Annotated in this window: 230 protein-coding genes, 6 tRNA genes, 2 other RNA genes and 1 CRISPR repeat array (2 of these 239 only partly in view); of the genes, 94 read left to right on the plus strand and 144 right to left on the minus strand. The window is 40.3% G+C overall.

Annotated elements, in window-relative coordinates; genetic code table 11:
- A protein-coding gene (locus QOL23_RS02005; protein ID WP_283399912.1) for a methionine adenosyltransferase crosses the window boundary here: on the plus strand, positions 1-1,187 show its 3' portion. The gene continues 10 nt to the left of window position 1, outside the view; the window shows 1,187 of its 1,197 coding nt (coding positions 11-1,197); its start codon lies beyond the left edge, outside the window; its stop codon occupies positions 1,185-1,187.
- A 3-nt stretch (positions 1,188-1,190) separates the two neighbouring features.
- Here the strand turns inward: QOL23_RS02005 and QOL23_RS02010 are convergent, their stop codons facing one another.
- A complete protein-coding gene (locus QOL23_RS02010; RefSeq protein WP_283399913.1) occupies positions 1,191-2,234 on the minus strand; it encodes a KamA family radical SAM protein in 1,044 nt (347 codons plus the stop codon).
- Positions 2,209-2,949: a hypothetical protein gene (locus QOL23_RS02015; protein ID WP_283399914.1), complete on the minus strand. Its 741-nt coding sequence runs from the start codon at positions 2,947-2,949 to the stop codon at positions 2,209-2,211. The genes QOL23_RS02010 and QOL23_RS02015 overlap by 26 nt, the downstream gene beginning before the upstream one ends.
- 159 nt (positions 2,950-3,108) lie before the next feature.
- Between QOL23_RS02015 and QOL23_RS02020 the strand changes: the two genes are divergently transcribed.
- Together QOL23_RS02020 and secA are read left to right on the plus strand one after the other, a co-directional pair.
- A complete protein-coding gene (locus tag QOL23_RS02020) occupies positions 3,109-3,393 on the plus strand; it encodes a hypothetical protein (protein ID WP_283399915.1) in 285 nt (94 codons plus the stop codon).
- 55 nt (positions 3,394-3,448) lie between these two features.
- Positions 3,449-6,064, plus strand: a complete 2,616-nt coding sequence (secA, locus tag QOL23_RS02025) for a preprotein translocase subunit SecA (protein ID WP_283399916.1) — start codon at positions 3,449-3,451, stop codon at positions 6,062-6,064.
- Positions 6,065-6,077: 13 nt separating this feature from the next.
- Here the strand turns inward: secA and lptB are convergent, their stop codons facing one another.
- From lptB to QOL23_RS02050, 5 genes are all read right to left on the minus strand, one after another.
- Entirely contained in the window at positions 6,078-6,818 is a 741-nt protein-coding gene (lptB, locus tag QOL23_RS02030) for an LPS export ABC transporter ATP-binding protein (RefSeq protein ID WP_345782571.1), read from the minus strand.
- Positions 6,742-7,284, minus strand: a complete 543-nt coding sequence (gene lptA / locus QOL23_RS02035; protein ID WP_283399917.1) for a lipopolysaccharide transport periplasmic protein LptA — start codon at positions 7,282-7,284, stop codon at positions 6,742-6,744. The genes lptB and lptA overlap by 77 nt, the downstream gene beginning before the upstream one ends.
- On the minus strand, positions 7,281-7,817 hold the full coding sequence (gene lptC / locus QOL23_RS02040; RefSeq protein WP_283399918.1) for an LPS export ABC transporter periplasmic protein LptC: 537 nt from the start codon (positions 7,815-7,817) through the stop codon (positions 7,281-7,283). Before lptC ends, lptA begins: the two co-directional genes overlap by 4 nt.
- A complete protein-coding gene (locus tag QOL23_RS02045) occupies positions 7,817-8,287 on the minus strand; it encodes a KdsC family phosphatase (RefSeq protein ID WP_283399919.1) in 471 nt (156 codons plus the stop codon). The genes lptC and QOL23_RS02045 overlap by 1 nt, the downstream gene beginning before the upstream one ends.
- 102 nt (positions 8,288-8,389) lie before the next feature.
- Positions 8,390-9,565, minus strand: a complete 1,176-nt coding sequence (locus tag QOL23_RS02050; RefSeq protein ID WP_283399920.1) for a cytochrome-c peroxidase — start codon at positions 9,563-9,565, stop codon at positions 8,390-8,392.
- Between the two features lie 111 nt (positions 9,566-9,676).
- Between QOL23_RS02050 and QOL23_RS02055 the strand changes: the two genes are divergently transcribed.
- Together QOL23_RS02055 and aroA are read left to right on the plus strand one after the other, a co-directional pair.
- Positions 9,677-10,876 carry an N-acetylmuramoyl-L-alanine amidase family protein gene (locus QOL23_RS02055; RefSeq protein WP_283399921.1) on the plus strand — a complete coding sequence of 400 codons (1,200 nt, stop codon included), beginning with the start codon at positions 9,677-9,679 and terminating at the stop codon, positions 10,874-10,876.
- Positions 10,876-12,171 carry a 3-phosphoshikimate 1-carboxyvinyltransferase gene (aroA, locus tag QOL23_RS02060; RefSeq protein WP_283399922.1) on the plus strand — a complete coding sequence of 432 codons (1,296 nt, stop codon included), beginning with the start codon at positions 10,876-10,878 and terminating at the stop codon, positions 12,169-12,171. The genes QOL23_RS02055 and aroA overlap by 1 nt, the downstream gene beginning before the upstream one ends.
- On the opposite strand, the gene bioD is transcribed toward aroA, so the two are convergent.
- The 17 genes from bioD to QOL23_RS02145 all read right to left on the minus strand — a co-directional run bounded on the left by bioD (position 12,160) and on the right by QOL23_RS02145 (position 27,459).
- Positions 12,160-12,789, minus strand: coding sequence for a dethiobiotin synthase (gene bioD, locus QOL23_RS02065; protein WP_283399923.1), 630 nt, complete (start codon positions 12,787-12,789; stop codon positions 12,160-12,162). The two genes, aroA and bioD, sit on opposite strands and share 12 nt — an antisense overlap.
- Entirely contained in the window at positions 12,789-13,046 is a 258-nt protein-coding gene (locus QOL23_RS02070) for a hypothetical protein (protein ID WP_283399924.1), read from the minus strand. Before QOL23_RS02070 ends, bioD begins: the two co-directional genes overlap by 1 nt.
- Entirely contained in the window at positions 13,019-13,381 is a 363-nt protein-coding gene (gene fliS, locus QOL23_RS02075) for a flagellar export chaperone FliS (protein ID WP_283399925.1), read from the minus strand. The genes QOL23_RS02070 and fliS overlap by 28 nt, the downstream gene beginning before the upstream one ends.
- A 3-nt stretch (positions 13,382-13,384) precedes the next feature.
- Positions 13,385-14,743, minus strand: a complete 1,359-nt coding sequence (gene fliD, locus QOL23_RS02080) for a flagellar filament capping protein FliD (RefSeq protein WP_283399926.1) — start codon at positions 14,741-14,743, stop codon at positions 13,385-13,387.
- A gap of 12 nt (positions 14,744-14,755) precedes the next feature.
- Positions 14,756-15,130: a flagellar protein FlaG gene (locus tag QOL23_RS02085; protein ID WP_283399927.1), complete on the minus strand. Its 375-nt coding sequence runs from the start codon at positions 15,128-15,130 to the stop codon at positions 14,756-14,758.
- Positions 15,131-15,184: 54 nt separating this feature from the next.
- A complete protein-coding gene (locus QOL23_RS02090; RefSeq protein WP_283399928.1) occupies positions 15,185-16,045 on the minus strand; it encodes a flagellin in 861 nt (286 codons plus the stop codon).
- Positions 16,046-16,079: 34 nt separating this feature from the next.
- Positions 16,080-17,525, minus strand: coding sequence for a glycosyltransferase family 2 protein (locus QOL23_RS02095; RefSeq protein ID WP_283399929.1), 1,446 nt, complete (start codon positions 17,523-17,525; stop codon positions 16,080-16,082).
- Positions 17,497-19,395 carry a glycosyltransferase gene (locus QOL23_RS02100; RefSeq protein WP_283399930.1) on the minus strand — a complete coding sequence of 633 codons (1,899 nt, stop codon included), beginning with the start codon at positions 19,393-19,395 and terminating at the stop codon, positions 17,497-17,499. The genes QOL23_RS02095 and QOL23_RS02100 overlap by 29 nt, the downstream gene beginning before the upstream one ends.
- 1 nt (position 19,396) lies before the next feature.
- Positions 19,397-20,647 carry a glycosyltransferase gene (locus tag QOL23_RS02105; protein WP_283399931.1) on the minus strand — a complete coding sequence of 417 codons (1,251 nt, stop codon included), beginning with the start codon at positions 20,645-20,647 and terminating at the stop codon, positions 19,397-19,399.
- Positions 20,647-20,817, minus strand: a complete 171-nt coding sequence (locus QOL23_RS02110) for a hypothetical protein (protein WP_283399932.1) — start codon at positions 20,815-20,817, stop codon at positions 20,647-20,649. Before QOL23_RS02110 ends, QOL23_RS02105 begins: the two co-directional genes overlap by 1 nt.
- A 44-nt stretch (positions 20,818-20,861) precedes the next feature.
- Complete coding sequence (locus QOL23_RS02115) at positions 20,862-20,987, minus strand: hypothetical protein (protein WP_283399933.1); 126 nt, start codon at positions 20,985-20,987, stop codon at positions 20,862-20,864.
- 121 nt (positions 20,988-21,108) lie between these two features.
- Complete coding sequence (locus tag QOL23_RS02120) at positions 21,109-21,399, minus strand: hypothetical protein (protein WP_283399934.1); 291 nt, start codon at positions 21,397-21,399, stop codon at positions 21,109-21,111.
- Between the two features lie 269 nt (positions 21,400-21,668).
- On the minus strand, positions 21,669-22,814 hold the full coding sequence (rffA, locus tag QOL23_RS02125) for a dTDP-4-amino-4,6-dideoxygalactose transaminase (protein ID WP_283399935.1): 1,146 nt from the start codon (positions 22,812-22,814) through the stop codon (positions 21,669-21,671).
- Entirely contained in the window at positions 22,811-23,374 is a 564-nt protein-coding gene (locus QOL23_RS02130) for an acyltransferase (RefSeq protein WP_283399936.1), read from the minus strand. The genes rffA and QOL23_RS02130 overlap by 4 nt, the downstream gene beginning before the upstream one ends.
- 27 nt (positions 23,375-23,401) lie before the next feature.
- Entirely contained in the window at positions 23,402-24,415 is a 1,014-nt protein-coding gene (locus tag QOL23_RS02135; protein ID WP_283399937.1) for a TDP-N-acetylfucosamine:lipid II N-acetylfucosaminyltransferase family protein, read from the minus strand.
- Between the two features lie 19 nt (positions 24,416-24,434).
- On the minus strand, positions 24,435-25,538 hold the full coding sequence (gene ribD, locus QOL23_RS02140) for a bifunctional diaminohydroxyphosphoribosylaminopyrimidine deaminase/5-amino-6-(5-phosphoribosylamino)uracil reductase RibD (protein WP_283399938.1): 1,104 nt from the start codon (positions 25,536-25,538) through the stop codon (positions 24,435-24,437).
- Positions 25,507-27,459: a transglycosylase domain-containing protein gene (locus QOL23_RS02145; RefSeq protein WP_283399939.1), complete on the minus strand. Its 1,953-nt coding sequence runs from the start codon at positions 27,457-27,459 to the stop codon at positions 25,507-25,509. Before QOL23_RS02145 ends, ribD begins: the two co-directional genes overlap by 32 nt.
- 20 nt (positions 27,460-27,479) lie before the next feature.
- Between QOL23_RS02145 and QOL23_RS02150 the strand changes: the two genes are divergently transcribed.
- From QOL23_RS02150 to QOL23_RS02185, 8 genes are all read left to right on the plus strand, one after another.
- Complete coding sequence (locus QOL23_RS02150) at positions 27,480-28,634, plus strand: SLC13 family permease (RefSeq protein WP_283399940.1); 1,155 nt, start codon at positions 27,480-27,482, stop codon at positions 28,632-28,634.
- Between the two features lie 31 nt (positions 28,635-28,665).
- Positions 28,666-30,123 carry an Asp-tRNA(Asn)/Glu-tRNA(Gln) amidotransferase subunit GatB gene (gatB, locus tag QOL23_RS02155; protein ID WP_283399941.1) on the plus strand — a complete coding sequence of 486 codons (1,458 nt, stop codon included), beginning with the start codon at positions 28,666-28,668 and terminating at the stop codon, positions 30,121-30,123.
- A 44-nt stretch (positions 30,124-30,167) separates the two neighbouring features.
- Positions 30,168-33,332 carry a BadF/BadG/BcrA/BcrD ATPase family protein gene (locus tag QOL23_RS02160; protein ID WP_283399942.1) on the plus strand — a complete coding sequence of 1,055 codons (3,165 nt, stop codon included), beginning with the start codon at positions 30,168-30,170 and terminating at the stop codon, positions 33,330-33,332.
- 93 nt (positions 33,333-33,425) lie between these two features.
- A CRISPR array of direct repeats spans positions 33,426-33,841; the repeat unit is 35 nt; unit sequence GTCGCAATCCCTTCCACTTTTTAGGGCATTTCAAC.
- A 264-nt stretch (positions 33,842-34,105) separates the two neighbouring features.
- Positions 34,106-35,764 (plus strand): carbon starvation CstA family protein, encoded by a 1,659-nt coding sequence (locus QOL23_RS02165; RefSeq protein WP_283399943.1) that lies wholly within the window; start codon positions 34,106-34,108, stop codon positions 35,762-35,764.
- A 1-nt stretch (position 35,765) separates the two neighbouring features.
- Positions 35,766-36,098: a putative Se/S carrier protein gene (locus QOL23_RS02170; RefSeq protein WP_283399944.1), complete on the plus strand. Its 333-nt coding sequence runs from the start codon at positions 35,766-35,768 to the stop codon at positions 36,096-36,098.
- Positions 36,095-37,075 carry an NAD(P)H-dependent glycerol-3-phosphate dehydrogenase gene (locus QOL23_RS02175; protein WP_283399945.1) on the plus strand — a complete coding sequence of 327 codons (981 nt, stop codon included), beginning with the start codon at positions 36,095-36,097 and terminating at the stop codon, positions 37,073-37,075. Before QOL23_RS02170 ends, QOL23_RS02175 begins: the two co-directional genes overlap by 4 nt.
- Before the next feature lie 53 nt (positions 37,076-37,128).
- The gene (gene phoU, locus QOL23_RS02180; RefSeq protein WP_283399946.1) at positions 37,129-37,836 is read left to right on the plus strand and encodes a phosphate signaling complex protein PhoU; all 708 of its coding nucleotides are present in this window, start codon (positions 37,129-37,131) and stop codon (positions 37,834-37,836) included.
- A 1-nt stretch (position 37,837) separates the two neighbouring features.
- On the plus strand, positions 37,838-38,644 hold the full coding sequence (locus tag QOL23_RS02185; RefSeq protein ID WP_283399947.1) for a metal ABC transporter permease: 807 nt from the start codon (positions 37,838-37,840) through the stop codon (positions 38,642-38,644).
- On the opposite strand, the gene QOL23_RS02190 is transcribed toward QOL23_RS02185, so the two are convergent.
- From QOL23_RS02190 to ndk, 5 genes are read right to left on the minus strand one after another with little or no spacing between them, the layout of a single operon-like run.
- Positions 38,615-39,343 carry a DUF72 domain-containing protein gene (locus QOL23_RS02190; RefSeq protein ID WP_283399948.1) on the minus strand — a complete coding sequence of 243 codons (729 nt, stop codon included), beginning with the start codon at positions 39,341-39,343 and terminating at the stop codon, positions 38,615-38,617. The two genes, QOL23_RS02185 and QOL23_RS02190, sit on opposite strands and share 30 nt — an antisense overlap.
- A 3-nt stretch (positions 39,344-39,346) precedes the next feature.
- Positions 39,347-39,925 carry a flavodoxin family protein gene (locus QOL23_RS02195; protein ID WP_283399949.1) on the minus strand — a complete coding sequence of 193 codons (579 nt, stop codon included), beginning with the start codon at positions 39,923-39,925 and terminating at the stop codon, positions 39,347-39,349.
- Positions 39,922-40,707: a fumarylacetoacetate hydrolase family protein gene (locus tag QOL23_RS02200; protein WP_283399950.1), complete on the minus strand. Its 786-nt coding sequence runs from the start codon at positions 40,705-40,707 to the stop codon at positions 39,922-39,924. Before QOL23_RS02200 ends, QOL23_RS02195 begins: the two co-directional genes overlap by 4 nt.
- 19 nt (positions 40,708-40,726) lie before the next feature.
- Positions 40,727-41,554 (minus strand): hypothetical protein, encoded by an 828-nt coding sequence (locus tag QOL23_RS02205; protein ID WP_283399951.1) that lies wholly within the window; start codon positions 41,552-41,554, stop codon positions 40,727-40,729.
- 33 nt (positions 41,555-41,587) lie between these two features.
- Positions 41,588-42,010 carry a nucleoside-diphosphate kinase gene (gene ndk / locus QOL23_RS02210; protein WP_283399952.1) on the minus strand — a complete coding sequence of 141 codons (423 nt, stop codon included), beginning with the start codon at positions 42,008-42,010 and terminating at the stop codon, positions 41,588-41,590.
- A gap of 74 nt (positions 42,011-42,084) precedes the next feature.
- On the opposite strand from ndk, the gene QOL23_RS02215 reads away from it, so the two are divergent.
- Positions 42,085-42,702, plus strand: coding sequence for a class I SAM-dependent methyltransferase (locus QOL23_RS02215; protein ID WP_283399953.1), 618 nt, complete (start codon positions 42,085-42,087; stop codon positions 42,700-42,702).
- Here the strand turns inward: QOL23_RS02215 and QOL23_RS02220 are convergent.
- From QOL23_RS02220 to thpR, 16 genes are all read right to left on the minus strand, one after another.
- Positions 42,699-43,373: an endonuclease V gene (locus QOL23_RS02220; RefSeq protein ID WP_283399954.1), complete on the minus strand. Its 675-nt coding sequence runs from the start codon at positions 43,371-43,373 to the stop codon at positions 42,699-42,701. The genes QOL23_RS02215 and QOL23_RS02220 overlap by 4 nt on opposite strands.
- Complete coding sequence (locus tag QOL23_RS02225; protein WP_283399955.1) at positions 43,370-44,437, minus strand: LptF/LptG family permease; 1,068 nt, start codon at positions 44,435-44,437, stop codon at positions 43,370-43,372. Before QOL23_RS02225 ends, QOL23_RS02220 begins: the two co-directional genes overlap by 4 nt.
- Complete coding sequence (locus QOL23_RS02230; protein WP_283399956.1) at positions 44,431-45,510, minus strand: LptF/LptG family permease; 1,080 nt, start codon at positions 45,508-45,510, stop codon at positions 44,431-44,433. The genes QOL23_RS02225 and QOL23_RS02230 overlap by 7 nt, the downstream gene beginning before the upstream one ends.
- Entirely contained in the window at positions 45,510-46,394 is an 885-nt protein-coding gene (secF, locus tag QOL23_RS02235) for a protein translocase subunit SecF (RefSeq protein ID WP_283399957.1), read from the minus strand. Before secF ends, QOL23_RS02230 begins: the two co-directional genes overlap by 1 nt.
- Positions 46,395-46,405: 11 nt before the next feature.
- Complete coding sequence (gene secD / locus QOL23_RS02240) at positions 46,406-48,076, minus strand: protein translocase subunit SecD (RefSeq protein WP_283399958.1); 1,671 nt, start codon at positions 48,074-48,076, stop codon at positions 46,406-46,408.
- 15 nt (positions 48,077-48,091) lie between these two features.
- Positions 48,092-48,760, minus strand: a complete 669-nt coding sequence (locus QOL23_RS02245) for an HD domain-containing protein (protein ID WP_283399959.1) — start codon at positions 48,758-48,760, stop codon at positions 48,092-48,094.
- 11 nt (positions 48,761-48,771) lie between these two features.
- Positions 48,772-49,233: a hypothetical protein gene (locus tag QOL23_RS02250; RefSeq protein WP_283399960.1), complete on the minus strand. Its 462-nt coding sequence runs from the start codon at positions 49,231-49,233 to the stop codon at positions 48,772-48,774.
- Entirely contained in the window at positions 49,230-49,529 is a 300-nt protein-coding gene (locus QOL23_RS02255; protein WP_283399961.1) for a nucleotidyltransferase domain-containing protein, read from the minus strand. Before QOL23_RS02255 ends, QOL23_RS02250 begins: the two co-directional genes overlap by 4 nt.
- A gap of 2 nt (positions 49,530-49,531) precedes the next feature.
- A complete protein-coding gene (locus tag QOL23_RS02260; protein ID WP_283399962.1) occupies positions 49,532-50,248 on the minus strand; it encodes a biotin--[acetyl-CoA-carboxylase] ligase in 717 nt (238 codons plus the stop codon).
- Positions 50,214-51,815, minus strand: coding sequence for a 2,3-bisphosphoglycerate-independent phosphoglycerate mutase (gene gpmI / locus QOL23_RS02265; RefSeq protein ID WP_283399963.1), 1,602 nt, complete (start codon positions 51,813-51,815; stop codon positions 50,214-50,216). The genes QOL23_RS02260 and gpmI overlap by 35 nt, the downstream gene beginning before the upstream one ends.
- An 83-nt stretch (positions 51,816-51,898) precedes the next feature.
- Positions 51,899-52,258 (minus strand): holo-ACP synthase, encoded by a 360-nt coding sequence (locus QOL23_RS02270; RefSeq protein WP_283399964.1) that lies wholly within the window; start codon positions 52,256-52,258, stop codon positions 51,899-51,901.
- A complete protein-coding gene (locus QOL23_RS02275; RefSeq protein WP_283399965.1) occupies positions 52,255-52,995 on the minus strand; it encodes a pyridoxine 5'-phosphate synthase in 741 nt (246 codons plus the stop codon). The genes QOL23_RS02270 and QOL23_RS02275 overlap by 4 nt, the downstream gene beginning before the upstream one ends.
- The gene (locus QOL23_RS02280; RefSeq protein ID WP_283399966.1) at positions 52,988-53,296 is read right to left on the minus strand and encodes a hypothetical protein; all 309 of its coding nucleotides are present in this window, start codon (positions 53,294-53,296) and stop codon (positions 52,988-52,990) included. The genes QOL23_RS02275 and QOL23_RS02280 overlap by 8 nt, the downstream gene beginning before the upstream one ends.
- Positions 53,268-53,792, minus strand: a complete 525-nt coding sequence (gene lptE / locus QOL23_RS02285) for an LPS assembly lipoprotein LptE (protein ID WP_283400236.1) — start codon at positions 53,790-53,792, stop codon at positions 53,268-53,270. Before lptE ends, QOL23_RS02280 begins: the two co-directional genes overlap by 29 nt.
- 40 nt (positions 53,793-53,832) lie before the next feature.
- A complete protein-coding gene (locus QOL23_RS02290) occupies positions 53,833-55,005 on the minus strand; it encodes a DUF445 domain-containing protein (RefSeq protein ID WP_283399967.1) in 1,173 nt (390 codons plus the stop codon).
- On the minus strand, positions 54,998-55,543 hold the full coding sequence (gene thpR, locus QOL23_RS02295; protein ID WP_283399968.1) for an RNA 2',3'-cyclic phosphodiesterase: 546 nt from the start codon (positions 55,541-55,543) through the stop codon (positions 54,998-55,000). The genes QOL23_RS02290 and thpR overlap by 8 nt, the downstream gene beginning before the upstream one ends.
- 102 nt (positions 55,544-55,645) lie before the next feature.
- On the opposite strand from thpR, the gene QOL23_RS02300 reads away from it, so the two are divergent.
- The 3 genes from QOL23_RS02300 to radA are packed head-to-tail and all read left to right on the plus strand — an operon-like array spanning position 55,646 to position 59,176.
- On the plus strand, positions 55,646-55,861 hold the full coding sequence (locus QOL23_RS02300; RefSeq protein ID WP_283399969.1) for a FeoA family protein: 216 nt from the start codon (positions 55,646-55,648) through the stop codon (positions 55,859-55,861).
- Positions 55,858-57,885, plus strand: coding sequence for a ferrous iron transport protein B (gene feoB / locus QOL23_RS02305; protein ID WP_283399970.1), 2,028 nt, complete (start codon positions 55,858-55,860; stop codon positions 57,883-57,885). The genes QOL23_RS02300 and feoB overlap by 4 nt, the downstream gene beginning before the upstream one ends.
- Positions 57,878-59,176: a DNA repair protein RadA gene (radA, locus tag QOL23_RS02310; protein WP_283399971.1), complete on the plus strand. Its 1,299-nt coding sequence runs from the start codon at positions 57,878-57,880 to the stop codon at positions 59,174-59,176. Before feoB ends, radA begins: the two co-directional genes overlap by 8 nt.
- A gap of 41 nt (positions 59,177-59,217) precedes the next feature.
- On the opposite strand, the gene QOL23_RS02315 is transcribed toward radA, so the two are convergent.
- Genes QOL23_RS02315 through QOL23_RS02325 form a run of 3 tightly spaced genes read right to left on the minus strand, consistent with a single transcriptional unit; the run spans position 59,218 to position 62,842 of the window.
- On the minus strand, positions 59,218-61,221 hold the full coding sequence (locus QOL23_RS02315; protein ID WP_283399972.1) for a TonB-dependent receptor: 2,004 nt from the start codon (positions 61,219-61,221) through the stop codon (positions 59,218-59,220).
- Between the two features lie 54 nt (positions 61,222-61,275).
- On the minus strand, positions 61,276-62,199 hold the full coding sequence (locus QOL23_RS02320) for a sensor histidine kinase (RefSeq protein WP_283399973.1): 924 nt from the start codon (positions 62,197-62,199) through the stop codon (positions 61,276-61,278).
- The gene (locus tag QOL23_RS02325; RefSeq protein ID WP_283399974.1) at positions 62,189-62,842 is read right to left on the minus strand and encodes a response regulator transcription factor; all 654 of its coding nucleotides are present in this window, start codon (positions 62,840-62,842) and stop codon (positions 62,189-62,191) included. The genes QOL23_RS02320 and QOL23_RS02325 overlap by 11 nt, the downstream gene beginning before the upstream one ends.
- 52 nt (positions 62,843-62,894) lie before the next feature.
- Between QOL23_RS02325 and QOL23_RS02330 the strand changes: the two genes are divergently transcribed.
- Genes QOL23_RS02330 through QOL23_RS02340 form a run of 3 tightly spaced genes read left to right on the plus strand, consistent with a single transcriptional unit; the run spans position 62,895 to position 64,625 of the window.
- A complete protein-coding gene (locus QOL23_RS02330; protein ID WP_283399975.1) occupies positions 62,895-63,884 on the plus strand; it encodes a DUF475 domain-containing protein in 990 nt (329 codons plus the stop codon).
- Between the two features lies 1 nt (position 63,885).
- On the plus strand, positions 63,886-64,182 hold the full coding sequence (locus tag QOL23_RS02335) for a nucleotidyltransferase domain-containing protein (RefSeq protein ID WP_283399976.1): 297 nt from the start codon (positions 63,886-63,888) through the stop codon (positions 64,180-64,182).
- On the plus strand, positions 64,179-64,625 hold the full coding sequence (locus QOL23_RS02340; protein WP_283399977.1) for a hypothetical protein: 447 nt from the start codon (positions 64,179-64,181) through the stop codon (positions 64,623-64,625). Before QOL23_RS02335 ends, QOL23_RS02340 begins: the two co-directional genes overlap by 4 nt.
- Here QOL23_RS02340 and QOL23_RS02345 read toward each other — a convergent pair.
- Genes QOL23_RS02345 through QOL23_RS02365 form a run of 5 tightly spaced genes read right to left on the minus strand, consistent with a single transcriptional unit; the run spans position 64,622 to position 68,726 of the window.
- Positions 64,622-64,909, minus strand: a complete 288-nt coding sequence (locus QOL23_RS02345; protein WP_283399978.1) for a DUF503 domain-containing protein — start codon at positions 64,907-64,909, stop codon at positions 64,622-64,624. The two genes, QOL23_RS02340 and QOL23_RS02345, sit on opposite strands and share 4 nt — an antisense overlap.
- A 9-nt stretch (positions 64,910-64,918) precedes the next feature.
- Entirely contained in the window at positions 64,919-65,320 is a 402-nt protein-coding gene (locus tag QOL23_RS02350) for a hypothetical protein (protein WP_283399979.1), read from the minus strand.
- Between the two features lies 1 nt (position 65,321).
- Positions 65,322-66,233: a lysylphosphatidylglycerol synthase transmembrane domain-containing protein gene (locus tag QOL23_RS02355; RefSeq protein WP_283399980.1), complete on the minus strand. Its 912-nt coding sequence runs from the start codon at positions 66,231-66,233 to the stop codon at positions 65,322-65,324.
- The gene (locus tag QOL23_RS02360) at positions 66,220-67,185 is read right to left on the minus strand and encodes a glycosyltransferase family 2 protein (protein WP_283399981.1); all 966 of its coding nucleotides are present in this window, start codon (positions 67,183-67,185) and stop codon (positions 66,220-66,222) included. Before QOL23_RS02360 ends, QOL23_RS02355 begins: the two co-directional genes overlap by 14 nt.
- On the minus strand, positions 67,173-68,726 hold the full coding sequence (locus tag QOL23_RS02365; RefSeq protein WP_283399982.1) for an ArnT family glycosyltransferase: 1,554 nt from the start codon (positions 68,724-68,726) through the stop codon (positions 67,173-67,175). The genes QOL23_RS02360 and QOL23_RS02365 overlap by 13 nt, the downstream gene beginning before the upstream one ends.
- Positions 68,727-68,820: 94 nt before the next feature.
- Between QOL23_RS02365 and QOL23_RS02370 the strand changes: the two genes are divergently transcribed.
- Complete coding sequence (locus QOL23_RS02370) at positions 68,821-69,075, plus strand: hypothetical protein (protein ID WP_283399983.1); 255 nt, start codon at positions 68,821-68,823, stop codon at positions 69,073-69,075.
- Positions 69,053-70,630, plus strand: coding sequence for an ArnT family glycosyltransferase (locus QOL23_RS02375; protein WP_283399984.1), 1,578 nt, complete (start codon positions 69,053-69,055; stop codon positions 70,628-70,630). The genes QOL23_RS02370 and QOL23_RS02375 overlap by 23 nt, the downstream gene beginning before the upstream one ends.
- Here QOL23_RS02375 and QOL23_RS02380 read toward each other — a convergent pair.
- From QOL23_RS02380 to QOL23_RS02395, 4 genes are read right to left on the minus strand one after another with little or no spacing between them, the layout of a single operon-like run.
- Positions 70,558-71,367, minus strand: a complete 810-nt coding sequence (locus QOL23_RS02380; protein WP_283399985.1) for an NAD-dependent deacylase — start codon at positions 71,365-71,367, stop codon at positions 70,558-70,560. The two genes, QOL23_RS02375 and QOL23_RS02380, sit on opposite strands and share 73 nt — an antisense overlap.
- Positions 71,367-87,137, minus strand: a complete 15,771-nt coding sequence (locus QOL23_RS02385; protein ID WP_283399986.1) for a two-partner secretion domain-containing protein — start codon at positions 87,135-87,137, stop codon at positions 71,367-71,369. The genes QOL23_RS02380 and QOL23_RS02385 overlap by 1 nt, the downstream gene beginning before the upstream one ends.
- 20 nt (positions 87,138-87,157) lie before the next feature.
- The gene (locus QOL23_RS02390; RefSeq protein ID WP_283399987.1) at positions 87,158-87,853 is read right to left on the minus strand and encodes a SapC family protein; all 696 of its coding nucleotides are present in this window, start codon (positions 87,851-87,853) and stop codon (positions 87,158-87,160) included.
- Positions 87,854-87,863: 10 nt separating this feature from the next.
- Complete coding sequence (locus tag QOL23_RS02395) at positions 87,864-89,426, minus strand: ShlB/FhaC/HecB family hemolysin secretion/activation protein (RefSeq protein ID WP_283399988.1); 1,563 nt, start codon at positions 89,424-89,426, stop codon at positions 87,864-87,866.
- A 192-nt stretch (positions 89,427-89,618) separates the two neighbouring features.
- Here QOL23_RS02395 and QOL23_RS02400 point away from each other — a divergent pair, with 192 nt between their 5' ends.
- From QOL23_RS02400 to QOL23_RS02415, 4 genes are all read left to right on the plus strand, one after another.
- The gene (locus QOL23_RS02400; RefSeq protein WP_283399989.1) at positions 89,619-90,170 is read left to right on the plus strand and encodes an RNA methyltransferase; all 552 of its coding nucleotides are present in this window, start codon (positions 89,619-89,621) and stop codon (positions 90,168-90,170) included.
- Between the two features lie 34 nt (positions 90,171-90,204).
- Positions 90,205-91,333, plus strand: a protein-coding gene (prfB, locus tag QOL23_RS02405) for a peptide chain release factor 2 (RefSeq protein ID WP_425604254.1) whose coding sequence is annotated in 2 segments (ribosomal slippage) — positions 90,205-90,270 and positions 90,272-91,333 — 1,128 coding nt in all. Because the reading frame shifts where the segments join, the coding sequence is not laid out codon by codon here.
- Positions 91,334-91,400: 67 nt separating this feature from the next.
- Positions 91,401-91,637 carry an AbrB/MazE/SpoVT family DNA-binding domain-containing protein gene (locus QOL23_RS02410; RefSeq protein WP_283399991.1) on the plus strand — a complete coding sequence of 79 codons (237 nt, stop codon included), beginning with the start codon at positions 91,401-91,403 and terminating at the stop codon, positions 91,635-91,637.
- The gene (locus QOL23_RS02415; RefSeq protein ID WP_283399992.1) at positions 91,628-92,041 is read left to right on the plus strand and encodes a type II toxin-antitoxin system VapC family toxin; all 414 of its coding nucleotides are present in this window, start codon (positions 91,628-91,630) and stop codon (positions 92,039-92,041) included. Before QOL23_RS02410 ends, QOL23_RS02415 begins: the two co-directional genes overlap by 10 nt.
- On the opposite strand, the gene QOL23_RS02420 is transcribed toward QOL23_RS02415, so the two are convergent.
- The 14 genes from QOL23_RS02420 to QOL23_RS02485 are packed head-to-tail and all read right to left on the minus strand — an operon-like array spanning position 92,010 to position 102,164.
- Positions 92,010-92,606 (minus strand): V-type ATP synthase subunit D, encoded by a 597-nt coding sequence (locus QOL23_RS02420; protein ID WP_283399993.1) that lies wholly within the window; start codon positions 92,604-92,606, stop codon positions 92,010-92,012. The genes QOL23_RS02415 and QOL23_RS02420 overlap by 32 nt on opposite strands.
- Positions 92,603-93,922, minus strand: coding sequence for a V-type ATP synthase subunit B (locus QOL23_RS02425; RefSeq protein WP_283399994.1), 1,320 nt, complete (start codon positions 93,920-93,922; stop codon positions 92,603-92,605). The genes QOL23_RS02420 and QOL23_RS02425 overlap by 4 nt, the downstream gene beginning before the upstream one ends.
- Positions 93,919-95,625 (minus strand): V-type ATP synthase subunit A, encoded by a 1,707-nt coding sequence (locus QOL23_RS02430; protein WP_283399995.1) that lies wholly within the window; start codon positions 95,623-95,625, stop codon positions 93,919-93,921. Before QOL23_RS02430 ends, QOL23_RS02425 begins: the two co-directional genes overlap by 4 nt.
- 1 nt (position 95,626) lies before the next feature.
- Positions 95,627-96,154, minus strand: a complete 528-nt coding sequence (locus QOL23_RS02435) for a hypothetical protein (protein ID WP_283399996.1) — start codon at positions 96,152-96,154, stop codon at positions 95,627-95,629.
- On the minus strand, positions 96,132-96,428 hold the full coding sequence (locus tag QOL23_RS02440) for a V-type ATP synthase subunit F (protein WP_283399997.1): 297 nt from the start codon (positions 96,426-96,428) through the stop codon (positions 96,132-96,134). Before QOL23_RS02440 ends, QOL23_RS02435 begins: the two co-directional genes overlap by 23 nt.
- Positions 96,425-96,697 (minus strand): ATP synthase subunit C, encoded by a 273-nt coding sequence (locus QOL23_RS02445; RefSeq protein WP_283399998.1) that lies wholly within the window; start codon positions 96,695-96,697, stop codon positions 96,425-96,427. Before QOL23_RS02445 ends, QOL23_RS02440 begins: the two co-directional genes overlap by 4 nt.
- 31 nt (positions 96,698-96,728) lie before the next feature.
- Entirely contained in the window at positions 96,729-97,079 is a 351-nt protein-coding gene (locus tag QOL23_RS02450) for a HepT-like ribonuclease domain-containing protein (RefSeq protein ID WP_283399999.1), read from the minus strand.
- Positions 97,079-97,402: a nucleotidyltransferase family protein gene (locus QOL23_RS02455; RefSeq protein ID WP_283400000.1), complete on the minus strand. Its 324-nt coding sequence runs from the start codon at positions 97,400-97,402 to the stop codon at positions 97,079-97,081. Before QOL23_RS02455 ends, QOL23_RS02450 begins: the two co-directional genes overlap by 1 nt.
- Positions 97,403-97,439: 37 nt before the next feature.
- Complete coding sequence (locus tag QOL23_RS02460) at positions 97,440-99,209, minus strand: V-type ATP synthase subunit I (protein ID WP_283400001.1); 1,770 nt, start codon at positions 99,207-99,209, stop codon at positions 97,440-97,442.
- Positions 99,196-99,927, minus strand: coding sequence for a V0D/AC39 family V-type ATPase subunit (locus tag QOL23_RS02465; RefSeq protein WP_283400002.1), 732 nt, complete (start codon positions 99,925-99,927; stop codon positions 99,196-99,198). The genes QOL23_RS02460 and QOL23_RS02465 overlap by 14 nt, the downstream gene beginning before the upstream one ends.
- Positions 99,918-100,232: a hypothetical protein gene (locus QOL23_RS02470; protein WP_283400003.1), complete on the minus strand. Its 315-nt coding sequence runs from the start codon at positions 100,230-100,232 to the stop codon at positions 99,918-99,920. The genes QOL23_RS02465 and QOL23_RS02470 overlap by 10 nt, the downstream gene beginning before the upstream one ends.
- Positions 100,222-100,695 carry a universal stress protein gene (locus QOL23_RS02475; RefSeq protein ID WP_283400237.1) on the minus strand — a complete coding sequence of 158 codons (474 nt, stop codon included), beginning with the start codon at positions 100,693-100,695 and terminating at the stop codon, positions 100,222-100,224. Before QOL23_RS02475 ends, QOL23_RS02470 begins: the two co-directional genes overlap by 11 nt.
- Positions 100,695-101,165, minus strand: coding sequence for a universal stress protein (locus tag QOL23_RS02480; RefSeq protein WP_283400004.1), 471 nt, complete (start codon positions 101,163-101,165; stop codon positions 100,695-100,697). The genes QOL23_RS02475 and QOL23_RS02480 overlap by 1 nt, the downstream gene beginning before the upstream one ends.
- 15 nt (positions 101,166-101,180) lie before the next feature.
- Entirely contained in the window at positions 101,181-102,164 is a 984-nt protein-coding gene (locus QOL23_RS02485) for a DUF814 domain-containing protein (protein WP_283400005.1), read from the minus strand.
- A gap of 67 nt (positions 102,165-102,231) precedes the next feature.
- On the opposite strand from QOL23_RS02485, the gene hpf reads away from it, so the two are divergent.
- The 5 genes from hpf to QOL23_RS02510 all read left to right on the plus strand — a co-directional run bounded on the left by hpf (position 102,232) and on the right by QOL23_RS02510 (position 108,125).
- Positions 102,232-102,795, plus strand: a complete 564-nt coding sequence (gene hpf, locus QOL23_RS02490; RefSeq protein WP_283400006.1) for a ribosome hibernation-promoting factor, HPF/YfiA family — start codon at positions 102,232-102,234, stop codon at positions 102,793-102,795.
- 173 nt (positions 102,796-102,968) lie between these two features.
- Complete coding sequence (locus tag QOL23_RS02495) at positions 102,969-105,278, plus strand: hydrogenase iron-sulfur subunit (protein ID WP_283400007.1); 2,310 nt, start codon at positions 102,969-102,971, stop codon at positions 105,276-105,278.
- Positions 105,265-106,215: an NADH-quinone oxidoreductase subunit B family protein gene (locus QOL23_RS02500; RefSeq protein WP_283400008.1), complete on the plus strand. Its 951-nt coding sequence runs from the start codon at positions 105,265-105,267 to the stop codon at positions 106,213-106,215. Before QOL23_RS02495 ends, QOL23_RS02500 begins: the two co-directional genes overlap by 14 nt.
- Before the next feature lie 12 nt (positions 106,216-106,227).
- Positions 106,228-107,685, plus strand: coding sequence for a Ni/Fe hydrogenase subunit alpha (locus QOL23_RS02505; RefSeq protein WP_283400009.1), 1,458 nt, complete (start codon positions 106,228-106,230; stop codon positions 107,683-107,685).
- Positions 107,682-108,125: a hydrogenase maturation protease gene (locus QOL23_RS02510; protein ID WP_283400010.1), complete on the plus strand. Its 444-nt coding sequence runs from the start codon at positions 107,682-107,684 to the stop codon at positions 108,123-108,125. Before QOL23_RS02505 ends, QOL23_RS02510 begins: the two co-directional genes overlap by 4 nt.
- 56 nt (positions 108,126-108,181) lie before the next feature.
- Here QOL23_RS02510 and QOL23_RS02515 read toward each other — a convergent pair whose 3' ends face one another.
- Entirely contained in the window at positions 108,182-108,721 is a 540-nt protein-coding gene (locus QOL23_RS02515) for a Uma2 family endonuclease (protein WP_283400011.1), read from the minus strand.
- Positions 108,722-108,755: 34 nt separating this feature from the next.
- A complete protein-coding gene (gene lepA, locus QOL23_RS02520) occupies positions 108,756-110,552 on the minus strand; it encodes a translation elongation factor 4 (protein WP_283400012.1) in 1,797 nt (598 codons plus the stop codon).
- 85 nt (positions 110,553-110,637) lie between these two features.
- Between lepA and ssrA the strand changes: the two genes are divergently transcribed.
- Positions 110,638-110,990, plus strand: a transfer-messenger RNA (tmRNA) gene (gene ssrA, locus QOL23_RS02525).
- 9 nt (positions 110,991-110,999) lie between these two features.
- Here ssrA and QOL23_RS02530 read toward each other — a convergent pair.
- Entirely contained in the window at positions 111,000-112,685 is a 1,686-nt protein-coding gene (locus QOL23_RS02530) for an oxygen-binding di-iron domain-containing protein (RefSeq protein ID WP_283400013.1), read from the minus strand.
- Positions 112,686-112,706: 21 nt separating this feature from the next.
- Positions 112,707-113,360 carry a thioredoxin fold domain-containing protein gene (locus QOL23_RS02535; protein WP_283400014.1) on the minus strand — a complete coding sequence of 218 codons (654 nt, stop codon included), beginning with the start codon at positions 113,358-113,360 and terminating at the stop codon, positions 112,707-112,709.
- 60 nt (positions 113,361-113,420) lie between these two features.
- Between QOL23_RS02535 and QOL23_RS02540 the strand changes: the two genes are divergently transcribed.
- From QOL23_RS02540 to QOL23_RS02555, 4 genes are all read left to right on the plus strand, one after another.
- Positions 113,421-113,915, plus strand: coding sequence for a DUF2391 family protein (locus tag QOL23_RS02540; protein ID WP_283400015.1), 495 nt, complete (start codon positions 113,421-113,423; stop codon positions 113,913-113,915).
- Between the two features lie 14 nt (positions 113,916-113,929).
- Positions 113,930-114,652: a 3-oxoacyl-[acyl-carrier-protein] reductase gene (gene fabG, locus QOL23_RS02545; RefSeq protein ID WP_283400016.1), complete on the plus strand. Its 723-nt coding sequence runs from the start codon at positions 113,930-113,932 to the stop codon at positions 114,650-114,652.
- A 55-nt stretch (positions 114,653-114,707) separates the two neighbouring features.
- Positions 114,708-114,941: an acyl carrier protein gene (gene acpP, locus QOL23_RS02550; protein ID WP_283400017.1), complete on the plus strand. Its 234-nt coding sequence runs from the start codon at positions 114,708-114,710 to the stop codon at positions 114,939-114,941.
- A 106-nt stretch (positions 114,942-115,047) separates the two neighbouring features.
- On the plus strand, positions 115,048-115,476 hold the full coding sequence (locus QOL23_RS02555) for a bacteriohemerythrin (RefSeq protein ID WP_283400018.1): 429 nt from the start codon (positions 115,048-115,050) through the stop codon (positions 115,474-115,476).
- Here the strand turns inward: QOL23_RS02555 and truA are convergent.
- A complete protein-coding gene (truA, locus tag QOL23_RS02560; protein ID WP_283400019.1) occupies positions 115,473-116,225 on the minus strand; it encodes a tRNA pseudouridine(38-40) synthase TruA in 753 nt (250 codons plus the stop codon). The genes QOL23_RS02555 and truA overlap by 4 nt on opposite strands.
- An 84-nt stretch (positions 116,226-116,309) precedes the next feature.
- On the opposite strand from truA, the gene QOL23_RS02565 reads away from it, so the two are divergent.
- Genes QOL23_RS02565 through ggt form a run of 3 tightly spaced genes read left to right on the plus strand, consistent with a single transcriptional unit; the run spans position 116,310 to position 120,087 of the window.
- On the plus strand, positions 116,310-117,452 hold the full coding sequence (locus QOL23_RS02565; RefSeq protein ID WP_283400020.1) for a cation:proton antiporter: 1,143 nt from the start codon (positions 116,310-116,312) through the stop codon (positions 117,450-117,452).
- A 53-nt stretch (positions 117,453-117,505) separates the two neighbouring features.
- Positions 117,506-118,576 (plus strand): carboxylate-amine ligase, encoded by a 1,071-nt coding sequence (locus tag QOL23_RS02570; protein WP_283400021.1) that lies wholly within the window; start codon positions 117,506-117,508, stop codon positions 118,574-118,576.
- A complete protein-coding gene (ggt, locus tag QOL23_RS02575; RefSeq protein ID WP_283400022.1) occupies positions 118,573-120,087 on the plus strand; it encodes a gamma-glutamyltransferase in 1,515 nt (504 codons plus the stop codon). Before QOL23_RS02570 ends, ggt begins: the two co-directional genes overlap by 4 nt.
- Here the strand turns inward: ggt and glnD are convergent.
- The 7 genes from glnD to QOL23_RS02610 all read right to left on the minus strand — a co-directional run bounded on the left by glnD (position 120,077) and on the right by QOL23_RS02610 (position 128,838).
- Positions 120,077-122,698, minus strand: a complete 2,622-nt coding sequence (glnD, locus tag QOL23_RS02580; protein WP_283400023.1) for a [protein-PII] uridylyltransferase — start codon at positions 122,696-122,698, stop codon at positions 120,077-120,079. The genes ggt and glnD overlap by 11 nt on opposite strands.
- Positions 122,695-123,240: a phospholipase D family nuclease gene (locus tag QOL23_RS02585; RefSeq protein ID WP_283400024.1), complete on the minus strand. Its 546-nt coding sequence runs from the start codon at positions 123,238-123,240 to the stop codon at positions 122,695-122,697. Before QOL23_RS02585 ends, glnD begins: the two co-directional genes overlap by 4 nt.
- Complete coding sequence (gene hisG / locus QOL23_RS02590) at positions 123,237-123,884, minus strand: ATP phosphoribosyltransferase (protein WP_283400025.1); 648 nt, start codon at positions 123,882-123,884, stop codon at positions 123,237-123,239. The genes QOL23_RS02585 and hisG overlap by 4 nt, the downstream gene beginning before the upstream one ends.
- Positions 123,885-123,896: 12 nt before the next feature.
- Positions 123,897-125,165 carry a UDP-N-acetylglucosamine 1-carboxyvinyltransferase gene (murA, locus tag QOL23_RS02595; RefSeq protein WP_283400026.1) on the minus strand — a complete coding sequence of 423 codons (1,269 nt, stop codon included), beginning with the start codon at positions 125,163-125,165 and terminating at the stop codon, positions 123,897-123,899.
- The gene (gene prmC, locus QOL23_RS02600) at positions 125,165-126,010 is read right to left on the minus strand and encodes a peptide chain release factor N(5)-glutamine methyltransferase (protein ID WP_283400027.1); all 846 of its coding nucleotides are present in this window, start codon (positions 126,008-126,010) and stop codon (positions 125,165-125,167) included. Before prmC ends, murA begins: the two co-directional genes overlap by 1 nt.
- A gap of 63 nt (positions 126,011-126,073) precedes the next feature.
- Positions 126,074-127,561 carry a DcaP family trimeric outer membrane transporter gene (locus tag QOL23_RS02605; RefSeq protein WP_283400028.1) on the minus strand — a complete coding sequence of 496 codons (1,488 nt, stop codon included), beginning with the start codon at positions 127,559-127,561 and terminating at the stop codon, positions 126,074-126,076.
- Between the two features lie 14 nt (positions 127,562-127,575).
- The gene (locus tag QOL23_RS02610; RefSeq protein WP_283400029.1) at positions 127,576-128,838 is read right to left on the minus strand and encodes a phenylacetate--CoA ligase family protein; all 1,263 of its coding nucleotides are present in this window, start codon (positions 128,836-128,838) and stop codon (positions 127,576-127,578) included.
- A 97-nt stretch (positions 128,839-128,935) separates the two neighbouring features.
- Here QOL23_RS02610 and QOL23_RS02615 point away from each other — a divergent pair, with 97 nt between their 5' ends.
- From QOL23_RS02615 to QOL23_RS02680, 14 genes are all read left to right on the plus strand, one after another.
- Positions 128,936-130,237: a phenylacetate--CoA ligase family protein gene (locus tag QOL23_RS02615; protein WP_283400030.1), complete on the plus strand. Its 1,302-nt coding sequence runs from the start codon at positions 128,936-128,938 to the stop codon at positions 130,235-130,237.
- Positions 130,238-130,249: 12 nt separating this feature from the next.
- Positions 130,250-130,693 carry an ACT domain-containing protein gene (locus tag QOL23_RS02620; RefSeq protein ID WP_283400031.1) on the plus strand — a complete coding sequence of 148 codons (444 nt, stop codon included), beginning with the start codon at positions 130,250-130,252 and terminating at the stop codon, positions 130,691-130,693.
- A gap of 11 nt (positions 130,694-130,704) precedes the next feature.
- A complete protein-coding gene (locus QOL23_RS02625) occupies positions 130,705-130,899 on the plus strand; it encodes a hypothetical protein (RefSeq protein WP_283400032.1) in 195 nt (64 codons plus the stop codon).
- A 126-nt stretch (positions 130,900-131,025) separates the two neighbouring features.
- Positions 131,026-132,606, plus strand: coding sequence for an L-lactate permease (locus tag QOL23_RS02630; RefSeq protein WP_283400033.1), 1,581 nt, complete (start codon positions 131,026-131,028; stop codon positions 132,604-132,606).
- Between the two features lie 108 nt (positions 132,607-132,714).
- A complete protein-coding gene (gene sucC / locus QOL23_RS02635; protein WP_283400034.1) occupies positions 132,715-133,884 on the plus strand; it encodes an ADP-forming succinate--CoA ligase subunit beta in 1,170 nt (389 codons plus the stop codon).
- A 13-nt stretch (positions 133,885-133,897) separates the two neighbouring features.
- Positions 133,898-134,800, plus strand: coding sequence for a succinate--CoA ligase subunit alpha (sucD, locus tag QOL23_RS02640; RefSeq protein ID WP_283400035.1), 903 nt, complete (start codon positions 133,898-133,900; stop codon positions 134,798-134,800).
- 19 nt (positions 134,801-134,819) lie between these two features.
- A complete protein-coding gene (locus QOL23_RS02645) occupies positions 134,820-135,047 on the plus strand; it encodes a 4Fe-4S binding protein (protein WP_283400036.1) in 228 nt (75 codons plus the stop codon).
- A 12-nt stretch (positions 135,048-135,059) separates the two neighbouring features.
- The gene (locus QOL23_RS02650; protein WP_283400037.1) at positions 135,060-136,211 is read left to right on the plus strand and encodes a 2-oxoacid:acceptor oxidoreductase subunit alpha; all 1,152 of its coding nucleotides are present in this window, start codon (positions 135,060-135,062) and stop codon (positions 136,209-136,211) included.
- Complete coding sequence (locus QOL23_RS02655; protein ID WP_283400038.1) at positions 136,211-137,068, plus strand: 2-oxoacid:ferredoxin oxidoreductase subunit beta; 858 nt, start codon at positions 136,211-136,213, stop codon at positions 137,066-137,068. Before QOL23_RS02650 ends, QOL23_RS02655 begins: the two co-directional genes overlap by 1 nt.
- A complete protein-coding gene (locus QOL23_RS02660; RefSeq protein ID WP_283400039.1) occupies positions 137,065-137,691 on the plus strand; it encodes a 2-oxoacid:acceptor oxidoreductase family protein in 627 nt (208 codons plus the stop codon). The genes QOL23_RS02655 and QOL23_RS02660 overlap by 4 nt, the downstream gene beginning before the upstream one ends.
- A 45-nt stretch (positions 137,692-137,736) precedes the next feature.
- Positions 137,737-138,150 carry a hydroxyphenylacetyl-CoA thioesterase PaaI gene (gene paaI / locus QOL23_RS02665; RefSeq protein WP_283400040.1) on the plus strand — a complete coding sequence of 138 codons (414 nt, stop codon included), beginning with the start codon at positions 137,737-137,739 and terminating at the stop codon, positions 138,148-138,150.
- Positions 138,151-138,315: 165 nt separating this feature from the next.
- Positions 138,316-140,103 carry a thiamine pyrophosphate-dependent enzyme gene (locus tag QOL23_RS02670; RefSeq protein ID WP_283400041.1) on the plus strand — a complete coding sequence of 596 codons (1,788 nt, stop codon included), beginning with the start codon at positions 138,316-138,318 and terminating at the stop codon, positions 140,101-140,103.
- Positions 140,100-140,624 (plus strand): indolepyruvate oxidoreductase subunit beta, encoded by a 525-nt coding sequence (locus QOL23_RS02675; RefSeq protein ID WP_283400042.1) that lies wholly within the window; start codon positions 140,100-140,102, stop codon positions 140,622-140,624. Before QOL23_RS02670 ends, QOL23_RS02675 begins: the two co-directional genes overlap by 4 nt.
- Positions 140,612-141,082 carry a hypothetical protein gene (locus QOL23_RS02680; protein ID WP_283400043.1) on the plus strand — a complete coding sequence of 157 codons (471 nt, stop codon included), beginning with the start codon at positions 140,612-140,614 and terminating at the stop codon, positions 141,080-141,082. Before QOL23_RS02675 ends, QOL23_RS02680 begins: the two co-directional genes overlap by 13 nt.
- Here the strand turns inward: QOL23_RS02680 and QOL23_RS02685 are convergent.
- The 16 genes from QOL23_RS02685 to QOL23_RS02760 all read right to left on the minus strand — a co-directional run bounded on the left by QOL23_RS02685 (position 141,051) and on the right by QOL23_RS02760 (position 153,295).
- Positions 141,051-143,165, minus strand: a complete 2,115-nt coding sequence (locus QOL23_RS02685; RefSeq protein ID WP_283400044.1) for an HD domain-containing phosphohydrolase — start codon at positions 143,163-143,165, stop codon at positions 141,051-141,053. The two genes, QOL23_RS02680 and QOL23_RS02685, sit on opposite strands and share 32 nt — an antisense overlap.
- Positions 143,165-143,668 (minus strand): hypothetical protein, encoded by a 504-nt coding sequence (locus tag QOL23_RS02690; protein WP_283400045.1) that lies wholly within the window; start codon positions 143,666-143,668, stop codon positions 143,165-143,167. The genes QOL23_RS02685 and QOL23_RS02690 overlap by 1 nt, the downstream gene beginning before the upstream one ends.
- Before the next feature lie 31 nt (positions 143,669-143,699).
- Entirely contained in the window at positions 143,700-144,389 is a 690-nt protein-coding gene (sfsA, locus tag QOL23_RS02695) for a DNA/RNA nuclease SfsA (protein WP_283400046.1), read from the minus strand.
- Entirely contained in the window at positions 144,386-145,780 is a 1,395-nt protein-coding gene (gene gltA / locus QOL23_RS02700; RefSeq protein WP_283400047.1) for an NADPH-dependent glutamate synthase, read from the minus strand. Before gltA ends, sfsA begins: the two co-directional genes overlap by 4 nt.
- The gene (locus tag QOL23_RS02705; RefSeq protein ID WP_283400048.1) at positions 145,780-146,628 is read right to left on the minus strand and encodes a sulfide/dihydroorotate dehydrogenase-like FAD/NAD-binding protein; all 849 of its coding nucleotides are present in this window, start codon (positions 146,626-146,628) and stop codon (positions 145,780-145,782) included. The genes gltA and QOL23_RS02705 overlap by 1 nt, the downstream gene beginning before the upstream one ends.
- A 73-nt stretch (positions 146,629-146,701) precedes the next feature.
- Positions 146,702-146,971 carry a type II toxin-antitoxin system RelE/ParE family toxin gene (locus QOL23_RS02710; RefSeq protein ID WP_283400049.1) on the minus strand — a complete coding sequence of 90 codons (270 nt, stop codon included), beginning with the start codon at positions 146,969-146,971 and terminating at the stop codon, positions 146,702-146,704.
- Positions 146,949-147,236 (minus strand): type II toxin-antitoxin system RelB/DinJ family antitoxin, encoded by a 288-nt coding sequence (locus QOL23_RS02715; protein ID WP_283400050.1) that lies wholly within the window; start codon positions 147,234-147,236, stop codon positions 146,949-146,951. Before QOL23_RS02715 ends, QOL23_RS02710 begins: the two co-directional genes overlap by 23 nt.
- A gap of 63 nt (positions 147,237-147,299) precedes the next feature.
- Positions 147,300-147,953, minus strand: coding sequence for a histidine phosphatase family protein (locus tag QOL23_RS02720; RefSeq protein ID WP_283400051.1), 654 nt, complete (start codon positions 147,951-147,953; stop codon positions 147,300-147,302).
- A 36-nt stretch (positions 147,954-147,989) separates the two neighbouring features.
- Positions 147,990-149,423 carry a ribosome biogenesis GTPase Der gene (der, locus tag QOL23_RS02725; protein WP_283400052.1) on the minus strand — a complete coding sequence of 478 codons (1,434 nt, stop codon included), beginning with the start codon at positions 149,421-149,423 and terminating at the stop codon, positions 147,990-147,992.
- The gene (locus tag QOL23_RS02730; protein WP_283400053.1) at positions 149,420-150,043 is read right to left on the minus strand and encodes a hypothetical protein; all 624 of its coding nucleotides are present in this window, start codon (positions 150,041-150,043) and stop codon (positions 149,420-149,422) included. The genes der and QOL23_RS02730 overlap by 4 nt, the downstream gene beginning before the upstream one ends.
- 147 nt (positions 150,044-150,190) lie before the next feature.
- Positions 150,191-150,736, minus strand: a complete 546-nt coding sequence (locus tag QOL23_RS02735; RefSeq protein WP_283400054.1) for a hypothetical protein — start codon at positions 150,734-150,736, stop codon at positions 150,191-150,193.
- Entirely contained in the window at positions 150,733-151,212 is a 480-nt protein-coding gene (locus tag QOL23_RS02740) for a hypothetical protein (RefSeq protein WP_283400055.1), read from the minus strand. The genes QOL23_RS02735 and QOL23_RS02740 overlap by 4 nt, the downstream gene beginning before the upstream one ends.
- A gap of 38 nt (positions 151,213-151,250) precedes the next feature.
- Positions 151,251-151,418 carry a hypothetical protein gene (locus QOL23_RS02745; RefSeq protein WP_283400056.1) on the minus strand — a complete coding sequence of 56 codons (168 nt, stop codon included), beginning with the start codon at positions 151,416-151,418 and terminating at the stop codon, positions 151,251-151,253.
- Positions 151,393-151,866: a prefoldin subunit alpha gene (gene pfdA / locus QOL23_RS02750; protein ID WP_283400057.1), complete on the minus strand. Its 474-nt coding sequence runs from the start codon at positions 151,864-151,866 to the stop codon at positions 151,393-151,395. The genes QOL23_RS02745 and pfdA overlap by 26 nt, the downstream gene beginning before the upstream one ends.
- 16 nt (positions 151,867-151,882) lie before the next feature.
- Complete coding sequence (locus tag QOL23_RS02755) at positions 151,883-152,593, minus strand: hypothetical protein (RefSeq protein WP_283400058.1); 711 nt, start codon at positions 152,591-152,593, stop codon at positions 151,883-151,885.
- Positions 152,594-152,602: 9 nt separating this feature from the next.
- Positions 152,603-153,295, minus strand: coding sequence for a TIGR00703 family protein (locus QOL23_RS02760; RefSeq protein ID WP_283400059.1), 693 nt, complete (start codon positions 153,293-153,295; stop codon positions 152,603-152,605).
- A gap of 200 nt (positions 153,296-153,495) precedes the next feature.
- On the opposite strand from QOL23_RS02760, the gene QOL23_RS02765 reads away from it, so the two are divergent.
- From QOL23_RS02765 to QOL23_RS02775, 3 genes are read left to right on the plus strand one after another with little or no spacing between them, the layout of a single operon-like run.
- Entirely contained in the window at positions 153,496-154,617 is a 1,122-nt protein-coding gene (locus tag QOL23_RS02765; RefSeq protein ID WP_283400060.1) for a KamA family radical SAM protein, read from the plus strand.
- Positions 154,618-154,637: 20 nt separating this feature from the next.
- Positions 154,638-154,820: a hypothetical protein gene (locus tag QOL23_RS02770; protein ID WP_283400061.1), complete on the plus strand. Its 183-nt coding sequence runs from the start codon at positions 154,638-154,640 to the stop codon at positions 154,818-154,820.
- A complete protein-coding gene (locus QOL23_RS02775) occupies positions 154,805-155,137 on the plus strand; it encodes a type II toxin-antitoxin system PemK/MazF family toxin (RefSeq protein ID WP_283400062.1) in 333 nt (110 codons plus the stop codon). The genes QOL23_RS02770 and QOL23_RS02775 overlap by 16 nt, the downstream gene beginning before the upstream one ends.
- Here QOL23_RS02775 and QOL23_RS02780 read toward each other — a convergent pair.
- The 6 genes from QOL23_RS02780 to QOL23_RS02805 all read right to left on the minus strand — a co-directional run bounded on the left by QOL23_RS02780 (position 155,134) and on the right by QOL23_RS02805 (position 161,706).
- Complete coding sequence (locus tag QOL23_RS02780; protein ID WP_283400063.1) at positions 155,134-157,305, minus strand: IGHMBP2 family helicase; 2,172 nt, start codon at positions 157,303-157,305, stop codon at positions 155,134-155,136. The two genes, QOL23_RS02775 and QOL23_RS02780, sit on opposite strands and share 4 nt — an antisense overlap.
- A gap of 61 nt (positions 157,306-157,366) precedes the next feature.
- A complete protein-coding gene (tgt, locus tag QOL23_RS02785; RefSeq protein ID WP_283400064.1) occupies positions 157,367-158,470 on the minus strand; it encodes a tRNA guanosine(34) transglycosylase Tgt in 1,104 nt (367 codons plus the stop codon).
- An 8-nt stretch (positions 158,471-158,478) separates the two neighbouring features.
- On the minus strand, positions 158,479-159,516 hold the full coding sequence (locus QOL23_RS02790) for a M24 family metallopeptidase (protein WP_283400065.1): 1,038 nt from the start codon (positions 159,514-159,516) through the stop codon (positions 158,479-158,481).
- Positions 159,488-160,915 (minus strand): ATP-dependent protease ATPase subunit HslU, encoded by a 1,428-nt coding sequence (gene hslU, locus QOL23_RS02795; RefSeq protein ID WP_283400066.1) that lies wholly within the window; start codon positions 160,913-160,915, stop codon positions 159,488-159,490. The genes QOL23_RS02790 and hslU overlap by 29 nt, the downstream gene beginning before the upstream one ends.
- A 9-nt stretch (positions 160,916-160,924) precedes the next feature.
- Positions 160,925-161,455 carry an ATP-dependent protease subunit HslV gene (gene hslV, locus QOL23_RS02800; protein WP_283400067.1) on the minus strand — a complete coding sequence of 177 codons (531 nt, stop codon included), beginning with the start codon at positions 161,453-161,455 and terminating at the stop codon, positions 160,925-160,927.
- Positions 161,455-161,706 (minus strand): hypothetical protein, encoded by a 252-nt coding sequence (locus QOL23_RS02805; RefSeq protein WP_283400068.1) that lies wholly within the window; start codon positions 161,704-161,706, stop codon positions 161,455-161,457. The genes hslV and QOL23_RS02805 overlap by 1 nt, the downstream gene beginning before the upstream one ends.
- Positions 161,707-161,786: 80 nt before the next feature.
- Between QOL23_RS02805 and mobB the strand changes: the two genes are divergently transcribed.
- From mobB to QOL23_RS02835, 6 genes are all read left to right on the plus strand, one after another.
- A complete protein-coding gene (gene mobB, locus QOL23_RS02810; protein ID WP_283400069.1) occupies positions 161,787-162,449 on the plus strand; it encodes a molybdopterin-guanine dinucleotide biosynthesis protein B in 663 nt (220 codons plus the stop codon).
- Positions 162,446-163,822, plus strand: a complete 1,377-nt coding sequence (locus tag QOL23_RS02815) for an FAD-binding oxidoreductase (RefSeq protein WP_283400070.1) — start codon at positions 162,446-162,448, stop codon at positions 163,820-163,822. Before mobB ends, QOL23_RS02815 begins: the two co-directional genes overlap by 4 nt.
- A gap of 79 nt (positions 163,823-163,901) precedes the next feature.
- Entirely contained in the window at positions 163,902-164,663 is a 762-nt protein-coding gene (locus tag QOL23_RS02820) for a motility protein A (protein ID WP_283400071.1), read from the plus strand.
- Between the two features lie 3 nt (positions 164,664-164,666).
- Positions 164,667-165,368 carry an OmpA/MotB family protein gene (locus QOL23_RS02825; RefSeq protein WP_283400072.1) on the plus strand — a complete coding sequence of 234 codons (702 nt, stop codon included), beginning with the start codon at positions 164,667-164,669 and terminating at the stop codon, positions 165,366-165,368.
- 10 nt (positions 165,369-165,378) lie between these two features.
- Entirely contained in the window at positions 165,379-166,125 is a 747-nt protein-coding gene (locus QOL23_RS02830; RefSeq protein ID WP_283400073.1) for an OmpA/MotB family protein, read from the plus strand.
- Between the two features lie 77 nt (positions 166,126-166,202).
- On the plus strand, positions 166,203-166,937 hold the full coding sequence (locus tag QOL23_RS02835; protein ID WP_283400074.1) for a TIGR04219 family outer membrane beta-barrel protein: 735 nt from the start codon (positions 166,203-166,205) through the stop codon (positions 166,935-166,937).
- 40 nt (positions 166,938-166,977) lie between these two features.
- Here QOL23_RS02835 and QOL23_RS02840 read toward each other — a convergent pair whose 3' ends face one another.
- Together QOL23_RS02840 and QOL23_RS02845 are read right to left on the minus strand one after the other, a co-directional pair.
- Positions 166,978-167,898, minus strand: coding sequence for a transglutaminase-like domain-containing protein (locus tag QOL23_RS02840; RefSeq protein WP_283400075.1), 921 nt, complete (start codon positions 167,896-167,898; stop codon positions 166,978-166,980).
- Positions 167,899-167,908: 10 nt separating this feature from the next.
- Complete coding sequence (locus tag QOL23_RS02845; RefSeq protein WP_283400076.1) at positions 167,909-171,385, minus strand: molybdopterin-dependent oxidoreductase; 3,477 nt, start codon at positions 171,383-171,385, stop codon at positions 167,909-167,911.
- Between the two features lie 137 nt (positions 171,386-171,522).
- Here QOL23_RS02845 and QOL23_RS02850 point away from each other — a divergent pair, with 137 nt between their 5' ends.
- Both QOL23_RS02850 and QOL23_RS02855 read left to right on the plus strand, forming a co-directional pair.
- Positions 171,523-171,699: a rubredoxin gene (locus QOL23_RS02850; RefSeq protein WP_283400077.1), complete on the plus strand. Its 177-nt coding sequence runs from the start codon at positions 171,523-171,525 to the stop codon at positions 171,697-171,699.
- The gene (locus QOL23_RS02855; RefSeq protein WP_283400078.1) at positions 171,696-172,670 is read left to right on the plus strand and encodes a glycosyltransferase family 9 protein; all 975 of its coding nucleotides are present in this window, start codon (positions 171,696-171,698) and stop codon (positions 172,668-172,670) included. Before QOL23_RS02850 ends, QOL23_RS02855 begins: the two co-directional genes overlap by 4 nt.
- 84 nt (positions 172,671-172,754) lie before the next feature.
- Here QOL23_RS02855 and QOL23_RS02860 read toward each other — a convergent pair.
- A tRNA-Leu gene (locus QOL23_RS02860) sits at positions 172,755-172,841 on the minus strand.
- 54 nt (positions 172,842-172,895) lie between these two features.
- Here QOL23_RS02860 and proC point away from each other — a divergent pair.
- Together proC and QOL23_RS02870 are read left to right on the plus strand one after the other, a co-directional pair.
- Positions 172,896-173,714, plus strand: a complete 819-nt coding sequence (gene proC, locus QOL23_RS02865; RefSeq protein WP_283400079.1) for a pyrroline-5-carboxylate reductase — start codon at positions 172,896-172,898, stop codon at positions 173,712-173,714.
- Positions 173,715-174,461, plus strand: a complete 747-nt coding sequence (locus QOL23_RS02870; RefSeq protein WP_283400080.1) for a UPF0280 family protein — start codon at positions 173,715-173,717, stop codon at positions 174,459-174,461.
- Here the strand turns inward: QOL23_RS02870 and QOL23_RS02875 are convergent.
- Genes QOL23_RS02875 through QOL23_RS02885 form a run of 3 tightly spaced genes read right to left on the minus strand, consistent with a single transcriptional unit; the run spans position 174,448 to position 177,786 of the window.
- Positions 174,448-175,827: an RAD55 family ATPase gene (locus tag QOL23_RS02875; protein WP_283400081.1), complete on the minus strand. Its 1,380-nt coding sequence runs from the start codon at positions 175,825-175,827 to the stop codon at positions 174,448-174,450. The two genes, QOL23_RS02870 and QOL23_RS02875, sit on opposite strands and share 14 nt — an antisense overlap.
- On the minus strand, positions 175,818-176,081 hold the full coding sequence (locus tag QOL23_RS02880; RefSeq protein ID WP_283400082.1) for a hypothetical protein: 264 nt from the start codon (positions 176,079-176,081) through the stop codon (positions 175,818-175,820). Before QOL23_RS02880 ends, QOL23_RS02875 begins: the two co-directional genes overlap by 10 nt.
- A 1-nt stretch (position 176,082) precedes the next feature.
- Positions 176,083-177,786 (minus strand): EAL domain-containing protein, encoded by a 1,704-nt coding sequence (locus QOL23_RS02885; RefSeq protein WP_283400083.1) that lies wholly within the window; start codon positions 177,784-177,786, stop codon positions 176,083-176,085.
- 104 nt (positions 177,787-177,890) lie between these two features.
- Between QOL23_RS02885 and QOL23_RS02890 the strand changes: the two genes are divergently transcribed.
- On the plus strand, positions 177,891-179,222 hold the full coding sequence (locus tag QOL23_RS02890; RefSeq protein WP_283400084.1) for a TolC family protein: 1,332 nt from the start codon (positions 177,891-177,893) through the stop codon (positions 179,220-179,222).
- Here the strand turns inward: QOL23_RS02890 and ispD are convergent.
- From ispD to hisD, 8 genes are all read right to left on the minus strand, one after another.
- Positions 179,201-179,905 (minus strand): 2-C-methyl-D-erythritol 4-phosphate cytidylyltransferase, encoded by a 705-nt coding sequence (gene ispD / locus QOL23_RS02895; protein WP_283400085.1) that lies wholly within the window; start codon positions 179,903-179,905, stop codon positions 179,201-179,203. The two genes, QOL23_RS02890 and ispD, sit on opposite strands and share 22 nt — an antisense overlap.
- Positions 179,902-180,882 carry a PIN/TRAM domain-containing protein gene (locus tag QOL23_RS02900; RefSeq protein ID WP_283400086.1) on the minus strand — a complete coding sequence of 327 codons (981 nt, stop codon included), beginning with the start codon at positions 180,880-180,882 and terminating at the stop codon, positions 179,902-179,904. Before QOL23_RS02900 ends, ispD begins: the two co-directional genes overlap by 4 nt.
- A complete protein-coding gene (locus QOL23_RS02905; protein WP_283400087.1) occupies positions 180,879-181,367 on the minus strand; it encodes a CarD family transcriptional regulator in 489 nt (162 codons plus the stop codon). Before QOL23_RS02905 ends, QOL23_RS02900 begins: the two co-directional genes overlap by 4 nt.
- 9 nt (positions 181,368-181,376) lie before the next feature.
- Positions 181,377-182,234, minus strand: coding sequence for an SDH family Clp fold serine proteinase (locus QOL23_RS02910; protein ID WP_283400088.1), 858 nt, complete (start codon positions 182,232-182,234; stop codon positions 181,377-181,379).
- Positions 182,235-182,244: 10 nt separating this feature from the next.
- On the minus strand, positions 182,245-183,528 hold the full coding sequence (locus QOL23_RS02915; protein WP_283400089.1) for a dihydroorotase: 1,284 nt from the start codon (positions 183,526-183,528) through the stop codon (positions 182,245-182,247).
- A gap of 12 nt (positions 183,529-183,540) precedes the next feature.
- Positions 183,541-183,873, minus strand: coding sequence for a cytochrome c3 family protein (locus tag QOL23_RS02920; protein ID WP_283400090.1), 333 nt, complete (start codon positions 183,871-183,873; stop codon positions 183,541-183,543).
- 46 nt (positions 183,874-183,919) lie between these two features.
- Positions 183,920-184,855, minus strand: coding sequence for an aspartate carbamoyltransferase catalytic subunit (locus tag QOL23_RS02925; protein ID WP_283400091.1), 936 nt, complete (start codon positions 184,853-184,855; stop codon positions 183,920-183,922).
- Positions 184,856-184,938: 83 nt separating this feature from the next.
- Positions 184,939-186,264: a histidinol dehydrogenase gene (gene hisD / locus QOL23_RS02930; RefSeq protein ID WP_283400092.1), complete on the minus strand. Its 1,326-nt coding sequence runs from the start codon at positions 186,262-186,264 to the stop codon at positions 184,939-184,941.
- A 91-nt stretch (positions 186,265-186,355) separates the two neighbouring features.
- Here hisD and QOL23_RS02935 point away from each other — a divergent pair, with 91 nt between their 5' ends.
- Complete coding sequence (locus QOL23_RS02935; protein WP_283400093.1) at positions 186,356-187,096, plus strand: spherulation-specific family 4 protein; 741 nt, start codon at positions 186,356-186,358, stop codon at positions 187,094-187,096.
- Between the two features lies 1 nt (position 187,097).
- Here the strand turns inward: QOL23_RS02935 and QOL23_RS02940 are convergent.
- From QOL23_RS02940 to QOL23_RS02950, 3 genes are all read right to left on the minus strand, one after another.
- Positions 187,098-187,193 (minus strand) — tRNA-Ser (locus QOL23_RS02940).
- Positions 187,194-187,198: 5 nt separating this feature from the next.
- Positions 187,199-187,274 (minus strand) — tRNA-Lys (locus QOL23_RS02945).
- Between the two features lie 5 nt (positions 187,275-187,279).
- A tRNA-Ser gene (locus tag QOL23_RS02950) sits at positions 187,280-187,374 on the minus strand.
- A 65-nt stretch (positions 187,375-187,439) separates the two neighbouring features.
- On the opposite strand from QOL23_RS02950, the gene QOL23_RS02955 reads away from it, so the two are divergent.
- Positions 187,440-187,610 carry a Trm112 family protein gene (locus tag QOL23_RS02955; protein WP_283400094.1) on the plus strand — a complete coding sequence of 57 codons (171 nt, stop codon included), beginning with the start codon at positions 187,440-187,442 and terminating at the stop codon, positions 187,608-187,610.
- A 104-nt stretch (positions 187,611-187,714) separates the two neighbouring features.
- Positions 187,715-188,767 carry a dual-specificity RNA methyltransferase RlmN gene (rlmN, locus tag QOL23_RS02960; protein WP_283400095.1) on the plus strand — a complete coding sequence of 351 codons (1,053 nt, stop codon included), beginning with the start codon at positions 187,715-187,717 and terminating at the stop codon, positions 188,765-188,767.
- Here rlmN and folK read toward each other — a convergent pair.
- From folK to QOL23_RS02975, 3 genes are read right to left on the minus strand one after another with little or no spacing between them, the layout of a single operon-like run.
- Positions 188,721-189,134 (minus strand): 2-amino-4-hydroxy-6-hydroxymethyldihydropteridine diphosphokinase, encoded by a 414-nt coding sequence (folK, locus tag QOL23_RS02965; protein WP_283400096.1) that lies wholly within the window; start codon positions 189,132-189,134, stop codon positions 188,721-188,723. The genes rlmN and folK overlap by 47 nt on opposite strands.
- A complete protein-coding gene (locus QOL23_RS02970) occupies positions 189,122-190,117 on the minus strand; it encodes an SPFH domain-containing protein (protein ID WP_283400097.1) in 996 nt (331 codons plus the stop codon). The genes folK and QOL23_RS02970 overlap by 13 nt, the downstream gene beginning before the upstream one ends.
- On the minus strand, positions 190,117-190,617 hold the full coding sequence (locus QOL23_RS02975; protein ID WP_283400098.1) for a CinA family protein: 501 nt from the start codon (positions 190,615-190,617) through the stop codon (positions 190,117-190,119). Before QOL23_RS02975 ends, QOL23_RS02970 begins: the two co-directional genes overlap by 1 nt.
- Before the next feature lie 73 nt (positions 190,618-190,690).
- On the opposite strand from QOL23_RS02975, the gene QOL23_RS02980 reads away from it, so the two are divergent.
- Genes QOL23_RS02980 through QOL23_RS02995 form a run of 4 tightly spaced genes read left to right on the plus strand, consistent with a single transcriptional unit; the run spans position 190,691 to position 194,026 of the window.
- A complete protein-coding gene (locus tag QOL23_RS02980) occupies positions 190,691-190,993 on the plus strand; it encodes a nucleotidyltransferase family protein (RefSeq protein WP_283400099.1) in 303 nt (100 codons plus the stop codon).
- A gap of 48 nt (positions 190,994-191,041) precedes the next feature.
- Complete coding sequence (gene hisC, locus QOL23_RS02985) at positions 191,042-192,145, plus strand: histidinol-phosphate transaminase (protein WP_283400100.1); 1,104 nt, start codon at positions 191,042-191,044, stop codon at positions 192,143-192,145.
- Positions 192,142-193,320: a metallophosphoesterase family protein gene (locus QOL23_RS02990; protein ID WP_283400101.1), complete on the plus strand. Its 1,179-nt coding sequence runs from the start codon at positions 192,142-192,144 to the stop codon at positions 193,318-193,320. Before hisC ends, QOL23_RS02990 begins: the two co-directional genes overlap by 4 nt.
- Positions 193,301-194,026 (plus strand): ComF family protein, encoded by a 726-nt coding sequence (locus QOL23_RS02995; RefSeq protein WP_283400102.1) that lies wholly within the window; start codon positions 193,301-193,303, stop codon positions 194,024-194,026. The genes QOL23_RS02990 and QOL23_RS02995 overlap by 20 nt, the downstream gene beginning before the upstream one ends.
- Here the strand turns inward: QOL23_RS02995 and QOL23_RS03000 are convergent.
- Positions 194,015-194,971, minus strand: coding sequence for an oligopeptide/dipeptide ABC transporter ATP-binding protein (locus QOL23_RS03000; RefSeq protein WP_283400103.1), 957 nt, complete (start codon positions 194,969-194,971; stop codon positions 194,015-194,017). The genes QOL23_RS02995 and QOL23_RS03000 overlap by 12 nt on opposite strands.
- 63 nt (positions 194,972-195,034) lie before the next feature.
- Here QOL23_RS03000 and QOL23_RS03005 point away from each other — a divergent pair, with 63 nt between their 5' ends.
- Genes QOL23_RS03005 through QOL23_RS03015 form a run of 3 tightly spaced genes read left to right on the plus strand, consistent with a single transcriptional unit; the run spans position 195,035 to position 198,673 of the window.
- Positions 195,035-195,220 carry a DNA gyrase inhibitor YacG gene (locus QOL23_RS03005; protein WP_283400104.1) on the plus strand — a complete coding sequence of 62 codons (186 nt, stop codon included), beginning with the start codon at positions 195,035-195,037 and terminating at the stop codon, positions 195,218-195,220.
- Entirely contained in the window at positions 195,186-197,729 is a 2,544-nt protein-coding gene (gene mutS, locus QOL23_RS03010; protein WP_283400105.1) for a DNA mismatch repair protein MutS, read from the plus strand. Before QOL23_RS03005 ends, mutS begins: the two co-directional genes overlap by 35 nt.
- Positions 197,726-198,673, plus strand: a complete 948-nt coding sequence (locus tag QOL23_RS03015; protein ID WP_283400106.1) for an NAD-dependent epimerase/dehydratase family protein — start codon at positions 197,726-197,728, stop codon at positions 198,671-198,673. The genes mutS and QOL23_RS03015 overlap by 4 nt, the downstream gene beginning before the upstream one ends.
- Here QOL23_RS03015 and QOL23_RS03020 read toward each other — a convergent pair.
- From QOL23_RS03020 to QOL23_RS03065, 10 genes are all read right to left on the minus strand, one after another.
- A complete protein-coding gene (locus QOL23_RS03020) occupies positions 198,655-201,633 on the minus strand; it encodes a tetratricopeptide repeat protein (RefSeq protein WP_283400107.1) in 2,979 nt (992 codons plus the stop codon). The two genes, QOL23_RS03015 and QOL23_RS03020, sit on opposite strands and share 19 nt — an antisense overlap.
- Positions 201,634-202,704, minus strand: coding sequence for a hypothetical protein (locus tag QOL23_RS03025; RefSeq protein WP_283400108.1), 1,071 nt, complete (start codon positions 202,702-202,704; stop codon positions 201,634-201,636).
- Positions 202,655-205,420 carry a bifunctional glycoside hydrolase/polysaccharide deacetylase family protein gene (locus QOL23_RS03030; RefSeq protein ID WP_283400109.1) on the minus strand — a complete coding sequence of 922 codons (2,766 nt, stop codon included), beginning with the start codon at positions 205,418-205,420 and terminating at the stop codon, positions 202,655-202,657. The genes QOL23_RS03025 and QOL23_RS03030 overlap by 50 nt, the downstream gene beginning before the upstream one ends.
- The gene (gene pelG, locus QOL23_RS03035) at positions 205,383-206,756 is read right to left on the minus strand and encodes an exopolysaccharide Pel transporter PelG (RefSeq protein WP_283400110.1); all 1,374 of its coding nucleotides are present in this window, start codon (positions 206,754-206,756) and stop codon (positions 205,383-205,385) included. Before pelG ends, QOL23_RS03030 begins: the two co-directional genes overlap by 38 nt.
- Positions 206,737-208,233 (minus strand): GT4 family glycosyltransferase PelF, encoded by a 1,497-nt coding sequence (pelF, locus tag QOL23_RS03040; RefSeq protein ID WP_283400111.1) that lies wholly within the window; start codon positions 208,231-208,233, stop codon positions 206,737-206,739. The genes pelG and pelF overlap by 20 nt, the downstream gene beginning before the upstream one ends.
- Positions 208,223-209,224, minus strand: a complete 1,002-nt coding sequence (locus QOL23_RS03045; protein ID WP_283400112.1) for a tetratricopeptide repeat protein — start codon at positions 209,222-209,224, stop codon at positions 208,223-208,225. The genes pelF and QOL23_RS03045 overlap by 11 nt, the downstream gene beginning before the upstream one ends.
- A gap of 20 nt (positions 209,225-209,244) precedes the next feature.
- On the minus strand, positions 209,245-210,504 hold the full coding sequence (locus QOL23_RS03050; protein ID WP_283400113.1) for a PelD GGDEF domain-containing protein: 1,260 nt from the start codon (positions 210,502-210,504) through the stop codon (positions 209,245-209,247).
- Positions 210,505-210,506: 2 nt separating this feature from the next.
- Positions 210,507-210,959, minus strand: coding sequence for a hypothetical protein (locus QOL23_RS03055; protein ID WP_283400114.1), 453 nt, complete (start codon positions 210,957-210,959; stop codon positions 210,507-210,509).
- 72 nt (positions 210,960-211,031) lie between these two features.
- Positions 211,032-212,591 (minus strand): NAD(P)/FAD-dependent oxidoreductase, encoded by a 1,560-nt coding sequence (locus tag QOL23_RS03060; RefSeq protein WP_283400115.1) that lies wholly within the window; start codon positions 212,589-212,591, stop codon positions 211,032-211,034.
- On the minus strand, positions 212,581-213,087 hold the full coding sequence (locus QOL23_RS03065) for a RusA family crossover junction endodeoxyribonuclease (RefSeq protein ID WP_283400116.1): 507 nt from the start codon (positions 213,085-213,087) through the stop codon (positions 212,581-212,583). The genes QOL23_RS03060 and QOL23_RS03065 overlap by 11 nt, the downstream gene beginning before the upstream one ends.
- Positions 213,088-213,152: 65 nt before the next feature.
- On the opposite strand from QOL23_RS03065, the gene QOL23_RS03070 reads away from it, so the two are divergent.
- A complete protein-coding gene (locus QOL23_RS03070; protein WP_283400117.1) occupies positions 213,153-214,217 on the plus strand; it encodes a potassium channel family protein in 1,065 nt (354 codons plus the stop codon).
- Between the two features lies 1 nt (position 214,218).
- Here the strand turns inward: QOL23_RS03070 and QOL23_RS03075 are convergent.
- Positions 214,219-214,305: transfer RNA gene (locus tag QOL23_RS03075), tRNA-Leu, on the minus strand.
- Positions 214,306-214,314: 9 nt separating this feature from the next.
- Here QOL23_RS03075 and QOL23_RS03080 point away from each other — a divergent pair.
- Together QOL23_RS03080 and QOL23_RS03085 are read left to right on the plus strand one after the other, a co-directional pair.
- Positions 214,315-214,662: a prepilin-type N-terminal cleavage/methylation domain-containing protein gene (locus tag QOL23_RS03080; protein ID WP_283400118.1), complete on the plus strand. Its 348-nt coding sequence runs from the start codon at positions 214,315-214,317 to the stop codon at positions 214,660-214,662.
- The gene (locus QOL23_RS03085; RefSeq protein WP_283400119.1) at positions 214,649-215,146 is read left to right on the plus strand and encodes a prepilin-type N-terminal cleavage/methylation domain-containing protein; all 498 of its coding nucleotides are present in this window, start codon (positions 214,649-214,651) and stop codon (positions 215,144-215,146) included. Before QOL23_RS03080 ends, QOL23_RS03085 begins: the two co-directional genes overlap by 14 nt.
- Here QOL23_RS03085 and QOL23_RS03090 read toward each other — a convergent pair.
- Together QOL23_RS03090 and rpe are read right to left on the minus strand one after the other, a co-directional pair.
- Positions 215,143-216,090, minus strand: a complete 948-nt coding sequence (locus tag QOL23_RS03090) for a ribose-phosphate diphosphokinase (protein ID WP_283400120.1) — start codon at positions 216,088-216,090, stop codon at positions 215,143-215,145. The two genes, QOL23_RS03085 and QOL23_RS03090, sit on opposite strands and share 4 nt — an antisense overlap.
- Positions 216,077-216,739: a ribulose-phosphate 3-epimerase gene (gene rpe / locus QOL23_RS03095; RefSeq protein ID WP_283400121.1), complete on the minus strand. Its 663-nt coding sequence runs from the start codon at positions 216,737-216,739 to the stop codon at positions 216,077-216,079. Before rpe ends, QOL23_RS03090 begins: the two co-directional genes overlap by 14 nt.
- 139 nt (positions 216,740-216,878) lie before the next feature.
- Here rpe and QOL23_RS03100 point away from each other — a divergent pair, with 139 nt between their 5' ends.
- Together QOL23_RS03100 and hrcA are read left to right on the plus strand one after the other, a co-directional pair.
- Positions 216,879-217,394 (plus strand): gamma carbonic anhydrase family protein, encoded by a 516-nt coding sequence (locus tag QOL23_RS03100; protein ID WP_283400122.1) that lies wholly within the window; start codon positions 216,879-216,881, stop codon positions 217,392-217,394.
- Positions 217,395-218,420 carry a heat-inducible transcriptional repressor HrcA gene (gene hrcA, locus QOL23_RS03105; protein WP_283400123.1) on the plus strand — a complete coding sequence of 342 codons (1,026 nt, stop codon included), beginning with the start codon at positions 217,395-217,397 and terminating at the stop codon, positions 218,418-218,420. It abuts the gene before it with no gap.
- Here the strand turns inward: hrcA and ffs are convergent.
- Both ffs and QOL23_RS03115 read right to left on the minus strand, forming a co-directional pair.
- Positions 218,418-218,515, minus strand: an RNA gene (ffs, locus tag QOL23_RS03110) — signal recognition particle sRNA small type. The genes hrcA and ffs overlap by 3 nt on opposite strands.
- A gap of 19 nt (positions 218,516-218,534) precedes the next feature.
- Positions 218,535-218,629: transfer RNA gene (locus tag QOL23_RS03115), tRNA-Ser, on the minus strand.
- A 127-nt stretch (positions 218,630-218,756) separates the two neighbouring features.
- Between QOL23_RS03115 and rplM the strand changes: the two genes are divergently transcribed.
- From rplM to QOL23_RS03145, 6 genes are all read left to right on the plus strand, one after another.
- A complete protein-coding gene (gene rplM / locus QOL23_RS03120; protein ID WP_283400124.1) occupies positions 218,757-219,185 on the plus strand; it encodes a 50S ribosomal protein L13 in 429 nt (142 codons plus the stop codon).
- Between the two features lie 11 nt (positions 219,186-219,196).
- Entirely contained in the window at positions 219,197-219,607 is a 411-nt protein-coding gene (gene rpsI / locus QOL23_RS03125) for a 30S ribosomal protein S9 (RefSeq protein ID WP_283400125.1), read from the plus strand.
- Positions 219,579-220,622: an N-acetyl-gamma-glutamyl-phosphate reductase gene (argC, locus tag QOL23_RS03130; protein ID WP_283400126.1), complete on the plus strand. Its 1,044-nt coding sequence runs from the start codon at positions 219,579-219,581 to the stop codon at positions 220,620-220,622. The genes rpsI and argC overlap by 29 nt, the downstream gene beginning before the upstream one ends.
- Positions 220,623-220,723: 101 nt before the next feature.
- A complete protein-coding gene (locus QOL23_RS03135) occupies positions 220,724-221,806 on the plus strand; it encodes a potassium channel family protein (RefSeq protein ID WP_283400127.1) in 1,083 nt (360 codons plus the stop codon).
- The gene (locus QOL23_RS03140) at positions 221,793-222,140 is read left to right on the plus strand and encodes a DUF6394 family protein (protein ID WP_283400128.1); all 348 of its coding nucleotides are present in this window, start codon (positions 221,793-221,795) and stop codon (positions 222,138-222,140) included. Before QOL23_RS03135 ends, QOL23_RS03140 begins: the two co-directional genes overlap by 14 nt.
- Before the next feature lie 65 nt (positions 222,141-222,205).
- A complete protein-coding gene (locus QOL23_RS03145; protein ID WP_283400129.1) occupies positions 222,206-222,481 on the plus strand; it encodes a flagellar biosynthesis anti-sigma factor FlgM in 276 nt (91 codons plus the stop codon).
- On the opposite strand, the gene QOL23_RS03150 is transcribed toward QOL23_RS03145, so the two are convergent.
- Positions 222,465-222,725: an EscU/YscU/HrcU family type III secretion system export apparatus switch protein gene (locus QOL23_RS03150; protein WP_283400130.1), complete on the minus strand. Its 261-nt coding sequence runs from the start codon at positions 222,723-222,725 to the stop codon at positions 222,465-222,467. The two genes, QOL23_RS03145 and QOL23_RS03150, sit on opposite strands and share 17 nt — an antisense overlap.
- 78 nt (positions 222,726-222,803) lie before the next feature.
- Here QOL23_RS03150 and gltX point away from each other — a divergent pair, with 78 nt between their 5' ends.
- A complete protein-coding gene (gene gltX / locus QOL23_RS03155) occupies positions 222,804-224,261 on the plus strand; it encodes a glutamate--tRNA ligase (RefSeq protein ID WP_283400131.1) in 1,458 nt (485 codons plus the stop codon).
- Here the strand turns inward: gltX and QOL23_RS03160 are convergent.
- Both QOL23_RS03160 and QOL23_RS03165 read right to left on the minus strand, forming a co-directional pair.
- The gene (locus QOL23_RS03160) at positions 224,251-225,609 is read right to left on the minus strand and encodes an MBL fold metallo-hydrolase RNA specificity domain-containing protein (protein ID WP_283400132.1); all 1,359 of its coding nucleotides are present in this window, start codon (positions 225,607-225,609) and stop codon (positions 224,251-224,253) included. The two genes, gltX and QOL23_RS03160, sit on opposite strands and share 11 nt — an antisense overlap.
- Positions 225,606-226,034, minus strand: coding sequence for a thioredoxin family protein (locus tag QOL23_RS03165; protein WP_283400133.1), 429 nt, complete (start codon positions 226,032-226,034; stop codon positions 225,606-225,608). The genes QOL23_RS03160 and QOL23_RS03165 overlap by 4 nt, the downstream gene beginning before the upstream one ends.
- 69 nt (positions 226,035-226,103) lie before the next feature.
- Here QOL23_RS03165 and leuS point away from each other — a divergent pair, with 69 nt between their 5' ends.
- The 5 genes in view from leuS to QOL23_RS03190 are tightly spaced (at most 33 nt apart) and all read left to right on the plus strand, a layout consistent with a single transcriptional unit that may run on beyond the window.
- Positions 226,104-228,848, plus strand: a complete 2,745-nt coding sequence (leuS, locus tag QOL23_RS03170; RefSeq protein WP_283400134.1) for a leucine--tRNA ligase — start codon at positions 226,104-226,106, stop codon at positions 228,846-228,848.
- 33 nt (positions 228,849-228,881) lie between these two features.
- Entirely contained in the window at positions 228,882-229,415 is a 534-nt protein-coding gene (locus QOL23_RS03175) for a Uma2 family endonuclease (RefSeq protein ID WP_283400135.1), read from the plus strand.
- Positions 229,416-230,348 (plus strand): tRNA (adenosine(37)-N6)-dimethylallyltransferase MiaA, encoded by a 933-nt coding sequence (gene miaA, locus QOL23_RS03180; RefSeq protein WP_283400136.1) that lies wholly within the window; start codon positions 229,416-229,418, stop codon positions 230,346-230,348.
- Positions 230,326-230,550, plus strand: coding sequence for a hypothetical protein (locus QOL23_RS03185; protein WP_283400137.1), 225 nt, complete (start codon positions 230,326-230,328; stop codon positions 230,548-230,550). The genes miaA and QOL23_RS03185 overlap by 23 nt, the downstream gene beginning before the upstream one ends.
- On the plus strand, positions 230,543-230,686 hold the 5' end (the start) of the coding sequence (locus tag QOL23_RS03190) for a PIN domain-containing protein (RefSeq protein ID WP_283400138.1). The gene runs 297 nt beyond the window's last position; only the first 144 of its 441 coding nucleotides appear in the window; the start codon lies at positions 230,543-230,545; its stop codon lies beyond the right edge, outside the window. Before QOL23_RS03185 ends, QOL23_RS03190 begins: the two co-directional genes overlap by 8 nt.

Here is a 230,686-nt window from a genome sequence, read left to right on the forward strand (position 1 = left end):
GAGTTACTCCTTTAGACATCCAGCCCGTTTCCACTTCCGAAATTGAAATAGTGGAAAGAAAAGGGTTGGGGCATCCAGACACAATCTGTGACGCTTTGGCTGAAAAGCTATCAGCAGAACTCTGTAAACTTTACTACGAAAACTTCGGTTTTGTTCTCCACCACAACGTTGATAAAAACCTTTTAGTTGGTGGAAGCGCTACTCCTAAATTTGGCGGCGGAGAAGTAACAGAACCGATAGAAATCTACCTTTCAGGTAGGGCAATCAAAGAATACAAAGGTAAGAAAATCCCCGTTGACGAAATCGCCATAGAAAGCGCTAAAGAATGGTTAAAAGAGAATATCCACGCTATTGACCCAGAGAACCACGTAAGAATTTACCCTCACATACGTCCAGGCTCCGTTGACCTTGTAGATATCTACATGAGACAATTAAGAGACGGCGTCCCTCTTTCAAACGATACCTCTTTCGGCGTAGGATACGCTCCATTTGATGACCTTGAAAACGTAGTTTTCCAGATAGAGAAGAAACTCAACAGTAAAGAAATAAAGAAACTACATCCAGAAATCGGTGAAGACATCAAGGTAATGGGCGTAAGGATAGGTGAAAAAATCACTATAACAATAGCCTGCGCCTTTGTAGACAGATTTGTAAAAGACATCAACGATTACGTAGAAAAGAGAGAAAACGTTAGAAAATTAGCATACGAAGTGGCAAAAGAGTTCACAAATAGAGAAGTTGAAATCCACATAAACACAGGCGACGACGTAGAAAACGCAAACGTCTATATAACTGTCACAGGAACTTCTGCAGAAGCTGGAGACGACGGAGAAGTAGGTAGAGGGAACAGAGTTAACGGTCTTATCACTCCTTACAGACCTATGAGTCTTGAAGCAGCAGCAGGTAAAAACCCAATCACTCACGTAGGAAAGCTCTACAACATCACATCCAACGATATAGCAAAAGCTGTGGTAAACGAGATTCCAGAAATAGAAGAAGCCTACGTTTACATGGTAAGCCAGATAGGAAAACCAGTTAACCAACCTTTAGCCGTTGACGTTAAAGTAAGAACTCCAGAAAACTCAGCTAAATTCCAGACAAAGATAGAAGAAATCGTCAACGAATGCCTCGCCGATATGAAAAACATATGGAAAAGACTTATGAATGGAGAGATAACCGTTTATTAATATCTATTCCCCCTTCGGGGGGAATTCATCTTCCATAATCACCTTTCTGCCATTAAAAGTTTCCAAAACAAATTTATCTCCTTCTTTCCTATACCTTTCAGGCATTAAAGGAACTTTCCCCAACCCTCCCGGCACGTCAACAGCGTAGTAGGGAATGGCAAGAGGGGAAATTCTTCTAAAAAGCGTTCTGATTATTTCTATTCCCTTTGATATAGGAGTTGAAAAGTGAAGCACCCCTTTAACAGGGTCGCATCTAAACAGGTAGTACGGTCTAACCCTTATACTCTGAAGTTTCCTGAACAAGTTTTCTAAAATATCAGCTGAATCGTTAATCCCTTTCAAAAGAACCGTTTGGTTGTTAATTGGAATACCACACTTCTGCAATTCTCTAACTGCAGAAGTAGAAAGCTCTGTAATTTCATCAGGATGGTTGTAGTGGACGTTAACCCACACCTTAGAAGTTTCCTTCAAAACTTCACAAATATCGCTTTTTAACACCCATTCCGGGTCTGTAACAGGTGAACGAGTACCGATGCGGACGATTTCAACGTGGGGGATTTTTTCAAGAGAAGAAATTAAATACTCTAAACGTTCCAACTCAAGGTAAAAAGGGTCACCACCAGAGATAAGAACATCTCTAACGGTTTCATTAGCCGAAACGTAACGTAAAACGTTTTCAATTTCTTCCTCCGTAATAAAGAAACGCGGTTTTAACCAGTTTCTTTTCCTCATACAGAACCTGCACAAAACAGGACAGTAGTTCGTTACAACAACTAAAACTCTATCAGGATACCTATGAGTTAAGTAAGACGTCTTTTTATGTTCTTCTTCTCTTAAAGGGTCATCTTCTCCAAAAGACTGCAAAACCGGGTCAATCTCTTCAAGTGAAGGAAAAAGCATTTTCCTAACAGCTTTACTTCTTAAAGCCAAATCAAGGTAATAATCGGTTGTAGAAAAGGGATAAATAGGCGTCACCTGTCTAAACGCTTCTTTCTCCTCTCCTGAAAGGAAAGGAAAAATCCTACTCAAACTTCCAGCCACAGGCATCAAGCTCCTGATATATTGAATCTCTCTGACCGAAACGAACAAATTTCAACGTCTTTGAATCCATTTTTAGATATATAGCTCTATACTCACCGTAAGGAGATGTAACCCGCAACCTGTAAATATCGTGTTTTGTATCTCTCTTTAAAAGCCTTGAAGTTGAATTAATTCTGGAAAGAGCAGAGATAAAACTATCAAAAAGGAAAGGTTTAACAGAAACTTCTTTAACCATATCTTTCCTAAACCTTTTTGAAAAAAGAACTTTATACTCCTCCTTCCCTGCAGCAAGAGAAGACAAGGCGTTTAAAGCAACTTCTATAAAAAGCTCAACTCTACTCTTCGGTAACTCCTGTGCCTTCAGATTTTCTATTTCCCTCTCTTTCTTAGCAACTTCTCCTTTCAGTGAAGCTATCTCCTGTTTCAAATTCTCAATACTTCTTTTATAGTCCTCAATTTTCTCTATTTCTCTCTTAAACTCTTCAAATTTCTTTTCCCTCTCTTTCAGCTTAGAAATGGTACTTCTCAACTCAGCTATTTCGGCGAAAAGCTCCTTTATCTTTCTATCCTTTCCTCTTAACTTTTCGTTAAGGTTTTTTATCTGTAAAGCAAGGTTTTCCTTCTTCTTAACAACGTTCCTTTTCTGCTGAACCCTCTGTTGAAGCGCCTTCGCCTCAGCCTGTAGAAAGTATTCTTCTATATCCTTAAATCCTTTTTTCATGACCAACCCCTTGATGAAATTCAAGTAGATTTACGGTTAAAGCAAAATTAAAATTTATAACTACCTATCCCATCAGTAAATCCCTATCTATCAAACGTTGAAATAGCTCCTACTTTAAGCTATATTTCAGACTGGAATTTAAGTTGTAGGAGTTGCTACTTGAAGCTAAATAAAATATTAGTAAATATAATCATCGTCACCGTACTAACCTGTAGCTACTCAGAAGCTACAAGTTTACTGCTACACCAGATAAAAGCAGAAGAAACCGTATCAATAAAGCAACACACCAAAGAGACACAGAAGAAAATAATATCCCTACAAAAGCAAATTCAACAGGTTACCGATTCTTCTGAAAGAGTAACGTTTCAAACTGAAAAAAACTGCGAGATTTATAACTTTTTAACGTTAAAATCCGCCCCCCCTCGCGCCTCCCCAAACTGCTAAACGCTCAAAACTCCAAACCGCTCAAAACCACAAACCAATCGGGGAGGTAACAAAGATGATAAATACAATACTTACGAAAATCATAGGCAGCAAGAACGAAAGAGAAATAAAAAAACTAAAGCCTTTAGTTGAAAAGATAAACGCCCTTGAACCGGAATTTGAAAAGAAAAGCAAGGAAGAATTACAGGCTTTAACTGCAAAGTGGAAAGAGGAGCTTGCAAAGATAGAAAAGGACGAAGACAAGTTTAAGTACATGGACAAAATCCTCCCAGAAGCTTTTGCAGCCGTCAGAGAAGCAGCAAAAAGAACGTTAGGAATGAGGCACTACGACGTCCAGCTCATAGGCGGTATCGTTCTCCATCAAGGCAAAATCGCAGAAATGAAAACAGGTGAGGGTAAAACGCTTGTCGCAACGCTCCCTGTTTACTTAAACGCTCTCGCAGGGAAAGGCGTTCACGTTGTAACGGTAAACGACTACTTGGCAAAAAGAGACGCCGAATGGATGGGACCAGTCTACAACTACCTTGGAATTACCGTCGGATACCTCCAAAACCAGATGGAAAACCCTCAACGAAAAGAGATGTACGCGAGAGACGTAACCTACGGAACAAACTCTGAGTTTGGTTTTGATTATTTAAGAGACAACATGGCGTTTTCAAAAGAGGAAAAAGTTCAAAGAGAACTCTTTTACGCAATAGTTGACGAAGCAGACTCAATCCTCATAGACGAAGCGAGAACTCCACTAATCATTTCAGGACCTTCAGAAGAAAATGTTGACGTTTACTACATAGCAGATACGTTAGTCCAAACGCTCAAAAAAGACGTTGACTTTAAAGTTGATGAAAAGACAAAAACAGCCACACTTACAGACGAAGGCATCAAAAAGCTTGAAAAGATGATAGCCGAAATGTCGGGAACGAAAGACTTTAACCTCTACGACCCCAACTTCTCCGACCTTCTGCACGCAATAATCCAGTCAATCAGGGCACACCACTTATTCAAAAAAGACGTTGACTACGTAGTCCAGTACGACCCGAAAGAGAGAAAGAAAAAAGTCATAATCGTTGACGAGTTCACAGGAAGGATAATGCCCGGAAGGCGCTGGAGTGACGGTCTCCACCAGGCAGTAGAAGCAAAGGAAGGACTTGACGTAGAAGCAGAAAACCAAACCCTTGCGACAATTACGCTCCAGAACTACTTCCGCCTCTACAAGAAGCTCGCAGGAATGACAGGAACAGCAGAAACAGAAGCTGCAGAGCTCAAAGAGATTTACGGACTTGACGTTGTGGTAATTCCAACGAACAAACCGGTAATTAGAAAAGACCACCCAGATTTAATATTCAAAACGATGAAGGCAAAGTACAACGCCGTTGTTAAAGAGATAGAGAAAAACTACAAAATCGGAAGACCTGTCTTAGTTGGAACAAACTCTATTGAAGCTTCAGAATACCTGTCAAAACTGCTGAAAAGGAAAGGAATTCCCCACCAGGTCCTCAACGCAAAACATCACGAAAAGGAAGCAGAAATAGTAGCTCAGGCTGGAAGGTTGGGTGCAGTAACAATCGCCACAAACATGGCAGGAAGGGGAACGGACATCCTTTTAGGTGGGAACCCCGAATTTATGGCTAAGAAGGAATTGGAGAAAAAAGGAATAACGCCTGAAAAGGTCGGCGAAGAAAAGTATCAGGAAATCTACAGAGAAACTCTTGAAAAGTACAAAAAGCTTACAGAGGAAGAGAAAAAGAAAGTTATTGAACTTGGCGGTTTGTACATAATCGGAACAGAAAGAAACGAATCAAGACGTATAGACAACCAGCTCAGAGGTAGGGCTGGAAGGCAAGGAGACCCGGGAGAGTCAAGATTTTTCCTCTCTCTTGAAGACAACCTGCTTAGACTCTTTGGTTCTGACAAGGTAAAGAAAATGATGGAAATGATGAACATACCTGAAGACGAACCAATAGAACACAAGATGGTTTCCAAAGCCCTTGAAACTGCACAGAGGAGAGTGGAAGAACAGAACTTCCAGATAAGAAAGAGACTCCTTGAGTACGATGAGGTTTACAACATTCAGAGAAAAGTAATATACGAACAGAGAAACAAAATACTTGAAGGAGAGAACTTTAAGGAAGAAATTCTTACCTTCTTTGAAAACGTTGCATGGGAAATGGTTGATACTTTCGCTCCAGAGAATATTCTGCCCGATGAGTGGGATCTGAAGAAACTAAAAGAGATATTAAAGCAGCGGTTCGGCTTTGAATTTGAAATTCCTGATACCTACGAAAAGCTAATGGAAATGGAAGTTGAAGGTGCTTTCAGCGATAGAGAGAAATTAGCCAAAATAATCTACAACAGGTTAGTTAAAGAACACCAGAAGATGGAGGAACTCTTAGGCGAAGAACAGATGAGAGAAATTGAAAGGATGGTTCTACTCCAAAGCCTTGACCACTACTGGAGACAGCACCTTAAAGCCTTAGACCACATTAAAGAAAGTATAGGCTGGAGAGGGTACGGACAGAGAGACCCTGTTGTTGAATTTAAGAAAGAAGCTTTCAGGTTATTTGAAGAGCTGATATCAAACATTGAAAACGGAACAGTTGACGGACTCTTCAACTATTACAGATTCCTCCAGAGTCAACTTCAGCAGGAACAGTTAGCTGCGAGGGGAGAATAGTTCTCCCTTCGCTTTACAACTCAAACTGTTCGCCTAAATAAACCTTTCTGACTATTTCCTGATTTGCAACTTCTTCAGGAGTTCCAGAAGCTATCACTTTACCGTGACCAATTATGTAAGCTCTGTCTATTATCCTTAAAGTTTCTCTAACGTTGTGGTCCGTAATGAGAATACCGATGTTCATCTCTTTTAGCTCTTTTATAAGCCCCTGAATCTCGTAAACTGCTATGGGGTCAATACCTGCAAAAGGTTCATCAAGGAGGAGAAACTTTGGGTCTATACTCAAAGCTCTTGCTATTTCCAGCCTTCTCCTCTCTCCTCCCGAAAGTGAGTTGGCTTTCTGTTTTCTCAAATCGGCTATACCAAAGCGTTCAAGCAGAAAATCTGTTTTCTCCTTAATCTCCTTTTCGGACAAGCCGTGCATTTCCAAAACCGCTTTAATATTTTCTTCTACTGTAAGTTTTCTAAAGATAGAAGGTTCTTGTGGAAGGTAGGATATACCTTTCTGCGCCCTCACGTACGTAGGTTCATCTGTAAGGTCAACTTCACCTAAAAGTACTCTGCCACCATCAGGTTTCACTATTCCAACGATGCAATAGAAGGTAGTTGTCTTTCCAGCACCGTTAGGACCTAAAAGTCCTACAACTTCTCCCTCTTTCACTTCAACGGTTACTCCGTCAACGACCTTTCTTTTGTTGTATATTTTGGTTATCTTTTCCGCTCTTAGAAGATTCAAGTCCAATGGCTTGCTCACTTTTCTCTCCTGGATAGATGACTGTTTTTACTCTCTGCTTAATACCTTCAACAATTACTCTGCCATCTTTATAGGCAATTATCTTGTCACCTACTATAACGTTCTTGCCCTGTTTAAGTTTAGCGTTACCTAATAAAACAGCTTTTTCCTGTGCAGGATAGTAATAGAGAGTATTGCACCAACCTTCCCCCCTTGGGTCAACTATGTGAACGTTTCCTATGACTTCTATTTTCTCTATATACTTCCCTGTCTTGTCAAAGAAGACCAAAAGCTTATCTCCCGTCATTACAGTTTTTCCCCTTTGGGCAACAACGTGCCCGATGTAAGTGGCAACCTTTTTCTGGTCATCATAGGTAAGTTTCCTTGCTTCTATAACTAAAGGAAGGTTTTGCTGAGGAGAAGGTTGAGAAGCTGCAGCGTAAAGGGGAATAAGGAATAAAGCAACCAAGATAGCTATTTTTTTCATCTTTTCACCTCTCTAAAAACCGATTTAACGTTGTTAGATATTGTAATTTTTTTCTCTCTCAGGTTAAGAGTGCAAATTTTACCAGTAATGGAGTTTGCTCCTTTGAGGAGGATTTTGCAGCCACAATCGGTTTTAAATAAAGCAGAATCAACGTAATAGACTCCACAGGGACTTTCTGCAGTAAGGTTGTCGGTTTGAAGAAGTACATGCTTGAGTTCTATCCTTTTTTCTTTCCTGAAGTAAAGAGCAGAAGGCGATTTAATCGTTATGGGAGGTTGGTGTTTGAGGAGAATGAGAAGGCGGGGATTTTTAAGGAAAATAACGTTATCTCCTTTAAACTCGGCTTCTGGAGCCGTAAGTTCCCACTCTATTTTTTCTTTTGATTCCAACCTAAACTGTTTTATTACCTGCTTCCTATGAGTTTCAACCTTTATCTTTTCAGGAGGAGATTCTCTACCCGCTATAAAAACAATTAGAGGAATAAAAGCTACAACTGCTATAACAATGGCAATCCTATAAAGGTTCTTCCTCACTACTGTTTCCCGTTTAGAGAAAGAATGTAATCAATAAACTCTCTCACAGCTCCTCTACCACCTTCTCTTTTAGAAACGAAATTTACAACCTCTTTCACTTCTTCAACAGCATCAATAGGAGCAGCTGAAAATCCCACACTTTTAAGAATAGGAATATCAGGGATATCATCCCCCATAGCAGCCACTTCTTCAAACGAAATTTTCATCTCATTACACAATTTCTCCAACACTTCCAACTTATTGGAAACTCCCTGAAAAACTTTACTGACTCCCAACTCTTCACACCTTTTCTCAACCGCTTTTGACCGCCTGCCAGAAATAATCGCCACTTCTACGTTAGAAGATAATGCCCTTTTTATAGCATAACCATCTTTAACGTTAAAACCTTTATACTCATTCCCAAAGTTATCGTAAAAAACAGTTCCGTCGGTCAAAACACCATCAACGTCCAAAACAATAAGCTTTATCAAGATGAACCTCCCAAACGTCAGGTTTATTATAGCGCCTTGAAATAGAAAAAGCCGCCTTTAAGGCGGCTTCAAAAGAAGTTAAACCAAAACGATTTTCACAAATTACGGAAGTTGCGGAACAGTTCTCGCTTCAAGAGGTACTTCACCTGTAAGAGATTCAAGAAAAGCTTTTATTTTCTCAACATCACTATCTGAAAGCGTCTTTCCTAACTCTTGCTGCGCCATTCTCTTTATAGCTTCTCCAAGCGTTTTGGCAGAACCATCGTGGAAGTAAGGAGCAGTTACCGCTACGTTGAGAAGCTGAGGTGTTCTGAACTTATACTTATCCGCTGGATTTTTCGTTACTCTGTATCTTCCTGTATCGTCGTTAGACTTGAACCTATGGAACATTCCATCGGAAAGAACCGGACCGTTATGGCAGGCTATACAACCGTACTTAACAAAAAGTTTCATACCTTCTTTTTGAACAGGAGTAAGGGCATTGTCATCCCCCAAGAGATACCTCTGGAAAGGAGAATTTGGAGTGTTTAACGTCCTTTCAAAAGCAGCTATGGCTTTAACAACGTTTTCAAACGTTACAGGGTCTTTTTCGTTTGGAAAAGCTTCTTTGAAGAGTTTGACGTAGGTGGGGATTTTTTTAAGCCTTTCTACAACCAACTCCGGAGTTGAATTCATCTCAACGTGAGCCTGAAGTGGACCTTTAGCCTGCTCTTCTAACGTAGGCGCTCTACCGTCCCAGAACTGAACTCTCAGAAAGCCGGAGTTAAGAGTTGTAGGAGCGTTTCTGCCACCTGTTCTCCAATGGTCACCGCGGGAAGATTTGAGGTTATCATCGCCTCCTATAGCCAAGTTGTGACACGTGTTACAGGAAATCAAATTACTTCTTGAAAGCCTTGGGTCGTAATAGAGCATCTTACCTAACTTTACCTTAACAGGAGTTAAAGAGTTATCCTTAGGAATCGGAGGTAAAGCAGGTAAAGGCGTAAAGAATTTCCTGAAATCTTGAGTTCCTTTAGTAATAGCTGCAGTTCTCACCGGTTTAGAAAAGAGTTCTCTTGCTGCTATTCCAAAAGCAAGTTGTGAAGGCATTCTTCCTTCTTTTACTTTCTTTTTGGCAGCAGAAAGTAACTCTTTAGGTGTTCTGAACTTAGCAAGAAGTTGTTCCTTTGAAGGAGCAATCTTACCGTGACAGTTGGAACAGGTAGTTTCCCAAACACCTGCAGAAGCAAAAGTTGCTCCCATTAAGGTTAAAGTCATAGCTACTAAAAACTTCCTCATACTCCCTCCTTCCTATCAGTATTTGGATAAAAATATAGGTAATTGCAAATAATTTTCAACTAAACGGGGTATTTGTTAAAATAACAACGCACAAAAAGCCGGCGAGAAGATATGAAAGAGAACAAATTCCTATCAAGAAGGAACTTTCTTAAACTTTTAACAGCAGGAAGTATTGTTGGTATACCTTTAGAGGCTGAAGCGTCCAGATATCCAATAATAAAAAGAATTAGATACTCCTCCACAATAGAGAGAACTCGCATCGTTTTTGACTGCTCAGGAAAAGTTGAGAAAAATTGGATAAAAACACATCTCAAAGGAAACGTACTCTGGATTACGGTCAAGAATACAAGAACCAACTATATGAAGAGAAAACTTAGAAGTAATTTAGTAAAAGAGGTAAAAGTCTATCCAATAAACAGGCACCTGAGCAGAATAAAAATAGTTATGAAAGAACCTCACAAGTTTAAGATATTCGCTTTAAAAGCACACTGCGGAAGACCTTTCAGGTTAGTCGTAGATGTACTTCCTGACTTTTTGACTACCTCCTGCCCCATTAGACATTATCAGAAAAGAATAGTAGTTATTGACCCAGGGCATGGAGGCAAAGACCCTGGAGCTATTTGGCCCATACACTCTTCACACCCGATAATAAAGGAAAAGAACATAACCCTTGCTATCTCTTTAAGAGTAAGAAGAATTTTGAGACAGTATCCAAACATAAAAGTAGTAATGACACGAACGAGAGACGTTTACGTACCTCTTCTAAAAAGAGCCGAAATAGCTGCTAAAGCCTGCGCAGATGCTTTTGTAAGTATCCATGCAGATTCCATGCCTAACTTTCCCAACTGGAGTGGAGTTACCGTATTCAAAGCATCACCAAAATTATTTGCACAGGCAAAATTAATGGCAAGAGAAGTGGCGAAAAAAGTAAGGCTATGTAACGACGTAATGTGCTGGAGTATAAGTCCCTTACTTCTCAATATGTCAACTACAGTAACTTTTGTAGAGAGCAGCAGATTAGCAGAAGCAATAGTAAAAAGTTTGAAAGCTCACGTTAACGATGACCTCATAAACGGCATCAAAGATATGCAAAGAAATATTGTAGTTTTGAAAACTCCCGGTAGACCTGCAGTACTCATAGAAACAGGCTTTATAACCAACCGACTTGATAGGAAAAGGCTGGTACAGGGTTGGTATCAAGAAGAAATAGCAAGAGGGATAGCAAAGGGAATCGTAAACTACTTCCACTCTATGGATAAGGTAGCTTATGAGTCGTTTCCTGAAGTAGAGTACGTTCTGGAGGAAAGCTAATGAAATTTTCTTTCAAAGGAAAAAGCTTAAAAGGGACTCTAAGAGTTCCTTCCGATAAATCAATATCCCACAGAGCAGTAATGTTAGGTTCTCTAAACAAAGGGAAAACAATTATCAAAAATTTTCTGCGTTCGGAAGACTGCCTAAACACGCTTAAAGCATTTAAAGAATTAGGAGTTAACATAAAGGATAACAACCAAACTGTTGAAATAGCAGGAAAAGGTAAATACGCGTTAAAAGAACCTTTTAATGTAATAGATTTGGGTAATTCCGGCACATCAATAAGGTTAATATCTGGAATTCTATCGGGTCAACCTTTCTATTCGGTACTTACAGGAGACCAGTATTTACGCAGAAGACCTATGGATAGGATAGCAATTCCTCTGCGACAGATGGGAGCAGAGATATATGGAAGGGAAAGCGGGAAATATCCCCCTCTAACCATTATAGGTAAAGAAAAACTTAAAGGTATAGATTATAAAAGTCCTAAAGCATCAGCACAGGTAAAGTCGTGTATCTTACTAGCAGGGCTCTTTACCGATGAACCTGTGTCCGTTACCGAACCTGCCAAGAGTAGAGACCACACAGAGAGAATGTTAAGAGCTTACGGAGTAGAGGTATTGGTTGAAGGCTTAAAAGTTTCTTTAGGAAATCACAGAGAATTAAACGCTCCAGAAATAGAAATAAACGTTCCAGCCGATATATCTTCAGCAGCCTTTTTTATGGTAGGAGCAGCTATAACCCCTAACTCCGAAGTCATTCTTAGAGATGTAATCCTTAACGAGACGAGGAAAGGCATATTAGATGTGATGGAAAGAATGAACGTTAACTTTAGCGTTGAAAACGTAAAAGTTTCTTCTGGCGAACCCATCGGAGATATAGTAGTTCAATATTCTCCTGAATTAAAGAGCACCATAATAGAAGGTGAAGAGATTCCAAGACTTATAGATGAGATACCTATAATAGCACTACTTGCTTCTCAAGCAGAAGGAGAAACTGTAATAAGAGATGCTTCAGAACTTCGCGTCAAAGAAAGCGACAGGATTAGCTCAACCGTTGAGAACTTAAAAAATATTGGAGTAGAAGCAGAAGAATTTCCCGATGGAATGGCAATAAGAGGAAAGAGTAAAATCAAAGGTGGAAAAGTGAAATCTTACGGCGACCACAGGATTGCCATGACTTTCATAATAGCTTCACTAATATCTGAAGGCGAGATAGAAATAGATGACATTGAATGTATATCAACGTCCTATCCAGACTTTTTAAAAGACCTAAATAGTTTATTAAGTGACTAGAGAAAACGCCTTCAGACAATTATAAGAATCAGCAGGATTCCTGAAGGGAACAACCGAAATATCGGGAAGTAGTTTCTTCAAAGAGTGTAAATTTGTCTTTACGCTTTCATCAAACTCACCTATCATGTTAAGGACAATACCTCTTACCTTTACACCTTCAACTTGACAGGCTTTAACTGTAAGCAAAGTGTGGTTCAAGACTCCTAACTTATTTAAGGCAACTATAATAACTTCCATATTTAGTGTTTTGGCTAAATCTAAAAAGGTAAAACTCCAAGTAATGGGAACCAATATTCCACCAGCGCCTTCAAAGAAAACGATATCATACTTTTCAGAAATTTCCCTTGCTTTACCTACTATTTTATCTACAGATATTTTGACTCCTTCAATGTCTGCTGCAACGGCAGGGGCAAGGGGATTTTTAAAGGCGTATATAGGTAACAAATCCTGCCCTGAAGCTTCTGAAAGCTTTTTGGCGTCTTCACAATCTGGATCACAGCCCGTTTCAACAATTTTATAAGCTACTGCATTGATGTTTTTCTCTCTAAGGAACGAAACCAACGATGAAGTTACAAACGTTTTACCAACTCCTGTATCGGTTCCTGTAACTAAAAACATCACTCCCCTAAATACGCAGACTTAACTTTAGAAGTATCAGAAATAATTTTTTTTAGGTCATCTTCTTCTTTAGCAAGCTCCTTTTCCATTTCCTGAACAAAACGGAACAGCCTTTGCGCATCTTTTAAAGATAAAGTTTTAATAAATTCCTCTTGATTAATTTTTTTAATTAAGTCTAAAGCCTCAGAATATTTCTTTTGAGAAATCAGAACTGCCAACTTATCAAGGTTCAAACTCTGTTCTTTATCCCTTCCCATCCTTCCTTCAAAGTAGTCAGTATACCAATTAAATCATTTAGCAGTCGCTTATCGTTTTTACCATTGGCAATTACTAAACTATCAAGAATAAAATCGTACAACTTCCTTAAATTCTCAGCTATTTCTCCACCCTTTTCCATATCAAGAGAGTTATTCAAAACCCTTATAATCCTGTCAGCCTTAACTATGGCATCAACCTTAGCCTGAACGTCACCTTCTTCAATTGCCTCAATAGCTTCTTTTAAAAGCAAAATCACCTTTTCATAGAGCAAAATCACATGCTCTACTGGGGATGCCGTTTCTACCTGCATTTTCAAATAAGGATTAACATTCATCAATTACCCCGCTGAAACATCATTAGTTGTTGGAAGTAAAGAAGGAGTTCCAAAGACTGACGTTAATTTAGCTCTAATCTCCGCCATCTGCTCCTGTAACAATTGAACTTGTATCAACTGCTGACGGAAATTCTCAATTTGGTCATTTACCAGTTTTTTCATCTCTTCTATTTGGTCATCAAGAGCTTCTTTCTGATTCTCAAGAGATTTTTCCATGGAACCTATAGGACCAGTAGGGTCTTTAAGCAATATCAAATAATCATAAAGTTCACTTTTTAAATCCGAAATAACGTTCTCCATTTCTGACGGATTAGAACTTAAGATAGAATCAAGAACGTCTGTTTTCAAAGACAAATGTCCAGTATCTTTATCAACGTCCAATAAATTAGCATTAAACAGAGGTTGCAAACGAGAAAGAATTGAAGAACGTATCATCTGCAATGTACTATTTCCCGACAATCTGCCGTCTTTACCTGTTTCTGTTTGAACGAAATCCACAATATCGTTATACGCTGAAATAAAATCCTCTAATGCAGATTCAAACTTAGAATAATCCTGGGAAATTGAAACGTTAGCTGTTCCCAATTCTTTAACAGTCAATTCTACCCCTGGAATTGCATCAGTAAATGTGTTCGTAGAACTTGTAATAGTTGTACCATAAACCGTAATTTCAGCATCCTGTGCAGTTTGAACGTGACTCGCAGAATAGTTATCCCCTAACTGCAGTTTATCTAATAAATCCCCTCCTCCAACTTCACTTATAGAAATGGTATTATCAGCACCTGTATCTACTCCAGAAAGCAAAAGTCTGTAAGAAGTACCGTCATAAATAATAGAAGCCTTTACTTTATCTTGAGCGTTATTAATCGCATCTGCTATTTCTTTCAAAGTAGAAGGGTTCGCCGCATCTGTGGTATCTGTATCATAGTCTATAGTGGCAACAACATTCCCCGCATAAGTTATCTGTATAGTACCTGCTGCTGTTGCAACAGCAGAATCTAAATCAGAAACCCCAGCTTGAGATAACCACACATCGTTCTGGGCAAGTTGATTTACAGTAACATCTACAGAGCCTGTAACTGCTTTATCAGCGTCAGTAACAGATGCACTTAAAACATTCTCATTAGATACAGAAACCTGCTTATCATTTAACAAATCACCGGAAATTAGGGTATCAAACTTTTCATAAAAAGCTTCAATTTTCGTTTCAAAATCGTTAACAGCAGAAATTTTGGTATTTATAGCATCTTCCTGTTGCTGCAAATACAAAACAGGCTGCATCTGGGCTTGATAATAAGCCTCAAGAATGGTCTGATAGTCAAACGTTCCTGCTAAATTACTTACATAAAGTTCTCCAGCCATTTTTTTCTCTCTTTAAACTTTTTCGTTGTAAAGTAAACCAGCTATTTCATCAAGGTATTTAGCAATTTTTAAAACATATTCAGGGGGTATCTGTCTTATAACTTTGTTAGTAGTTTTATCAATAACCTTTACCACAACCATGTCGGTATCTTTATCTATTTGAATCTTAAGTTGAGTATTTAACATTGAAAGTTTCTTTTTTAGGTCTTCTACTATTTTTTCTATTACCTCTGGTGAAGCCTGTTTTTTTTCTAACTTTTGAGTTTGATCCTGATTTTGAAGGTGCTGGTTTTTGTCATTTTGGAGATTTTTCGCAACCTTAACATCAAAATTCTGAGAGTTCATCTCAACAGATGTTTGAACATTAGTAATAGCTTTTACATCCATCTTTTACTCCTAAAAAACAGTTTAGGGAGGGAATATTCCCTCCCTAAAATTCTATTACCTAAGAAGTTGAAGCACAAGTTGTGGTAATTGATTTGCCTGAGCAAGCATAGCAGTACCAGACTGCATAAGAATCTGGTCTCTTGTAAACTCAGACATTTCTTTAGCGAAGTCAACGTTTCTAATTCTAGATTCAGCTTCCTTAACGTTAATCCTCTGGCTTTCGTTGTTAGTAACGATTTTCTCAAGCTCTATCTGATAAGAACCAAACTTGGCGTTCAATTTGTCAACAGCTTTAATCAAAGCGTCAACAGTAGAAATTGTTGCTTCTGCAAGAGTCTGGCTTGTAACGTTAAGAACGTAAGCTGTGTTACCCAAAGTAATAGTGGATGGAGCGTTTGTATCAGTAGCAGCAGCCGCAGATGCAGTTGCACTCTGCATTAACAAGGTCTGCTGTGTTCTACCACCATAGTGGATTGTAAAGCTAACTGCCGTTCCGGAGCTAAAGAGATTAACCCCATTAAACTCAGTATCTTTGAAGATTTTACCGATTACATCAACAAGCTTGTTAATATCTTGTTGGATAATTTGTCTTGTTGCATCATCCTGAGAGTCGTTAGCAGCTTCAATAGCTTTTGACTTGATGTCGTTTAAGATGTTATAAACGTTTGTAAGAGCAGACTGGGCAATCTGAGAAATAGAAATACCATCTTGAGCGTTTCTAGTAGCTTGCTCAAGAGATACTGCGTAAGTCTTTAGTTGGTCAGCAATGTAAAGACCAGCAGCATCATCAGCAGCTCTGTTAATTCTGTAACCAGTAGCAAGTCTTTCGAGAGCTTTGTTCATGTCTGCTTCTGTTTGAAGCAAGTTAAAGTGTGTAAAGTCGGCTTGATAGTTGTAGTTAATCCTCAGAGCCATGGTTACCTCCTTCTTCCTAATGATTTCTTAGCTATTAACTATTATCGGAAGAAGAAGGGAAACTTTTAACTTTATCACGTAAATTTTCGTCTTTTTCTATTAAGGAAAGAGCATGCAGAGCAATAAATGGATCACCAACAGCAGAAAGAGCTTTATAATAAAAATCCACAGCCTCCCCCACCTTTCCCTGCACTTCCAATAGCTTTGCCCTAACAAAATCTTTTAAGTATCCCTCAGGATAGATTTTCAATACATCTACCAAAATCTCTTCACTTTTTCTATCTTCCAGCTCTTTCAAGCAAACGCTCAACACAAAAGAATCTTCACCAAATTTCCTCAACAGTTTTTTCATTAGAGAACCCTTCTTAGGAAACGGCACAAGCTTAATTACCAACAGCCCCAAATACTTACCTTTTTGCTTCTTCCAGAGCTTTAAAAGCTCTTCTCCCCTATCTTCAAAAATCCTCAAATCCTCAAAAAGCACCCTCTTAAACTCAATAAACCTATCGCTGGCGAAAGAAATACCGTAAGAAAACGGATTAACCTCCACTTCATCTAACAATAAAAACAGCCTTTTAAGAGCTTCAAACGCCTTATCATATTCAAGCTTATCCCTATAAAAGCTAAAAGCATAAAAGTAAAAATCTGGAACAGGCAACCCTTCTTTCAAAACTTTTTTTAAGTACTTCTCGTAACTAACTTCATCTCCCAAGTTTTTCAAAACGCTAAACAGATAGTTAAAAACATAAATGTAGAAAAATCCAAACTCCTCCTCTCTTCCCTTAACCAGCTCCAAAAATTCCTCACCAAACCTTTTAGCGTCTTCAAGGAACCTTTCATCTTCATATCCCAAAATAGTGCAGGTTTGAACCATGTAAAACAGCTTTATAAGGTAAGTCCTAGTTCCCTTTTCAATATTAGAAAGCTCTTCTTTCAAAAGCTGATAATTTCTTCTAGCCTTATCCAGTTGAACGTTCATATCTGCATAACCGTAGTGATTAACGAAAACCGGTATGCCCACCACCTCTCTAACATTAGGCGTTTCGTGAACTTTACCTATCCACCTTATAGAAGGGTCATTTCTGTGAATGAATATGTGAGAAGATATGGACTTTATATCCCCAGAAGCAGCAAAGTTTCTAACGCCTATAACAACCGCCTTAATGTTAGGAGGAAGCTGTTTCAGACAAACCAAAGCTTTCTTGTATTCTTCGTCTTCTAATTCAAAGTCAGCATCAAAGTGCCATATCCAGTCAATATCTTTTGAAACTTCCTCAATAGCCCTATTTCTGGCGTCGGCAAAACCGTTCCAGTTGTGAGCTACAACCTTACATCCATAAGATTTAGCTATATCTACAGTTCTGTCTTCTGAACCGGTATCAACAAGCACTATTTCGTCAAACCTACCCTTTAAAGAATCAAGGAGTCTCGGCAAGTTCTTTTCTTCATTTTTAGCTATTATGGCAGCCGCTACTTTCATTCAACTTCCTCTTCCAGAAAATCTCTGCAAACTCTCTTTTCCCTTCTTCGTACTTATTGGCTACCCTTAAAATCCTGTCCTTTACTTTTTCAAGCTCCTCTAATTCTTCTTTACTTAAAGAAAATCTAGACAGGTCAAAGAAAGGATTAATCAAAAGCAGCCTTTTAAGAGAAGCCAGAAATACCTTCCTATCCGCAGATTCAGAAGCAAAAACCTGCAACAACTTTTTATAGTAAACACCAAGTTTTTCCGAAACGCGTTCAGCCGCTTCTAGCCTATTTAGCCTTAAATACCTCTCAAACTTTGACGCCAACCTTTCGCAGCTATCAGAAATTCCCAACACATTAAGCAACTTCTCCAAAGACGAAAACTTCTCAAACCTCCAAAGGTAATAGGCAGCGTTAAAGTAATCTTGGTGAGCTAAAAGGTCAGAAGCAAAAAGTTCTTCAGGCTCGTTAGAAAAGTAATAAATGTCCTTTAAGCGAAACCTCTGAAGAAACCGCCTTTTAGCCAAAGACTCAAAAGAATAATCCATAAGTTCTACAAAAGTAGAAACGTTTCCATCGTGAATCCTGTAAACAAGTCCTTCATAATCAATGCCTTTAATGTCCTCATACGGGAGAATTCTAAACCAAAACTCATAATCCTGCGCTCTGTAAAACTCCTCATCGTATAAACCGTACTTATCGTAAACAGATTTCTTTATGCATACTCCGGGGTTAGGCAGAGGAGGAGAAGACATAAGGATCCTCACGCAGGCTTTTCTATTTTTAAAGTAGTCTATAATTTGAGACAGTTTCATTTCTTTTGAATTTTCGTACAAAATCCACAGCTTTAAAGGGTAGAAAACAGAAACAGAAGGAAACCGACTTATCGCAACAGCATAACTGCTTAAAAGGTCCGGCTTCATAACATCATCATCGTCAAGCCAAACAATCCAGTCTCCTTTTGCAAGGTTTACGCATTGATTTCTCGCGTAAGGTCTTCCTCTATTTTTTTCTCCCTTAAAGTAGCGAATTCTGGAGTCGTTAAATTTTTTTACTACTTCAGCAGTAGAATCGGTAGAACCGTCATCGTAAACGATAATCTCAAAATTATCAAAAGTTTGTGAAAGCACGCTTTCAAGAGCTTGTTTCAAGTAATGAGCACGATTATAAGTAGGTATGCAAACTGAAAAAAACGGAAGTTCCTTATTTCTAAAAGGTATCTTTTCAAGAATTAGCGTTCCTTTTTCTGTTTCCGGTTCCCAAGAGGAAAAGACCTGTAGCTCTTTTTTCCACATGTAAGCTACTTCTCTTTCATCTTCTCTTTTAGCATCGTCAAGAATAATCAAGAATTCCTCTGGCAGAAACTCCTTTAAGAGAGGAAGTATCGGATATCTAATATTTTTCCTAACAGGAGCGGGAGGACCATCCACAAATAAAACGTCAACTTTCCTTTTTTCTTCCTGCAGCCTTTTCTTAACTTCTTTCAGGTCGTAATACAGCCACTCTCGACCGTTTATCCAGTAGCTAATCAGCGGAGCGTAGAAAACCTCTGCAAAGCTACCCAAGCGGTGAAATTCAATCTCTTTTTTTGTCTGCTCGTAAAAATCGTAAGAGTGCTCAAGAGAAAAGACCTTCCCTTGAGGAAAAAACTTTTTCAGCAAGTAGCCAAGAACTACCGTTGAAACTCCGGAACCTGCTTCAACTATTGTAAGGCTGGAATTAGAAGACTTCTTCTTCAAAATTCCTTTCACTGCTACCAGCAAAAAGTCAGGAGAAGCAGCCCAATCCCTCGTAAAATTTAGAGGAAGCTGGAAATCCAGTAACTTTTGAAGCTGAACGTAAGATTCAATCTGTTTAAAAAGTTCATCCGGCAGTTCAGGCAACTTACCTCCTTTCCTTTAGGTGTCCAACTATTCTATTAATGAGGCCTAATACCTCCTCTTCCTTTTTGAGGAGCTTCGCCGCTTCTGAAAGGTTGTAGAGATAATCCTCGTTAATCGGATTCATAGTAACGGCTTTGTAAAAAAAGCGGAAAGCTTCCTCCTTTTTATCTTCCAGCCACTTGATTACCCCAAGAATGTTGTGAATGGGCGCTCCGGAATAGAAAGTAGTAACTTCCTGCAATGCTGCTACTATTTCCACCACTTTGCCCTGCTCAACAGCCTTTTCCAGCTCGTCAACGAGACTTTTTATCTTTTCGGTAAAGAACTGAAACTTTTCAACTTCTTTGTCTTCCATCCCTTGACTTTTTGAAATAAGCTTTTCTGCTTCATCAAATAATCCCATATCAACGTAAGCTTTTATTAGCTGCCTCAAAGTTTCCTGGTTGTGAAATTCCATAAGAGCTCTCCGGTAGAATTCGGAAGCGTTAAAGTAATCGTAATAAGCCGACAGCCTATTGCCTACTATCGTAAGAGCCGTAGCCATTGCTATCTTTGGGCTTTTATCCCAGGAAAGAAACGGAAAGATGTCCTTTTCCCAGTTGTAGTTTTTGAGAACAACATTCCTTAAAGCGTAGCTTCTGTAAGAGGTATCGATAAAGTTAGAGCTGGGCTCGTAAACGGCGTAAGAGACGGAAGCCAGCTTCATCTTTAATTGCTTAACGTTTCTATAAACGTATTCGTAAAAGTCAAATTCGTCGTAGGATTCGTCAAACTGACCCAAGCTTTCAAGTAAGCTCTTTTTAAACAGGAGGGCAGATTCAGGAAGACAGTCTTCCACTGCAAGACCGTGAAGAACAGTAAGCTCGTTGTTAAAAAGGTCAGGATAGTTAACTACTTTTTCTTCATTCCCCGACTTTATTACAAGGTTCGGATAAACAATGTCAGCCTGAGTTTCTTCAAGTTCTTCTAAAAGCTCTTCTACTAAATCTTCGTCAAGTGAAAAGTCTGTGTGCAGAAGAAGGACATATTCGGTATCAGCCTGCTTTATTAACTTATTTTTTTCTGCTGCACAGTTTTTACTTTCCCCAGATACTGTTTTAACGGGAACTTCAAGCTCTTCAAGAACGCTTTTGGCAGGAGAATTTTCAGAAACAATAATTGAGTTTATGAAGTCTGCGTTGTCTTCTAAAGAAGAGAGGAATTGGGGGGGTGGGGTGGATTTTCCATAAACAACAACATCTACCTTTTCCATTAATTACCTCCATTACTAACCGATAACTTTACCAATTTTAAACTATCTTCTACATATTTTTGAAAAATTTCCGAATCTTTAGAAACTGCCAGCAAGTACTTTTTTTCCAAAATCAAGAGCCAACCTTTTAGAAATCCTACGATACTGTAAAAACTTACTCCTGCATTCAATCACTTCTTCCTCACTCAAACAAGGCTTCAAAAAATCTCCCAAACTACCCTTCAACTCCACCAACATCGTCATGAACAGCTAAAATTATCGCTCTTAAAATTTTCCTTTTATGCAAATTCTTGTTCCAAAGTTCAAGTAACTTCTTAATCCAGATAACTAAGCTTTTCACACTTCTTATAATCCTATTATAATAGAGATAAGTTTCTAACAAAATAGTAAACAGCATCAGGAAAAGAGTGTATAAAACTAAATATCCTTTTTCCATTAAATCCAAACGCAACTTATTATTCTCAAATTACAGAAAAAAAACTTTCATCAAACCTAACATCAAGCAAAACTTGAATTCTTGGAAAAATAGAAGAACCAGACAAAAACTTAACAGGATGAACTTCTCGAGGATAATCATTAAATTGTAGTTTAGTTCTTTTAAGAAAATCCTTTATCTTGCAAACTAACACATCTGCTTTAAAACTTTGATAATTTCTAAACACATTTGAAATTACTTGTTTCGATAATTCAACATCAGGATTCAAAATCCACACATATTTAAACCCAACTTCTGCTACAATTGACAGTTCCAAGTTATTCCCTCCCGCATACCCGTTATTAATGTTCCTCATAATTTGATATTTTTCCCTATCTAAGAAACTTTCAACAACCGAAGATAACTTCTCATATTCTAAATCGTCCTCAAAATTATCAACAATTAACCAACAAAAGCCATTATACTTTTGCTTACTAAGAAAATAGGCAAGGGTTCTTATACATGAAGACGAAAATAAGTAACAGTAATTATAACTATTGGAGAAGCAATTTTAAGCTCATTAGTTTTCATTCTTATATTCATCACTTAAACTCTTCCAAAGAAATTAAAAATACCCTTTATTACCTGGGATATTTCTTCTTTTTTAAGTCCATAATACATAGGCAACCTTAGTAGTCTCTCACTTTCCTTAGTAGTATAAATGTCACTTCCTACGAATCTACCAAACCTTTTCCCAGCAGGTGATAAGTGAAGAGGAATATAATGAAAAACAGCTAAAATACCGTTTTCCTTTAGAAAGCTAATAAGCCCATTTCTCGTCTCTAAATCCTTTACCTTTATGTAGAACATATGGGCATTATGAACACATTCGGCAGGTACTACTGGTAATTCAATAAGCCCTTCTTCTTCTAAAATTTTCAGGCTGTTGTAATAAAACTTCCATGAAGTCATTCTATTTTCGTTTATTTCTTCCGCTTTTTCTATCTGTCCCCATAGATACGCAGCACTTACATCGTTCATTAAGTAACTACTACCAATATCTACCCAAGTATACTTATCCACCATCCCTCTAAAAAAGAGGCTTCTATTTGTTCCTTTTTCTCTTATAATCTCTGCTCTATCTACAAATCTTTCATCATTTATAATTAAAAGCCCTCCTTCTCCAGCACTCGTGTAATTTTTTGTTTCATGAAAACTATATGCTCCAATGTGACCGATTGTGCCTAAAGGTCTACCTTTGTAACTACTCATCATACCTTGTGCTGCATCTTCAATAACAAACAAATTGTATTTCTTTGCTATCGCCATTATCGTATCCATTTCACAGCTTACTCCAGCGTAATGAACAACCACAATAGCCTTAGTTTTTTCAGTTATAGCTGCCTCTATTTTTTTTTCGTCAATATTCATTGTATCCGGCCTAATATCTACAAAAACAACTTTCGCCCCTCTTAATACAAAGGCATTAGCAGTTGAAACAAAAGTATATGAAGGCATTATTACCTCATCGCCAGGCTTTATATCTATGAGCATGGCTGCCATTTCAAGAGCATGAGTGCATGAAGGCGTGAGTAAAGCTCTTATACACCTAAGTTTCTGTTTAAACCAAGTCTGACACTTTTTACTAAAAGGACCATCACCTGAAATATGTGAACTTCGCATAGCTTGCAATACATACTTGTCTTCATTTCCTGTATAACAGGGCTTATTAAAAGGAATAAGGTACTTCATAAATCTTCTTCCTCTATATACTTCTTTTCTAACTCCAATAAATCACGCTTTCTATCCTTTATTTTTTTTGCAGGTATACCCGCATATATACTCCACGGTTGAGTAGATGTTCTTACAAGACTCATTGCTCCAACAGCAGTTCCTTCTCTGACTACCACTCCTGGAAATATTATAGAGTTTGTTCCTATAATAGAATGTTTTTCAACCACAACAGGTTTTTTAATTACATTCCTATATTTCTCAGGGAAAGTAACATTTGTTAAAGTACTTCCAGTGTAGTCATCAGAACGAGAAAAAATCCTTACACTATAAGCTAAGGTAGTAAAATCCTCTAAAATTACTCCCTCTTTCCCTCCAGCTATTAAACAAAAAGGAGCAATATGAACATTACGCCCAATTTTTACTTTACCAGAGATAATACAAAAATCATCAATCCTACTGTTATCTCCAATTTCTATAGTTTCTGGGTAATATATACTTACCTTAGTACTAATTTTTACATTCTTTCCTAAATGTTTAAACCCCATTTTTTTAAGTTCTTCTTCAGAAAAATACGCCATTGTTATCCCCTTTCTTAATTTTAGATACTACTCAAATAACAATTTTAACTGCCTTTTTAAATTCTCCTCTGAAAAATAAGTGGCCACTTTCTCTATATTAGACGACATACACTCCTTTTTTAAATGCTTATCAGATAAATCCTTAATATCAAAGATTCTAATCCCCAGCTCATTAAATAATCTCCATTGACTTGTTCCTCTTTTCATAAAGACCTTCTTTCCCATTCCTAATAAAGCTATAGTATTTCCCATTGCTTGTTGTCTATCATGAGCAAATAAGGCAATATCTATGGTAAATAGAAATCTGAGATACTCTTCATAAGGTATAAAATCCATTAAAGGATAAAACCTATTGCCGAAAAGCTTCGTTCCCTCGGATATAACATAGTTTGCATAACGAAAGTCCCCATAAGACAATGGAACATAAACATTAAATATCTTTTTTGTACCTAACTTCTTAATCTTATCAAAAATCCAAATGTGATTATTCTCTGGAGTAGCAGAATTACCTACCAAAATATTAAGCTCCTCACTTCCTGAACGTAAATTTTCACTTTTAACAATTTGCCTAAACACATTAGACGGATATACTAAACATTCATGAAATTCTCCCTCTGCTCCATAATACTGTTTTACATATTCGTAATCAGCCTTCAAGTAAGTAACAAAATGCCTAATTCGTTTTATCAGTTTTTTCTTCACATCACTATGTCTTTCTGGAAAGTAGAAATCACCTCCCCACATTACCCAATAACATTTCTCCAAAAACTCAGGTCTGAAATAAAGCAGTTTGTTTACCTCTTCCGACCAAAGACCATGCAAAATAATCTTATCTGCCTTCTGCAATTTTCTAAAAAGAAAAATTAATTTTTGTTCGTCATCTATCCACTTTACAGGATGTTCCTTGGAAAGACCATATTTATACTGAGGTTTTCCTAAAATAAAGAAATAATGCTGACGAACATTAAAATTATTACTCACAAAATCTATAAAAGGAGGAATGAATTTGTCTAAAATCATTATATGAAATATTTTTTTCATAATTGTACTTTCCTCTCTATCAGTTTTGCCTAAACATTATCACTAAAAAATCCTCCCCCAATCTTTTCACTGATAAAACTTTATAACCTTTTAATCCCTTCCTACTTGAATCAAACAGCTTAATTCCACTTCCAAAAACCTTCATAGCATAGAACAAATAAAGCTTGTCAATCAAATTATTTTCTAATAGATAACCAGCTAAACCACTACCACCCTCACACATGATAGAGTAAATACCAAACTGCTCTCTCAGAGTTTTGAAAGCCTCAGTTAAATCAAGATATTTCCCGCTGGAAGAAACAGGAAGCAGCTTAACGCCTAAGTCTTTCAAAATGCCAGCTTTGTAGTTTAAAAGTGATTTTTCAGACGTTATCACTATCAGTTCACTTGCCCTTCTCTTAATCAATCTCGCATTTAGCGGAATCTTTAAGTCTTTATCAATAACTATCGCATCAGGTTGAACTTCAGTTTCTACATACCTAACGTTTAAAAGCGGGTCATCTTTCAAAACCGTGCCGATGCCCACCATTACGGCGTTGTGATAAGAACGGAGTTTATGAACGTAAGTACGGGATTTTTTTGAAGTAACCCACTTAGAGTCTCCTTTCTCATCAGCAATGAAGCCGTCAAGTGTAGAAGCCAACTTGAGGGATACAAAGGGACGAGAATATTTAACGTTAACGATAAAATCCTCTATAAGCTCAAAACAGCGTTTTTTAAAAACGTTTTCCTTTACCTTTATTCCTGCTGCCTTTAAGCGCTCTACACCGCCAGAAGCTATCGGGTTAGGGTCTCTTATACCAATTACAACTTCTTTTATTCCAGCTTTTATTATCTTTTCGGTGCAGGGAGGAGTTTTTCCATAATGGTTGCATGGCTCAAGAGTCACGTAGAGAGTTGCTCCCCTTGCTTTATCACCAGCTCTTTCTATAGCCAAAGCCTCTGCGTGAGGTTGCCCAGCTTTCTCGTGAAATGCTTTTGAAATTACCTTGCCGTTTTTTACTATTACAGCACCAACAGCAGGGTTAGGAAGCGTTTTTCCTTTAGCTTTGTAAGCCTCTCTAATAGCTAAGCTCATAAATTTCAAGTCTTCAGTTGTTATCTTTTCCATCTTTCGGTTCATTAAGTTTATTTATCCATTCATTGTAGTAAATCTTCTCCATTTCTTCTTCAGGAAAATGAGTAGGTGGAGGATAGTGTTTCACAATTTCTTCGTAAGGCGGTTCAAACTGACCGCATCCGTAAAGCTGACATATTTTCTTAGCTATCAATCCCCAAGGAGGAGCAGCTGTTCCACCACCTGTTGCTCCATCCCACATCTTCTGATAGCTGTCTCTTCCAAACCAAACACTCATGATAAAGGAAGTAGTAAATCCAGAAAAGTAAACATCTCTAAAATCGTTTGTTGTTCCTGTTTTCCCAGCAACGTCAAACCACTTTGTAAGGTAGGAAATACTGCGCGCCGTTCCTTTCTTAACAACGTCTTGCATGATAGAGCGAAGTATCTGCACAGACCAGGCATCAGAAACATTCTTCATAACAGGATATCCACGATATATCACCTTACCGAATCTATTGGTAACCTTCGTAATTACGTAAGGCTCTTTGAGAATTCCGTTATCCTGAAAGGCAGAATAGGCTCTAACTATACGGTAGAGGTTTGAAGGAAAACTACCTAAAACGTAAGAAAGGTCAAAAGGATCGTCAGGTTTAATCATTTCAAACTTTACAAGCGTTTTCCTTATCTTTTGTGGAAAGTGCATGGCAAGGTGCAATGTAGCAACGTTTATGGATTTCATAAGGGCATAGCGAACCTGAACGAACGGAGTAAACTTTTTACCATAGTTTTCCGGTTTCCACTCCTTTAAAACCTGAGTTCCGTTTATAGTTATTTCTGTAACCATTTCAAAAGGTTCGTTTGAAACGTAATCCAGAGGCGACCATCCGTTCTGGAAGGCAGTAAGGTAAGTAAACGGCTTTGCCGTTGAACCTATGGGACGAAGAATCCTGAAGGCTCTATTCAGCGGACTTTCTTTAAAGTCTCTTCCACCAACGACAAAGAGAACACCACCTTTTTTATCAATAGCCATGCCGGCACACTGGAGGTCATCAAGGTTATGTTTTTGAGAATATTTATCGTCATATTCTTTTAAGACTTTCTGCGCGTAATCCTGAACTCTTAAATCTAAAGTGGTGTAAATCTTATAACCTGCAGTATAGATAGTATCGTAAGGAACTATACCTTTCCTGGCTATTTCAAACTTTACCAGGTCAAGGGCATAGCTGGCAGTTCTGGGATAATTAGGGGACTTGAGCGGCGTTAAAGGCTCATTTATCGTTTTTTTATACTCTTCTTCCGTAATATATCCTAAGTCGAGCATTTTCTTGAGAATAAAGTTTCGTCTTTTTAAAGCTCTCTGTGGATGTTTGAACGGATTGTAATATTCGGGTCCTCTGATTATTCCCGCCAAAAGGGCACACTGAGCAAGAGTTAAATCACTGAGGTTATCTTTACCGAACAACACCCACGCCGCTGCTTTTACGCCGTAGGCTCCGTTTGAAAGGTAGATATAGTTAAGGTAAAGCTCTAAAATTTCCTGCTTGGTTAACTTTTTTTCCAATTCTCTGGCAATGGCTATCTCTTTAAGCTTTCTCTCAAACGTTCTTTTGGGGGAAAGGTAGAGGATTTTTGCAAGCTGCTGAGTTATCGTGCTTCCACCCTGAACGATTTTTCCTTTAGTTATATCAGTAACAGCAGCTCTTAAAATACCTAACGGGTCTATACCTTTATGTTCAAAGAACCTTTCATCTTCAGCGGTTATTACGGCGTATATGAGTTTTTTGGGAATTTCATCGTAAGGGGCGTAAAGGCGGAAATGACCTTTATAGAAAAATCCCACCACCTTCCCGTTCCTGTCATAAACGGTGGTGGCAAAGTCGGGCAACAATCTCCTTTTGTAAGCCGTTGAAGCAAACGACTTAGAAAACAAAGGGGAAAGCAAAAATAAAACAAAAAAGATTGCCGCGATTTTTTTGAACTTCAACGCTCTCTCCTTGAAGAGTTTTGATAGATAGAATATTAGGTGATAAATTGGGAAGTAGCAAGAAAACGGGAGAAAGCAATTTGAGATGGAAAAAACGTCTCATCAATATAGGGAAAAGGGGAGTTGCGTTGGTAGGGGAGGAGTGGATTTTTTTCCTTTCTCTCTTCGGATTAATTCTTTCCTCTTTAATTCTCCACCGCATACCAAAGTACACGTTAAACGACTTTAAAATATTAATAACCTTAACTATATTCCTCATAATCGTAAAATCGCTGGAAAGAGAAAAAATCCCCCCCTACCTCGCCTCCAAAATAGAAAAAGGCAGCTACGTTCCCCTAAAACTCCTCCTGTTTACCTTTTTCATCTCCATGTTTATAACGAACGATGTCGCCCTTATGGTTGTAGTCCCATTCACGCTATCCTTTAACGTTTCCCACGCAGGGTTATTAGTAGCGTTAGAAGCGATGGCAGCAAACGGCGGCTCTGCATTAAGCCCTTTCGGGAACCCTCAAAACCTCTTCATTTACTACCACTACAAAACTTCCGTTCTTGCTTTCATAAAAACGATTTTCCCTTTCTGGATAACCTCCCTCCTCTTCCTCATTCTGCTCTTTTTCCTTAAAAGAAACCTTTTCAAAATATCCGCAAGAAGCGAGCCAGTAAGCCTGGGAAAAAACTGGAAAGGAAGCGTTTTAATGTTCCTGTTGTTTCTCCCCGTAGCTTTAAAGGCAGTTCCATTTTACCTCTGCATCGTTCCCCTTATCTACTATTTAATAAAAGACAGAGAATCCTTCAAAATAGACTACTTCTTAATCGGCACGTTCTTTGCCTTCTTTGGATTTACAGATAACTTAGCTTACGCCCTTAACTTCTCCATCACAGAACCCTCAAAAGTTTTTCTCTATTCAGCAGGCGCAAGTCAAGTTATAAGCAACGTTCCGGCTGCACTCCTCTTTGCAGACTTCACAGATAACTGGAAAGCGCTCCTTTGGGGAACCAGCGTCGGCGGATACGGCAATCTCATCGGCTCTTTAGCAAACCTCATAGCCTACAAGCTCTACGTAAACCACAGAGGTAACAACTGGAAGGTATTGCTACTTTTCCACGTTATAGGCTACGCGTTCTTTTTCTTAGGAATAGCTTCCTTCTTTTACTTTTACAATTTCGTAAAATAATTGTCCACACAATTAAAGCAGGAGAGGAAAAATGGAATTTGAAGCCGTAATAGGTCTTGAAGTTCACGCTCAACTATTAACAAAAACTAAAATATTCTGTAGCTGCAAAAACGAGTTTGGCGCACCACCAAACACAAACGTCTGCCCCGTATGCTTAGGAATGCCCGGTTCTCTGCCAGTTCTCAACAAAAGAGCCGTTGAATACGCTGTAAAGGCAGCTTTAGCACTTAACTGCAAAATAAACAAATACTCAATCTTCGCAAGGAAGCACTACTTCTACCCAGACCTACCCAAAGCCTACCAGATAACCCAGTACGAACTGCCCTTTGCAGAACACGGCTGGATAGAAATAGAAAAACCAGACGGAACGAAGAAAAAAATCAGAATTCGCAGAATCCACATGGAAGAAGACGCCGGAAAAACAATACACGGCGAAGGTTTAGACCCAAACTCCTACGTTGACCTTAACCGCGCCGGAACGCCGCTGATAGAAATCGTTTCTGAACCGGACATTTCAACTCCTGAAGAAGCAAGGCTCTACATGCAAAAATTAAGAGATATACTCGTCTGGATAGGCGTAAACGACGGAAACCTTGAAGAAGGTTCTTTAAGGTGCGACGCTAACGTTTCTGTAAGACCAAAAGGCTCTGAAAAGCTTGGAACGAGAACTGAAATCAAAAACGTAAACTCCTTCCGCTTTATCCAGAAAGCCCTTGAATATGAAATAGAAAGGCAGATAAACGTAATCAAAAGCGGCGGCGAAGTCGTTCAGGAAACAAGGCTTTTTGACTCCCAAAAAGGCATAACGAAAACCATGAGAACGAAAGAAGAAGCTGAAGATTACAGATACTTCCCTGAACCTGACCTTCCACCGCTCATAATAGATGACGAATGGCTGGAAGCTATAAAGTCCTCTCTCCCTGAACTTCCAGACCAGGTAAAAGAACGCTTCATAAAAGAGTTTGGAATTACTTCTTACGATGCAGACATTTTAACGAGAGATAGAAACTTAGCAGAATTCTTCGAAAGAGCCGCTAAAAGTTACAGCGGAGAAGCGAAAAAGGTTGCAAACATAATCATTTCAGACTTTTTGGGTATTCTCAACGAAATGAAAACTGACATTTCCGAAACTCCCGTTAAGCCCGAACAGATAGCAAAACTCCTTGAATTAGTTGACAAAGGCGTAATTTCCTTGAGAGTAGCCAAAGAAGAAGTCCTCCCAGAAATGGCAAAAGAAGGTAAAGACCCAGAAGCAGTCGTGGAAGAAAAAGGTCTCGTCCAGATTTCCGACGAATCCGCTCTAAAGGAAATAATTAAGAAAGTTTTAGCAGCAAACGAAAAAGCTGTTAAGCAGTATAAAGAAGGAAACGACAAGCAGAAGCAGAAAGCAGTCAAGTTTTTAATAGGTCAAGTAATGAAGGAAACCCGCGGAAAAGCCAATCCAAAACTATTAAACGAACTGATACCTCAAGTGCTTGAGGAAGTTTAATTTAGGGGGCACCTCCCCCACTTTCCCTATCCATCGGAGAACAAATGTTCAAAGCCGGAATAGACATTGGGTCAACTACCGTAAAGGGCGTCCTTTTAGACGAAAAAAATAACGTTATCTTTAAGCAGTACAAACGCCACGAAGCAAAACAATCCGAGAAAGTTTTAGAACTTCTAAAAAATTTTGAGAAAGTAGCAGGAAAAAATTTTCATTTATTCTTAACCGGCAGTGGCGGAAAAGACCTGGCAGAATCGTTAGGCGTAAAGTTCGTTCAGGAAGTCAACGCTGTAGCATTAGCGGTTGAAAACCTCTATCCACAAACCCGTTCTGTCGTTGAATTAGGCGGACAGGACGCCAAAATGATTTTCTGGATAGAAAAAAACGGGATTATAAGAAAAGTCACCACTATGAACGACAAGTGTGCCGGCGGAACAGGCGCAACGATAGATAGAATAATCGCAAAGTTAAAAATCCCCCCCTCCACCGCCTCCAAAATCCACTACGACCCATTAAAAGTCCACCCAATAGCCGCAAAGTGCGGCGTTTTTGCAGAAACAGACATAAACAGCCTTCAAAAAGCCGGCGTTCCAGAAGATGAACTGCTAATATCTCTTTTTGACGCAATAGTCATTCAAAACTTGGCTGTCCTCACCCGCGGATACACGCTAAAACCCACAGTTTTACTTTTAGGTGGTCCAAACACATTCTTCCCCGCTTTAGTTGAAGCCTGGAAGCACCACTTATCCAAAATCTGGAAAGAAAAAGGAATACCTTTCAGCGAAAACTCCATCATCCTTCCTCAAAACTCCCAATATTTCGCTGCAATAGGCTCAGCCCTGCACCGCCAGACGGAAGAAAGTCCATACAAAGGAACGGCAGGACTGGAAAAGTTCACTCTTCTAATTTCCCAAATGAAAGAAAAAACAGGCGAAATAGGACTGCTGAAAGAAGGCGAAAGTTTAGAAGAGTTTAAAAAAAAGTATGCAGTCAAACCTTTCAAACAACCAGAATTCAAAAAAGGCGAAACGATAAAAGCGTTTTTAGGAATAGACGGCGGTTCAACGTCAACAAAAGGCGTTCTGATAAACAAAAAAGGTGAACTAATAGCCACAGCCTACACCCTTTCCACCGGCAACCCTCTTAAAGACGTGAAAGAAATCGTTAAACGATTGAAAGAGTCAGTAGAAAAGAGCGGCGCAAAGTTAGAAGTTCTCGCATTCGGAGTGACCGGATACGCCAAAGACATGCTGAAAGAAACCCTAAACGCGGACGTTGCAATCGTAGAAACGGTAGCCCACACCATTTCCGCTCTTCACTTTTTCAAAAACGTTGATGTAATAGTTGACGTAGGCGGACAGGACATAAAAGTAATAATGCTCACCGGCGGCAAAGTAAGAGACTTCAAACTCAATACTCAATGCTCAGCAGGTAACGGGTACTACCTCCAGTCAACAGCAGAACGCTTCGGTTACAGGGTAGAAGAATACGCAGACGTTGCCTTCACCGCAAAATACGCTCCCAAGTTTAACTTCGGCTGCGCCGTGTTTTTGGAACAGGACATCGTAAACTTCCAAAGGCTCGGCTGGAAGCCGAACGAAATAATGGCAGGACTTGCAAAAGTTCTACCCAAAAACATATGGCTTTACGTTGTGAAAGAACCAAACCTTAAAAGATTAGGAAAAACCTTCCTCCTTCAAGGTGGAACGCAGAGAAACTTAGCAGCCGTCAAGGCACAACACGACTTCATAAAAGAAAGAGTGCCAGACGCCAAAATCTTAGTTCACCCAATTACCGGAGAAGCAGGCGCCTTCGGAGCAGCCATTGAGGCTATGAAAAACTACAACGGTAGCTCTTCCTTCATTGGCGTGGAAAACCTTCTAAACCTACAGTTTGAAGTAAAAAGCGACGAAACTACAAGATGTAACTATTGCACGAATCGTTGCATAAGAACCTTCATAAAAGTTAAAACGAAAAACGGCGAAAAGCTCTACGTAATAGCGCCCTGCGAAAAAGGAACTGTCCTTAAAAAAGAAGACCTTAAAACCGTAATAAACAAATTCAAAGAAATAAAAGAAAAAAATCCCAACATGCAGGAAATCTGCGCAAAAGAAGTCTTTAAAACAGACATAAACGTCCAAAAAGCCTATAAAGAGAGAGTTTTCATCTTCAGTAGAAAATCTATTTTAGAAAAAAGAAGCTCTCTGAAAGTTGGAATCCCAAGAGTTTTAAACTTTTACTCTTTAGCACCTTTTTTCATAGGTTATTTTAAATCTTTAGGCGTTCAAAACTTCGTATTTTCAAACTATACAACCGAAAAAATGATAAAAGAAGAACTAATAGGCGGCGCAATAGACCCATGTTTCCCCAGCAAAGTAGCCCTTGCACACGTAAAAAACCTGCTTAAAAAATCCCTGGATATAATTTTCTTCCCCAAAATCGCCACTCTGCAGTCCTGGTTTGAAGATGCAGAAGGCTCTCACGCCTGTCCCACAGTAACGTCAACGCCCATAACCGTTAAATCTGTTCTAACAAAAGAAGAAGACGTTTTCTCCAAGAAAGGTATTCTTTATTTAGACCCGCTTCTTTATTTCCACGACGAAGACCTTCTCGAATACGAACTCTACCAATCTTTAGCTGATATTCTCTCATTAAGAAGAGAAGAAAACCAAAAAGCCGTCAAAGAAGGACTTAAAGCTCTGAACGACTACCTAACCAAAATGAGGAAGATGGGCGAAAAAATATTAGAAACGGTAGAAAAAGAAAATCGCTACGCCATTTTAGTTTTAGCTCGCCCATACCACAACGACCCGGGAATAAACCACGGAATAGTAGAAGAACTCCAAAAACGGGGATATCCAATTCTAACAATAGAAAGCCTTCCAACTTCAGAAAAATTCCTGAAGAAAGTCTTCAAAGATAGAAAACCTTTCAAAATAAGAGATGTCTGGGAAAAAGCTTACAGCGAAAACACGAACAGAAAAGTCTGGGCAGCCCTTTACGCTGCACGCCATCCCAACTTAGCCGTTTTAGACCTCTCTTCATTCAGATGCGGGCACGATGCCCCCGTCTATTCACTAATAGAGGAAATACTGAAAGAAAGCGGCACACCTCACTTCACTTTCCACGAAATAGATGAAAACAAACCAGCAGGCTCAATAAAAATAAGAGTGGAAACAATTGACTACTTCCTGAAAAACTCCCGCCTTTAATAAACTACCCCTTGGAAGAAAAAACACCCCTTCTACTTTCTAGGGCATTTCAACATGAAGTGGAAAGGGGACAGAAGTAGAAAACTTCACTAAGTTGCAATCCCTCCCGCTTTTCAGGGCATTTCAACACATGTTCCTCCGCTGCCAGTACCAGTGGTACCTCCGCTAGTCGCAATCCCTTCCACTTTTTAGGGCATTTCAACTTGAACAGGAGCTTTCTGCAAGGGAAGTTCAGTCAAGATTTCTCGTCGCAATCCCTTCCACTTTTTAGGGCATTTCAACAAGAGAAAATGTAAAAGCAAGAAATACAGCAAATTAGTCGCAATCCCTTCCACTTTTTAGGGCATTTCAACAATTCAGAGACAGCGGTCTTGAGTATAAGACCGCTGAAACAACCGTCGCAATCCCTTCCACTTTTTAGGGCATTTCAACAGCTGGTATCGGTAGGCTTACAAAGGATGCAGAGGTAAAGCAGTCGCAATCCCTTCCACTTTTTAGGGCATTTCAACAGGTCTTTTTACAAAATATTGATTTACAACAGCTTCAAAGTTACATGCTTCATATAATTATCTAATAAGCACTGTAATGCAAAGGCTACGCCCAAACACCCTTTAATCCTTTGATTTGCAACATTTTATTAATTTGGATTTTAGAATAAAACACCAACCCTTTTTCCCCAAGTCCTTCACCATATTTAACTTTCAAAGAACCTTAAAATATTATAGCATAGGAGGTAAAATAACAGTGCAACTAACAAAACGGGAGGCAGCAAAATGATAACGCTCCTTTTCGTTGCAGCCATTCTCATATTCGTCGCAGCTTACGTAATCTACGGCGGGTTCTTAAAAAAGAAGGTCTTCCAGCTTGACGACAGCAAGAAAACTCCAGCACATACCATGAAAGACGGCGTTGATTACGTTCCTGCACCTGCTCCAGTTCTTTTAGGTCACCACTTCTCCTCCATAGCAGGAGCAGGTCCCATTGTTGGACCAATAACAGCAGCATCTTCCTGGGGATGGCTTCCAGCTTATCTTTGGGTTCTCATAGGCAACATCTTTATCGGCGGCGTTCACGACATGAGCGCTCTTGTAGCTTCCATAAGGAACAAGGCAAAATCCATCGCAGAAATCGGTAACATCTACCTTTCAAAAAGAGCTGGATTTCTCTTTAAGCTGTTTATCTGGCTTGCCCTCCTCTACGTAGTTGCCGTTTTCATAAACGTAGCTCAAATAACGTTCAACGCAAAAGTACCGGTTTTAGTTAACGGAACGGTTAAACACCTCTCCATCGGCGGCGGCGTAGCAACTTCAGCAATCCTATACATAATCCTTGCTGTTCTTTTCGGTTTTGCCGTCTATCATCTAAAGAAAAGTTTAAAGCTTACAACTTTTATATTCGTATTTTTAGTTTACGCTTCCATCTTCATAGGACAGAGCTTTCCCATCCACCTACCCCCTCACGTTTGGGACGTTATTCTTCTCATTTACGTAGCCATTGCATCGGTCACACCCGTATGGATTCTGCTACAGCCAAGAGACTACCTATCAAGCTTCTTACTCTACGGCGCAGTATTAGGTGCAGGAATTGGAATACTCTTATCTTTTGGGAAAGTTTCCTCCAACGTTCCAGCATTTATGGGATTTATGAGCGACATAGGACCTCTCTTCCCACTGCTTTTCGTTGTAATAGCATGTGGCTCAATTTCCGGCTTCCACTCTTTAGTAGGTTCTGGAACAACCTCAAAGCAGCTTGACAAAGAAAGCGACGCTCTTCCGGTAGGTTACGGTGCAATGCTTTTAGAAGGCATAGTAGCAGTAATGTCCATCATTTTCGTAATGGCTCTTTCTACCACTGAATTCAGCGTTTTAAAGAAAAACGTTGCTGCTATTTACGGAACAGGAATCGGAAAGTTCATGAGCATTTTAGGAATACCAGAAACGTTCGGAATAGCGTTTGGAATGCTTGCACTTTCATCCTTCGTCCTTACCAGTACTGACACGGGAACAAGACTTGCAAGATACGTATTTACGGAACTTACCGGAATAAAGAACAGATTCATTGCAACTGGCGTGTCTTTAATAATTCCAGCAATTTTAGTTTTCACCAAGTATAAAGACCCTGCAACAGGCAAGCTCCTTCCCGTCTGGAAAGCATTGTGGCCCGTGTTCGGCGCGACAAACCAGCTTATAGCAGCATTGGCGCTGTTCGTTGTAATGATATGGCTTGTAAAAACCGGTAAAAGCAAATACTGGTTCGTTGCCGGAATTCCAGCTCTGTTTATGGCGATAATAACCATATGGTCGCTAATTATACTTATGTTAAAGTGGAAGCTATCAATAATCGGCGTTGCTGCTTTTATTCAAGTAATATTAGCAATATGGATATTTTTTGAAGGCTTATTAGCTCTCGCACGCTTAAAAGAAGAGGCTTAAAATGGCTTTAGGCGAAAAGCTATTTTTCATTTTGACAGGAATCAGACTTCACGGTAAAGAATTTTGGTTAAGAGTAACAGGAAAGTTCAATACATACGATTACTGCCTTGCTTTTCCCACAATACCGGAAGGTCTGAGAGCTGAGAAATACTTGAAAGGATTAAATGCAATTTCTATTCCCATACCTAATGAAATCTTTGAAGGATGCGGTGTAGGAATTTTGGTAACGGAAAACGACTTAGACAAACTAATGGAACGTTTTGAAAAGGAGGGAATCCACATATCCGGAATATTTAAAAGAGAAGGAAAAACGTTCAAAGAGGTGAAAAGGTGAAAATAGCAATACTTGGTTCAGGAAGCTGGGGAACAGCCCTCACAATCCATTTTGGAAGAAACGGCTTTGAAGTAATTCAGTGGTGCAGAGAGAAAGAAATTGCAGATTCTATAAATAGAGAAAGAAAAAATCCCCTCTACCTCCCTTCCATCCTCTACCCCGAAACCGTCAAAGCCACAATTTCCGTTAAAGAAGCAGTAGAAAACGCTCAATTCGTTTTTTCCGTCATTCCCGTTCAGTTCACCGGTTCACTCTGGAAAGAAAACAAAGAAGTCCTAAAAGACAAAACGCTTATCTGTGCAAGCAAGGGAATAGAAATCTCTTCACTCAAAACCCTTTCTGAAGTTTACAAAGAAATCTTTGGAACGATAAACAACTACTACGTCCTGTCTGGTCCTACCTTCGCAGAAGAGATAGCAAAAGGGCTACCCGCTGCCGCCGTAGTAGCAGGTAAAGATAGAAGTGAAACGCTCAAATTAGTCAAGACCCTCTCAACAGTTACATTCAGGCTCTACGCTTCAACAGACATAAAAGGTGTAGAGTTAGGCGGCGCTCTAAAGAACGTAGTAGCAATAGCAACCGGAATCTCCGACGGCATGGGGCTTGGGAACAACGCAAGAGCTGCAATAATCACAAGAGGACTCCACGAAATCAAAAAGTTAGGAAAACTCTTGGGCGCAAAAGAAGAAACTTTTTACGGACTTTCCGGTTTAGGAGATTTAGTCCTTACCTGCACAGGCGACCTTTCAAGAAACAGGCAGTTTGGACTTGCCATCGGTAGAGGCGAAGGGAAAGTTGACGAAAAGTTTGTCGTTGAAGGCGTTCACACGGTAGAAGCAGTTTACAGGCTCGCCAAAGAATTAAACGTTGAAATGCCCATAGTAAACGCCGTTTATAAAATAGTTCACGAAAGACAATCACCGCAGGAAGTAATGAAAGAACTACTTTCAAGACCTGTAAAAGAAGAAACAACTTAACGATTTCTTAACGCTTAATTGCTATACTCAAAAAAAGCATTCTGGAGGAGCAAATGATAGAGAGATACGTAGAAGATTTAGACGAACTCAAACGCAGCTTTATAGAAATGGCAGATATGTCCAAAAAAATAATAAACGAGGCTATGGAATCGCTCATAGAGAGAAACGTTGAAAAAGCGGAACTCACCTACCAGTACGACAGGCTCATAGACCTGAAAGAGCTTGAAATTGAAGAAAAGTGCGTAAGGATACTTGCCCTCTACTCGCCAGAAGCAACAGACTTAAGATTTGTCGTATCAATACTTAAAAGTATCGTTGACCTTGAAAGAGTTGGTGACTTGGCAAGAGACATTTGCGAAACGGCAATTCACCTTTCAAAGTATCCTCCACTAAAACCTTACGTTGACCTTCCCAGAATGCTCCAGATAGTAAGCGAAATGCTCAAAAGCAGCGTAATGGCACTTTTAAGAGGCGACGTAGAGCTAGCAAAAGAAGTAATAGACAAAGATGACATCGTTGACAGCTTCTACGAACGCCTGTTTGAAGAGTTAGTAGAAATAGCGGAAAAAAGCCCGGAAAACGGCGCAATAGCCGTAAGGTTAATCTTGGTCGTTAAATCCCTTGAAAGGGTGGGCGACCACGCAACAAACATAGCTGAATACGCCATATACTATAAAACAGGTGACGTGGTAAAGCACAAAAAAGCGCAGGAATATCTCAAAAAGCTAAAGGCTAAAGAAAGCAAGAAAGAGGAAGAGTAGCTTGGAACTGTACAACCCATTTACCTTTCTAAGCTACTCCTTTGGAGTAAACGCGCTGATTTCGGCGCTCCTTACAGGCTTTTTATGTTCCGCAATCGGAACGTTCGTTGTTCTAAAAAAGATGCCATTCATAGGAGCAGGGCTTGCCCACATAGCCTTTGCCGGCGTAGCACTTGGAATCCTGACGGGAAAATCCCCCCTCCTCTCCGCCCTCCTCTTCACCGTCACCTCATCAATAATCCTCTGGTATTTAAGCGAAAAAAGACAGATTCACTACGACGTAACAGTTGGAGTCCTCTTCTCTGCAAGTATGGGACTGGCAGTAGTTTTCCTTTCCTTATCTCAAAACTTCGGTTCAGAAGCCCTCTCCTACCTCTTCGGCAGCCCTCTGTTAACTACAAAAACAGACATACTATTACTCCTGCTTCTTTCTTTAATAGTTTCAGCATTCTTCATCTATTACTGGCGGGAAATTTATCTGATACTTTTCAGCGAAGAAATTGCAAAAGCTTCTGGATACAGAGTCCACTTTATAACCTTCTGGCTCTTCTTTTTAACAGCATTTGCCGTCACTCTATCAATAGAATCGGTCGGTGCACTGCTCGTTTTTTCTCTTCTCATAGTTCCGCCAGCAACAGCACACAGAATGGCAAGAACTTACAATCAGTTTTTCATTCTATCAGTAATACTTGGCGTCCTATCCGCAGTTACAGGAATGCTTATATCCTTTACGATAAACGCACCGCCGGGAGCAACGATTACTTTAATTTCAACCACCCTATTCGGACTTACAACGCTTTTCAAGTAACTCCCTCAACTTAACGGCGTTAAGCGCTCCCATTCCTTTCGTTGTGTTATTAAAAAAACATAAAACATCTTCAGAATTAACAGTAGAAATCTCATCAGCAAAAGATTCAAGCTCCTCATCTGTATAGCTGTCACTGTAAAGCCTCCTTCTGCCGTGAAACCTAAAGTAAGCCGTTTTTTGCGAAAAAATCCCCCCCTGCCACCACTTTCTATAAGGCGGCGAATCTATCCTGCAAACCACAAACCCGTTTTCTTTCAGCCACTCTCTATGCACCTCCCACTGAGGCGCCCTTAGCTCAAAAACAACCCCAACTTCAGAAAAAGCCTCTTTTACGCTTAAAATAAAATCCATCGCCCTTTCAGAAGGTCTGAACGAAGCAGGAAACTGAGCCAGCAGACAATAAAGAGAATCCCCTAAAATTTCTTTTATCTTCAGAAAAGCCGACACGTATTCGTCTTTCAGTTCTCTATAGTGGGTTATCCCCCTGTAAAGCTTAAACACAAACGTCAACCTATCGGCAAACTTCTTATAACCCCTTATGCTAGACCTAACAGGAAGCCTATAAAAGGTGGAATTAATTTCAAGACCGTTCAGTTTAGCAGCATAAATTCCCAACCACTTTGAAGGAGAAACATCAGACGGATAAAAAACACCTTTCCAGCTACGATAGAAAAATCCACTCGTTCCAACGATTATCACATTTTACCGCTTAATAAGGTTAAGCACTTCTCTAACCCTTCTGCCCACGCTTCTTGCAGTCTCAATACCCCAATCATCAATTTCAAACTTTCCGTCAACCTGTTTGGCAACAGCAACACCGCCAAAGTGAGCAGTAGGAGAAGAATCAGCAACCAAAATCATTCCATGAATCAAAGCCCAAGCATGAATAGCCTGCAATGTATGCTCTTGGCCACCATGCTTTGTAGCACCAACAGCAATGGCAGCACATACCTTATCCTTTAAATCCCAGTTAACCCTCAAAGTCCTTGACCTATCAAAAAGGCTCTTTAGCATTCCCGTTATAGAACCAAAATAAACAGGAGAACCCACTATTATTGCATCAGCTTCCTTCATCTTTTCAGCAATTTTCTGATAGCCGTCTTTTACTACACAGATACCGCCGTTCTTCTTACAGGCGTTGCAGACTTTACAGTAGGCAATTTCATAATCGCAAAGGGAAATTATCTCCGTATCAAAACCCTCAAGCTCCCTCATCGCCTCTTCCAGCAAAAGAAGCGTAGAACCTTTCCTGTGAGAGCCGTTTATTCCCAAAACTTTCATTGTGCTCCTCCCTGTTCCTTAACAACGTAATTGATAAGCGTTCCAATACCTTCAATTTCAATTTCCACTCTGTCGCCTTCCTTCAAAGGTCCAACGCCCGGGGGAGTTCCGGTGGCAATAACGTCGCCCGGCAGAAGCGTCATCACTTTGGATATAAAAGACACAAGCTCAAACGGAGAGAATATCATGTCAGAAGTGCTACCTTCTTGCTTAACTTCGCCGTTTACCCTTGTCGTTATTTTCAAGTTCATCGGGTCAATAGACGTAGAAATCCAAGGTCCATAGGGTGCAAAAGTATCAAAGGATTTAGCCCTTGTGTATTGAACGTCCTTTTGCTGAAGGTCTCTTGCCGTAACGTCATTAAAGCAGGAGTAACCTAAAATGTAATCTTTCGCTTCTTCTGGAGAAACGTTTTTACAACGCCTGCCTATAACTATTGCAAGCTCACCCTCGTAATCTACCCTTTGAGACATTTCCGGCAGAATAATTTTCATCTTATTTGCTATTACAGCCGTAGAAGGCTTCATGAAGAGTAGTGGTTCTTCCGGCAGAGGTTTACCCATCTCCTCAGCGTGGGCTTTGTAGTTTAAGCCTACTGCAACAATTTTTGTTGGTCTTGTGGGAGAGAGGAATTTTAAATTTTTAAATTCAACGACTTCGTCGGTGGGGGTGGGATTTTCCATAAGCTCCTGGATTCGTTTTTCTTTTAAAACAACAACTTCCTTCCCCCTTACCATTCCAAAAATTGTTCTCTCCCCGTACTTAAAACGTCCTATTTTCACAACTACTCCCTCCTATTGGTTAAAAAACGGCAACGCCCCGCAATTTACCTATTACCTCTATTCTATCACCATCTGCAATTCCTTCCTTTACAGGTGTCAGAACTGTGAAGTCTAAATCTTCTGCTAAAATGCCAAGCCTTAAAAACTTTCTACCTTCCACTTCCACGACTTTAACGTCGGTAACTATTCCAATAACCTTGTAAGCGTTTTCAGTACAGGAGATGTAGGTATCAAAGAGTTCCTCTGGATGTTCCCTTACCTCTTTTAAAAGCCTTATAGTCTCCTCCCTTCCCAACTCCCTTTCCAGCTTCTCTAAAGCTTTATCGTTACCTTTTTCCGCCAACTTCAGAACTTCCCTGTTTTCATCAGCTATCTGGTCAAAACGCGTGGGGGGAGGAAGTTTCTTAACAGACTGGCAAAACAGCGTAAGGGCAACATCTTGCTCGGCTTTTACCTTTTCCGGAAGCTCACACAAGTTACACAGCTCAAAGAAGTAACTGATTCCCGAACTTACCTCTATAGCTTCTACCAAGAGCGTAAACTCATCAAAGGATTGAATTTTAAAGTTAAAATCTTCAAACGTTAAAACCGTCCCATCTCTGTAACATAAGTAGCAACCTAAAGGTCTTTCCTCCCTCCTGGAAAATATGGAACGGGAATCCTTTAAAAGGTAGTAACGGTAGAGGCAAAAGCCTCCACCTAATTGCTTTCTCTTACATATAAACTTTTCACTGGTATCTAAAAGGTCTTCAAAAACGAAATGCTTAACTTCTAACGAATCACCGTCTTCATCAAATTCTTCACAAAGTTCCGCCTCAGCTTTCAACAAACTGAAACTGTCGTCCATAAAATCTCCCGTTAAGGTTAAAAGCTGCAAAAATTATTCGTGTATTTCAAGCTGGTTAAAGAAGAACGGAATTTCGTAAGCAGCAGATTCAGGAGAGTCGGAAGCGTGAACGGCGTTTCTTCCTACATCCGTTCCGTACTTCTTCCTGATAGTTCCCTCTGCAGCTTTTGCCGGGTCTGTTGCTCCGATTATCTCTCTAACCCTTGCAATAGCGTTCTCTCCTTCAAATACCATAGGAACGCAAGGCCCGGAAGACATGAAATCGGTAAGTTCATCGTAGAAAGGTCTATCTTTATGAACTATGTAAAACTTTTTAGCCTGCTCTTTAGAAAGGTGAACCATCTTCAAAGCCAAGAGTTTTAAGTCGTTTTCCTGAAGAATTCTGATAATATCACCTACTGCGTTCTTCTTAACTGCATCAGGCTTTACTATAACAAGCGTTCTTTCTACAGCCATTTTTACCTCCTGTTTTTAATTGTAAAAGGTATTATCTTATAGCGCAAGCTAAAGTTCAAGTTGAGGATTCAAGAGTGATTGATGTTATCAAGAAAACTTTAGACTTTTACAACAGAAACGCCCTAAAATTAGCTGAAAAGTATAACCGTTCAACTCCTTACAAACTTCAACAGTTCATACTGAATTCCATACCAAACAAAAACTGCAAGATTTTAGAAATAGGCTTCGGCTCTGGTAGGGAACTCAAATTTTTACTGAAAAATGGATTCAACGTCTGGGGAGTAGATGGCTCAAAAGAGTTTGTTAAATTGGCAAAGTCTGAATTTCCAGAAATTTCTGAACAGATTTTCCAAGCTTACCTTCCAGAGCTAAAGCTTCCCTCAAAATACGTAAACTTTTTTGACGTCGTAATTTGCATAGCCGTTTTAATGCATATCCCGAAAAATTTCCATCAGCTAACTGCTAAAAACATTGCAAAGTATCTAAAAACCAACGGAATTCTCATTTTAAGTTATTCTTTAGGCACAAGAGAAGAAAAGGAACGATTCTTTGAAAAAATGGAACCGAAAGAAGTTGAAAAAGCTTTTTCAGAAGTAGGCTTTAAAAAAATAAAGGAACTTACCACCCAGGATTCTCAAAAAAGAGAAATAGAGTGGATTACAGAGCTGTACAAGCTAAGAGACAAACCTTAAACCAAAGATTTCCTTACTTCCTGAAGGTAGTTGTGGGCAAGTCTTGTTGGTTCAGGAATTCTGTACTTTGAACGGTCTACTATTTTTAGCATTAAATCCAAAGCGCTTTTTGAATCAACCAAATTTCCAGGAGAAATGTAAACAGGTTTAACGTTTTCTCTGCTTCTCAAAACGTATCCTAAAACTTTACCGGTATCCGGTGCTTTTATAGGAGAATAGCACCCCTTTTCATTACACGGCTCTTCAAACTCGCCGTACAAAGGTTTTTTAGCACAACCTATTGCAGGAATGCCAGTTACAACGCCAAAATGAGCTGCTATACCTAAACGTCTCGGATGAGCTATGCCGTGTCCGTCAACGATAACAACGTCAGGCTTATTCTTTAACTTCCTGAACGTTCTCAAAAGCAATGGTATCTCTCTAAACGCCAAGAAACCTGGAACGTAAGGAATATTAACGTTCATTACGGCATAAACTCTTTCAACGACTTCAAGGTCAGGAAAGGATAGAACTACAAAAGCCCCGATTCCGGTGGTAGGTGTTTTATAAGGGTTTAAAAAGGTTAAATCGCAACCTGCTATAAAGTTTACGCCTTTTTTAAAAGGAACAAGTCTTAACTTACTTCTTAAAATATTCTGCGCTTTTGCAGCTTTTGAGAAGTCAAACTTCAAGTCTCAGCCCTCGCCAGAAGGATAAGTCCAACGGAGAAAAAGAGTAAAACGGGAGCAAACGCTGCGTAAAACGGCGGTAAAACGCCGCTCTTTCCCAAACTTAAAAAGAAAGAAATGGTAATCCACATAGAAACTATTAAGAGAGCAGCTATAACAACGGTGTATCCCCTTTTATTTCTCGGGTTATACATCCCTAAAGGAATACCTATAACAGCAACGACTATAGGAAGCAAAGAGAGGGAAAGGCGGGAGTACAAATCAACCAACATGTTTGAAACGTTGTAACCTAACTTTGCCATCTGTTTTGCCACTACGTAAAGCTTGAGTAACTCCATAGTTTCCGGTTCCGGCTGGGAATACTTAATCTCTTTAACTCCAACTCCAAGTGAAAGAGTTTTCTCTTTCACCTTTTTAAAAGTCATCTTCTTTAAATCGCGAACGATGCAGTCTTCAAGAATCCACTCCTTCTCTTTAACGTTTTTACCTTTAAGTGCATCAATGCGCTTTTTTGGTTCAAAAGTTTTGGGAAGAACGAAAATAGAGATTCTCTCCGCTTCTTTTGTATATGGGTTAAAAGATTCCATATAGACAAATTTATCGTTATCTTTAAACCAAACGGAGGAAAGGGTGGCGTGGATTTTCACTTTTGAATTCACCTTTAACTTACACTCTATATCCTTCGCTAACTTCATACTTTTAGGAATAGCAAATTCCTGAAGGAAAAGAGAAAAGAGAGAAACCATAACGGACAAAACTAATATAGGAACAGAGAAACGATATATACTAATACCTAAAGATTTAACCGCTATCAATTCACTGGTAGAAGAAAAGGTGGATAGAGTTACCATCGTAGAAACTAGCATAGCTATTGGAACAATACGAGAAGCATATAGAGGAACTCTTGCAAAAACGTAAGTAAGTCCTTCTTTTAAACCTACCTTTGAAAAGGTATCAACGTTGCTAACAAAATCTATAATAACAAACAGCACTAAAAACGTAAGCAAAGAAAGAACGAAATACTTAAAAGTTTCAGTAAAAACATACCTATCTAAAACTTTTACCATCTCCCACCAATATCCAACTTAAGCTTTTCATTAATAGCCTGCTTATAAAAATAAACAGCCAAAATACCGAACAACAGGTCGGGAATAAGAGGAAGTAGCGGAATTCCTAACTTAAGAGCTGTTTTCTTCGCAAAAGTATATAAGACATAGTAAACCACTATTATTACCAAACTAATAAGAACTCCAACACCCATAGAACCCCTTGGTATCAAAACAGCAATGGCAAAAGCCAAAATACCCACAATTAGAGGAGAAAGGGACACGGTCAACCTTTTGAAAAACTCAACTTTCGCTTCCAAGTCGTTCCTTTTTAAAAGCTGTATCAGCGTTTTATACTTTACAGCTTGAAACTGCTCCTTCTCAGAAAAAGTATAGAGTTTAACAGTATAGTTTTTAAAATTTAAAACTTTTAAACTTTCAGGTTTTTTCCAATCAAGGAAATGAGCAACCCCGTTTTGAATGTCAAGGAAAACAGAATCTTTTACAGTCCGCAATAGTCCTCTTTTTGCAAAAATCGTTATCAGTTTATCCTTTTTTTGAAGGCTCACCATAAAATCTTCAAGGTATCCCTTCTGAGGATAAAGTTTTTCTGTATAAAAGGTTATACCGGGGAAGTTAGAACTGAAGTTTTTTTCCGAAATGCTCATGGTAATTTTCTTCTTCAAGAGCTGCTCTATCTGTTTTTTCATAGCAACGTTGCTTTCAGGCATAACAAACATTGTGATATAAAAGGAAGCCAAAGAAAGAAAAATCCCCACCCACACCACCGGCACAGAAATCTTTTTAAGAGATATACCACACGACTTCATAGCAATCAGCTCATTATTGCTACCCATCTGAATAAAGGTAATCAAAACAGAAAGAACGAAAGCCATAGGTATCGTTATTCCCAAAAACGCCGGCACTCCTTTAATCAAAACGGACAAAAAATCTAAAAGCGAAATTCCCTGCCCTAAAACCGTTTCCGCAATAGAAGAAGCCCTATCCATTAAGATTACGAAAACGAAAAGTCCTAACGTTAGAAAGAAAGTTTTTAGCAGCTCAAAGTAGATATACTTATGGAGTATTTTCATCACTTCATTTTCTTAACGTATTTGTACCAATCAACCACTAACGAACTGGCAACGAAGATGGAAGAATACGTTCCAACAACAATACCCACCAAAAGCACAAAGGCAAAATCGTTTATCACTCCGCCGCCGAAAAGGTAGAGAGTAAGAACAACAAAGAAGGTAGTAAGAGAGGTGATTATCGTTCTTGAAAGAGTTTGGTTAATACTATCGTTAACAATTTCATCAAAAGGTTTACTCTTTAGCAAAACCTTCATGTTTTCTCTGATTCTGTCGTAAACAACAATCGTATCGTTAATGGAGTAACCTATAACCGTTAAAAGCGCAGCAATCACCGGAAGACTAAACTCTCTCCCTGCAGACATGAAAACACCTATGGTAGCAAGAGTATCGTGAATAAGCGCGATGATAGCGCCGGCAGCAAATACCGGTTCAAATCTCCATGCAACGTAAAGGAATATGCCTATAAGAGCATAAATTAAAGCCATTATTCCCTTCTCTCTCAGCTCCTTACCGATAGTAGGACCTATCATTTCAATCCTTCTAATTTCCGCCTTTCCGTCAAAGGTAGACTTTATTATGGAAGTTATCTTCTCAACTATAACGTTAGGGTCTCCTTTAACAGGTGCTTTAATGAGGAACTCGTTGGAAGACTCAATCGTTTGAACAGTAACACCTTCCACTTTTCCCTTGAAAAGCTCTCTAATTTTCTCCGTATTAACGTCCTTCTCGTTTATCTTAACCTGTATCAGAACACCGCCGGTAAAATCAATCCCAAACTTGGGACCTTTAACGAAAACGCCGTAGCACCAAGAACCCACTATCAACAGAAACGAAAGCAGATAGGCAAAATATCTATTTTTTATAAACTCAAACTTCCTTTTCATCTAACTGCTCCTTAAATACTGAAGATTTTTGGCTTGTATTTAACAATAACGTCAAGTATCACCTTGGTAACAAACACTGCAGTAAACATACTGGAAAGGATACCTAAGGACAGAGTGACGGCAAAACCTTTTATAGGACCAGTTCCAAACTGGAAGAGAACTGCAGCGGCAATTAAGGTAGTAACGTTCGCGTCAAGAACCGTTCCCCAAGCCCTTGAAAAACCAGCCTCTACCGCAGAAAAGAGGTTTCTGCCTTTTCTCAGTTCTTCCCTTATCCTCTCAAAGATTATGACGTTGGCATCAACAGCCATACCTATGGTAAGGATAAATCCTGCAATACCTGGCAGAGTAAGCGTTGCCCCCAAAGCTGCAAGTGCTGCCCAGAGAAGAACAACGTTCATAAGAAGCGCTAAATCCGCAATAACTCCAGAAACTTTGTAGTAGAAAATCATGAAAATCATCACAATTATGAGACCGGAAACGCCAGCTTTTATGCCTCTTTCTATTGATTCCTTACCTAAAGAAGGTCCTACAGTCGTTTCTTCAATAATCTTCACAGGCGCAGGCAACGCACCTGCCCTTAAAACGATAGAAAGGTCTCTCGCCTCCTGATAGGTAAAGTGACCTGTAATCTGACCCCTTGCACCAATCTGAGACTGAATAACCGGCGCAGACTGCACCTTGTTATCAAGAACTATGGCAAGTCTTGTCCCTATGTGTTTTGCCGTATATTGCTCAAAAATCTTTGCACCTTGAGAGTTAAGGACAAAGTTAACAGCTGGCATGCCGTACTGGTCTCTACCCGGATAAGCATCTTTCAGGTAAGCACCGGTTAGAATAGGCTCTCTCTTTAAAATGTAGAAGGTATAACCTACAGTCTTGTTTTCCTTATTTTTTATCTCCTGATAGAGAATCTGCTCGTTCTCGGGGAGTTTTCCGCCAAACTGCTTAACGATTTCTTCTAAAGATTTTGCCTTTAAAGGCTTTTCCTTGCCGTTTTCTACTATGTAGAATTTTGGTCCTGAAGGGGAAGGAACGGCAACAACAGAAGCTCCTTGAGGTAGGTTTGCTCCCAATGAGAGAAGAAGTTGAGTCGGGTCTCTGTAAACAGCCACAACCTCTTTAAATTCAAGCTTTGCAACCTTTCCAATAACTTTTTTGGCGTGTTCAGGATTTTTGATACCCGGAAGTTCAACAATTATCCTGTCTTTCCCGTTTCTTACGATAACCGGCTCCGCTACACCTAACTCGTCAACCCTGTTTCTTATAGTCTCAAGTGCCTGCTCAGCCAACCTATCAACTTCTTTTGAAACGTAAGAATCCTTTAGCTTCAGAATAATGGAATTACCAGAAGTGGTAACGTCAAACATATCGCCGTAATCATCTTTTATGATTTTTGCAGCTTTAGGAACAGCTTCTTTCTCTAAAAGAGTTATCTCAACTGTTTTCTCTCCCCTCTTTACCGAAAGAACAGGAATGTTTTCGTTTGATAGAGCGTTTTTAATTTCTCTAATAGCTGCGGTTACTTCATCTTCAATTGCTTTTTTCGTGTCTATCTGAAGAACCAAGTGAGTTCCACCTTGTAGGTCAAGTCCTAAAGTCACCTTTTTCGTTAGCGCTATGTAAACGGCTCCCAAAAGAACCAGAAGGACGATTGCTATTCTGAGCTTCAAACTCTTCATCGCGTAACTCCTGTTTTAAATGTCTGTATCGTTAATTCTCATCCTGAAGCGAAATCCAAGCACTTCAGTTGCCTTTCTGCACATCTCCATTCTCGGCTGGAAGATGCTGAAGTAGTCTAAAATGTCTGAAATTTTCGTATCTATCTTTAAAACAAGGCGAATTATACGATTTTCTTTTTCAACTTCTAAGCGACTTGAAAGAACGGCGTAGTTAACGCGGTCGTGAATGTCTTCAAAGATGTCGCTTTTATTTCTGACTCTTGTCCTGCTAACGTGAGACTTGTCGGCTATTACAAGAGCTGCTGCAACTTCTGTTACGGGCATTCCGGTTTCTTCTTCATGGTTGCCGATGGCAAAGGTTATTTCTGTAAGGTCGTCATCTAAAAAACCTTTATTTTTAAGAAGCTCGTAGGCTAACAGGGCGCTACTCTGGGCGTGGTCGTGACGGGATATTACGTGACCGATGTCGTGAAGAAGCCCCGCTATTCCTGCAAGTTCAGAAATTCTCACGTTTCCCGTTATCTTTAGAAGAAGGTTCTTGGCGTTTTCTGCAACCCAGGTGGCGTGCTTTATTCCGTGGTCTGTGTAGCCCATTCTTTCAAGGAAGTAGTCGGCACGGTTGATGTAGTAGAGGATTTTTTTATCTTTTAGCAGTTCTTTATAGGTTGGAAATTCAAGTTCCACTGCACTTCTCCTTAAAGAGTCAACTGGTTTAGCAGTTTTTCAAAAAAGGGAAGTTCTTCCCTAACTCTGTTAATCACAGATGCGATTTTTTCTCTTTCCTCTTCATACTCGTGTGCAAGGGCATTCCTGATACTCCTTAAAGCAAACCATTTCTCAAGGGAAATGTTGAAACCATACTTTTCCATTAAAAGCACAACATCACCTATGGGCAGATGGTAAGCGTTTTCTCCTTTGAGAAAGAGGTAAACCCTAAGCAACTTACCTAACGAATCCTGCAGTTTAGAAAAGCGGTAGGCAATCTGGTCAAGAACCATTGTGCCTTCGGTAGTTTTTAAGAGAGAATTTACTTTCTGTTCGTTTAAGGGCAAACCTGTTTTCTGCTCTATCCAGCTGAACGCTTCTTTTAAGGTTGAAAGGTGCCTTTCTACTTCCGCTTTTATGTGTAGATATCTCAAGTATTCTTTATCGTTCACAATTCTACTCCGGTTTCAAGCGCTACTTTTTCTATGGAACGGTGGGGATTTTTCTGAATAATCACGTCAATCTTCCTCTCGCCTAACTTTACCATTAGTTTTGCTTTAAAAGTTATCTCTTTATTGAACAGATTTTCTGTATCTTGGGGAATTACATAAAGGTCAATGTCTCCGCCTTTCTCTCTCAGATTAGTTCTGCTACCGAAAAGTAACACTCTGGTTTTCTCGCCAAAAACCTCTTTCGCCACTTCCTTAATAGCTGAAATTTCGTAATCGCTTAGCCTCACCCGCCTCATGATTATAGAATTCTAACAGATACATCTGCGGAAAAAATCCTCCCCACTCTCCTCCCACCCTCATCGTCAAATTCAACAATTAGCGCACCTTCTCTGTCTATTCCTAAGACGCGGGCGAGGGGGGATTTTTTCCCGTCAATAATTTTCACCGTTTTCCCTACCATCGGGCAGAACTGCTCAAACTCCGAAACATCAAACCTTCCGACATAAAGCTTTTCTTTGTAAAGAACGATTCTTTCTGCCAGCTCCTCTGCCAAAACTTTCCTATCAACACTCACACCTTCAGCCAAAAGAGAAGTAGCAGGAACTTCAAGGTGAGAAAGCTCATCTCTGCTGTAAGAAACGTTCACTCCAACGCCAACGATAAGCCTGTCTTTCAAAACTTCAACCAAAATACCGCAAAGCTTCCTACCGTCAACGTAAACGTCGTTGGGCCACTTCAAGTAAGCTCTACTAATGTATTTTTTGACAACAGAAACAGTTGCAACGGCAAAAGAAAGGCTCGCAAGAGAACGATAGGATAAAGGCGGAAGCGAAAACATACCAGAAAGGTAAAGCCCCTTTCCCTTTTCAGAAATCCAGTTTTTCCCTCTCCTCCCCTTTCCTTTCGTCTGACGGTCTGCAACTACGAAAAGCGCCTCCTCAAACGGAACGCGCTTTAAATACTCATTCGTAGAGTCAACCTCATCTACAAATAGTATCCTGAAAGTTTCCTTCAACTATTACATCTCCCGTCATTTCGGCAGGTATTTCCTCTCCCAAAATGTAAAGAATGGTAGGTGCTATGTCGCCCAATATACCAATTACAGGAACGCCGTCAAAGTATTCCGGCAGTTCAACATCTTTCTTTTCCCTTCTTTTAACGTTGTAAGCACCGCACGTTCCCTTCACCACCACAAACGGCACAGGATTGGTCGTGTGGGCAGTCCAGGGCGTTCCCTTTTCCGGGTCTATCATCTGCTCGGCATTTCCGTGGTCGGAAGTAACTATACAGACACCACCCTTCTCAAGCGTAGCTTTAACCACCTCCTTCAGACACTTATCAACCGTTTCAACGGCTTTAATGGCAGCTTCAAGGTCTCCTGTATGCCCTACCATGTCCGGGTTGGCGTAGTTCAAAACTATAAGCTTGTAGTTTCCGTTCTTTATCCTTTCAACAACTTTCTCTGTAACCTCAAAAGCACTCATTTCAGGCTTTAAATCGTAAGTAGCAACTTTTGGCGAAGGAATTAGAATTCTTTCCTCTCCTGGAAACGGTTCTTCCCTTCCGCCGTTAAAGAAGTAAGTAACGTGGGCATACTTCTCCGTTTCGGCTATTCTTAACTGCTTATATCCCTTTTTAGAAATCACCTCCCCTAAAACGTTCTCAAGGCTTTGAGGCGGGAAAATAACGTCAAAGGGAAACGTCTCGTCGTAAAGGGTCATAGTAGCAATATAGGAAGGCTTTACAACCTTTTTTCTTTCAAAGCCGTCAAAGTTTTCAAAGCCAAGGGCAGAAACAATCTGACGCATTCTGTCGGCTCTAAAGTTAAAGAAAACGATAACGTCACCGTCTTCTATTAAACAGTTCTTGTTAACCACGTAAGGCGTGACGAACTCGTCCGTTTCTCCTCTCTCGTAAGCTTCGTGAAGAGCTTTCAAAACATCGCTGCACTCCAGTCCTTCACCTAAAACCATAGCGTTGTATGCCTTTTCTGTCCTGTCCCAGCGCTTGTCCCTGTCCATGTAGTAGTATCTACCGCCGAACGTTCCAATACTTGCGTTTCCAGCGCTTTTAACCTTTTCAACCAATTCCTTCAAATACTTTTCAGCACTTTTTGGTGGCGTGTCCCTTCCATCAAGAATCGGGTGAACGCACACCTTCTCAACGTCTTCATTCTTCGCCATGTCAATCAATGCAAAAAGGTGTTTTATGTGGCTGTGAACGCCGCCATCAGAGAGAAGACCTATAAAGTGAACCTTGGTATTATTCTTCTTTGCAATTTCAAAAGCTTTTTTAAGCGTTTCGTTCCTAAAGAAGTCGCCGTTTTCCACCGCCTTCGTGATTCTAACTATGTCCTGCCACACGATTCTTCCAGCGCCGATGTTCATGTGACCAACTTCAGAATTCCCCATCTGACCTTCAGGAAGTCCAACAGCCTCGCCACTTGCCTTTAAAAGACCTTTAGGATAAGTGCTCCATAGGTAATCCCAGAACGGCGTATTGGCTAAAGCAATGGCATTTCCTTCCTTTTTAGGATTGTATCCGAACCCGTCTAATATGATGAGAGTAACGAACTCAGCCATTTCCTCTCCTTTCCGGCGTAATTGAAAACTGTTTTCAATAAGGTAGGCTTAAAGGCAAAACTTTTCAAGACAGAAAGCTTACTCTAAAGGCGTTTAAACAAAACCACAAAAGCAACGGCGTATTCTTTTTCGTGAGAGATTGAAAAAAGATAGTGAAAAACGTTGTCGTAAGGGGTTTCCACTTTTAAGCTTTCACCGCCACCTGAAACTTTCACGTCCGTTATTTTTACTTTTACGTCTGCCTGACTGAAAGCCTTAACGAAAGCCTCCTTCAAAGCAAACCTTGCAGCGTAGCAACCCGCTAACTCGCCCTTTCTCTTTCTGCCGCAGTATCCATCATCTTCAGGAAGCACTTTCTTAACAAAAGCTCTACCGTATTTTTCAAGTAAACTTTTAACTCTCTTAACCGAAACGATGTCAACGCCGACGCCAACAGGTGTCATGCCAGACCGTTTATCAGTTTTATCATCTCTTGAACCGCTTCCTTCATTCCCTTCAAGATAGCGTTGGCAACTATTGAGTGTCCGATGTTCAGCTCCTCTATCTCGGGAATTTCGGCAACTGCCCTGACGTTTTTGTAAGTAAGCCCGTGACCGGCGTAAACTCTTAAGCCTTTAGCCTTTGCAAAAGCGGCAGCTCTTTTTAAACGCTCAAGCTCTCTCTTCGTTTCTTCCTCGTTGTTCTCGGCAAACCTTTCTGCATACCTTCCTGTATGAAGCTCCACGGCATCTGCGCCTACTTTTGCGGCTGCCTCTATCTGCTCTTCTTCAGGGTCTATAAAGATGTTCACCACTATGCCTGCTTCTTTCAGTTTTTTAACTGCGTCCTTAACCTTTTCAAAGTTTGAAACGACATCAAGACCGCCTTCTGTCGTTATCTCTTCTCTTTTCTCCGGAACTAAAGTTACCTGATGGGGCTTAACGCTTAAAGCGATGTTAATCATCTCTTCCGTTACCGCCATTTCCAGGTTCACTTTTGAGTGGATAACCTCTTTTATCAGCTTTAAATCCCTTTCATTTACGTGCCTTCTGTCTTCTCTAACGTGAAGGGTAATCTGGTCAGCTCCGGCAAGGTCTGCTATTACTGCTGCGTGAACGGGGTCTGGCTCAAAAGTCCTGCGCGCATTTCTGACCGTCGCAACGTGGTCTATATTAACGCCAAGCCTTATCCTTTTAGCCATCTTCCACCTCCAGCTCTTTTTTCACTTTCTCTAATGTTTCAAGTGAAATACCCAACTCTGCAACGCAGTTTTCCGCTTTTACAACTTTCGGGTCAAGGTGAAGCAAAATCTCACAGGGAAGGCAGTAGGAAGAATCGTCTTGCTTTTCCCACATCTCTTTAACTTCTTTCTCACTCAAAGAGCAAATGCCTAAAGATTCCGTCTTTTCTGCTTTATCTATCAGCAAAATTAAAGGCTTTCCGTTCATTTCAAAGTAGTAAAGCAGGTATCTGTCATTTGATAACTTCAGCGTTACTTTCAATTTCCTTCCCTTCTGCGTAGAGTTTTTCTCCGACGGCTGAAAATATCTGCTCTGCTATCCTTGAAAGACACTCTTTTCTGTTTCTTTCTATTTCAAGTGGGTTGCCAACGTTTGAGTAGAAATCGTAACGGGTAATCTTGAACACTTTGAAAGGCTTCTTAAAACCGTAACGGAAAAGTTTAACGGTTGCCTGAACGGTCATTCTGTATTCGGTGGCTCTGTCGTATCTGTCAAAACCCACGGCAAAGGTTGATATGGAATCAACAGAAGGTTTAACGATTATCGTGGTTCCGGGAATGGGTTTCGGGTCAACCTTAAATCGGGGGTCTGAGTAAAAAACGTCATCTGCAACCTTTGTAAAGATAACGTCAAGGGCTTCTTCGTGAGTTCTGTTTGTAACGGGGAAAATGTAAACGTGCTCAACCTTTTTAAAGGTTGTTTGCTTTGTCTCTACCGAGGCACAGGAAAAGCTTAGTAACAGTAACAGCAAAAGCACAAGTCTCAACTTTTATCTCCCAAAAGTTTATTTCTCAATTTTACTGTAAAAAGTAGAAGACAAAAGACTGGAACAAGCCTATGATGAAACCTAAAACGCCGCCTAAAAGCGTGATGTAATTTAGCTCTTCGTTTATGAGTTTAAGAATTAAACCTTCCACCTCTTCTACCGGCAGAGCGTTAACGCGCTCTTTAACCATTGATTCAATGTCAATGGACTCAAGAATGACGGGAAGTTCCTCCTCAATGATTTTAAGTAGTTTTTCGGCTGCCATTGAAGAAATCGTTTCTTTCTCTGACTGGATGAAACGGACGGTGAGGGTGTAGAGGTGGGGGAGGATTTTTTCTTTCAATACCGGCAAATCGTTTATGGTTTTCTCACTCAAAACGTTCAGGTATTTATCTAACAGACTATTAAGGAAAGACCTGAATTCAGTGAAAGCTCTCGAGTTCGTATCAATTTTAGTGTTGAGAACAGACTGAAACTTTTTCCACACTAATTTTGAGATTTTACTTTGAAGGGCAGGGTCATCAGCCAAAGAGCGCAAATTCTTAACGATAGCATCGCCTAATTTCTCAGCCACTGAACTTTTAAAGTTCTGCGGTAAAAAAGGCACGTGGGCAAGTAAACGTTCTAAAGCTGAATCAATGAAAGAGTAAACGATAGATTCAAACTCCTTATCTTTAACAAGTTGAACAATGTAAGAAGCTATCTCTTCGCTCTTTTTGTCTATGAACGACTCTAAATCTCTTTTAAGAGAGGATGGTATCAGCTCGTTGAGGGTTTTTCCTTCTAAAGAACGAAAAATGCTATCCATAAAAGTTTTAAGACTCTCTTCAATTTGAGGAAAGTTTCCAAATTCTTTAAAAGGCTTGTTATCTATATGGGCTAAAAACTCCTGAAAGTATTCCTCGCTGTTTTCAGAAAATCGGTCTATAAACCTTTCTATCAGCTCTTTCAAAGAAAGGTAAATCTTCTCTTCGTTGAGGCGCTTCTTAACTACTTCTTCCGTTATAAGGTTTTCCTTAACAACTTTAGCTATGGCTTCTGCTAATTTTTCTCTTTTTGATGGAATTAAGCCGGGCGTTAGAGGTAGTTTTCTCCCGAATAAGTAGTAAGGTTTAACGGGGCGGAAAAGCATCTTTATGGCAACGTAGTTGGTAAAATAACCTATTATTCCGCCTGCAATCGGTGGAAGCAAGTATTCAATCAAGGTGAAACTCCTCAACGGCAGTATAGATAGGTCCCTGCGACGTCAGTTTACTCTCAAAAAGCGTTACAACGTTTACTTTGCCTTCTCCGAAAACAAAGTCTTTCATCCGGTGAACGTAGCTTTTAAACTTTGTTGCCCTTCTGAACCTTTTTATTCTTAAAAGGGTAACGTGGGGAACGAATTCTTTATCTAAAGGATAACCAAAAGGTAAAAGCGCCTGGTCTACGGCGTTTTTTATTCTCTGTATGCCTTCCGATTCCACTCTAACGAAAAAAACTCTGGGAATTCCTTTCTTCTCAAAAAATCCCACCCCCCTATACACCACCTCAGGCGCCCTGCACAGTTTTAATTTTCCTTTGAGGGAGAGGATTAGGGGGGGGATTTTTTCCTCCTCAAAATCCCCTAAAAACCTATACGTAAAATGAAGGTTTTCTTCCTCCACCCATTTACCTTCAATACCAAAAGATGTTATCTCCTTTCTGACTTTATCCAGTTCATCTAACCTAACTTTTGTTCCTATAAACAAACGCTTTTTCAAACCCAGTCTCCATTAGAAAGTTATTAAAGTTAAATTTCATTCTATCAAAAGCCCTTGACGCTCCACACAAGAGTTAGTATATTCTAACTTCAGGAGGAAACGATGAGATTAATAGACGTAAAAGAAGGCGAAAAAGTTAAAATAATTAACATAATAGGCGGTTGCGGACTCAAAAATAGACTTGCATCAATAGGAATATACCCCGGTGCAGAAATTAAAGTAGTAAAATCCCCCCCCGGTCCCCTCATAGTAGAAACTGCAGGCTCACGATTCGCCATAGGAAAAGGAATGGCAGCACGAATAGAGGTAGAAAAATGAAAAGAAAGATAAGAGTAGCCATTGCCGGCAACCCGAACGTCGGCAAGACTGCCCTTATGAACGCCCTGGCAGGCACAAACGAAAAAATCGGCAACTGGCCCGGCGTAACAGTTCAAAAGAAAGTTGGCGCCTACAATTTCAGAGGCTTTGAAATAGAACTTATTGACCTTCCTGGAATATACAGTCTGACTTCCTACACCTTAGAGGAAAAAGTAGCAAGAAGCTTTTTACTTAAAAAAGATTACGACGTCGTTCTCAACGTAATTGATGCAACCCTCTTAGGAAGAAATCTCTACCTTACCCTTGAACTTTTAGAAATGGGAATAAAACCCATAATAGCCCTTAACAAAGTAGATGAAATAGAGCAATCCGGCTTCAAAATAGATGCAAAAAAATTGGAGCAAATTCTTCACCTTCCCGTCATCCCCATTTCTGCCACCAAGAAGAAAGGTCTTGAAGAACTCTCAGAAACAATACTCCGCGTAGCAACCGGAGACCTCACATTAAAAGGTTTTGAACCAAGATACTCAAAAGACCTTGAAAACGCAATAATGCTCATAACCTACCGCCTGGAATCAGTTTTGTTAGAAGAAAACTTACCTTTCCCTCTGCGGTGGTTAGCCATAAAACTATTAGAACAAGACCCGGAAATAATAGAACAGTTAGACAAATACGTCGCTGACCCGGAAATTATCCTGAAGGAGTTAGAAGAAATTGAAGAAGTAATTCAGCAAAGACACCGTTGTGACCTTCCTTCTTTCGTAGCAAAAGAAAGATTCCACCTGGCTTCTGAAATAGCGAAGAAAGCGATAACAAAAACAAAACCCACAGCAGCTTTAACAATAAGCGACAGAATAGACAAGATCGTAACGAACCCTCTAACCGGCATACCCATCTTCTTTCTCATAATGTGGCTTGTATTCAAATTAACCTTTTCCATAAGCGCACCGTTTACAGACCTTATAGATTACTTCTTCGGACAGTTCCTGCCAGACTTAGTAGAAACGAAATTTAACTTTCTTCCTCACTTTCTTATATCTCTGTTAGATGACGGCGTATTTGCAGGCGTTGGTGCTGTTCTCATGTTTCTACCAATACTCAGCGTTCTCTTTTTCCTCATGTCTATCCTTGAAGACACCGGCTACATGGCAAGAGCAGCAGCTCTATGGGATAACTTTATGAAACTCTTCGGACTTTCCGGCGCTTCCGTTATACCGATGATTTTAGGATTTGGATGCAACGTTCCTGCCGTTTACGCAACCCGGGCAATGCGTTCACCTACACAGAAACTGATAACAATGATGGTAATTCCATGGATATCCTGTAGTGCAAGACTCCCCGTTTACGCCGTTTTTACCGCTGCCTTTTTCAAAAACTACCAATCCTTAGTCATATTCGGACTCTATCTGACAGGCGTTCTATTTGCTCTCGCTTTTGCATTTATCGTTTCTAAAAAACTTAAAACAACTGAAGAAGAGTTTTTCATAGAACTCCCTTCTTATAAACTTCCCGCCTGGAACGTTGTTCTTAACCAGACCTACATTGAAGTAAGAGAGTTCGTTCAAAAGGCCGGCACGGTAATATTTGCGCTTTCGGTATTCATCTGGCTAATAGCGAGTTTACCGCCCGGAACGGACTACGCATCTCCAGAAAGCCTGGTGGGACATTTAGGAAAAGCCCTACAACCCATTTTTGAACCTATAGGCATTCACGACTGGAAACCTATAGTAGCGCTGATTTTCGGTGCTCTTGCAAAAGAAGTTGTTGTAGGAACGTTAGGAACTCTATACGGCGTAGAACACAGCATCTCTCAGGCACTATCAAACACATTCACACCTGCTTCAGCACTTTCCTATATGGTTTTCGTCCTGTTATACATACCCTGCGTTGCAACAATTGCAGCTATAAAACAGGAAAGTGGAAGCTGGAAGTATCCTGCTATACTTATAGTAACTGAACTCACGGTAGCCTGGATAGCTGCCTTTTCCGTTTACCACGTTGCAAAGGTATTTCTAAATGGCTAAAAAGAGCGTTTTTGTCTGTCAGGAATGTGGATACAGGTCGCCTAAATGGGCAGGGAGATGCCCCGAATGCGGCGCCTGGGGTAGCTTTGTAGAAGAAACCGTAACGAAGAAGAAAAACGTAAGAAGCAGTTGGAATACAAAATCCTCAGAGCCGCTTAAACTGACAGAGGTAGAAACGATAGAAGAAGAAAGAATTTCTTCAGGCTTTCCAGAGTTTGACAGAGTTACAGGCGGTGGTATCGTAAAAGGTTCAGTCTCTTTAATTTCTGGCGAACCAGGAATAGGAAAATCCACCCTCCTCCTCCAGCTCTCCCACCTTTTCTCCCAAAACCATAAAGTTCTCTACGTAACGGCAGAAGAATCCGTCAGACAGATAGCGCTCAGAGCAAAAAGACTCGGCGTTGAATCCGAAAACCTCTTAGTTTTAGCAGAAAACAACTTAGAAGAAATTGAAAAACACATATCACGCATAAATCCAGAATTCGTTATCTTTGACTCAATACAAACGCTATACCTTCCCCATCTTGAATCAGCACCCGGTTCAGTATCTCAGGTTAGAGAATCTGCAGCTTTCATAACAAACACCTGTAAAACGAAACGAATAACTGCCTTTGTGGTAGGTCACGTAACGAAGGAAGGAACTGTAGCAGGACCAAAAGTCCTTGAACACATAGTTGATGCAGTATTCCACTTTGAAGGCGATAGAGGCTATAACTTCAGGATTTTAAAAGCCCTGAAAAACCGATTCGGTTCAACAGGCGAAGTGGCAGTTTTTGAAATGACCGATAAAGGACTGAAAGAAGTCCCCAATCCTTCAAAGTTCTTCCTGAGTGAAAGACCGGAATCCAAACCCGGAAGCGCTGTTTTCGTAAGTATGGAAGGCGAAAGACCGCTTCTATTAGAAGTCCAGGCTCTCGTTACAAGAGCCGTCTTCACAACGCCTCAACGTCGGGCAAGGGGAATAGACGCAAACCGCCTCTCAATAATCGTTGCAGTAATAGAAAAGGAATTAGGATATCCCTTAAGAAACTTTGACGTATTCGTTAACGTTGTTGGCGGAATGAAGGTCACAGAACCCGGAATAGACCTGCCGGTAGCAGCTGCCATTGTCTCAAGTTATCTAAACAAACCCCTACGGAAAGATATAGCACTTTTCGGTGAAATAGGACTAACAGGTGAAATAAGAAAGGTGCGTCTTGAAGAACTACGTGAGAAAGAAGCCAAAAAAAATGGATTTACCGTTATAAAAGAACTCAAAAACGTTGCCCAACTCACCGAACTGGTAGAATAAAAAGGGGGGAAAATCCCCCAGCAGGAAGGCTTAAAAGATGGCTAAAAGGCTACATTCATGGAAATCAGGTAGTTTCTTCCTGGCATCTGATAATTTTCAACGTAGAAATATTTCTTGTTAAACAGGTTGTTAACTTTAAATACGAAACTAACGTTTTCTACAGGCTTAAAGTTGTAGCTCAAATCAAAAACGCCAAATCCTGGGACTTTCTCAACGTCATAACCTTTCCTCTTGGAGTAAAACGTTCCCTTCAATGTAACAAAAGAATCCTTACCACCCAACACCGCTTCAGTTACAAGCTTATGCTTCGGCACTAAAACAGAAGGGTCCGGCGTTTTATCAGGGGTAAGGTCAGAATCTGCCACGTTAGAAGTTTGATAAGCGTAAGAAGCGTAAAGTTTACACCAGCTGTAAGGATTGAAGTTCCCCGCCAACTCTATCCCTTTTACCTTATAGTAATCAAGGTTTTCTATTATCCTGTCAGGAAAAGTCCTTCCAAGTAGCGTTTGAGCAGCGTAGAAGTTACTGACTATGAAATCTTTTATATCGTAGTAGTAAGCTCTCGCAGTTAAAGAAATCCCTGAAAGAACAGTAGAAGCACTTAACTCATAATCCCACCCTCTTTCAGCTTTTAAGTCGTAAGCTCTACCTATAGCTTTTAAAGCCTGATATTCCTTGCTATACCATAAAAGCTCTTCAGCTTTCGGCGCCCTGTAAACCCTTCCAGCACCTATACCAAACTTCACCTTCCCCAATTTAACGCCCAAAGATAGAGAAGGTAGAAATTCTGTGCCTGAAGGCGAAGGCGCAGGATATGGAACGTTTCCCTTCCACCTTTCAATCCTTAAACCACCGTTGAAGTTGAACGAAACGGAAGAAACTCTCAGCTCTTTCTTCAGACTGAAAAAGCCCGCGTATCTCCTCAAAGCGTTGTAGTTTTCCGGTGCAAGAACAGAAGTGTTTTTATCTATTTCGCCGTGTCCGGAGTTCTGAAACTCAACGCCGGCAGTCCCACTTAAACCGTAAAAGGAAAAATCCTCCCACACATTCCTCAAACCGTAAGTCCTATCGTCAGTTCCTTCAAAGTGCATAGCAGTAAGCTTCACACCTGCAGGCGTCTTAAAGAAACCGTAATAATCCTCGCTCTTAAAGCTTCTGTTTAAATACAAAGAAGTAGAAATCAATCCGTTACCTGTATCGTAAGAAACAGTTGAACCAAACCTCGTTGTATTGCGCTGAATGAAGTTGCTGCCGGGGTTTTCAATCAACTTTAATTTACAGAACGGCGCACATGCAAGGCTGAAGTAGGTTTCCTTAACAACAGGATAGTCCGAATCGTAGTTCGTTGCCGGATTTGAAGGGTCATTCAAAACAGGCATCCCTTTCTTCAAGTTAATCCGCTGTGCAAAAAACTTAACGGACGTTCTATCGTTCAAAAGCTTGTAAACAGTAACTGTTCCATCCCATCTATTAGTAAAATCGTTCCTGAGATAGCCAGAAGTTCTGAAAGCACCCGTCCTGATATCAATTCCCGTAGTCCCGTAGGAGTTTCTGAAGATAAAGTTTCCGCCAACAGTTCCATAAGAACCTGTAAAGCCCTGCAACTTCGTTTCCCTTTTAATCGGGAAACCCGGCGGTTCAAAAATCACGTTTCCACCAGGATTAGAACCATAAATAACGGAATTACCATAAATAACATCTATCCTCTTAACATCCTCTGATGGAACAGAAGAAAGGTCAACGTAGTAATTACCCCTTATTCCGGAACCGTTAAGAGGATAGTCGCCGTAATAAACGAAAACCCTTTCCGGAGAAAATCCCCTCAGGAGCAACCTGTCCTGAGGGGAAGGGGAGGGGGAAAGTAGATTAAGAGAAACACCTGGGAGTAGCTCAAGGCTTTCTATTACAGCATTTTCATCAGCTTCATTTTTAACAGGTAATTTAACCTGTGCGTTTGTGAGGGATTTTCCCTCAATAGTTATCTCAGCACCCTGTGCAGCAGTAAATGCAGCTAAAACTGTAGAAATGAGTAATAAATATCTCACCTCATTCCTCCACTTCAGTATGATTTTTCATAGAAAAGATAATACCATATCAGATTAAAAAGTAGAAGAGGTAGGAATAATAACCTTAACTTCAGTCCCTTTATTAACCTCTGAACTCAGGCTGATCTTCCAGTCGTGGAACTTAACAATTTCTTTAACAACAGAAAGTCCTATTCCCTGTCCTTCACTATCAGGTGATTTAACGTATTTCTCAAAAACCATACGTTGAAGCTCTTCAGGAATCCCTCTTCCCGTATCTCTAACAGAAAAAACAACGCCATTCTCCCCCATTTTAAGAGTAACGTTTATCTCCCCTCTATCTGTAAATCTAACAGCGTTATCTATAAGGTTTTTAACAAGCTGCTCAAAGAGAATCCGTTCACACCTGACATAAGCACTCTCTAAAAATAGCTTTATCTTTAAACCTTTCTCTTCAAACTTCTTTCTATAATTTCTAATAACACCTTCAACCACTGTTTTTAAATCTACTACTTCTCCTCCACTCTCCTCCAGAAAGAGCTTTCTCAAACTCCTTACTATATTTTCTATCTTTCCTACATTCTCCAGAGACTCCTCTACAATTTCCCTATCTTCCGCACAAAGATTCCTATAAGCTAACAAAAAATCCAGATTTCCCTTAACAACCGTTAAAGGTGTTTTAATCTCATGGGAAACAGTTGAGAGTATATCTTTCTTAATCTTATGAATTCTACGCGCACACGTAACATCCCTCCTCAAAACCAAAAAGACTCCATCTAAAACCCTTTCTATTTTAAATTCAAAAATCCTCCCCCCTTCCTCCACTTCAAAATACCCTTTTCCAGCACTTTTAGCATCTTCAAAACCTTTCACAACTTCACTAAAAGGAAACCTATCCCATAAACGCTCTTCCGTTCCAAAAATCTCCCCTTTTCCATCAACAAACAAAACATCGCCTGTCTTTTCATTCACAAGTTTTAACAACTCTTCAAACTTCAAACCTATACCCCACTCCCCAAACAGTTTTTATACGTTCACTACCTATCTTATCTCTCAAATGTTTAACGTGAACATCAACAACCCTGAGAGAAACGTTCTCATCTCCCCACACTTTAACTAAGAGTTCATCTTTAGAAACCACCCTACCAGCGTTATCAACCAGCACTTTCAACAACTTCTTTTCCTTCTTAGTTAGCTTCACTTTTCTTCCCTGAATAACTACTCCTTCATCAACAAATTCCAACTCTGCTGAAGAAGACATATGAAACGTTCCTCTCCTTCTCAGTAACGCCCTTACCCTTGCAACCAATTCTTTTAAACCGAAAGGTTTAGTAAGGTAATCATCTGCCCCGCTTTCAAGCCCTTTAACCTTATCGTCCTCTTCCGAAAGAGCAGTCAGCATAAGAACAGGAACGTTAACTCCCCTATCTCTCAAGAAAGAACAAACGCTCACACCATCAGCACCAGGAAGCATTACATCAAGTATTACAAGGTCAAATTGTTCCCCATATTCAAACAACTCATTGATAAACCTTTCACCCGTTGAAAACGTTCTTACCTTTAAACCTTCAGCCGACAGCACCCTTTTCAACAAGTTGGCTATTGAAACGTCATCCTCCACAACGGCAACCCTGAAACTCATAATAACCTCCACGTAGTAAAATTAAATCTTACAAAAGAAAAGGGAGGAAAGTTTGTCCTTTAAAAAGCTCCTCAAAGAGTTTCTAATCATTTTCTTAGTTAGCTGGGCTATAGAGTTCTTATACATGGGAATCAAAGGAGTTTTTGAAGGAACAACGCTTTCTCTCTTAGAAATCTCTCTTTCCTTTGACAACGCAGTAATGAACGCCGTAATCCTTTCTGGAATGTCTCAGGTTTGGCGAAAACGCTTCCTCACCTGGGGAATGGTCTTCGCAGTTTTCGGAATGCGATTTCTCTTTCCCGTTCTCATAGTATCAATAACTTCTGGGCTCAACATGGTAAAAGTAGTGGAAATTGCACTTTCAAAACCGCTAATTTACGCACACTACCTTGAAAAAGCAGAACCTTTAATTCTTTCCTTCGGTGGTGCTTTTCTACTCATGGTTTTTATCAACTGGCTCTTTGATGCAAGCAAAGAACTCTACTGGATTAAATTTTTAGAAGAAAGAGCTTCTAAAATGGCAAAGTTAGGAGAAATAAAGCTCATATTAGCACTATCAATATCTCTCTTTATAGGATTTTTGAAAAAAGACTTTGCCATTCTCTTTGCCCTGATTTTAGGAATACTTCTGTTTGAAATTGTCCAGTTCATAAAAGAAGCTATTGAATACGTTAAGGAACAAAAACACTTTGACGCTGGAATTGGCGCTTTTATATACCTTGAGCTGTTAGATGCTTCATGTTCTTTAGACGGCACCGTAGGTGCTTTTGCCATTAGCCAGAACCTGATAATCATTACCGTCGGCTTATCTGTAGGTGCTTTTATTCTCCGTTCTCTTACGCTCTATTTTGTTGAATCTGGAAAGTTAAAGCAGTTTTCCTACCTTGAACACGGCGCTCACTGGGGAATCGGTGGTTTAGGGATAATGATGCTCTTGGAACTTTTCTATCAAATACCCGAAGTCGTCATAAGCACAGTTGCCCTTATATTTATAGTATCTTCCCTAATTTCCTCAATTAAAAGAACAGAAAAGCTGATTTAAAATGGAAAAGCCTGTAAGACTGAACAAAGATGAAATTAGAGTAATAAAGGAAACGGTTCTACACTTTGACCCGGAAGCTGAAATTATTCTATTCGGAAGTAGAACAGACTTATCAAAAAAAGGCGGTGACATAGATTTACTAATCGTATCTTCTAAAATTAAACACAGAGAACGAAGGAAAATACGTGTAGAACTCTTTAAAAAGTTAGGAGATAGAAAAATAGACATTGTTACAACGGAAAACCCTTCAAAAAGTGCATTTACAGCGTTAGCATACAAATACGGAGTAAAACTATGACATTAGAAGAAAGAAAAAAACTTTTCTGCGAAAGCTGGAAGCAGTTCAAGCAAAACCTCAAGCTTCTTAAAACTTCTATAGAGAGAATAAAAAACCTTGACAAACTTGATGAAATTCAAAGAGGAGAAGCTATAGAAGCCTTTTTAAGCAGATACTCACGAACAGTTGACCTTTTAATAAACAGAGTCCTAAGAGGATTAGACATCCTTGAAATGGAAGACACCTCAAAAAAACTTGACATAGTCATAAGAGCGGAAAAAAGAGGGTTCATCAAAGACTTCAACGTCTTAATAGAAATGAAGGACCTACGAAACGAATTAGCCCACGAGTACGTTCAGGAAAGATTAGAAGCCAGAATAGAAGAAGCTCTTCAATACAGCCTGGAAATTTTCATAATAGCAGAAAAAATAGAAAAGTATCTAAAAGAAAATCGCTACTGCTAGATAAATTCCTTGTAATATCTCGCCAGATTTCCGGGTACAATTTCCTCAACAAAAGAGATAACGCTTTCAAGCGTAGCGTCAACAATTTTCTGGCTCGTTCCAGCAGAAACGCAAACTATCACAGAACTCTGCCACTTATCATGGTCACCTGCTTCGGTAACAGAAACGTTAAACTTCTTTTTGATTCGCTCAACTACCCGTTTAACAACAGCCCTTTTCTCTTTCAAAGAGTGTGCCTGAGGAATAAAAAGGTGAAGCTCCAAAACACCTATCACAACACCCATCTAACCCTCTCAGGAAAGGAAAACTTTATTCCACTCCTGACGGATAGAATCCCTTATATCCATGTAGTCTTTTCCTTCTTCCATAGCTTTCTCTATCGCCGGCGAAAACACTTTGTAGTAAAAATCCTCCCCCATCCTCCTTATTATCTTCTCATCAAACTCCGGCGCAGAAGCTATTTTTTCCCACCACTTTTCCTTCGTCTTACCCTCAACATAAGCCTTGGTAGCACCTTTATACTTCAATCTGTGCCCGTAAAACTTTCTTGCAGCCACAACTTTAGCAACGGCAAGCCCGTAAGCTTTAGCATCGTCGTCCGAAAAACCATACTCTTTCTTTGCTTTAAGCCTGTTCCACTCAGCAAAAACGTCAAATCGCCTGATAGGTGCAAGCGGTTTTATCTCTTCACTCATGCTACACCTCGTAAAAACCTTTAGAGCGGCGTCTCATCAGATAAATCCACCCCAGAGCTGCCAGTATCCCCGACATTAAAAGTAATATCAAATGGAAGTAAAAAGCAACCGTCAGAGCGTAAGAAGTATTCACGCCGAGTAGTTTAAAACCGCCCACCATACCAGCTTCGTAAGTTCCAAAACCTGCAAAGCTGTGAATCGGTAGAATCGTCGTCAGCTCCCCAAAAGTAGAAACGAAAACGGTTTGAAAGAAAGAGAGGTTTAAATCACCCCCCTTTATAATAAAGTAAAAAGAAGCAAACTTAGTAAACCACGTAAGCAGAGAATAAAGGAAAAGACGAACAATTTTCCTGAAAGAAATAAAAGTGCTTGCAAAAGTTACAATAGCCGCAATAACGGAAAACCTTAACTTTAAGCGATTTAAAACTTTCACTACCAACCAAAACCCAAGAAACAACAAAACCACGATTAAAAAAGAAAGCCATATTAACTCTTTATTTTGAAAAGCCACCGCAAACACCGAAACGGTAAAAATGGCAGACAAAGATAAAAGGTCTAAAAACCTAACAAACAACAAAGCCGTTGAAGAAGCGTGAACCTCAACACCGAAAAGCTTTTTCAGAATTATAGGAAACGAAGCTTCACCAGAGCGAAACGGAAGAACGTTGTTAAAGAACGTGTGAACGCTCATAACTGCCATCATGTCAGAAACGGAAATAGAAGAAAAAATCACCGAAAACCTTAAAGCTCTAAAGTAGTAAGTCAACGCATAAAGTATCAGAGAAACGGCAACAAACCTTAAATCAAGGTTCTCAAAAATTTCCGGCAATCTACTGAAAACGCCGTAGCGCCACAGAAAGAAGAAAAATACAACTAAAATTAGAACAGGAACGAAATATTTACTTCTCTTCAACGTTTACAGTTCTCCCCACAACGTAAGGCGTTTTATTCTGCGACTCGTAATAGATTCTCATCAGGATTTCACTTATTATTCCAGTAGTGAACATCTGCAAACCGGAAAGTATAAAGAGAACGGAAATAATAAGAAGTGGCCTCCCGCCAATGGAATGCCCTAACAGCTTTAATCCTAATAAATAAAGGAAAGAAACACTGCCTATAAGTAGCAAGATTAATCCCAATATTCCAAAAAAGTGAATGGGTTTCTGCATAAACTTCTTCAAGAACCAGATAAAAATAAGGTCAACAATAACTTTAAAGGTCCTTGAAATCCCGTATTTAGACTTTCCGTAAATCCTCGGATGGTGCTTTACCGGAATTTCTATTATCTTAGAAGTAGAAGTTACCGTCGAAGCTAAAGCAGGAATAAACCTGTGAAGTTCACCGTATAAGCGTACTTTTTTTATTACATCACTTCTATAAGCCTTCAAAGTGCAGCCGTAATCATGAATTCTGACGCCGGTAATTTTACCTATAAGCCAGTTGGCTATTTTAGACGGCAACTTCCGTGAAATTGCAGCATCTTTTCTGTTCTTTCTCCAGCCGCTAACAACATCATAACCTTCCTCTATTTTCTCAAGTAACCTTGGTATGTCTTCAGGGTCGTTCTGCAAATCTCCGTCCATAGTGATAATCACATCACCTGTCGCAAAATCCATTCCAGCCATCATCGCAGAAGTTTGTCCAAAGTTCCTCGCAAACTCAATAACCTTAACTTTCTTATCTTTAGAAGCAATCTCCTCAAGTATTTCTCTCGTTCTATCGGTGCTTCCATCATCAACAAATATGATTTCGTAACCAATACCAAGGTTATCAAGAACTTTCTTTAGCTTATCGTAAAGGATAGGAACGTTTTCTTCCTCATTAAAAACAGGAATTACGATAGAAACTTTTTTTACTTTTTCCATTCTCCACTCCTGTCAGCGTTGGAAATAATAACTAAAGAATGCTTCGTAATTAATTCTTTTCTTTTATCAATAATTCTATACGGTGCGTGCAGCCTGCTTAACCTGTTCTCTCTCGTAACTATGTAAACAGGCGTATTGCTTCTCAGCAACTTTTCTGCCTCTTTAAATCCTATACTTTTAAGCTGACCGCTCCTGAATCTGTAAACGATTTCAGGACTTTCGTAATTAAGGAAATAAAACTTACAGTTCTTGCACTTCAAAGCTATCTGCCTCAACTCTTCTCCTATTACAGGCTTTGCTCTCAGCGGTTGAAGAACAGGCAGGGTAACCCACTTAAAGAACAACATACCTAAAATAAAAGAAGTCGTTATAGGTTTTAAGTAATCTCTCTTCCACACTGCGTAGATAACGCCAGCTAACGGCGGAATAAGGAAAACTGCCCCAAGCAAATTCCAGTGTTTGTAAACAAAAAATCCAACCCCAGCAACAAACAGCACAAAAAACACAAAAAGCGTCAGCAACGCCGGAATTAAAGACCTCTCCTTCTTTAAATACCAGGTAACTATAACGGCAAAAGCAGGAAAAGACGGCAGCAAGTAGTGCGCCAATTTCGTATGTGCTATCTGGAAGAAGAGAAAAACGCCGAAAAACCAGCAAAAAGCAAACAGTAACAGGTCGTCGGTAAAAATCTCCTTATCTTTCCATGCCCTGTAAACGGCGAACAAAAAGAAGAAAGAAAACGGCAGATAAAGCCAGAAGTAGTTGGCAAAGTAATACCACCATTCTGTCGGATGCCCCGGCACCTTACCAAAAAACCGGTGAAAGTTATGAAAAACTATGAAATCCCTGAAAAACTCGTAACCGTGTTTATAAAAAATCGCCCCATACCAGGGCAGAACAACGGCAAAGTAAATCAAAAACCCGGAAAACCACGGAATTTCTTTTAACGTTTTAATCAGGTCGCGCCTGAAAATCAAGTAAACAACAGCTATAAATCCAGGCAAAACCAGACCAACAGGTCCTTTAGTCAGTGTCGCAAAACCGCTAAACAAAAACGCCAGCAAATAAAACTTTTTTGATTTCTGGTGATAACCCTCGTAAAACGCAACAAGCGAAGCAGATATGAAGAACGTCAAAACGATGTCCGGCATGGCAACTGAAGACATAATAATGAAATCAAGAAGAGACAGCAAAACCAGAGAAGACCAAAAAGCAAAATCCTCGTCCTTCCTCCTGACAAGCCACAGATACAGCAGCAAAATCGTCAAAACGCCAAAAATAGAAACGAAAAACCTTCCACCGAACTCGTTAACGCCAAAAATCTTATAACCGGCAACAATTATCCAGTAAATCAAAATAGGTTTATCAAAGCGATATTCGTAATTGTAGTAGGGCGTTATATAATCACCGCTGACGACCATTTCTCGTGCAGCTTCAAGATACTTCGGCTCATCCTTATCAAAAGCGGTGTAAAGACCGTTAGGCAACACCAGAAGAATTAAAGAAAGTAAAACAAGAATCCACAAACGCCTGCTTTTCATTGTCTAAAACCCTTAAAAGTTACAAATTTCCTGTGAGAGTTTACCACGCAAACTGCGACTTTACAATTAAAGTATAATACCCGCGGAGAGGAGAATGGAAAGCTACAAAAAGCTACTAAAGTGTTCTACCTGCGGAAACGTAGGAGAATTTGAGTACATAGGCTCAAGAGATGTGAACAAAACTGGCGACGTTGCCGACATCATAGGAAGTAAAAGTATGTGGATTAGTTATTTTAAATGTCCCAACTGTGGAAGCATTGAAGTTGACTTTCATCCCGTCGGTGAAGAACCGGACATTCCGGCAGAGTTTTTCAGAGAGGTAGGCAGTGACGGAAAAGAAAACCCTTAAATACACACTGATTCTTTTATTCTTTTCTCTATTTGCGAATTTAGGCACATTCACGCTCCACCATGAAGAGCCAAGAAGAGGCATAATAACCTTTGAAATGCTGAAAAGCGGCAATTTCCTTCAACCTACCGTTTTAGGAGAGCCCTATTTTAAAAAGCCACCTTTTCACGAATGGATAACATCCATAACCTCGTTCATCGCAGGGCACGTTTCCGAATTCACCCTCCGCTTTCCTTCTGTCTTAGCAGTTTTGTTAACCTCCCTTCTAATCTACCTATTTGGAAAAAGATTTTTAGATAAAAAAACCGCCATTTTCGGCGCTCTGATATATCCAACTTTCTTTGTAGTTCTCTTCGGATACTCTACAAAGTGTGAACCGGACGTTCTTTTTTCTCTGATGGTTACTCTATCCATCTTTTCGTGGTTCTACTTCCTGAAAAACGAAAAAGTCCTGACAGCATGGATTTCAGGATACTTTTTTATATCGTTAGCATTGCTAACTAAAGGGCTTCCAGCAATTCACTTCTTCTATATCTTCATCTTCTCTTACGCTATTATCTGGCGAAAAGAAATTAAAAAAATCCTCACCCCTCTCCACCTCTTAGGCGCAATTATAGGTTTAATACCTTTCACAGCGTGGCTTTTCGCCGTCAACACCAAAAAGGCACTGCTCACGCTGGTATATGAAGTTATCGCCAGAGCCCCCGAACACCACTCAATAACCTTTACAATTAAAAGATATCTATCTTTCCCATTGAGACTGATAGCAGCAACTGTTCCCTGGTCGTTGATAATCATCTACTACTGCCTTAAGAAGAAAATCCCCGTCAAACTCCTTTTTGAAAACGAAACAGTAAAGTTCCTGTTACTTTCATCACTTTTAAACATAGCCGTTTACTGGATTTTCCCCGGAAGCAGGTTGAGATACATAATACCGGCACTTCCAATGCTATCCTTAGTTATAGCCTACGCCCTCAAAGAGCAGGTTATACTTCATAAAAGAGCGAAAAAATCTTTCCAGTTCTTCCTTGAGATTTCCGTTCCAGTCCTTATAGTCGCAGGAGTTATAATTTCCCACAATTCCTCTTTAATTCTCAAAGAAACAATAGCCTTTTTAGCTTTTTCTTACTTTCTCTATTTCTACGTCCTGCCAAAAATCAACTTTACCAACCTGATAACCTTTACATTTTTATTTATGGTTCTTCTAAGAGCAATTTACAGTTGTTACTACATACCGATAGCTCAACTCAAATATCCGCCTTATAGAGCAGAAGGCAAGAAAGTCGCAGAAATAACAAAAGACTTCTCTCTATTCACCAAAACAAAATATCTGCAGTTCTGCTTCTATGTAGAAACATTTAGAGACAAAATCTTAAAGTTCACCAAACATCCACCCAAAAACTCTCTGTTCCTGTCTGAAAAGCCGGAAGCCAACGTTCTATACACTGCTAAAGTAGGAAAGAAAACGTTTTACGTATGCTCTTATTCTGTTAAAGAGCTTAAAATTCCCGGCAAAACTTCAGAAGCAGAAGCGCGAAAGACAAAATCACAGTAAGGTGAAAGCGGCGTTTCCTCTGGATTCACTTCAACTAAAACGGCACCGTGCCTTTTAGCTATCAACGGAATAGACGCAGCAGGCTGAACCACCGCTGAAGTTCCAACAGAGAAAAACACATCACTCTTTTCTGCAAAAGCAAAAGCCCTCTCCAGCGCATCTTCAGGAAGGCTCTCTCCAAACCAGACAACGCCAGGCCCAACGATACTGCCGCAAATCGGACAGACAGGTAGCTCTTCTTCCTTCAAGCCATTTAAAACCACCTTTTTAAATTCCTCTTCACTCATTTTTTCAAGCCTTTTTCTGTCAGCCAACGCAAATAATTCCGAAAATTCCTCTTCTTCAAAAACCTTTCCACAATCCCTGCACTTACCCTCAAAAATGTTACCGTGAAGCTCCACCAGGTTTTTAGAACCAGCCAGCCTGTGAAGTCCATCAACGTTTTGAGTTATAAGCAAAAAGGCAGGAAACAAGTTTTCCATTTCAGCAAGAGAAAGATGCCCGGCATTAGGCTTTGCTTTAGAAATCAGCCACATCCTCCACAAATACCACTGCCACACCTTTAAAGGATTACCCCTGAAAGCATCTAAAGTAGCAAGGTCAACAGGGTCATACTTGTTCCACAGACCGTCTTTGCCCCTGAACGTAGGAATACCGCTTTCAGCACTAATGCCGGCGCCGGTAAGAACGCCAACACTTCTGGCGTTTTTAAGAATTTCTAAAATTTCATCTGCCATCACTGCTCGAGGGAAATGAGGGGATTTTCCTCCTGTATAAGGTTATTCGGATTAACGTAGAATCTGAATATTCCTTCATCTATCTTGTCCGTTGCCTGACGGAACTTAAAGTTCTTCATTCTGGGGAAAAACTTAAATATCTCATTAACGGTATTGGAAACCTCTGTATCTATACCGTAGAAGAAGTTATCCTGAGGCAATCCACCGTTAGAAACGTTATTCAGGAAGACAAGCCCAGGTGGAATATTCTCCACATTCAAGAACATCGGATTGGTATATCCATTTATATAAGCCGAAATACCGTAATAATCATCTTTACCATAAACCCTCAACGACAACGAACCTTTTATATCCACGTTAACAGGATAAAACGGTAAACCTATATATTTACCAGCAACAAACAGAGAATCCTTATCCGCTTTAACCAGACCTTCACCCATTATATAACCATCCGGAACTATCAGAGAAACACCGCCCTTTTTAGCTTCAATAAGAGAATTAATAAACATATCACCGTTTATCACTTTAAGGTATATATCACCCTCTCCCGCCACAACATCATTCACGTTTAATGTTCCATCGTTGTCTATATATATACCACCATAAAGAGTAGAAGCCTCCAATCTGGAAGTCTTCAGGTCAAGAGCATCTGAAGGCCTGCCTATACCAGAATCCGCCTTAAGAGTCACAGAAGGTGAAATAATATCGTAGTCATAAGGAACTTCATTTCCATCCGAATCATAAATACCACCCCCCGCTTCTACAAAAGCGAAGTTACCGGCATTTACGCTGGAAAGAATAGAATCACCTTTTACATTTATCATCACTGAATCTGAAGCGTTAACGCTCACTCCTGATTCCTGAACGAAATTACCATCACCTTCAATCGTCACATTGCCATCAATCGCATAAATCTTACCCACCTCCTGCTCAACATCACCTGCAGAACGAACGTTAACTCCCTTACCGCCTATAATAAACGTGGAAATCGTCGCATATCCTCCTGCTGAAATATTTACATCATCCCCGGCATAGACTCCTTCACCCTTCAACGATACATTTCCATTATAGGAAGAAAGGTTAATTTCACCGGTAATTGTTTTATAAACAGCTTCCTCCACCTCAGATAGCATCTGTTCTCTGTCCAATGAACCCGGAACATCTGCAAAATCAGATAGCATATCTTCAGTAACTACCCCACCAGCTGAACCCATCAATCCATCTACATCCACATCACCTGTAGAATTCCACGAGATGAGTTTCCCAGAAACGTAATAACCTGACAGCGAAGCACTTCCACCAGAATAACCTTTAATGGAGTCCAGAGCCACTACTGTAGCGTTATCCAGCGATATAAAATCAGCACTCGTCTCAACATTTACATTACTACCAGATAGAACTCCGCTCACAACCCCGTTCCTGCCGGAAACGTTTATATCTCCCGTGGTTAAAACAGCACCATCAACAGTAAAATCTCTGGAAGATACAGAAATACCAGTAACGAGATTATCAGGCATGGGAATATTGTTAATGACATCTTTAATGAAATCAGGTAACTGTTCCATATAACCTGAGAAGATATCTTCAACTTTTCCATAAGATTCAACTATACCTAACCTGGAAACGTAAAAATCGCCACCACTGTTAATAGTTATTAAACCATTACTTCCTGCAATTCCCTCTATGCTGGCGTTCCCACCAGATACAAGTGTCAGGCTGTTAATTCCGTAAACGCCTCCCTGTATATCAATATTTCCAGTGGAATTCACACTAATAGACTCACCACCTGTAAATCCTGTAACTTCTACTGAAGAACCGGCTATTGACGTTTTATTGGCAGAAAGTGTTAATCCATTCAACTCAACAGATTTCCCTGTATAACTAACATCACTTTCTGAATAAGTGATGGCTTTCTTATCCTGAATTAAATCTCCAGATGCCACAACGTTTACTTTACCGCCAAGAACGGTTGAATACAAATAAACGTTACCATCAGCGTTAATATCCACCTTCCCGTCAGTATCCAGCAGAGCCTTAACATTTACATCTTTCCCTGCAACAAAGTTAATCTGCGAAGGTGAAACAACAGGCGTTTGAGGAAGCGGCAAATCTATAGAACCATCTGGAATATCAAAATTCTCAACAATGTCCGTAATACTGTTAACGGGTATTGTTTGAGAAGGAATATACTGTTCGAGATTGTTGTCAAACACAAATGATCGAACATCCGCGTAGTAAGGACTTTCCCTTACAGTCTGCTCAAAGTAGTTATAATAACCGTTCCATACATTTTCGGTCTCAGAAACTGCACTTTCAAACTTATCGTTCACATAAGAAAGAGCATCCAGTAACAACTGTTTATCGTTACTCTCTTCCTCAGCAAACTCAACAAGGTTCTTAACAAATTGAACATCAGGAATCGTTACCTTAGCAGCACTGCCAGAATGCACGTAGCCTGGATTTAAAACGTTAATATTGCCACCTGCATTTACATTCACCGAACCTTTACCGTTAATCCAGGCAGCGCTGGTAAAATCACCACCAGAATTAACAGTTATATCACCAAGTGAATAAACAGAAGTATAATTATCAAAGTTTACATCTCCAGCAGCAGAAATGTTTACCTGCCTCTCTCCTGCAATACTATTTACAGAACCACTGCTTGTATAAAGGTTAAACGAACCGGCACCGGTTACTACCCTAATTTCACCACCTTCACTTGCCAAAGAACCATCAATATCAACATCTTTTTGAGCCTCTACATCAAGGAGGGAATATCCTTCAATTTCTCCACCGTTCAGAACAGATAGAGAACCTTCATCCGACTTAACGTAGGTAAATTCTGCTCCTGCAAAGGAAGAATCAAACTTTATGTCTCCACTGGCATGAATATTCAAAACATTGCCCGAATCAATGTAACTTCCGTTTTCTTCACTGAAAGATGAAAGCCCATCAATCGTAACGTTATCAGTGTATGCAGTTATTCTTCCACCCGACATAACAAGAGAAGAATTTCCATCACCGATAATATTAAGCTCACCGGCACTCCCCACTTTACCGGTTACCTGAATATCACCGCTAGACTTAAGAAGAAGCCAGTCTGAACTATAAACGGAACCTTCTATATCCAGATTACCCTGCGTCTGTAAAGAAAGATATCCGGAAGTAGAAGCCAATCTACCATCAGATGATATATTAGTATTACCTTCAACATTAAAATCTACAATCCCTGCTAACACATTCCCCGAAACGCTTAAATCACCTTCAGATGTCAGATAGAAATCACCCTTAACCGAGCTATCCTTCAGAACGGTATTTCCATCATTAGTAATATTGACATCACCTGAAGAAAATACTTCTAAATCACCAGACCCCAAACTCAGATTAAGCGCCTTATCCGAACCACCACTATCTCCAACTCCTGCAGCAGTAATAAGAGCAGAATCCGCCTTAATATCTGCCTCTGTATCCTGACTCCAGTCATGAATGACACCGTTAGGAACTGAAAGCGTCAAATCGCCAGGAGTATATATATACTCAACGTAAAGGTCACCGTTAGGTGCCAGCAGATTAATACCGTTTAAAGCTCTCGCAACAATCGGTGAGCCAGAATCAAGATAGACAGATAAAGGAACATCTGGCGTTCCTATAGCACCATCAGCAGACTCCAAAATAAGACCTTGAGGGGCAGTAATATTAACTATACCGGAAGATGCCAGAATATCACCGTAAACTTTGAGTCTTACCCAGTCATCTTTACTGAACAGGTTGTAAACAGTCATCTTGGAATCAGAACCAAGATAAACGTGACCGGCTGCCACTGCAGTAACCTTACCGTTAGCGTCAACGTCAATATCATCTCTCTGGTGAATAATTATTTCCTTATTATCCGGGTCTATCTTTACATCACCAATTTCAGCTGCTGCAAGAGCCAGATAAACTTTATCCTTTTCATCCTCAGGAATGGAATCCGGATCTGAATAGTTATAGACAATATCCTGCTTATCTATACCTATCGAACCACCCGTAAATATGTATACGTTATTTCCTACAATGTTAGGCGATTCCGTCATATAAACGGTATCTGTAACATCTTTCTTGAAAAGGAATGAAGGCAAAGGATTCTGTAGCTGTCTGTCCGTCCAGGTATTATCAGTTAACAGATTATACTGGTCAGGATCATCGGTCTGAACATTATAGGTAAAGTTCGGATTATAAGGTTCCTGTCCCCATTCATTATAAAGTTTCGTCATTTTATCTTCGTAGTCCTGTATCATATCATCGGTCCAGCCAGCAGCCTTGAGAGCATTTATCTCTTCATCAGACAACTTGAATTCCACTTCCTGATAATCAGAATAAGAATACGTCCCATCAGGATTTACCTTGAGGTTTCTGTAATTCTTCCAGTAATCCTGATATTGCCTTTTCATCATTCTGTTATAAGCTTCTATTTCCTGCTCCTTCAACTCATCAGCTGAATCACCTGTCAATCCAAGCTTATTCCATAACTCCTCTAACTCTGCAATGGTTCTATCGTCTTTCTTTTCGTTAGGATTAGCATCTATAAGATTTCCAAAAGGAACCTCTACATACACATCACCCGAAGTCTTTATTTCATTCAGATAAAGGTCACCTGTAAGTTCTCTTATTTTTACGTCACCGTTTGAAGCCAGAACGGTAAGCGTTCCTCCAGCATCCGCATCAGTATCAACGTTAATAAATTCACCTCCTTCCGCAGACACACTACCAAATTTGGACTCAAGGTAAATATTTTTACCTTTTATAAGAGCACCACTGAGCGATGTTCCAGCAAATGGATCGTAGGTCTCAAAAACAAGATTTTTATCACCAACAATATTTACATCACCTGCAGTCTCTATACTTGAAATCATCGCATTGGTATCAACTGCATACAGGTTAACATCACCCGTGGCAAAAACGGAAACCTCAGGTATTACATAACTTCCAGAAACCAAACTTCCCGTTATTTTAATAGGTGCAGTCTGAGAACCAATGACGTTAGCTCTCAAACTTATTTTCTGACCTTGAATCAACCCTACATTTTTAGAAAGAATCTCTGGTGCAGTAATTTCTGTATTACCTTCAGGATTTCTTATAACACCAGCAATCTCAACGTTGGAAGAACTATAAATGTTCACACTTCCTGTATCATAACCTATGAAGTGTATCTTTATCGGATAATCTGCTTTTACATAGTTAAAGTAATAATCCCTATCCGTTTTCTTTTCAGTAACAGTCCATTTCACTATTGTATGCTTAACTAAAAAATGCCACTCAGTCCATTCATCCACATCAGTATGTTTACTATCCTGTGTTGTAACCCTAACATGTTTATAAGCATAAGGAGATGAACCGTCAAAACTATAAACTCCTAACACCGAACCATTCGGTAGCTCATCATTCGACAGAGTTTTTGTATATTCATTAACTTTCCAGCTCTCTTCGTAATGCGCATCGCTGTAAGAAATAAACCCTAAGAACTTACCATAATCATGCTGATAAACCGTAACTGTTTTTGTTCCTGTTTCAGTTCCTTTCAACCAGTAATAATACAAATTATCCAATGGCTTATACTCAGCTATTCTACCGGTAATAGTTTGCTCGAGTTTTACAGGTTTTGATGAATCAATACCCATATTGTCATAGACTTGAATCGTATCTCCAAGCCGCGTGTATTCAGTTGTTAAATAATATTTACTACTATCAGGATCAAACCAGTTACCATAATTATCTTTACTTTTATCAACTAAAGTAACTTTCCCCTCAATTCCTCCCGTATCCACACCTTCTATAACAACAGGATAATTTGTAAGGTTAGTTATCTGAATTTTCCCGTAACCATCCATTACATTAATCCAACCTTTTTTCGCATTATTACCCGTATTTATAATTTTCCCCGATATAAATACAGTTCCCCCTTGAACACTAACATCAGGAATGTAAATCTTTCCATCCTTTAATTCATAAGAAAGAGTTTTCGCCAATACTGGTTCACCATCATCCATGTCTATCCAAAGTGAGCTCTCTTGAACCTTTATTGCTCCTGAAATCGGATCCGCGTATATGGTTATCTTTCTATCAGGTATTCCACTCTGAATAATCCCATTTATATCAACAATATCAGCATTGATAAAAATATTATTACCAGCTAAAGTATAACCAGAATAAGAATCAATATTACTTAGGCTCGTATTATAAGAAACATACGATGCCTCATTTTCTAAATCACTATCAGTATACGTTCCTGTATTACTCCCTTCTATACTCTGCGCACTATCCGCAGTAGATGAAAATTGCGACTCCGGATCTCCAAGAACAAAGTAAAAAGCATTAGGATTATTAAAAATAAAATTGGCACCCGCATCAAGAGTTATTGTATTAGCAGATATTGGTTCAGTAACAATTATACTCCCTGTCCCTTTTATAGTTACAGAACCACCCATATTAGCAATATAAGTGTTTCCACTATCATCTCCATCCGTCGTTGAATATCCTGCTATCACCGGCGGTGGATATAAATACAATGTTGACCCATCCGACGTCACATACATTTTTCTTTCTGCTTCACTTATTACTGATATAGAAGGCAATGGCGAATTTTCACCATCAGTAACAGAGATATCAGGCCTAACATGAGAAGTATTAACTTTCGCAATATCATCTGAAGAATGAATAGAAGTAGTGTTAAACCTTACATGTCCTCCATGACTCCAAGGGATTATTAGAGAACCAAGTTCTATAGGTAAAGGCGACTTATTAACAACATCAATACTAACATCCCCAGGTGCATTAAGCTTACCATCTCCATAAAGATTATCAGCATTAATATTGATATTACCTGAAGAAGCATAAATAGTCCCGAGTTTTATTATATGAGTAGTTTGCGAAAGTGCTGAATCAGTTAATTCACCTTTAAGTACTTCAATTTCAGTTTCTATATCCTGCGCTGTCTGAGAATCTGCCCCATAGTTTGCTTTTAAATCTTCTAATTCTTGAATTTTATCCTCTATACTCTTCTCTATAGTAAAATCCGTAATAAGACTCCAACTAACTCCATTACTTTCTTCATCAGGATTAAGAGTTTTCACATAGTTACCATCAGCATCATAAACTTTCCAAACTCCATCGTCCTCCACAACTGTATTAGGAACAAGTTTGTAAGCTGTACTGTTAGTAGTTGGATCAACATAGCTCGTAACATAAAAACCAGGGTTAAAATCCTCTCCAAAAGTCACATACTGCTTCCTGTATAGTCCCGTCTGCAATTCTCCATCCACGTAAACATCACCTTCACCAGCCGTATAACTCGTTCCTGCAGTATATTCCTCAGAACCATCATCATCACCAAACCACTCTTTAATTTCTTCCAGAGCTTTCTTATAGAGATCAATGGCTCTACCATAACCGTAAGCGTAAAGGTCACCCTTTGTAGCGGTTATATCTATATCATAGCCAGTCTCAACGGTGGCACCACCATCTATCTTCACAGTAGCATATCTGATTGAAGACGCTGTAGCATCAGGCGACCCTTCAAACGGAACCAGAGCCTTGTTATATATGTCAGTATAAGCCTTTGTTTTCAAATAACCCACAGCATTATCGTCAGCACCCGCCAAAATGGTCACTTTATGAGAAGCCTTTACAACAGCATTATCTTTTATTTCTACTATATCATTTGCTTTTATAGTAGATGAAGAACTACCATCAGCGTAACTACCACCACCGTAAGTATAAGAAGACGCTTCTACATTACCCTCAGCGTTTGTAACAGAAGCCAGTATCACATTTCCCATTACATCAAAGTTTGCTCCTTCACCAATAGAAACCGTAGAGTAAATGTTGTCAGTAGCGGAAATATCAGCCTCTGAATTAGCCAGGTCAATTAAACCACCACTGCTCAACTTCGCTTTTTCATAGAAATTAAAATCATTTACCGCTTTAATGAGAACATCGTTATCACTAAAGTAATCACCATCCAGTTTAATAAGTACTCCACTACCAACGTTCACTTTAGAACCGGTGTTGGAAACATTAAGATGAGCGTAAGAAGCTGATCCTTCTATAACGCCACCCGAACCCTCAGAAGAATTAGGTGTAATAGTCTGTGGCTGTGAAAGTTTGTTCGTTGCAACAATACTTATTTCAGAGGCTTCAAGGCTACTCCCATCTCCAATTTCAATATCGGAATAACTCTCATCTACACTACCATAAGCATTTGCCCCACTCGCACCGGCTACAGAAGCCTGCGAGCTATCAGCGAAGAAGTTAAAGGTAACACTCTTGTAAGCGTTCATACTTAAAGAATCATGAGAGTATATTGCCACATTGCTATCAGTAGATACGTTCAGAATATCATCCACGTAAACGCTGGCATAGGAAGCATCACCACTTACAACACCTCCACTACCTGCTACAGCCTTAGATTGAACCGTGCTGGTAGTCTGAGCCTTCACATTTACATCACCCTGAGAGTTAACACTACTTCCACTATCAAAATAAATTCCATTCTCACCATTAAAGTCCACTTCCGCTTCAGACTCACCAATTGCCAGCAGTCCTCCTACCCCACCTTCAGCATCAGCATAATCTGAACCTGCCCTCTGGGTAAACAGAGAAAATCCCCCCTCAGTAACCACCTTAGAATCAGTCCCCAACGAAGACTTAACAACAGAACCGTCCGACAGATACCCGTAACTTCCAACCGAGCCGGCCAGAAGCCCGCCACCTACTGAAGGTATTGCATTAGAAGATGCAAAAGAGTCACTCGTAATGGAAGAAGCCTGGTAGAAGTTATCAACATTTACCTGATTTCCAGAACCAATACTTGAAAGAACCTGAGGCGAAAGAGAAATCTGGGATAAGGATTCACCTGCCGTGCAAATCCCCAGATTAACGCCATCAGCCTTCGAATTCAATCCGTAAGTCAGAGTAGCCACCGCATTGTAATCACCAGACGCATAGACTGTATTGGAATATCCCGTATAAACCTTCACATAAGGGTCGTAATCAATTTCAGAATCTGAAGCAACTGCTGATGCCGCACCAACATTCACCGGCAAAGAGTAAACGTTAACAGAATCATCTCTTGAAGCGCTAAAATTCAAAGATTTCACTTTATTGGAAGAACTACCTATATCAACGTTATTCCCGACGTAAGCTGCTGTCTCACCACCAACGTCAACCTCAGATTGCGTAATTCCAGCTACAGCCAATCCTGCACTGGTTCCGATAGACTTAACGTCAACGTTAATACCTTCCGAAGAAGAAAAGTTCAGGTTCACATCACCGCTAATCGAAGCATAATCCCCAATGTAAGACAGACCGTTACCACCTAAATCCACATAGGTAACAGCTGCTCCCAGAGTTATTCCACCACCAGAACCGGCATACGTAACAGCCGTAACGTTATCACTTACATCAGTTTTAACGTCCAGCAGAGAACCAGGAACAGTAAAGCTAACATCTGCACCTGAATCTATATAAGCCTCTGCATTCCCATAATTCTTAATTACATTAACAGTTCCGCCGATGCCAGCAACTCCGAAAGCGCCTCCACCAATTTCAGAATCAACGTTAATACTATTCTTTGCCATCAGAGATAGGTTTCCATGAACAACAACATGAGCGTTTTTACCTATAGATGCCAGAGTCAAATCTTCAAAGGAAGAATCTTCAGATAGGTCATCAGAAACGCTATCATCTGACGTATCAGAAGAGACTTCATTATTAACGTCACTAACGCCAGTATCCAATCTAAAAGGATCAGTTATACTGTTATCAACTCCGCTGCTCGTATCCCCCATTGCTTTATCTTCATTTGAGTCAAAAGAGCTACCCACATGAACGACAGAAACGGTGCCCTGAACTCCCACAAATCCAGCACCCAATCCAATAGCTTTAACGTCAATATCCCTATCAGTATCCGCGCCTATCAATACAGAATTTGCATCAACATTTGTAGAATCTCCTATAAAAGCTGCATTGTAGGAATGAATAGAAACAACGTTTACAGAAGCACCTATAGAAGCACCTGCTGAACCAGCAGCATTACCAACGCCACCTTTTATATTTGTAGTATCCACAGACGAAACGTTCAGATTATTAGCCCAAACATCCGACGTTCTATCACTACTACTACCAATGAATGCCCTCGTATCAGATCCAATAGATATAACGCCAACAGAACCACTAAGCCCCAGATAATCACCAACTGAAACGTTGGCTACCGCATAGTTAATGCTTTTGGTAGCATTAGCACTGACGTTAACGGTCGCCCTTGCAGCAGAAGTCCCAACCTGAGAACCAGCAATAAAAGAATAAGTCTTATTATTAACTTTCACTACACCAACACCACCACCAAGCCCAGCAGGTCCACCAGTAGCAGACAGAGAACCTATAATAGCACCTGGCAAACTACCATCCTGCAGGGAAAACGTATCTTTAGCATTTACGTTCACAACAGGCGAATATAAATAACTGTCCGTTACGTAAGCCTCATTTTCAGACTCGGAAACAATCACCCCTATAGCCCCGGCTATAGATACCTCACCCATAATAGAACCGGCTACTGCCGTCACGAACGGCGTCTCTGCCGTTTCAGAACTTACAGACACGCTGGCAGCTTTAACTCTCGACTGCTCTATATAAGACGTTGTCTTCTCTTTAAAAACAATAGCACCTGCTGCTACCCCTGCACCTGCTGCACCGCCGCTGGTAACAGCCATTGAACCATCCATAACAGACACATCAGAAGAATGCACTGCAGAAACGTCAACCATGGATGCACTTGTAACATCCGAATCATCGATATAACTTTCTACATCGTCTTTGTCGGTATCCACAGAAACCGTTCCACTAAAGCCAAAAAATCCACCCTTCGCCAGCGTTCCCGTAGCAACATACGTCTTCCAGTCTTCTTTGCCTTCAGCTTTTATTCCGATTCCTGTAACGGAATAGCTAAAATCACCTAAATTAACGCTTTCACTGGAAGCCCCGGACACAATAGTAGAATTGTAAGAATAAGCCTTAACAACGTTTGAAACGATATTGGCAGTTCCGGTTCCACCTATACCTACTTCACTACCACCAACTATAGAACCACCGTATATGCTATTTTCACCCTCATAAAAAGACGCCGTTACAAAGCTTCCACTTGAAGTTACATTAGAATTTGAAACGTAAGATTCAACATCATTTTCCTCTTTGTTAATAACTACGTTAAAACCGACGCCCGTTTTGGAAACTGCAACAGAAACGCTAACGTCCGTCACACTGGGATTAGCATAAGAAACCAATCTAACCGAAGTTGCATTTACAGAAGTATCTGATAGATACGAAGAAACAGAATCGCTCAAATCATTATAGGTAAAGGAAGCACCTATACCCACAGCGTTCTTACTTGCAGTTAGAGCACCTGAAACAACAACAGAAGTGCTGTTATCTATAGCCTCTACATCAAGCTCATTAGCTTTCACGCCATCCTTTTTCTTGCCGGCCACGTAAGCAGAAACGTCAACGTTTGAAAGATTAAAGGACGCAGAAGCAGCAGCAAGCAAGTAACTGTCTTTTGCAGCCGAAGCAGAAGCAGTAATACTCAACAAATGCCTATCCGAATTGCTCTCTAAAAATAAACTTCCAGAATCAACATCCGAATCGTTCAGATACGAACTTTCAGTTCCGCTTACATCGTTAATAGAAATCGACGCACCGGCAGCTATTTTAGCGCTCGAAATGTCAACAGCAGCAGAAACTATCCCTGAACTGTCTTTTACGCTTGCAGAAAATGTATTAGAAGTAACTGTAGAATTTGTAGCGTAAGAGAGAAGGTCTTCATTTTTCTTCACTTTAGTAACCGAACCCACAAGTGCACCTGAGTTATCAGAAGAAGCCACAGCGCCACCAGCACCAATGGTAACTGCATGACTCACGTCATCAGAGAACAAACTTAAATCGTCAGCACCTGTAATCGTAGAATTTTCAAGATAACTTTCTGTATCGAGAGACATATAATCAGCCATAAATGCACCGTTAAGTCCTGCACCGTTAGAATCCGTAGAAGTAACCGCTGCAGTCCCACTTATAGCGTAAGAGTCTGTGGAATAGCGCGAATTCAGATATAAATCAGAGCCGCCAGAAGCGACGAAAGACAGATTATCAGTATAGGCTGATGTCTTCGTATTTACCAGATTAACCACACCTGCAAAGACAGCTGCAATTCCCGTCGTAGGCGTCTGCGGTTCATCGCCGAAAAGATTTGGAAGGCTGTAACCATCAAGTGGGTCATCCTCAGCGACGTTAGAAAACTTCGTAGACTGAGTAACTACAGAACCAGCAATCACTATGCCAAGGTTCAAACCATCGTTAGTAGCAGATACAGTTGTATCGCCATCACTAACGTTTAAGACGCCAGATAGATAGCTTTCGGTATCCCTGTTTATATCGTTGATGACGGCAGAAGCACCAATACCAACGCTATGTCCAACGATAATTCCACCTACAACGTTAATAGCCTTATTTTCATCAAAAGCGCTGACAACAACAGCATTGTTACCGGTTATATAATCACCACCAACGTTTAAAATACTTCCTTCTGTAGTGTAGGCTTTCGTTGTTTTATCAATTCCCAGCCAGGAAAAAGAACCGCTTATAGCGTAATTATCTGCTATACCTCCAGCTATTCCTAAATTGAAAGCAAAATCCTTCGAATATGCATTAACCTGTAGCGCCGTAGCATTAACGGTTCCACCAAGTTGAGCAATAGTGGTTTGCTTCATTTCTAAATCGTTATAAGAACCACCAACAGCGCTTTTATCCGTAGGCTTCAACTCACCTGCTAAATCACCAGCAACATTCAGGAAAAACAGATTTTCATAGGCATTAACGTTCACTTTTCCATAGCTATCAACGTTCTGGTTAATTGCAACACCATCATCAACCAGAGCCTTACTCGTCTCATCGAAATGAGCTATATCCACCATTCCAGCTACACCAACAACACTACCACCTGATGTGCTGACAACCAGATTATTAGGAAAAGCATAATTTTCTAAGTAATCAACTGTTTCCCCCACATAATACTTCGTCGCATTGTAGTAGTCTTCAGCTGAAGACAAACTTCCAGAATATTTATCAAAAGTGTCCCTGCCATAACTCATATCTATCTTGGAATCAACATTCAAATCACCCACAGCGTCAAGACTTGAACCGCTGTAAACGTGGGTTTCCACATCATCCTTAATCAGAGCTACAGAAACTGCACCTGCAAAAGAATAATCTTTCTTGGCAGAATCATTATTATTAACACCCGCAGAAGCTCCCATACGTATATTACTTACAGGATAGGTAAGCGTTGAAGAAAGATTCAAATTTCCAGCCGAAGAAACAGAAGCACCGGAAAGAATTTCATCGGTCACAGAAGTATCACTATTAACGTAAGAAAAAGCAGCAGAAAAGCTAAAAGTAGAAGAATTACTTTCAGACTTTGCCGACGGAGAATTTTTAGTCATAAAATTAGTAATCGCATTTGCTGGAAGATAGTATTCGGGCTTCAAATAAGCCGTTTTTCCTGTGCCAGATGAAGAAGATGTGCTAATGGCAAAATTATCAATATTTAAATCGCTCTTAATACTGGCATCACCAGAAGTGGAAACAACATTACCAGATACTGAACTTTCTACAGTGCTTTCAAGCTCAGCTATGGCAACAGAACCACTTAAAGTTCCATCAGCATAAGCATTTCCCACACCCTTAACTTCTACACTTTCCTCACCCTCTGCAGCAATATTAACCGATGAACCTTCTATCAAAGAAGCATCACCCACGGACAGCTTTGAAGTTAAAGACCCCTTACCATAAGCAACGCCTATATAAAAGTTATTACTATCCCTACTTTCATCTACCTTGACTACCGTCTGAGCTTTAGCCGTAAGTTCCTCATTAGCATAAGAATAGATGTTAACAGTTCCAGCAGCCTTTATGTTACCGTTAATCGTAACTTCCGATGAAGGCTCTGAAACAGAATAGGCAACATTACTTACCGGAAGGTATTCTGCAACATAGGCTTTTGCGTGAGCCTGCGATTCAACATCTACGTTTGTTCCTTCTATACTGGCACCCTTTTCTATTATTATCTTGGAAGAAGCCTGAGCTTCCTCTTTAGCACCTCCCGCAAAAGGTACCCCCGAAGAATACGCAAGAAAGTCTAGAGTTACAGTTTCACTCCCTTCCTCTGCATCACTTTCACCAAACGTAGAAATTTCCTCTGCTTTTGAATATAAGTTAACATCACCCCCTTTAAGTAAAGCACCTGACTTAATTGTCAATGAAGTATCGCTACCACCAATAGCATTCAGAGTTATAGTGCCAGACTTATAATCGTTATCAGCAAAGGTAACCAGTGTGGCATTAGTTCCTATCGTTATATTGGGTGCGGTAAATGTTAAATTACCGGAATCACCCACAGAAGGTAAGGAAATTTGTTCAGTAGCATTTGTTGAACCAACATTTCTCGTTGAAATTACAGCACTATCAGAAACAGTTATCGAGTTAGTGGCGTTAACCTCATAATCTCCACCACCTGTAACGTAACTGCCCAAAACAACATCTTCAGGGTCAACAACCACTTTCCCGGGCTTACCATCTTCAGCTGAAACATCAGTTCTTCCTGAAAGATTAACAACACCATTACCGCTTACTTCTACAAACCCTCCTGAAGAGTCTTCCCCCTCACCTTTAGCCTCAATATCAGAGCTATCTTTCAAATCTACTTTTGTCGAGCCAAATATCTCCACACTTCCTGCATTTGAATTTTCAGCACCGCTGGCAAGAATAGAACCACTATTTTTAACACTACTACCTTTTATCGTCACAGAGCCAGATTCTGCACCTGACTCTCCCGAAGAAACATCAATAGAACCACTATTCTCAACTGTTCCACCTTCCAAAACAACTGTGCCACCCTTAACTTCAAGAGATTTTGCCTCTATAATTCCTTCATTATTAACAACAGAAGAAAAAACGTTCTCAGCAGCTTTAGTCGTCAGAATTACATCACCACCATCTGCCTTTATAACTCCTACGTTTAAAACGCTCCCGGAAGAGTTAGAAGAATCCACAGAATAGGTGATTAAACCATCTCCTAAAAAGTCAAACCTGTATTCAGTTCCCGAAGCCAAAATAACCTTGCCGAGCTTCGCATATATAAAGCCTTCATTAGAAACAGAAGGAGCAACGAGCATTACAAAACCGTTATCAGTTAACCTTATTTCACCACGGTTAATCACAGAAGCCAAAGGCTTATTCGCTATTTGCTCAAAATCATAGTTACCATTCAGAAAATCCTCATCCCTTATATCAAGCGTAGTAGCCACAAGTCCGGCAACGTCAACAACGGCACTTTTACCAAAAACTATACCGTTAGGATTAACCAGAAAAACCCTCCCATTCGCTACCAGTTTTCCTAAAATTTCCGAAGGGCTTTGACCAACCACTCTGTTTAGAATAACTGCTGCTGAAGAAGGCTGGTTAAACTTAACTAACTCCTTCTCAGCTATACTAAAAGCGGACCAATTAACAATTGCCTTATCAGTAGCTTGCTTAATCAACATTTCTGTAGTTGAAGGAGTAGTTATCGTAGCCTTACCAGCTACTACCTGTCCATCCTGCGGTAAAGCATAAGCTACCTGTCCCCCCGCTAAAAAAGTAATAGAGGTCGTAAGGAACTTCCTCAAAGAACTTTTTCCATAAGCCATAACATGCCTCACCAATTAGTTTAAGCAAGCTTCGAGAAATTAGCTAAAGAAATTAGATGCGCGTAAACTGCCCCCATAAATCCTTTTTTAAACAAATCAAACACCTGTTCTTTATTCAGCTTTGACAATCTAACTTCATCAACAACAAATAAATTCTTGATTACTACCGTCTTATCGTTACCCTTTTTAACCGTCGCTTCCATGCCTTGCAAAAGGTTCAAACGCTGAAGTTCAGAAGCAAACTCAACTGTAAGTTGGTAATCCTTATCGTAAGCTGAAAGGAAACGAGCCGCTGACTTTAAAAACTCTGTTTCTTTTCCCTCCTCATTAAAAAGCTCTTTGCCTTCACCATCTTTTACTAAAAATCTTCTATCAACACCTACGAATAATTTCCTTTCCCCTCCGTTGCCTGAATTTTTATCTTCAACCAGTATAAAGGGAAAACGTCTAACAAAAGCAGGAATGTAATAGTCTTTAGTCCATCTACCATTCTCATCTATGAAAACATTCCTTTCCACACCAAGTAAAAAAACCGGCATAAAACCTTCAGGAGTGTTCATAAACACTATAGGGTAGAATTTACATGCTTCTCTGAACTCTGAAACTAAAGCCACACATGAATTAAGCGGCTTAAATTCCTCAAAACTCTTAACTTCTTTGAGCTTAAAACCTTTATGCTTTTTAGAGTTAAGCACTTCTACATCTTTATACAACATGATTCCTCCCCTAAAACTCCTTCGTTATCTGAACATAAGTATTAAGATGTCGTACACCGCCATCCAATTTCGGATGTATTGGATATCCAACATCAGCTTTAATCCTAAAATCGCCCGGCAGGTTTAACCTCATTCCAAAACCAGCTCCAGTTAAAGCTCTCTTCTTTTCCTGACCTGAATAAGGATGGTTTAGAAAAACCTTTCCTGTATCAAAGAAACACAGGAATTGAAGAGACTGCCTATCAGGTGTGGGTGCCCAACGCAATTCACCGGACAGAGAATAACCGCTATCACCACCATATTGCGTTAGTAGGAATCCCCTTATTGAAGCTGGTCCACCTATATAAAAATCTTGAGAAGACATCAAAATACTTTTAGAGTACTGCCCCTTAAACTTCAAAACGCCAAAAACAGACTCTGTCAATCTTTGCACTCTCGTAAGACCTAAATTGAACTTCGTAAATTTCGTAGAAGCGTTATACCTACTCGCTTCAGCTTCATTATCTCCACTACCGAACGTTGCTCCAAGTCCTTGAGTAACAGAAAACTCCATCAAATTTTGAGAGAAAACTTCATTTTTTCTATAGAGAACAGTTCCCTGCACGTACCTTACATGGTCTTCACTTGTAGTAGCACCCAACATAGTCTGTTTAGAATAAACGCTGTTAAAAGAAAATTGAAAATCCAATTCTTTATTAACCAACTTTACAAATGGATAGTTAAAGTAAAAACCAAAAGCTCTTGAATAACTCTTAATATTAAGAACAGCTAACTCTCTCCCCAAGTTACTATTACCAAAAGAACCCCAAAAACCTGTTCTTAACCCATTCCTTCCCGCAGGAATCTCATAGGAAACACTTCCAGAATGCAATCTATGATAACTACTACCAACAATTCCTGAAAAAGAAAGGCGAGAACCTTCTAAAAACACATTACCAATATCCAAACCCAGTCCGTAACGTATCCTACTTGTATACTTTGAACCCCAATTATTAAGGAATACCTTTCCCTTTACATCTCTTTGTTTTTTAACTTTTAGATAAACATCTGTAGTTAATGGTTCTTTACCTTTCTTCAAATCTGCAGTAACTTTTAAACCAGGATTATCATTTAAAACAAGAAGTTTTCTCTCTATCTGCCTCTTATTAAGAACTTTTCCTTTTAAATCTTCAAAAAATGAAAGAACAAAAAGTTTCTTCTTTTCGCTTATTCCCCCTTCTATGTAAATATTCCCCACTCTCCCTTCTGCAATCTTAATAACAACTACACCATTTTTTACTTTTTGAGGTGGGATATAAGCTCTTGATGTTATGAAACCTTTTCTTAAAAGTAAATCGGTAATAGAACTGGCTATTTCATCTAAGGTCTTTAAAGTTAAAGGTTTCCCTATGTATTTATCAGTTATTTTCTCAATTTCAGAAGAAGGAACAAGCGTGTTTCCTTCAACAACAATCTTTTTTATAGTTAAAAAAACTTTTTGCTCCTGTGAGGCGAAACAGGATAAACTAAGACCCCCTTCAAATAACAAAACTGGAAGTACTAAAAGTAAAACTCTTCTTTTTAACCATTTCATTACTCCCCCGAGATAAACCACCCATTTCTATTCTTCATTCTAAATCAGACATCCGATTGTGTCAAGCTAATAACAAAAATTAAAAATACTCCACTATTAAAATTTTGTTACGATATATCCTACGCCTACAGAGTTAAAAACTTCATAATCTCTGATATAATCCCTTTATAATCTTTACCTACGAGGAATTTCATGGTTTACGTTGCCTTGCTCCACTACCCCGTTTACAACAAAGAAAAGAGAGTTGTAGCAACTTCTCTAACCACGCTGGATATCCATGACATAGCAAGAGCCTCAAGAACCTACGGAGTAAAAGGCTACTACATTGTTCAACCAATAGAAAATCACCTCTGGCTTGCAAATAAATTACTTTCCTTCTGGCAGGGTGGACACGGCAGGGAATACAATCCCAAAAGATGGGAAGCTTTAAAATTAGTAAGAGCCGTTCCCTATTTTGAAGATGCCTTAAAAGACATAGAAAAAAGAGAAGGTAAAAAACCAAAAGTAGTCGTCACAACTGCAAGAAAATACGATAACGCAATTTCATACAACTCCTTACGTGAAAAAATTAAAGAAAACGAACCTATTCTGCTCTGCTTTGGAACAGGCTGGGGACTAACAGAAGAGTTCATATCATCTGCCGACTATATTCTTGAGCCGATAGAAGGTCCTACCGATTACAACCACCTTTCCGTTCGTTCGGCAGCAGCGATAATTCTGGACAGACTGCTTGGTAGAGCGTAATTTATAGGCGCAACTAAACGCTGGAGGAAACACGATGCTTGAAAAAATCCACCCCCTCAAACAATCCCTCTCAACCCTTAAAGACCGCTACAACGAAATCAGGGGGTATTTTTGACGTTGAAGGAATGAAAAACCGCCTCAAAGAAATAGAAGAAGAAATGTCCTCTTCTGACTTCTGGAACGACCAGAAAAAAGCCCAATCAATTTCGCAGGAAAGAAACAGAATAGAACAGGAACTATCGCAAATTTCTGAACTTGAAAGAAAATTGGAAGACGCTGAAGTCCTTTTAGAGATGGCTGAAGAAGAGCCTGACGATAACTCTTTAGTAGAAGAAGCCGAAAACCTTTTATCTTCCGTTGAAAAATCCCTTGACAAATTAGAAATAAAAACTGTCCTTTCAGGTGAGTTTGATAAAAACAACGCAATCGTCACAATCCACGCAGGTGCTGGCGGAACGGAAAGCTGCGACTGGGCAGAAATGCTTATGAGAATGTATCTGCGCTGGGCAGAAAGAAAAGGCTTTGAAACAGAAATCCTTGACTATCAGGAAAACGAAGAAGCCGGTATAAAAAGTGCAACAATTTTAGTTAAAGGACCTTACGCCTACGGATTATTGCGAGCAGAACACGGCACTCACAGGCTTGTAAGAATTTCACCTTTTGACTCAAACGCCAGACGCCACACTTCCTTCTGCGGCGTAATAGTTGTCCCGGAAATAGAAGATGAAATAGACATAGAAATAAAAGACGAAGACATAAGAGTTGATACATACAGAGCTTCCGGTGCTGGCGGTCAGCACGTTAACAAAACCGATTCAGCAGTAAGAATAACCCACATACCCACCGGAATAGTGGTAACCTGCCAGAGCGAAAGGTCTCAAATACAAAACAGACAGCGCGCAATGAAAATCCTAAAGGCACGCCTCTACGAGCTTGAAATGAGAAAGAGAGAGGAAAAAATCGCCCAGGCAAGAGGAGAGCACAAAACGATAGCCTGGGGCAACCAGATAAGGTCCTACGTCTTTCACCCATACCAGATGGTAAAGGACCACAGAACCGGCGTTGAAACATCAAACGTAAACGCCGTAATGGACGGCGATATAGACTTATTTATAGAAAGTTACCTCAAGCAGAAGGCACTTCAGAAAAACGCCAGCTCTTAAATACGTTGCTTTTTTTCCATCAGGTATTACTTTATAAACTAAGTAAGGCAATTAAAAGAGGTAAGGTATGCCTATCGCAAAAATCACATCTAAAGGACGGATTACAATACCCGCTGCTTTCAGGAAACGCCTGAAAAGCAATCTTGTTTCCGTTGAAATGGAAGGGGACAAAATAGTCATAAGACCAGTTTCAGGAATTGGAGGAATATTTAAAAAGTTCGCATTCAAAGATAAAACGCCCGAAGAAATAATGGAAATTGAAGAAAAAGCCATTGAGGAGGCTTTCTGCCAGAAATGGAAGTAGTAGATACAAACGTAATAATTCGTTACCTTATGGCAGATATTGAAGAGCTTTACCTGCAGGCAGAAAAGATATTTACCGAAGCCATAAAAGGACAACGAAAACTTTTTATCCCTCAATCCGTTATCGCAGAGGTAATTTTCGTTCTTTCAAAGGTCTATAAAATCCCTCGTAAAGAAATTGTTTCAGCGATTAAATTCTTTCTGGGAATCAAGAGCTGCAAAGTCCAGGATAACAAAATTGTAGAAGTCGCCTTAAGTATCTACGAAAAAACAAATTTGAGTTTTGTAGATTCTTTCATCTGTGCATACGCCAGGTTAAACAGGTCTAAACTAATAACCTTTGACGTCAAACTTAAAAACAAATGTGAAAAAATTACCTTGCATAACTCAGACGCCAGCTCTTAAGAAGGGCAATTGCGTTCCTTTCGCTCTCTTCCAATTCTTCCTCTATCTTCTTTGCCTTTTCTCTATAATCAGGCAGGTAAAAGTTCTCTATTGCGTTAATCCTTACAGTAGTCTTCTTTATCTCCTCCGCCAGCCTCCAGCCCTTCATTTCAAGTTCCGCAATTTCCAGAATTAATTCAACAACCTCTCTAAAAATCCTCTCCGAGAGTTTAGAAAAAATCCCCTCTCCCCTCTCCACCACAACCTCTTTCTCAAACTCAAAAGAAACTTTAGGCACAACTACTCCAGCAAAAACCTGCTCTGCCACGCTCAAAACTATCTTTCCCCCGCCAGAACTTTCCTTTAAAAGCCTTCCCTCACCCACTTCCATAATCGCTTTTGAAAGCGTTTTATAACCTTCAAGCACTTTGGCATTCAGTCTTTTCCTCTTTTCTTCTATCTCATCAACAATAGCCATAACCTCTTTAAGCAGTATGTTCCTCTTTTCCTCAAAAATCGCCTTTCCATCTTCTAAAAACTTTATCTCCTCTTTAAGTTTTAAAAGCTCCGTCCTGCTCTTTATCATCTTCCTAACCTTTTCAGGTCTTCCTCTTTAAGTTGAGTAAGCTCTTTTTCAGGTAAAAGAGAGAGAACCCTCAAGCCAACGGCAAACGTATCCTCAAGGGTTCTCTTTTCTCCCTCCTCCTGACCTATAAATTCTTTTAAAAACCTTCTGCCAAACTCAAGATACTTCCGTTCAACTTCTCCAAGCTCACTCTCACCTATGATAGATGCAAGTTTTTCAACAGTTTTAAACTTAGCGTAAGCTGAATAAAGCTGAGATGCAAACCTTCTGTGAAAAGGCTCTATCGCATCGTTCATTAACCTTGAAAGAGACGGCAAAACGTCAATCGGCGGCTTTATACCCTGCTGATAGAGTTTTCTGTCTAAAACTATCTGCCCCTCTGTTATGTAACCGGTTAAGTCTGGAATAGGATGGGTAATATCATCGTCAGGCATCGTAAGAACAGGAATCATCGTAAGAGAACCCTTTTTACCCTTTATCAATCCAGCACGCTCATAGATAGAAGCGAGGTCGCTATACATGTAGGCAGGATACCCCTTCCTGCCTGGTATCTCTTCCCTTTTTGAAGAAATCTGCCTTAAAGAGTCGCAGTAGTTTGTCATATCAAAAAGAACGGTAACAACGTCCAAACCCTTTTCAAAGGCGAAAAACTCTGCCACCGTCAAAGCCGTTCTTGGTAGAAGAACCTGAGCAGCTGGAGGGTCTGAAGCTCTTGCAACGAAAACTATCGTATTGCCGACAATTCTTTTTATAAGATAATCAACAATCTCATTTTTAAGTCCAATAACGCCTAAAACGGTAAGCGTTTCTTCCGTTTGAATCTGATTAACCAGACTGATAACCAAATCTTCCGTCTCAACGCCAGAGACAGAAAAAATCGGTAGCTTCTGTCCCTTTACCAGCACGTTTAAACCGTCTATCGCAGAAAAGCCTGTAACGATAGGCTCTTTTGGGAAATCTCTGAAAAACGGATTTATAGGTTTTCCGTAAACTTCAACTTCTTTACCAATCGGTTTTTTACCGGTTGTCAGCTCTTCACCGTAAGCGTTAAACCTTTTGCCTACCATCTCTTCAGAAACTGAAACGGTAAACATCTCACCGGTAAACCTGACAAGCACATCCCTTGATATTTCAGAAGAATCCCCCAAAACTTCTATCAACGCCACCTTTTCGTTAATTTCTATTATCCTGCCCGGAACTTCCCTGTCTTTCCACTTCACGAAAACTTTTTCTCCAAACATAGGCTCAACTGCATCACTCTTAAAAAAGAGAAGCTGCTCCTTTAAAGACTCAACGCCTTTGTAATATTCTTTCACCTCAAAAACTCCCCATAAACTTCTTCTATCTTTTTCTTCAACTCTTCTAACTTCTCCAGCTCATCCTCGCTCACTTCCATCTTCATTTTTAGAACCTCTGAAACAATCGGCTGTGAAACTATTCTGTCAACGGGAACACCTCTTTCCTCAAAAACCTTACGCCACCACTCAGAAAGAGTTTTTAAAACTTCAGCCATGAAAATCTGCTTTTTAGGGGAAGAGTAGCAGTCAACGGGGTCAAAAGCGTTCTGTCTCAAAAACGCTTCTCTGATAACGTTGAACTCTTCATACTTTAACTTCTGGTCTTCCGGCAGCGACTCCCTTCCTAAAAGTCTCACTAACTTTTCAAGCCTTTCACCTTCCTGAAGCGTTTCAACCATCCACCTTCTTAAAGCCCCGTAATCACCGAACCGATTCCACCAGTCTTTAACAAACTCAGCATACCTACTGTAACTGTTGAAAGGATTAATAGCCGGGTAAAACCTCGCACTCGCTAATTCTCTGTCAAGCGCCCAAAACGTTCCCGTAAATCGCTTCGTGTGCCTTGTAACCGGTTCAGAAAAATCCCCACCCGGCGGCGAAACAGCTCCTATTATCGTTATGCTTCCATTCCCATCAGCAGTTTTAAAAGCGCCGGCACGCTCGTAGATAGAAGCTATCTTTGAAGAGAGAGAAGCGGGGAATCCCTCCTCTATCGGAAGCTCTCCCATCCTCCCGGAAATCTCCCTCATGGCTTCAGCCCACCTTGACGTTGAATCTGCCATAACGGCAACCGAGTAACCCATATCCTTAAAGTATTCGGCTATCGTTATTCCAAGGTAGATTGAAGATTCCCTTGCAGAAACGGGCATGTCTGAGGTGTTGGCTATCAAAACCGTTCTGTTCATCAGAGGTTTTCCCGTATAAGGGTCTTTAAGCTTTGGAAATTCCTTCAAAATCTCTGTCATTTCGTTTCCCCTTTCACCGCAGCCTATATAGACAATCACATCGGCGTTGCACCACTTTGCAAGAGTTTGCTGAAGAACCGTTTTGCCTGTTCCAAAACCGCCAGGAATAGAAGCTGCACCGCCCTTAGCTACCGGAAACAGAAAATCCACGATTCTCTGACCGGTAAAAAGAGGCTCGCTTACCTCTACCCTTTTACCGAAGCGAGAAGGTATCCTTACAGCCCTTTCCTCAAATATAAAGACATCGGTTTCTCCCACCTTTACTACCGGTTCTTCAGCAGAAACCTTCCCCTCTTTTACCCTCGCTACCGTTCCGTCAACAGGTGAAAGTATCTTATACTTAAAACCTTTAAACTCAACAAATCCAACCAGCTGACCTGCATTTACTTCATCTCCAACTTTTACCTGCGGCACAAACTCAAATTCCCCTTCCGGAAAGAACTTCTTTCCTCTTCCCCTTTCAATCCTCTCACCAGAAGAAGAAAGAACCCTGCCCAAGCCGTCTAAAATCATTCCTAAAATGCCGGGGGCAAGCGTTACAGAAAGCATTCTGCCGGTAAAGAAAACTCTTTCACCAACTTTCAAACCTTCCGTCCTTTCGTAAACCTGAACGACAGCTCTATCTTTAGTTATTGAAACAACTTCACCCATCAGCTTTAAACCGCCAACCTGCGCAACTTCAAAGAGAAAAGGCTTTTCTCCCTCCTCTACAGCAACTTCAACCACAGGACCAGAAACTCTTACAACCCTCCCCAAGTTAAACCTCTCTTAAAAGCTTTTGAACTTCCGCTTCTACCACTTCCATTAACTCACTCTCATCAAAAAGAACCGCTACGTTTTCTCCCTCAAACTTGAACAGAACGCCCTTTTCGTCTGTGCATTCAAGGTCAGGAAAATTGCCCTTCAACCTGCAACTAACCAAAAACCTTCCCGTTTTATGCTTTTCTAAAACGCGCTTTTTAAAACACTCAAAGAGATAGATAAAATCCAGCTTCTCTAAAACCTGAAGGAAGACCAATTCTTTAAAATTTTCAATAGTTTCGTTTACTCTCCTTTCAAAAGCGGTTTCAATTTCTTTTCTCTTTGCAGAAAACTCTTCTTCCAACTGCTTCAGCGCTGCATTTAACCTCTCTTCTTTAATCTTTTCTGCTTCTTTACGCGCATTTTCTTCTATTTCTTTAGCTCTTCTCTCTGCTTCTTCTAAAATGGCAATACTTTTCTTTTTGGTAGTTTTTATCACCTCTTTTCTGAACTCCTCAAAGTTACCCGATTCCCAGAACTCCATACAGGAACTCCTTTAAATCCCTTTTGAGATGAATGCCGTCAAAAGAAGGGACGAAAACAACTACCGGTTTTGCCTTTCTCTTTAATTTTTCGGAAAAGGGAAGGAACGTTTTGTAATACCTGTCAGGAATAACCAATATTCCAACGTCCTCATCGTGAATAAGCTGGTCAACTTTCGCTTTAAACTCTTCTTTGCCGTTTACGATAACTGCTTCTGCGCCCCCCAGCCTGAAGCCGGCACATTCTCTTTCATTGCCGATAAAAACGATTCTCATAGCTTACCTAAAATAAGGATTGCAACGATAAGACCGTAAATAGCAATACCTTCAGCAAGCCCCAAAAAGATTAAAGCTCTTCCCGACATCTCCGGCTTTTCGCCCATCGTCCCCATTGCAGCAGAACCTACAAGCCCAACTGCAACGCCGGCAGCAACGGTGGAAAGCCCAACAGAAACTGCTGCAGCCATGTAACCCCACGCCTTATCCCCCGCAAAAGCAACGGCAGGAAACAGCAGGAAGAAAAGAAACCTTAAAGCAGTTTTCATAACGTTCCCCCGCAGAATATTGATTAATCCGTTACTTATCTTCCGTGCTACTTAAAATGTGTAAAATTTCCTTTCTTAACGAAGGAATTGATTCCTTAACTACTTTCCAAACAAGCTCATAATCAATTCCAAAATATTCATGAATAAGTATATCTCTCATTCCAGCGATATTTTTCCAGGGAATATGGGAATAGCTATATTTAAATTCTGCTGGCAGATTTTTAACGGCTTCTCCAATAATTTCTAAACTCCTTACAAAGGCTCTCTGAAAAACTGGGTTATTTGAAAACTCCTCATAATTTAAAGTGCGTGAATTTTCAATTAGAAAGTTGCATTCCTGCAGAATATGGTGCAGAAAAACCTTGTAACTTTTTTTCTTCATTAAAAAACCTCAAACTCCTGAATGTAAGGTTTAACAAAAGGACTTATCCCTCTATCTGTCACTAAATCTACTGAAAGCCCGGTAATCTCTTCTAAGTAATGCTTGAGTTCTACAAAACCGAGTAAATCTATCCTGCCATCAAGAAAAACGATTACATCTAAGTCACTATCCCTTTTTTGTTCGTTTCTGGCAAAAGAACCAAAAATTTTCAAATGCTTAACCCCGTATCTCTGGTATAGCTCTTCACGATGTTTTAAGAGAACTTCAACTATTTCCGATAGACTTTTAGGTTTCTTACGCGCAGTTCTTTTAAGGATTTTCACCTGTTCTCCATGATTATGTTCCATTTAAAAATTATAACTATTCAACTTCCAGTCTAAACGGTTTGAACGGTCTTCCTCCACCCCTGTAAAACTTCTTAAAGAACTCGTAATAGTTGAGCCTTAACGCCTGTATCGTAACTATTAAACCTTCTAAAGCAACGACAAACAGGTTACCCAATACCACTATTAACCAGTATATCAGAGTTCCTCCTTTAAGAGCCCTGACAGATTCTGCAACGGTAAAAACGGCAAAAAACAGAGCGCCGTGCGCAAGAGCAAACGCCCCAAGCCTCATGAACGAAAGCGTGTTAATCAGATTCTCTAAAAGAATTCGGACGGCATCTATAAAAGAGGTAGCAGCCTGCTTCGTTTTCCTGAAAGCGTAGAGAAATGAAGCCAAAAGTAGAATAAAAAGAATTGTTAGCTCTACCTTTACGCTCATCTTCAGAACAAGCGCTTTAATCAGAATACCCAAAGAAAGCCAGTAGGCAACGAAGGAAAGGACGCCCTCTTCACCGAAAATAACCTGCTCAAAGCTTTCTCTGTGAACGGAAGAGAAAAACTTTATGATAAACCCGGCAGTAATAACAATAACGCCTATACCTATGCTGAACACTAACAAAGACTCAACGCTTTTCATCGGCGAAAAGAGTAAAGGATGGAAAACTTCTCTGCCGAAAGCCGAACCGTAGAGAAATCCAAAAATCGTAGAAGAAATACCTGAAAGCAGCATCAACCTTCCTATTGCTTTCTTTCCTTTCTTCTCTAAAAGAACAGCTAAGGCTGAGAGCATCAAGCCGTGTCCCACGTCGCCGAACATAACGCCAAAAAGCAGGACGAAAACGGCTATGAACGGAAGAACGGGATTGACATCGTGGTAGGAAGGATAGCTGTATGAGAAAACTATCTCTTCTATTGGTTTGAGGAAGGAAGGGGTTTGGATGAGAGAGGGGGGATTTTCGCCAGGCGGATGGAATTTGATTCTGCAGTCGTTAAACAACTTTAGAAATTCCTCTTTCTTTTTTTCTGGTATCCAGCCCTTCAAAACTTTCTTTCCATCTCTTTCAAAACCTGAAGATGTAACTTCAAAAATCCTCTTCTTCACCCTGAGAAAGCCAAGAGCAGATGCAACGTCTTTTTCGTGCTGCCTTTTTATCTCTTCAATCTTCCGCTTTATTAACTCCTCTCTTGACTCTATCTCTTTTTTAACTTCCTCCTTAAAGTATTTAAGAGGAACAGGTGTTACGTTAAAAGCTGACTGTATCTTTTCAAACAGATACTCTCTTTCAGGTGGAAAAAAGATAAGAACGGCAAGGTCGCCGTGATAAAGAGAGGCAAAAAGGGCATAAAGCTTTTCAGACTGCAAAGATAAAGATAAACTTTCACTAACTTCCTTTTTGATAGTGCCTGCCCTAAAAGGTATTACTCTTAAATCTCTAACCAACTTAGAAACGTTACCACCGAATGACTCGTCCACTTTTTCTGCTAATCTAAGCAGTTCTTTTTCCTTTTCTACCTGTGCCAGTTCCTCTTTTAGCTTCAGGGTTTCTCTATACAGGCGTTCAAACTTATCCTTTAAAGCTTCAACGTTTACTTTTTGATAGGAAGGGGTGGGGGGGATTTTCAAAAATTCTGCAACGCTTTGCAGTTGAGAAAGAATCAACTCATCTTCAAAGATAAAAACGCCATTTTCTTTAGAAATTTCAGGATGGAAAAATCCCCACCTCCCCAACCTCACAACAACGTCTTCCAGTCTTTCTTTCTCAACTTCCAGCTCAACGTAAAGAAGCCTTTCAGGAAGTATCAATTATCATCTCCTCTATCTGCTCTCTTTCAAAATTCCCAGCTATTCCCTCTATAACAGCAATTAAATTGACCTTCTCAATCTCTTTAAGCCTTAAAACCACAAAAGAAACGACAGGTGTAAAGGGATACCCTAAAAGCAGCTTCCTCAAAGAATCAACGTGAAAACGAAAAAGACTTTTGCGAAACTCTTCAAACGTGGTAACGTGGCTGGCAAACGGCAAAACTGCCGACAGCTCTTTTAAACCTGAAGCTTTTAGCATCTCAGGAAGCAAACCTTTTAAGCTACCCTTTGCAAACAAAAACGGTGCAACATCTTCAGGCGATAGACCTTCTATGACACGATACCTAACTACAGTAAGAACGTCTAAAAAGTCGGAATAGACCAATCCAAAGCGCCTGAAACTTCTGCTATTTAAGAGTTTTTCTGTAATAAAACCTCTATCCTGCACCAGAAAAAAACTTTTTAACTCCTCAACAGGATAGATTTTAAAAACCTTATCAAGAAGGAAATCAAAGTAACTTTCCACTGCACTTAAAAGACTTTCTCTATCAGCAGCTCCCACAAACGGCGAGTAGGAAGTTTTTTTCAAAAGCTGATAAACTTCTTTTAGAGAACCTGTTCTTATAAGAGTCCTAAAAAATTCGGTGTTCAAAAGCGTTGACAGAATACTTCTGCAGGTAGCGTTCAATCTACCTAAAACGGCAGTCTTTAAGAGCAAACCTTCTCCCTGATACGATTCAAACAGCTGTTTGCGAGACTATCAACCTGCGTTTCTTCCAATTTTTTTCTTAACCCTTCAAACCTTAAAGAAAGTTCTGCTTCTAATTCCCGAAGTTCCTTCTCTTTTCGTTTTCTCTCTTTATTTACAGTAGAATCCACCTCTCTCTCTGCTTCTTCAAGTATCCTTCTTCTCTGCTCTTCACTGAACCGCAATAAATCTTCAGCCCTGCGCTGCGCATCCTTTAGAAGAGAAGACACCTCCTTATCTAACTCTATCAACCTCTCAAAAGCTTCACTCTTCACTTTCTGACTTCACAATCAAGATTGGCTGCTTCGTGGCTCTCAAAATGTCCAAAATCTTTCCAACTCTCAAAATAGAAAGAGAAGCACCGTTTATTCCTAAAGCCACCAACTTTATTCCATGCTTATCGGCGTAGTTTGAAATCACCTCGTCAAGTTCTCCCGGAATCATCACCACCCTTGTTTTTATTCCGTTTTCCTCAAACTCTTTAGCTATCTCTTCCATCTCCTTAAAACGTTTAATCAGAGCGTCGGAATACCCCTCACTTAAAGCGCTCTTTAAGCCTTCAACCTTTTCCAGAGTGTCATACTCTTCGTGTGGAAGTAAACCCCATTCTGAAGGAAGTAAAACGTAAAGAATGTGAACTTCTTTACATCCAGCCTCTTTCAGTTTTAAAATGTAAGGCTTCGCTTCAAGGCTGTGCTTTTCAAAGTCTATCGGGTAAAGGATTTTCTCAAACAGCATCACTCCTCCCTCCTTTTGATTATCAACACAGGACATTTCGCTTTTCTCATAACGTCAACAGAGACGCTCCCTAAAAGAATCTCTGTTAAAAGCCCTTTGCCGTGGGCACCCATGACGATAATACTCACCTTCTTTTCTTCTGCAACGCTTACAATCTCATCGCCGGGATTTCCATATCTCAACGCTATTTCCACTTCAAACCCGTAAAATTCAAGGTTCTTCTTTATTCTATCAAGCTTTTCTATCGTTGAAGTGATGTAAAGCTGGTCGGTTCTCGGTAAAACTTTTGCGAGGGTTTCAGCATCTAAAAGGTCAACTCCTTCAGGCAGTTCAATTGAAAGGGATTCAATTACGTGAACAACCACTACTTTTTTTGTCCCAGCTTCCTTCAGTTTCTTCACGTACTCAAGGGCAGTTTCAGCTAAAGGGGAAAAATCTGTTGAGTAAAGAACAGTTTTAAACAGCGGCATAGCGCCTCCACAGAATCATCTTTTCACCATAAACCTTTCACACTCGTAGCAGGGCGCAACAACCAATTCCTTTATTAGTTTACCATTTTTGTAGACATTTACGTTTACCTGCTTTTCGTTTTTAGCGTCTGAATACCTTGCTACTATTGATGCAGCTGTTTTAACGGTCTCATCGTCAGGATTATCACACGTTAAAAGACCTATCGGTGAAGGGTAATCAGGCACAGTAGTAGTTAACTCGTTTTCTCTTGCTTTCTCTTTTAGCACCTCGTTTTCAACCTTGTTTCTACCAACTATCAGCTTGCAATTTCCTATACGAAAGTGTCTGCCTATTTTCAGAAGCTCTACGTTCCGCCAGTTAAGTTCGTTATGGTCCATCAGGTCTTTTACTTTTACAGCGAAGGAAGGTTCTGTTAAAAGGCAACCACCAGAAGGTGTAGGAAAATCGTCAACTTTGAATCCAAAGCTTTCAAGCAGTTTTGGATGTTCTTTCCTTGAACGACCTTTCAAAGACAGCAATTTATTTCTGTCAACGATTCCCTCCTTTTCGTAAACGGTAGGGGGTAAGAGTTTACCTGACAGAGGTCTTAAAACCTTCCCCTCAAGCCCTGCTATCTTTTCTATTTTTCTAAAAGCATCTAAACGCTGAGACATAGGGCGTTGTCCTAAAACCTCACCTGTTGCGATTATTCCACTTTCACCTGCTATCTCTTTCAGTTTTTTCAGCATGTAGGCTTTGCAGTCTATGCAGGGGTTAAGGTTTTTGCCGTGGCCGTGGGGGGGATTTTTAACAAGCTCAAGGTAGTCATCTCCAACAGGAATCACTTTTAAGTCTATTCCTATTTTCTTAGCAATCTCCTTTACACTTTCAAGATTTTTCTCAAAGAAAGGACACGTTAAATGAATACCAACAACCTCAAATCCCATTTTTTTCAAAAGTAAAGCAGATAAAACGCTGTCCAATCCACCAGAAAAAAGCAAAAAAGCCTTCCCTTCCATAGACACCTTCAAAAATTTGTTTTAATTTAAAGGTAGGTTAACAGAAAAAAACTACAAGGAGGATGGGATGGCTGTCCTAAAGCTTAACCTCATCGGTGATGGTATTGACCTTACAGGAGCAATCAAAAACACACTGGAAGAGAAGTTTTCAAAACTTGAAAAGTATCTTGGAGACGATGAAAGAAGGGAAGTATTCGCTGACGTTATAGTTAAGAAGGAAAAATACAGGGCATCCGTTGAAATAGTAATCTACAACGTTTTTGACCATACGTTAAGAATAAAAAAGGAAACCGATGACCTCTACACTGCCGTTGACTACGTCGTTGACGCTGCAGAAAAACAGTTGAGAAGGCTAAAAGACAAAGTCCAGACTCAGGCTAAAAGGGAAGCACAGAAGAGTAAAAGGCAGATAACCTTAGTTGAAGAAGAAGTTACCGAAAAACCTGTAGAAATCATTGAAGTTGAACCGGAACTCTACAAACCTATTTCCGTCGAAGATGCCGTAATTAAACTTTTAGGTTCTAACAGAGAATTTGTCGTTTTCTGCAACGTAGAAACCGGAAACGCCGCTGTCGTTTACAAAAGGAAAGACGGCAACGTTGGATTAATAGAAATGCCTTCCTGCAAATAAACCTTTCTTCCTCCTCTACTTTCCTTCAAGGACTCTCTGCGTGAGAGTCCTTCAATTTTAATTCCTTATCTTTAAATCAACAGAATTTATCTATTGCGATTTCCTGCTATTTACTTGATTTGAGTTAGCAAATATAATTAAATAGACTTACACCAATTGAAGAGAGGTGGCTCATGGCTGAAGAACCAAAGATAGGCGTGGTTCTTTGCACCTGTGGTGACGTTCTAAAGTCAAAAATAGACTTTGAATCCCTTAAAGCATTTGCCGAAAGTCTCCCGGGTGTAGAAAAGGTAATAATTACAAAAGACTTCTGTAAACAACCAGAAAAGCAGGCAGAAGAACTTAAAGGAAAAGTGAACGCTTTAATTTTTGGCGGATGTTCAGAAAGGTCTTCTCTACAATTCAACGAAGACCGCATAGAAAAACTCATGGTAGCTTTGGGCTTAGACCCGGCTGCCTGGGAAACACTCAACCTGAGAGAACAGTGTTACTACATCCACGACGACATAGAACAGCTCAACAACAAAGTAAAAGACATGTTTTTAATGGCTTACGAAAAAGTCAAAACAAACGCTCCTGCTCTAAAAGAAAACCTCAAAAAGAAAGTCCTGGTAGTCGGCGGTGGCGTTGCAGGTCAGCGCTGTGCCCAGGCTCTTGCTGATTTAGGTGTTGAAACAACTTTAGTTGAAGAGAAACCTTACTTGGGCGGAAATGCAGCAAGAATAGCCCTTCTCTGGCAGTCTGAATCTTCTCCTTCTTTCTGCACGAGCGAGTGCGTGATACCGGTAGTCGGCAGAGATACAATGATAAGAGACAACATAAAGGTAATGGTCAACTCAGAAGTTGCAGGAGTTGTAAAAGAAAATGGAGACTTCAAAGTTAGAATCCTGCAAAAAGCCCAAAAAGTTGACCCGGCAAAATGCATCTCTTGCGGCGAGTGCGCCAAGGTATGTCCCGTTGAAATTCCTAATCCGTTTAACTTAGGTAAAACCAAAAGAAGAGCTATAGACAAAGACTTCCCGCTTGCAATACCAGATTCCTACAACATCGTTGATTCAGCCTGCACCATGTGCGGAAACTGCGTAGAAGTTTGCCCAACAAACGCAATAGACCTTAACGCTGAAGATAGATACGTTGAAGACGAATTCGGCGCAATCGTAATAGCCACAGGAATTACCGGCAAAGATATGAGCGTTTATGAGGAGTTAGGTTACAAATATCCTGAAGTTGTAACGCTCTTTGAATACGAAAGATACGTCGCTAACAACTTTTTCGGCAAAAAGCCAAAAGAGATAGCTTTCGTCCTGTGTAAAAAAGACGATGTAGGTTACTGCTCAAGGCTCTGCTGCCTTGCAACCGTTAAAGCAGCAGCCATACTGGCTAAAAACCATCCAGACGTAAAAGTAAAAGTTTTCTACAGAAGCCTGCGCACAACAGGAAGAGCATTTGAAGAATTAAGAAGAAGAGCCCAAAAAGCTGGAGTTGAATTTATACAAGAAGCTGTTGAAAAAATAGAAAAAGATGAAAACGGAAAACTCTTAATTAAGGGAGAAAAGCAAACTTACTCATCAGAAATGGCTGTTTTAGCAGAACCTCTAATTCCCGCCCAAATGAAACTAACAAACATGCTTGACGTCCAAACTGACAAGTTTGGCTTCCCATTAGAGTTCCAGCCAAGAGTAATCAATCCAATAGAAACTTATGTTGAAAGGGTCTTTGTGGCAGGCAGCGCAAAAGGATTCAAGGACGTTCAGGAAAGCATTGAATCAGGTTTGGGAGCAGCAGTTAGAGCTTATAAAGCGCTAAAAGGAGAAAACAAAAAGTATTACTCGGTAATAGACCAGGAAAAGTGTTCAAGGTGTGAAACCTGCCTGATGTGCTGCCCTCACGGTGCAATAAGCCTCAAAAACGCAGGTAGTGAAGAAAAAACAATTGTAGAAATAGACCCAAACCTTTGTAGAGGATGTGGACTTTGCTACTCCGCATGTCCATCAAAAGCTATCAAGTTCTCCAACCTTGAAGATGAACAACTAATAAAAATGGCTGAAGTTGCGTTCAAGCACCTGCCTAAAGATAAACCAAGAATCCTTGCATTCCTTTGTTACTGGTGCGCATACGGCGCAGCAGACCTAATGGGTATAAAACTAAAGGAAAAGTTGCCTGAAAACTTTAGAAGCATAAGGGTAAGATGCTCCGCATCCCTGAGCCTTGACGTTATAGCTGAAATCATTGAAAGAGATTTGGCAGACGGAATCATCGTTGCTGGATGTCCCAAAGACAACTGCCACCACATCTGGGGCAACTACATGCAGGAAAACAGAATAGAAATGTTTAACGAATCTTTAAAGATGTTAGGAGTAAACGACAAAATCGTTCGCTGGGAATATATAGGCGTTCCTCAGGGCAAAAAACTTGCTAACGCAATAAGAGAAGTTAACGAAACTCTCCTTAAAGTTAAAGGAGGCAGTCATGTCAAAGCCTAAATTTGCCTATTACTTAGCCGGCGGCTGTGCCGGATGCGACACGTCCTTGCTGGACACTTCTAAAAAACTGCTGGAATTTTTAGAAAACGTTGAACTAACGTTTTTCGCACCAACAATAGCAGACTTCAAGTATAAAGATTTAGAAGCAATGCCAGACAATTCCATAGATTTTGGATTTTTCAGCGGTAACGTTAGAAACTCTGAACATGAACATATGGCAAAAGTAATGAGAAAAAAATGTAAAACGTTAATAGCTTTCGGTATATGTGCAAGTTTAGGTGGAATAAAAGGTTTAGTTAACCTCTTTCCTCAAGAAGAATTACTTAAAAAAGCCTACATTGAAACGCCGTCAACTGATAATCCTGAAAAAATCCTCCCCACCCCCCACTGCACCATAGACGGCAAATACGACCTTGAACTGCCCGTCCTCAAACCAGCAAAAGCGTTAGACCAAGTCGTTGAAGTTGACTACTACGTCGGCGGCTGCCCGCCCTCTTACAACCATATTAAGTGGATACTTGAAAAACTGCTGTCAGGCGACCTCCCGCCAAAAGGAAGCTGGCTCACAATGGGCAAAGCCGTCTGCGACGTATGCCCCAGAAACCCGATAAGACACGGCGGAATAAAGAAACGCCCGACAGAAGTCAAAAGAGTTTTAGGCGAAATACCAGAAGACGTCTGTCTGCTTGAAGCAGGATACCTCTGTCTTGGTCCTGTAACCTTAGGAGACTGCGATGCAGCGTGCATAAAGGTAAACGTTCCGTGCAGAGGTTGCGGAGGACCGATACCAGGCGTAAGAGACTTCGGTGTTAAAGCAATAAGCACCATAGCCACAGCTATGGGAAGCCTTGAAGTCCTCAAAAAAGTGCCAGACCCAATGCACCTTTTCTACAGATACAGCCTTCCTAAATCATCAGTAGTCAAACCTAAAGAGTAATCGGAGGAAACAATGAGAAAGGCTGAAATAGAACCAATTACAAGGCTTGAAGGTCACGGCAAAATAACAGTTTTCCTTGACGATAACGGAAACGTTGAAAACGCCTTCCTTCAAGTTGTTGAATTCATGGGATACGAAAAGTTCCTTCAAGGAATGCCGATAGAAGAAGTGCCGAGAACCGCAAGCACAATTTGCGGCGTCTGCAGAGCCGTTCACTTTTCGGCATCACTAAAGGCTGCAGACCAGATATTTTCCGCTGAACCCCCTCCTGCAGCCAAAAAAATCAGGCAGCTCTTACTTTTAGCCCACCACATAGAAGACCACACAGAAATCCTCTACGCTTTAGGACTGCCAGACTTCATCTGCGGACCAACCGCACCACCGCAGGAAAGAAACCTGATTGGCGTAGCAAAAAGAGTAGGAAAAGAACTTGTAAAAGACATACTTCAGAAGCGCTTTTCAGCAGCAAAAATCGTTGAAATTTTAGGCGGAAAGCCCGTTCATCCAGTCGCAGCAGTGCCGGGAGGCTGGGCTAAAAAAGTAACGGAAGAAGAAAAAGCCGAAATAGAAAAACTTTCCGACGACCTTTTAGAACTCGGAAAAATGACCGTTGAACTCTTTAAAGAAATTGTCGTTAAAAATCCCGAATACTCAAAATTGCTGAAAGAAGAAAACTTCAACGTCGTTACCAACTACATGGCAACAGTTGACGAAAACAACAAAGTCACCTACTACCATGGCACTCAGGTTGTAGTATCGCCAGAAGGTAAAGAGATAGTCAGATTTACAGGTAAAGAGTATTTAGACGTTTTAGCGGAAAAAACCCTTCCGTGGAGCTACGCAAAATTCCCATACCTCAAGCAGAAGGGCTGGAAAGGTCTTGAAGACGGCAAAGACACCCACCTTATCAGCGTAGGACCTTTAGCGCGCTTCAACGCTTCTGAAGGCTACTCAACGCCTTTAGCTCAAAAAGCTTACGAAGAAATGGTTGAATTCTTCGGTGGAAAACCTGTTTACAACATCTTCGCCTACCACTGGGCAAGGGCAATAGAGATACTCAACCAGGCAGAACTGATAAAGGAACTTCTCAAATCCCCTGAACTCACAGACGAAAAAGTCGTAACGCCACCGGGCAAAGTAACCGGTGAAGGCGTTGGAATAGTTGAAGCACCAAGAGGAACGCTCATTCACCACTACTGGACAGATGAAAACGGCTTTGTAACAGACGCTAACCTGATAGTGCCAACCACCATAAACAACGGCGCAATTCAGGTAGCCGTAAGAAAAGCTGCTAAATACTTTATTAAAGACGGCAAAGTTGACGAAGGAACTCTTAACCTAATAGAAATGGCTCACAGACCTTACGACCTGTGTTTAGCCTGCGCAACCCACGCTTACCCGGGACACTATCCAACAAACGTGATAGTTTACAGAAACGGCAAGAGAATAAAGGAACTGAGGAACTATTGAAGGTAATAGTTGTAGGCATCGGAAACCCCTCTTTCGGAGACGATGGAGCAGGATTTGAAATAGTTGAAAGGCTAAAAGGAAGGGTGGCCACGTGCCACCTTCTTTTCCCTTCCCTTGAAATTTTAGAAAAAATCAAAGGCTACGACTTAGCCATTTTAGTTGATGCCGTTGATATAGGGCTAAACCCGGGCGAAATAGTTGAATTCTCAATTGAAAAAGGAAAAAACAAAGAACGCTTCGGCGGTTTAACCCACACCCTTTCAATGGAAGAGATAGTCACAACCGGCTACGAACTCTTTCCCGACGAAATGCCTCAAAAAGTTATCTTCATCGGCATTCAGGTAGAAAGCATGCCACCTTTCACTAAAGGCTTGAGCCCACCCGTCAAAAAAGCAGTTGAAGAAATCTCAAGTAAAATACTGTTTGCTTCTTTAAAGTAATTCTTTCCTTATAAGAAGGAAATTCCGTCTCGAAGATTTCCCTTTAAAAAGGAAAGTCAAACTCTTTCCCAAACTTTTTCAATATCTACTTCAAACGGACACTTGATTTTAAAAATGAAAGAACCTGTGTCGCTGTCAAATACCTTTTCAAACTTTCCACTTTTTAACTCAAAAACTCTCATCTTTCTAATGTCCGGGTAAACAAGGGCGTAAAACTTAACCTTTTCTCTCTCGTATAGGGCAAACTTTACGTTTTCGTCCTTAAAAGCAGTAGATTTAGAAACTATTTCAAAAACAACTTCTGGAGTAAACTTTAAATGCTCATCTACCCGTTTACACACAACTACCAAATCGGGTCTTACAACGGTGTGTTCATCAACTATCCAATCGAGTTCCTGATAGACAAAACACTCTTTTGGACAGTTTTCAAGCTGCTCTTCTATCTGCTTTGCAATGAGAAAAGATGCTCTTTGATGTTTACCGAAAGGGGACGGTGCCATAGCAAAAGGTATGCCTTCTATTAGTTCCCAGTCTCCCTCCCAATACTTATAATCTTCTACTGTATAACGAGGCATAAATTCTTTTGCAGTATTCATTCTATCCTCTAAAGCGTTCAATCTCTATTATAAATTAGTCCACTTTCAGGACAGCTAAAAACGCTTCCTGTGGAACTTCTACCTTACCAAGCATTTTCATCTTCTTTTTACCTTCTTTCTGCTTTTCAAGGAGTTTCTTCTTTCTCGTAACGTCACCACCGTAACACTTGGCAAGAACGTCCTTCCTCAAAGCTTTAACGTTTGAACGGGCAATAATTTTGTTTCCAATTGCTGCCTGAATGGCGACTTCAAAGAGTTGTCTCGGGATAATCTCTTTTAGCTTATCAACTAATTGACGCCCTCTCTGGTAAGCTTTATCTTTGTGAACGATAACGGAAAGAGCATCAACAGGTTTTCCGTTTATAAGAATGTCAAGCTTTACAAGTTCAGATGGCTTATAACCAGCAAGCTCGTAGTCAAAAGAAGCGTAACCTCTTGAAACGGACTTTAACTTATCAAAGAAGTCAAAAAGAATTTCGGAAAGAGGCATGTCGTATCGCAGTTCTACTCTTGACTGGTCTAAGTAGGTAAATCCTGTTTGAATACCTCTTCTATCCTGACAGAGCTGCATAATAGGTCCAACGTATTCAGCAGGCGTAATAATAGAAGCTGTAATATAAGGTTCTTCAATTCTTTCTATCTTTTCCGGTGGCGGCATCTCTGCCGGGTTTTGAACGTCAACGACGGTACCGTCTTTCAGATAAACCTTGTAAATAACGCTCGGTGCAGTTGCTATAAGGTTTAAACCAAACTCTCTCTCAAGCCTTTCTTTTATCACTTCCATGTGAAGAAGACCCAAAAATCCACACCTAAACCCAAACCCAAGCGCAGCAGAAGTTTCCGGTTCAAAGAAAAGCGCAGCATCGTTTAACTTCAGTTTTTCCAGAGCTTCCTTCAGGTTCTCGTAATCGTCAGAATCTACAGGGTAAAGTCCCGCAAATACCATCGGCTTTGCAGGTCTAAAGCCGGGACAGGGCTCATCGGTTGGATTTTTAGCGTCCGTTATCGTGTCGCCAACCTGCGTATCCTCTATGTTCTTAATGTTTGCTGCAATCCAGCCAACCTCTCCGGCAGAAAGCTGGTCTAACTTAACCATTTGAGGAGATTGTGTTCCGACTTCCACAACTTCAAACTCTTTATCGTTAGACATAAGCTTTATGGTCATTCCCGGCTTTATTACGCCGTCAAACACCCTGATAAAAGGAATTACCCCTTTGTAGTTATCGTAGTAAGAATCAAAAATCAAAGCTTTCAAAGGCTTATTTGGGTCACCAGAAGGCGGAGGCACTTTCTTCACTATCGCTTCTAAAATCTCCTTTATTCCAATTCCTTCTTTAGCAGAAGCAGGTATGGCATCGTCAGGGTCAAGCCCTAAAACTTCTGCAATCTGCTCCTTTACCCATTCAACGTTGGCGCTCGGCAGGTCAATCTTGTTTATAACAGGAATAATTTCAAGCCCGGCGTCTAAAGCCAAAAAGAAGTTGGCTATCGTCTGCGCCTCAATCCCCTGCGTTGCATCAATCACTAAAAGCGCCCCTTCACAGGCAGAAAGGCTTCGTGAAACCTCATAAGTAAAGTCAACGTGACCAGGCGTATCTATAAGGTGCATCGTGTAAGTTTTTCCATCATCAGCCTTATAGTTCATTCTAACAGCGTTAAGCTTTATGGTAATACCTCTTTCCCTTTCAAGCTCTAAAGTATCAAGCATCTGTTCTTTTAATTCTCTTTTTGAAACCGTTCCGGTAAACTCAAGGAGTCTATCTGCAAGCGTTGACTTACCGTGGTCTATGTGAGCAATTATGCAAAAGTTCCTTATCAGTTCCTGATTCATTCTTACCCCTTTCAAAAAGAGTTTTACTGAAATATAGGAGTTTGCAGAAAAAAAAGAGAGGGCTATATTATAGAACAGAAATAATGGGGGTGAATGGTTTCGACGGGGATGCAAAGGCTCGGATAGCGGCAGGTCGAGGAGCCAACCTCGTAAAAAAGGCACCCAAGATAGTTGCCAACGAAGAACTCGCTCTCGCTGCCTAATTAACGCAGCGACGTCCCCCGAAGCTCCGCCCGTCGGCTTCGGGTAGGGCGACAGAGAGACGGGCTGGGTAATCCCTCTCGCCCTCGGAGGGATTACCGAGAAGTCAGAGGGCTGGCTTCGGGGCGCCTGCCCGTGGGCTAACCCCGGAGCGAGAAGAAAAAACACGGGCTAAGCCTGTAGATGCTATCCGGGTCGCATCTCCGGACGCGGGTTCGAATCCCGCCACCTCCACCAAATAAAAAGTCATTTACAAATTACCCTGTTTCTACCAGAACGTTTGGCTTCATATAGATTTTCATCAGCTCTTTCTATAAACTCCTCAATGCTCATACCATCTTTATACTCGGTAACTCCCGCACTAATGGTGACTTTAATGCCTATATCCTTACAAAAAGAGTGGTTTTCTATCTCTTTTCTAATTTTCTCCATTTTCTTACATGCACCAGATAGTCTGGCAAAAGGCATGACAATTACGAACTCCTCTCCACCATATCTGGCAACACAATCAGACACTCTCACACTCTTACGAAGAATAAGGGCAATCTCTTTTAGAATACAGTCACCGATAAGATGCCCGTAAGTATCGTTAATCTTTTTAAAGTGGTCTATATCTATCATCACCAGCGATAGAGGAAACTTAAATTGTTTCCTCTCTTCCAACTTTGCCTTTAAATATTCAAAGAGATAACGCCTATTGTAAAGTCCTGTCAGCGGGTCTTTTGTGGCTTTCTCAAATAGTTGTTTATTTTCTCTTTCCAAAAACTCATATGTTAATTCTCTACTTAGAGATATAGAAAGTGGCACTGAAATTTTCTTGAAAAGAACTTCCAAAAACTTTCTTTCTTTTTCACTCAACTCCCGTTCAGTTTTTATACACAAAAATCCTATTTTGCCTTCGTTGGTTTCCAAATCTATAGAAAAATCACATTCATCCTTAGATGGAAACTCCTCCCCCACCTCTTTCAAAACTTTCCCATCCTTCACCCAAATAACAGCAACCCCATCCTTACAAACAGGCGTTCTACCAGCTACAAGTATCTCTTTAACGTGAGGAACTTCTTCCTTTATATGGTTAAGTAAGTTAACAAGCAGTTTGTCAAACGAAGATGATAGTATCGCGTCTTCAAAAAATTGTTTTAAAACTTTATCCGTTTTGCCTAATATGAATAGGTCTGTTTCTTTCTCGTCTAATAGGTATAGTCCGCATTCTAAGTCACTTAGAATTTTCATCACTTTAGGTATCATGTCTTTCTTTATGATTGAACCGTGTTGTGGGGCGATTAAAACCGGGTCTTTTTCTTTTATCTGCCTTAGGGCAAAGTTGAGAATAACGCTTGAGGGCATGTAGTGTTTGTGAAATAGTTTCAGTCCTTCGTAGTATTCTTCTGTGTCTTCTGCGTAAAACATGAATTTGTCGGATATGGCTCCCATAATGTCGCTGGAAAAGAGTGTCTTCGTTTTTTTGTCAAAGGTGCAGAAGGCTCCGGGAAAGTGAGCGTATGGGGTAAATATGAATTCAAGTTCTCTGTCGCCTGCTTTTAGTTTCCAGCCTTCTTTGTCTACTAAGTAAAAGGGGGTTTTCCATTGGTAGTGTTTTAGGAGCATGTACGCTCGCCAGTGGGTTACGACGCGTCTGTCGTCTCTTTTGGGCATTATGGATTCAAGTGTGTTGTAGCAGCCTACAATGTCTGGGTCTTGATGGTGCATTATGATGTATTTTATATTCCTTAGTTTCGTTACTTCGCAGATTTTCTCTAAAACAATAGGAAAGGTAATCATACTTCCCGGGTCAATCAGAATGCTTTCATCTCCGTTGCGGATAAGGTAAACGTGACATTGAAATGGGTCGTTGGGAACTACGTATCCAACCCAAAAGATGTCTTCGGCAATCTCTATTGGTTTCGTTAAGTCAAGCCCTTTCGCAGCCATAAAATCTCCCAATCCAACAAATTATTTAACGGAATTCAAAACCTCTTCTACCCCAAGTTTCATTGTACCATCGGGAAATATGAAAACCGGCGTTCCAGTAATCCCATATTTTTTAAATACATCTTCCACAGTCCAAACTTTAAGCTTTCCGCTATCACACAGCTTCCAACGTTTAGGAACGTTAAAAAAGTCTTTCAATCCTTTCCGTCTGCAGAAAGCATCAATGGCTGCAAGTTCCTCTTCTCTTTTAAAGCCTACAGGTATAAATCCAATTCTGTACTTTGAAAGAAAGTCTTTTATCTCTTTCCTGTGAGCTCTACAAGCTTCGCACAGGGGGTTTGTAGCAATTAAAAGAAGTTTCTTACCTTTACCGGCATAAAAAAGGACGTTAGACTTTATTATCTTGTAATCCCTTTCAGAAAGTTTGGGGGTTGGAACGTTTAACAGCATTCCCTCTATTATCTTCTTTCCATCGGCGGATAGAAAGAACGTTTCTCCTTCATTTGTGTTTATCTGGCAGGCATTGAAAGGTTTTAGTGGTTTCAAGGATTTAACCGTAAACGTTCCTTTGGAAATTCTTGTTATAATCCACTGAGCTTTAGAAAGTGGAGGACATAAATCGGAAGGTAGAGCAAGGTTTAAAGGTAAAACCGCAAGAACTGAAACCAACAGCAAAACTTTAACCTTTTGAGCAATCATGATTTTGAAATTATATTACATCTTCAGGTAAAGAAAATGACAGACCAAGAGATAAAGAAAGAATTTGAAACAATAAAAGAGGAAATAGAGCTTTTGGAAAAACACCTTTCAAACATAGAAGGTTCATTAAAACAGGAAAAAAGCTCTTTTAATTTCAACGATTTTATTCAGGAACTTACAGGAGCTATTATCTTAGCGCTTCCATTTGCTACAAACGCAGATATATGGGAAATCTCCAAAAGCATGTCTTGGATTCATGCTGTCTGTTTGCTAATAGCAATGGTATTTGGAATATACATGTTCATTAAGTACTCTAATTTCGGCAACTGGAAAATCCAAAATGTCGCAGGCTTCTTACCACTGAGGTTAATAACAAGTATCCTTATCTCTATGGTTGTATCTGCCCTTATTCTAATAGCTTTAGGCATATACCCTGCAATCGTAGATAACGTTAACTGGTTTGTAAAAACAATCATTTTAGTGAGCATTTTTTCAGTCATCGGAAGTATAGGACTTGATGCAGCAAAATAATTAAGGGGGTTGAAATGAACTTTGAAGGAAAAGTGGTTTTAGTAACAGGAGGAACGAGAGGTATTGGAAGAGCAATCGCAGAAGCGTTCAAAAACGCAGGTGCTACAGTTTATATCACTGGAACGTCTGAAGAAAGAACAAAAAAAGTTGCAGAAGAGTTGGGCGTTAAAGGCTTAAAAATGGACGTAACAAACAGGGAAGAGGTAAAGAAGGGCGTTGACGAAGTTTTAAAAGCGGAAGAAAAAATTGACGTTTTAGTAAACAACGCAGGAATAACAAGAGATACTCTGTTCATAAGAATGAAAGATGAAGATTGGGACGCAGTTATAAATACGAACCTGAACGGCGTATACAACGTAACTAAAGCAGTTATTCCTGCAATGGTAAAACAGAGAAGCGGAAACGTAATAAACATCTCTTCAGTTGTAGGTTTTACGGGGAACGTGGGACAGGTTAACTACTCTGCTACAAAGTCTGCTCTTTTAGGTTTTACAAAATCACTTGCAAAAGAGTTAGGCGGAAGGAATATCAGGGTAAACTGCATAGCACCTGGCTACATAACAACGGACATGACTGAAAAGATACCCGAAAAAATCAAACAGGAACTTCTTAAGTCTATTCCCTTAAAAAGAGAAGGAAAGCCGGAAGAAATTGCAAACGTTTGTTTATTTTTAGCTTCAGACATGGCTTCTTACATTACAGGAACTGTGATTCACGTCAACGGTGGACTTTTTTAGCTGTTAGACTATAATTCCACCCGATAATATAAAGCTGTTAAAGAGGAGGTTAACGATGGAAAACATCGAACAGAAAGTTAGAGAAATCGTAGCCGATAGACTTGGCGTTGACCCTGAAGAGGTAACACCTGAGGCTTCATTTATTGAAGACCTTGGTGCAGATTCCCTTGACACTGTTGAATTAGTAATGGCTCTTGAAGAAGAGTTCGGAATTGAAATTCCTGACGAAGATGCCGAAAAAATCCAAACTGTTGGAGATGCTATAGAATACATCCAGAAGCACCTTTAAGACTCCTATTGCGGGCTTTTCTCCGCCCGCTTCATTGATTTTTATCATTTAAATCTCCGGCTCTCTGCATAGTTTAATCTTATAACTTGCGAAAAGGAGAATCTTTATGTTAATTAACCCCCAAAAACTGCCTGAAGTACCTTATGAAGGAATGAACTTAGTTCACAGACAAGAAGTCCAGATACTCAACCAACTCTACGATGCACTGAAAAAAAACGAACCAGAAGAGAAGATAGAAAAACTCTTAAGAAGCTTTGAAGAGGATTTAGAGAATCACTTTTCTTATGAAGAAGACTTGATGAGGCGGACGGGATTTTTTGCCTATGAGTGTCACCTTGAGGAACACAACAGAGTAAGAAAGGAAGTGAAAGAAGTTATTAATCAGTGGAAAGAAAGTAAAAACAACGAACTGCTAATAGAGTATTTCAACGAAACGTTCAAGAACTGGATAGTGGAACACGTATTAACCATGGATACGGTAACAGCTCAATGGATTAACACGGTTATAAACGGGTTACCTTTCAGCACAGGCTAAAATGGATAATCGTCGTAATATACCTTTTCAAGGTACAAGCCATCGGGTGGAGCTAAGTAAGGAGCCTGTGACCTGTCTTTAGCGTCTAAAATCCTTTTCACATCTTCCGGTGAAAGTTTGCCCGTTCCTACTTTAACCAAAGTTGCAACTATTACTCTCACCATATGTCTGAGGAAAGAACGTCCCCAAACTCTGATTTCCAAAGCGTTGTCCGAAAACTCAAAAGCTATTTTATTAATCTCTCTTATCGGATTGATTTCCCTTTTCCTATCCCTTTTTGAAAAGGAAGAAAAATCGTAAACACCTATAAGGTAAACAGAAGCAGTTTTCATCGTTTCAAGGTTCAATTCAAAGGGAATAAACCAGGAACGCCTATACTCAAAAGGACTCGGAGTATCTCTGTTGAAAATCTTGTACAGGTATCGTTTGCCGGTAGCTGAAAACCTTGAATGGAAACCTTCAGGAACTTCTTCTACCTCTACAATTTTAATGTCAGGAGGAAGTAATCCATTCACAGCCTTCTTTAAATTACAGAGGGGAATATCCCTATCGGTAAAGAAGTTAGCAACCTGCCCAAAAGCGTGAACGCCGGCATCTGTTCTACTTGCCCCTATCAATTTAACAGGATGGTTAAGTATCTTCTCCAAAGCCTTCAGTAATTCTCCTTGAATGGTAGGTTTTTTAGGTATCAACTGCCAGCCGTAATAGTTTGTCCCCAAATACTCTATCGTTAGCTTGATGTTTCTCATTTCAACTCTTCCATTAAAGTTTTCTTATTAGTCTATAAAGATTTTGCATGCTAAAATCACCTTACACCTTTACAGGAGGCTTGTTTGAAGCTTCAAACAGAAAGTCTCATAGTTAGCTTTTTAATTATACTCGCAGGAATTGGAGCGTTAGAAATAGGTTTTTCTTCTTCTATATTAGAAATCTTAGCCGGGGTTTTTGCTTCCAACTTCCTAAAATTAGGAGACCTCAAATGGATAGACTTCCTCTCTAACCTTGGACTATTAGGTTTAATGTTTTTTGCAGGACTTGAAACAGACCCGGAACTCATGAGAAAACACTTCTGGAAAAGTTTATTCATCGGTTTCTGTTCTTACTTTTTCCCTCTTATAAGTATTTTTTATGTTTCTCATTATCTTTTGAATTATTCGTTTGAAGCATCTTTACTAATTGGTATAGCTCTTTCTACAACTTCTTTAGCTCTGGTGTATCCTTTGCTAAAAGAGAAAAATCTACTTTCCCTTCCAGCAGGTCAAATTCTGTTAGCAGGCGCCATGGTTGTTGATATATCCAGTATGCTTACGATGAGCTTCCTATTTGAAGGGATAAATATTTACAACCTTCTGTTCTCTATTGCCCTTCTCCTACTTTTGTTTAGACTTCCCAAATGGGGAGAAAAACTTTTTGAAAGGTACGCAGGAAACCAGATAGAGTTTAGAACTCGTTTTATCATTGTAATTCTAATTGCTTTAGGTTTTCTATCCGAAACTGTTCATATAAACGAAGCCGTTTTAGCCTTCACAACAGGTATATTTTTCGCTGAGTTTTTTAGGAAAGACGTTAATACGGAGAAAAAAATCCGCGCCCTCATTTTCGGCTTTTTAGCTCCTTTCTTCTTTTTCAAAGCAGGTTACTCAGTAAAACTTTCTGTGATATCCCCAAAAGTGATTTTCCTATCCTTCGTTTTAGGAATCATCGCCTTTCTGACAAAATACTTAGGTACGGTATACGCAACAGCCAACCTTTTTAGAAGTGCCGTTTACAAATTAGCTGGCTTATTCTTTAACATGCGATTGACTTTCGGTATTGTCGCTTCTTTGTTTGGACTCAATGCAGGAATAATAGATGAAGAAACTTACGTTGCTTTACTTTTAATAATAATAACAACCTCCGTTATAGCATCTATCGTGTCTCACAGACTCCCCCACGAAACGGAAGAAGATTTTTTAGAAGATATACTGAAGTTGTGAAAACACCTATCTTGTCATAAGATTATTTTGAGGATTTTAACCTTGAGGAGTTTATGAAGTTTTTCAGTTCCCCACCGTTAACGGTGGGTATAGAGTTAGAAGTTCAATTGGTAGATAGAAATACGGGTAAGTTAACGAGAAAAGCTGACACAATCTTTGAAAATGTGAATTCTCCGTTAATACACAGGGAATTTCTCAAATCTATGGTGGAGTTTGTTTCCCCCGTATGTGAACATCCCCACGAAGCTGTAGAACAGATTCAGACTATATCTGAGAAGTGTTGCGAGGTTGGAAAAGAGGAGGGATTTTCTATAGCAGCATCCGGAACTCATCCGTTTGCCCAACCTGAAGAGGTAAAAGTTACTGAAAACGAAAGATATTTAAGGCTCTTAAGTGAATTTCAAGAAGTTTTACGCAACTTCCTGATATACGGATTACACGTTCACATAGGCTTTCCTGACGAGAAGTCAGCAACTAACGCCTATAACGCTTTTGTTAAATATGCACCTCTGTTTTTAGCTTTATCCGCTTCCTCGCCGTTTTTCAGAGGAAGAAACACAGGAATTTTATCCTACAGAAGTAAGATATTTGAGCAGCTACCAAGAGCCGGAATACCGCAGCAGTTCTGCTCCTACTCAGAGTTCACAGAATTAATAGAAATTTTAAAAAACACTAAAACTATAGAATCTTTGAAGGACATATGGTGGGATGTAAGGTTAAGACCGGACTTAGGAACTGTTGAAATCAGAATATGTGACTCTGTGTCAAACTTTGAAAGGCTAAAGGGGATAGCTAACCTTATGGTTATGGTAGGAAGATTATTTATGGAGGAAACCGTAAAGCCAACGTACCACCAGATAAACCTGCAAAACCGATGGAACGCAGCAAGGCATGGACTAAACGGCAATTTCATAGATGAAGGAGCAAATAAGAAGGTAGGAACGGTTCTTTTAGAGTTGGTTGCACAACACAGCAAAAAATTTGGGAAGCTGAAAGAAGGCGCCAAAATATTGGAAAAACTTACAAGCGTTCCCACAGTTGCAGAAGAGGAATTGAGAATTTATGAAAGGACAAGAGATTTCAAAAAAGTAGTAGCCCACCTGTGTTTCGGAGGAAACGAATGAAAGGAGTTGTAGCGGCAGGAGATAGACTGACAGCAGAAGCAGGAATAGAAGTTCTTAAAGCAGGTGGCAACGCCTTTGATGCAGTAGTGGCAGCTTGTTTTGCAGCTCCTATGTGTGAACCGGCACTTACCAGTGCAGGGGGGGGAGGATTTTTACTCGCAGTTTCTCCAAATAGTTCTCCTCTGCTTTACGACTTCTTCGTTGACGTTCCACCCAAAAGGATTGAAAATCCGAACTTTTATCCTATCTACGTTGACTTTGGCGATACTGTTCAGGAATTTCATATAGGAGCAGGAGCAATAGCTGTTCCGGGATTTGTAGCAGGTTTATTGAGAGTTCATACTGAAAGAGGCAGACTTCCTTTAAGAGAAGTTCTCACCCCCGCAATAGAATACGCGAAAAAGGGCGTAAATCTTTCGCCTTTACAGGCTTCTTTCGTGAAGCTGTTGGAACCTATATTTACAGCAACAGAAGAAGCAAAGAAAATTTACACTGTCAACGGAAAACTTATAGATGAAAACGTTCTTTTCAAAAACCCCGACTACGCAGACTTTTTAGAGCTGATAGCTGAGGAAGGGCAGTGGGCGTTTTACGAAGGAGAAATAGCAGATAAAATAGAAAAGGTTTCTATTGAAAAAGGTGGAATTATTAGAAAAGAAGACCTTGCAAGATATAAAGTTTTTGAAAGAGAACCTTTAAAAGTGAACTTCAAAGGAAAGCAAGTTTATACCAATCCACCGCCTTCTTCTGGAGGAATACTGATTGCTTTTACCCTGAAACTACTTAAAGATTGCCAGATGGAAAAGTGGGGAAGTTTAAATCATATAGCTTCTCTTATAGAAAGTATGGAAGTAACAACGAAATTTAGAAGCAAATTTGTGAACGGTAACCTCCACAAAGATAAAATAGAAGAACTTTTAGAAAATGAGGACTTAATAGAAACTTTTAAAAACTTGTTTGTTAGAAAATTGAACCTGTGGGGTAACACTACCCACATAAGCGTTTACGACTCAGAAGGTAACGGTGCAGCCGTAACAACAACAAACGGCGAAGGGTCTGGAATTATCATACCTGACTGCGGCGTCATGCTCAACAACATGTTGGGAGAAGAAGATTTAAATCCTAAAGGATTCTTTAAATGGGAGCCTTACGTACGACTTCCTTCTATGATGTCTCCTACTGCCGTATTTGAAGGAGAAAAACTAAAACTGCTTTTAGGAAGCGCCGGGAGTAACAGGATAAGAAGTGCCATTTTACAGGTACTGCTTAACTCAGAAGTATTTGGAATGAACGTTAAGGAAGCCGTTTCAAAACCACGACTCCACTTTGAAAATGGAACGGTTTACGTGGAGCCAGGATTCTCAGACAGCGTAATTGAAGAAGTGGAAAGACACTATAAGGTCGTTAGGTTTAGAGAAAAAAACCTGTTTTTCGGTGGCGTTCAAGCAGTAACAGGATATTTTGAAGGGGCAGGAGATGAGAGACGCGGAGGAGTTAGCATTACTTTATAACTTCCAAAATCCTCTCTTTTATCTCTCTTAACCTGTTTTCATCTGTTATTTTCTGATAATCCATGTCCGTAATGTAGAAACTATCTATAACCCTATTTCCCTCTGTTGAGATTATTGCTCTTCTTAGGCGAGTGTCCATATCAAGCAAAACCTTTGTAATAGCATATAAGACACCGAGCCTGTCGTAAGTTGATACCTCAATAATAGTATATCTATCGGAAGTTTGATTATCAACTTTTACCTTATTTTCAGGTAAAGGAACGTTCTTTCTGAAAGTCTTAGGCTTTATCAAGTCTCCCGGTAAATCCTCAACCGAAAATTCTCCGCTGTAAAGCTTCTCAAGATACTCCTGAAACTCCTCTATCTTGTCTTCTGGTAGAGCTTCACCTGCAACAGTTGAAACGTGAATGGTATAAACCATACAGTCGCAGTCGTCTTCTATTGCGCGGTTGATATTTGCCCCTTTTATGTTTATTCCCAAGTAAGACATTATCCCTGCTATTTTGTTAAAAAGTCCCCGTCTATACTTGGTAACGATTGTAAACTTAGTAAAACCTATATCAGGATAACTCTCGCTGGCAAACTCGTAGTCTTTATTTTCTTTTCTAATCTTTCTCATCATTAAGAGATGCTTGGCTATCTCATCTGAGGCGTAGGTAATGAGATAATCCCTATCTGCATTCTGGAAAAACTTCTCTACAGATTCTTCTCTTATTTTTCCTTTCAAAAGGTTCTTTACCTTTTCTTTTCGACGATTAAGCTTTTCTTCAATCAGCTCCTCTGCTGTTTTCCTCTCAACAAAAAGGGCAAGAGTAGAGTTGTAAAGCTTCCACAGAAGAGCGCTCTTCCAGTTATCCCAAGCACCTGGTCCTACCGCTTTTATATCCGCATAAGTAAGCAGGAAAAGTTTTTTAAGTTTTTCTTCCGTTTGGCAGGTTTCTTTAAAATGTTGCAAAAGTTCTGGGTCTGAAATGTCACGCCTGAACGCAAGATGAGACATCAAAAGGTGGTTCTTAACAAGCCAGGAGGTTTCTTCTATCTCTTCTTCATTGAATCCCATTTCCCTCATATACTTTTTCGTAAGACCTGCACCTACTATTTCATGGCGTCCCGGCTTTCCCTTGCCTATATCGTGAAATAGAGCTGCGATGTAAAGGGTTGAAGGGTTCTCAAGGTCTTGAAGTATTTGCGAAAGCTGTTGCTTTTCTTTTACAGGTATGCGACTCGTTCCCTTTTCTTCTATCTTTTCTATTTCCCTTACTGTCAAAATAGAGTGAATATCGGTTGTGAATTTATGATAAGTATCGTACTGGAAGTGTCCTCTAAGCCTTTCAAAATCAGGGATTAATGCGCCTAAAACTTTTGTATCGTGCATAAGTTCCAGCGTGTAGGAAAGCCTCTTTAAGTTCGTAAGAATCTCTTTAAACTTTTGTAAAGTTTCTTTCTTCCTGAATTTTTCTCTGTTAGTTTCAGCAGACAACTTAAACAAGGAGAAAAGGGCAGAAGATAATTCAACTCCCCTTTCCTGAATAATTTTAAATCCTTCCAAGATAAGAGACGGACTTTTTAAAACTTCACTCTCTGCGTCTTCTTCAACGTAAAGGGTGTTGTTTTCTATGTAGTAGGGGGGAAGCTTCTCACACTTAAACTTTAAAAATCCAAAAACACCACCTTTCCTCTCTTTCTCTAACTCTTCTGTACTCCCCTTTATGATTTCTTTACTAATTACAGAAAGGTCAATAGCAGAACTAAAATAGTTCTTCATAAAGCTTTCAACACCCTTCCTGCTTTTAGGAAATCCAAAATATTCTGCAACTTCTTTCTGCATCTCAAAGGAAAGAATGTCGCTTTTTCTTCCTGCAGTTATATGTAGGTGATTTCTTACCCTTAACATGAAATCGTAAGCGGAAATAACGTCTCTAAAATTTTTCCTATCAAGTATTTTCTTGTCTAAAAAGCCAGAATAATTTTCAATTCCGTAAACGATTTTTGCCACCCAGAAAGCTTCGTGTAAATCTCTTAAACCACCTTTACTTTCTTTAACGTTAGGTTCCTGATAGTAAACCGTTCCATAAAACCTCTTGTACCTCTCATTTCTTGCAGCAATTATCTCCGTTACTAAACTTTCCTTATTCTTCTTAATAAACTCACTGAACCTTCTATTAATAAGCCTTTCTACTTTTTCTTCACCACAGAGAACTCTTCTTTGAAGGAAGTTAGTAAAAACGGTTAAATCCTCACCTGCAAGCTCTACAGCTTCATCTACACTTCTAAAAGAAAACCCTAAATCAAGTTTTAGAGAAAGCAAAAAGTAATAAAAAGCTTCTACATCTTCCGAGTGTGACTGGGTTAGATTACCCGTATAGATAAGGTTAACGTCTATATCGGAATAAAAGTTAAGTTCCCCTCTTCCATAACCCCCCAATGCGTAAAAGCAAACTGGCACATCCCAATTAGAAAAATATTCCTTAAACGCGGGAATCAGGATTTTATCAAGAGCGTTCCTCAATCTGTTGGCTATCTCAAATCCAGTTTCTTTTTTATAGTGAAGCTCCTTTATTTTCTCTCTTTCTGAGAAAAATTTCTCTTTTAAAGCAGAAAGTTCACTCAATTTTCAAGCTCCGCCAATCTCCAGAGTTTCTCAAAGTTTCTCTCATAAACCTTAGCCAAGTCAGTATTTTTAATAACTACCAAGTTTTCATCGTTTCTGTACTCTGCGCTTTTAGTCCAGTTAAAACTTCCAGTAATAACGACTTTTCCGTCAATAACAGCATATTTGTTATGCATCAGTCCACCGCCACTTCCTCTTTTATATCTTACAGGAATGCCAAACTTTTCAAGAAGAGGAAGTACACATCTTCTTCCGCGAGCAGCCCCCTCATCAGCTACAACTCTTACTCTTACACCTCTCTTGTAAGCTCTTATCAAAGCATCAGCAATCCTTCTACTGGTAAAAGAATAGATAGCGACATCTACAAAACTTTTAGCCCTATTAACGTTCCTCACTATAGCCGCGGTACAACCACCTCTTGGGGAAAAGTAAGCCTTTATCTCTACATTATCCGCTTTAACAACTGGCGTTGCTTTTTCCTGGCAACTAACTATTGAAATTAGAAGTGGAAAGATAAAAAGCAGAACTAATACTCTTTTCATCTTAAAGCTTCCCTCATGTTTTCTATCATTTTCTTGATTATCCCATATTTGGTTTTAAGACTTGCTCTGTTAACTATCAACCTTGCAGTTGAATATAGAATAGTGTCAACCTCCCTCAACCCGTTAACTTTTAACGTCGTTCCCGTCTGAACGAGGTCAACAATCCGGTCTGCAAGTCCTACCAGAGGAGCAAGTTCTACAGAACCGTAAAGAACTATTATTTCCGGGTGTATTCCTTTACTTCTGAAGAATCTATCGGTAGTTTTTGGATACTTAGTTGCAACTCTAATGAAAGATAACTTCTCCAAATCGTAAGGTTCAGAAATATTAACAGGTTCAGCAACAGAAAGCCTACAGGCTCCAAACTTTAAATCAAGCGGCTCGTAAAGAGGATATCCTTTTTCCTCTATTACATCTTTACCGGCAATACCAATATCTGCCGTTCCATAATAGACATAAGTAGGAACGTCCATAGGTTTAACCAAGATGAAACGAAAATCCCCACTTTCAAAAATCAGCTTTCTCGTATCGGAAAGCGTTTCTGAAGCATCAATGTTGGCTTTTTTTAAAAACTCCACCGATTCTTTTAAAAGCCTTCCTTTAGGAAGAGCAATCGTGATTGTTCTGTAATCCTTTTCTGCCATTCTTTCTCCAGCTTAGTAAGGAAGTTCACTTTTTTCTCTTTTAATATCTGCTCCCAATGATTGTAACTTTTTCTCTAACCTTTCGTAACCTCTATCAAGATGGTAAATACGATAAACCTCTGTTGTGTTCTCTGCTGCAAGCCCCGCAATAACCAAAGAAGCGCTTGCCCGCAAATCTGTAGCAGTAACTTTAGCACCTATTAGCTTTTCAACTCCGTTTACCACAACAGTATTCCCGTCAATAACCAAATCAGCACCTAACCTTTGAAGCTCAAGAGCATGCATAAAGCGGTTTTCAAAAATCGTTTCAGTTATTACAGATGTCCCTTCTGCTAAACACATAGCTGCCATAAATTGCGCCTGCATATCGGTCGGAAAACCGGGATAAGGTTGTGTAACTATGTTTGTTGCCTTTAATCTGTTAGTTTTTTCAACAACCGCTGTATTTTGATTCTTCCTTTCTATTTTCAATCCAGCTTCTTCAAATTTTTCAATCACCGCTCCTAAATACTCAAAAGGAAAATCCTCAACCTCCACCTTCCCTCCAGCCAACGCAACAGCAGCCAAAAACGTCCCCGCCTCTATCCTATCAGCCATCACCCTGTAATCTATCTCTCCCAAATCATCAACTCCCTCAACCTCAATAACATCTGTGCCTTCACCCTCTATCCTTGCACCTGCCGACTTTAAGGCTCTTGCTAAATCAACTATTTCAGGTTCTTTGGCAGCATTCCTTATCACCGTTTTCCCCTTTGCTAAAACGGCAGCCATAAGAACGTTCTCCGTCCCTCCCACCGTTGGAAAATCAAAAGTTATTTCCGTTCCTTTTAGTTTCCCGTCAACTTCTGCATCTATGTAGCCGTGGTCAATTCTTATATCTGCCCCCATCTTTGACAGAGCTTTTAAATGCAGATTGACAGGTCTAACGCCTATGGCACAACCACCCGGCATAGAAACTCTTGCCCTACCAAATTTGGCAAGCAAAGGTCCAAGACATAAAATGGACGCCCTCATAGTCCTCACAAGTTCATAAGGTGCTTCAGTTTTAATCTTTTCGTTCCTCTTCACCTTAACAATGCCTTTATCAAAAGAAACGTCAAATTCCATTTCTTTCAAAAGATTGCACGCTGTAACTACATCTCTTAAATCTGGAACGTTACTGAGCCTTAAAGAATCAGTAAGAATAGAGGCAAAAATTATGGGAAGGGAAGCGTTCTTGGAACCTGAAATTTTTACTTTTCCTTTTAAAGGTTTACCGCCTTTTATAACGAATTTTTCCACTATTTAACTCCCGTGACCACCCGTTCTATTCCACTTAAATCAGCGTAAGAATTAATATCCCTAAACCCCGAACTTTCAAGCAGTTCTTTCACTTTTTCCGATTGACCTTTACCAACTTCTAAAGCTATAAATCCTCCATCGCTCAACTTTTCGTAAGCCTGAACCACTAACCTCCTGATAACGTCAAGACCATCTTTACCGGCAAAGAGAGCAACGGCAGGTTCAAATTTTTTAACGTTTTCCTCAACTTCTGGGTCGTTTAAAGGAATATAAGGAGGATTGGAAACAACAACATCAACAGGAAAATCAATACCTTGAAGTAAATCGGATTTTAAAAGCGTAAGGTTCTTACAACCCAAAATCTTTCTGTTTTTCTCTGCTACTTTTAAAGCTATCGCGGAAATATCAACGCCGTAAAACTTATGTTTCTCTCCAAGTAATTTGCAGAGAGAAATAGCAATACAGCCAGAACCTGTACCTACATCAACAACAGTCTTTCCTTCTTTCCCTTTCAAATACTCGTAAACGACTTCAACTAACAGCTCCGTTTCCGGTCTTGGAATGAGAACGCCTTTTTCAACTCTGAAAGTAAAACCGAAAAACTCCTTTTTTCCAGTTATATAAGCAACCGGTTCCCCTTTTGCCCTTCTTATTATTAACTGCCTGTAATTTTCTACTTCTTCGTCGGTTAAAGGTCTATCAAATTCTGAGTAGAGTTTAACCCTATCTTTAAAACCTAAAGCGTGAGCAAGAAGGAGCTCAGCGTCAAGACGGGCTGATTTAACGCCGCGACTTTTTAGAATCTCTGAAGCCCTTTTAACTAAAGTTCCAACTGTCCATTTCATAGAAGGAATTATAGCACGCTGAAGAATAGGCAGGCTCCAACAAGAGCCCGCCTAAAAGGTTTATTAGAAGAAGTAGAGAATGCTACCCTGGAATCGGTTAACTGTGCCATCACCGTAAGTATCGCCATACATATCTTTTTCAGGATAGTCAGTTTTAACCCTTAAAACTTCCCCCATTAAACCTAAAGAAGGCGTCAACTTGTAGAAAACGTTTCCATAATACATAGTGTTTTTAAGTCTAGCAAGGACAGGATATAAACCATTGTACTGAAGGTCACTGTCTTTCGGATTATCAACACCGTAACCCAAGTGGAAAACTAAACCATGCTGAGGCTTGAGAGTAACTTCTACCCAACCACCTTCAGCCCGGATTTCTTGAACATCCACCAAGCCAACTGGGTCATGTGTAGTAGTTTCATCAACGAGCTTCGTCTTTAAGTAATAATCTCCTGTCGGTTGTAAGGTATTATCCAGTTTTCTATAAACAAAAAGAACCCCCTGTCCTATACCTCCCGTATACCATCCACCAAGGTTCTTACCTTTCCATATTTTTCCAGAAATCTCCAACCATGAAGCAGGTGAAATTGCCCCTTCAAGACCGTAAGAATAGGTGTCAAGTGTTTGTTCATCACCGCCATAAAGTGTAACCTGTTCTTTTCCGTAATGCCCTATCGTTCCAAGATGTATTTTTACACCACCAGCGTAAAAGTCGTAAGCAATCCTACCCTGAACATCAGGTCTTCCTGAATTAGCACCAGTATCAAGATAAGGCTTCATTACAGGGTCAGGGTCACCCCACACTTTATCAAAGGCAACCTGCGTTGTTAACTTGCTCTCATCAAACTTAAACAGCTTTGTAAATCTAATCTGCGGAATACGATAACCGATGTTACCCATCATAGCACCAGACGGGAAGTTTGAAAGGTGAGGGTAAAGCTGTGTCAGGAGCATCCAGTCAAGACCAGCTCTTATATTCCAATCATCTTTCCCGAACTGAACCCAAGCTTTTCTAACTCTTATACCTGCATGGTTAGGGTTATCATCGTTGTCATCAAGTGTTCCGTAAAAATCAAACTCAAAGTTACCTACAATGTTGTAGTCGTTTTCCTTCGTTTTTATAAGTAACCCAAACCTGCTGTGTTTAAAGTTAATGTTAAAGTCGTTATCGTTGCTATTAATAGTGTAAGGAAACCATTCCTTCAAAACAGCACCGTTGGAGTTTTCAGGTAAAGCAAAAAGTATAAAGTCCTTTCCAACGGCTTTTGAGTCAGAATAGGAAGCATCAATTTTGAAATACCCGTAGAAGGTTACTGGCTTCCCCGTCTTTGAAACAAAAGAAGCCTTCTTTTTAGGCACACTTACAGGTACACCACCTTTAAGCTCCTGAATCTCCTGTTTTAACTGCTGGTTCTCTGCTTTTACTTGCTGAAGTTCCTGCTGCATCTTCTCAATCATGGCTTTTAACTGCTGAATTTCAGAAGAATCAGATGCAACAGCAGCGTTAGAAAGTCCGATGGCAAAAACTGTTCCTGCCACAAGCAGTTTTCTCATCACCTTACCTCCCATTATGAAAACTTTTTAACTCTCACCGCTTTCCCTTCACTTCTCGGAATTTCTCCTTTTCTTTTAAGGGTAACGCTTATGTGAAGACCTAATAGGCTGTAAATTTCTTCTTCTATCCTCTCTTTTAAGTATTCATCCTGTCTGTCAGCCTCTATCACAACCTCTACAACGTCCTTACCTTCATGCTTTCCAATAATTATCTGGTAGTTGGGGAGAACTTCCGGATACTTCATTATTATCTCTTCTATCTGGCGCGGGTAGAAGCAAACACCTTTTACTTTAAGCATGTCATCTGTTCTACCTTTTATGCGGGCAAGGCGAAGGTGTGTTCTTCCGCAATCACACCTCTCTCTTGAGATTATCTTCGTTATATCACGGGTTCTATACCTTATAAGCGGTAAACCTTCCCTTGTTAAAGTCGTAACAACCAATTCACCTTCCTCTCCGTCTGGCAGAACTTCGCCAGTTTCAGGATTGACTATTTCAACAATGTAATGGTCTTCCCAAACGTGAATGCCGTTGTGAGCTTTACAATCTATTCCTAAGCCAACACCGCCTGTTTCCGTCATTCCGATTATGTCAAAGGTTTCTATTCCCATTTCTCTTTCTATGTAGCGGCGCATCTCCTCACTCCACACTTCAGCGCCGAAAATCCCAACTTTTAGATTTGTTTCCTTAAAATCAAATCCTTCCTCTTTTGCTACTTCAATCAAACGTAAAGGATAGGAAGCAATTCCTGCAAGTGCCGTTGTTTTAAAATCCTTCATAAATTTCAGTTGAAGGAGCGTCCTTCCCGGACCTATCGGTACAACAAAGCATCCAACTTTCTCAGCGCCGTAGTGAAAACCAAACCCTCCGTTAAACAAACCAAAAGAAGGCGTTATCTGAAGGACATCTCTAAAGGTGAGCCCTGCCGCACAGAGGCAACGAGCCATTATTTCACCCCATTGCTCTACGTCAGCAGGAGTGTATGGGTTGACAACCGGCGTTCCAGTAGTTCCAGAAGACATGTGAAACCTGACAAATTCGCACTGTTCACCGCAGGCAAGTCCAAAAGGATAGTTTTTCCTCAAATCTTCCTTGGTTATAAAAGGAAACTGCTGCAAATCTTTAAGACTCCTAATATCCTCAGGTTCAGGCTTCCCTATTTTTTCCCAATACCTTTCGTTTTTTTCCTTTATTCTTTGGATAGTTTTCCTCAACCTCTCAAGCTGGAGTTTTTCTATCAGTTCTCTATCAAGAGTTTCAAGCCGTCTCTGAAACATTCCAACCTCCAAAATAAAAGAGAAAAATCCTAAGTGAAGTTTAAAAGTTAAAGAGTATTTTATACAATATTTTTACATCTATTTAAGGAGGTAGGGAATGTCTTTGAAAGACAAGGACTTCATGCCAAGAGAAAAAATCGCAGCAATCCAGTTACAAAGATTAAAAGAAACGGTTGAACGAGTCTATCACCTTGTTCCTTTTTATAGAAAAAAGTTTGACGAAGCAGGCGTTAAACCATCTGACATTAAAAGCTTGGACGACCTCAAGAAACTACCATTCACGACAAAGCAGGATTTAAGAGATAACTACCCTTTCGGCTTATTTGCTGTTCCGTTAGAACAGGTAGTAAGGATTCACTCCTCTTCTGGAACAACCGGAAAACCAACAGTTGTAGGTTATACCCGCCACGACATGGAAGTCTGGACTGAAGTTATGGTAAGGACTTATCTGATGGCTGATGTTAACGAAAAAGACGTTGTTCACAACGCTTACGGATACGGATTGTTCACAGGCGGTTTAGGATTCCACTACGGAGCAGAAGCGATAGGAGCTGCGGTTGTCCCTGCAAGTGGCGGATTTACAAAAAGACAGTTAATGCTCATGAAAGATTTTGGAGCAACAATTTTGTGTTGCACGCCTTCTTTTGCTCTTCACCTTGCAGAAGTTGCCAAAGAAGAAGGTTACGATTTGCATAAAGACTTTAAACTAAGAGCAGGCTTTTTTGGAGCTGAACCCGCTTCACCCGGATTAAAGAAGGCTGTTGCCGAAAGCTGGGGTATCCAATACGTTGAAGCCTACGGACTTTCTGAAATTATTGGTCCTGGCGTAGCTGCAACGTGTAAACACGGTCACCTTCACATTTTTGAAGACCACTTTATACCGGAGATAATAGACCCAGAAACTGGAGAGGTTCTACCTGAAGGTGAAGAAGGTGAATTAGTTATTACAACCCTTACCAAACAAGCACTGCCTATGATTCGTTACAGAACAAAAGACATCACCGTTTTAAGAAGAGAGCCTTGTCCGTGCGGCAGAACGCTAATCTGGATTGAAGGTATTAGAGGAAGAGCCGATGACATGTTAATCGTTAACGGCGTAAACGTATTCCCATCCCAAGTTGAACACGTAATTACAAAGGTTGAAGGTGTAACTCCAAATTACGTAATAGTTGTTGATAAGAAAGGCGTTTTAGACAAGTTAGAAGTTTGGGTTGAAGTTGACGAAAAACTGCTAACAGACGGCGTTGGAACTCTTGAGAGGCTTCAGAAGAAGTTGGAAGAAGAACTGCTTAACCACCTCTTTATAAGGGCAAAAGTTAAATTGGTTGAGCCTAAAACACTTGAAAGAAGCATGGGTAAGGCGAAAAGAATTGTTGATAGAAGAGAACTTAACATCTAACTGGAGGAAGCTATGAGAAGCAAATACGCCATAAAGCAGATTTCGGTATTTTTAGAAAACAGAAAAGGCAGGTTAGCTGAAGTAGCAGAAGCTTTAGCAAAAGCAGACGTAAACATAAGAGCGCTATTTTTAGCTGACTCCTCAGAATTTGGAATACTAAGATTGGTAGTGAATAATCCGGAAAAAGCAAAAGCTATTTTAGCTTCAAGCGGCTTTGCGGCAAACGAAACTGACGTGTTTGCAGTAGAGGTGGAAGATGAGCCGGGAGGATTTTATAAAGTTGTCAAGGTTTTAGCGGATAATAACATAGACATTGAGTACACCTACGCCTATGCTGGTGCTTCTCACAAGGCAATTCTTTTCTTTAAAGTGAAAGGGCAGGATTTTGATAGAGCATTAGAACTGCTTGCTAAGAACGGCAACAGATTAGTTGAAGCAGCAGAAATTTACGATTAAGGAGCATAGCTTTGAAAACCTCAAAAGAAATAGCCCTTGAAAAACTATGGAACATACTTATAGCTTTACTGATAGGAGAAGTAACTACCGCCTTCCGTTACGGTAAACAAAAATTAGGCTGGATTATTATTGGTTTCGGCGCGATTGTCTTCACAAGTTTACTTATAGCTGTCTTATCTTATCAGCTTGATAGTAAGGAGGAATAGCGATGCTTCCAGAAATTATTGTAATTCTATCTTTTTTAGTTGTCATTCTCTTGGGATTCTACATAGCCCTCGGCACAAAGAAACCTGTCAAACAGCACTAAAACACTTTCTGGGAGGTCTGGGAGGATGGATTTTCTCTTTGCCGTGTTACCGATTTTAGTAGTTTTAGTCGGAATGCTTATGTTCTCGCGTTCTGGCGTTTTTATGTCGGTGGTGGGGTGGATTTTTACTATGTTGGTAGCCGTGTTTTATTTCAAAACGCCGTTTTCCGTTGTTTGGGGAGCAAGTATCTACGGTATTGTTAAAGCTTTTGCAATTACCTTTGCAGTAGCGTTTACAATGTTAATGATTTTCATTATGAAAGAAACAGGAGCACTCTCTCAAATCGTTAAAACTATCCAGGCGATAACAAAAGATAAAATCCAGCAAACGCTGTTTTTAGGAATGGGTTTTGGTTCTTTGGCAACTTCTTTAGGTGTTGTAACGCCCGCTTTGTTCCCACCGGTTTTCGTGGCTTTAGGTTTTTCACCCTTAGCCGCCGTTGCAATATCGGTTCTATGTTATGACCCGCTAACCTCATTTGCACTCCTTTCTATTCCAATTACTCTACCTGCTAAAGTAGCGTGGGGACCATTCGGCATAAGACCACCAGGAATAGAAAACGTTGACCAGTTCATTTGGAGTTTCACCCAACACATTACAATCTTCCTTCCTGTAGTTTCTGTGGGTTTTGCTTTAATGATGCTTTATTTTGTCGGTAAGTGGGAAGCTATTAAAAAACATTGGAAAGGCGCACTTATAGCAGGACTGGTTCTCTCATTCACAGCTCTCTTCCTTGCTTTTACAAAAATCGTTCCGGTTGAGGTAATAGGTATATTCTCTGGACTTGCGACAATGGTAGTAGCTTATCTCCTTTACAAAAAGAACGGAGATGGAAATCCTAAATTCACAGCTGAATTCTGGAAAGCTGTCTCTCCATGGGTGTTCCTTTTCATATTCTCATTAGTGGTAAATTACCCACCTGTTAAGAAGTTCTTTGCAAACCTACCAGGCAGCATAGAAGTTATCCACATAGTTGGTGGTAAAAAAATAGATTTAAACGTTTTTGCCCACGTTTATTTCTGGATTTTAGTAGCAATTATCGTTTCTCTACCTTTCTTAAAACCAACACAGGAACAGCTATCAAGAGCATTTAAAACGTGGATAAACAGAGTTTGGGGACCATTTATAGCCTACTCCCTCTTCTTTGCAGTCGCGTTCATCATGGCTTGGTCTGGAATGGATATAGTACATGGAAAACTCATGCCAGGTGCTCACTTCAAAGAGTTAAATATGGATTTAATAATAGGTAAAACGTTAGCCGATATTTTCGGTAGCTTCTATCCTCTTATTTCTCCGTTCTTAGGTTTATTAGGAGCTTTTGTCGGCGGTAGTGAAACCGCTTCTAACGTTCTCTTTGCTAAAATTCAATACGGCGCAATAGCTTCAACTGTTGGTGCTTCAATGTTCATGGCAGCTTATGGTGCTCATGCTGTCGCAGGTGGTATCGCGAGTGCTATAACTCCTTCTAAGCTAACAAATGCAGCTGCTTTGGTTGGTCTAAAAGGTAAAGAAGAAGGAAGCCTATTAAGAACCCTTATCCTGCCTGTTCTTGCCTTAACACTCTTTGTAGGAATTATGCTTCAGATAATAGTAAGCTTCTCTTAAAGTCCCCCGTTTAGGGGGACTTTCCCTCAATTCTCAAACTTACAGTTCTGTTAAAATTTTGTAAAAATTTTGTTAAAATCATTGGCAATTCAAAGGCGGGAGGAAAAGATGAAAATCCACGAGTATCAAGCAAAAGAAATATTCAAAAAATACGGACTTCCCGTTCCAGAAGGTATAGTAGCCCACAACGCACGTGAAGCTGAAGAAGCTGCCAGAAAGTTAGGCACGCCGGTTGTCGTTGTAAAGGCTCAGGTTCACGCCGGAGGAAGGGGAAAAGCAGGAGGCGTAAAGCTTGCTAAGTCTCCTGAAGAAGCCGGAAAAATTGCTGCTGAAATGATAGGCAGCAGGCTTAAAACCTACCAGAACCCTGAAGGACTTCCGATAAACTGTGTTTTAGTAGAAGCTGGCGTAAACATCGGTAGAGAATTCTATGTAGGCTTAACTCTTGACAGAGAAGTTTCAAGACCGGTTCTTATGGTTTCTGCCGCCGGCGGAATGGAAATTGAAGAAATAGCAAAAACAAACCCGGAACTAATTATTAAAGAACACGTTGACCCCGCAATAGGACTGCTACCGTATCAGGCAAGAAAAATAGCGTTCAAAATAGGACTTAAAGACAGAAATCTTATCAATCAGTTCGTAAAAATAGCAATGACTCTATCAAAAATGTATTTTGACCTTGACGCTTCGCTGATAGAAATTAACCCGTTAGTTGAAACAAAAGAAGGAAACTTCATATGTCTTGACGCAAAGATTGACTTTGATGACAACGCTCTATATCGCCACCCTGACATTCAAGAACTTGAAGATACAACTCAGATAGACCCACTTGAACTTGAAGCGAAAAAGTGGGACTTAAACTACGTAAAGCTTGACGGCAATATAGGTTGCATGGTTAACGGTGCAGGACTTGCAATGGCTACCATGGATACGATTAAGTTCTACGGCGGCGAGCCCGCAAACTTCCTTGACGTTGGCGGAACTGCAACAGTAGAAAGGGTTGCTGCTGCGTTCAAACTACTGCTGTCAGACCCAAAAGTAAAAGCAATTTTCGTCAACATTTTTGGCGGTATCGTTAGGTGTGACAGAATCGCCGGCGGTATCATAGAAGCAGCCAAGCAGGTTGAGCTGGACAGACCACTAATCGTAAGGCTTGAAGGAACGAACGTTGAGCTTGGAAGGAAAATGCTGGAAGAAAGTGGATTAAACATTATCCCAGCAAAAGACATGGCAGACGGAGCGCAAAAAGCTGTTAAGGCAGCAAAAGGAGAACTATAAGGGGAGGTAAACAATGAGCGTTTTAATAGATAAAAACACAAAAGTCGTAGTTCAAGGATTAACCGGAAAAGAAGGTTCTTTTCACGCAAAGCAGTGCCTTGATTACGGGACTCAAATAGTAGCAGGGGTAACGCCAGGTAAAGGCGGAATGACGTGGCAGGACGATGAAGGAAAATACAGCGTTCCTGTCTTTAATACCGTAGAAGAAGCAGTAAAAGAAACCGGAGCAAACGCTTCACTTATCTTTGTTCCACCTGCTTTTGCGGCAGACGCCATAATGGAAGCAGCAGACGCCGGGATAAAATTAATTGTTTGTATTACTGAAGGTATTCCCGTAAACGACATGGTTAAAGTAAAGCGCGCACTTGAAGGAACGGGTGTAAGATACGTAGGTCCTAACTGTCCGGGCGTGATAACTCCTGAAGAGTGTAAAATGGGAATTATGCCGGGACACATCTTCAAAAAAGGAAGAGTGGGGATAGTTTCAAGGTCTGGAACTCTCACATACGAGGCAGCATACCAGCTAACCACAAGAGGAATTGGGCAATCAACAGTTATAGGTATTGGCGGCGACCCTGTTCCAGGAACAACCCACAAGGAAGCAGTTGAAATGTTTAACAACGACCCGGAAACCGATGCAATCGTTTTGATAGGTGAAATCGGTGGAACGATGGAAGAAGAAGCTGCCGAGTACATAAAAGAAAACGTTAAAAAACCTGTTATCGCCTACATAGCCGGCGTTACCGCACCACCGGGAAGAAGAATGGGACACGCAGGTGCAATCATTTCTGGCGGTAAAGGAGATGCAAAGAGCAAAATGGACGCTTTAAGAGAAGCCGGTGCTTACGTTTGCAATACTCCTGCCGAAATCGGTGAAATGGTGGAAAAAGCTTTAAGGGAAAGAGGTCTCATTTAAATCAATAGTGGAGGATACTATGGCAGCAAAAGGTATAGTTGTAGTTAAAGAGGAATGGTGCAAGGGATGCAACATCTGCGCAGCCGTTTGTCCGACAAAGGTTCTTGAGCTTGATAAAGTCAAAGCCGTAATGAAAGTAGCTCATCCGGAAAAATGTATCGGCTGCAAGCAGTGTGAAATGATATGCCCGGACTTCTGCATCTACGTATTTACTCCAGAAGAATACGAAGAACTTGTAAGCGCTTAAAGGGAGGAAAGTATGGCAAAGTTAGAGTTAAAGTACGGAAACCACGCCTGCGCTGAAGCTGCTGTTTTAGCAGGATGTAGATTTTACGCTGGATATCCTATTACGCCTTCTTCTGAAATAGCAGAAAAAATGGCAGAACTACTACCAAAGTTAGGTGGTGCTTTTATACAGATGGAAGATGAAATTGCTTCTATGGCAGCAATAGTCGGCGCTTCTATGGGCGGTGCAAAAGCAATGACTGCAACTTCTGGTCCTGGATTCTCTCTAAAGCAGGAAAACTTAGGTTACGCATTTATGGTAGAAGCTCCATGCGTGATAGTAAACGTTCAAAGGGGAGGTCCTTCCACTGGTCTTCCTACGCAAATCGGTCAGCAGGAAATCATGCAGTCATTGTGGGGAACTCACGGCGACAAGCTAATTCCCGTTTTCTATCCTGGAAACGTTCAGGAAATCATGGAAGAAACGATAAGAGCGTTCAACTGGGCAGAAAGGTTAAGAACTCCTGTTGTTCTTCTTTTAGACGAAGTTTTAGGACACATGAGAGAAACTGTTGATATGGAACTGTTTGAAGAAGGAAAGTTTGAGGTTTGGAACAGAAAACAGCCTGACGTTCCACCTGAAGAATATCTGCCCTATAAAGCTGGCGAAGATGACGTTCCTGCAATAGCAGACTACGGAACACCAGGATACAGAGGTCACGCAACAGGTCTTCACCACGACTACACCGGCTTCCCCACTACAAATCCTGAAATGTGTCAGGAGCTTATAGAAAGGCTTATAAGAAAGGTTAAAAGAGCTCAACCAGAAATGGAGAAAAACGAAGCTTACAAACTTGATGACGCAGAATTTGCAATTGTTTCTTTCGGAACTACTGCAAGAGCAGCAAAAGCAGCAGTTGACCTTGCAAGAGAAAAAGGAATTAAAGCAGGATTGCTGAAAGTAATCACAATCTGGCCATCACCGGAAAAAACTCTAAACGAACTTGCAAAGTCTGTAAAAGCTATTCTCGTTCCTGAACTTAACATGGGTCAATACGTGTTAGAAGTTGAAAGATGTGCTCAAGGCGCCTGTCCAGTTTACAGACTTAACAGAGCTAACGGTCACGTAATCTATCCTAACGAAATCCTTGCAAAGTTAGAGGAAATTGCAAAGGGAGGTAAATAATGAGTGCTCCTAACATACCTATGGAAAAAATAATAGAGAAAAAACCTTACTTTAAATATTTGCGCCTTGATAAAATGCCTACAATCTGGTGCCCCGGCTGTGGCATCGGACAGGCTTTCAGGGCAACCTGTATGGCTTTAGATGAGCTTGGTATTCCCAACGATGAAGTTGCAATGGTTTCCGGTATCGGTTGTTCCTCAAGAACTCCCGGTTACTTTGACGGTTTTACCCTTCACACTACCCACGGTAGAGCGCTCGCTTTTGCCACGGGACTTAAACTCTACAAGCCAGAATTAACAACGATAGTTTTCTCTGGTGACGGTGACGCTTTAGCTATCGGTGGAAACCACTTTATCCACGCTGCCCGTAGAAACATAGACGTAACAGTTGTTCTTATTAACAACTGGATTTACGGTATGACAGGGGGTCAGGTTTCCCCTACAACTCCAAAAGGTGCATACGCCACGACAACCCCTTACGGAAACTACGAACCTCAATTTGACATAGCTAAAGTAGCAATTGCTGCTGGAGCTACCTACGTTGCAAGAGGAACTGCTTATCACGCTATGGAATTAAAGAAATTAATAATGGACGGAATTAAACATAAAGGATTTTCTCTCATAGAAGTTCTTTCTCCGTGTACAATCATTTACGGTAGGAAGAACAGAATGGGTATAGAGGATATGTACTTCTGGTTTAAAGAAAATACTCTGCCGATTAAGGCGTGGGAAAAGCTTCCTGAAGAGAAAAGAGCAGGCAAGATACCTCGCGGCGTTCTTTACCATGACGACTCCCGTCCGGAGTATACAGAAGTTTACTGGAGCAAGGTGAAGGAGCTTTCTGGAGGTGAAAAATGAGATATGAAGTTAGAGTTATAGGTTCAGCAGGACAGGGTTCTATCCTGGCAGCGGTGGTTTTAGCTACGGCAGCCGCTGAAGAAGGTTTGTGGGCTACTCAAACGGCTACCTACGGCGCTGCCATGAGAAGTGGTGTTTCTTTAGGAGACGTAGTCATTTCTGATAACCTCATAGACTTTCCCAAAACTACCAATTTAGATGCTGTAATAATTCAGTCTCAAGAAGCTTACGACGATATGATTAAAGGGAAGCCTGTGAGGCTTGACCCTGAATGTAGTGAAAACGATGCTGACGTTTTAGTTAACGTTAAACCTGGTGCACTGGTAATTGTTGATGCAGACTTAGTTCAGTGCGACCTTGATGCAAATATGTACAGAATCGTTTCAGCGCCTATTGCAAGAACGGCTGCAGAAGTTTTAGGAAGAAGACAGGTTATGAATATAGTGGCTCTCGGCGTTTTCCAGGTAGCTACGAGCTTACAGTTTGACGGTAAACCTTTAATTTCTGAAGAATCCTTTATTAAAGCAATAGAAAAAAGCGTTCCGGCAAGGTTTATTGACCTTAACAAAAACGCATTTAAGGAAGGCGTTAAAATAGGTAAGGAAGCAATTGCTAAAATTTAGTAGCTGGTCCCCCGATGTGGGGGATTTTTTTTATTGGAGGAAAACTTGCAGGCTGAAAAAATAGCTCAATTTATGGTGGAAAACGACAAAGTAGCTATATGGCTTGAAGTAAAGGTTTTAGAAGTAAAAGAAGGTTACGCAAGAATAGAAATGACCGTAAAAGATAAAATGCTCAATGCTGCCGGTGTATGTCAGGGAGGAGCTATATTCTCCTTTGCAGACTTTGCGTTTGCTTTAGCTTCAAATAGCTATGGCAATGTAGCGCTTGCCACTTCGGCATCAATAAGCTTTCTAAATCCAGCTTTTGAAGGAGAAAAGTTAATTGCAGAAGCTGTAGAAAAGAATAGAACAAGAAGAACAGGCGTTTATGAAGTAGAAGTAAGGAAAGAGGACGGAAAGCCCGTTGCTCTGTTTGTAGGAAACGCTTTTATAAAAGAAAACACAAAGATTCTGAGATAACTCCTACTTCATTCCTCCAATACTCCACTACAACAAGTGTTAAAAAGTTCTTTTGAAAAAGGAAGATTTATCAACTTTTAAACTGAATACCATTTCTTCCTTCCAAATCTCTGACTTTCAGGATGGTAGAATTCATGAATTAAAATTCATTCATGGGAGCAAAGTATGAAGAAAACGCTTCTTGGAAACGAAGCAATAGCGTGGGGACTGCTCTACGCCGGCGTTGACTTGATGTCTGCGTATCCGGGAACGCCGAGTTCAGAAATTTTAGAAACCTACCAGAAAATAATAAAAGAGAAAAACCTGCCTGCCTGGAGTGAGTGGGCTGTAAACGAAAAGGTTGCCTACGAAACGGCTTACGCCGCAGCTATAACGGGCAAAAGAGCAGCCTGCGGAATGAAGATGGTTGGATTGAACGTTGCGTCAGACCCGCTGATGAGCAGTGCATACATAGGAAATAAAAGTGGATTTTTGATAATTTCGGCAGACGACCCGGGATTTTACAGCTCTCAAACGGAACAGGATTCAAGATATTTTGCAAAGTTTGCAAGAATTCCAGCTCTTGACCCTTCTAGCCCGCAGGACGCCTTTCACCTTGCAGTTAAAGGAATTGAAATTTCCGAACAGTTTGAGATACCGGTGCTTTTAAGACCCGTTTTAAGAGTGTGCCATGGAAGGCAAATCGTGGAAATTCCGGATTTTGAGTTTAAAGGCAGAGAAGGAAAGTTTGAAAGGGATATAAACAGGTGGGCTGCCGTTCCGAGAAATCCGAGACTAAAGCAGGGATACGAACTACTTGAAAAGTTGGAAAGAATAAAGGAATACAACTACGAAGAGTTTTTAAAACCGCAAATAGAAAAACTAAAAGGCGGAAAGCTTTTAATAATAGCTTCTGGAACGGATTACGCTTACGCTTTGGAAGTTTTAAAAGATACGGGATTGAAGGCAGACATCATAAAAGTTGACATGCCGACGCCTTTACCGACTGAACCTTTTGAAAGGTTAGGAAAGCTTTACGAAACGATAGTGGTTTTTGAAGAAACCTATCCGCTGATTGAAGAGCAGATAAAACACGTAGGAAACGTGAAAGGAAAGCTGACGGGCGACGTTTTTGCGATAGATGAAGCTACTCACGAAAGGATTGAAGAAACGTTTAGAAAGTTAGGATTTTTAGATAAAAGCGTTTATACGGGAATTGAGTTTGAGGGAGAAGTTCCTCAAAGAGTTCCGGCTTTGTGTCCCGGATGTCCTCACAGAACGGTGTTTTTTGCAATGAAGAGAGTATTTGGGAATAAAGCGATATATCCGTCTGACATCGGCTGCTACACGTTAGGTTTAAATCAGAAAGCGGTTGACACGGTTTTATGCATGGGCGGTTCTGTTGGGCTTGCGTGCGGATTTTCAAAATCTGACAAAGAAAAACCGATAGTTGCAACGATTGGAGATTCTACGTTCCTTCACGCCGGAATTCCGCCTTTGGTTGACGCCGTTGCCAACAAACACAGGTTTGTTCTGGTAATAATGGACAACAGCACTACCGCGATGACGGGACTTCAGCCGACGCCGGAAAGAATTGGTGAGGTGAGCATTCCTAAAATCGTTGAAGGGTGCGGAGTAAAGCCGTTTGTCTTGGAATACGACGGCACAATAGGAACGACGGTTTCCTTCTTTAAAAAGGTTAAAGAAGCCTACGAAAATTCTGAACTTCCAGTTGTGGCAATAGTTAAGGAGTTCTGCACATTTGATAAGGAAAACGTAAAACTGCCCGGTAAGTTCGCAAAGGTTGACCCGGATAAGTGCACCGGTTGTAAGGTGTGTATAAACGAGTTTGGATGCCCGGCTTTTGAGTGGAAGGACGGCAAGGTGGAAGTTAACCCTTACTTCTGCGTTGGGTGTGGCGTATGTCTTTCAGACCTTTGCCCGTTTGACGCGTTTGTGGAGGTAAAAAGATGAGATATCAGATAGTTTTAACGGGAGTTGGCGGTCAGGGAACGATATTCTTGGTGAAGCTCCTTTCAAGGTGCGCCTTAAACAGAGGAATTGACTTTATAGGAACGGAAACGCACGGAATGGCGCAAAAGGGCGGAACGGTTATTTCCTACTTGAAAATTGGAGACTTTAAAGCACCGCTGATAGGAAGGGGAAGGGCAGACCTGCTTTTAGGTTTGTATCCAACAGAAACTTTAAGGTTTCTGCACTACTTAAAGCCTGACGGCATTGTTGTTACAAATGGAGGGGAGGATTTTCCTGAAATTCCGTTTAAAACGTTTAAAGTTCCTGCTTCTGAACTAGCAGTAAAGGGGGAATTTAACGTTAAGTCACTCAACGTATTTTTACTTGGATTTGCGATGAAGCATCTTGAGGATTTTCCGTTTACGAAAGAAGAAGTTGAAAAGGCGATAGAAGAAGTTGTTCCTAAATTTGCAAAGGCTAACCTTGAAGCTTTTAACAAGGGGTATAGTTGGAGAGAGTGAGGGGATTTTTATTCCTGCTTTTAGCCTGGAGTACTTTGGGGACCATAGGTCCCTTCCTTTCTTACTTTAGCCTTCAAAAAGCGGGCTTCAGTGAAGAAAGAGCGTTAACTTACTCTGTAGTCACTTTTTTAGCAGACCTATTGAACGTTTTACTCTTGGCACTTGTAATAAAAGCTCAAGGTATGAAGTATTCTGAAGCTGTAGAAAAGGCAACATTAATCTACATTCCTGTTTGGCTTTCTGACGTTTTTGACGCAGAACAACAACTAAGGGTTTTGAGTAATTTAGGTTTGCTGGTCAGTTTCTTTGTTATCTACAGGCTTTTTAGGAAAAATTTTATAAAAATTTCTGTCTATCACCTGATTTTATACGTTTTAAACGCAGCAGTATCGGAGTGGATAGCTACCAATCCGCTTCTAAAAACTATTATTGAGGACGCTGCCACTCAAGTTCGGTAAGTTCAGTCTTTAGTAGTTCAACGTTGTCTACGTTGTAAAGTTCGTTAAGTTCTAACCTTACACCGAGTTCTTTCTCTATTAGCTTGACTTTCTCAGAAATCTCTTCGTTGGAAACAGAAGAAGGAACGAAGAAAACAAAATTATCGCCGGAGTATCTAACGATAGAAAGTGGTTTTATATGCTTTTCTATAAGTTGAACCAAGCTTTTAAGTATTCTATCACCTTCCTGCCAACCTTTTTTGACGTTAATATCTCTCAGTTTCGTTACATCTACAGAGAACGCCTTGAGTGAAGGAGAACGTTCTTTTGAAAGGGCAAGGGCAAACTCCAGCGCACTTCGGTTGTAAGCACCTGTAAGGTGGTCTCTGAGGAAATAGTCAAGACGGCGTTTTTCTATTTCTGAAAGGATTCTGTAGTCTAAAAACTCTTTTCTGCTTTCGGGAGGATTTTCCCTTAACAGAATCGGTAGAGCTACTTCAACAACATCTGGGTCAAAGAGTTTTCCTGCAAGTTCTTTTATCTCTTTTACTGCTTCTTTTTTACTCATACCTTTTCTGTAAATTCTATCGCTTGTCATCGCATCAAAGGTATCTGCTACAGCGATTATCCTTGCATCTATCGGTATTTCGTCTCTCCTTAAACCTTCGGGGTATCCAGAACCGTTCCACCTTTCGTGGTGATACTTAATACCCGTAAGAGAAACTTTGAGCGGCTCTATATTTTTCAATATTTCATAACTTAACAGAGGGTGAATTTTAATTATCTCGTATTCCTCTTCAGAAAGTTTCGCCGGCTTTAAAAGAATGCTATCGGGAATTCCTATCTTTCCTATATCGTGGAGAAGTGCAGCCATGTATATTTTAGAAACTTCAGAATCAGGAAGTCCTAACTCTTTGGCAATCCTTTTTGAGTAATACGCCACCCTTTCTGAATGACCACGAGTGTAAGAGTCACGAATTTCTATGCTCCGTATGAAACTTTTAATTACCGTTTGCGTTAGTTTTTCCTCTCTATCTAACTTTTCTTCCAATTCCGATATGAGGTTTTTAATTTTTACTGAAACTCCTATAGATTTAGCCACATTTCTTATGAAATTCTTGACTTCCTCTGGAAGTTTTTCTTTTTTCCTCTTAAAGAAAATCACGTATCCTAACGTTTGTGAGAGAACATTTAAAGGCATACCGAATATGTATTTGATTCCTAATCTCTTTTCCTCTGCAGAGAAAAGACTTTCTTTACTCGTCTCAACCTCTCTGTTTAGTTCAAAAATGTAAGGCTCAATACCGTTAAGCTCATCTTTGTTTCTTTTAAGGGAAAAGTGAGTTTTAGGGGTAATTACTTTTATGTTGAAGGTGTTGTCGTTAGAAAGAATACCTATCATAACGCCGTCAGTTCCTGTAATCTTCAGAACTTTCCTCATAAGCTCTATAAATTCTCCATTAAAACCTTTGCCAACAGTTAAAAGCTGAATGAAGTTTGAAATCAATTCAGCCCTTTCATCCCTTTCTTTTATACTGTCTATCATCTTGTTGATGCTTTTTCTGATTCTGCCGAATTCATCTTCGCCCTTTTCAGGGATTTTTTTCAGTTCACCGGATTGAATCAGGTCAACGTCTTTTCTGATTCTGTTTAAAGGGTTGAGGTAGAGTTTTTTCAAAAAGATTACGATGAGGAGCTGGAGAAAGAGAAGGACTGCAAGGATGGAAAGGGAAACTTTTTGGGCTAAAGAAGAAGCAGATTTTTCTATCCTGCTTTTATCAAGTTCTATAGTTACATTCAGAGAACCATCCGGGAAAATGAGTTTTTTAGTTATCTGGTAGGGAGAAGGAGTTTGGGGGGTGGAGAAGGTTACGTGGGAGATGAGGGGGGATTTTTCCAAAACAGCTTTAAGTTCTTTTCTTTTTGAAACACTGCCTGTTGAAACAGCTACAACTTCAAGGTACTTTTCTACGTTCAAAATAGCTTGTCTCTTTAAATTATCGGACGCAAGGTAAAAAGTAACGAAATAACCTACTATTCCCATGAGAATTGAAATTGTTAGAATCACCAAGGTCAAAAGCCAGTACTTGTCCTTTAATCTCATTACCAACCTTCACACGAGAAAAACTTTATACCTTTCGGGATATAAATCCTCTCTTCTCTTTCTAAAACTTTCTTAACTGCCGGGTCTTTTAAATAGTCTATTCCCGACCCCCAACCTTTTAAAAAAGCAATTACTTTCTTTTGTTCCTTTAGAAAAGAATTCTTAACAAGGAGATAGTAAAAATCCCCTCTCCACTCCGCTATTTTACACAACTTCACCCAGTCGCTAAGCTTGGAAGTAATAAAGTCTGCTGTTTTCTTATCGGTCAAAACAACGTTATAGGTTGAAAAGTTCAAAAACTTAATCAATTCCTGAGAAGAACTTACTACGTCCGTAGAAACGTTCAGGTTCTCTTTTGAAAAGAAAGAAAAAAACTCAGCAGCTTTAATGGGAGAAAGTAGAAACTTTTCATTGGTTATTACGTTAACATCTGTTTGACCACACGAAAACAAAACAAAAACGCACATACATAACAAGAGCAAGGAATTCAACAGCTTTTTCATGGGGAAAATTGTAACTCAATCTTTCGTAAATTCAAACAAGTTTAATTAAATCATCAGGTGAATAAAAAACTCTCCGTCCGTCAAAAGAAAGGGATGCAGTAACAACTTTTAAACCTTCAGAAACCGCCTCTTCAAGAACTCTTGAAAACTCTGGGTCTGTGTTGCGGTTAGGAGAAAAACGCGAACACTTTCTCAAAAGAAGAAAGAGGACGTAAGGTTTAAAACCTTCTTTTTTAAGTCTTATTAATTCTTCAACGTGGCGCTTTCCTCTTTCAGTAGGAGCATCAGGAAAAAGGCAGGTATCATTTACTACTAAGTTACAACCTTTAACTTCAACGATGGCACTATCGTCAATCAAAAAGTCAAAACGGCTACTGCCAATTTTCACTTCTCTTTTAATCCTTTGAGGCTTAAATCCCAAAATGCCTAAGTTTATCAGCTTTTCAGCGATAGCAGAGTGAAGAGAAGTATTTATCAGCACCCACTCATCTTTACTTTTTATCCCTACTAACTTAAAGTCGAGTTTACCTTTAGGATTTGAAGCTAAAGTTACAGGAGAACCTTTTATCAATAGTTCTTCAAGCCTGCCGGTATCTGCAACGTGGGCTTTGAAGACTTTTCCGTCAACCTCTACTGAAGCGGTAAATCTGTTTTCTCTAAAAAGGAAAACCCCCGGCGTTAAAGTGCCGAGGGCTTCCTCAACGTTAAGTATCTCAATCATTTGTTCATTACGTATTCGTGAATGGCTTTTGCCGCCTTTCTACCGTCTCCCATCGCTAAGATAACGGTGGAACCGCCCCTTATCACGTCTCCTCCGGCAAATACGCCCGGAAGGTCTGTCATAAGCGTTTCTGGGTCAACTAAAACTTCGCCTTTCTTTCCTCTTTTAATTTCCTTAACGCCTTCAACTACAACAGGGTTGGGTCCCTGCCCGATAGCCATAACTACCGTGTCAACCTCTATCAAGAACTCTGAACCGGGAATAGGAACAGGTCTTCTCCTTCCGGACTCGTCAGGTTCGGAAAGCTCCATCTTCACGCATTCAACAGCTTTAAGCCAGCCGTTCTCGCCGACAAATCTAACGGGGTTTGTAAGCGTTTTAAAGATTACGCCTTCCTCTTTAGCGTGTGCAACTTCCTCAACTCTTGCAGGCATTTCGGCTTCTGAACGGCGGTAAATTATGTAAACTTCTTCAACGCCTTTAAGCCTTTTAGCAGTTCTTGCAACGTCCATTGCAGTGTTACCGCCGCCGATTACAGCGACTCTTTTGCCGGTAAAGATTGGAGTGTCGTATTCTGGGAACTTGTTTGCACCCATAAAGATTACTCTCGTTAAGAACTCGTTCGCAGAGTAAACGCCATTAAGGTTTAAGCCTTCAATGTTCAACATGTAAGGAAGCCCTGCACCGGAGCCGATGAAAACAGCATCAAACTCTTCAAGGAGTTCGTAAATGGTTTTTGTTTTACCGACGATAAAGTTAACCTTTAACTTAACTCCTAAATCCAAAAGGAAGTCAAGCTCTCTCCTAACGGTTTCGTTTGGAAGCCTGAATTCAGGAATACCGTAAACTAAAACGCCGCCAGGCTCGTGGAGGGCTTCAAATATGGTAACGTCATGCCCCCACTTTACAAGGTCTGCCGCGCAGGCTATACCTGCCGGACCTGAACCAACGATTGCGATTTTCTTTCCTGTCTTTTCCTTTATTTCAAATTTCTCGTATCCAACAGACGCTTCGTGGTCACCTGCAAAAGCTTCCAGCGCTCCGATTGCTACTGGGTCTCCTACCTTACCTATTACGCAGGCGCCTTCACACTGAATTTCCTGCGGACAAACCCTTCCGCAGACAGAAGGCATGATGTTTTCCTCTTTAATCTTCCTTGCCGCTTCTACAAACTTACCTTCTGCAATGAGTTTTATAAACTGGGGAATTGGCACATTAACGGGACAGGCTTTAACGCAAGGCATGTGTGCACACTGGATACAGCGCTTTGCCTCTTCCATTGCAAGCTGAGGACTGTAACCCAACTTAACTTCTTTAAAGTCTTTTATCCTTTCCTGAGGGTCTCTTTCAGGAACCGGAACTCTTTTCTTTATAATTTCTTTCTTAGCCATTATTGCCCCCTCTTACAACCGCAGTGTTTCTCCTGGAATCTCTCCATTGCAACCTTTTCAAGGTCTTTGAACATCTTTAACCTGTTCATAAGCTCGTCAAAGTCAACCTGATGAGCGTCAAACTCAGGTCCATCAACGCAGGCGAACTTGGTTTCGCCGCCGACGGTTACTCTGCACGCACCGCACATTCCCGTTCCGTCAACCATTATGGGGTTAAGGGAAGCAACTGTTGGAATGCCGTATTTTTTAGTAAGGTCTGCAACTGCCTTCATCATGGGAACGGGTCCTGCGCATATAACCATGTCTATCTTTTCGCCGTCGTCTATGAGCTTTTGAAGGGCATCGGTAACGAGTCCCTTCATTCCGTAGGAACCGTCGTTAGTCGTGACGATTACCCTGTCTGCCAAGAGCTTCATTTTGTCTTCCCAGAAGATAAGCTCCTTCTTTCTGAAACCCATAATAACGGTAAGCTGGTTGCCTGCTTCTTTAACGCCCTGACAGATATGGTGGATGGGTGCAAGACCAAGTCCGCCGCCGACTGCTACGACATGTCCCCACTTTTCTATGTGGGTTGGCTTCCCTAAAGGTCCTACAACGTCTTTTATACAGTTGCCCTCTTCAAAGCAGGAGAGGTGGAAGGTGGATTTTCCAACCCTTTGAACCATTAGCGTTATTGTTCCTGCTTCCGGGTCCTTTTCGGCAATGGTAAGAGGAATTCTTTCGCCTTTTGCCGTAACCCTTACGATAACGAACTGCCCAGGTTGAGCTTTTGCAGCAATTTCTGGCGCTTCAATAACGAACTCATCAACGTTTTCTGCAAGTTCTCTCTTTTCCACTATTTTGAACATATTACCCCCACAAAGGTTGGTTTTAATAGGTGATAGGGGAATTTTACTGAATTGTTAAAAAAATGTAAAAATTTTATTCAAAGAGCTGGTTATGACTTCCTATACGAACGAGAATAACTTCATGGAGCGTTTTTCTGTAAATCACTAAAAGGTCTCCACCTAAATGGAACTCTCTAAAGCCCTTCCAATCTCCAATTAGGGGATGGTCTTTAGCTTCTGGTGGAAGAGGTTTTCCATCAATCAAAAGAGAAAGGTACCTGACCAGCTTTTCAAACTGCTTATCTGTTAAGGTAACCCTGGTCAGGTCTTTCTTAAACTGCTTATGTCTTTTTAGTTTTAACACGAGATTCAGCCTCTAAAACCAATTCCTCCAGCGAAGCTTCCTCTAAATTTTTACCTTTCACTGTTTCTTCCATAACCTTAAGTGTTTCTTTGTTGGGAATGCGCACCTTAAAGGGAATTCCGTTTTCTAAAACGACCTGTGCCAGAAATATGTTGACGGCATCAGACAGGCTTAAACCATAGTGGGACAAAATTCTCTTCGCTTTTTCTTTAATTTCAGAATTCAAATACAAGTTACTCCTTTCCTTCTTAACAACTTCGTTCACATTCCACTCCAAAATAGGCTTACACCTCTGAATATACACAATGTTTGCGCAAAATCAACACAACTAAAGGGATTTTTGAACTTCAAAGTCTATCTCTTTGCCTAAATGTCCGGTAGCGTTGGCAACGTGAACAACTACTTTTTTGGTTTCTGGGTCATATTCCAAAACGGTAATGCCGCAGTTAGCCTGCTTGAAAGCCCAGAACTTGTTAAGGTCGGTTTCTAAAAGGTGGCACATCAACACTTTGTTCGTTGCATCGTGTCCTACGATAACTATCAGGTCGTCGTTGTCGTGCTCCTTTACCACTTCTTCAAAAGCCTTGACGGCTCTATCGTAAACATCTTTCAGGCTTTCGCCGCCCTCACCTGGCATCTTAACTTCGGCAGGTTTTTCTCTCCAGAGCTTTAAAAGTTCAGGATACTTTTCTTCTACTTCTGAAGCAAGCATTCCTTCCCACTCGCCGTGGTCTATCTCTTTAAAGCCGTCTTTTAATATGACATCAAGGTTGTGGTGCTTTGCAATTTCCAAAGCGGTGTCTCTACACCTTGAGAGGGGGCTGGAGTAAACGGCTTTAATGGGAAACTGCTTAAGAGCTTCTCCCACTCTCCTTGCCTGCTCTTTTCCTTCTTCATTTAAAGGAATGTCCATCTTTCCTTGATATCTGCCTTCAGCGTTCCATACGGTTTTGCCGTGTCTTACCAGGATTATCTTTGGCATGGTTCTCTCCTGTTAAAAATTTGACGGGAATTATAACTAACGTTTCTTAAAGACAATTCTTATAGGAATTTTGTTAAAGCCAAACTTCTCTCTCAAGCGGTTTTCTAAAAAGCGGCGGAAAGATTTCGGAATTCCTTCCGGATAGTTGGAAAAGAGAAGGAACGTCGGCGGTTTCGTTTTAACCTGCGTTCCGTAGTAGATTTTTACGATTTTGTTTTTGTAAACCGGCGGCTGATGGATTTCCATAAGTTCTCTCAAAGCTCTGTTGAACTCGCCGGTTCTGACCTTTTTGGTGTACTGCCTGTAAACGTCTTTTATCTGTTTTAACAGCTCTTTCAAGCCTTTTTTCTCTTTTGCAGAGATGAACACCCTCGGGGCAAAGGGAATGAAGTCAAAGTTCAGGTCAAGCTCTCTGTGGAGGCGCTCCCAGTCTTTTTCTGACTGGAGGAGGTCTGTTTTGTTAACGGCTAAAATGACGGGCTTAAACTTTTCAAGGGCTATGCCGGCTATTTTTGCGTCTCTGTCTGTTGGACCTTCAACGGCGTCAATGAGGAGGACAACAACGTCTGCTCTGTCTATAGCGTCAAGGGCGCGCAGGTAGGAGTAGTATTCTATGTCTTTGATTTTCCCTCTGCGCCTTATTCCTGCGGTATCTATGAAGATGAATTCATCGTCGCCGATTTTAACGTAGCTGTCTATGGCGTCGCGGGTGGTTCCGGGAACGTCGCTGACTATGGCGCGCTCTTCTCCGACGAGGGCGTTGAGGAGGGTGGATTTTCCCATGTTGGGACGACCGACTATTGCAACTTTTATCGGTTCTTTTTCTTCCTCTTCTATCTCGTATTCCTCGCCTGCCTCTAAAGAGTCTGCAAGCTGGTCAAGTTCGGCGCTGGCTTCTTCTGTAATCAGCTTTTCTGCTTTTTTTCTCCTCTCTTCCTTTTCAAACTCTTTTTTGGCGGTTTCTTTGAGGTCGGGGGGGAGGTGGGTGAGGATTTTTTCGGTTAAGGTAGGAATGCCTATTTTGTGAATCGTTGAAATGGGGATAACTTCGTCAAAACCAAGGCGGTAAAAGTCGTAAACCATGTCTTCCATGAACGGCTCGTCAACCTTGTTGACTGCAACGATTACCGGCTTTTTCCACTTTCTCAAAATCCTCCCCACTTCCTCATCTAAAGGCGTAATTCCCTCTTTACCGTCAACGACAAACACTATAATGTCAGCCTCTTCCATAGCCCTTTTCGCCTGCTCGGTCGTCTCCTTCGCAAAACCCTCTCCGGAAGTGTCAACGCCGCCGGTATCAACTAAAATAACTTTGTGGTCGTCCAAGTCAGCTTCCTGAACGATTCTGTCCCTTGTAACGCCGGGAGTGTCGTCTATTATGGCTACTTTCTTTCCGATGAGGCGGTTGAAGAGGGAGGATTTTCCAACGTTCGGTCTCCCCACTATCGCCACTACTGGAAGTCTTTTCATACCTCCTCCGCCATTACTATATCGTAAAGTTTTTTAAATACGCAGGTAAACTCAATATTCTCATCGTAAGCAAAAGGAAGCGTTTCTATCTCCCACAACTCTTCCCCATTATAAAGAATTCTCACTCCCACAAAAGCCACGTCAGGAAGTTCCCTATAATAGTATTCCTTATCTCCCTTTGAAAGCGCTTCACTATAGAACTTCCTAAGCTCTTCAGCTGTATCAAAATTAGTTGTCGTCGGAATCACAAACTTCAATGCCGCATAAGTATTACCACACTTCTTACACTCTCCGCTTCTCTGCATAACTTCCACCGCTGTCCTAAACTTACCTTCCTCTACCAACTCCTCTATCATCTCAATAAAATCAACAAACGGTTCATCCTCCTCACCAAAATAGATTTCCTGACCCGTCTCTTCCAGCCTGTCCGGATATATTACTGCAAGTTCTACACCACAATAGGGACATTCCACTGGAGTCCCTTCTTCCGAAACTGGTTCTACAAGACCTACTAACCTTTCAAAAAACTCAGTCATATCGTACTCATCTGCCACAAGTTCAATAGGTTGGCTGCACATAGAAAAATCGTATTTATAGTTTCTGTTAACAAAATCCTCCATTATCGCCTCCCAAACAATTAGAGTTATTCCAGTTCTAAAATTTAAGCCCAAAGGCTACTCCTTACTAAATCTTAGCCTAAAAGAAAAAGAGGGGGAAGCTATACGCTTCCCCCTTGATAAGTTGGGGTGGTCATCTCGGGGGGAGATCTACGTTGCCATTGTTCTTTTTATTAATGCGGCAACGTAATAATCTGCTATCAATTCCATTATCCACACTATCAACACAGGAATTGCAGCCCCAAGCATAAACCCTTCTGCTATAGGTGCCACCGTGAGAGACGTAACGATATTCAACCCAAACAGAAGTGCAAAGGAAAATACCAGAGCAAACCCCAGAAAAAGAGCGTATTTGAAAGGCTCTAAATAACCTTTCCACAACATAATTATAGAAACTTCACTTAAATGTTCAAGCTCTTCAATGGGTTTTCCTGTCTTTTTTGCAATTTCTTCTTTGTCAAGTTTTGCCTCTTCTTCTTTATAAAGGGCATTTGACACATCAGCTATAGCACCATAACCGAAAATTAATCTATTTGCAAAAAGCCAGAAGATAATGAACCCTATCAAAAAGGCACCAACTTCAGGGTTGGCTGCTATAAACGGAGTTAACGCAAAAATCCCCGTAACCATCAAAACAATAAACAAAACGAAAGCTGCAAAAAACAGCCACCAAACCAACCTCTCTTTATTCATCACTTCTTACCTCCTTTTGCTTTAGCAGAAGCAACTCCCATAGTAAACGGATGAACTACAGTATAAAGGTCACTGGAAAGTGGTTGCATATAGGTAAACGTTGCTAAAACAGCATCACCAAGCTCTAACTTCTCCGTTCCAGGCTTGAGCTTTAACTCAACAGATGTAACAACTCCGGGAGGCAACGTTACGTGAACAGGAATGTGGGAAACTACGTAAGCTTTCTCTTTAGAATTTTTGCCTGGCGTGAAAACAAAAGACTCTTCAACTATAGTCAAGGGCATACCACCTGGGTTTAAAATAGAATAAGTAATGGAATGCTTATCTTTATTGTACTTCGCATCAACAACGATAGGAGAACCAGGAATAGAAGCTATCACTTTTGCCACAGTTCTTCCAGTGAAAAATTCCCCTATTGTCCAGCCTAAAAGTAAAGATACGATTATTGCGAAAAACACTATAAGTGACGGTCTTTTCATCACTTTCCTCCTTAAACTTTTTTAGTAGGGGGAGCGGGCTACTCTTCCGCTCCCTCAGAGTTAAATTTTTCCAGTAGTTTCAAGGCTTCTTCTTTCGTTACTTCCACCATAAGATTCCCAAATCGGTAGAAAATCCTCCTCCCTTCCGGAAGTTCCTTAATGAAGGAAATAAGCTCTTCCTTACTCTTTACCTTTTCCTTCTTCATTTTCTGCCTCTTCAGTAGCTTCAGACTGACCATGCTCCCTGATTTTCTGAGTAATTTCTTCAACTTTTCCGTAGAGACCTACCATCGCCTTCTCAAGCACTTCTCTTAATGCAAGCAGCGCAGTAATTTCCTTTTCAATTTGCTTAACAGCCTCATCAAATGGAAGCTCAACAGAAATACCGCTACCGATGTCAATAACTACCTTATCAACATCTTCCAACTTTGCACCTACTTGAGCTATCCTTCCAACAGGAAGAAGAACTTCCTTACCAGCTCCAAGGTCTTTCAAGTTTTTGAGGGTAGTTATAGTGTTTCTGTACTCAGATACCAGAATATCAATCTGAGCAATTTCTACTCTCAAAGCTTCAATTTGAGAGATGTAGCTCCTTAACTCCCTGTTGAGTTCAGCCATTTTCTTGTCATCTTTTTTCAATAACTTCTTAATCATGACTCACCTCCTATAATTAGGGTTTTATTTCACACCAACCAGCAGTTTGCCTCTCTCTTGGAAAGAAAAGAACTCTTTTAGGTCTTATGTCCATCTTCAGAGTTTCCATCAATCTTTCTCTAACTTCTTTAATTCTCCAGAAGAAAAGTAGATATCCCCTATACCTTACTTCAGTCCACATACCAAGCCTTAAAGGAATTTCCCACCGCTTCATATCGTTAAGCAAAGGTTGATAGAACTTTTCCACAAGCGGATGGTCTTTAAGCATAGACATCTCCATCCTTGCGAGCGCCTCGCAAAACGAATGCGCAGCAGGTTTTACTTTCTCAGGTATGGAAAAATCCCCCCCAACACTCCCTACAAACACTTCCGTCCTGAAACTCTCAACCTCTTCCCATTTTTTCAAGTCAAAAACCTCTACTTCCACCTCTTTTATTTCACCATCAAGCGAAAGACGCTCCGGAATCACTATCTCTTTAACAAAGGAATACTTCTCAGCGATTATCCTTTTAACGTCACCTATTACAGCTTCTGGATTGAGATGCTTCCTGAGCAAATACGCCTTTACCTTAGATTCAATCTCCTTATCTTTCTTTATGTAGTAATAAACAAGAGCACTCTCTATCCCTTCCTTTAATACGTTTCCAGGCAGGAACGGAACGCCCTGCTCATCTCTCGGAAAACCTTTTCTGGCAAAAATCAAAGGTGTCCAGGTGTAAACAATCATCCCTCCTCCTTACTTAAACGCAGCCAAGATTTTGTCTGCTTTTTCTGCAATATCTATTTCAAAGAGCGCAATAGTCGGTAAAAGCCAGGAAACTCTGAAACGAGCATCCCCATCTTTATTCTCTCCAAAGTAAGCAAGAGCTACTCTTCCAAAACCTGCTTCCTTCTCAACCTTTTTGGCTTCTCTCAAAAATCTCCTCGCAACGTTCGGGAGTTTCTCAAACGGATAAGGCTTACCTTCCTGACCCCTCTGTTTCACAAGCTCTGTAGCAGTTCCAACATTTCTTAAAGCCTCAATTAAATGGTGCAAACGATGTTTTTTGAAGTAAGCTAAAAGCAGAGAGGCTGCAGGAAGACGAAGAATTTCTATGTTCTTATCACCTTCTCTCAGCTCACCGACAAGGTAAGCTCTACCCTCTTCCATCTCTATATGAGCAAAAAGCTTTTTATTCTTGGGCATCTCCGAAAGAATTTCTGTTACTTCATACTTGATACCCTCCTCTTCATAAACGTCTCCCGCTTTTCTCTTGCCATACTCCGCAACGAAAAAGGTTTCCTCACCACCTTTCCTACCTAAAATAAGGTCAAGACCCCAGCGTTTAAGCGTCTTGAACTTAAATTCCCTCTCCTTTTCAGGTTGACCTAAAGTTTCAAAAACCAACGTGTTTAAAGCCTGAATCTCCCTCAACTCCATCAAGTTCATTCTCTTTATACCTCCATATTTCTGTTTCTACTAAATTAATTTAGGTTAGCTAAAATATTCTGTCAAGAAATTTAAAGGAATATTTTAGAAAGGTTGACGAATTCTGACACAAGGACTATTTTGATATATAAATTTCGTTAATTAATTCAAAGCACTCAATTATTAAAATTTCGCAAAAACCGATTAAGGAGTGGTATGTCATGAAAATCCCCGGCTTTTCCACCTTAGAAGAGATAGAAGAAAATTTCGGCTTTAAAATACCTGCTCAGGAAAAGAAAAAACTGAAAAAAGTTCTTCAGCGACACCCCATGTTCATTCCCGACTACTACGCCTCTCTAATCAACTGGGAAGACCCAAACGACCCGATAAAACAGATAGCGTTCCCCTCCGTTGACGAGTTAGACGTCAGCGGTTCATACGACACAAGCGGCGAAAAGGAAAACACCGTCCTAACCGGACTCCAGCACAAATACAGAGAAACCGCTCTACTGCTTGTAACGAACAGGTGCGCCGGCTACTGCAGGCACTGCTTCCGCAAAAGAATGGTTGGAATTCCAACAGATGAAACGGTCAAACTCTTTGACGCTGCAGTTTCATACATAAAGGAACATCCAGAAATCACAAACGTTCTCATTTCCGGCGGCGACCCGTTAGTTCTTCCTACAGAAGTGATTGAATACTTCCTTTCAGAACTTTCAAAAATCCCCCACCTCAAATTCATCCGTTTCGGCAGCAGAGTTCCCGTCTTCTATCCGATGCGAATTTACGATGACACAAAGCTTTTAGAAGTTTTCTCAAAATACTCAACGCCGGAACGCAGAGTTTATTTGGTAACCCACTTCAACCACCCAAGAGAAGTAACCCAAGAAGCAAGAAAAGCTGTTGACGCTCTCATAAGGTCTGGCGTTCCCGTAAGTAACCAGACGGTTCTCTTAAAAGGCGTTAACGATAACCCAGAAGTTTTAGCCACCCTAATGAAAGAGATAACGTCAGCCGGCGTAATACCTTACTACGTCTTCCAGTGCAGACCTGTAAAAAGAGTGAAAACCCACTTTCAGGTGCCTTTAAAGAAAGGATACGAAATAGTTGAAAGAGCAAAACAGAAACTTGACGGACACGCAAAGCGCTTTAAATACATAATGTCCCATAAAACAGGAAAGATTGAAATCGTAGGCATAATAGGAAATGAAATCTACCTAAAATACCATCAGGCAAAAGATTTCAAAAAAGTAGGAAAGCTGTTTAAGAGAATCCTAACGCCAAACGCAGGCTGGCTTGACGATTTGGCTCAACCAAAAGAGTGCGTAGCAGCAGTTGTATAACACCTTCAGGGAATAGATTGATGACAAACAAAGAACTTTTAATGGAAAAACTGGAAAAACTACCAGATAGATACGTTGAAAAAGTGCTTGAGTTTATTTCCTGCCTGGAAAAATCCAACTTAGAGACAGCTATTTTGAGTGAATCCTCCCTTGAGAAGGACTGGTTAAAACCGGAGGAAGAAGAAGCTTGGAAAGATTTATAAAAGGTGATGTAGTAGTTATCCCTTTTCCATTTTCCGATTTAAGTAACGCTAAAAGAAGACCAGCATTAGTAGTAGCAAACCTAAAAGGAAACGATTTAATTCTCTGTCAGATAACAAGTCAGAAAGTTAAAGATGAATATTCCATACCCCTTACAGATAAAGACTTTACAGAAGGAAGCCTGAGAAAGCCGAGTAACGTTCGCCCGAATAGAATCTTTACCGCAGATAAAAGTATAATTCTCTACAAAGCAGGACGTATTAATACCCAGAAGCTAAACGAAGTAATCCAGAAAATTATTGAAATTCTACAATCTTAATTACACTTTTCGTAAACGCCCTTCTCCTTAACGTATTCAATAAACCTTTTATAAGTCGGATGGGAAGAAAGCGTTTTAGCGTTTCCGACGCAGATAAGCTTCCTCTTTGCCCTCGTTATAGCAACGTTTAACCTCCTTAAATCTTTCAAAAATCCTATCTCACCGCTGTCGTTTGAACGAACGAAAGAGATAACAATAACTTCCTTTTCCCTTCCCTGAAAGCCGTCAACAGAATTCACTTCCACTTTGGTTTCCTTCTCAATAAAAAGCTGCTTTAAAAGTTTTACCTGTGCAGCGTAAGGCGTTATCACTCCTATATCTTTCTTCTCAAGCCCCATCTTCAAAAGTTCTGAAACTAAGCTAACGCAGATTTTCGCTTCCTCGTAATTCTCGTAAGACGTTGAACCTTCAGCTTTAAACTCATAAGCGTTAATGGTAGAAGTATCCAAAAAGGCTAAAGGAACTTCAGGCGCTAAAACCTTTTCAAACTTAGTGGGACTGGAAACGCCTAAATCTTTAAGCGTTCTATTCTTAACTTCTTCAGCAGCTATTAGCTTCCCATCGTAAAACTCTTTATTGGGAAACTCCATTATCCTTTCATTCATTCTATACTGAATCTGCAGCATGCTTGAAAGCTCAGGATGCGCCTCTATTAAACGTTCAAAAAGCGTCTTTTCTAACTCTTTTGCTTCTTCGCTGGCAACGGTAGGCGGAAGTTGCTTGTGGTCTCCTGCTATGTAAAACCTATCAGCCCTCATTATAGGAATAAGCGTTGAAGGTTCTACCTGCTGGCTTCCCTCATCTATAACGGCTACGTCAAAGTGGAAACCTTCTAAAAGCTCCGATTTAACCATTGAGTTGGTAGATATAACAACGTCCGCGTCAGCAATGATTTCTCTGAAAATTATCGCTTCCATCTCTTTCAAAGCTTTTATGCGAACGTCTATCTCGTAGTTGGCAAGAATCCAGTTAGCCATTGAACGGAGCGTTTTTTTGGGAACTCCCCTAAAGCTTTTACCTTTCCTTCCAAAGTAAACTATCTCATCGTCGCTCATTCCTCTTCTTAAAGAGGGAACAGGCTTTGTAAACTGGTCCCTCTTCTCTATAAGCTCTCTAACCTTCTGCCAGCCTTCTCTAACCTTTTCTGCCTTTTCGTGCTCTTCAAACAGCGCGTAGATGGAAAACTTTTCAAGCTCTTCCAAAACTCTTGCCGGATGCCCTATCCTGACGAGTTTCAGCTCAGGATACTTGCTCAGGTTTAAGAGAATGTTGTCCGCTGCTATGTTTGAATCAGCAGTGGCTAAAACTTTATTGCCCCGTTTTACCAATTGAACGATAAGCTCTGTAATCGTTGACGTTTTTCCCGTTCCCGGAGGTCCGTGGATGAGGAAGAAGTGGGGGGAAGAGAGGGATTTTTTAACAGCTTTTAGCTGCGTTTCGTTCAAACGTTTATCGGCAGGTTCAAACTCAAAACTTTCCGATTCAGGAAGTTCCGGCTGTTTCAATCCAACAATAATGTTTCTTAATTCCCTCTGCCTGCCAACGGCATGTCTCAATTCTTCTAAATTCTCTTCCATCCTCTTAAACGTTACGTCGTTAACGTAAAGGTCTATTCTTACGCCCTTTTTATAAACCCAGTTGGGCGGTCTATTATCAAAAGCAACGGTTATAGTCTTTTCTGTCAGCCTGGTTACCGTTCCCAAAAGGTCACTTTTTAAAGGATTTCCCTTACTAACTAAAACGATATCTCCCGTTGAAATTTCCGTCTCTATCGGTTTTTCCCTCCAGAAGCGAACCAGATGCAGGTGAAATTTTGTTCCTGCTTTACTTCCTTTCAGGTCAAGAATCGCTCTACCTAATAATTCCCTCTCTCTTCCCGATAATCTCCTTATTTCCTCTTCCTGCGCTTCAATTTCAGCTATTCTTTCAATATCTATCAGATATTTAAACTTCTCAACGTAGTTGTGAACGGTGACAATCTCTCTAACAGTTTCCTCATCGGGAACGAAATCTTCAAAAACTCTGCAAAGAGACTCATCTTTAAGGAAAATCAACGTTTTTCCGTTGGCTATATACGTCTCTTTAACGTCACCCTTCTTTAGTCCTAACTTTTTAAGCTCCCTTTGAAACCTCTTCCCGTCATAAATTCCTTCAAGAAGTATCGGCATTTAACACTCCAAAAATTAATATTGCTAAGAGTGAAATTATCCTTTTTGAAGAAAAGAGAAACTACTGAGAAGAAGAAATCTTTTCCATAAAGGCACGCTTAAACTCTTCAAACGTTCCGCTCTTTATTGATTCCCTTATCTTTTCCATCAATCTGGCGTAAAAGTGAAGGTTATGAATGGTGTTAAGAATAGCAGCGTTTATCTCACCGGAAACGTAAAGATGCCTCAGGTAAGCTCTTGAAAAGTTCCTGCAGGTATAACAATCGCACTCAGGGTCAACGGGTGAAAAGTCGTTTTTATACTTAGCAGCTTTTATGTTTATTTTGCCCTGAGAGGTGAAAAGCGTTCCGTTCCTCGCGTTTCTTGTTGGAATAACGCAGTCAAACATATCAACGCCGCAGGAAACTGCTTCCAAAATGTCTTCAGGTTTTCCAACTCCCATAAGGTAACGGGGCTTATCTTCTGGCAGTTGCGGCGCAACAAGTCTCGTTATCCTATACATATCTTTCTTCGGTTCGCCAACGCTCAAACCGCCTATGGCAAAGCCGTCAAAGTTTAAAGGCGAAAGAAGCTCAACGCACTTTAGCCTCAAATCTTCGTAAACTCCCCCCTGCACTATGGCAAAGATAGCCGTTTTATCGGTAGTTCTCGCCCTCAAGCTCCTCAAAGCCCACCTGACAGTCCTCTCCATAGAATGTTTGGCGTACTCGTAAGTAGCCGGATAAGGCGTGCATTCGTCCAAAACCATTCCTATGTCAACACCTATCTCTTCTTCAAACTTTACGACAAATTCAGGTGAGAAGAAATGCTTTGAACCGTCTATGTGAGAGCGGAACTCTATACCATCTTCCGTTATCTTCATTAACTTTCCTAAACTAAATACCTGAAAACCGCCGCTATCTGTAAGTATGAGACCGTCCCAGTTTACGAATTTATGAAGTCCTCCGGCTTCTCTGAGGATATCCAAACCCGGACGCAGGTAAAGGTGATAAACGTTTGAGAGAACCAGAGAATAACCCATTTCCTTAACGTCGCGCCAGGTTACGCTTTTTACAGCGCCAAGCGTCCCGACAGGCATAAAGCATGGCGTTTCTGTAACGCCGTGAGTTCCTTTCAACAAACCATACCTTGCGCTGCCGTCCTTAGCTAAAACCTTAAACTCCATAAAAGCTCCTACTTTGGAAGTGTAGAAAGAACGAAAGCATCGCTTTCTGTTACAAGGCAGTCATCTTCTATCCTCACACCGCCTAATTCAGGAACATATATTCCCGGTTCAACGGTTACAACCATATTCTTCTTTAGAATTTCCGAAGAACGTTTTGAAAGCGTCGGTGCTTCGTGAACTTCCACTCCTATACCGTGACCGGTTGAATGAACGAAGAGTTCGCCGTAACCTTTAGAAGTTATGTATTCTCTGACTGCTTCATCTACCTTTTTGCAGGGAACGCCTACTCTAAGGCTTTCTATACCAATTCTCTGCGCTTCTTTCACAATGTCGTAAATGTTCTTTAATTCGGAAGGAACGTTACCTACCAAAAACGTCCTCGTTACGTCGGAAACGTAACCGCCTACGCGAACGCCGAAATCTACAACAACCGCTTCACCGTCTTTAATCTCTTTACGAGAGGTTTTCCAGTGGGGAATGGCAGAACCTTTACCTGAAGCTACTATAGTTTCAAAAGCCTCATCCTCACCGCCAAATTTGAAAAACGCCTTTATCAGCTCAGCTCTAAATTCAAGTTCGGTTATGCCGGGTTTTAACAGATGGATAACGTGATTCAGTGTTGTCTCAGCAACAGTTACAGCCCTTGATATAAGCGCCACCTCCTCTTCCGTCTTAACTGCTCTGAATTCTGAAAGGAAATTGCTTTCTATCTTTACAGAAAAACTCTTTTTCAAGGCATTGTAGGTAGAAACCTTTACCTTTTTATCATCTATCAATAGTCTGTCCAATTTTAAATCTTCTAACTTTTCCACAAACTTTTCCCAGCTTTTCCACAAAACTACGTTAACCTGTTTCACTGAACGCTTTGCCTTCTCAAAATACCTGCCATCGGTGAAAAAGAAAATTTCTCCTTCAGCGGTGACAACGCTAATTCCGAAAGAGGATTGAAATTTTGTAAGGTAGAAGTTTTCGGCACTATCAAACGAAACGTAAGCGTCACAATCTCTACTTTTTACTTTACAGGATATACTTTGTAAGGTCTTCATCCTCTATTATCCCTTCCAACTTGCTCCTTACGTAGTCCCTATCTATAACCACTTTCTGTCCTTTCATACTTGGCGCATTGAAGGACAGGTCTTCTAATAGCCTTTCCATAACGGTGTGTAGTCTTCTCGCACCTATGTTCTCTGCCTTCGTGTTGGCTTCTTCGGCAATTCTCGCAATTTCTTCAATCCCATCTTCCGTAAACTCTATCTCAACGCCTTCCGTTTCCAAAAGGGCTTTATACTGCTTCGTAAGAGCATTCTTAGGCTCTGTAAGAATTCTTACAAAATCCTCTTTGGTGAGAGGCTTAAGCTCAACTCTTATGGGAAATCTACCCTGAAGTTCGGGTAGAAGGTCTGAAGGTTTCGCTATATGGAAAGCACCGGCAGCTATGAAGAGAATGTGGTCTGTCCTTACAAGTCCGTATTTTGTAGAAACCTTGCTGCCTTCAACGATAGGAAGTAAGTCCCTCTGAACGCCCTCCCTTGAAACGTCTGGACCTCTACCGCCGCTTTTTGCAGCTACCTTGTCTATCTCATCTATGAAAACGATTCCCTGATTCTCAACTCTGTTTATCGCTTCTCTTATCACCTCATCCATATCTATAAGTTTCTGAGCTTCTTCCTGTGTTAGATAGCGAAGCGCTTCTTTTACTTTCATTTTTCTCATCTTCTTGGGCTTTGGCAGAATAGAAGAAAGCATGTCCTGAATGTTAGAAAGGTCACCTCCAACGCCTATAACGTTTATACCTGGCGTTTCAACAGTAACGGCTATCTCAACTATTTCATCATCAAGTTTTCCTTCTTTTAAAAGCTTCTTTATTCTGTTTCTCTCGTCCTGAAGGCGGGATTTCATCTTCTCATCGGTCTGCTGCGGCTTTTGAGGCGAAAGGAATACGTCAAACAGGCTCTGTAGAGACTGCTGGGCAGTCGCAGGCTCTGGAACCATTATCTCGGCGAGTCTATCGTAGGCAAGCTCTCTCGCCCTCTCCTCTACTTCAGCCATCTTTTCTTCTTTAACCATATTGACAGCTATCTCTACAAGGTCACGAATGATGGATTCAACATCTCTACCTACGTAACCGACTTCTGTAAACTTTGTAGCCTCAACCTTTATAAACGGCGCCTTTACTAACTTGGCAAGTCTCCTTGCAATTTCGGTCTTACCAACGCCTGTAGGTCCTATCATTATGATGTTTTTCGGTGCAACCTCTTCCCTCATCTCTGGCGGCAACTTCTGACGGCGCCACCTGTTTCTTAACGCTATAGCAACAGCTTTTTTGGCTTCTTTCTGACCGACTATGTATTTATCAAGCTCATTAACTATCTCCGCCGGCGTCATGAAAGATTCTTCCTTCTTTTCCTCGGCGCTCTCCTTGCCGCCAAAAAACTTTTCAAACATCTTTCCTCCTTAAAGTTCTTCAATGACAATGTTCGTATTGGTGTAGATGCAGATTTTGCCGGCGATGTGGAGGGATTTTTCAACGATTTCTCTCGCAGAAAGGTCTGTATTTTCGTAAAGGGCTGTCGCCGCCGCCTGAGCGTAAGCACCCCCGGAACCGATAGCCATAACAGGAATATCAGGCTCTATAACGTCACCGTTTCCCGAGATAAGCAAAATTTTCGTAGTATCAGCAACCAAAAGCATCGCCTCTAAACGCCTCAAAACTCTGTCAGTTCTCCAATCCTTTGCAAGCTCAACAGCAGATTTCAAAAGGTTACCGCTGTAAGTTTGAAGCTTATCCTCAAACCTCTCAAGGAGGGCAAAAGCATCAGCAACAGAACCGGCAAACCCAGCTAAAACTCTACCACCGTATATCTTTCTAACTTTCCTTGCGCCGTTCTTAAAAACCGTATTACCTAAAGTAACCTGACCGTCTCCAGCCATCGCAACTTTGCCATTTCTCAACGCAGCGCATATCGTAGTAGCGTGAAAATCCATCACCCCTCCACAATAAACATCTGTCTACGAAGTCTACCACCAACAAACTGACCCAAAACTGCAACTGCTATCAAAACCGGTGCAAACTTCCACGGTATTCCAAGTCCTATCCTCATAGCTATAATGAACGGTATAGGTATATGAACGTATAGAAACCACTGCTTAGAGAACTTCTCCACACCTTCTCTCAACCAGCCAAAAGGAAGGTTTAAAATAAACGTCATAACAATAACGAAAACTATTTTTTCCATTTTAAGCCTCCCGAGTGGAAGAATCTAACGTTGCAGAATAATTTAATGGAAATCATTCCTAAATGCAAAAGGAGGAAACCTTGACTCCTGTAGTTGCCTTTGTAGGATATCACAACTCCGGAAAAACCAGCTTCGCCTCAAAAGTGGTAAGAATACTGAAAGAGAAAGGCTATAAAGTAGCTGTCGTCAAATCAACGAAGCATTCAGGTCTTATAAAAGACACAGAAGGTAAAGATACGTTTATTTATAAACAATCAGGCGCAGATGCCGTAGCTCTCGTAATGCCAGACGAAATCGTCCTTTTTAGCAAAGAGCAGCTCCCTTTAACTGAGCTGGTATTCCACTACTTTCCCCACTTTGACATTGTAATATGTGAAGGCTTCAAAAACTCCTCCGTTCCAAAAATAGAAGTAATAAGAAAAGAACTAAACAAAAATCCCCTCCACAACCAGCTAAAAAACGTAATAGCCGTAGCCTCCGACTTTGAAATCCCTGATATTAAAAACTTCTCAATAGAAAAACCGGAAGAAGTAGCCGAATTCTTAGAAAAAAGCTTCATTAAAAAGAGAAACGACGATTTTCCGCACGAAGTAACACTCTTAGTAAACGGGAAAGAGATTCCGATGAAACACTACGTAAAGAAAAGCCTTATGGGAGTAATAGAAGGATTCATCAGCGCGCTAAAAGGCGTTGAAAAACCGGAAACCATAGAAATAAGAATCAGCAAATCGGAGGAAAAATGAACGTTGAAAAAGTTGAAAAATACTTAAAGGAAGCAATAGGAAAGGAAAGAGTAAAATCTTCCATTGATTTTCGCGCTGCCTACGCCTACGACGGCACACCAACAGGCTACAAAGCCATTCCAGACTTAGTAGTGTTTCCGGAAAATGAAGAACACGTATCAAAAATCCTCTCCATCGCTAACGAAGAAAAAATCCCTATCTACCCCCGCGGCGCCGGCTCCGGTCTTACAGGCGGTTCAGCCCCCATAAACGGCGGCATAGTAGTATCAACTGAAAAGATGAACAGAATATTGGAAATAGATGAAGACAACTTAGCCGTCCTCACAGAACCGGGCGTCGTAACCTACGACCTCCAAAAAGAGGTTGAAAAGAAAGGACTCTTCTACCCGCCAGACCCTTCAAGTTATAAGTATTCAACAATCGGCGGTAACATTGCCGAAAACGCAGGTGGACCCCGGTGCGTCAAATACGGCGTAACGAAAGATTACGTCATGCAACTTGAAGTTGTCTTTGCCGACGGCACGATTGCAAAAGTAGGTTCAAAAGCCGTTAAGTCCGTCGCAGGATACAACTTAAAAGACCTGATAGTCGGCTCAGAAGGAACGCTTGCCTTCATCACAAAAGCCTACCTCAAACTCATTCCAAAGCCGGAAGCCGTAAGAACAGCAATGGCAATCTTCCCCAAAATAGAACAGGCAGCACAGGCAGTAGCCAACATGTTCAAAGCAAAAGTCATCCCAACAGCCTGCGAACTCTTAGATAAAAACTCCATCGTTGCAGTTGAAAACTACGCCAAAATCGGACTTCCCTCCTATGCAGAAGGGCTATTAATCGTTGAAGTTGACGGCTACGCCTCAATCGTTGACGAACTGATAGAAAGAGCCATGGAAGTCTGCAGAAAGGCAGGTGCAGAAGAAATCAAAATCGCAAAAACGGAAGAAGAAAGAGAACACATCTGGCACGCAAGACGCTCTCTTTCACCTGCAATCGTTAACTTGAAACCGAAAAAAATCAACGAAGACGTTGTCGTCCCAAGAAGCAGAATTCCGGACCTCATAAAAGGCGTTTACGAAATAGCTAAAAAGTACGACCTCATGGTAGTAAACTTCGGACACGCCGGCGACGGCAACATACACGTAAACTTCATGTACGAACCTCACGAAGAAGAAAAGGTAGAAAGAGCGGTAAGAGAAGTATTCCGTCTCACCCTAAACCTTGAAGGCTCCGTCTCCGGCGAACACGGCATCGGCTGGATGAAAAAAGAGTTTCTACCCTGGGAAGTAGGTGAAGCCCTGGAAAAGATGAAAGCTATTAAGAAAGCCCTTGACCCCAACAACATACTCAACCCGGGAAAAATATTTGATTTATCATAGAGGTAAAAAGAACTAAAAAGCTGCCGATAAGTATAATTAATCGGGCAGTTTTGCTATCTCGCGTTTTGGGAGAGGGTAAATGGACATAGCTACCCTTATAGGTATAGGCGGTGCGTTACTTCTCATAATTATCTCAATTGTCATAGGCGGAAGTCCCGGCGCTTTCATCAACATTCCCTCTCTCCTCATTACGGTCGGCGGTGGTATAACTGCTGGAATGGCCGGCTTTCCATTGGGAGAGTTCATCGGTGGCTTAAAGGCAATGCTGAAAGCGATTCAACCTGGCATGCCTGACCCTTTAGAAACCGTTGATTTTCTGTCCGAAATAGCGAAAAAAGCAAGGAAAGAGGGGATTTTAGCTCTTGAAGCCGATATTGATTCTTTCTACGCAAGAGACCCCTTCTTCGGCGACGTCATGAGAATGCTCATAGATGGTCTTGAAATAGAAGAAATACGCAGTACCGCAGAAAGCTCCATGGCACAGATAGACCAAAAACTATCAACGGAAGTCTCTGTATGGGAAGCTTTAGGTGACCTGTTTCCAGCGTTCGGTATGATAGGAACGCTAATAGGTTTGATTCAGATGCTTCAAAACCTGTCAGACCCATCAGCACTTGGTCCCGGCATGGCAGTAGCTATGATTACAACCCTTTACGGTGCTATATTAGCCAATACGCTCTGTATTCCGATATCCAAGAAACTCAAATACTACAAAGACTTACGTCTTCTTTACCTTGAAGCCTACATACTTACTGCAGAAGCAATAGAAAAAGGTTTAAACCCAAATATACTCAAGCAAAAACTTGCTGGACTCTTAGGAGTGGAAGTGAAAGAGGGTTAATGAATGGCAAGGAAGAAAAAGGAGGAGTGCAAAGCTCCTCCAGCGTGGCTCACCAGCTTTGGCGACCTCATGTCTCTGCTCTTAACGTTCTTCATTCTCCTTTATTCCATGTCAACAATATCCCTTGAAAAGTTCTACCAGGCTCTAAAAGGAATAATACAGGCATTCGGGGGGCATTACGTCATTTACGAAAACAGAGTCGTCAGCGGAAAAAACGTTCCAATAGAATTCCCCAATATGTACCCCAAGATACCATCAAGAAGACAGATAGAAAGCAAACTTCAGGAAATAAGGAGTATGCTTCAAAAAGCGGGTATAAAAACAGAAATAGCAAAGTTCGGAACAAGTATAAGGCTAAGGATAAACACAGACAAAATATTTCCGCCCGGAAGTGACAGACCCTACCCTCAGGCAATTCCTCTAATCATGGAACTCTGTAAAAAGCTGAAGGAGTTAGACTTACCGATAACCATTGAAGGACACACAGACAGCACTCCAATACATACAAAACGATTCCCTTCAAACTGGGAACTATCTGCCGCAAGAGCAACAACTGTTCTAAGGTTATTCATGCAATGCGGCTATGACCCTAATAAACTATCAGCAGCAGGATGTGGACAATACAGACCTATTGCCCCAAATACAACTCCTGAAGGCAGAGCAAAAAACAGACGGATAGAGATAGTAATACACTTACCTATGTAACGGTGAAAAAATGGCAAGGAAAAAGAAGGAAGAATGTAAATCAGTCCCGGCGTGGCTCACCAGCTTCAGCGACCTTATGTCACTTCTTTTAACGTTTTTCATTCTCCTTTACTCTATGAGTACACTTGATATAACGAAAGCTATGAAATTCCTGTCCTACTTCCAGGGTGAAAAAGCAAAAACCTTTGAAAAAATATCCATAGTTAAACCAATCCGTATATACACAACCGATGTAGCCAAAAAGATTAAAAAGATAATTCAAAGAATCCTTCCCGTTTACGGTTACCAGATAGTAGTTACAGAAGACTACGTAATGGTAAGACTATTCAACAAAATACTATTTAAGAAAAACTCCTTTCAACTTACACCGGAAGCAAAAAAGGCATTAGACGAGATAGCAAAAATAATCAAATCGCTTCCCGATTGTCAGATAAAAGTTGTAGGACATACAAGCGAAAACGAACCTACAAAAATCCTCCCCGGCATCCAAGATAGCTGGGACCTCTCAATAAGAAGGGCTACAACAGTAGCAAGGTACTTAGCGTCAAAAGGCGTTCCTCCTAATAGGATAGAAGCTGTAGGTTACGACTACACAAGACCTCTATATACATGGAAAAATCCCCTCCTCCAAGCCCGCAACCGCAGAGTTGAAATATACATCTACGTTGCCCAACCGCGAAAGGAGAAAAAGGTAGAAGTTAAGAGAAAAGAAAAACTCCCGACAAAAGAAAAAGAAAAAGAAAGCAAAACTAAATAAATTAAATTTTGATTTTAAAAGGATATTTTGATAAATTTCTTCTTAAGAACTGTTTCAAACCATCTCAGGAGGGAGGCATGAAAAAATCACTAATTATCCTTTCTATTCTCAGTCTTATCCCCCTTACAGCAAAAGCAGAAGGAATTAAAGTATCTACATCCGTAGGAGTACAACAGGAACTCTTCAGAGGTTGGGTACAGTATAAAGGAACAAAAATAGACGTTAAAGACGACCTGCAAATAAAAGACAAGAACAAATTCACCGGATGCATAGATTTCAAAATACCAGGAAAACTTCCAAACGTGAGAATAGAATACTTAAACGTCAAAAGCTCAGGTACAGGAACAATCTCAAAATCCATTACATTTGGCGGCGTAACTTTCAACGTTAGCGATACAATTAATACCAGATTTAAAGCAGACCAGATAGACGCAACTTTCTACTACACACCTCTAAAAGGAACTCTGCAAGCAAACGTAGGTGCAGGAGTTAAATATCTGACAGGCTACGTTGATATCAAAAGTCTTAAAACAGGAACTTATTCCGATACAAATTTTGATATCCCCGTACCTTACGTGTTTGCAGAAACAACTATAAAACAGAACCTATTCTTCGGCTCCTTTTCAATTAAAGGAGTTGCATATTCCGGCAATTACTTTTACGACTGGAACCTAAAAAGCGGAGTAAGTTACAAAAACTTTTTCGCCGACTTGGGTTATAGATATCAAAAACTGCATATAGACGATATAGAAGACTTCTCAAGCGATTTAAAAATAAAAGGAATTTACGGAGAGATAGGAATAAGATTCTAAATAAAAATGGAAGCTGGCAGAAAGGTTTTCTGCCAGCTAATTAACGAATAATTTTAACGAAGTAGTAAGTTTGAACACCATTAGAAGGTTTAAGGTCTACTTCTTCATAAGCTTTATACGTAAAGTTTAACCTACTGCCGTGCTGTGCAGGAGCAAGTAAAATGTCACGACCGATAGTAATTCCTACCCTGTTATCCTTCAAGTGACCAAAGTAATACTTCCTTAACGAAGGATGTTTGGCAGCTTCAGAAGCATCTATTCCATAAACAAAACCATCAGGATAAGCTAAAACCCAGCAGTGATAACCTTTAACTTCACCGCTTCCATTTACAGGTAAGCCTATCTGAAACCTGGCAGGAATTCCTGCTGCTCTACAAAGGGCGATAAATAGAGAATGAAAATCGGTGCAGTTACCCCTTTTCGCATCGCAAGCCCATATCGCATCACCTCTTCCCCAGCCTTTTCCGGATTTATCATACTTCATATGAGAAACCACGTAGTTGTATATCGCTTTCAATTTTTCAACGTCAGTCTTTTTACCGGCAGTTATCCTTTCTGCAAGAACTTTAAACTTATCAACAGGAACCAACCTGTCCGGAAGTAGATACCTCAAAGGCGGTTTGGAAGTCAATTTTTCAGGTTTTACTTCCTCTCTCTCTACGAGCAATTTAACGGTAATCCTTGTAGGTTCTTTTAGAGGTCCTTCATGCCTTATATAGATAAACCTATCGCCGTATTCCGACTCTTTGAGAAGCTGAAAAGAGTATGGGGAAACAACTTCCATCCTTTCTATCTTTTGCCACCTGTTCTCGTAAGGCACAGGAATCCAGACTTCCACCAATTTGGCTTTCGGTTGAGGCTTTAAATCAACAACTTCTTTCAACTCATAAAGCGCCGCGTTAGCGTTTTGAGTTAGCAAAACTAAAGCTCCAATTAGCGCGCTGAAAAATCCTCTCATCATCATTCGCCTCCTAAACTTTCTCAATCTTAACTCTTGTGCTGCTGAAGTCGGGAATACCGCTGAACGTTTCAAGAAGCGGCAGGTTGTAGAACTCAGAATCAAGGTAGGTTAAAGCATTTACGGGAATTCCTACTTTTCTTCTTTCATCTGGAACTATCCAGCCATCCTCTCCAACTACCTTGTTACCCCCTAAAAGAACCTCCCTTCCGTTTTCAACAAAAAAGGCAGATGCACCGTGCTGCCAGTGCCCAAAGTGGTGGGAATAGGCTACAACTCCAGGTCTCACAAGTTCCGTAACTTTAACGGTGGTTATAAACCCCTTTCTATTTGAAGATGAAGTTACCCTTACCCTATCACCATCTCTGAGGTTGAGAGCAGCGGCGTCGGTGGGGTGGATTTTTAAGGAAAAGTCAGGCTCATAGACAAGTGCCTGTCTGTAACAGATAGTTCTTGATTGAGTGTGAAGGGCAGATTTGTAAGAGATAAGGTTAAATCGGAACTCGCTCTGAGGTTTATCAACACGATTACCACGGTAGTCTGTAGCCCTTACGTATTTAAGAGTTCCCCACAATTTCTTTCCCGTTAGAGAATCGGTTGAAGTCCCCAGCTTCTCGTTCCACACACATATCTCTTTAACCTTAGACTCAAAATTACCGTTCTCATCAAACAAAACCCTGTCAGATTTAAAAACGCCTCCTTTCAAAAGGACGGTGCATACTTTTCGCCATTCCTTTCCACTTAAAACGTCCTTGTGCTTGGCAACGGGATAATTCTTTTCCACTTCTTCTAACTCTTTTTCTGAAGCATCTTCTACGCCGGCATTAAAGGCAAGATTAGCTATACCTCTCAAGTAATAATCCTCGGCTTTTTTAAGAGGGTAGAACTTACCGTTCTTACCCGGAATGGCGTTATCACCGTATCCCGGCAGGTTCAAATAACGAGACACATCTATAATAAACGTTTCCATAGAGTAAGGATTCCCCTCTTTCGTCTTCCCCACTAACGGTTCAACTGCTGGCGTTCTTACGGCAGTGAAATAACCACCAGGTGCGTGCGGCGTCAAAAATCCGTAGTGTCCTTCAAGATAAGTAACATCAGGAACTATGTAATCTGCATAAATGTTCGTTTCATTTATTGTGGTATCAATAGAAATAAACAGAGGAACCTTATCTTGGTTTTTCAGTGTTTCAATAAAGCGCATCCCTCCCGGCATGCTGTAAATAAAATCCGAAAAATAAGCAATCAGAACTTTTATGGGGTAGGGATACTGCTGGTCTATCCCGGAAATAGCTGCCACAGAAAGTCCACCTTTGGTAAACGGAAACCACGGAAGTTTTGAAGGATAACCGTGTTTTTTAAACTCAGAAGTCTTCTCGTAAGCAAACTTCTCCCTTGAAATCTTAACGCCTTTAGGCTTCAGCTTCCCGTTAAAATCTTTAAGGTCGTAAAGTCCTCTCTGCCAGTTAGCAGCCCCTTTTCCTTTTCCTAAATACCCTCCCTTTCTGCAAACGTTACCCACTAATGCGTTAAGCATAGCTATGGCGTAACTTGCGTAAGTTCCACCAACATAGTTACCGCCTCCGTGATAGGCAAACGCCACTGAATAAGGTGCATACTCCCAGAACTCTTTTGCAACTTCCTTTATAACGCTTTCCGGTATTCCCGATTCATCTGCATAGAAAGAAAGTTGATACTCAAAAACGCTGTCCTTCATAAGCCTAAACGCAGTCTTAACCTTAAAACCGTTAACTTCACCTTCCCACTCAAGCTCTCCTTTTTCTGCAGATGCATAAGGAACAACTTTCCCCTTTACACTATCGTAAACAGCAGGCTTACCATTAATTCTCAGAAATTCACCTATTCTTTCTCCTTCAGCTATAACGAGATGCGTAGCGTTAGTGTAAACGTTCCTTCCATACTCTTTAGCAACTTTTAAAGAAGGAATAGAAAGAAATTCTCTATCAAACCAGCCATTCTCAAGCATTACTCTTATCATTCCCATAGCCAAAGCGCCGTCTTTAGTAGGCTTAATAGGAAGCCACCTGTGAGCGTGAGCAACTGCTTTAGGCGCTCTCGGGTCAACGATAACGACCTTAAGCTCTCCCGCATTCACCCGCCGTGCTATTATCCCACCAGACGTGTTTACACCCGGCTGCTGAGCTGAGTAAAGGTTTGAACCAAATATCAACATATATTTTGAGTTCCAGTAATCAGCTTTAAACTCCACTTCCTTACCGTCAGAAAAGGCGTAGTTGCCCATTCTAAAGCCGATACCGCATATATCCGTATGAGATATGTAATTTACAGTTCCAACCGAGTTGTAAAGCCACCTTTTTATAAAATGACTTCTCCCCGCCTGTGAACGACCGATAAACCATACCAATTGGTTTCTTACTGTTCCTAATTCAGGTGCGCTCTCATTTATAAGCTCGTCAGATAGAACGTCTTTTATCCCCGGATAGTATCGGTTATCACCAATCTCTTTAAACAGGTATCCTCCCTCACTTACCTCTTTTATCAACTGTTCCCAACTTATCGGTTTAAACTTCCCTTCGCCGCGTTTACCTATCCTTTTAAGCGGCTGAGTTATCCTGTAAGGGTTATATAGATAATCGTTATCCATCTGCGGCTTGGCACAGGTTGAAGCAGAATAGTTAAAACTCTTCCTAACAGGCGTTTCATAAGGAATTTCCCTTCCACAACGATTGTAAGGATGGTATGGATTACCATCTACTCTTCTGAGTTTACCCTTATCTACCGTTACTCTTAAACCGCATCTTGCATTGCAGGCAAGACAAACGGTATTAACAACTCTTCCACTATCTTTTTTTGTTTCTGGCATACCGTAAACGTTCTCTTTAACAGGAAGAGAAACGCTAACAGAATGGAAGAAAGAAAGCTTTCTACGAAGCTCAGGGGAAGATTCTAAAAGTTCCTTTAAAGCTCCTTCCGGTTTCAACAGGTTTCCAAATACTAAAGCACCAGACGGACAAACGGCAGCACACCTTGGAACGTCACCTTTTTTAATAACCCTTTCAGCGCACAGGTCACACTTTTTTGCCTTTCCGTTCACTAAAGTTATTGCACCGTAAGGACAAGCTATAGCACAATTACCGCAACCAACGCAGAGATTTTCATCTATTGATACAACACCACCTTTTTCCACCCTAATTGCACCGTAACTGCAGGCAGAAACGCAGAAGTGCTCCCTACAATGCTTGCAGGCATTTTCTCTGTTAAACTCAAGTCTCGGAAATGTATCTTTGATTTCCGCATCTCTGATGAAGAAGAGATTGACTTCAGGAGTTTCGTTCAATTCGTGTTCCAGCTGACAGGCAGCCATACAGGCTTTACAGCCTATACATCTATTTTTATCGTAAATCAAAACAGGATAAAACTTCTCAGTTTCTTTACCCTTAGCTATCTTAATTGGCGACAGAAGGAGAACGGAAAATCCAGCAACCTTCAAAAAATCCCGCCTTCTCAATTCAAACCTCCTTATTTTAGTATGACGCTTACATTCTACTTATCTATTTTCCAGATAGAAAAAATCAATTTTAAAACACTTCATTATAGAGGGCTTTTTTCGGTAAGATTTAAGAAATACAAATGAAGAGGTCAGCTATGGAGATAACTCACAAGCTCTGGAAATGCACTGTTTGTGGATACGTTTATAACGTTGACGAAGGAGATGAAGAAAATATGATTCCCCCCGGAACGCCCTTTGAAGCGCTGCCTGTTGACTGGGTATGTCCAATATGTGGAGCAACAAAGGATAAATTTGAGCCGGTTGACGAATGAAGATTTTAATAATTAGGTTCTCATCGTTAGGTGATGTAATACTTACTTCCTCTGTATTCTCACCTCTAAAAGAAGTCGGTATTGAGGTTGATTTACTTACGCTGAAACCGTGGGGAGAAATCTTTAAAAACGATAATAGGCTATCAAGAGTCATAGAAGTCGGAAAAGAAGAAGTTAAAACTCTTAAAGGTTTAAAAAGGTTAGCTGAAAAATTAAACAAAAATCAGTATGACTACATATTTGACCTTCACAACACCTTGAGAAGCAGAGCGCTATCTTTTTATCTAAAAGCCAAAGTTTTCCGATATAAAAAATCCTCCCTCCTGCGTCGCCTCATGCTCGTATTCAAACCTTTCAAATCAAAATGGTTATTCGTTCCTGAGCTTTACGCAAAACCCTTCAGAAAAATCGGTATAGAGATAAAAAATCCCCGCCCCTACATCCTCCTATCCCGGCAGGAAATATCAAAAATTTCCCATTTAATCCCTCCAAAACCCTTCATAGCCATTGCACCTGGAGCAAAGTGGGAAGGGAAAAGATATCCTGTAAAAAATTTCATAGAAATCAGCAAGCTCTTAAATAAAAAAGGATTCAACGTAGCCGTAATCGGCGGCAAAGAAGACTACCCGTTAGGTAAGGAAATCTCTGAAAACAGCACTGCTGTCAACTTGTGCGGAAAACTAACCTTAAGAGAAAGCCTCACCGTTATCTCACAGGCAAAAGGTGTAATATCAAACGATTCAGCCGTAGTTCACATGGCAAGAGCAGTCAAAACGCCTGTAGCAGTAATCTTCGGTCCCACCCACCCCGCTTTCGGATTCGCACCAGCTCCAGACGAAGGAATCGTAATAACGAAAAACCTTCCCTGTTCCCCCTGTTCCCTTCACGGCAAAACAAAGTGCAAAGAAAGAAAGTGCTTTGACATAAACCCCAAAAAAGTAGTAGAAAATTTCTTGAAAATTTCAGAATAATCAAGCGCAAAACTGCACCCAAAAATTCCAAAAGATTCCAAATGGGAAATTTTGAGGAAATCATTGGGAGAGAAGGGAAGACGTTGGTGCCCGGGGCGGGAATCGAACCCGCACGGGCTTGCGCCCAAGGGATTTTGAGTCCCTCGCGTCTGCCAGTTCCGCCACCCGGGCATTTGGTTAAACTATAATATAGTCTCTAAAAGCAAAACTACAAGAGAGGTAATTATGAACGTTAGAATCGGATTTATCGGCGGCGGAAATATGGCAGAAGCATTCATAAGCGGCTTCGTAAACGGCGAATTGATACTGCCAAGCAAAATCCACGTTTCCGACGTTAACAAAGAAAGGCTTGAATACCTTAAAAACACTTACGGAATTAACGTTCACGAAACAAACGTATCTGTCGTTCTAAACAGCGATATAGTCTTTCTATCAGTAAAGCCTCAAGTGATGAAAGCGGTTTTGGAAGAGATAAAGGAAGCCTTAACGCCAGCACAGGTAGTAGTTTCTATGGCAGCAGGTTATCCGATAAAGAAGATAGAGGAAACTTTAGGAGACGACAAAAAAATCGTCCGCATAATGCCAAACATACTGGTAAAGATAAGGAAAGGAGTAATCGCTCTAACTCACAACTACCGTTTGTTAGACGAGGAATTAAGCACTGTTAAAGAAATTCTTTCTGACTGCGGAGAAGTCGTTGAGGTTGAGGAAAAACTCTTTGACGCCGTTACTGCAATTTCAGGCAGCGGACCAGCGTTCATATTTCTAACCATAGAAGCGTTAGCCGACGGCGGCGTAAAGGCAGGACTACCAAGAGAAGCAGCTCTCAAGTTAGTAACGGCAACAATTGTAGGTTCTGCAGAAATGGTGAGAAACGGCGAACACCCTGAAGTTTTAAAGGATAAAGTCACATCACCTGCAGGAACAACAATAGCAGGACTGTCAGCTTTAGAAGAAAGAGGTACGCGTTACTCTTTCATAAAAGCGGTAGAGGAAGCATTCAAACGTTCAAAAGAGATATCTGAGTTGATAGAGAAGTTATAGATGCTAAAGAAACCGAAACCGGAAAAGCGCTTCTACAGAAAATGGGAAAAACGTAAAGGCTTTAAATCTTTTGAAATAGTCTCAGGCGAAAGTGATATATTCATTTCTGTTCCGGAAAAACACTACTCAGAAGAACTTAAAAAGACACTACTAAACAGACTTATAACTCTCAGAGAGCAGATACTCTCGTTTTCAAATAAACACAGAGAATTCCTCACCTCTCTTACCCCTGTAAAAATCCCCCCCCTCTCACCAGCCATAATCAACTACATGGCAAAAAGCGCGAAAGAGATAGGCGTAGGACCTATGGCAGGAGTGGCAGGTGCAATAAATTTTTACCTCTCAGAAACGCTGAAAGAGAGGGGAATTGACGAATTTTTCATAGAAAACGGCGGAGACACCTATTTCTCATCAAAATCGCCGGTAACGGTAGGAATAATTACAGGAAGTCCGAACATTGACGGCAAAATAGGCATTAAACTCGCGCCAGGAACCTGGAGCGTGTGCAGCTCTTCAAGCAAGATAGGTCATTCTTTAAGTCTTGGAAGAACACAGTTAGTCACGGTTGTAGCGAAAGACCCTGCTATTGCGGACTGCGCCGCAACGTTTTTGGCAAACAGCAAAAGCGTAGAGGAAGTTCAGGAACGCTTCAAAAAGATAAAAGATAAAATCACCGGCTTCCTGTCGTTCATAGACAACAAGTTCGCCTTCTACGGACTGGAACTAACTGCGGTTAAAACTCGTTAATCTCTACGCTCCCTTCTTCCAACCTCTTTTCTAACTTAATACCGCCTTTTTCTATCCTGTAAGTGTAGAATACGTTACCAACAGGCGTTCCCCTTGCTTTGACAACTCCTATAACCCTTTTTATAACGCCCTTTATAGGAACGTACTTTAACAGTATAAAAGCATCAGCCATATACGATATACCGTAATCTTCGTTTCCGCCGGGAACTAACTCTTTCGTGAAAACGGCAGTTATTCCGTTCTTTTTAAAGAAGTGAACGAGAGAGTAGATTAAGTCAACCAACCTAACCTTGTTAGGTATTCTGGATACAACGTCAAAGATGGAATCTATCGTAACGCGCCTGTAACCACCATTTTTGATAATTTCTATCATTTTAAAAGATAACAGGTCTGGGTCAACCTCTGTAGGAGTGATAAAAACTAAATCTATTAGCCCCTTATCTCTATACTTCTTCACAGGAAGACCTAAAGTTTCTCCGTTTGATTCAATACTGCCAGGCGGTTCCTGAAAAGATATATGTAATCCCTTTTCTCCTTTTTCTGCTCCGGAAATAAGAAAATGCAGACATAGAGTTGTTTTCCCAAGACCTGCATAACCCTTAACAACAGCCGTTGTGCCCCTTATCAACCCACCCGTCAGAAGCTTATCCACTCCATCAACACCAAAACTGCACCTATCCTGCGGATTTACTTCTACGTTGTAAGGTTCAACCTTTATCCTCGGGTAAACGGTAATGCCGTCAGAAGTAATAACCAAAGGATGGTTTCCGGCAAAAAAATCCCCACCCCTCAACTTATCCACTCTAAAATACTTCCTCTCATAGTTGTTAAATATTTTCTTCTCAAACGTAAATATCACATCGGCTATATAAACAACAGGCGTATCCTTACCGTTAACCCATTCACCAACTAAAACGGTGGATATCCCTCTCAAGCTGTTTTTGACCGAAAGGCTGTAGGTCAACTTCCTTACTTCTTCCCTTGAAAGCAAGGATTCAACAGCTTTGTAACTATCTATAAAAACAAAATCGGGGCTGAAACCCTCTATTAGCTCATCTATCTTGGCAGCTATATCTTCCGCCTTAGGAGAAAACAGAAAATCCTCAAGAGAAGCCATAGCAAAGTTCTCAGTCAACTCTTTTGAAAAGAAAGAGAATTTGCTCATATCAGAAAATATTTTGATTGCCGGCTCACCCAAAGTGCTGATAAAAAGAGACTTTTTACCCTGCCTTGAAAGGCTGCACATCCACTGAAACGTAAACGTCGTCTTTCCTGTTCCGGGTTCTCCCCTCAAAACAACTACAGAACCTGGCGAAATACCTGTATAAAGTATCCTACCATCAATAAAAGGAACGCCTACTTCCATAAGTCCTCCAAAAGTAATTCTGCCACCGATTCACCGAAAGATGAAATCAAAACGCTCTTAACAGCACTCCAGAACGTAGAAAACTCACTTTCATTTAAATCTGCCAACACCTCTCTCTCTGTAAGAACAATCTTTCCAGAAACGTCAGACGGAACTTTACCAACCGCCAGCCGAAAGATAGTATAAGCTGACAGCGTTCCCAACTTCTCTTTTAACTCCTCGTAAGCCGCATTCAATTTTTTATTGTAGTCCACGTTACCTCCCGAGTAACCTGAGGGGCGGAGAGAGGAAGTATCCCTGTCCAAGTTCAACATTCATCTCCTTTAAAAGCTTATAAACTTTTTCATTCTCTATCCACTCGGCAAGCAGAGTAATGTTCAGGTTATCACAGACGTACTTAACGGCAGAAACGATAATCTCATCCTCTTTTGAAAACGCAAGATTCCTGATTAAACTGCCATCAAGCTTTATATAGGTAGGATGTAACTTTTTAACGTAATCAAAACCGGAAAATCCACTTGCAAAATCATCTATCGCAAACTCAAACCCTTTCACCTTTAACTTATTAAACAGGTCAACAACTGAAGCCATATCTTTCACGTACTCCCTTTCCGTTACTTCAAAAACAATCTCTTCAGCCGGTAGCTCTTCTGAAACGGAAAGCAGAAATTCTCTGTTCTGAGGATTGGAAAGAAACTTACCCGAAAGGTTAACAAACAACTTTTTCCCTTTCAGCTCCTCTATCTCCTCTTTCCATTTAGGAATTTCGGAAAGAACTATCTTGTCAAGCTCCTGCCACAAATTCAATCGGTCTAAAACGTCCGCATAAACGTAAACCGATTTGAGTTCGCCATCCTCCTCAAACCTTGATAGCACTTCATAACCGTAAATCTCTTCCCTTTTCATATCAAAAATCGGCTGAAAAACAGGAATAACTTCCCTGTTAAGAACCTTCTCTTTTATACAGACAAAGCAGTCAAACTTCCTAAAAAAGCGCTCCCCGAACTCTTCTCTTTCTCTTATCTTCAAAATTGCAGACCTACCTTCCTCCTTCAGCTTCTCAAGAGACATAAAAATAATTCTTTCAACATCTTCAGGTGATTCAGCCACGCTGCCCAAATCAAGAATAGCCATAGAAACGCCAACGCTGAAATTCTCTGGCATTACCAAAAAGCTCGTCTTATCCTTCAAAAGCTCGTAGCACTCATCAACGTCCTTCTCACAGACGAAAAGGAACTGCCCAGAGCCCAAATAACCGCAGATAAACTCTGACCCCGCTTTTTCAAGAACTTCTTTAAAGACGTTTCCAACAAAGTTAATGACCCTGTTACCAACCAAGTTGCCAAAGCGCATGTTTATAAGGTTAAGGTCGTTGATATCAATTATCACTGCCGTTAAACTCTTTTTCGTCTCTACAAGGCGTCTAACGAGTTCTATTGCAACGTCCCTGTTTAAAAAGCCCGGGATAACACTTACAGGAGAGCGATTTTCAAGACCGTAAAGGTAGAGAAACGACAGAAAAGAGAGCAGAAAAGAGAAAGCCGAAACGTCCGGTGGTTCCTGGTCGTTAAAACCTACCGATAGGTAGAAGTCTAAGTTTTTGGCATCTATAGAAAGCGGAATCAAAAGATAGTTCTCGGGGCTTTTTTCTGATTTGCCTTCTAAGGTAAAAGTCTTTACGCTCTCTTTGCGGATTTCAACGCCCACCGATGAAAGTTTTTCAATTAAAGCGTCCAAAACTTTTTGAAAGGAGCAATCGGAAGAGGAGATGAATTTTACAGACTTGTCTTCAAGAACTATGAGAGAGAGGGAAGGGGAGGTGAAGGGGGGGATTTTTCTCAAACCATCAATCATATGAAGAACCACTTCCTCAGGAACAGACAGCTCAGAGACAGAAAGAAGTAACTTAGAGAAAAGCTCCCTCAGTTTCCCCAACAGTTTTAAACTTTGACTACCCATCATCTCCTCTCGGTTTAAAATTATACTCTTATTTACAAAATGCTTGACAGAAGAACAACGAGGATATATAAATTGATTGCAATATTTGAATTAATGGGGTAGATATGAAGAAGTTTCTAACGTCCACGTTATTGCTCTTTCTAATAACCTCCACCTCCTACGGTTTAACGCTTCAGGAAGCCGTCAAAACAGCCCTTAAAGAAAACAACTACCTGAAAGCTCAAGAAATCAGCGTAAAAGAAAAAGAGATTAACCTTAAAATATCAAAAGCCCGTCTTCTGCCCTCTTTCTCTTTATACACCGACTACAACAAAACTACAGACCCACCTTACGCAATTATGAATAGAATGGAAGTTCAAAAACTTGATATGTTCAACACAAACTTTAACGACCCCGGAAAATCCCAACTCTTCCGCACCGGAATAAACGCTTTCCTTCCCATATGGCTCGGCGGAAAATTAAGGATAGGAATAGATATTTCAAAGAAAGACCTAAAAGCCGAAAAAACAAAACTTTCCAAAAGTAAACAGGAAATAATCTACCAAGTAGTTAAGGCTTACTATCAGGTTCTCACCGCAAAATCCTACGTTGAAACGGCAAAGTTAGCTGTAAGAGATGCTCAAAAACACGTAAAAGACGCCGAAACCGCTTATAAAGCCGGACTTACTGTAAAATCCGATGTTTTAAGAGCTAAAGTCTACCTTGAGCAGGCAGAAGAAAATTTAGTAAAAGCAAAAAGCAACTACGAAATAGCAAAACGAGCGCTGCTAACGGCAATGGGACTGATGCCACTGAACTCTATAAATATTGACGGCGAGCTGACCTATAAAAAATTCAACTTTAACCTTCAAAAACTTATCAAAACAGCACTGAAGAACAGACCGGAATTAAAAGAGCTATCTATCAGAGAAAAGCAGAGTAACGATGTAGAAAAGTTAGCAAAAAGCGACTTCTTACCATCTATCGTTGCCTACGGTGACTACTTCATGGCTTCAGATGCAGAACCTCTTGATAAAGACAACTCAAGCTGGACGTTCGGATTAAAGGCTTCCGTTAAACTTTTTGACGGCGGCATAAGGTTTAGAGAAGTTGAAAAAGCAAGACTAATGAAGCTCAAAATAAAGGAAAACAGAGAAAGAGCTGAAAAAGGAATAGCATTTGAAGTCTCTCGTGCATACTACAACTTCCTTCAGGCAGAAAAGAGAGTAGAACTCTCCGCAGCAGCAATAAAATCGGCAGAAGAATCTTTAAGAATTATGGAAAAGAGGTACAAAAACGGCTTAGCCACCATAACAGAGCTACTTGATACACAAACAGCGCTAAATCAAGCAAGGAGTAACTACGTTGCAGCCCTTTCAGCTTACAGAATGGCTGTAGCAGACGTATACTACACGACAGGAACTATAGACAAACACTATAGTGAATTGGCAGAATAGGAAAGGAAAAATTCAGCTAACTTTACATCTTCCTTAGTTGTAATTTTTATGTTAAAAGGCTCTCCAGGTATGGTAACAACGCTGTAGCCGTACCTTTCCAACAGCGCTGAATCGTCAGTCGCCCAAAAATCCTCCCCCACCGCCCTCTCATGACATTTTAAAATCACCTCATACATAAAAACTTGCGGCGTTTGAACTAAAACTAACTTATCCCTGTCCAGAGTTCTCTCCACAAAAAAATCCCCCCTCTCAAGCGGCGCCCCAACGACCTTAACTGTATCCCTTGGTTTCAAACCGGGAATAACGCCATCAACCTCATAATCGGACAAAGCGACAACCAACTCTCTAACAAGCGACTGAGAAACCAAAGGTCTTACGCCGTCATGTATTAAAACCTCATCAACTCCCTCATTCTCAATCGCCTTTAAACCCTTAAAAACAGAACTCTGTCTTTCCTCTCCTCCAGGAACGACGTACTTAATCTTCTTAAACTTCTCCTTTAGCTTTTCCCCAAATTCCAAATCCTTGGCAGGCAGAACCAAAACTATACCGTGAACAAGCTCACTTTTTTCAAAAACTCTCAAAGTGTACTCAATTACAGGAACGCCGTTAATCTCAAAAAACTGCTTCTTTCCACCAAACCTCCTGCCCAGCCCGGCAGCAGGTATTACAGCGTATCTCACTTAACCACCTCTTTAACCCTTGCAAAAATTATCTTACCCGAAGAGGTCTGTAAAAGGTTATTCACAAGTACTTTAACCTTATGCCCTATCAGATGTTTGGCATCATCAACAACAACCATCGTACCATCATCAAGGTAACCAACAGCCTGGTTCTTCTCTTTACCTTCCTTAACTAAGAAGACAACCAACTCCTCCCCAACTGCAACAACAGGCTTCAAAGCGTTGGCAAGGTCATTTATGTTCAAAATCTCAACGCCTTTTATAGATGCAACTCTGTTCAAATTATAATCGGTAGTAATCAACTTCGCTCCAAGTCTCCTGCAAAGCTCTACAAGCTTTGAATCAACATCCCTAATCCACGGAATATCCCTCTCGTAAATTTCAACAGGCGGTTTCTCAAGCATCCGTAACTGAGAAACCATATCAAGTCCCTTCTTCCCCTTCGTTCTCACCATAGGGTCAGTAGAATCTGCAAGAGTCTGAAGCTCCTCAAGAACAAATCGCGGAATCAAAATCTTTCCTTCAATGAATCCCAACTTAGCTATCTCTACAACTCTACCATCTATAAGAGCGCTCGTATCAACGACCTTTAACGTCGTATAAAGTCCTCTTTCCTCTTTCAGCAACTCCGAAAGAGGTTTCCTACTACCTATTTCAACAGCCGTTAAACCAAAAAGGTAAGGAAGAGTTAGGAAGAGAATCTCTTGGAGGTAAGGAAAGTTAGTGAAGAGAGAGAAAAGCGAAAGCGTTATACCTTTGGCAAGGTAAAGTCCCAAGAAGAAACCGGCGGAAAACAAAAGAACGGTTTTAATCTTAAGCTTCCTCTTCATCAAAAACTCATAGAAGAGAAAGGAAGCAGCAGAGATGAATATACCAACAATTAAAGACTGCGTTAAAGTAAAGCCGTAATGTTTGAAAATAGCCGTAGAGACAAGCAGGAGGAATATTAAAAACCCTCCCATCACCTTTGACGTCACTTCTGCACCTCTTTAAGAATCTTCCTTATCCTCTGTTTTATCTTCTTTACAGGCTCCCCTAAAGATAAAGCTATCTCTTCAGATAACTTACTAAACGCCTCTTCAAACATCCTCTTTTCAGAGTAAGAAAGGTCTTTATCCTTCGCTCTAAAAGAAAGATTACGAACAACTGTAGCAAGCTCTTTAATGTCTCCGGTTCTCAACCTATCAACGTTAAGCCTGTGTCTAACCGTCCACTTCTCACTTATATTGGTCGGGGTTTCAGAAAGAAACTCAAATATCTCTGCAATTTCTTCTTCAGAAAGGATATGTCTGATACCGGAAGTCTCAGCTGCAGCTTCTGGAATCAGGATAGACATATTCTTTCCAACAAGGGAAATCCTCAGATAAACAACTTTTCTCCCCCCTACCTCCCTTTCTTCAGTTCCTTCAATAACGCCAACGCCGTGAGGGGGACAGGCAACCTTATCTCCTACTTTAAACATCAGATACTCCTAATGAGGTTTCTTCACCGGCACCTCTCCCTTTTTCGGTTCCCCGTAAGGAACGGGAACGTACTGAACAGAAGGTTGTCCTCCCGGTTGATAGTAAAGCTCCATAAGGTCGTAAACCTCTTCCGGAACCTCTGTAGTAACGTTCAACCCCAACTCTTTAACCACTTCAACGTTCAAAGGATAATCGTGCGTCCAGTAACCGCTCGTTAGAATCTCCGCTATCCTTTCAGCTTTTTCCCTGTCATGACCTTTAAGCGTCAGAACCCTAACTATTGTATTTTTCATCTGTACAAGGGCTTTTTCTGCAACATCCGCCATTATCAACGTTTCATCTTTCAGTTCCGTTTTCTTCATCTGGGCAACTTTCACAAGAGAAGGAGCAGGAAACTGACCAAGCTGCGGGTCAAGAGGACCTAACACGGCGTTTGAGTCCATAACTATTTCATCGGCTGCCAGAGCTATAAGCGTCCCGCCGGACATAGCATAATGGGGAACAATAACCCTAACAGGCGCTTTCCTCTTGGCAAGGGCTGAGGCTATCTGCGTAGCCGCAAGAGCAAGCCCACCCGGAGTATGAATAATCAGGTCAATAGCCATATCGTCAGGCGTCATCCTTATCGCTCTCAGGATACGTTCAGAATCCTCAATCGTTATGTAGCGAACCAAAGGAAATCCCATAAAGGCAAGTCTTTCCTGACGGTGAATCATAGTAATAACGCGGGATTTTCTCTTTTTCTCTATCTCTTTTATAAGGCGGAGACGCGCCCACTCAAGATTTTTCTGCTGAAAGAGGGGCCAGATGGAAAAGAAGATAATAAGCAACCAGAAAATGTCAAAAAAAGTTGGACCCTGATGCATGGAGTCTCCTTTATAAATCTTTAAACACTATTTTACCATTATAAAATGTCATTTTAACTTTTCCTTTTAATTTCCAGCCCAAAAACGGCGAGTTAAAACTTTTTGACCTAACCATTTCTCTGATAAAAACGTACTCTTCGTCCGGGTCAAAAACGGTAACATTTGCCCTCGCTCCAAGTTTTAACGCTCCTATATCACTTCTCTTTATGATTTTAGCTGGAGTGGTAGATAGCCTCTCCACCATCTGAGAAAGCGTTAGATACCCCTTTCTAACAAGCTCTAAAGTAAGTGGCAACATAGTCTGAAGACCTATTATTCCAAAAGGTGCAGCACAGAATTCAACCATTTTCTCATCTTCTGTATGGGGAGCGTGGTCTGTAGCGATAGCGTCGGCAACTCCGCTTTTTAAAGCTCTCCTACAGGCTTCAACATCTTCTGAAGTTCTCAACGGTGGGCACATCTTAGCACTGGTGTTGAAGTCCCTGACAGCTTCCTCCGTAAGTGTAAAGTGGTGAGGCGTTATTTCACAAGTTACGTTTATTCCTTCTCTTTTCGCCATTTCTATAATTCTCAAGGCATTAGAAGTAGAAACGTGACAGATATGGATATGAGCGCCCGTAAGCTTTGCAACCATTAAATCTCTTAAAATCCCTATCTCTTCAGCTTCTGCCGGCATACCAGGAATGCCCAACAGCGTTGAAATCATTCCCTCGTTCATATGACCGCCGGCGGAAAGAGTCTTATCCTCACTATGGGTAAAAACAGGAATTCCAAGAGAACGGGCGTAATCCATCGCGTTTCTCAAAACCTTCGCATCTTTAGGCGTTTCACCATCATCAGAAACAGCAACTATACCGGCTTTTACCATCAAACCTATTTCTGCTAATTCCTCTCCCTTTAACCCTTTAGTTATTGCTCCAATAGGAAAAACATCACAGAGACCAACCGACTTCGCCTTTTCCACTATATACCTTGTAACGGCAGGATTATCGTTAACAGGGTCTGTGTTAGCCATACAGCAAACAGAAGTTACTCCTCCCGCAACGGCAGCCTGCGAGCCCGTTTCTATGTCTTCTTTCCACTCCTGCCCGGGGTCTCTAAAGTGAACGTGCAAATCTATAAATCCAGGAGAAACAACTAAACCATCGGCATTAACAACGGTTACCGCTTCAGAAATAGGAATGTTCTTCTCAACTTTAACAACTTTGCCGTTATCAATAAGAATGTCTGTTACTTCATCAATTGAAAGGGAAGGGTCTACAACCCTTCCTCCCTTTATAAGGAGAGAATCCATTCTCTACTCCTTCTACCGTTTTTGAGCCAGTGCAGTTTGTCTGTGACAGCGGGTGCAGTTGGCTGGATTTTTAGCGCTAAACGCTTTCACCCCATTATGACAGGCGCCGCAATACTTACCTTGCCATATATCCTGCATAGTAAAGTGGTCTGCTCCAAACTTTTTCTTAAACAGCTTCGGATGGCAGTAAAAACAGTGTTGGTGCTTTACCTTTACGTGATAAACGTGGCTAAATACCACATCACCTTTAGGTGTTTTAAAAACAAGGTTTTTATTAAGCACTCCACCTTTAAAACAACCGTAGATAAACAGCGCGGCAGCAGGTAAAAGCAGAAACTTACGCATTTACAAACCTCCTTTCATTTCTCCCCATCCCCAAACTGCCGCTCCTCTAATGTATCTCTTCCTTCAACTTCTCAAGCCTTCCACAGAGTAGAGAAAGGACTACCATTCTCACTGCCAACCCGGTTTCTACCTGGTTGAAAATTAAAGAACGCTCCGACGTTACAACGTCATTGTTTAACTCAACGCCCCTGTTGAAAGGACCAGGATGCAGTATCACCGTTTCAGGCTTTAACATTCCAAGACGCTTTCTATTCACGCCAAACAGCTCTGCGTATTCCCTTAGAGAAGGAAATACTTTTTTCGCATTTTGCCTTTCAAGTTGAATTCTTAAAAGAATAATCACGTCAGAAAGCTCTGCTACCTCCTCAAAAGAGTTTAACTTTTTAACACCTAAAGCTTGAGGAAATCTTGGCATCATAGGTGAAGGACCATAAATAAAAACTTCCGCCCCTAACTTCCTGAAAAGTAAAGCGTCTGAACGAGCAACTCTGCTGTTAACTATATCTCCCATTATCGTTATCTTCTTACCTTCAAGCGTTCCAAACCTTTCTAAGAGGGTTATCGCATCAAGAAGTGCCTGTGTGGGGTGTTCCCTCCTTCCATCACCTGCATTTACAACAGAGGCGTTTATATGGTTTTTAACGGTATAAGGTGCACCTTCACACGGATGCCTTAAAACGATAACGTCTGGATGCATCATATCAAGATTTTTTAAAGTATCTATAAGGCTTTCACCCTTCTTAACGCTGCTAACGGAAGCCGAAATATTTATCACGTCGGCAGAAAGAAACTTGCCAGCCTTTTCAAAAGAGGAACGGGTTCTTGTGGACGGTTCAAAGAAAAGGTTTACAACGCACTTACCTCTAAGAACGGAAAATTTCTTTCTATCTTCTTTTAAAGCTTTCTTTACCTGTTGAGAAAGCTTATATACCTCCTGAAACTGCTCTTTTGAAACATCCTCTATAGAAATCAGGTGTTTCATTATCACCCCTTAGCTTTTTTTCGGCTCTTTTGTAAACTCTTCTGCCCTAACAATACCTAAAGTACCTGCTAAAGTTATTTCCCTCAAACTTTTTCCTCTAACTTTATAGGTATCTTTATCGCTTCCCTTACTTCAACTGCAAGCCTGTGAGCCTCAAGCCCTTCACATTCAGCCAAATTCCTTGCATGTTCAGATACTCTTTTAAAGCCTTCTTTACTAACGTAAAGAATGGAAGAACGCTTTACAAAATCGTAAACACCTAAAGGCGAGAAAAATCTCGCGCTTCCACCTGTAGGAAGAACGTGGTTTGGACCTAAAACGTAATCACCCAAAGATTCGCAAGTATGGTGTCCTAAAAAGATTGCACCTGCGTGCTTTATTAAATCCAGTAGAGCAAACGGTTCTTTTGTAGCAACCTCAAGATGCTCTGGTGCTACTTCGTTGGCTACCTGACAGGAATGGTAAACGTCCTTAGTTAAAAACACCGTTCCAAAGTTTTCTATTGACTTTTCTGCAATTTCTTTCCTTTTAAGAGTTTCAAGCTTTTTATAAAGAGCATCTACAACTTCTTCGGCAAGTTTTTCATCATGAGTTACTAAAAAAGCACCAGCAAGCTCGTCATGTTCTGCTTGAGATAGAAGGTCTGTAGCAACCCATTCTGGATTTGCCGTTTCATCGGCTATAACTAAAATCTCACTCGGTCCTGCCACCATATCTATGTCAACAGTTCCAAAGAGAAACTTCTTTGCAAGAGCAACGTAGATGTTTCCAGGACCTACTATCTTGTCAACCTTAGGTATAGATTCTGTTCCATAGGCTATTGCGGCAATCCCGTGAGCGCCGCCAACCCTGTAAATCTCATCAACGCCAGAAAGTTTAGCGGCAACTAAGGAATAGGGATTAACTTCAAGCGTTCCAATAGCTGGCGTTATCATAACAACCTTTTCAACGCCGGCAACCTTAGCAGGAACAGCGTTCATAATAACAGAAGACGGATAGGAAGCTTTTCCACCTGGAACGTATATACCTGCACTTTCAAGCGGCGTTACTTTCTGTCCTAAAACAATTCCCGGTTCTGTAACGAAATAGGAATTTTCAAGTTGCTTTTCGTGAAACTTCCTTACTCTATCAACAGCAAACTTTATGGCATCTATTACTTTAGGCTCAACTTTTTGAAAAGCTTCTTCTATCTCCTCTTCAGAAACTTTTACGTTTTCAGGAGTTAAGTCAACTCTGTCAAATTTTTTAGCGTATCCGAAAACAGCAGTATCACCATACTTTTTAACGTTTTCTATTATTTCTAAAACAGAAGACGCGTATTTACTTTCTAAACCCTGACCTCTGTTTTTTATTCTTGAAAGTTCAGGGTCTTTCTGCCAGTCATCTTTCCTTAAATCAACTCTTTTCATAACGAACTCCTGATGCGGATTTAAATACAAATTATATCAGCCACAAACGGTAAAATTTAAAAGAAAAAGCAAAATGTCATCAGGAGAAATTATGAAAAACTTCTTTTTCCTTTCTCTTATGCTAATCTTCTTTAGCTGCGGAGGTTCTCCTTCTAATCAAACCACTTCAACCCTTAAAGGAAGTATCCTTTTTGCTTATAACTACAATTCTACTCTGTGGCAATCTATTGAATCTGCCCCTTCCGGAAACAAAACAATCTTCGTAGTGGTCAATCCTGACGATGGACCTGGAACACAAACCGACCCTCTTTACAGCAACTTTATAAATGAACTCACTAAAACAGAGAAAATCCCCCTCGCCTACATTTACACAAACTACGCCCAAAGAGACATAACTTCAGTAGAAGCAGACGTAAATGCATGGCTGGAACTCTACCCGGAAATAAAAGGCTTCTTCTTTGACGAAGTAAGCGATTCAGAAGAAGACCTTCCTTACTACGAAGAATTAGAAAACTACGTAAAAGCTAAAGGAAACTATTATATAGTCCTGAATCCCGGAACGAACGTTCCAGAAAGTTACTTTGAAATATCAGATGCCGTTATAACCTATGAAGATTCCGCAGAAAATACAGGAAATTACGTTCCCCCACCGTTTTACAGCAAGAATGCCTGCGTAATCTACGGCGTAAGCGATAATTTATGGAAAGAGGTATTCAACGAGTTTAAAACGAAATGCGCCTACCTGTTTATAACAAACGGAACGTTGCCAAATCCTTACAGTGAGCTACCAGATTACTTTGAAGAAGAGATAAAGAGTATAGAAGAAAATTGAGTGGCGGAGAGGGCGGGATTCGAACCCGCGGTACGGGCTTTAAACCCGTACACCCGCTTAGCAGGCGGGCGCCTTCAGCCAGCTCGGCCACCTCTCCAAGAATGGTGAGCCGGGGAGGATTCGAACCTCCGACCTACGGATTAAAAGTCCGTTGCTCTACCAACTGAGCTACCGGCCCACTTGTGGCGGAGGGGGAGGGATTTGAACCCCCGGAGGGCTGGTTAGGCCCTCAGGTGATTTCAAGTCACCCGCCTTCAGCCAGACTCGGCCACCCCTCCGCGTTGCGTAGAAGAAAAATATAACCTATGTTTTAAGCTGTCAACTGAAATCTGGAGGAATTGTCATGCTTCCAAAAGAACTTTTAGAAGTTTTAGCCTGCCCGCAGTGTAAAGGAGACTTAGAATACAGGGAAAAAGAGCAAAAATTGGTGTGTCACAAGTGCAAGTTGGCTTTTCCCATCGTTGACGACATACCTGTAATGCTCATTGAAGAAGCTGAAAAGTTAGAGGGGTAAAGGATGAGCACAATAAGCTTCTTGCTTTCCCTTTTAATAGCAGTTGTCTTTATCACTTCTACCGCCTACGGCATCTACAAAACCTTTAAAAAGAGGAAGCAGCAATGACCTGTCTGAAAGATTTAACGTTTAAGGAATTACAAGACTTTGTAACTTCCATAGGACTTGAAAAATACAGAGCAAAGCAGATTGCTCAGTGGCTCTACAAAAAGAGAGTCAAATCTTTTGACGAAATGACAAACATTTCAAAGCAGACAAGAAAGCTCCTTTCTGAGAAAGCAAAGATAGATGCCCTGAAACTGGTAAAAGTGGAAGAATCATCCGATGGAACGAAAAAATACCTTTTTGAACTTGAAGACGGCAACAGAATAGAGTCAGTTTTCATACCGGAAAGAGACTGGAACACGCTCTGCGTTTCTACTCAGGTTGGATGCCCGATAGGTTGCAAGTTCTGCCTTACCGCAAAGGACGGATTTGCAAGGAACTTAACAACAGCAGAAATCGTTGACCAATATATACAGGTTCAAAGAGATGTGGGTGAGGAAAACCGCATTTCCAACGTAGTATTTATGGGAATGGGAGAGCCGCTTTTAAACTTTGATAACGTCAGGAAAGCCGTAGAAATCATGACGGACAAAAACATGCTTGACCTTTCAACAAGAAAGGTAACGATTTCCACAGTAGGAATAATTCCCGGAATAGAGAGAATGGCTAAAGAGATGAACAAAGTTAAGCTCGCCATTTCTCTCCACGCAACAACAGACGAAGTAAGGGATAAGTTAGTGCCGATAAACAAAAGGTATCCCATAAAAGAACTTTTCAAAGCATTAAGAAAGTATCCGGCAGACAACGTAAGAAGAATAATGATTGAATACGTGATGCTAAAGGGCGTTAACGATTCAGAAGAAGACGCTAAAAGACTTGTTAAGTTAGTAAAAGGCATCCCTGTAAAAGTCAATCTGATACCCTTTAATCCATATCCGGGCGCTGAGTTTGAACCTTCACCGCGCAGCCAGATAGAGAAATTTCAAAAAATCCTGTGGGACAACAACGTTGCAGCGTTTATAAGGGATTCAAGAGGACAGGACATTTCGGCTGCCTGCGGAATGCTCAGAACGAAGGAAAAGAACCAGTTAGCTCAAAATATATCTTCCTGAAAAAATCCCTGTCTTTGAGGCCCGGGTGGGGGATTTTCAGGCGGGGCGTGCTAATTTTCACTTCATCGTAAGTTATTATGTCCACATCTATTACTCTGGGACCCCACCGATAAGTAGGATACCTGCCTACCTGTTTCTCTATCCACTTAGCAAGGTAAAGGAGTTCCTGAGGAGGATGAAAAGTTTCCATTAAAATGCCTGTATTGAGAAATGGAGGCTGTTTTTCCACTCCAAACGGCGTAGTTTCGTAAATGTCCGTTCTTTTCAGTATTTTTCCCGCTTCTTTCTCTAAAAAGTAAACAGCTCTTTCAAGGTTAGTTAGCCTGTTTCCTAAATTACTGCCTAAAATAAAAACTACTTCTGCCATTTATCGTTCAACCACATATGGAAATTGCTGCTTTGGGGAACGTTAAGGAAGAGTTTAATGTTGGGGTTCTTTGAAAGGCTTTCTGCTATCTTCTCTTGAACGTTAAGTTCCTTCCACTTGAGAACAGCTTTATTGATAGACTTTGACAGCATTTCGTTAGCCTTGGCTTCCGCTTCTGCTTTCTTCAGCCTTGCTTCTGCTTCCGCTTTTGCCTGAATTACCCTCTGTTCAGCTTCTGCCTGTGCTTTTATAACTTTCTGTATCTTTTCCGTTTCCGCCTGTATTTTCTTAACTTCTTGTTCGCGTTTTGCCTGCTCTTCAACGTACTTCATTCTTTCAGCTTCCTGTTTTGCAAGCTGAACTTCTTTTATCTTTTTCTGAATCTCTGGAGGGAGAAGAATATTTCTAAGCTGAACACCTACCACCTGAACAGCCTTTTGAGATTGCTTCGCAATTTCACTTCTTATTCCCTGCTCTATCTTAGTGGCTATTTCCGTTCTTTTAGTCGGAATGGTCTCTGCTGGGTAGTTACCTATTACGTCTCTAACTACTTCTCTAACTATAGGATTAACCAATTTTTCTTCCCAGTTCCAGCCCCACCTTTCAAGGGTTTCTGCTGCCTGGTCGGGCATCAACCTATACTGCGTAGTGAGTTCTACTTCTATAGGCAACCCTCTCTCATCTAAAACGGTTATGGCAGGCTTGTTTATTATGCCTTCTTTGTCGGTTAAATCTCTTGTGCCTTTGTAGTTGATGGTGTGGATTTTTACGTCAACCTTTCTTATATCTTGAATGAGAGGCATCTTAAAGTGAAGTCCAGGAGGTAATTCATGAGGGTCGTACTTACCTAAAGTAATCTTTACGCCTACCTGTCCAGATTCTATTGTTTCAAATGGCTTGAATACACCAAAAGCAAACATAAGAACGAAAAATATTCCCAACAATCCTGCGAATTTTCTAAGTTCAGGCGGAGCTTCTTTCACTATTTAACCTCTTCTTTAAGAATTTCTATCAACAGCTTTAACGCTTTTTTGGCAGCTTTCCTCCTTCTGTGGTTACGGCGCTTAACTTCATCCGGGTCATCATCTTTAAAGATAAACTTAAACACTTCTACTCTATCCTTTACTGCTACACCAATGTAGGTTAAACCGACAGGCTTTTCTTCCGTTCCACCGGAAGGTCCTGCTATTCCGGTAGTGGAAATAGCACAATCGGTATTCATAAGTTCCTTAACGCCTAAAACCATTTCTCTCGCTGTTTCTTCACTAACTGCACCGTATTTGAGTAACGTTTCTGCCTTAACGTTTAAAACCTTCATCTTTATGTGGTTATCGTATGCAACTACACCACCCATAAAGTATTCTGAACTTCCAGGAACGTTAACGATTCTGGCTGCCACTAAACCACCGGTGCAACTTTCAGCCGTAGAAAGTTTCAATCCAGCCTTTGTTAAAAGCTCTTTAAGTTCAAATTCCGGTTTCATGACTTAACTCCGTAGATAGTTATAATTATTCTAACATCACGCTTCACGTTTAAAACAATAAAGGAACTGCAGTATGAAAAAGGAAGAGGTAATAAAAATCCTGCAAAAACACAGGAAAGATATAGAGAAGTTCGGCGTAAAAAGAATCGGCTTGTTCGGCTCTGTGGCAAGAGATAAAGCTAACGAGAAGAGCGATATTGATTTTGTTGTTGAGTTTGGAAAAGGGAAAGCCACATTCAAAAATTTCGGGGGATTGATTGAGTTTTTGGAAAACCTTTTCCACAGAGAAATGGATATTTTAACACCAGAAGGAATCAAAAGCATAAGAATTAAATCCGTAAGGGAAAGAATAAAAAAAGAGGTAGAGTATGTTTGACAGAAGCAACAAGGAGTTTGTCATAAATCTAGTATGGAGGAAAATAGAATGTTTTCTCTACCAGAACACATAAAAAAAGTTCACGTTTACGAACCTGGAAAACCGGAAGATGAACTGAAAAGAGAGTTAGAACTAAAAGAAATAGTCAAGTTGGCTTCAAACGAAAATCCCCTCGGCCCCTCCCCCGCAGCCGTCAGAGCAATCATTGAAGACCTGAAAAACCTCAATCGCTATCCAGACGGAAATTCCTACTACCTCAAAAAAGCCCTCGCAGAACATTTAAACGTTGAAATTGAAAATATCTTTGTAGGTTTGGGTTCTAACGAAGCGCTGGATATCATCTCAAGAGCATACTTAAGACCTGGCAAAAACGCCGTTTACAGCGAAAAATCCTTCGCCGTTTACCCCATAGTCGTTCAGCTTGCAGGCGCAGAGCATAAAGTTGTAAAAGCTAAAGATAACTACTATATGGACCTGAAAGCGCACCTTGATGCAATAGACGAAAACACAGCAGTGGTGTTTTTAGCAAACCCAAACAACCCGACAGGAACGGCATTTACAAGAAAAGAGTTTGAAGAGTTTTTAAAAGAGTTCCCCAACGACGTTCTGCTCGTTTTAGATGAAGCTTATTACGAATACGCCGTAGGAGCAGGTTTTGATATAGAAAACGGCGTTGAATACATTCACGAAAAGAACATAGTGGTAACGAGAACGTTTTCAAAAATTTACGGACTTGCAGGTTTAAGGTTAGGATACGCCGTTGCTAAAAAGGAAATAATAGAAGACATGAACAGAATCAGACAGCCCTTTAACGTAACAAGACCTGCACAGGTAGGCGGCGTTGCAGCGTTAGAAGATAAGATGTTTATCAAACATTCTCAGGTGGTAAACGAAGAAGGCAAGAAGTATCTATACGAGCAGTTTGAAAAGTTAGGGCTTGAATACGTTCCAACCTACGCAAACTTCATACTGGTAAAGGTAGGATTTCCCAGCAGAGAAGTATTCAACCGCCTGCTTAAAAAAGGCGTTATAGTCAGAGCTATGGACGGATACGGCTTCCCAGACCACATAAGAGTTACAATCGGAACGATGAAGGAAAACATCTTCTTCATCAACAAGCTTAAAGAGGTTTTAGAGGAGTTAAGAGGTTGAAGATAGCCCACATCTCAGACAGCCACACAGGATACGCCCAGTATAGACTTATAGAGAGAAAGAGAGACTTTTTACTGGCGTTTGAAAGGGCAATAGATGAAAGCCTCAATAGAAAGGTTGACCTGATTATCCATACCGGAGACCTTTTTGAAAGTTACCAGCCGGACATGGCAACATTTTCCGCCGTTATAAAGATTCTTCAAAAAGTTAAAAGTGCAGGTGTGGAATTTTTAGCCATAACGGGAAATCACGACAGGGCTTTAAGGGGTGGCGTCGTTCCGCCTCACAGAGTTTTAGAAGAGTTAGGACTGCTGAAGTTTCTCAATATTAAACCGGGAATTCCTGTAAAAGAACAGGTTTTTTCGGACGGCGATTTTGTAATCGCTGGATTTCAATACCTTCCTAAAAGGCTGTTAGACGCTTTTAAAGAGGATATCTTCCCCTCACTTTCCGAATTAGCAGCAAAGAGCAAAACGTCAATTCTGATGTTCCATCAGGGAATAAAGCAGTATCTACCTTACGAAGAAAGCTACGAGATGGACTTTGTTGACCTGCCGGAAGGGTTTGATTACTACGCAGGCGGGCACGTTCACGCCTTCTTAAAGGAAAACGTCAAAGGGGGAATACTATCCTACGCAGGCGCTACGGAGTTCAGAAGCAGGAGAGAAGCTGAGAGGAATTTCAGGGGTTTCAACGTCTTTGATACAAAAGAGAAAAAGCTTGAGAGAATTGAATTGGAAGGTTTAAGACCTTTCATAGTTGTTAACTGTAACGAGGAAAACGTCAAAGAAGAGTTAGAAAAAGCTTTAAGCAGAGCCGAAGAAAGCGAGATTCCACCGATTGTTGTAGTTGATTACAAATTCAGAGGACTTGAAATTGAAACTTTCTCGGAAACTCTTAAATCTCTGGAAAAGGTTTCATTAACTTTGAGGATACTGAAAAAACGGCTGGAAGGAGAAGAAAAAGAGCTAACGGGCGGGAAAGGAAAAAGCTACGCCACGTTCTTGGAAGAGTTTATGAAAGAAAAAGGCGCTGGAAGCAGCGCCATAAAGGTTGCAAAAGAGCTTTTAGACGCATCGCCGGAACACGTAGAAGAGATTTTAAAGGCTTTCTCGTTTGAGATGACGGGAAGCGAGAGGCTAAAGGAATTTTTGGATGGGGTGGGGGATTTTTAACCTTTTAGCCGACGTTCTATTCCCTTCCTACTGCGCCGTTTGCGGAAAAGTTTTAATCGGAAAGGATAACTACGCCGTTGCCTGCAGAGATTGCTGGAACGAACACTTTAAAGCCTACAAAGGCGTAAAGTGCCTGATTTGCGGACATCCGGTTGAAAAGCTGCCGGGGAGCGGAAACCTGTGCAAAAGGTGTCTTGAAAGCGGCAGGAGGTTTTACTTTGAGGGGGTGGATTTTTTCGGCATCTACGAAGGGCTTATAGAATACGCCATTTATGAGCTGAAGTTTGAAAAAAACCTGCCGGTTGCAGGGTTCATAGGAAAGGAAATCAGCAGGCAGCTGAACAGTTTTGCCCTGAAAAATCGGGTTGATGTAATCACGTTCGTGCCCGTATCTGAAGAAAGGAAAAGAGAAAGAGGCTACGACCAGTGCGAAGAAATTTTGAAAGCAACCGGTATTAAATTTGAAAGCTTATTAGAAAAAACGTTTGAAACTGAAAGACAGGCTACTCTTGAATTCTCTAAAAGGCGGGAAAACGTAAAAGGATGCTTCAGGGTTAACAGAAACGTAAAAGGAAAGAGAGTTCTACTCTTTGACGATGTCTTCACAACCGGCGCAACGGCAAACGAAGCGGCAAAAACTCTGAAAGAAGCAGGAGCAGAAAGGGTTTTTGTATTTACAGTAGCCTACACCGTTTTAGGAAAATAGAAGACACGCAACTTTCCTGCCGTTTTCCACCACTATCGGTTTCATGTCAAATGAAAGGCACTCTTTCTTTCGGTAAGAGCATCTAAAGTAGAAAGGACATCCACTTTCTGGAACTTTTTCATCGTCAGTAGATATTACCCTCTTTTTCTTCAAACCTATTTGCGGAACAGGGGTGGATTCAACTAAAAGCTTGGTATACGGATGCAGGGGAGATGAGATAACGTCTTCGGTTCTACCCTCTTCAACGACATAACCTTTATACATCACGATAACTCTGTCGCTTACGGCTTCCACGGTAGGCAGAGAGTGAGAGATAAAGAAATAGCTCATTCCAAACTTTTCCTGAAGGTCAAGAAAAAGGTTGACAATCTGCGCCTGAACGGAAACGTCAAGTGCTGAAGTGGGTTCATCTGCAACTATGAGTTTTGGCTTTAAAGCAACTGCCCGGGCGATGGCAAGGCGCTGCTTTTGACCGCCGGAAAGCTGGTGAGGGTAACTCTCAAGAGCGTTTAAAGGAAGGTTAACTAATTCTATAAGTTCTCTGGCTTTTTCCTTCAATTCCTTCTTTATATAAGCGTAGTTTATCTTTAAACCTTCCGTAACGATTTCCCAGCCTTTCATTCTTGGGTTTAAAGAACCCTGAGGGTTCTGGAAGACTGCCTGAACGTTAAGCCTGTAGTTTCTATACTCTTTGCCTTTCAGAAAACGAATGTTTTTACCCAGATACCTGATTTCGCCCTTTGTGGGTTTTTCAAGGTCAAGGATGGTTTTGGCGAGGGTGGATTTTCCGCAACCGCTTTCACCTATAACGCCAAGCGTTTCCCCTTCCTTCACGTAAACGCTAACGTCCCTTAAAGCCACCAACTTTTCTATCGTTCTGCCAAACCAGTCTTTTTTAACCGGAAATTCTTTAGTTACATTAATCGTTTCTATTAACTTTTCCAAAACCTACCTCTCAATTAATCGCCTAAATTATAACTGGTAGAATTCCTTTAACAGGAGTGCAGGTTGAAAGAGAAGAAAATAAAATGCCCCAACTGCGGTAGAGAAACGGAATGGAAAGGTAATCCGTTTCGCCCTTTCTGTTCTGAAAAGTGTAAGTTAGCAGACTTGAACAAATGGTTTAACGAAGAATACGCCATAGAAGGTGCTGTAGGAAATGAAGAATCAGAAGAAGTTGACACCGGCTCTTAAACAGTATCTTGACCTGAAAGAGAAGTTCAAAGATGCAATCTTAATGTTCAGAATGGGTGACTTCTACGAAATGTTCTTTGAAGACGCAAAAGTAGCAGCAAAGGAACTGGAAATTGCCCTGACTTCAAGACCTTTTGGAAAGAATAGTGCCAAAGTCCCCATGTGCGGCGTTCCCTATCACGCTGTGGAAAACTACATAACCAAACTGGTGAAAAAGGGCTACAAAGTTGCCATATGCGAGCAGTTAGAAGAACCAAAGCCTGGTAAAAAGGTCGTTGACAGAGACGTAGTCAGAGTTATCACGCCCGGCACTTACTTTGAAGATGAAACGGAAGACAGATTCTTAATGGCAATATATCCGTTCAAAGGCAACTACTGCGTGGCGTGGTGCGAATTGGGAACAGGTGATTACCTTTTTACAACAGTTAATAAAAAGGAACTTCTGTCAATACTATCAAAGTTTAAGCCACGAGAAATCATCATTCCCAACACTTCTTCAATTCATTCGCTAATAAAAGAAGCTCTTCCTCATGCCTCTATCGTTGAAAGAGAACCTTGCCTTTTTTCAGAAAAGGAAACAGTAATAGATGCAGAAAACAAAGGTGAAGTAAAAGCTATTTCTGCTCTCTCAGAGTTCGTTAAAGAAACCCAGAAAGAGTTTATACCCAAACTTAAAACTCCCCGTAAATACACAGGCAACAGATACGTTTATATTGACCCTCAAACGCAGAAAAACCTTGAGCTTATAGAACCTGCTTTCGGCGACAACGACAAAGCATCTCTATTCGGCGTTTTAAACAGAACAAAAACAGGAATGGGCAGAAGACTCTTAAAGTTCTGGATATTACATCCTTTAAGGGACATAAAAGAAATACAAAAACGCCTGAATGCTGTAGAGGAATTAACTAAAAACTACGAAACTTTAGAAAAACTTTCTTCAACGCTATCCCGAATATACGACCTGGAAAGATTACTATCCAAGATTACGTCTGGCATAGCCAACCCAAGAGAAATTGCCGCCTTAAGAAACTCTTTAAGTATACTTCCACAGCTCTTTCAGGAAATGTCCCAACTATCATCAACGCTATTTTCAGAAATAAAGAACGACTTTGACGACCTCTACGATATCTACTGCGAAATAGAAAGGGTTTTAGTAGAAAATCCCCCCACCTCTCCCAAAGAAGGCGGACTGATTAAAGAAGGCGTCAACGAAGAGTTAGATGAATTGAGAAAACTGAAAAGTCAGGCAGAATCAATCATAAGAGAGATAGAAGAAAGAGAAAGACAGAGAACAGGCATATCAAGCCTAAAAGTAGGCTACAACAACGTTTTCGGATACTACATAGAAGTTTCCAGACCAAACCTTCACCTGATTCCTGAAGATTACATAAGAAAACAAACACTGGTCAATGCAGAAAGGTTTATAACGCCAGAACTAAAAGAGTTTGAAGAGAAAATCCTCTCCGCCCAGGAAAGAATAGAAAAGATAGAGTATGAACTCTTCTCCAACCTACGCCAATTCATAACAGACAACGCCCACAGAATAATGAAAACGGCAGAGAAAGTCGCCCTCATAGATGTCCTTCAATCCTTAGCCGCCGTTGCAGTTGAAAGAGACTACACAAAACCTGAAGTAAAAGAAAGCTTCTCAATCTACATAGAAGAAGGTAAACACCCGGTTCTTGAAAAGTTCTTGGAAGAAGATTTCATTCCAAATACCACCGCCCTCACCCCCGAAAGTTACATCCTCATCGTTACAGGACCGAACATGGGCGGAAAATCGGTATTCCTGCGTCAGACAGCCCTCATAACACTAATGGCACAAATAGGCTCTTTTGTGCCAGCCCAAAAGGCAAAAATAGGCATCGTTGACAGGATATTTTCCCGTATTGGCGCTGCAGACAACCTAAGCAAGGGGCTTTCAACCTTTATGATGGAAATGGTAGAAACTGCCAACATCCTGAAAAACGCCACAGAAAACAGCCTCATAATACTTGATGAAATCGGAAGGGGAACGAGCACCTACGACGGCATGAGCATCGCAAGAGCTGTGGTGGAATACATCTCAGAAAAACTTTCTGCAAAAACTCTCTTTGCAACCCACTACCATGAACTTACAGAACTTGAAGGAACGGTGAAAGGCATCAAAAACTTTCACGTTTCCGTAGAAGAAATAAACGGCAGAATAGTATTCACCCATAAAGTTTTGCCCGGAGCGTCGGAAAAGTCCTACGGCGTCCACGTTGCAGAGTTAGCAGGACTTCCAAAGGAAGTAATAAAGAGAGCCAAAGAAATCCTCAGCAGCCTTGAAGAGAAAACCGACTACCTCCCCCTGTTTCAAAATATCCCCACCTACAGCGAAACTACAGAGTTTGAAAACGAAATGGTAGAAAGGCTTTTAGAAGAGTTAGAATCCATTGAAATTTCCACCACAACACCCCTTGAAGCGCTCATGATACTGTCAAAGTTGAAAGAAATCGCTAAAACGGTGAAAAGAGGTGGACGTTGATTTTGGTAACGGGCGGAGCAGGCTTCATAGGTTCACACCTCGTTGAAGAGATAGTAAAAAAGGAAAAAGTCGTTGTAGTGGATAACCTTTCAAGCGGAAAATTAGAGAACCTGCCAGAACACGAAAACCTTATTTTCCTGAAAGAAGACATATCGGATAAAAGCACAGTCAAGAATATCTTTGATAGCTACCCTGTAAAAACCGTATATCATCTGGCAGCTGTTGCTTCCGTTCAAAGGTCGGTAGAGGAACCGGAAGAAACCCACAGAACAAACTTTGATTCAACTCTGTTCCTTTTAGAAGAGAGCAGAAAAAACAAAGTAAGCAAGTTTATATTTGCCTCCTCTGCAGCCGTTTACGGCGACCTTCCAGAACTGCCCAAAAGAGAGGATATGCCCGTCAAACCGCTAACCCCTTACGGCGTTGACAAATACGCTTCCGAAAGATACGTGGTTAACAGCTTCCACCTTTACAACTTAAACGGCACAGCTCTGCGTTTTTTCAACGTTTACGGCGAAAGGCAGGACCCTTCATCCCCCTATTCCGGTGTTATTTCAATATTCATAGATAGAACTATAAAGCACCTTTCAGGTGAAGAAACGAAAATAGTCATATACGGCGATGGCAAACAAACGAGGGACTTTATCTACGTAAAAGACGTTGTTAAAGCTCTTATCCTTGTTGGCAAATCACCTGAATCTAACGGAAAGGTTTTCAACGTGGGAACGGGCAGAGAAACCTCTCTCCTGCAGCTACTCAAAGTGATAGAAGAAATTGCCGGTGACGTTCCACCGGTAAAGTTTGCCCCTCCCCGCAGAGGTGATGTAAAACGTTCCTGCGCAGATATAAGAAGAATTAAAGAGTTGGGGTTCCAGCCTTCCTATTCTTTGAAAGAAGGATTAAGAAAACTGTTCCAATACGAGCTTCAGAACCACAAACGATAACCTGAAGTAATTGTCCAGCCAGAAGAGTTCGTTCCTTTAAAACCGTTAAAAACGGTTCCCTCTATATGTAAGTTGTCGTCTCCGAACAATTTTCCTCCTATCCCCAAAAGAACAGAAGCGTTCATTCCATATTTTGAGCTGTAGCTTAGAGAGGAATCAAAGTAAGGTCTCCAGACTCTGACAAAGCTGTTTCTATTCTCAAAGCCAAAGTTAAGCCCCACACCTAACTGATAGAAGCTGTCAGGCAGAACGTCGGCTGGTTTGTATTCAGATATCTTATCTGCATAAGAGTTAGTATGGTCAGATTCAGCGTATTCGTTAACAGAGAAGAAAAGCCTGAAAAGGTAATCCGGGTATCCCGAACGAGCTTTATAGGAAAGCTCTGAATAAAGCTCTCTACCTCTTCCCACGTAAACGCCGTCAACAGAGTAATACCTATCAAGGTAAAAAGAACTGAAAAATCCGTATTTGTTGGTAATAGGAAAGGAATACTCAAAACCGCCGCCGGACTTAAGAGTTGAAAAAGAAGCAATCTCTGAAACATCGCTCAAAGCGTTCACATAAAGTTTAACTGTTAACTGACTTCCCCTGTAAAAACTCCTGCTACCTTTCAGATAAAATCCCCTCCTCTCTCTACCCCCTGCTCTAAAGATAGTTACACCGCCAGAAAGCGAAGACTTGTGAAAATATCTCTTTAACCCCACGGCAACGTCAGCAGTTCCTTTTCTTTCTGACAGAACGTTTCCGCCGTTAAGAGAAAGCAGGTTGTTACTTTCAAAGGTGAAATAGGTATCATCTTCAAAATGCCAGCGCAGTTTAAAGTGCGGAGAAAGGTAGCTAAATCTACCGCTCCTGTTAAACGTCAGGTCAGCAGAAAAAACAGAAGCGTAGTTGACAATCAGGTCTCTGAATTGACAGTAAAGCCTGTTATCTTCCCTGTTCTCTTCAAGACCCTTGTAAGCAACTACAAACGCTTTTCCGAACTTTTCTATCTCCTCAAGGGCTGCAACTCTGTCTCTTACTGGCAATATCTCTAAATACTTTGACAATAACCTTTCCATCATATACCTGTCATCTTTGTAAAGAGCAAGAGAAAGTCTCATCCAGGGTTTCAGCTTAAAACTCTTCCTTTTCTGCAGATACTCAACTTCTTCGTTCCTTCCGCGGTAAAGCAGGTAAGACAGGTAAATCTCTCTGGCAAAATCAGAATCCAGATAGCGTTTCAAACGAACATAATCTCTTTCAAACTTTTCCGGTTGCTCAAAGTAGATAGCCGTGCGTAGATAAGCTTCAACGATATCCCTTCCTCTCTTTCCATTTTCAACTTCTCTCTCTGCCTTTTTAAATATCTTAAACCTTAACTTTTTAGCTTCTCCTTCTCTGCCGTAAAGCTCTAAAACGTCCGCTTTTGTAAGCAGAAACGAAAGGCTTCTATCTTTCACAAAATTAATGCACCGTAAAGCGTCTTTTCCGTCCTGCAAGAACAGGTATGCAGAAAGGAAATCCTCAGGTATCAGCTTTTCGTAACTTCGGTATTTTTCTAAAACAGACTTTAAACCTTTAACGTCCTCTGCTGTAATGAGAAGGGATATGAGCTGGGATATCAGGTCGGGGGATGGGTGGGGGGATTTTTTTATGGCTGAGCGTATAAGCTTTTCTGCCCTATCAACTTCACCAATTTTTAGAAGAGCGTAAGTATAGATAGAAAAAATATCCGCATTGCTTAACAACTTTTCCCTCTGATTTTCAGGAAATCTATTGAGAAAATAAACAATATCTTTCCACCTTTTGTGTGAAGAGAGAAAAAACAGATAATAAATGAGAAAACTATCCTTTTTAAACCTTTTATAACCATCCAAAGCATACTTTGCTGCTAATTCTGGCTTTCTATAGTAAAAATACAGAACAACACGTTCATAATCATCAACACTTCCTTTCCCTTCCAAAATCAATCTCTCAGAAACTTTTACCGCAGTATCAAAATCACCAAGCGCCCAAGCAAGATTACTCAAGGTTCTCAAATAAGAAGCATCTTTCACCTTTTGCCATTCTTCCTTTAGAGAATCCAAAGATTTCCCAAACTGCCGCTTCGCAAAATAAATATGAGCAAGAAACAACCTATCTCTCGGATTTAATCCATACTTTTTTCTTAAAATCTTAAAAACCTCTAACGCCTTCTCCGTCTGTCCTCTATACCAATATATATTCGCTGCCACTCTTAAAGCTTCAGGATTATTACCATATTTTCTTACCAAGATTTCAGCAGCCTTGTCTGGCTGCCCAGCCACGTTAAACACGTTTATAACTTCTTTGAAACCTACGTTTATCCCCCTTTTAAGCATCAAATTTAATGTTTTCATTGCTAAATCAGGTCTATTAAGCGCAAGAGACATTGAATAAAGTTCTCTCAAGTACTCCCACTTATGAAAACCAAAAACTAATTTTTCAAGTGCTTTTAGAGCAATTTCAGGCTTTCCACTCCAGGTAGCAACTGTTTTTAATCTCTCCCACCACAAATCAGAATTTGGAAACTTCTTTATTCCCAAAAGAGCTACAGTTAAAGCCTTATCTAACTTTCTATTCCCAAGATAAACGGTATAAAGAACATCCAACACACCGTTACCATGAATAACATTTTTCCTTTTTTTCTTTATTTTAGATACATCAGTAGGAACAAAAGAGTAGCTCTTAATACCTAAAGCCTTTAAAATACCTATCTTTCTCCTCAATTCCCTGACAGTAGAAGCAGTTAGAAACCTTACAGTATAGTATCCTTTATCAGTTTTATAAATAAACGCATCTCTCCTTATCTCCTGTGGAAGTTTTCTCAAAAACCCTTCTGCATACTTATACGATGGAAACGTCGCTAACTGTATAGAGTAAGTCCCCGCAAAGACCACCTTCGGAAACAAAAGGAAAATCAACAAAACAATCCCCACTCCCCACCAGTTACTTCTCATTTAATTTCCTCCAGAAACCCTCTTCAAAAGCATATCAGCAATTCTCAAAGATAGCTTCCTATCGTTAATAGCTCTTGCCACACCTAAAAAGTAGTTAAGTACGCTGTCATTGTTAGAATATTTATCTAAATTCTCTTCAATAAGCTGAGAGACACTACCATAATCCCTTTTCCATAAAGCTAAGTTTATACACGTCTTAAGAACATTAAAGGATGGATTCTTTTTCAAGTAAACCTTACAAAATTCTAAAGCTCTATCGTAATCTTTATAAGAAAGCTCAAAATTCACCAAAGTTCTAAAATCTTTGAAAGAGAACTCACCTCTATGAAGCAGGTTATAGGCTAATTGTTCAACTGTTCCCTTCTGTTTCAGATATAAAGCTGTTTTGAATAACTCTTTATCAAAATCTTTCCCAATCTCTCCTTTCCTCATCAAAATCTTTAACGTATCAGCAATCAGCTTTTTATCTCCAGAAGATATAGCAAGAACCATCAATTGCTTATAGTAATTTTCATCTCCCGTTAATTTCGCAAGTTTTTCACAACTCTTATAAGCCAAGTCCTTAAAGCCAAAGGCAAGAGCTTCCTCATAAACAAATCTATACGTTTCAATAGAAGGAAACGTCCTCTCATAAGACTCAAGAAACTTACGTATCTCTTTCCTTATTTTCTCTCTTTCCTTATTATCCTTTTGGGCAAAATACTCCGATACAAGAATCTTAAAATCTAACTGATAAAGGAATTTTTTCTGCTTTTTATCCCTAATTTTTTCCAAATACTTTTCTATAAGTCTATGAGCTTCTTCATACCTTCCTAACTTAACATCCTTCTCTATCAAAAGAGAAAACAACTTAGAATCAAACTTAATATCCAAAAGTTTTTCTAAATATAATCTGGAAAGATCAAGGTTATAGTCTTCTTGAGTAAGCAGAATTTCATTCAATCTACCTTTCGGAAACATTACAAAAGCCAGAATCAAAAATAATCCAACAAAAGCTAACACTTCCCATTTAGAGAATATTTCAACGTTTACAAACTGCTTCCACTGTAACCTTTTTCTTTCTTGCTTCAACCTCTACCATTCCTCCTTTCCTTTTCAAATTAACTCCATTACCCACTCTAAGAGAACAGGTATCAGCTACCCGCAAATCTGCCTTCAAAGGTAAAACTTCTGAATGCAGAACTAAACGGTAATATCCTCTTTCTACATCTTTCCTAAAATCCTTTACCATACCGTTTGAACTCACCAGAACAAAATCGTTATCATCTCTATTAACAAAAACGATTCTCCTACATCTACTATCATCTAAAAATACGTAAATCCTGCCGTTTATCCTTCTATAACCAACAACTCCTTGAGATTTATCAATACTTGGTATCCCGCCCTTCCCCTCCAATCTAACTGTCTTCAAACTACCCGAAGAACAAAAGTACATATTTCCATCCCTATTACTTTCAGCAATACTTGCTCCCCTGAATTCCAAAACCCGCTGGGCATATTCAGAGAGAAACATAGGAACAGTTCCTTGTCTCATAGCCCAATCGTAAACTTTCTTTAAAGCGTTGAAAGACAAAGGAAATTGAGCAGAGTAAAAATGGTAATAGATACTTATAGGCTTTAATCTTCTCGGCTTATCCGTAAGTTTAAACGTTGAAATAACTCTAACGTACCCATCTTTGATTTTCCAACCTTTCGTATAAACTTCCTCATTTTGAACAGGAGCATAAACTTGAAAAAATTTTCCCTTATTGATACCCATAGGAGAAACTTTACAAAGGTAAGGAAAAGTATCATCTATAGTTGTATCCCCTCCGTTAACGTTATAAACACCCAACTTATACGTTCTTTCAACAACCGGTGGCGGTGGGGCACAATCACCAGACCACAACAACACTTTCGCCTTTTTACCATTAGGAGCAAGATATTTATCTATAAACTCGAGAGAATAATCAATTTCTTTCTTTACACTTGGAACATAACCGGGGATAGGAAGATGATAACCATACTTAAGATTTCTCTTATCGGTAGGTTTCAAACCCATACTCATTCTGTAAACATCTATCCAGTTAAAAGGATGAGAATAAGTATGACTCGCAGGCTCAACGTTAGGAAGCGAAAAAATACTTTTAGCAACTTCCATCAATTTCTTTGCCTTTTTAGGATAAAGCCCTCGTGGGTCAACTTCTCCAACTATTACAGAAACAGTATGCGGAACTTTATAAACCTTAAAAATCTTTTCTCTTAAAACTTCACCTACATATTTTCCATATTCCACAAAACTTTTATCTGCAAACCCATCTCCATCTAAGTGAACAGTCATTATTCTCCGCCCACTCTCAGTCGTGACGTCAGGCGCAAAAGGCAATCGTCCAAAAACTTCCGAAAACAGCCAAAACGGGTCAAAAACCCACAAACTATCGTTAAACATATCTTTAAGCAAGTAACCTGAATAACCGTAGCCGCCCCACGGAGTTATCGCAACAGGAATGAACTTTTGACCTACAGAATTCTCTAAAACAAGCAAAGGAGTATATTTCCCTTTAGGATTTACAAAACTATCCGTAGGAAACGGATAGGCTTTAATCTCAAAACCATAAGTTCTTCCTTTATAAACAATCTTAGGAACTTCTTCGGGCTTTCTGTTGGAAACCAATTCAAAATTTAAGTGTTTTAACTGCTCAGGCGAAAAAACGCTTAAATCAACAATAAAAACCTTTATTCCTCTTTTCTTAGCTTTTAAAAGTAACTTTATTACTTTATCTTTATTTTTTTTCCCTCGTATATTCCATACAACAACGCCTTTTACATCGGAAGTTAAACTTTTTTCAGAAAAATCCCCCACACTCACCACCACCGGTTCATATCCCAACCATTCAAGCGGTAATTGAATTAACCTATGAACATCACTCTCATCAGGAATCTCTAAAGATGAGTCATAAACCAAAAGAATTTTCCTCTTCAAAATATGGAAAACTCCTTCTCCTACCTCTGTCAAATTTTTATCAGCAACCCAAGGTATAAACCCCTCTTTTATTAACCTCTTAGCAACTCTCCTCGCCTCCTGTTCTTTATTAGACGGCAGATAGTCAATCACCACTACAGGTTTTTCTTCTTTTATCTTTTTAAGCTTATCTAACAACCATTGTCTTTCTCTATTTCCCACATCAACGTAATTAAGCTTAGCATCTAATCCTTTATAAAGAGATTCAACAACTACCGCATCAATCAAACTTTTGACCTGAGGATAGACATCAAATCCCCTATTAACCATAATAATCTTCTTGGGATAATTCCTCCTCAAAGCCTTGATAAACTCAACTTTTCTTCTTTCATAGCTTTTCCATTCCTTCTTAGGAAGAACCATTTGATAAGAATCAAGCGTATCCAAAAAAATCCCATCGTAACTCTTAAGCAAAGCACTTGCTTTCTTCAACATAAACTCAAAACATTCTTTATTTCTTAGATCAACAACAAAAGATTTCCACGCTTTATTCTTACCTAAAATCCAGCTTTTCCTAACGTGCTTAAAAAACTTTCTAAAAGGTTCTACCTCGCCCAAGCTAAAGTAAGCTATAAGCTTTCCCCTCCTTTTAACGTAAAACCTCTCTTTTATCTTTTCTGGAGTAAAAACATCAGGGTCAACAACTATCCAATCGTATGTATACAAAACTTGGTCTGGAGGCTCAGAATACATAAAAGCAACAGATGGCTTAACGCTTTGCGCAAAAACTTGAAATCCCCACAAAAAACTAAGTGTTAAGCATAAAAGTCCTATAATGAATCTCATAAAGAGCCCTCCTCAATAGAAGCGTAGCAAAAACAAAAGAAAAAAGCAGAGAAAACAGAAAACCGTAACCGTAAAAGTAAGGACCTCCCTTAATGCTCAGATAGGTAAAGAGAGCATTCGTAACGAAAAAAACAACAGTTGATACAACAGCTTCTCTCCGCAAGTCAAAATAAAAAAGCAGAGAAAGAACCACCATAAAGAGCAATTGCAGAGAAGTCCCTAAACACAAAATATTAAATAGAGGAATGTACAGCAGAGAAAGCTTAAACAACTTAAAAAGAGCATACTCCACCAAAAAAACAATAACTAAAGCTATAGCCTGAATTCTAAAAACCTCTTGGATTAAAGACCTTATAGCCATAAGCATTTCATAACCTAACTCCAGGATTCTCTCTAAAGTTTCCCCTTCCCTCACAGCATCGTAGTATCTTTGATAGTATTCTGCAAATTCCCCTTCCAGTTTTAAAAAGAAAAACCCCATACCTGGCGCAATAGAAAGGTAAGCTAAAAACATCGGAACATCATAAACGATAGACGCCCTAAAAGGTCCCAGAACGTTTTCTCCCGTAGAACCTGAAAACCAAAAAAGAAACTTATCAATCCATATTCCTAAGTTATAAAAAACACCTGCAACAGCCAAAGAGTAATAAACTCTCTTTCGGTTTAAAAAATCAAACTCAATCAATCTATCGGAAGGAAAGGATTTAAACATATAACCGACAATAAGAGAAAAAGTAATCCCCGCACCCACAAAATAAGCAATTAAAAAGCCTAACACAAAATATTTCTGCAACAAACCTGCCAGAAGAACCATAACACCAAAACCAAAAAGGAAAGAGGCAAAAACGAACTTATAACTTTTAAGTGACGTCAAAACAGTATTAGCTATCCAAAAACCAGAAAAGAGAGACATAAGAAACGCAAACAAAAGAACAAAAACTGGAGAAAGCTCCCTCACGTATAACAGCCCTACAAGTAGTCCAAAAATAAGCCCGGCAATCATGCTAAGTGTAAGAGCTCCAATAAAATTAGGGAGAACTCTATCTATTTCCTTGCTAAAAATCCTATCCGCTACGTACCTGCTGAACAGCAGTTGCAAAGGAGAAGAAACTATTAAGCTCAAAGCCGTTACATAAGTAATAACTATCTGACATTTCCTAACAAAATCGTTGTCTCCAGAAACCTTCCCTGCAACTATACCTGCAACTAATATCGCAACAATAGACACTATCCAAGGTCCTGCACTTAGAGAGACAGAATATGCAAAAGAAAGCAGGATTGAAGACAGCCTATTACTCTTTAATAACCTTTTTAGTTCAAACGATATCCCTGCCATTTAAAAATTCCTCATACAACTTTCTGTAGCTATCAACAAACATCTCAAAGCTGTAAAACCTCTTAACTCTCTCAAATGCAACTCTACTACAGCTCTGCCATTCCCTTTCATTCTCCAAAAGCTCAAGGTATCCTTTGGCTATTTCACTCGGATTCGCAACTGGAGCAATCCTACCTGCTCTCCCTAATCTCACATCAGCCTCATTTAAACCACCATATATCAATTGCCTGCAAGAACCAACATCCGTAGCAACGCACGGAACACCCGCTGCAAAAGACTCCAAAACTACTAAAGGCATTCCTTCACTTATAGATGTAAGGGTCGTAATCTTTACTTTTTTAAGAACCTCTGAAACACGACGAAAACCTAAAAACTTTACGTTATTCTCTAATCGCAAAACTTCTACCAACTTTTTACACTCTTCAAAATACTCCGGGTCTTCATCTGTAGGACCAACAACCCACCCCTCAACTTTAGCGTTTTTATTAACAACAATCCTCATCGCCTTAATAAAAGTTTTAATATCTTTTATAGGCACAACCCTACCAATTAAAGCAACTACGGGCAATCTATCTCTACTTTTCCTTGCTTCCTCATACAGCTCTACTTTTACTCCATTAGGAATAACCATTGTCTTTTCTTCAGGAGCACCTAAAGAAATTTGAACTCTACGAGCATCTTCAAAGAGAGAAATGATTACAGAAGCAGTTCTGTAAGAGATTTTCCCTAAACCCACGAAGAAATTAATCCACATTCTCCTAAGATGGTCAATCTCTCCATACTCTTTCTGATAAAAGAACCTCCTATCCTGTATCCAATCTGAATTCAGAATATCTATCTTCCTTTCTCTCGTATAAATACCATGCTCAGTAAGGATAAAAGGTGATTTATAACTGTTTCTAATTAAAGAAGCTAAAAAACCAGCATATCCCGTAGAAGGACTATGAACCAATCTTGGTCTATCTACTTCTTCAACTATTGAAGCTACCCTCCATAAAGGGTCATGAATATTCCTTACCGTCCAAAAATAATCAATAAAAGGCAAATCTTCAGCAAAAGTCATATAGCTTTCACATATAAACTCCCAAGAAGTTCTCCCATACAGAAACTCCTCCTCTTTAACCTCTTTTAAGTAAAAATCCTTTCTATGTAGGTTTTCAGGTATATCTCCTCCACTCCTTCTGAACCAACAGTGCAAAAACCTCAATTTCTCTAAAAGTTTTTCTCTCTTTTTTAGACTTTGAGGCTCTGGTCTATCCTTTTTATCAAAAAGAAAAAACTCCTTAACAAACAAAACATTATCCGGAATATCGTACTGAATCTCTCCGTAATCCTCCCTCCTACTTCCCAAAAATACAACGCCAAAGGTAAACTCTGTTAAAGAAGTAATGAGCTGATGTATCCAAGAGGAAACTCCTCCCCTTATGTAAGGATACGTTCCTTCAGCTACCATTAAAATATCAGGATTATGTGTCATTCCTCAATCTACCTTCCCACAAAAGTTTCATAAAGTAAACATTTGGATGTAAAGACAATGGAATTCCTTCCCAAAGTTTCTTAACGTTTTCATAATTCCCACGATAAAACTCAATCTCTGCAAGGTAAGGAATAACTCTTATTTTCGTTACAACATCATTACATTCCAAAGCTTTAGAGAGATATTCAAATGCCTTCTCATAATCACCTTTCCTTAAAAAAATCCTCCCCGCCACCAAATACACATCTGGGTCACCATTTAACTCCAAAACCTTTTTAACGTAAAACAACGTTTCTTCCACAACAAAATTTTCAAGTTCCTTATCCACAAGCCCAAAATAGAGCAATTCCCAATAAAGAAGAGCTAACTTCTTATAAACTTCCAACAGTTCCTTCTCTGCCAAACCTTCTTTTAAGCGGCTCTTTAAAAAACTTATCCTGTCATTTATCTCTTTCTCTAAATGAGAAATAATAGAAAAAGCAGTAAGTCTCACCTCATCTTTAGGATTTCCCAAAGCCCTTTTAGCTATCTCTATAGAAACAGGCGTTCTCATCTCCTTAAGTAGAAAAACAGCTCGTTCATCAATACGGTGAGCTTCACGTTTAAAAAACTGCAAAACTCCTTCTCCAAATTTCCTCGGTCTAACTCTAACATTATCCATAGTTATCTCTTCAACCTGAATACGCGAAACTGAAGGAGTTCTATCCCTTTTCTGCTTTCTTAAAACAAGCACATACAAAATCAAATAGGCAACATAACCAACTAACGGAAAAAGGAAAACAGAAAGAAAAATCGCTGGAAAGCTTCCTCTTGCTCTCCTATAAATAGACGTTACAAAAGGATAGATAAAAACAGAAAAAAGCAAAGATGCAATAAAATGAAAAAACAAAAAAGCAAAAACAGCAACGTACGGGTTATCAACCCTTAGAAAACCTAAAGCCATAGATTCAAGTATAACAGAACCCACTAAAGTCTTATAGCTGCTTCCCAAATTTCCCCCTCAAATACCTATTACTCTTCAAATTGCTTAAAAAGATACTCCAACTTTTCCTCTATCTTTCTATCTATTGAAATAATTCTGTAAGGAAGTTCTACTTTCCCGAAACTGTATGAAAAATCCCTTTCTATCCTACCCACAAACCCCCTCGCAGAAGAGATAGAAGAAAGCGGAAGCATCACAAAAACTAACTTCACTCCGCCCAAATCCACGACGTTCAACATATCAAGACCTCTAATCCTCTCAGACAAAAACAAAGGAAAATCTTCTTTTAAATGGTCTACTCTATAAATAACTAAGGAACTTTCTATTCCTGTTCTTTCTCTCAACGAAACCATAACAGACAACTCTTTTAAAAAGTCATACTCAAAATACCGCTTTAAAATAGAACTTACACCACCAACCAAATCAACGCTTTCCAGCTCATTAAGCAACCAAAAGAGAATAACACCAAGAGAAAGAATAGTATCGCTGTTAAAATAGTTAAATGGAATCCTTGTCAAAACAAAAACTCCCAAGAGTTTATCTCCTGAAGCAAAGTCATAGATAGGAATAACTGCAAGGTATTTAGACTGAATCTGATTTTCTATCTGCGAGATAAAAACTGCCTCTTTCTCTTCAAGTGCCTTCTTCACCAAGGGGTCTTCTTTATCTAAGGAAATCTCTTTCCCAACAGAAAGCACACAATCAAAACCATTTCTCTGCGGCAAGAAAAGTCCAGCTTCTTGAACGTAAAATCCTGCCACCATAAGTTCTTTCAATTTTTCAAAGATTTCTTTTAACCCACCACTCTCCCCCAATTCCTTCAATTTTTCCTTCAATTCTCCAATTATTGACCTAATACTAACAGGCTTAACCATATAATGCTTTTCCAACTGGTCGTGAGAAAGCTTCAGAAGAATAAAATCGCTCGCCTGTCTTCTTATCTTATCCTTGAAGTACAAATTCTCTTCCTCAGTTACTCTAATTTTCCTCGTCCAGAAAAAGTGGAACTCTCCAGCTATAAGAACATGCAACAGACTCCAAAGCAAAAACTCTACATTCCAGTTTCTATAAAGAACTCCCATGGCAGCAATTTCAAGGAGAAAAGCTAAAAGCCCAATCTCAAGTCCGTAATAAAGCGTAACAACCAGTAAAAACAGCAAATAAGGGTTAATAGGAGAAGACGTAAACAACGGGTCAGAAGGATTCAAAAAATATCCAAAAATGAAGAAAAAAACGGTAAACAAAAAAACTTCTATAAGAACAAACTTAACGCCAATCTCTCTAAACATTATCAAAACGCCTTGTCAAACAATTCCTGTGTCATTAATCCCAAAGATTTATTTCCCCATTCAGTTGCAGACAGAGAACCTGAAGCCAACTTTTTCCCAGTTTTCAAGTCTTTAACAACATATGTAACGCTCACAGCCGGCTCTCCATCTATTCCGACCTTATAACGCCATTCATTTACATATCCACTAATCACGCACCTGTAACCTTCTTTTATTAAATCTCCTTTTTCAGCCCCATTAACTAAATCAACGTTGTAGCCCTTAGACTTTAAAACTCCATAAAGAATAGCAGCCACCCTACTACCTGCCAAAGGAGTTTCACTATAGTTAGTAAAAGGAACCACAGCACAATGAAAACCTTTAAAGTCTTGCCTTTTCGTCTGATTTATCAAAGTAGCACAGCCGCTTAAAACGAAAGAAAACGCAAATAATCCCCATAAAAGTTTTTTAATCATTATTACTCCCCCTTAACAAAGTAATAACGAATTTTAACACTTAATTTATCACAATGAATTGATATTAGTCAATTAAGAAGTATTTTCTATTAGAGATAACGCAGCATTGATGCCATCTATTGCAGAACTCGTTATACCACCTGCATATCCAGCACCCTCTCCAATCGGATATAAATTACTCGCAGAAACCGATACGTAATTCTCGTTCCTGACAATCCTCACAGGCGAAGAAGTTCTCGTCTCAACTCCCACAAGCGTTGCGTTCTGGGGAACAAAGAAAGAAACCTTCTCATACCAATACAGGAAAGCCTCCTTAATAGGCTGAACGATTTCAGGCGGAAGCAGTCTGTCAAGCCTCGCACTCTTCAGGGCAGGAATATAACCACCTTCTATTAACTCAGAAGAACTTTCTCCATTTATGAAATCCCAAACCCTTTGAGCAGGCATAGAGTAATCGCTCCCACCAGCTACAAACGCAGCCCTTTCAAGCAATTTCTGAAACTCTATAGCTCTGAAGGGGTCGTTATCAAAATCCTCCGGAAAAACCTGAACAACAACGGCACTATTAGCGTAACCGCTATCCCTTGCGTAGTTACTCATTCCATTACATACAACAGAATTTTTCTCAGAAGAAGCACATATCACGTATCCGCCCGGACACATACAGAAGGTAAAAACGTTCCTTTTCCTTCCTCTATAGGTAAACGAATACTCGGCCGGCGGTAAATCAGGATATTTGAACCACTTTCTTCCGTATTGAACTCTGTTAATTGTTTTCTGCCTGTGAATAACTCTCAAACCAACAGCAAAAGGTTTTGCTTCTAAAGCTATATTCCTGTTCTTTAACATCTCAAAAGTATCTCTGGCGCTATTACCGATAGCTAAAAACACGTAATCGTAACTTTCCTCTGAAATCTCAGCTGTTAAAAGGTTTTTCAGAACAACAGAGTTTACTTTACCCTTATCTACGTTCAAATTAAGTAACAGAGTAGAAAACCTGAACTTAACTCCCTGGTCTATCAGCTTTTCCCTCATGTTCTTTACAACTATTCTTAACCTGTCCGTCCCAACGTGCGGCTTGCTCTTATAAAGAATGTCTTCCGGCGCACCACACTCCACTAAAAGCTTAAAAACAAAGTGTTTTTTCTTATCTTTCACCCTTGTCGTCAATTTGCCGTCAGAAAACGTTCCCGCTCCTCCTTCACCAAACTGAACGTTTGAGTTTTCATCAAGAATCCTTTTTTCCCAGAAACGATTAACATCTACAACTCTTTCTTCTACCTTTTTTCCGCGCTCAACAACTGTAACGTCAAAACCTGCTTTAGAAAGGATATAAGCTGAAAAAAGTCCTGCCGGTCCGCTACCAACCACTAAAACCTTTTTCTTTGTGGAAATTCTGGGGATTTTTATCTCAGGAATAGGAACGTGTTCTCTTGCTTTCTTCTCGTTTATCAACTCTTTCGCAACATTTTGAGGTAAATCCACCAATATCCTGTATAAAAAGTAAGGTTTTTTCCTTGCATCTATAGATTTCCTCAAAATAGAAAAATCCTTGACTTCCAACCCCAGACGTTTAATTTCATCCTCAAGTTTAGAACCAAGCGGAACTTTTACATCTATTTCAACCTTCATCCGGCAACTCCATCTTTAGTTTTTTCAAAAATTCTCTAAAATGTTCAGAAAACGCCTTAAATTCTCTTTCTCTTTGCTTAACTTCTTCCCTGCCCAACTCTTCTACATTTATAACCACAATCTCATCAAATCCTTTCACCCCTAATCTTTTCTCAACTCTATCCTTAACGTAAATGAGGGAATCCCTCTTCAAAACTTCAGCCTTTTCAAGAACATCTCCTATAAACTTCTCAGCGTTATCTATATCCCTCTGTCTAACCCTACCGGAAAAGTAAAATGAAATAGAAATCCTTACAGGATTCTCAATAGGAAAGTTCTCTAAACCATAAGTTAACTTTTGGATATGAAACTGATAAATAGCCTCCCTCTGCGCAGCTAAAACTTCCTTATCGTTCATTATAAAAGGTTTCATATCACCGTTGATTCTTCGGTGCGAAATTCTCTTATAGTTAGCTTTACTCGGTATTTTCCCGACAAAGTAGAAAGTAAACCTCACCCTTTTCACCTTCACCGTTTATTTGGTATCTTTTTAAAAAACGAAAACTGGCAGGTAATAAATTAATGATAGGATTCGCAAAGACAACCAAAAAGAACAATAACAGCTCAGAACTAATATTCAAGAAATTCCTTATTATACTGAGCCTTCTAATACTTATCGTATTACTCTCCACATTCGGAATAATGTTCATAGAACATTGGAGCTTCCTTGATGCTCTCTGGCACACAATCATAACAATATCCACTGTAGGCTACGGTGAAGTCAGACCGCTCTCACCTGCCGGAAAAGTTTTCACTATGATTGTAATAGTAGTATCGTTCACTTTCTTTGCTTACGGTGCATTTACCGTAGCATCAATGATTATGGAAGGAGAACTGAGAAAATTTTTCATAATAAGAAAAATGGAGAAATTAGCTATGAAACTGAAAAACCACACCATAGTCTGTGGACTAGGCAGAACAGGACAAGCAGCAATAAAAGAACTCTGGAAAGAGAAAGTCCCTTTCGTCGTAATTGAAAAAGATGAAGCAAAAATAGAAGAAGCGAAAGAGAAGTATCCCAATCTCATATATATCTTAGGAGACGCAACAGAAGATGAAACGTTGATAAAAGCAGGAGTGAAATCTGCAGCCAACATGATAGTAGCAACAGCAGACGATGCTGATAACCTATTTATTACGCTTTCAGCCAAAAACCTGAATCCAAACTTGAGAATAGTTACAAGGGCAAACAGAGAAGAAAACGTTGTAAAACTCAAAAGAGCTGGAGCAACCGAAGTCATCCTGCCAAATGTCATCGGCGGTTTAAGAATGGCTTCTTTAGCAATAAGACCAAGCGTAGTAAGCTTTTTAGATATAGTTACCCATCACGGAGAGATAGACTTAAGGTTAGAAGAGGTAAAAGTTCCCAAAGGTTCCCCTTTTCATGGCAAACTTTTAAAAGATTTAGAAATTCCCAAAAAGACAGGTGTAGTCGTTATTGGCGTCCGCAGAGAAGATGGTTCTTTTATACTAAATCCAACGTCAACAACAATGATATTAGAAGGAGATTCTTTAATCATAATCGGAACAAGAGAACAAGCTGACAAATTAAAGAGACTGGTTAGAGGAGAAGAAATTGAAGATTAAGTGGTGCGGGAGGCGGGATTTGAACCCGCACGCCCGTAAGGGCACCGCCCCCTCAAGACGGCGCGTCTGCCGATTCCGCCACTCCCGCAATCGGACGATGGAAAATATAAACTTTAACCCTTTCCTTGTCAAGAAGTTACGCAACGGATTTACGTTATTAGAAGTACTATTAGCTATAGCAATAGCCGGAATGGCTTTCGGTGCATTCCTACTTCTATCTTCTAAATCTGTTGACATTACCAACAGAATCTTCACTCAGTTTATTGAAACTGTAGCTGCACATAACTGCATCAACGAAATCATCTATAATCACAAAGACTATAACGGAAAAACAGTAGAGATTCTAAATAGACAGATTACCGTAAAACAAGACTTTGAAAATCTGATGGGCTTTAGAGTAGTCAAAGTAAAAGCAGGAGACGTAGAAGTTTATGAAATACGCTAAAGGTTTTACTCTCCTTGAGATACTAATTGCCACAACTCTTGCAACGTTAATAATCTTTCTTTCCTATCAATTCTTTAACAACGTATCAACCACTTCAAACTTTCTGAAAAAATACACTGAAATAGAAAAAACTTCTATTCCTCTTTTCTCCCTTTTTCTAAAAGACTTAGAATCTTCTAATCAATCCTATGGTACATTAAAGTTAACCAACACCGATAATAACTCTTCCCTATCTTTCTTCACAGAAAACTGCTACTTCTTCTCAGGTATCTGTAAAGTTAAATACTGGACATTAACAAAAAACAAAAAGCTATATCTCATACGTAGCGAATATAAACTTAATTCAACTACTCCAACAGGCATAGACATACCTTTAACTTCCAAGCTTTCATCTTTTAAAGCCAAAGAAGAAGGAACCCTTTTAACCATCTATTTAATCTTTCAAAATAACGAAACCCTACCACTTACGTTTCACTTACACTAAGTAAACATTTTACTAATAGATTCCCCGTAATGAATCCTCCTTATAGCTTCAGCCAACATCACAGAAACGCTCAGAACTTTCACTCCATCAAACTCTTCCCTTAGAGGAATTGTATCCGTAATCACAACCTCCTTCACAATTCCCTCATTAACAACACCAGAAAGCCTCTCAATAGCTGGACCAGAAAATACTGGATGAGTACAAGCTATATAAACCTCCGCAGCCCCCTTTTCTTTAATAGCCCTTGAAGCGTTAACTATCGTTCCTGCTGTATCTATAATGTCGTCAACGATAATTGCCTTCTTTCCTTCTACTTCACCTATAATATTCATTACTTCAGAAACGTTAGGTTTTGGACGTCTCTTATCTATTATGGCTATAGGAGAGCCTAATACTTTTGCAAAATTTCTTGCTCTTGCAACCCCGCCAATATCAGGAGAAACAACTACCGTATCCTCTCCTCCCATTCCTTTGGAAAGGAAATAATCTAAAAGTACAGGTCTCGCCTCTAAATGGTCAACAGGAATATCAAAAAATCCTTCAACCTGCTTCGCATGAAGGTCTATAACAACAACATGATTTATGCCTGCTGCCGTCATTATATCTGCCAAAAGCTTAGCACTTATAGGGTCTCTCGGATTAACCTTCCTATCCTGCCTTCCATAAGCAAAATAAGGAACAACCGCAGTAATTCTACCTGCAGAAGCTCTTTTTAAAGCATCTGCAATAATAAGCATCTCCATAATATGGTCATTAGCTGGTCTTGAAAGAGACTGTATAACAAATACGTCACAATCTCTAACGCTTTCATTAATTACTACCTGTATTTCCCCGTCACTAAATCTTCCCACAGTAACGTCAGCTAAAGGAATTCCCAAATTTCCTGCAACAGCTTTAGCTAAATCAACGTTAGAAGTTCCAGTAATTATCTTAACCTGCTTCATAGCTTAACCTCCTCTTAAATTCCAAAACGTTTTCCTTTATGTTACCTTTGAAAATGGCAGAACCTGCAACTATTATATCAGCTCCCGCTTGTACCACTTCATTTACGTTATCCGCCTTCACTCCACCATCCACTTCTATAAGCGTTGATAACTTTTCCTTTTCTATTAGCTCTTTAAGTTTTTTGATTTTCTTTAAAGAAGAGTTAATAAACTTCTGTCCTCCAAAACCCGGATTAACAGACATAACCAAAACGAAATCAACGTATTCCAAAATATTTTCAAGGAAAAATACAGGAGTAGAAGGATTTATAACTATCCCAGCTTTGGCTCCAGCCTTTTTAATTTCCTCAATAATTCTATGATGATGCACGGCTGCTTCAAAGTGAAAAGATACAAGGTTAGCACCAGCTTTAACGAAATCCACCACATACTTCTCAGGTTCCACAATCATTAAATGCACATCTATAGGCATTTCAGTAATTTTCCTGATTGACTCAACAACAGGAATACCAACAGTTATGTTTGGAACAAATCTACCATCCATAACGTCCACATGAAGAATATCCGCTCCAGCAGACTCAACAATACTAATCTGTTCTCCAAGACGAGAAAAATCGGCAGATAATATAGAAGGAGCCAAAAGTGGCATAGTACATCTCCCTTAAATTCGTTCGCCCGAATTTTAGCAAAACCCCTGCGTACAATTTGAAAAAAACACTAATAAAACTATTTTCAACAATAAACAAAGAAACAGGAGTTAGATAAAAAAGTTTTGGAGGAACAGCAGTATGATTAAGGAATTCAAAGAATTTACTCCTAAAATAGGTAAAAGAGTGTTTATAGCGGAAAATGCTACAGTAATAGGAAACGTTGAAATAGGTGATGACAGTAGCATCTGGTTTGGGACAATACTCAGAGGAGACGTCAACTTCATCAAAGTAGGAAAATGCACTTCCATACAAGACGGTTCAGTTGTTCATGTTACAAATAAAACCCATCCAACAGTTATTGGTAACTACGTTACTATAGGACATGCAGTTAAACTTCATGGATGCACAATAAAAGACAACTGTCTTATAGGCATTGGTGCAATCATTTTAGACGGTGCCATAGTAAACGAAAATTCAATCGTTGCCGCAGGAACTCTTATCCCTCCAAATAAGGAATTTCCACCTGGTGTTTTGATAATGGGATTCCCCGGTAAAGTAGTTAGAGAACTTACAGAAGAAGAAATTAAAAGCCTACACGAACATGCTTTAAGATATGTAAAATACAAAGATGAATACCTTAATATGGGAGTTTAAATGCTTACAGAAAGAGAAAGAGATATTCTGTTAAAAGTAACAGAACTATACATAAGGACAGGAGAACCTGTAGGGTCAAGAACTGTCCAAAAAGTCTTTAATATGAAAATAAGCCCCGCAACTATAAGAAACGTTATGGCTGACTTGGAAGAAAAAGGATTTTTATATCAACCACACACATCAGCTGGAAGGATACCAACAGACAAGGGGTTAAAAGTTTATATCACCCATCAATTCTTTAAATTAGGAGAAGAAGATAAAAATTTAGTAAATCAACTTTTAAACTATTTATCTCAAACTCACACAACAAGAACAGAAGATATCTTAGTGAAATTACTTGATTTCTTACAGAATTCCACGGGCTACTTAGGAATAGGAGCAAGTTTTTTAGAAAAATTAACAGTGAAAGAGATAAATCTTATAAAAATTTCTAAAGATAAAGCGTTGCTCATAATAGCTTTCTATCCTGATTATATCGTTCATAAAGTAATTAACCTATCCATTCCAGAAGGAGAAATTGCTAAGATATCGAAAGAACTTTCTGTTAAGTTTAAAAACAAGCCTATATCAAAAATAAAAAAAGAACTAGTAGAAGAGCTAAATAGTATCCGCGAAGAATTTGCTAAATTATCCTTTAAACTCAACTCTCAAATACTTTCCGCTCTTAATGGCATAAATAAAGTAGAACTCTACGGAACATCAAACATAGTTAACATTTTGGCTGATGATATAGAAAGGCTGAAAAACATACTTGAAATTCTTGAAGAGAAAAATCTATTGTTAGATATTCTTACAAGCTTTTTAGAAGAAGATAAGGAAACAAACGTTATTTTAGGTTCAGAAACAAAGTACGAAGCTTTAGAACCTTTCGGTATAGTCGTAAGTAGATTCCAAATTGGAGACAAAAACGGCGGAGTAATAGGCATCATAGGACCCAAAAGAATGGATTACTCTAAAATAATCCCTACAGTAGAAAACGTAGCAAAAGCTTTTACCATAATGCTTAACAAACAGCTCAAAAAATAAAACCGGAGCCTTACCACACACGCCCTTCAGGCTTACCGTTGCTCCCTTCCGGGCCTGGCGGGGTTCACCTTCCGGGCGTTGTGGAGACCCCGGCAATATTATTCAATATTTAAATGGCGGAGGGGGCGGGATTCGAACCCGCGGTACCCCTTGTGGGGGTACACACGATTTCCAGTCGTGCCCCTTCAGCCAGGCTCGGGCACCCCTCCGTGCACAAGGCAAATATAGTACCGACAAAAGCAGTTGACAAGTCAGTTTTACTTTTGTAAATTTCCGCCTGCCCGCTACATTTTCGGCGTTTCATAAAAAACGCCCTTAAAATTCGGAGGAGCAGAAATGAAAACCTTTATGCAAAGAAAAGAAGATGTGCAGAGAGAGTGGTACATCGTAGATGCAACAGGTAAAACTCTTGGAAGGTTAGCAACGGAGATAGCTAAGGTACTTATGGGGAAACATAAACCCACATACACCCCTCACGTAGATGGAGGAGACTTCGTAGTAGTAGTCAACGCAGAAAAAGTATTTGTCACAGGAAAGAAACTCACTGACAAAATCTACTACAAACATACAGGTTACATGGGGCATTTGAAAGAAACAACCCTTAAGGAAATGCTTGAAAAGAAACCAGAAGAAGTAATAAGGCTAGCCGTAAGGGGTATGCTTCCAAAGAATAAGTTGAGAGACAGAAGAATGAAAAGACTTAAAGTCTATGCAGGTCCTGAACATCCTCACAAAGCACAAAACCCTAAACCCCTTGAAGTTTAACGGAGGCAATAATGGCAGAAATCAGATACTATGGAACAGGAAAAAGAAAAACTGCTATAGCAAGAGTTTGGCTTATACCTAATGGTCAAGGAAATATCACAATTAAGATATCAAAAAATAAGACTATATCCGCACCAGAATATTTCGGTAGGCTCGCACTGCTCAAAATTATGGAACAACCATTCAATATAACTGGAACTAACGGTAGATTTGACGTCCTATGTACAGTTAAAGGTGGAGGAAAATCCGCCCAAGCCGACGCCATCAAATACGGCATCGCAAAAGCCCTTTTAGCCTTCAATCCCGAACTCAGACCAACACTCAAAAAAGCAGGATTCCTCACAAGAGATGCAAGAATCAAAGAAAGGAAGAAATACGGTCAAAGAGGCGCTCGTGCAAGATACCAGTGGTCCAAGCGTTAAAGCAGCAATTATTGGTGCTTCTGGATATACGGGGGCGGAACTTCTCCGCCTCTTACTTTCCCATCCCTTCATAGAAGTTACCATCATAACTTCCAGGCAGTACGAAAATCAACCATTAACTTCTGTATTTCCTTACTTCTTAAACAGCAAATACCAGCACTTAGTATTTCAAAGTCTGAACTTGGAAAAAATAGCTTCAGTAGATTTAGTATTCTGTTGCCTGCCTCATAAAACATCCTTCCCAATAATAAAAGACCTCTTAACTACTAACCCAACTCTAAAAATCGTTGACTTTAGCGCCGATTTTAGATTCAAAAACCCAGCAATCTACGAACAAACTTATAACGTTCAGCACACTGCAAAAGAGCTTTTTGAAAAATCCACCTACGGCCTCCCAGAAATCTACAGAAACGAAATTAAAAACAGCACGTTAATAGCAAATCCCGGCTGCTATCCCACCAGCGTAATATTAGCTCTCTACCCGGCTAAAAAGCACAACTTGATTGACGAGAAATTTCCTGTAATAGCCGATTCCAAATCAGGAGTAACCGGCGCAGGCAGAAAAGCAACTGTTGACTTCACTTTTTGTGAAATAAATGAAACGTTCAAAGCCTATGCAGTAGAAGGGCACCGCCACGCTCCAGAAATAGAAGAGAAACTCAACCTGAAGGTAAGGTTTACCCCTCATTTAGTTCCCATGAACAGAGGTATTTTATCCACCGTTTACTTCAAAACAAACGCCACGAAAGACGAACTTATTCAAACCTACGAAGAAACCTACAGAAACGAACCATTTGTGAGAATCAGGAAAAATCCCCCCACCACCTCCGACGTCAAAGGCACAAACTTCTGCGACATCTACATAACCAAAGACGAAAAAACAGGCTTGGGAATTGCAATATCAGCCATAGACAACATAGGCAAGGGAGCATCCGGTCAGGCAATCCAAAACGCTAACCTTCTCTTCAACTTCCCCGAAACAACAGGACTTGAACAATTTTCCTGGTGGATTTAAAATTTCCCCTAATACCAGAAAGGGGAAACAATTGAAAAACAAAAAAATTAGAGGGAAAAATCCCCCCACGCTACGGACAGGAAAAAATCCTTGAAGTCCTCATGAAATTCCGCGCCCCACTCATTATAGCCCTTATAACCATAATGATTTCAACCGTTGGCTATATGATAATCTCCGGCGTTGACCTGCTCAGAGCTTTCTACATGACAATACTAACCGTTACCACCATCGGCTACGGCGAAATGTGGAACATGGACGCAAAGGCACGCATATTTAATTTGGCAGTAATGACCTTTGGCGTCGGCAGCGTAATGGGCTACTCAATAGCCGTTCTCATCAACATCGTTACATCAGGTGAAGTAAAAACCATAATGAGGTTCAGGAAAATGGTAAGCGACATATCTGCCCTTAAAGGTCACTATATCGTTTTTGGAATGAACGACTACGTTGTTCACCTAATAAAAGAGATGAAATACTACGGCATACCTGTGGTAGTAATAGATGAATCGGAAAAGTTAGAAGAGTTCGCTAAGGAACACGAAATACGCTATTACCTTCAACTGAACCCGACAGAAGAAAACACTCTATATCTTGCAAACGTTGAAGCTGCCGTAGGTGCAATAGTTGCCACATCTGATGACTACAAAAACTTAGCTATAACCCTCACAATAAAAAACGTAACAACCAAAAACAACATCTATCCCTTCTTCATCTTAGCACTGGTAAAAGATGACAAATTCAAAGAAAAACTCAAATTAGTAGGTGCTGATTACGTAGAAACAATCCCCTCAATAATCTCCAAAAGAGTTGTCATATTAGCAAGGAAACCACCAATTTTCGGTGAAAAATCCCTCCTTGAAGAAATCCTGTTCGGTGAACACACTTTCATAGACATAGAAGAATTAGTTGTTCAACCAGACTCTCCCATAATCGGTAAAACCCTGAAAGAACTTGACCTCAGAAAGCGTTTCGGAATAACCGTAATTGCAGTGAAAAAATCAAACGGCGAAGTAATCTTCACGCCAGGCGGAGACCTAAAAATAGAACCGTTAGACATAATGGTAATCGTAGCACCTAAAAAGAAATTGGAAGAAGCTGTTCGCGCTCTCTTTAAAGGTAAAATTACGTCAAGAAGCGCAATGCTAAAAAGAAAAATAAAGGAGAGGTTAAATGGACTGGGGTAAAGTTGGAACTGCTTTCTTCATTATGATGTCGCTCACTACTACCGTAGGATTCGTTTATGACGGTGACCCTTACGAACTTATAGCTTCAGTAACTTTCAACCTGATAGCGACCCTCCTCAAATTAGGAAGTAAAAAAACCTTAAGCGCAGAACTATTAGCAACAAGCTTGGCAGCAGACCTTCACCTTATACCTGCACTCATTTTCTACGAAATGGGAACTCGCTCAAGCCTCGTAGAAGCGTTAGCGTGGGGCGCACTTGTTGCAAACGTATTTTCTGTTATCATTGTAATTGTAGAAACCGTTTTAGAGTCCCGCGAAGAACAGTGGTGGTAGGTTAAAATTCTGCCATCAATTTCCGATAATAGTATTTGGACGGTAACCTTACAGGAGGAACTCCGTTGAAAATAGAAAGGCTATCAGCCGAGATACTAAAACTTTTGAACGAAGAAAATCTGCAGACCAAAAGGAAGAAAGCTGCTGGCGGGAATAAAAACAGCACACAGCTAAGTGGCGTTATTATAAATATTTCCGAGGAAATAAAACAGGTAGAAGTTGAACTACCCACAAGAGAAAAAGTAGAAGAAATAAAGAAAGCAATCGCCGAAGGTAAATATAAGATAGATGTTCATAAAATATCTGACGCTTTAATAAAAGAAATCATCGGCGACGAATAGAAGAATAAACACAAGCTAAAACCTTCGCAACCAACCTGTAAAGCTCAGGAGGAATCTCTTCCCCTGGGTCTAACTTAACCAGCATGGAAACCAATAGTTTATCTTCAACAATCGGAACGCCGTGTTTTTTTGCCAACTCCACAATTTTTTCTGCAATAATACCTTCTCCCTTCGCAACCACCTGAGGGGCATTCATCTTCCCCCTTTCATACTTCAAAGCCGCCGCCTTCTTCCTCTCTTCCATCTTTTCCTTCACTGATTTAACCTTACTTTATTACCTTATATTGTAGAATTTCCACCACAAAACCAAAAGGGGAAAGAAATGACAGTAAGAGTAAGGTTTGCACCAAGCCCTACAGGATTTATGCACGTCGGAAACGCAAGAACAGCGCTATTTAACTACCTATTTGCAAGACACAACAAAGGAAAACTAATCCTCAGAATAGAAGATACAGACATAGAAAGACACAGCGAAGAAGCAGTAAACGTCATTTACGAAGCCCTAAAGTGGATGGGAATAGAGTGGGACGAAGGACCAGACGTAGGCGGAAATTACGGACCTTACAGACAATCTCAAAGGCTTGATATATACAGGCAATACATCAATAAACTAAAAGAAAAAGGTCTCGTTTACGAATGTTTCTGCACACAGGAAGAACTTGAAGCTATGCGTCAGGAACAACTTAAAAAAGGTGAACCTCCCCGTTACACCGGGAAGTGCAGGAATTTAATAGAAGAACAAAAGAAAAAATTTTTAGAAGAAGGAAGAAAACCTGTTCTGAGATTTAAAGTCCCTGAAGACAGAACCATCGTTTTCAACGACCTCATAAAAGGGAGAATTTCCATAAATTCAAAGCAGTTAGGCGGAGACTTCGTAATCGTCCGTTCAAACGGTATGCCTGTTTACAACTTCGTCGTTGTTATTGATGATGCCCTGATGAAGATAACCCACGTAATAAGAGGAGAAGACCACATCTCCAATACTCCGAAACAGATTCTCCTTTACGAAGCTTTAGGGTTTAAAACACCAGAATTCGCTCACCTGCCGATGATTTTAGGAAAAGACAGAAGCAAACTTTCCAAAAGGCACGGTTCAACGTCCGTTAAAGAATTTAAAGAGAAAGGCTACCTATCCGAAGCCTTTACCAACTTTTTAGCACTGTTAGGTTGGTATCCAAAAGACGGTAAAGAAATTCTATCAATGGAAGAACTGATAGAAAGGTTTGACATAAAAGACGTCAACAGCGCACCTGCAGTCTTTGATACTACAAAGCTTAACTGGATGAATCAGGTATACATCAGAAATTACCCTATAGAAAAACTTACAGACCTGATAATCCCATACCTCCAGAAAGCAGGTTATGACATTAACAGTTTTGACAGAAAATGGCTTGAAAAAGTTGTAGAGATAACAAGAGAATACTTTACTGTTCTATCAGACGCTCCAGAGTACATGGAAGTCTTCCTTAAGGATGAATTTAATTTTGAAGAAAAAGCTCTTAACTTCATGAAAGAATCGGAAAACAGGCTAAAAGTCGTTGAAGAACTTCTTAAAGTTTTGAAAGCACAGGAAAAAGAAATCACACAGGAAACGTTTAAAGAAGCTGTTAAACAGGTAGGAAAAACGCTAAAAGTTAAAGGTAAAGAACTCTTTATGCCAATTAGAATAGCACTAACAGGTAAAATGAGCGGTGTAGAAGTCCCGATATTAGCAGAAACGTTAGGCAAAGAACGCGTCATAAAAAGGTTAGAATACACTTTAAACAAACTCAAAGATTAAAAGAAGAAAACAATTCTGGAATAGCAGGTTGCAAGTTTAACCTTGACCTTACAAGGGCGGCAAAAGAGTTAGCTGCCCTTTCCTCTCCATGAACCAAAAACACTCTGGAATTTTCTTTTACTCCTCCTTTCAACCAATTAAAAAGTTCAGAACGTCCGGCGTGGGAAGAAAATCCATTTATAGTATAAACCTTAGCTTTAACGGCAACTTTTTCGTTAAAAATTTTAACTTTCTTTGCTCCTTCCACTATCTCTCTACCTAACGTTCCTTCAGCCTGATAACCCACAAAGATAATGGAATTTCTCTTATCCCACAGGCGATGTTTTAAGTGGTGCAAAATCCGCCCCCCCGTACACATCCCATTCCCAGCAATAATAACTCCCACACCTCTATACTCGTTAATCCTTTTAGACTCCTCAACAGTCCTCGTAAACTCAAGGTAAGGGAAATCAAAAATATCTCTACTTCTAACGTTTTCTCTCAAACACTCTCTATGCCTTTTAAAAACCCTCGTTATAGAAATAGCTAAAGGTGAATCCACAAAAACCTTACATTTAGGCAATTTCCCTTCCTCATACATCTTTTTAAGCAAGTAAATAACGTCCTGCGCTCTCTCAAGAGCAAAAGTAGGAATAAGAACTACTCCCCCTCTCTTAAAGGTTTCTAAAACAGCTTCTTCAAACTCCTTAACCGACTCTTCATAAGACTTATGTTCTCTATCTCCGTAAGTGGTCTCAATCAAAACAACGTCACTCTTCTCAGGAACTTCAGGCTCTTTTATTAAAGGTTTACCCTTAGCTCCCACATCGCCACTAAAAAGAACTCTCCTTCCTTCAATTTCCAGCTCAATAAATGAAGAGCAGAGAATATGACCTGCATCTTTCAACCTAAACCTTATACCTTTTACTTCCTGCCATTCACAATACTTCACAGGCACAAAAAAATCAAAAACGTCAAACACATCATCAAGAGTATAAAGAAGCTCTTTTAACGGAAGTCCCTCCCTTAAACGCCTTCTGTTCTCGGTCTTTAAGTTTTCTTCCATAACCTGAGCAGCGTCCATCAAAATCAATCTGGCTATATCTATTGTCCCTTTAGTTGCAAAAATCCTCCCCCTGAACCCCCTCTTCACCAGCAGCGGCAACCTGCCGCAGTGGTCAAGATGACCGTGGGAAAGTATCACGAAATCAATTTCCTCCGGTTCAAAAGAAAACCTTCTGTTAAGCTCTTCAACCTCATCTTTTCCCTGAAAAAGACCACAATCCAGCAAAAATTTAACGTCATCTGTTTCTATTAGATGACAGCTTCCCGTAACAGTTTTTGCAGCTCCATTAAACGTTATCTTCAAAGTTTGCTCCTTAACGTTCCTTCCGTAACAGGACCAAGTAAAACATCCTCCATCTTACCGTCCTTCGTAACTATTACAGCTGGCGTAGCTAAAATTCCAAACTTTCTTGCCATTTCCGGATTTTCAGCAACGTTAACCCTAACAAAATGAACCTTTTTAAACTCTTTAGAAAGCTTCTTTATTACAGGCTCAACCATTTTGCACGGTCTACAGTTAGGCGCATAAAAGTAGATAACACCTTTACCTTTCTTCAATCTGGCGAATTCCCCTTCCAAAACAGGTAATTCCTTCCCCTTCATTCTCTTAGACTTAAAATTCCAGTAAACCCTCAAACCAATTACAAAAACGATATAGGTAACGAAAATCACGAAAACGATGTCAAAAAACACAGCTGCAACGTGCATAAGCGTTTCAGAAATAGTCATACCTCCTCCTTACTTAATGCTAAAATAATTGTCTCATTAATTCTAACCTACCTTTCGGAGGAAACACCGATGAAATACAACTTTAAAGATATAGAAAAAAAATGGCAAAAAGTCTGGGAAGAAAAAAAAGTCTTCAAAACACAACCCGACAACAGCAAAGAGAAGTACTACGTTCTTGAAATGTTTCCCTACCCATCCGGAAAAATCCACATGGGACACGTCCGCAACTACTCCATCGGCGACGTAATAGCAAGATTTATGAGAATGAAAGGATACAACGTCCTTCACCCAATGGGATGGGACGCATTCGGTCTTCCAGCAGAAAACGCTGCAATCAAAAGCGGCGTTCATCCAAAAGAGTGGACACTCTCAAACATAGAACACATGAAGAAAGAACTTAAAAGCCTCGGTTTTTCATACGACTGGGACAGAGAAATAGCAACCTGCACTCCTGAATACTACAAGTGGAATCAATGGATATTCTTAAAGATGCTTGAAAAAGGCATCGCCTACAGAGCAAAAGCTTCCGTGAACTGGTGTCCTTCCTGCCAAACCGTTTTAGCAAACGAACAGGTTGATGACGAAGGTAGGTGCTGGCGCTGCGGAACTACAGTAGAACAGAGAGAAATAGACAGCTGGTTCTTAAAAATAACCGACTACGCTGAAGAACTCCTTGAAGACTTAAAACTCCTTGAAAACCATTGGCCCCAACCTGTAATAACGATGCAGAAAAACTGGATAGGTAAAAGTATCGGAGCAAGAATTTCCTTTGAAGTTCCGGAAAAAGGTAAAACAGTAGAAGTATTCACAACAAGACCGGACACCCTTTTCGGCGTTACGTATATCGTTTTAGCACCAGAACACCCGCTAACGTTAGAACTATCAAAAGGAACGCCTCAGGAAGAGGAAGTAAAAGCTTTCGTTGAAAAAATGAGAAAAACAGAAAAGAGAAAGAGAACAACAGGTGAATTAGAAAAAGAAGGCGTATTTTTAGGTGTTCACGCCGTTCATCCTTTAACAGGCGAAAAAATCCCCCTCTACTCCGCCAACTTCGTCCTCATGGATTACGGAACAGGCGCCGTCATGTCCGTTCCCGCCCACGACCAAAGAGACTTTGAATTTGCAAAAAAATACAACCTCCCGATAAAAGTCGTTATAACGCCTGAAGGCAAAGAACTAAAGGCAGAAGAATTAGAGTCAGCCTACACAGAACCAGGTATTCTAATTAATTCCGGCGAATTCACCGGAATGAAAAGCGAAGAAGCAAAGAAAAAAATAACCGAAAAACTTGAAGAATTAAGCAAAGGAAAAAGAGAAGTCCAATACCGTTTAAGAGACTGGAACATCTCAAGACAAAGATACTGGGGAACGCCAATACCCGTTATCCACTGCCCCAAGTGCGGAATAGTGCCAGTCCCAGAAGACCAGCTCCCCGTCAAACTTCCAGAAAACGCTCCTCTAATCGGCGAAGGAAGGTCACCCCTTGCCCGCGTTCCGGAATTCGTAAACGTTAAATGCCCAAAATGCGGTAGCGATGCAAAAAGAGATACAGACACAATGGACACCTTCTTTGACTCATCGTGGTACTTCCTCCGCTACTGCTCTCCAAAGGAAGAAACGCTACCCTTCAAACCAGAAGAAGCAGCTTACTACATGGTAGTTGACCAATACATCGGCGGAATAGAACACGCCGTCCTGCACCTCCTTTACTCAAGGTTCTTCACAAAGGTTTTAAGAGATTTAGGACTCCTCAAATGTCCAGAAAATCACTCCCAAAAAGAGTTTTTCAAAAAAGGCGAACCGTTCCAAAACCTCTTAACGCAAGGAATGGTCAACAAGCGCTGGACAAGCATTAAAAACCTTCTTAAAGGCTACAACCTGACAGAAGAATCACCGCTAAAAGAGCTGATAAAAGCCGTTTTAGGCAAAGAAGCAGACTTCAGCGAAACAATCGGCGAATTCATGAAAAAGCATCACCTCACGATAGGAGACAACGTAAAACTCTTCTTTGAAACAGACGAAATTAAACCATACGTGGACGATTTAGAATCTCTCCTTTCTAAACTGGAAGAGCGCTTCGGCGAAGTCTCAAAAATGAGCAAGTCAAAGCACAACATAGTAAATCCCGGTGAAATGATAGAAAAGTACGGCGCAGATGCAACAAGGCTCTACATACTCTTTGCTGCCCCACCAGAATCAGAGTTTGAATGGAAAACAGAAGGTATAGAAGGTGCGTACAGGTTTTTAAAAAGAGTGTTCCAGCTAATTTCCGACAACCTTCAGCTCTTTAAAGAAGAACAAAACGGCAAACTCTCTAAAAACGGCAAAGACCTAAGAAGAAAAACCCACCAAACCTTAGAAAAAGTAACAGAAGAACTGAGCGGAAGGTTCAAATTCAACACAGCAATAGCCTCAATAATGGAATTAGTAAACGCAATATCTTCCTTTAAACCAGAAACAGAAGGCGACAGAAAAGCCCTCAAAGAAGCCCTTGAACTGACAATAATAATGCTCTCCCCATTCACTCCCCACATAGCAGAAGAACTTTGGCAACTTACAGGTCACAAAACGCTGCTATCAGAAACGTCTTGGCCCCAAGTTGACAAGTCAGCTCTAAAAGTTGATGAGATAGAAATTCCTGTTCAGATAAACGGCAAAGTAAGAGACAAGATTACAATCCCTGCTGACGCAGACGAAAACACAGTTAAAGAAATAGCTCTATCTTCAGAAAAGGTGCGCAAATACACTGAAGGCAAAGAAATCAAAAAGTTCATATACGTCCCGGGCAGATTGGCAAACATAGTGGTGAAGTGATATGTTTAAATTGAAATCCATTTGAGGAAAAGCATGAATTTAGCGATAAAATACCTCCCGAAATACACAATTAAAGACTACGAAAAGTGGAAAGGAGACTGGGAACTCATAGAGGGAATAGCTTACGCTCTTTCTTCCCCTTCCTTTAAACATCAGAGAATAGCGGGGAAACTCTTTCGCTTTTTAGACGAAGCGCTGGAAAAGAGCTGTAAAAACTGCATCGTCGGCATAGACACAGATTACGTAATAGACGAACACACAGTTGTAAGACCCGACGTTTTCGTAACCTGCGACAAAGTGGAGAATAAGCTTTTAAAAGCCCCCCAAATCATTTTTGAGATAGTTTCAGAAACTACAAGCGACAGAGATGAAGGACTAAAAAAAGAACTCTACGAAAGAGAAAGAGTGGAATATTACGTTTTAGTCTATCCCGAACTAAAAAAAGCAAGAATCTTCAAACTAATAAATGGCAAGTATCAGAAAATCTTTGAAGCAACGGAAGATAAATACAACTTTGAAGTAAGAAACTGCAAATTCTCTTTAGATTTCTCCAAAGTGTGGAGTTAGATGGAAAAACCTCTAATAATTATTACAGGACCTACAGCAACAGGAAAGACAGACTTCTCAATAAAACTTGCAGAGGAAATCGGCGGAGAGGTTATCTCCGCCGATTCAATGCAGGTCTATAAAGGTTTAGACATAGGTACAGACAAAGTCTCAAAAGAAATAAGAGAAAAAATCCCCCACCACCTCATCGACGTCATCACTCCAGACAAACCCTTTTCCGTTGCAGACTTCGTAAAACTGTCAGACCAAGCAATAGAAGAAATCAGAAAAAAGAACAAATACCCGATAGTAGTCGGCGGAACCGGCTTCTATATAAAAGCTCTCCTCTACGGCATCCCTCAAACACCTCCTTCAGACAAAAAATTAAGAGAACAACTCCTATCTCAACCAACAGAAAAACTCTACGAAAAACTGCTCAAGATAGACCCAGAATACGCGCAAAAAATCGGCAGAAACGACAAAAAACGCATCGTAAGAGCTTTAGAGGTTTACGAAATAACAGGAAAGCCGATAACCTCTTTTAAACCATTTAGTTCAACTCCCCGCTACGAATTTTTAGGCTACTTCCTCTACCGAAACCGCGACGAACTCTACAAAAGAATAGAAAACAGAGTTGACTCACAAATAGAAAGAGGATTAATAGAAGAAACAAAGTGGCTTCTACAATTTGGCAAAGACACGACAGCCTTCCAAGCTTTAGGCTACAAAGAAATACTAGAATACCTCGAAGGCAAACGCCCCCTTGAAGAAGCCGTACAGCTCCTCAAAAAAAGAACAAAACAATTCGCCAAACGGCAGTTTACCTGGTTCAAAAAAGAACCTAAATTTAAGTGGATAAACATGTCACAAATCCCCGAAGATAAAATTATGAAACTCATAAAACAGCATTTAAAACTTTACGAGGGGAAAAATGAGCGTAAAAATCACACTTGACTTACCTGAAGAAACGTGGAAAAAAGTTGAAAAATTAGCACAACTTCAAGGAAAACAGCCTTTTATATTTATTAAAGAATACATTGAAAGGCTCGCTAAAGAAAACAGCCACTACGAAGAGATAAATAAAAAATTATCCAACATAGCGTCTAAATATAAAGGTAGTTTAGAAAAGTGGAACAGAGAGGATTTGTATGACTAAACAGATAAAAGCCTTCTTTGACACGAATATCCTCGCTTATGAGTTTGACAGCAGAAATACAACAAAACAAGAAATAGCTTCAACTTTGCTAACGCAATGGAGAACAAGTGGACGTATAGTAATTTCCACTCAAGTT

This window comes from Desulfurobacterium pacificum (assembly GCF_900182835.1).
In the GTDB taxonomy this organism is placed as follows: Bacteria; Aquificota; Aquificia; order Desulfurobacteriales; family Desulfurobacteriaceae; genus Desulfurobacterium_B; species Desulfurobacterium_B pacificum.

Bases quoted from the DNA above. Each gene is read 5' to 3' on its own strand.
- QOL23_RS02400 (WP_283399989.1), top strand. From the start codon at position 89,619: ATGGTTTACGTTGCCTTGCTCCACTACCCCGTTTACAACAAAGAAAAG.
- QOL23_RS02705 (WP_283400048.1), bottom strand. From the start codon at position 146,628: ATGTTCAAAATAGTGGAAAAGAGAGAACTTGCAGAAAACGTTGATGAG.
- lepA (WP_283400012.1), bottom strand. From the start codon at position 110,552: ATGAATCAGGAACTGATAAGGAACTTTTGCATAATTGCTCACATAGAC.
- QOL23_RS02645 (WP_283400036.1), top strand. From the start codon at position 134,820: ATGGCAGCAAAAGGTATAGTTGTAGTTAAAGAGGAATGGTGCAAGGGA.
- QOL23_RS03090 (WP_283400120.1), bottom strand. From the start codon at position 216,090: ATGAAGCAGGTTAAGATAATTACTGGAACTTCTAACGTTGATTTAGCT.
- QOL23_RS02740 (WP_283400055.1), bottom strand. From the start codon at position 151,212: ATGAAAAGACCGTCACTTATAGTGTTTTTCGCAATAATCGTATCTTTA.
- secF (WP_283399957.1), bottom strand. From the start codon at position 46,394: ATGAAAAGGAAGTTTGAGTTTATAAAAAATAGATATTTTGCCTATCTG.
- fliS (WP_283399925.1), bottom strand. From the start codon at position 13,381: ATGAATGTTAATCCTTATTTGAAAATGCAGGTAGAAACGGCATCCCCA.
- pfdA (WP_283400057.1), bottom strand. From the start codon at position 151,866: ATGATTAAGAAGTTATTGAAAAAAGATGACAAGAAAATGGCTGAACTC.
- QOL23_RS02790 (WP_283400065.1), bottom strand. From the start codon at position 159,516: ATGAAGACCTTACAAAGTATATCCTGTAAAGTAAAAAGTAGAGATTGT.
- QOL23_RS02650 (WP_283400037.1), top strand. From the start codon at position 135,060: ATGGCAAAGTTAGAGTTAAAGTACGGAAACCACGCCTGCGCTGAAGCT.
- QOL23_RS02850 (WP_283400077.1), top strand. From the start codon at position 171,523: ATGGAGATAACTCACAAGCTCTGGAAATGCACTGTTTGTGGATACGTT.
- QOL23_RS02830 (WP_283400073.1), top strand. From the start codon at position 165,379: ATGGCAAGGAAAAAGAAGGAAGAATGTAAATCAGTCCCGGCGTGGCTC.
- QOL23_RS02105 (WP_283399931.1), bottom strand. From the start codon at position 20,647: ATGGAAAAGGTAGATGTTGTTGTTTATGGAAAATCCACCCCACCCCCC.
- QOL23_RS02605 (WP_283400028.1), bottom strand. From the start codon at position 127,561: ATGAGAAAACTGCTTGTGGCAGGAACAGTTTTTGCCATCGGACTTTCT.
- radA (WP_283399971.1), top strand. From the start codon at position 57,878: ATGGCTAAAAAGAGCGTTTTTGTCTGTCAGGAATGTGGATACAGGTCG.
- QOL23_RS02980 (WP_283400099.1), top strand. From the start codon at position 190,691: ATGAAAAAGGAAGAGGTAATAAAAATCCTGCAAAAACACAGGAAAGAT.
- QOL23_RS02095 (WP_283399929.1), bottom strand. From the start codon at position 17,525: ATGAAAGTAGCGGCTGCCATAATAGCTAAAAATGAAGAAAAGAACTTG.
- QOL23_RS03165 (WP_283400133.1), bottom strand. From the start codon at position 226,034: ATGACTATTTCTGAAACGCTTATGCACGTTGCAGCTGTGTTTTTTGAC.
- QOL23_RS02275 (WP_283399965.1), bottom strand. From the start codon at position 52,995: ATGGCTAAAAGGATAAGGCTTGGCGTTAATATAGACCACGTTGCGACG.
- QOL23_RS02765 (WP_283400060.1), top strand. From the start codon at position 153,496: ATGAAAATCCCCGGCTTTTCCACCTTAGAAGAGATAGAAGAAAATTTC.
- QOL23_RS02010 (WP_283399913.1), bottom strand. From the start codon at position 2,234: ATGCCTGTGGCTGGAAGTTTGAGTAGGATTTTTCCTTTCCTTTCAGGA.
- bioD (WP_283399923.1), bottom strand. From the start codon at position 12,789: ATGTTTTTAGTTACAGGAACCGATACAGGAGTTGGTAAAACGTTTGTA.
- QOL23_RS03185 (WP_283400137.1), top strand. From the start codon at position 230,326: ATGAGCGTAAAAATCACACTTGACTTACCTGAAGAAACGTGGAAAAAA.
- QOL23_RS02225 (WP_283399955.1), bottom strand. From the start codon at position 44,437: ATGGTAAAAGTTTTAGATAGGTATGTTTTTACTGAAACTTTTAAGTAT.
- QOL23_RS02475 (WP_283400237.1), bottom strand. From the start codon at position 100,695: ATGCTGTTTGAGAAAATCCTTTACCCGATAGACTTTGAAAAGCACAGC.
- ggt (WP_283400022.1), top strand. From the start codon at position 118,573: ATGAAAGGAGTTGTAGCGGCAGGAGATAGACTGACAGCAGAAGCAGGA.
- QOL23_RS02485 (WP_283400005.1), bottom strand. From the start codon at position 102,164: ATGGAAGGGAAGGCTTTTTTGCTTTTTTCTGGTGGATTGGACAGCGTT.
- rffA (WP_283399935.1), bottom strand. From the start codon at position 22,814: ATGAAGTACCTTATTCCTTTTAATAAGCCCTGTTATACAGGAAATGAA.
- QOL23_RS02670 (WP_283400041.1), top strand. From the start codon at position 138,316: ATGAAGAAAACGCTTCTTGGAAACGAAGCAATAGCGTGGGGACTGCTC.
- QOL23_RS02555 (WP_283400018.1), top strand. From the start codon at position 115,048: ATGTTAATTAACCCCCAAAAACTGCCTGAAGTACCTTATGAAGGAATG.
- QOL23_RS02660 (WP_283400039.1), top strand. From the start codon at position 137,065: ATGAGATATGAAGTTAGAGTTATAGGTTCAGCAGGACAGGGTTCTATC.
- QOL23_RS02825 (WP_283400072.1), top strand. From the start codon at position 164,667: ATGGCAAGGAAGAAAAAGGAGGAGTGCAAAGCTCCTCCAGCGTGGCTC.
- QOL23_RS02085 (WP_283399927.1), bottom strand. From the start codon at position 15,130: ATGGATGTAAAAGCTATTACTAATGTTCAAACATCTGTTGAGATGAAC.
- QOL23_RS02445 (WP_283399998.1), bottom strand. From the start codon at position 96,697: ATGAAAACTGCTTTAAGGTTTCTTTTCTTCCTGCTGTTTCCTGCCGTT.
- QOL23_RS02270 (WP_283399964.1), bottom strand. From the start codon at position 52,258: ATGACACCTGTTGGCGTCGGCGTTGACATCGTTTCGGTTAAGAGAGTT.
- QOL23_RS02360 (WP_283399981.1), bottom strand. From the start codon at position 67,185: ATGGAAAAAGTAAAAAAAGTTTCTATCGTAATTCCTGTTTTTAATGAG.
- QOL23_RS02390 (WP_283399987.1), bottom strand. From the start codon at position 87,853: ATGTTGTATAAAGATGTAGAAGTGCTTAACTCTAAAAAGCATAAAGGT.
- QOL23_RS02585 (WP_283400024.1), bottom strand. From the start codon at position 123,240: ATGAAAAGAGTATTAGTTCTGCTTTTTATCTTTCCACTTCTAATTTCA.
- QOL23_RS02770 (WP_283400061.1), top strand. From the start codon at position 154,638: ATGACAAACAAAGAACTTTTAATGGAAAAACTGGAAAAACTACCAGAT.
- QOL23_RS03080 (WP_283400118.1), top strand. From the start codon at position 214,315: ATGGAAAATATAAACTTTAACCCTTTCCTTGTCAAGAAGTTACGCAAC.
- QOL23_RS02015 (WP_283399914.1), bottom strand. From the start codon at position 2,949: ATGAAAAAAGGATTTAAGGATATAGAAGAATACTTTCTACAGGCTGAG.
- QOL23_RS02690 (WP_283400045.1), bottom strand. From the start codon at position 143,668: ATGAAAAAGCTGTTGAATTCCTTGCTCTTGTTATGTATGTGCGTTTTT.
- QOL23_RS03100 (WP_283400122.1), top strand. From the start codon at position 216,879: ATGATTAAGGAATTCAAAGAATTTACTCCTAAAATAGGTAAAAGAGTG.
- QOL23_RS02730 (WP_283400053.1), bottom strand. From the start codon at position 150,043: ATGGAGGATTTTGTTAACAGAAACTATAAATACGATTTTTCTATGTGC.
- QOL23_RS02745 (WP_283400056.1), bottom strand. From the start codon at position 151,418: ATGAAGAAGGAAAAGGTAAAGAGTAAGGAAGAGCTTATTTCCTTCATT.
- QOL23_RS02910 (WP_283400088.1), bottom strand. From the start codon at position 182,234: ATGCATCAGGGTCCAACTTTTTTTGACATTTTCTGGTTGCTTATTATC.
- QOL23_RS02480 (WP_283400004.1), bottom strand. From the start codon at position 101,165: ATGCCGCTGTTTAAAACTGTTCTTTACTCAACAGATTTTTCCCCTTTA.
- QOL23_RS02380 (WP_283399985.1), bottom strand. From the start codon at position 71,367: ATGGCAGATGAAATTTTAGAAATTCTTAAAAACGCCAGAAGTGTTGGC.
- rpe (WP_283400121.1), bottom strand. From the start codon at position 216,739: ATGCCACTTTTGGCTCCTTCTATATTATCTGCCGATTTTTCTCGTCTT.
- QOL23_RS02915 (WP_283400089.1), bottom strand. From the start codon at position 183,528: ATGGATTCTCTCCTTATAAAGGGAGGAAGGGTTGTAGACCCTTCCCTT.
- QOL23_RS03175 (WP_283400135.1), top strand. From the start codon at position 228,882: ATGAATTTAGCGATAAAATACCTCCCGAAATACACAATTAAAGACTAC.
- QOL23_RS03140 (WP_283400128.1), top strand. From the start codon at position 221,793: ATGGACTGGGGTAAAGTTGGAACTGCTTTCTTCATTATGATGTCGCTC.
- QOL23_RS02350 (WP_283399979.1), bottom strand. From the start codon at position 65,320: ATGAGTGAAGAGATAAAACCGCTTGCACCTATCAGGCGATTTGACGTT.
- QOL23_RS02500 (WP_283400008.1), top strand. From the start codon at position 105,265: ATGTCAAAGCCTAAATTTGCCTATTACTTAGCCGGCGGCTGTGCCGGA.
- QOL23_RS02230 (WP_283399956.1), bottom strand. From the start codon at position 45,510: ATGAAAATACTCCATAAGTATATCTACTTTGAGCTGCTAAAAACTTTC.
- phoU (WP_283399946.1), top strand. From the start codon at position 37,129: ATGATAGAGAGATACGTAGAAGATTTAGACGAACTCAAACGCAGCTTT.
- hisD (WP_283400092.1), bottom strand. From the start codon at position 186,264: ATGAAAAGAGTTGATTTAAGGAAAGATGACTGGCAGAAAGACCCTGAA.
- QOL23_RS02760 (WP_283400059.1), bottom strand. From the start codon at position 153,295: ATGAACTTGATGGAGTTGAGGGAGATTCAGGCTTTAAACACGTTGGTT.
- QOL23_RS02720 (WP_283400051.1), bottom strand. From the start codon at position 147,953: ATGCCAAAGATAATCCTGGTAAGACACGGCAAAACCGTATGGAACGCT.
- QOL23_RS03055 (WP_283400114.1), bottom strand. From the start codon at position 210,959: ATGATTAAAAAACTTTTATGGGGATTATTTGCGTTTTCTTTCGTTTTA.
- hslV (WP_283400067.1), bottom strand. From the start codon at position 161,455: ATGGATTTTCACGCTACTACGATATGCGCTGCGTTGAGAAATGGCAAA.
- sucC (WP_283400034.1), top strand. From the start codon at position 132,715: ATGAAAATCCACGAGTATCAAGCAAAAGAAATATTCAAAAAATACGGA.
- QOL23_RS02435 (WP_283399996.1), bottom strand. From the start codon at position 96,154: ATGGAGTTCTGGGAATCGGGTAACTTTGAGGAGTTCAGAAAAGAGGTG.
- QOL23_RS02925 (WP_283400091.1), bottom strand. From the start codon at position 184,855: ATGAAACACCTGATTTCTATAGAGGATGTTTCAAAAGAGCAGTTTCAG.
- fliD (WP_283399926.1), bottom strand. From the start codon at position 14,743: ATGGCTGGAGAACTTTATGTAAGTAATTTAGCAGGAACGTTTGACTAT.
- QOL23_RS02855 (WP_283400078.1), top strand. From the start codon at position 171,696: ATGAAGATTTTAATAATTAGGTTCTCATCGTTAGGTGATGTAATACTT.
- ndk (WP_283399952.1), bottom strand. From the start codon at position 42,010: ATGGCTGTAGAAAGAACGCTTGTTATAGTAAAGCCTGATGCAGTTAAG.
- QOL23_RS02130 (WP_283399936.1), bottom strand. From the start codon at position 23,374: ATGGCGTATTTTTCTGAAGAAGAACTTAAAAAAATGGGGTTTAAACAT.
- QOL23_RS02395 (WP_283399988.1), bottom strand. From the start codon at position 89,426: ATGAAATGGTTAAAAAGAAGAGTTTTACTTTTAGTACTTCCAGTTTTG.
- QOL23_RS02050 (WP_283399920.1), bottom strand. From the start codon at position 9,565: ATGAGGAAGTTTTTAGTAGCTATGACTTTAACCTTAATGGGAGCAACT.
- QOL23_RS02935 (WP_283400093.1), top strand. From the start codon at position 186,356: ATGAAAAACTTCTTTTTCCTTTCTCTTATGCTAATCTTCTTTAGCTGC.
- gltA (WP_283400047.1), bottom strand. From the start codon at position 145,780: ATGGCTAAGAAAGAAATTATAAAGAAAAGAGTTCCGGTTCCTGAAAGA.
- QOL23_RS02365 (WP_283399982.1), bottom strand. From the start codon at position 68,726: ATGAAAAGCAGGCGTTTGTGGATTCTTGTTTTACTTTCTTTAATTCTT.
- QOL23_RS02835 (WP_283400074.1), top strand. From the start codon at position 166,203: ATGAAAAAATCACTAATTATCCTTTCTATTCTCAGTCTTATCCCCCTT.
- QOL23_RS02495 (WP_283400007.1), top strand. From the start codon at position 102,969: ATGGCTGAAGAACCAAAGATAGGCGTGGTTCTTTGCACCTGTGGTGAC.
- QOL23_RS02205 (WP_283399951.1), bottom strand. From the start codon at position 41,554: ATGGACGACAGTTTCAGTTTGTTGAAAGCTGAGGCGGAACTTTGTGAA.
- QOL23_RS02615 (WP_283400030.1), top strand. From the start codon at position 128,936: ATGTCTTTGAAAGACAAGGACTTCATGCCAAGAGAAAAAATCGCAGCA.
- QOL23_RS02655 (WP_283400038.1), top strand. From the start codon at position 136,211: ATGAGTGCTCCTAACATACCTATGGAAAAAATAATAGAGAAAAAACCT.
- prmC (WP_283400027.1), bottom strand. From the start codon at position 126,010: ATGAAATGGACAGTTGGAACTTTAGTTAAAAGGGCTTCAGAGATTCTA.
- lptA (WP_283399917.1), bottom strand. From the start codon at position 7,284: ATGAAAAAAATAGCTATCTTGGTTGCTTTATTCCTTATTCCCCTTTAC.
- QOL23_RS02975 (WP_283400098.1), bottom strand. From the start codon at position 190,617: ATGAAACCGGAATTTGAACTTAAAGAGCTTTTAACAAAGGCTGGATTG.
- QOL23_RS02870 (WP_283400080.1), top strand. From the start codon at position 173,715: ATGCTAAAGAAACCGAAACCGGAAAAGCGCTTCTACAGAAAATGGGAA.
- hpf (WP_283400006.1), top strand. From the start codon at position 102,232: ATGGCTGTCCTAAAGCTTAACCTCATCGGTGATGGTATTGACCTTACA.
- gltX (WP_283400131.1), top strand. From the start codon at position 222,804: ATGACAGTAAGAGTAAGGTTTGCACCAAGCCCTACAGGATTTATGCAC.
- QOL23_RS02815 (WP_283400070.1), top strand. From the start codon at position 162,446: ATGAACGTTGAAAAAGTTGAAAAATACTTAAAGGAAGCAATAGGAAAG.
- pelF (WP_283400111.1), bottom strand. From the start codon at position 208,233: ATGACACATAATCCTGATATTTTAATGGTAGCTGAAGGAACGTATCCT.
- QOL23_RS02630 (WP_283400033.1), top strand. From the start codon at position 131,026: ATGGATTTTCTCTTTGCCGTGTTACCGATTTTAGTAGTTTTAGTCGGA.
- QOL23_RS02875 (WP_283400081.1), bottom strand. From the start codon at position 175,827: ATGGAAGTAGGCGTTCCTTTTATTGATGGTAGGATACTTTATACAGGT.
- QOL23_RS02070 (WP_283399924.1), bottom strand. From the start codon at position 13,046: ATGGGAAGGGATAAAGAACAGAGTTTGAACCTTGATAAGTTGGCAGTT.
- QOL23_RS02195 (WP_283399949.1), bottom strand. From the start codon at position 39,925: ATGAAAGTTTTGGGAATAAACGGCTCTCACAGGAAAGGTTCTACGCTT.
- QOL23_RS02675 (WP_283400042.1), top strand. From the start codon at position 140,100: ATGAGATATCAGATAGTTTTAACGGGAGTTGGCGGTCAGGGAACGATA.
- aroA (WP_283399922.1), top strand. From the start codon at position 10,876: ATGAAATTTTCTTTCAAAGGAAAAAGCTTAAAAGGGACTCTAAGAGTT.
- gatB (WP_283399941.1), top strand. From the start codon at position 28,666: ATGGAATTTGAAGCCGTAATAGGTCTTGAAGTTCACGCTCAACTATTA.
- QOL23_RS02300 (WP_283399969.1), top strand. From the start codon at position 55,646: ATGAGATTAATAGACGTAAAAGAAGGCGAAAAAGTTAAAATAATTAAC.
- sucD (WP_283400035.1), top strand. From the start codon at position 133,898: ATGAGCGTTTTAATAGATAAAAACACAAAAGTCGTAGTTCAAGGATTA.
- mutS (WP_283400105.1), top strand. From the start codon at position 195,186: ATGAAGAATCAGAAGAAGTTGACACCGGCTCTTAAACAGTATCTTGAC.
- feoB (WP_283399970.1), top strand. From the start codon at position 55,858: ATGAAAAGAAAGATAAGAGTAGCCATTGCCGGCAACCCGAACGTCGGC.
- QOL23_RS02165 (WP_283399943.1), top strand. From the start codon at position 34,106: ATGATAACGCTCCTTTTCGTTGCAGCCATTCTCATATTCGTCGCAGCT.
- QOL23_RS03020 (WP_283400107.1), bottom strand. From the start codon at position 201,633: ATGAGAAGTAACTGGTGGGGAGTGGGGATTGTTTTGTTGATTTTCCTT.
- gpmI (WP_283399963.1), bottom strand. From the start codon at position 51,815: ATGGCTGAGTTCGTTACTCTCATCATATTAGACGGGTTCGGATACAAT.
- QOL23_RS02420 (WP_283399993.1), bottom strand. From the start codon at position 92,606: ATGATAAAGAGCAGGACGGAGCTTTTAAAACTTAAAGAGGAGATAAAG.
- QOL23_RS02340 (WP_283399977.1), top strand. From the start codon at position 64,179: ATGACATTAGAAGAAAGAAAAAAACTTTTCTGCGAAAGCTGGAAGCAG.
- rpsI (WP_283400125.1), top strand. From the start codon at position 219,197: ATGGCAGAAATCAGATACTATGGAACAGGAAAAAGAAAAACTGCTATA.
- QOL23_RS02820 (WP_283400071.1), top strand. From the start codon at position 163,902: ATGGACATAGCTACCCTTATAGGTATAGGCGGTGCGTTACTTCTCATA.
- QOL23_RS02090 (WP_283399928.1), bottom strand. From the start codon at position 16,045: ATGGCTCTGAGGATTAACTACAACTATCAAGCCGACTTTACACACTTT.
- QOL23_RS02505 (WP_283400009.1), top strand. From the start codon at position 106,228: ATGAGAAAGGCTGAAATAGAACCAATTACAAGGCTTGAAGGTCACGGC.
- leuS (WP_283400134.1), top strand. From the start codon at position 226,104: ATGAAATACAACTTTAAAGATATAGAAAAAAAATGGCAAAAAGTCTGG.
- secD (WP_283399958.1), bottom strand. From the start codon at position 48,076: ATGAAGAGTTTGAAGCTCAGAATAGCAATCGTCCTTCTGGTTCTTTTG.
- hisG (WP_283400025.1), bottom strand. From the start codon at position 123,884: ATGGCAGAAAAGGATTACAGAACAATCACGATTGCTCTTCCTAAAGGA.
- QOL23_RS02325 (WP_283399974.1), bottom strand. From the start codon at position 62,842: ATGAGTTTCAGGGTTGCCGTTGTGGAGGATGACGTTTCAATAGCCAAC.
- QOL23_RS02415 (WP_283399992.1), top strand. From the start codon at position 91,628: ATGGAAGTAGTAGATACAAACGTAATAATTCGTTACCTTATGGCAGAT.
- QOL23_RS02840 (WP_283400075.1), bottom strand. From the start codon at position 167,898: ATGATGAGAGGATTTTTCAGCGCGCTAATTGGAGCTTTAGTTTTGCTA.
- QOL23_RS02780 (WP_283400063.1), bottom strand. From the start codon at position 157,305: ATGCCGATACTTCTTGAAGGAATTTATGACGGGAAGAGGTTTCAAAGG.
- QOL23_RS03060 (WP_283400115.1), bottom strand. From the start codon at position 212,591: ATGAAGGTTGAAATAGATGTAAAAGTTCCGCTTGGTTCTAAACTTGAG.
- truA (WP_283400019.1), bottom strand. From the start codon at position 116,225: ATGAGAAACATCAAGCTAACGATAGAGTATTTGGGGACAAACTATTAC.
- miaA (WP_283400136.1), top strand. From the start codon at position 229,416: ATGGAAAAACCTCTAATAATTATTACAGGACCTACAGCAACAGGAAAG.
- QOL23_RS02450 (WP_283399999.1), bottom strand. From the start codon at position 97,079: ATGAAGAAAAAAAGTTACAAGGTTTTTCTGCACCATATTCTGCAGGAA.
- QOL23_RS02515 (WP_283400011.1), bottom strand. From the start codon at position 108,721: ATGAATACTGCAAAAGAATTTATGCCTCGTTATACAGTAGAAGATTAT.
- QOL23_RS03135 (WP_283400127.1), top strand. From the start codon at position 220,724: ATGAAATTCCGCGCCCCACTCATTATAGCCCTTATAACCATAATGATT.
- hrcA (WP_283400123.1), top strand. From the start codon at position 217,395: ATGCTTACAGAAAGAGAAAGAGATATTCTGTTAAAAGTAACAGAACTA.
- QOL23_RS02620 (WP_283400031.1), top strand. From the start codon at position 130,250: ATGAGAAGCAAATACGCCATAAAGCAGATTTCGGTATTTTTAGAAAAC.
- pelG (WP_283400110.1), bottom strand. From the start codon at position 206,756: ATGGCAGGGATATCGTTTGAACTAAAAAGGTTATTAAAGAGTAATAGG.
- QOL23_RS02345 (WP_283399978.1), bottom strand. From the start codon at position 64,909: ATGGGTGTTGTGATAGGTGTTTTGGAGCTTCACCTTTTTATTCCTCAG.
- rlmN (WP_283400095.1), top strand. From the start codon at position 187,715: ATGACCTGTCTGAAAGATTTAACGTTTAAGGAATTACAAGACTTTGTA.
- QOL23_RS02170 (WP_283399944.1), top strand. From the start codon at position 35,766: ATGGCTTTAGGCGAAAAGCTATTTTTCATTTTGACAGGAATCAGACTT.
- QOL23_RS02805 (WP_283400068.1), bottom strand. From the start codon at position 161,706: ATGGAAAAAATAGTTTTCGTTATTGTTATGACGTTTATTTTAAACCTT.
- QOL23_RS02685 (WP_283400044.1), bottom strand. From the start codon at position 143,165: ATGAGATTAAAGGACAAGTACTGGCTTTTGACCTTGGTGATTCTAACA.
- QOL23_RS02920 (WP_283400090.1), bottom strand. From the start codon at position 183,873: ATGCGTAAGTTTCTGCTTTTACCTGCTGCCGCGCTGTTTATCTACGGT.
- QOL23_RS02370 (WP_283399983.1), top strand. From the start codon at position 68,821: ATGGAAAGCTACAAAAAGCTACTAAAGTGTTCTACCTGCGGAAACGTA.
- QOL23_RS02995 (WP_283400102.1), top strand. From the start codon at position 193,301: ATGGGGTGGGGGATTTTTAACCTTTTAGCCGACGTTCTATTCCCTTCC.
- QOL23_RS02955 (WP_283400094.1), top strand. From the start codon at position 187,440: ATGCTTCCAAAAGAACTTTTAGAAGTTTTAGCCTGCCCGCAGTGTAAA.
- QOL23_RS03085 (WP_283400119.1), top strand. From the start codon at position 214,649: ATGAAATACGCTAAAGGTTTTACTCTCCTTGAGATACTAATTGCCACA.
- QOL23_RS02255 (WP_283399961.1), bottom strand. From the start codon at position 49,529: ATGAGGCGGGTGAGGCTAAGCGATTACGAAATTTCAGCTATTAAGGAA.
- hisC (WP_283400100.1), top strand. From the start codon at position 191,042: ATGTTTTCTCTACCAGAACACATAAAAAAAGTTCACGTTTACGAACCT.
- QOL23_RS03050 (WP_283400113.1), bottom strand. From the start codon at position 210,504: ATGTTTAGAGAGATTGGCGTTAAGTTTGTTCTTATAGAAGTTTTTTTG.
- QOL23_RS02160 (WP_283399942.1), top strand. From the start codon at position 30,168: ATGTTCAAAGCCGGAATAGACATTGGGTCAACTACCGTAAAGGGCGTC.
- fabG (WP_283400016.1), top strand. From the start codon at position 113,930: ATGAACTTTGAAGGAAAAGTGGTTTTAGTAACAGGAGGAACGAGAGGT.
- hslU (WP_283400066.1), bottom strand. From the start codon at position 160,915: ATGTTTGAAAAGTTTTTTGGCGGCAAGGAGAGCGCCGAGGAAAAGAAG.
- QOL23_RS02755 (WP_283400058.1), bottom strand. From the start codon at position 152,593: ATGATTGTTTACACCTGGACACCTTTGATTTTTGCCAGAAAAGGTTTT.
- QOL23_RS02055 (WP_283399921.1), top strand. From the start codon at position 9,677: ATGAAAGAGAACAAATTCCTATCAAGAAGGAACTTTCTTAAACTTTTA.
- QOL23_RS02385 (WP_283399986.1), bottom strand. From the start codon at position 87,137: ATGGCTTATGGAAAAAGTTCTTTGAGGAAGTTCCTTACGACCTCTATT.
- QOL23_RS03150 (WP_283400130.1), bottom strand. From the start codon at position 222,725: ATGGAAGAGAGGAAGAAGGCGGCGGCTTTGAAGTATGAAAGGGGGAAG.
- secA (WP_283399916.1), top strand. From the start codon at position 3,449: ATGATAAATACAATACTTACGAAAATCATAGGCAGCAAGAACGAAAGA.
- QOL23_RS02335 (WP_283399976.1), top strand. From the start codon at position 63,886: ATGGAAAAGCCTGTAAGACTGAACAAAGATGAAATTAGAGTAATAAAG.
- rplM (WP_283400124.1), top strand. From the start codon at position 218,757: ATGAAAACCTTTATGCAAAGAAAAGAAGATGTGCAGAGAGAGTGGTAC.
- QOL23_RS02530 (WP_283400013.1), bottom strand. From the start codon at position 112,685: ATGGCTGCGAAAGGGCTTGACTTAACGAAACCAATAGAGATTGCCGAA.
- sfsA (WP_283400046.1), bottom strand. From the start codon at position 144,389: ATGATTGAGATACTTAACGTTGAGGAAGCCCTCGGCACTTTAACGCCG.
- proC (WP_283400079.1), top strand. From the start codon at position 172,896: ATGAACGTTAGAATCGGATTTATCGGCGGCGGAAATATGGCAGAAGCA.
- QOL23_RS03030 (WP_283400109.1), bottom strand. From the start codon at position 205,420: ATGAGATTCATTATAGGACTTTTATGCTTAACACTTAGTTTTTTGTGG.
- QOL23_RS02905 (WP_283400087.1), bottom strand. From the start codon at position 181,367: ATGTTTAAAGTAGGAGATAAGGTTGCCTGTCCCCCTCACGGCGTTGGC.
- QOL23_RS02135 (WP_283399937.1), bottom strand. From the start codon at position 24,415: ATGAAAAAAATATTTCATATAATGATTTTAGACAAATTCATTCCTCCT.
- QOL23_RS02610 (WP_283400029.1), bottom strand. From the start codon at position 128,838: ATGTTTCAGAGACGGCTTGAAACTCTTGATAGAGAACTGATAGAAAAA.
- QOL23_RS02570 (WP_283400021.1), top strand. From the start codon at position 117,506: ATGAAGTTTTTCAGTTCCCCACCGTTAACGGTGGGTATAGAGTTAGAA.
- QOL23_RS03070 (WP_283400117.1), top strand. From the start codon at position 213,153: ATGATAGGATTCGCAAAGACAACCAAAAAGAACAATAACAGCTCAGAA.
- QOL23_RS02885 (WP_283400083.1), bottom strand. From the start codon at position 177,786: ATGGGTAGTCAAAGTTTAAAACTGTTGGGGAAACTGAGGGAGCTTTTC.
- QOL23_RS02890 (WP_283400084.1), top strand. From the start codon at position 177,891: ATGAAGAAGTTTCTAACGTCCACGTTATTGCTCTTTCTAATAACCTCC.
- QOL23_RS02410 (WP_283399991.1), top strand. From the start codon at position 91,401: ATGCCTATCGCAAAAATCACATCTAAAGGACGGATTACAATACCCGCT.
- tgt (WP_283400064.1), bottom strand. From the start codon at position 158,470: ATGGAGTTTAAGGTTTTAGCTAAGGACGGCAGCGCAAGGTATGGTTTG.
- QOL23_RS02540 (WP_283400015.1), top strand. From the start codon at position 113,421: ATGACAGACCAAGAGATAAAGAAAGAATTTGAAACAATAAAAGAGGAA.
- ribD (WP_283399938.1), bottom strand. From the start codon at position 25,538: ATGAACCGAAAGATGGAAAAGATAACAACTGAAGACTTGAAATTTATG.
- folK (WP_283400096.1), bottom strand. From the start codon at position 189,134: ATGGCAGAAGTAGTTTTTATTTTAGGCAGTAATTTAGGAAACAGGCTA.
- QOL23_RS02440 (WP_283399997.1), bottom strand. From the start codon at position 96,428: ATGAGAATCGTTTTTATCGGCAATGAAAGAGAATGTGCCGGCTTCAGG.
- der (WP_283400052.1), bottom strand. From the start codon at position 149,423: ATGAAAAGACTTCCAGTAGTGGCGATAGTGGGGAGACCGAACGTTGGA.
- acpP (WP_283400017.1), top strand. From the start codon at position 114,708: ATGGAAAACATCGAACAGAAAGTTAGAGAAATCGTAGCCGATAGACTT.